Here is a 230,686-nt window from a genome sequence, read left to right as displayed (position 1 = left end):
GATGCTTCACTGTTAAGTAAGCGTATTAAAATTAACATGACTAATGATGCCAATATTTCATCGGCTCCCAACGATTGGAACCATTACAATCTGACAGGCAGGTCATACAACAATTCTCAATTAGTGATACCAACTAAAACAGATAGCGGTGCCATAACCGCTTATAAGTTCGTGATGGTGGAAAGTAATCCAACATCACACTTACAGAATATTATTGATGTTAGTAGTAACCCTGCATCATATTTCACCACTGGTGACCCAGTAAATGGTCAGTTCCCAATTGAAGTAAGAACAGTAACCGCAGTAATGGGTTCAGATGCACAGGCTTATTTAACATTTGCCTTGATGAAACTTGATACAACCAAGATATATAACATCAAGCTTTATAGCTGGCTATATGATGGAGTAGATGGAACGATGTTAGTTAGAGCAAATGGCACTGGAACAGGTAAATTTATCAATGGTGGTGGTAACGTATCACAGATATTGACACTAAATAACGTTTCACCAACTCTCATATCACTCCCTGCAGTGTCAGGTGATGCAGCCAATGATGGCTATACTTCACCAATGATTAGCATCAACTGTCAAAATACAAGTGGTGATAGGTCAGGTGTTACCTCGATGATTATCGAGGAGGTAATCAATAATTAACCTGATGTAATTTACAATAAGTAAAAGCATAAAAAAGGCTACCAATTGCGGTAGCCTTTTTGTTCGATTAGTTACTTCTTAGGTTCGATACCGTTGGCTCTATTATATGTTCCAATAGCTGCATTGAGATTTACTTTGTCTTTAGACAAGTCGACTTCAGGGAAAAGTTCAGCCACTTTTTTAATGACATCTTTTCTCGGTGAACCCTCTGGTAATTCCTTGTAAGCAGCGGCTATTTTATCATTCCAATTTTTGGGCTGTCTTTTTGTTTCTTTTGGTTTTACTGTTTTAGATGTATCACCAGTTAAAGCCTTAATTGCCGTTTTAATCTTAGTGATTTCTAATTTCTCACTGGTGAATTTAGATAACGAATCTTTTTTAGTTTTCTCTGCTAAAGCAATCGCATCTTTATGTGCCTTGTTTGCTAAAGCTACCGCTTCTTTATAAGTTGAATTAATGATTGTGGTCGAATCTATCAATCCTGATTCTAATGATGTAAGAGTCTCTTGTAATACTTCTAATGCTTTGTCTGTTGATGCCATAATCTTCTTTTATGATGTTACAATTATTGATTAATGCAAGTGTAGTAATAATATATATAAGAAAGGAATATGAAAAATCTAAACTATCAAATCTTCTTGCTTGATGATGTGGATAACTACGCTGAATTAGACTGTGAAGATTTGGATTTGATTACAACATTTAGCATAACTGATATAGCTGATATTAGTAGTCGTAAAGATAATTTAAGTAAGAATCTAACTTTTAAAGGAACTAAAACCAATAATAAAATCTTCGGCAATGTATTTAACCAATCTCGTTTTGTAGACCCTGAAATTGTGGGGAACTTATTTGTTAATTTTTCTGTTAACAAACAGGTAGAATGTCAGGTCTTTGAAAATTCTACTCTAATTTTAAAGGGTTTTTTAGAATTTCAGAAAGCTACAATGAAAGGTGGAGAGATAGTTTATGAATGTATCATAACAGGAAACATCTTCAACTTTTATTCTTTGTTAGGTGATAAGTATTTAAGTGACCTTGATTTTTCAGAGTATAAACATGAGTATCGAGTGAATAACATCACTAATAGTTGGTACAACATGAATGCTATTAACGGTGTCAATACGTTATCGGCAACTGGGTCGGGTTATGTTTATCCCTTTATAAATTATGGTGAGGGCAATAGCCCCAAAGCAGAAGATATAAACAAGATACACATCAATAATTTCAGACCATCTATATATGTCAAAACCTATTTAGACAAAATGTTTGCTCAAGATGATTTAGCTGGTTTCACTTATGAATTGAAAGGTTCAAATGATTTCAAAACTGCATTTAATCAATTGATAGTTCCGGATAATAGAGAGTTTTTGTCTCAATCAGTGAGGGGAGTACAATTGTTTTCAATGAACCTTAACGGGACTCAAACATTCTCATATAATGATGGTGATACTCATTATCAGGGTGGTGCAAGATTGATTAACATAATCAAATTCCCTGATGGTCTAACATCCATCAACAATAACACCTTAACTCCATCACAGTGGATGTACGATGGTAACTATAATACTCTTTTTACACTTAACAGAACTTTGATTTCTGACATATCTATTCATTTTAACAGCATCTACTTTGCGAATAATTCAGGCCGTCAACTAAAAGCTTATTTAAGAGCTTACATACGTTCAAAACGCAATCACGATACCGATTACGGGAACTGGGTTGATTTAGGAAATTATAATTTATTAGGTGAAGTTTTAGTCGGTGATTTAAGTAATGGCACAAGCACGACCAGAAATGATATTACCTTAAACGTTGCTCAAACAACTTTAGCTGGTGATAGTGACTTTTATATTTCAGTTGATTTATTACAGCCTGACAATCAAAGGTTTGATAAAAAGTACACGCTTACTTTAAATGGTGGTACTGTTAGAACACCCGGTGTAACTGCTAGCACAGTTTCTTATAGTGTGTTGAAAGGCGATACAATTAAACCCGAAGCTGTTTCTAACTTAAAACAGAAAGATTTCATCAAGTCCCTATCGCTGATGTTTAATCTTTTCAGTTATTCCGACTTATTTAATCCGAGACACATCATCTTCGAAACTTACAACGATTATTATTCTAAGACTTTACCACAGAATATCATTTCAGCCACCAACAGCATTGATGTCACTTTGAAGATTGATTATAACAAAGATTTTGTCATGTCAGCCTTTGATAAAGTTGCCAACAAATACACTTTTAAATATAAATCAGACACTGATTTTTATAACACGCTTTATACAAATACCTACAAAGAAATCTATGGTGAATTTACTGAAACTTATACAGAAGGTACAGCCGAGGCAAAGACTGTAGAATTAAGTTTCTCACCGACACCTATTGTAAATATTGCCAACACTGGTAGACTTGCAGCCGAGATTTATACATCAGATGATAGTGGTCATAAGCCAATGAAATCTAACCCAAGAATCTTGTTCTATAATGGTGTAAAGATTTGTTCGGACTATCAAATTGGAACTATGATTCAATCAGGCAATGATTGGAATTTTACTCCAATAATAGAAATCCCAACAACTGGTATCTATTCATCTTATGGTCAAGCTTCTCACTTGAGGTATGCTAATGGTAGCACAGATGTAAGTAATATACTTTCAGATTTAAACTTTGGTATCACTGGTCAATATTATTTTCCAGTAAGTGATAGAATTTATATTACACCAAATCTTTTTACAAATCATTATGATAGACAGTTGCAAGAGATAACCGATACAAATAATGTTATAATAAACTGTGATGTCTTGTTTAATGAATCTAACATATCAAATCTCGATTTGAAAACTCCAATTTTCATACACAATCAATATGGCAATGCTTACTATAAAATTTTGGAATTGGAATACACTAATAGGTTTGAAACTTCGTCTCTCAAAGCACAAAAGATTAATATCACACCTTACTTTCCAGTGGTAGCTGGCACTGCTTCAAGTGTTGGAACTGGTAGCAACATACCACCAAGACCACCTATGATTATGATTTAACGGCCATAATATATAGTAGTAAATGACTACTTATTAATGGCAAATGGTGGTGGTAACTCACAACAAAGCAACGTTCTTATAAATATTAGCGTCACTGGGCAAGAGGAAGTATCTCAAGCACAACAACAGGTAAAAAATTTAAACCAGTCAGCACAACAGGCCGGGCAAGTAAATATGGCTGCTCCCGCTAAGACTTTAAAGCAAGAATTACGAGAGGCGACCAACCAACTTCAAAGGATGCTAGCTGCTGGTCAGCAAAACACACGAGAATATACCGAAACTGCAAGGCGAGTTGCTGATATCCGAAATCAAATAGATGAAACGAGAAATTCAATCAAAGCTCTTGATCCGGATAACAAATTTAGGGTTTTAGGTAATGCTGCAACTTTTGGTGCTAAAGCTGTTCAGGGTTACGCTGGAGCTTTAACCTTTCTCGGTGTTGAATCAGGCACGGCTACCGAAACTATTGCTAAACTTCAAGGCATCATGGCGTTCGCCGATGCAATTGACAGTGTAAACGACTTAAAAGACACATGGCGTGACCTTGGTAGAATCTTGGGCTTATCCAAAGCAGCCACTCAAGAACAAACTGTTGCTACACAGGTCAACAATACAGTTAATGCAGAGACAGCCATTATACAAGAAGCCTCCGCTGTTGCCACTGGTGCCCAAGCCCTCGCTATGGAGGGTTCAACCGTTGCTACCGAGGCCGCGACCGTCGCCACAACTGGGTTTGGTTTGGCTTTAAAGGCTATTGGTATAGGTTTAATTATATCTGCATTAGCGTACCTGATAACTAACTGGGAAAAGGTCAAGACAGCGGTTGAAAAATTATTTCCATCACTGGGTAAAACTGGTGGCATTCTTAAAGAAATCACACAAGTAGTATTTGGTGTTGGGAATGCAATTCTACAATATTTAATCACTCCTATAAAAGTTTTAATAGATGTAATTCAGGGCGATTTCACTGCCGCAATGAATGACATAAAGTCAGGGTTCGACATTGTACAAAACTATAAAGATGGTGCTGCTGCAAAGGCCAAAGAACAAGCAGAAGAAGAAAGAAAAGAACGTGTCAAAAAAGAAATTGAAGCTAATGAGAGAATCATTAAAGAAAGAAAAGCTCTTGGTCAATCTATCTATGATTTAGAAGTTAAAAATCAAAAGCTTAGGATTGCCACACTTGATAAAGATGATAAAGAATATGCCAAGAATAAAGCAGACGCAGAATCTGAATTAACTGTTTTAGTCAACACTGAAGCTAAAAGGAGAAAAGATGAGGCTGATAAAATAGCCAAAGCTGCTGCCGATAAAGCAGCTCAATTAAGAAAAGCTGATTTAGATTCTATCAAGAAGAATAATGATGATGCTTTAAAAATCATTAGAGACGGGTCAAAAGATGCGAGAACCATAGAGCTAAACGACCTTGATGTAAAATACAAAAAGGAATTTGCTTTACTTGAGAAACGCAAAAGAGATATTAAAGATTATAATGTCGAGTATGCTAATCTTGTTACTGCTCGAAAGTTGGAAGAGCAGAAAATCAATAAGAAATATTCTGATGCAATCGCAGCATATGATGATGAAGTTAATCAAGCTTATTTTACAGAATTTGAAAAAAAGGCCGCGGAGATTAATAAAAAAGCTGATGATTTATTAGCTAAAGGAGTTACCCCAAAAGAAAGAGCCAGTGTTGAGGCTGATAGAAACTTTCAATTATCTCGAAACACAGAACAAGAAACCGCAACTGCTAATTCTCAAAAAGCAAATGCAAATTTGGTTAATGCTGAAAATGCTAATCGTCCATCACCGACTGATACACCCGATGAAGCAGCAGCAAAGATTACAGCCATTGAAAAAGCTAAGTTAGATGCCGAAAATGCTGCCTATGCTCTTAAACAAACACAGGTACAAGGTCAATATGATGCTGAACAAGAATTATTAGCACAACATACCAAAGCATTGGGAGACATTACAGCGGATGGTGTCAATGCGCGTATCGAATTAGACAAAAAAGAAAGAGAAGCAAAGTTAGCCACTTATGAAGCTATTGGTGGTGGTTTAGCAAGTTTGTCGGGATTAGTTGGTGACCAAACTGTTGCCGGTAAGGCCATGGCCGTGGCTGCTGCTACTATTGATACTTATGTGGGAGCCAATAAAGCATTTGCACAAGGGGGTGTTTTAGGTTTTGCCACTGCTGCCTCTGTAATCGCTGCTGGTCTCCTTAACGTGAAAAAGATTGTTTCAACTAAAATCCCAACTACCAAAGGTGATTCAAGTAACACTGGCTCTTTTACTGCACCTATCATTAATTCAACGGTGATAACCAGGCAGAACAATGGTACAAAGGATCTGACTGATGCTGTTGCCACAAACAATGACAATCAGAAGCCATTAAGGGCATACATAGTTGCTAAAGACCTCGATAATCAAAGAGACTCAAGCACCTTGGGTAAATTCAAATCAACCTATTAAAGAGAGTGACTTGCTATAAATTACATTAAGTCACTTTCTTTCTTACAGACCATAATATATAGGCAAAACGGCTCTATATGTTAGATAAGAAACTACCACTAATTGAATTACAAATCAACCCCGAGGATAATTCATTTGTCTCTGCTATTGCGTTAGTTGAAAACCCAGCCATTGAATCAGATTTTATTGCATTTTCAACGGCTCAAGAATATTTCTCTGTCAACGATGAGAAAAAAGAGTTATTAGGTCTTGCCCTGATTCCTGATAAACCTATCTATCGCAACTCACCTGAAACTGGTGAATATGCTTGTGTTTTTTCGAAAACCACCATCAGACAAATTTCTCAGGTATTTGCCAAAAAAGGCTTGTTCAGTAACACCAATATTGAACATACCTTAATACCTGCTGACTCATATATTTTTCAATCATATATTACTGATGAAGCAAAAAATATAAATGCCCCAAATGGCATCAAAGCACCTGATGGCAGTTGGGTAATAGGAGTTAAAGTTGAAGATGAGGCTGTCTGGAATAACATTAAAGCAGGCAAAATAAAGGGGTTTTCTGTTGAAGGCATCTTCAAGTTATTAGACACTAACAAAAGTGTCAGCCTTACTAAATCTGACGAACCTGAAACACTGATTAATGACTTCCTTGACTCACTCAAAGCACTCATTAATTAATTCATCGCCAACACATAATATATAGTGGAAACGAACAAGAATTAATGGACAAAAACAAAATTGAGCTTGTAAAGGAAACGGCTCAAAAGTTATTGAAGTTCTTCACTGAGACAACCGAAGAAAAGTTTGAGGCCGTAAAGGTTAAAGATAGTGACACCGTGATTGAATATGGTTCTTTAGAAGTTGGTGCACCCGTTTCTATTTCTTCACCAAATGGCTCCGAGCCTGCATCTGATGGTGAATACACATTGGTAAATGATGTCATTATTGAGGTAAAGGATGGACAAATTTCTGAAATCAAATCAGATGGTGATGTTGCCGAAGTAGAGCAAGAAGAGTTAGCTGATGAAGAATCAAAAGCTGATGAAACCGTAAAAGAGGAATCACAAGCTATTAAAGATTTAGAGTCGAGGATAGCAAAAATCGAAGAAGTTATCAAGTCACTAACTGATGCTAAACCTGACCAACCAAGCAAAGAAGATTTAAAGTCTTTCTCTACCGAATTGCAATCAGCAATCGCTGATTTGTCGAAGATTCCTACCCAGTTCTCAAGTGATAACCGTGTTGAAGTACAGGTTGACGAGATGGATAAGTACAAAAAAATTGCTGCGCGATTCAGCAAATAATAAAAATATTAAATTAAAAATGGGTTATAACATTTCTGCCCTACCAACCTTCCAAACAGAGGGCAAAGCATTTGTGGTTAAATCAATATTAGAATCACAAACTATTAAAATGCTAAATGATGCAGGTTCATTTGATCCGACTGCAAAAGGCATTAACTCAATTCAATTGTTAGATACTGATGTAGTTATTCAAGACGGTCAAGCATGTGGTTTTAATGCTAATGGTGGTGCTGTTTTATCACAAGCAACACTTACAATAAAACCACTAAAAATCAACCAAGAATATTGTTCAAGAGATTTAGAAAAAACATGGGCTAAAGGTGAATTGCAAAAAGGCCAAGACTATACTGATATGGCTTTTTACTCTGACATTGCAGAGTTAAACAGTAAAAAAGCTTCGTTAGAATTAGAAAAAATGGTGTGGCAAGGTGATACTGGTTTAACTCAATCATCTTCACTAAAAATGATTGATGGGTTTATAAAGCAAATCAAAGCTGGTTCATACGTAAATCTTTCAGGTGCTACAGGTTCAACTACACTACAAAAACTGCAAAAGGTTTATTCGTTAATGCCTATAGAAGTTAGGACTCAGGATGATTTCAGAATTTTCGTTGGTAAAGACGTATTCGACCAATATGTTGCTGACTTAGCTGAAAAGAACTTATTCAATCTACCAGAAGAGGGTACAATCTTAGGAACTACTGGTAAGTACGTTGCTGTTAATGGTCTTAACGGTGGTCACGTTGTTGCAGCGCGATTGAGAAATCTTCAATCAGGTGGCGAGATGACAGATATTGACTTCAAGTCATGGTATTCAAACGATGATGACACTGTGAAGATTTCTTCAAGATTTTCACTTGGTGTGGTCCCTGTTTACGTGAACGAAATCGGATATGGCAAATTCTAAATTATGCCAATTGGCAATCAAAACATAAGTTAAAAAGGGGCTGTCTAAAGCTCCTTTTCAAAAAAATAAAACATTCAAATGGCTTCATGTAGTTCATTAGTTGCGTTAAGCAAAGAATGCGGAAAAAACGTCCGTGCTGGTCTTAACAGTGACGTATATTTAATAAGCTATGAGGACTTGGCATATATAGCTGGCTCAACAGAGAAGTACACTTCGACTCAAGGGTTAATCAGCGCGATTGGTGTAACGGCATCAAGTAAATTCGTAAAATATGGCACGTTAGTAAATCAGGCTTCTATAAAAGAAGATTACACCTATACAGAAACAAGTGGTGTATTTGACATTGTGAAGGAGCTTACATTCACACTAACAAATTTAGGTTCAGTAGATGCGAGAGCAGCTGTAACCAATTTGATAGCAAATCCAGTAGCTGCTTTGGTTAAGTTAAAAACAGGTACTTGGATAGCATTTGGTCTTAATGGTCAATTTATGGCTAAAACAATCGCCGGTACTGTTGATACAGCATCAAATGGTAGGGTAGTAACACTTTCGGGTTCTGACACTGAATTTATTCAACCAGTTGATCCGACTATTATCGCTTCACTCATAGCATAATCAGTTCTTGATTCTTAAAACCCTTTGGCAATCTCACCAAAGGGTTTTTTATTGATACATAAACATAATATATACAAGAAACTAATACGATGATTCTAATAGATAAATCAAAGTTATCACAGCTTATCATCCTTACTGTTTCGGAATTGGCAACGATTGAAAATCCTAAGTATTTGATGGTGGTACAATCCGATGCTTTGAGAACGTTCTTTAGATTTCATTTGCCTGATAATGAATCACAGTATCTATCAAGATTTGATTCATTTACAATGCTCACAAGTCAGTTCGAAAAGCTTGTGCCTGGCTTTTACTCATACTCAATTTATGAATTTAGTCACGATGTACAAATTACTGATGATGTTGATTTAGGTAAGTCATTAGAATCAGGGAAATTATTAGTTAAGGGCGAAATCGAGCAAGTAGAGATTATTAGCCCTATAAGAAATGATAGCTACTTGATTTATCACTAATGCAAAATAATGATGTAAAATTTATAGAGTTTAATAGACGTCCAACACCTCAACCAATTGAGAGGAAACAAGGTAACGGTGATGACAAACCGACTTACTGGGGCGAAGATAACTTATATCCAAACTTCTTATTACAGCTATATGGAGAGGTACCATTACATCAGTCTATCACCACATCAAAGGTTGATTATTTAATTGGTGATGGATTGGTTACTAAATCTGATGGTAAATTGGCGAAGTTTGATATTAGTATTTCTGACAGCCTCGAAGAAATAGTTCAAAAGATAACATTCGACTATGTAATCTTTAATTTTTTCGCTGTTGAAGTTCAATATAATCTTTTAAATAAACCATTCCGGTTCAATCACATACCAGCCCATTTCATTAGAGCTAATAAATCAAAAACCAAATTTTGGGTGTGTGATGATTGGCAGGCTAAGAAACAGGTGTTGACTTATGATAGATGGATTCGCGGTCAAAATGAAGATGGTAAGTCTAAAGTGTTTTTCTATCAAGGTTATGTACCATCGGCCAACAACGTGTATCCAGAGGTAAAATATAAATCAGCCATTACAAGTATGGTTACTGAAATGCTGGTTAATGATTTCAATAAAAACTCATTAGAAGATGGTTTCTCGGCTGCTCACATCATATCTTTTTTCAAAGGCATTCCGACATCTGATGATGCAAGGCAATTTGAGAAAAAATTCGGTGAAAGATATTCGGGTGTAAACGGACTAAAATATATTATCAATTATAACAACACAGAAGATAAAGGTGTAGCTGTTGATTCTATAGCCAGTGAAGATTATGCAAGTAAGTTAGTTGAGGTTAATAAGAAAATAGAAACCAATATTCTTACAGCTCATCAAATTACGTCTCCTATAATGTTTGGAATAAAAACAGAAGGTCAGTTGGGTGGGGCAACTGAAATCGAGACTGCTTATGAATTATTCAAAAACATTTATGTCAAAAATAACAGAAACATCATTGAGACAGGTTTGAACAAGTTATTCTCTGATGCTGGCATTGAAACAGTAGAATTTAAAGATAAAACTAATCTGTTTACTACTTCATTAGATGCCACAACACGCCAAAAAGTATTGACTATTGATGAGTTAAGAGCGTTGGATGGAAAAACTGCATTGACTAATGGTGAAGGTCTTAAACTAATCGGTTCAACTACATCAACTACTGCTACCAGTTCTTTGACCAAATTTACTTTATCAAAAACAGATGAAAGGTACAAAACAGGGAGAATATTAGTTGAAGAGGATTTCGAGTCAGTAAAACATTTAGGAACATCAAAATCTGATTTCTCGATATTGGACACGGCAGAGAATTTTAAATCTGCTGCACTGCAGTTCGATGATGATAAGGACATTGAAAATTATTTAATGGACAATGATTTGGATGGTAAAACCTTAACTGAAATCAAAGCTGCTATCAGAAAAGATTTAGGAATCGCGATTACAGTGGCAGATTTAGAGATAAAAATTTCGAAGCTTACCGATGCTGGGATTATTGAAAGTGATGTCAAGGACGGTAAAGTAAACAAGATAAAATCAGTAGATAAAGGTGGCCGTACTGTTGAAGTAATGTATGACTATCAGGTTAAGGTTGGCTATGGAGCACCACTTATTTCTACATCAAGAGGTTTCTGTGTGAAGTTAATTGAGAATGATAGGTTATATACACGAGAGGACATCCAAACGATGTCATCAATTTTTGGATATGATGTTTTTACACATTCAGGTGGTTGGTACACCAATCCTGACACTGGAAATGCGGAGAATCAATGTAGACACCAGTGGGTAATGCAGCGTGTCATAAAAAAACAAGCTAATGCATAATGAGAAAAATCCAGTTTTTAACGGTGCAGGAATTAATTGATAGTTCACCAGTTCAAACTAATGTAGATGAGAAAATCTTAAATCAGTCTATTCTCGAATTTCAGGAACTTGAATTGGAGCAGATTTTAGGTAAATCTCTATATCAAAGACTTAACAATGTATTAGTAAGCGGTGCAACCATTGATGATTATACTTACAGTGTCGCTGATGAAATGCTTTTTGCTAAAATAAAACCTGTCATGTTATATGGCGCATTGCTTTACTCATTAGCACCACTTCATTTTAAAATCACTAATAAGGGCATCCAAAAGCTTACTGATACTAATTCACAAACCGGTGATAGAACTGACATTGAATCATTGAGAGCAAGTTACACTTTCAAGCTTGACAGATACAAAGCTCTATTAGTTGATTACCTCGCTAATGATGATGACCCAGACACCAACGCTCAGTGTGATATTGATACATCGTTTGGAATTTCAGGAATTGCCATCCCCGATAATTCATTCAACGAAGATGAATATTATAAATCATCTGCTTACAAGACAGGCTATTACAGGAGGTTCATCTATTAATGATTACTATCAACCAATACATAAGAACTATTGAGAGCTTCTTTTTGCAACATCATCAAATTAATACTGTGAAATGCAGTGACGAGTTTGACTTCAATGCTGATAGCAAGATTGTTTATCCTGTAGCGCATTGTGAGTATATAACTCAAAACATCAATGGAAATAGCATCGCTCATCAGTTTGAGATTATCATCGCTGACCTGTTTGACCCGAAGATTAATGATGCTGCTTTAGAGATTTACAATGATTGTAACCTAATAGCAACTGATTTCATTGACTGGTTTGCTAATCAAACTGATGACTTTGAGATAAATGAAAATATTACTGTCCAAAAATTTACTGATGGAAACGTGGACAAAGTTGGCGGATGTGTTTTTGTTGCCACATTTACACAGTTCAGAGAAGCTAACAAGTGTATAATCCCTATTGAGGCTAATACAACAGATCCTGTGTCACCTGATGCACCCAAAATGTTTTATGGTGTAATTAGTCATCTACCAACTTGGAGCGATTTGGTGACGTTAAATTCAACAAATGAGATGACAGTTTTACTTAATACTGGTGCGAATAAAATGTTTGCTGTGGCTGTATTAAATGATTTTTCGATTGTCAGCATTAATGACATAAGTGCATCTGATTTGCTGTTAAATCAAGTTTATCAACCAATGGGGCAGTTAACTGATAGTTACGTTATTTATGATTTATATGTAATGCAACAAGCAATTAATTATTCGGAGAATCATATCCATCGAATAACGATAAAATAAAGAAGTATGAATGTTAGGCGAAGAAAGACCTATAGGAATAAAGTTAACCAACGGTGGAAATGTAGACTGGTTCTATGGTGGTGGTAATATTGCTTACTCAAGCAAATATGAGGTGTTTACTACTATTCCACCAATTGTCAGGCAGGGTAAAACTGTAGGTGTTTTTGAGAGCGGAAAAATAGTTGAATACTGGTTTGCCTCTGGAACTACTGAAGCTGATTTGATATTGAAAAATTTATCTACTGGCGATGGAAACGGCTCACAGGGTCCACAAGGTGAAAGGGGTGCTATTGGTGTTACTGGAGCTACTGGTTCGACAGGATTTCAAGGTGTACAGGGCATTATGGGAGCGACCGGAGCAATTGGATTTCAAGGTTCTCAAGGGTTGCAAGGATTTCAAGGCTTTCAAGGTTCTATAGGCTTGCAAGGAAGTCAAGGTGTTCAAGGTATTCAAGGTTATATTGGTGCAACAGGAAGTCAAGGCGTTCAAGGTTTTCAAGGTAACACTGGGGCAACTGGTACCCAAGGAATGCAAGGATTGCAAGGATTGCAAGGATTTCAAGGAAATGTAGGCGCAACAGGAAATCAAGGTGTACAAGGTTTTCAAGGTGCGATAGGTTCACAAGGTAATCAAGGTGTAGCCGGTGCAACGGGGCCACAAGGTTTGCAGGGTGCAACTGGGTCAAGTGGTGCAAGTATAACTGGTACATTCTTTCATGCACCGTTGGGTGTATTTCCAAATTCGAAAGATGCATCAGAGGGGCACGGAGCAAATGTCATTGTGGTAACAAAATTTTATTTACCATTCACTCTTTTGGTAAATAAATTATCAACGCATATAACTACACCAGGTGCAGCCGGCGCGACAGTTCAAATGGGTGTGTATTCAGAAGCTGGTAATAGACTTACTTACACAACACCATCAGCAGCATCAAATGTTGGATTAATCGAAGCTAATGTAGTAACGCCAATTACATTATCACCAGGGTTTTATTGGTCTGCATGGGTTCCAACGGATAATACAGTATTAGCCTATGGCACATTCAACAGTGGTAGCGGTTTCTTTAGAAATACTGTTTTACTGGGAGATGCAACTAATACCGTATCAGGTGGAGTTATGCCACCAACATTAGGAACTATTAATAATACAGGTAACAACTGCCAAGTGGTGTTACTTTCTACATAATCAAACAAACATCATCCTCAAACATGGACTTCATACTACATCTATTTAAAAAAATTTTCAGCTATGGATGGAAGCTGCAGTTGGCTTTTCTTCTTTACTTAACACCTATTCAGGGATATTTACTTTGCGTTTATATTCTGCTGTTTATTGACCTCATTAGTGGGGTTTATAAAGCTCTTATAGCTAAACAGAAAATCACCAGTAAGAGATTACGAGATACAATCGTAAAATACTTTTTCTATTCTTTGGCAATTTACATCGGCTTTGAAATAGATTTGAAAATCTTGCAAACTGAAACTGATTTTTATTTAAGTAGATTGATTGGCGGTACTATAGCAATGATTGAGGCTTACTCAATTTTAGAAAACATCAGTGTTATAACCGGGACAAATATTTTGGAGACGATAAAGAACAAGCTGGCAGATTATATAAATTCTAAAATAAAATTGCCAGATGTAAATCCAAATGATAAAGCTGAATAAGGTGCCGAATAGTTATTTTCTCGTTTATCCTTCCAATTATTTTATATTACTTTTACCATCAAATATTAATATTTGATGGAAAGTAAGTCTTCTAATAAAAACCTAACCGTAGCTAGAAATTCCAAAAAAGATGAGTTTTATACACAACTTTCAGACATTGAAAAAGAGTTAAATCATTATAAGGAACACTTTAGAGACAAGGTCGTTCTATGTAATTGTGATGACCCGCGAGTAAGTAATTTTTTCCATTTCTTTTCTTACAATTTTGAACAATTAGGCTTAAAAAAACTGATAGCTACTTGTTATAAAAATCAAAATGCCGACTTATTTAGTGAGAACAATTCTGAAAGAGCTATTTATTTGGAATATGAAGGCGATAAGAATGGAAACAAAATTCCAGATCCGGAGGAAATCGGAATAAAATATTTGAATGGAGACGGTGATTTTAGAAGTCGTGAATGCATTGAACTTCTCAAACAAGCTGACATCGTGGTTACAAATCCACCATTCTCGCTTTTTAGAGAATATGTAGCTCAATTGATAGAATATAATAAGAAATTTGTGATAGTCGGACATCAGAACGCTATTTCCTATGTCGATATTTTTAGACTTATTAAAGAGAATAAAATTTGGTTGGGTTACGGATTTAACGGTGGGGCAGCCCATTTCATAAATCGACATTACGAAAACTATGCGACGGCGGGTGACCACAAAGAAGGAATGATTAGAGTTTCAGGCGTCACTTGGTTTACAAATTTAGAAATTAAAAAGCGTCATGAAGATTTGATTCTATACAAGTCTTTTTATGGCAATGAGAGTGAATATCCTAAATACGACTATTATGATGCAATCAATTGTGATAAGACTAAGGATATACCAATGGACTATAAAGGTTATATAGGTGTTCCCATAACATATTTAGACAAGTATAATCCCGAGCAATTTGAAATTGTGGATGCTATCGGAAGGTATAGTCTAATTCATGGCGCTACTAAGGAAACCAAAGGCAAGTACCTGACCAAAATTAACGGGGAAAAGACTTATGCCCGGGTAATTATTAGAAATAAGAAGTTGTAATTATGAAGATTGAGCTTAAAGAAGTTGCTGTCAAAGAATTAATTAGAGGTTATGAAGACAATAATGAAAACGGTGTGGTTGGCTTTGATGGAAAATTAGACATTCGACCACCTTATCAGCGTGAGTTTATCTATGGAGAAAAAGAACGTAGGGCGGTAATTGATACTTTGCAGAAGGATTTTCCATTGAATGTTATGTACTGGGCTGTTAGAGAAGATGGTGGGTTTGAAGTCATAGATGGACAACAAAGAACACTATCAATTTGCCAGTATGTTAATGGTGATTTTTCAGTTGAAGGATTAGGTTTTCACAATCTTCAAAATGACAAACAAGAGCAAATATTGAATTATAAACTTATGGTTTATTTCTGCTCCGGCACTGATAGTGAAAAATTAGAATGGTTTAAAACAATTAACATTGCCGGCAAGCCACTGTTTGACCAAGAATTAAGGAACGCTGTATATTCAGGGTCTTGGGTTTCTGACGCAAAAAGATATTTCAGTAAAACCGGCTGTGCTGCATATGGTCTTGGTAGTGATTATATGAATGGGTCACCTATTAGACAAGAGTATTTAGAGACTGCAATCGATTGGATATCTAATGGTGACATTCGGGGTTATATGTCGGCTCACCAACACGATTCCAACGCATCTGCTTTATGGTTGTACTTCCAATCAGTTATAACTTGGGTTAAATCAACTTTCACCATTAAACGTAAGTTTATGAAGGGCGTTGATTGGGGAAGTCTTTATAATAAATATAAAGACGTAGTGTACGACACTAAAGCAATTGAGGCAGAAACTGCTAAACTAATAGCAGATGATGACGTAGAAAACAAAAAGGGTATTTATCCATACATTCTTGGTCGCGATGAAAGATATTTGGGTATCAGAGCATTCTCTGATAGCATGAAGATGAAAGTTTATGAAAGGCAAAATGGTATTTGTGTGAAGTGTGGTAAAAGTTTTAAATTTTCTGAAATGGAAGGTGACCATATTACACCATGGCACGAGGGTGGTAAAACTATCGAATCGAACTTGCAGATGTTGTGCAAAGACGATAATAGGAGAAAGTCAGGAAAGTAATTGTTTTGGTGTGTTAATGATAATGCCCCGAACGGTGATAGTATCGGGGCATTATTTTTTTATGCTGCTTCGCAAATTGCTTGTGAAGTAAACTGTTTGATACTCAAGTCAAAATTATCTGGGTTCAATTCTATACCAATGTACTTTCTATCAAGAGCAGTAGCGCAAACACCAGTGGTTCCTGATCCACTGAAAATGTCAAGTACAACATCGCCTGGCCTTGATGTCAATAGAATAGGTAAAATTGGTAGATAGCTTGGCATTAAAGCAGGATGGTCAACTCCACCAAGTGCAGTCACCTCTCTTTGGCGAACTGCGGCATTATGACCTTTGATGACGTTTTCAACGTCTTGAGCATCCATGAAATCCTTTAATCTAAAATATGGCCTACTTAGAGTGTAACCACTTTCTTTTTTACCTGTCTGTTTAGTGTTTCTGTCATTGGGGCCAGATACGATTCTTATTTCGCTGTCAGTGCTAACCCTTACTTCATTGTAGTAGTAAGTAGTTGTATCAAGTACGAAATGAAAAATCTTTTCGTAAGTTGGTTTTAACTTCCTTTCATTAGAAATAGGGATTGAATTTGTTTTAGCCCATACTATTTCATTCACTAATTTTAAATTTAAACGTTCTGCAATAGCCAGTGCAACTTTTGCGGGAACCATTTGAGAACAACCATCTTTGTAAGACTCACCTATGTTTAAGAAAAATGAACCATCTTTTTTAAGTACTCTCTTGACTTCTTTTAGATGCTCTATAAGAGCATCTACATATTGATTAACCGAACTTTCTAATCCCAGTTCGTTTTCACCATTGTTATAAACTCTTAAACCAGAGTATGGGGGAGATGTGAAAACAACGTTTACCGATTCATCTTCAAGTATATTGGTCAAGTCAAAACATGACTGGTTGTATAGTTTAACATCATCAGTAATGAAGGCAGGTCTAAAATTGGGTGCCGATATATTTACAACGTTATCCTCTTTGTTATTTGCATGATTGAAGGATGGTAACCGAGGTGCAATCACCTTATTAAAAGATACAATCTTGCCTACAATTCTTTCGGTCTCTAATGATGGTTTGATAGCTATCATCATAGAATGAGCCCTGTCAATTGATAGATTTTTTTCAATCATCGTTTCTATAAACTCAATCTTTTTATGTGCCGGAGATAACCTTTCAAACTGAACTATTTCCCAAAGTTTACGAAGTGTTGATCCAGATATGCCACCTATAATTCGAGCTGCTTTTTCAAACCGATTACCTTTACCTAATACATTATCATATTCTTTCAGTAAGTCGTTTCGTTGGCCTTGATTCTTACCAATAAGGTCTAAAAGGATTTCAGCCTCATTTATCTTTTCTGTTAAAGATTTAGTTCTATGTTGATTGCTGAATACTGCAATGAGAGCCTGATTTGAATTATCAGTGTCAACAATTATAACATCCAAATACTCTATACCCGCATTTAAAGCAGCTTTGAACCTACGGCCACCAGAGCGAATTTTTAAATTAGAATCCACAGTGATAGGCTGTAGTTGCCCCACTTGTAACATAGATTGCCCCAGTTCCTCAATCGCATCAATATCGTTATATGTATAGATTTTGTTAAGAACATCGTCTAATGATAAATCAGCTGTTTTTACTTTAATTACTGTGTTCGCTTGAATAAAATTCTTTTTCATGTTCTAAATTTTTGAACACTCACTTCTTGTTATTTACAGTAAGTGTTGATTAAAAAAATAGAAGTAGGTATTCAGCCTTATTTGGCTCGAGAAGTTCTTCTTTTTTCTCGAATCTTACATCAGACAGCGCTATCGTAATGTGCGATTAATTATGTGTCTTTCGACGGCAACAAAGGTAATGGGAGTATTTATTGTGGGCAATAGGGCGAAATTCAAACACACGAAAACCGAGACACCTTATCGAGACACCAATAAAATAAAAAATATTTTATCTATTGTATATCAGTTATTTAACTGCTTTTATACAGCTATATACTCATGTTGAAATCCCACATCAGCAACCCAGTAGGGGTTGTAAAGTAATAGCACAAAAGCCGATACCGCGAGGATATTTAAATTGCTAACATGCCTGCTGTAGGTTCTGCCAGCAATAACAAAAGTGATCATCAACGCAGCGCGACAGACAGCAGGGGAAAATCCTGTTAGCAATGCGTAGAGCCAAATCGCAAAGATGATAATTGTCGCTCTCAATATCTTTTCCCGAGGGCGATATAAGAAACCGAATATGTAAACAAGCAATCCATATAAAATTGCAACGTGCCCGCCCGACACCGATAAAATATGTATAGTGCCGGTTTTGGAATATGCCTGCATCACCTCGTTACTCAGGTCGGCTTTGTAACCAAGTACCAACGTTGAAGCTACGGCAATGGCTGTGGTGTCGCGCATGTTTAACGCAAGCTTCCGTACCAGTTGCTGGCGGATATCCAATGCTTTTGCGATAATCGGGTTACCTTTACCAGCATCTACAATTCGGTATTGCTTAGGATATAGATAAGCTTGGTAATAGATGTTCTTATTGGCCAGGTATTGCTTGTAATTAAACTCACCGGGATTATAAGGCGGCTCAACCGCAGTGTAATTTGAAGGAACCAACAACTGTTCACCATAGAAAAGATTTTTTGCCAGTTCATCCTTGATACTGATCAGCAGCGTTCCGCTTGCCGGATGATGTTCTTTGCCATTAACGGTAGATACTACATCCGCCGTAAACCGAACTATATCATTTTTAACCACGGGCTCTGATGCAATATTCACTAATAAGAACGAAGCCTTTTGCGTGCTAAAGTGGTTTTGGCCGCGCAATTCATTGTGTTGGATTGTTAAGTACCAACCTGCAGCTAACAACATAGGCAGGATAAGCAAACCGCCTATCCAATTATATCTGTAAACCTTCAGCTTTTTATAAAAGACGTTCAGCGCAGCAAAAAGCAAGCTTATAAATATGCCGCTGTATAAAATCCAGTTAATATCAACTTGCGGAAAAATGATAGCACAACCTATCCCCGCCATAAATGGCAATAACAATATTAAAAATGGGATCTGGCCTTTATGGCTAGCAATCATTTACTGTGCGGACAATATGATAAGGTATCGCCGCAATAAAAATAAGCGTTCTGCTGGTGATTACAATTCGTTGCGCACTTCCAGCAAAAACTTTTTAAGGTTTTCAAGCGAATCTATAACGCGCTGGTTATCGCGTACGTTGCCATTATCATTTTTAAGCTGGTCTTTGGCGCCCTGCAAAGTGTAACCTTTATCGCGGATAAGATGGAAAATGATCTTCAGGTTCTCAATATCCTCGGGCGTAAAGTAGCGGTTGCCTTTCTTGTTTTTCTTGGGGGTAAGAACATCAAACTCTTTCTCGTAAAAACGGATGAGTGATTGATTAACATCAAACATGGCCGATACCTCGCCCATGGTATAGTACATTTTAGTGATGTCGCGTTCTTTATATGGCATACGCAAATGTAATATTTTGCAGATGAAGTCCGCAAGGTTAGAAGACCGAAAGTCGGGAAGTCGCTCTGTAAAAGTTTTTGTTACTTTCGGACTTCTGACTTTCCGACTTTCGGACTACATTTGCACCACTATGACCGCTTCTGAAATACGCAAAGCTTTTCTTGATTTTTTCGTGTCAAAAGGCCACATTATTGTGCCCAGCGCACCTATTGTTGTAAAAAACGACCCTACGCTGATGTTCACCAACGCAGGTATGAACCAGTTTAAAGATATTTTTTTAGGCGAAGCACCGGCGAAGGCTCCACGCGTGGCAGACACGCAACGCTGCCTGCGCGTTAGCGGTAAACACAACGACCTGGAAGAGGTGGGTGTTGACACCTATCACCATACCATGTTTGAGATGCTGGGTAACTGGAGCTTTGGCAACTACTTTAAAAAAGATGCAATCGCCTGGAGTTGGGAGTTGCTGACAGAAGTTTATAAACTCCCTAAAGACCGCCTATATGTTACCTATTTTGAAGGCGACCAAAAAGAAGGCCTTGAAAAAGATACCGAAACCTACGACCTGTGGAAACAGTTTGTAGACGAAAGTCATATCCTCGCCGGAAACAAAAAAGATAACTTTTGGGAAATGGGCGAGACCGGTCCTTGTGGCTCTTGTTCTGAGATCCACTTTGATAGTCGCCCGGATAGTGAGCGCGCAGAGGTTGATGGTGCTACATTAGTAAACGCCGACCATGACCAGGTTATTGAGATATGGAACAACGTGTTTATGCAGTTTAATCGCGTTAAAGACGGTTCGCTACATCAGTTACCTGCCAAGCACGTGGATACCGGTATGGGCTTTGAACGTCTGGTACGCGTTCTACAAGGCAAAACATCTAATTACGATACCGATGTTTTCTTGCCATTGATTGATTTTATTGCTCAAAAAAGCGGCAAGAAATATAATAGCGCTGCAAAACCGGGTGATGAAGATTGGGCTGCTGCCGTAGCGATGCGAGTGCTGGCAGATCACGTGCGCGCGGTAAGTTTTACGATTGCAGATGGGCAGTTACCGGCAAGTAACAAGGCCGGTTACGTTATCCGCAGGATCTTACGCCGTGCCGTGCGTTACAGCTATCAGACCTTGGGTTTTAAAGAGCCATTCTTTTATCAACTGGTGCCTTTATTAGCCGAGCAATTTAAAGGCGTGTTTAACGAATTGTATTCGCAAAAGGATTTTGTGCAGAAGGTAGTTTTAGAAGAGGAGACGGCTTTCTTACGTACATTATCTGCGGGGATCCAAAAATTTACTGAAGTTTTAAACGTAAGTGCTGATAATGTAATTGGTGGTCAAGCTGCCTTTGAGCTTTCAGACACATTCGGTTTTCCAATTGATTTGACCGAGCTTATGGCTCGTGAAAAAGGCTGGACGGTTGATACTACTGGCTTTGAAGCCGCTTTACAGGAACAAAAAACACGTTCACGTGCAGCCACGGCCATTGATACAGGCGATTGGGTAGTCATAAAAGATGACGAATCGGTAGAGTTTACCGGATATGACGAAACGGAAACGGTTGCGCATATTGTTAAATATCGTAAGGTATCTGCAAAAGGTAAAGACCAATATCAAATCGTTCTCGATAAAACGCCATTTTACGCGGAGAGCGGCGGCCAGGTAGGTGACAAGGGTGAGCTGGTTTTCCCGGATGGTGAGATCATTGATGTAACCGATACAAAAAAGGAGAACGGTTTGATCGTTCACTTTACAGATAAGATCCCGGCTAATCCCGCCGATGCTTTAACAGCAATTGTTGATACACAGCGCAGGCACAGTATCGAAAGTAACCATACGGCTACCCACCTGATGCACGCTGCCATGAAACAGGTTTTAGGCACTCACGTAAATCAAAAGGGTTCGTTAGTTAACAATGAATACCTGCGTTTCGACTTTTCGCACTTTACGAAGGTTACCGATGAGGAGATCGCAAAAATAGAGTCTATCGTTAACGAGAAGATACGTGAGAATATCGCATTAAAAGAAGAACGCAGCGTACTTTATGCTGAAGCTATCCAAACTGGTGTTACAGCTTTGTTTGGTGAAAAATACGGTGAATATGTGCGTGTTATAACTTTCGATGATAATTTCAGCAAAGAGCTTTGCGGTGGTACGCACGTTAAAGCAACCGGGCAGATCGCTTATTTTAAAATTATTGCAGAGAGTGCTGTTGCTGCAGGTGTACGCCGTATTGAAGCGATTACCGGCGCCGCTGCGGATGCTTACATCAATCAGCAAAGCCAGTTGCTTAACCAGGTAAAAGAGCTGCTTAAAAATCCTAAGGACATTGCCAAAAGCATCGAAAGCCTGCTTGAGGAAAATGCTAAACTAAAAAAGGAGATCGAAAAATCCATCCTTGAAAAATCATCAGGTTTAAAAGATGAGTTGGCTAAAAAAGCACAAGAAATCAATGGTGTCAATTTTATAGCTGAGCGTGTGGAGCTACCTAATGCTGATGCTATAAAAAACCTTGCTTACAATCTCAAAGACATTGTACCTAATCTTTACCTTGTTTTAGCAGCCGAGATAAACGGAAAGCCGAACATAACGGTAATGATAGCCGATAACTTGGTTAAGGAGAAGGGCTTACATGCTGGCAACATTGTTAAAGAGCTTGCTAAAGAAGTAAAAGGCGGCGGGGGCGGTCAGCCGTTCTTCGCCACTGCCGGAGGTAGTGACGCAAGTGGCCTGAATAACGCTTTAGAAAAAGCTAAAAACTTTATATCATAAAAAAAATGGGCTGCTATTGCAGCCCATTTTTTATTAGTGATGTCCTCTGCCGTGGCCTGGGCCACCATGTCCCGGTCCGCCCGGACCATGACCCGGTCCACCGGGCCCGTGACCCGGACCCCAACCTTTAGGGCCTCTGCCGGGACCACCAGGTCCCCAGCCTTTAGGACCGCGGCCGCGCGGGCCTCTGGTTATATAAGTTACGTTATTCACTACTCTGCCTGGGCGATAATAACGGTCTCTAACAATAACGTTCTTTACACCCCGGTAGCGCGCATATCTTACACGGTCCGTTTCAAAGTAACGATATGGCCTGTCGCGGTACATCGCCACTTTGTAGCCATTATTAATGTTGTAGTAATTATACTGAGCAGGTAGGCTTCGTCTCCAAACCCAATTGCCGCCATCCATGTAAATGTATTGATGTGTTGGCACGTAATAATAACTGTTTACATCCGGCAGGTAATAATAGCTGGCATCAGCGTATGTAGCTGGCGGGTTCCAGGTGCCAATATTAACGTTAAGGCTTACCTGCGCCTTTGTTTGTGTGGCGAGTGAAGCGAGGCCTATTACCCCGGCAAGCACTCCTAAAAATTTGGTCTTCGTCATATCAATTGGATCTTCTTTAATTGTTGTGTTATGAAATGGACATCTCATTAAATAAAAGGTTTAAAAAATTGTTTGCCTAAGCCGTCATCATTTCAAAAAATGCAACCGAAAAATATAAATTAAACTATATTTGGCAGGCTTCATCAACGCCGGGATATAGTTTAAAAGAGTATATGACAGTTTCTGAAAGCAGCGTAAGCGATAAGTATGAACTGGTTGTCGGTTTAGAAGTACATGCGCAACTATCCACTTTAAGTAAAGCTTTTTCATCGGATTCAGCAGCATTTGGCGCCGATCCGAATCACCATGTAAGTGCTATATCATTAGGTCATCCGGGTACCTTACCACGTATAAATAAACGTATGGTAGAGTATGCTGTTAAAATGGGTCTTGCTTGTAACTGCAGCATCAATCTTAGTAACACTTTTGCCCGTAAGAATTATTTTTACGCCGATCTTCCTAAAGGTTTTCAAACTACGCAAGACCAGCAGCCAATTTGTTTGGGTGGTTTTATAAAGGTAAAACTGTCTGATGGCAGCACAAAAGATATCTCCATCCACCACATCCATATGGAAGATGATGCGGGTAAAAGTTCTCACGATCAACATGATGAATATTCCTTAATAGACCTGAACAGGGCAGGGGTACCGCTTTTAGAGATCGTGTCGCAGCCTGATATCCGCAGTGCCGAAGAAGCAGGGCAATTCCTTACGGAGGTGCGCCGTTTGCTGCGCTTCCTGCAAATATGTGATGGCAATATGGAAGAAGGCAGCATGCGTTGTGATGCCAATATTTCGGTTCGTTTAAAAGGCGCTACACAATATGGCAACCGTTGCGAGGTAAAAAACCTCAACTCGATACGTAATGTGCAGCGAGCTATCGAACACGAGTTTATCAGACAGATCAATGTGATTGAAGCGGGTGGTCATATTGATCAAAATACTTTGAATTTTGATGCCGATACTGGCGAAACATCAGTACTTCGCTCCAAAGAAATGGCAAATGATTACCGCTATTTCCCGGAACCGGATCTGCTGCCAATTCAAATAACACAAGAGCAACTTGCTAATATCCGTGCTGGTATGCCGGCATTGCCTAATCAGTTGTTTGAAAATTATACAAACGTCTTAGGCCTTTCTGATTACGATGCAGGCGTACTCACCGCCGAAAAGGAGTCTGCAGATTATTTTGAAGAATTGATAAAGCACACATCAAACTATAAATCTGCTGCTAACTGGATGATGGGTGCAGTGCGCTCGTATTTAAATGAAAACAACCTTTCTGCAGACAAACTGCAACTTAAACCTGCTGCCCTTGCCGGGTTGATCGCCTTGGTTGATGAGGGTAAGGTAAATAACACTATTGCTTCGCAAAAGATATTCCCTGAGTTGTTAAAAGGAGAAGATAAATCGGCAGCAGAGATAGCAAGTGCGCTTAACCTGTTAATCAGTAATGATAGCAATGAGGTTGAGGCTTTTATAAAAGCGGCAGTGGCAAAATATCCCGATAAAGTGAAAGAATACCAAAAGGGTAAGAAAGGCGTTTTAGGCTTGTTTATGGGCGAGATAATGAAAAGCTCAAAGGGTAAGATCGATCCTCAAAAAACCAATCAATTGTTGATCAAAGAATTAGAATCAAAATAACTGTATGAAGAAAATATTTGCTGCCTGTGCAGCCTCGGCCGTGGTGCTATTGATGGCCGCTTGTAAAGACAATAAGTCCTTTAACATTGAGGGTAATGTTGAACACGCTGATAAGGTTAAATATGTTTACCTGCTTAAGACCGATACCACCGGCATGAGTGTTATCGATTCTATAACTTTAAGCGGCGGCCAGTTTAAGTTTAAAGGCAGCGCACCTTACGAGAATTTATACAAACTACGTATGAATGGCGATATCTTTGATATTGTTGTTAAAAACGGTGACGACATTAAGTTTAAAACCGATTTGGCCGATTCCCTGCACAAATATGATGTAAAGGGTTCGGATGTATCTGAAAAGATCAAAGACTTCAACAACATCAGCAGCACCTACGGTGCAAAGAACAGCAAGCTGGCAGATGAATATAGTGCTAAGGCTGAGGCCTTGGGAAAAGAGTCTGATTCACTTATCAATGTTTACCGTCCGCTATTTCAAAAAAACATTGCCGATTACAGTGCAGAGGTGATGAAATTTGTGGAAGCCAACAAAGATAACCTTGCCGGTTTCTTTGCGGCTGCATCTTTAGACCGTTACAAGTACGAGCAGCAAATGGTTTCTTATGCTGATGAGATAAAAGATAAGTTTAAAGACAATCCAACGGTTCAGGCTTTTATCAAACAGATGGATCAAATAAAGCCTATTTCAATCGGCCATAAAGCACCTGAGTTTACTGTTAAAGGTATCGATGGGAAAGATATTAAGTTGAGCGATTTCAAGGGAAAATATGTGATGCTTGATTTCTGGGCATCATGGTGTGTGCCTTGCCGCCATGAAAATCCTAATGTTGTTAAGCAATATGCAGCTTTTCATCCAAAAGGCTTTAATATACTTGGGATATCTTTAGACACGGAAAAAGCCCCATGGGCAGCAGCTATCAAAGCAGATAAACTTACCTGGTCTCACGGTTCAGACCTTCAGCGGTTTGATGGCCCTACAGAGCATCTGTACCGTATTGAAGCCATACCATCAAACTTCATCATCGACCCTAATGGTGTTATTGTTGCTAAAAACATCACAGGCTCCGATCTTGAAGATTTTTTAAAGAAAACATTCAAATAGTCTCAACATAAGATTAACTAAGTGTTGCTGTTTACAATTTGTTAACATAGGATTAACCATTATCTTTAATTAAGGTTATACTTTTATACCAAAATTAAATATACATGAGCAGTTCAAGCAAACAGAAGATCTTAATTGTTGACGACGAACCGGATATTTTAGAGCTGATAGAATATAACCTTAAAAAAGAAGGTTATCAGGTATATTCTGCCCGTAACGGCCAGGAAGCCGTTGCCGAAGCTAAACGAACCCAACCCGATCTGATTGTATTGGATATAATGATGCCTAAAATGGATGGCATTGAGGCTTGCCGTATTATGCGTACCATGCCGGAGTTTAAAAATACCTTTATGGTATTCTTAACCGCTCGCAGTGAAGAGTATTCAGAAATTGCAGGCTTTAACGTAGGTGCTGATGACTATATAGCCAAGCCAATTAAGCCACGTGCATTAGTAAGCCGCATAAACGCTATACTGCGCCGTAACGCACCGCCAGAGGAAGTTACCGACAACAAACTGGAAATAGGCGACCTGGTTATAGACCGCGAAGCTTACCTGGTTTACAAAAAAGGCGAAAAGGTAGTATTGGCCAAAAAGGAGTTTGAACTATTATACCTTTTAGCATCAAAACCGGGCAAGGTTTACACCAGAGAGGTGATCCTGAAAAATATTTGGGAAGATTCTGTAGTAGTTACCAACCGTACCATAGATGTGCACGTACGCAAACTCCGCGAAAAGTTAGGAGATGATTGTGTATCTACGGTTAAAGGAGTAGGTTATAAATTTGAAGCATAAAAGATAAAGGCCCCAATAACTGGGGCCTTTATCTTTTAATGATTATGCACTTTTTGAAGCGCGTTTTGTAGCTGTTGTTTTTGCAGCTACGGATTTTTTGGCCGCTGTAGTTTCTTTCTTGGCTGTATCACCAGCCGCTTTAGCTTTAGTAGTAGCTTTTGCTTTTACTGCGGTAGCTTCTTTCTTAGCTTTATCAGAAACGTCCTTCGCTTTGGCTGCAACTTTAGATGCAGTGTCATTTGCAGATTTTTTAACATTTGCAGCAGCTGTTTTTGCTTTTGAGGTTACCTCTTTAGCTTTTTCAGTTGCCTTCTCTTTGATCTCACCGGCTTCTTTTTTAGCAGCAGCAGTAGTAGCTGAAGCTTTTTTTGCAATGGTTGTTTTGGTTGCCGAAGCTATGGCCTTAGCAGGGCTGGCTTTACGCTTAGTAGCTGTTTTTTTGGCAACAACCTTAGCTTTAAGATCATCAACTTTATCTGCCGCAGCTTCTTTTACATCCTCAGCTGTTTCTTTTGTGCCGTCCCAAAATTCTTCGATGGTTTCTTTTATCTTTTCGAAGAAGCCTTTTTCTTCAGGCTGTGTTTTTGATGTGCTCATAATGTTTCTCTTTTAGGTGTGATAGATGCCTTTTTAACATTGCTGTATAAGTTTTGTTTTCAGCTGATTGTGCAGGTTGCTGCACTACTTAAAACCCTAAGGAGTTTAACCTACAAAAGTGTACCTTTGCGGCAATGAAAGTTCCAAAGTTTGCAGACCTGATATTGTTTGAGGATGACGATCTGATAGTGGTTAATAAACCGCCTTTTATAGCATCGTTAGATGAGCGCGAAGGGGGGGAAATCAATATGCTGCGGCTTGCTAAACAGTATACCGATGATGCACAAATATGCCATCGTTTGGATAAGGAAACCTCGGGAGCGCTTATCATTGCTAAAAATCCTGAAGCATATCGTACAGTATCCATGCAGTTTGAGCGTCGTAAGGTAAAAAAGGTTTACCACGCTGTTATCGACGGAACGCATGTATTTGATGACCTTTTGGTTGATCTGCCGATATTGAATGTGGGTAAAAGCAGCGTTACCATTAGCAGGCAAGATGGTAAACGTGCCGAAACCTGGTTCAAATCATTACGATATTTTAAACACTATACTTTAGTAGAGTGTCGCCCTGTAACAGGCCGTATGCACCAGATACGCATACACCTGGCCACTCAACGCGCCTCAATAGCCGGTGACGACATGTACAAGGGCCAGCCGGTGTTTCTTTCTAAATTAAAACGCAAATATACTTTAGGTAAAGACCAGGAAGAACAACCGATTATGAAGCGTTTTGCCCTGCATGCTTATGAGGTGGCTTTTAAACTACCTTCTGGCGCAGATGTGAATATACACGCCCCTTATCCCAAAGATTTTGAGACACTATTAAAGCTGCTTGATAAATTCGACAGCTAAAAAATAAGCCCCATATTTTTATGGGGCTTATTTAAAGATTATCGTCTTGGATCTGGTGGCGTAGTATCCCTCTTAGCAGAAGAAGTAGTAAACCTTGGATCTGGTGGCGTAGTGTCTTTTTTGATCAACCTTGATGTTGTAAAGGTTGGATCTGGTGGCGTAGTATCCTTCTTTTTAGAAGCAATACCACTGTTAAAGCCCTGCTTGGCAGGTGCCATGTTGTCTTTTTGGCAAGAATAAATGCCAACTACAACAACGGCTAAAACAAGGTAAAAAATTTTTTTCATGTTGATATGGTTGTGTTATAAACGCAAAATTAAATTATTTCTTCGTTATACGAAAATTCAAAATTATAGGTTGCCTTTTGCTTAGTTTATTTGTTTTTACAAAAGGCAAACGTATTTTTATTGAAATTATAGTTGATGCTTAAAAGGCTTATTCTTCTTATCAGTTTTTGCACTTTCCCCTTTTTAATTACAACTGCAAGCGGGCGGCAGGATAATGCCATGCCTATACGCCAAAGGGCTATAAATAAGGATACACTAACTGATATTCTAAATCAGCAAGATGTATTACCCCAGCAAAAGCGACTAATTGCTTTTGTTAAATCAAGCATACAACAATCAGAACCTGCCAAACTAAATGATGTACAGGATACCTTAAGCCAGTATTTTGACCGCTTTAACTTTCCCGAAAAAAACATTTTCTTATTATTCGCAAAAAGCATGGCCTACAATAAACTCCATAACCTTAAACAGGCGGAGCTGGCGATGACCAAAGCGGTACAGGAGGCAGAAACCAAGAAACAAGATTACCTGATGTTTCAACTGCTAAGCCATCTTGGTTTTATACAAACAGATGAAGGTGATTACATTGGCGCTATCTATAATTATCGCTTAGCAACCATACGGGTACGTAAACTGAGAACTACGTTTAAGGATAACAGGAGGGAGGCATCACTAAATATAAACATCTCAGATCTTTATTATAAATCAGGCTTGTATCCGGAATCGCTCAATTATCTTAATAAGGCCTGGTTGCTTATACAAGGTGATACACTTGGCAGAAAGATGCTCTCGAGTGTTATCTTATATAATATCTCTGAGAATTATTTTAGAATGAATAAGCTTGATTCTTTAAAAGCTTATTATAAAAAGCTCCTTGCTCCTGAAAATAGAAATTACAAAATATTTACTTACCGTAAACGTGTAGAATATTACGTATCGCTGCTACAACATTGGTATGATATTGCCATAAAGCAGATCAAAGATCTTAAGGCAAATAAACAATACACTAACAGTGACCTGGAAGATCAGCGCCTTGCTGACGCCTATTACCAAGCCGGGCAATTAGATTCGTCTCGCACTATAGTTCAACGTTTATTAGAGGCAAATGGGGAAAACAACCACCCGGAGATAAAGCAGCATCTTTACGAACTGCTGGGACAAATTGCAGAGAAGCAGGAAGGTGCAAGTTTTGCTTCCGAGAACTTTAAAAAAGCCCTTGCCGAAGCGCGTGAATACAATACCCGATTAACGCAAGTGGGCAGTATATCATCTCAGATAAAGCTTGATGAGACTGAAAGCTCTTATAACCAGCGTGCTGCCATTTATGAAAGAGAGCGACTTTGGCTGATATTTATAGTGGTAGTCGCGGCATTAGTTATAATTGCCATTGCGCTAATATACCGCACGGTAAAACAAAAGCGCCATTACGAAAAATTGTTATTTGCCGCTAAAAAAGAAGAATTAGCCTTTATCAATTCGCACGAGGTGCGGAAACACTTGACTAACATCTTGGGTATCATCGATATCCTGAAGAACAGCGCGAACAAACCCGAGGATTACGAACAGGTTGAACCGTACCTGCAGGAGTCGGCTGCTAAATTGGATGAAGCTATCAAGAATATATCAGATAAACTGAATGATTGATATTACATTTTTACGATCAGCGAATTCTCTCGATCAATAATATCGGCAATGCTGGTTTCAGAGAGGATCTTCAAAGTGGCATCTCGTACATCGATAAATACATCACGTATACCGCATGTATGCTCCTGGTGACACTCATCACATTTGTGGTAAAAGTTTAAACTTGCGCAAGGCACCATGGCGATAGGGCCATCGGTAATACGCATAATACTTACAAGAAATATGTCTTTAGGAGATTTATTGAGACTGTAACCACCGCCTGCACCTTTTTTACTGTATAAATAACCAGCGTTTCGTAAGTCGAGCAGAATCTGTTCAAGAAATTTTTTAGGTATGCGCTCCATTTCTGCGATCTTAGAGATCTGCATAGGTGGTTTATCGATGTTCTTGCCCATCACCACTAAAGCTTTAATGGCGTATTTAGTCTTTTTGGATAGCATTTAATAAATATACAGCACAAATGTAAACAAACAAATTTGGACGACATAATATGCAGGCATAGTAATTTATTGCCCTCTATCGCTATGTCCAAGGCCCTTTTCAGGCGCCACTACATCACGCACCAATTGCTTCAATTCTTTTATCTCAGGGAAACGGCCCTGTTCCTTACGATCAAAAATTACATTTTCGTTAACACTTATATTGTACTTACCTGATGTTTCGCTCGGTTGCAGCGTTACTCCGTAAACATCATCTGTAAAAGTGGTTAGAAGTTCCTGGGCCATGTATGCAGCTCTCAACATCCAGTTACACTTTGGGCAATATTCGATCACTATTGTTGGTTTCATAGCTGTTTTAGATTAATTGTGTCACAAAGACATAATGATGTTTGATGCTGAATATATTTTAGCTACATTCAGCAATCCAACAATAACCAATTATAACATAAAACCATGAAAAAACTATTGTATCTGCTATTGCTGCAAAGTGCCTGCCTTGGGGCTTATGCACAAATGCAGGTTAAAACGGTTAACGGCACAGTTGAGGGCGTAACCGAAAAATCCGGGGTAAGCAGTTTTAAAGGAATACCATTTGCCCAGCCGCCGATAGGTGAACTAAGGTGGAAAGAACCTCAACCAGTAAATAACTGGACAGGCGTAAGAAAATGTGACGCATTTGGCTATAATGGCATGCAGAAAAAGGTATTCGGTGATATGGGTTTTCGCTCGGCTGGTATGAGCGAGGATTGTCTTTATCTTAATGTTTGGGTGCCTGCAGGCAAGCCTAAAGCTAAACTGCCCGTATTAGTTTACTTTTACGGTGGTGGTTTTGTAGCGGGAGATGGTTCAGAGGCGAGATACGATGGTGAAAGCATGGCCAAACGCGGTATAATTGCACTCACCGTAAACTACCGATTAGGTGTGTTTGGCTTTTTGGCACATCCTGAGCTGACCAAAGAATCAAAACATAATGCCTCCGGGAACTACGGACTTTTAGATCAAAACGCAGCGCTGCGTTGGGTACAGGCTAACATTGCAGCATTTGGCGGCGATCCTAAACGTGTTACTATAGCAGGTGAGTCGGCTGGCTCTATATCGGTATCGGCACAAATGGTTTCTTCTTTATCAAAAGATCTGATCAACGGAGCCATCGGTGAAAGCGGCGCCATGATCGCGCCAACGTTACCTGGCGTGCCACTTAAAGTTGCCGAAGAGAACGGTGTTAAATTTATGGGACAAGTTGGCGCCAAATCGCTTTCAGATCTGCGCGCAATACCTGCCGACCAGTTGCTTGAAATGGCATCAAAACCTGGTGTGCAAAATGTTGTAGCAGCGGCCATCGATGGATATTTTTTCACTAAAAAGCCAATTGAGACGTTGGAAGCGGGTGAGCAAGCTAAAGTGCCGCTTTTAGTAGGTTGGAATAACGCAGAAATACCTTACCAGGCATTGATGTGGGGCGAAGCACCTACGCCGGAAAATTATGCTAAAAAAGTCAAAAGCCTGTACGGTGAAAAAGCTGATGAGGTTTTGAAGCTATATCCCGGCAATACACAGAAGGAAGTAATTAAATCGGCTACAGAACTGGCCAGCGACCGCTTCATATCATATAGTACCTGGAAATGGGCTGATGCACATGCGGAAACAGGCGGCAAACCTGTTTATCGTTACCTGTTCTCTAAACCGCGCCCACCTATGACAGCTGCGATGGGTAATGCAAAACAAGGGCTTGCTGGTGGTATTATCAAAGATGAAGGCAAAAAGCCTGAAGCGCCCAAACAACCTGCTCCGTACAATGGTGCCGCACACGCTTCAGAAATAGAGTACGCGATGGGGAACCTCGCTACCAACAAAACTTACGCCTGGACACCCGAAGATTACAAAGTATCAGAAACAATGGAAAGCTATTTTGCTAATTTCATCAAAACCGGCAATCCTAATGGCAAGGGTTTGCCTAAATGGAATGCGAACATCAAAGGCAGCCCGGCATCATTTATTGACATCAACGTGATAGCAAAACCTGTTAAAGAAAGCGCGCAGGAAAAAGCCCGTTATACATTTTTAGATAAGGAATATACTAAGTAACCTTAAGAATTTAAAGTTTTAAAGCAGGCATTGTGTTATTCACATTGCCTGCTTTTTTGATGCAATGCCTTTAAAAAAGAAAAGCCTCCTTGTCAAACAAGGAGGCTTTAATATGTTGCACCATTCTATTACAAATGGATCACTTCTCCATATGCATCGGCCGCAGCTTCCATTACGGCTTCGCTCATTGTAGGGTGAGGGTGTACTGATTTGATGATCTCGTGACCGGTAGTTTCCAGTTTGCGGGCTGTAACAACCTCAGCGATCATTTCAGTAACGTTGTAGCCTATCATGTGCGCACCAAGGAACTCGCCATATTTAGCATCGAAGATAACTTTAACAAAGCCATCTTTAGCGCCAGCTGCGCTTGCTTTACCAGATGCCGAGAATGGGAATTTACCTACTTTTATCTCGTAACCCGCTTCTTTAGCCGCTTTTTCGGTATAGCCGACAGAAGCAACTTCAGGTGAGCAGTAAGTACAGCCAGGGATGTTATTATAATCTAAAGGTTCCGGGTGTTGACCGGCTATTTTCTCCACGCAGATGATACCTTCTGCCGATGCTACGTGTGCCAAAGCCTGGCCTTTTACAATATCACCGATAGCGTAAACACCATCGATGTTGGTTTTGTAGAAGTCATCAACCAAAACTTTGCCTTTATCAGTTTTAACGCCAACCTGCTCAAGGCCTATGCCTTCAATATTTGTAGAAATACCAACTGCCGATAATACAATCTCTGTTTCAAGAACTTCGTTACCGTTAGCGGTTTTTACATTTACACGGCAACCTTCGCCATTTGTATCAACCGACTCAACGGTAGAGCCTGTCATTACGTTAACGCCTTGTTTCTTTAGTGAACGCAAAAGTGCTTTAGACACTTCTTCATCCTCTAACGGAACGATATTATCAAGGTACTCAACTACGGTAACTTTGGTACCTATTGAGTTGTAGAAATATGCGAACTCGATACCAATTGCACCTGAACCTACTACAACCATTGATTTAGGCTGTTGTGGCAATACCATCGCCTGGCGGTAACCAATTACTTTTTTACCATCCTGTTTCAGATTAGGTAACTCGCGGGAGCGTCCGCCTGTAGCTATGATGATGTTTTTGGCTTTAAAGTCTTTAGTAGCTCCATCATTGCTTTTTACAGAAACGGTGTCTTTTGCTTTAAGTGTGCCAAAACCCATGATTACATCGATCTTATTCTTTTTCATCAGGAACTGAACACCTTTGCTCATGCCATCGGCAACACCACGACTACGTTTAATAACGGCTTCAAAATCAACTTCGCCGCCATTGGTTTTTATACCATAATCGGAGGCATGATTTAAATATTCAAAAACCTGGGCACTTTTTAACAAAGCCTTGGTAGGGATACAACCCCAGTTAAGGCAAATTCCCCCAAGTGATTCTTTTTCTACAATAGCGGTTTTTAAACCCAGTTGAGATGCGCGAATAGCAGCAACATAACCGCCCGGGCCCGAACCAACAACAATTAAATCGTAATCCATATTAGTATGTATCTTTTATGATTTTGGAATGCCAAAGCTAAATAAAACCTGCGTAATTGAAAAATTGCACTGCTTAGCTAATTGGCGGCGAAAATATAGGACTAATTGAGTAAATGATTAATATTTACTGAACAAAATGACTTTAGCAATGCAAACCTCATTCTAAAAGTTCATTAAATTTTCATTTTCTATTAAAATTGGGCGTAAAGTGTTGAAAAATATCCTTGTATTCTTAACATTAACTTAATATACTAACGTCCTTTGTTATTTATCTTTGCGGCATTAAATCACATATTGATTAATTCACTTAACGGTTAAACACAAAAAACAAAGTATGAGAAAACATTTACTTCTCGCAATTATGTTCTTGTTTGCTACTGTTGCCACTTTTGCACAGGTAACAACAAGTAGCATGTCGGGCACGGTGGTAGACGAAAAAGGCCTTCCACTTCCCGGAGTAACTGTACAGGCTCTTCATGGCCCTACAGGTACTAATTACGGAACTGTTACACGTGCCGATGGTAGGTACAACTTACCCAACCTACGTGTTGGTGGTCCGTACACAGTAAGTTTTAAATTCATCGGTTTCAACCCAAACACCCAGCAAAACATTACGCTTTCTTTGGGTCAGGAGTTTAAGATCGATGTTAAATTATTACCAACCAGCACACAGCTAAGCGAGGTTACTGTAACCAGCACGCAAAACAAGGTAATAAACAACTCACGTACCGGTTCCCAAGAGATCGTTACACGCGCACAGATCGATCGTTTACCAACCATCAGCAGGTCTATTTACGATTACACCAAATTAACACCAACCGCTAATACTAACGGTGCAGGTAACAGCTTTGGCGGTCGTAACGGTAATGGTAACAACTTAACTGTTGACGGTGCATTGTTTAACAACTCTTTCGGTCTATCGAACACATTAGGTGGCCAGGCAAACTCACAGCCTATTTCACTTGACGCGATTGAGCAGATCCAGGTTTCTGTGTCTCCGTTTGACGTAACCCAGGGTCGTTTCGCAGGTACAGGTATCAACACCGTAACCAAATCAGGTACTAACGAGTTTAAAGGTACTGCTTACACCTACATCCGTTCTGCAGGCTTGGTTGGTTTAAAAGCTATGACTGCCGAGGTTGCTAAGCCACAGATCAGCTACAACCAACGCGGTATCAGTTTAGGTGGCCCTATTATCAAAAATAAATTGTTCTTCTTTATCTCTGGTGAGCAAGAGCGTATTAAAGACCCTGCAACGGCCTATACAGCAGCACGTGCAGGTCAAAACTCTGGCGGTAGTATCTCGCAAGCATCTTATGATGATCTTACTACACTTAGCAACTTCTTAAAAACTAAGTACAATTATGATCCGGGAGCTTTTGAAAATTACCAATTGCGTACACAATCAGATAAGATCACCGCTAAATTGGATTGGAACATCGATAAAAACAACACTTTATCAGTGAAGTATTTTTATCTGAAATCTTTCCGTGATGTACCTCCAAGCAGCTCTGGTGCTCAAGGTAGTCGTAGCCCTGGCCTTACCGGCTTGCCGTTCTTCTCTTCTTACTATACTATCAATAACAACTTTAATATTGGTATAGTAGAGTTAAATACCCGCATTAGCGACAAGTTTGCCAACAAACTAACTTTAGGTTACCAGGCGCTACGCGATTTCCGTCAATCACCAGGTGGCGGCGCTTTCCCGTTGGTTGATATCTTGAACCCACAGGGTACAGGTACATTAACCTCATTTGGTTATGAGCCTTTCACTGCTAATAACTTGTTAAATACCGATACTTACCAATTGAGTGATAACTTTACCATATTTGCCGGTAAACACGAGATCAACATTGGTACGCAAAATGAGTTCAACAAATTTAAAAACGGCTTTGCACCTAATTACAACGGTTTATATCGCTTTAACAGCTTAGCAGATTTTTATGCGTCTGCTAATACTGGCGCTACAAATGCGGCACGTTATGCATACCAATATTCTGCTTTGGCTGATGGCTCGTTCCCGTTTGCTTATGTAAAAGCTTACACTATTGGTTTATATGTGCAGGATAAATGGCAGGTAAACGACAACTTTAAGTTGACTTACGGTTTACGTGCAGATCTTCCGGTTTATAACACCCAAAGCGATTTCAACTCAAATGCTGCTGCTTTAACAGGCTTTAGAGATGGCTACCAGGTTAATACCTCTCAGTATCCTAAAACCCGTGTTCAGCTTTCTCCACGTGTTGGTTACAACTGGGATGTTAATGGACAAGGTACCACTCAATTACGTGGTGGTGTTGGTATATTTACCGGTCCGGTACCTTATGTATACATCTCTAACCAGGCCAGCAACAACGGTGTTCAATTTGGTTCATATACCTTGGTACCTGGTCAGGCTGGTGTTACTGCCACAGATCCTCGTTTAGCCTTCAATCCTGATGTTAATGCAAACAGGCCACAGGGCGCTGCTGCAAACACTCAGTACAACCTGGCTATCAGCGATAAGAACTTCAAGTTCCCATCAAACTTCAGAGCAAACGTAGCGGTCGACCAAAAATTACCTTTCGGTTTCATCGGTACTTTAGAGGGTATTTACTCTAAAGATATCAATGCGGTTTATTACCAAAACGTTGCATTGCCATCAACCGGTACTGCGTTTGTTGGTAGCGATAACCGTGTGCGTTACAGCAATACAACTGTTTACCCTGCAATTACACTTGCTAATGGTGCCAACGGTAACACTGCTGCTAACCCTAACATTACTGACGCTATTTTGCTTAAGAATACCAATAAAGGTTATACTTATAGTATTACAGGTCAGTTACAACGCACCTTTAAAGAATTCTACTTCAGCTTAGCTTATACCTACTCTGATAGCCGTTCGGTTAATGATGGTGGTTCTATTGCACAATCAACCTGGAGAGACCGTTCAGTATCAGGTGACCCTAACGCTGATGTTACTTCTTATTCTAACTTCTATCAGCCAAACCGTATCATTGCATCAGCATCATACCGCAAGCAATACTTAAACCACTTAACAACTTCTGTTGGTTTAACTTACGAAGCTGCTAACAATGGTGTTGCTTCTTATGTATACAGCGGTGATGTTAACGGCGACGGACAAACCAGCAATGACCTGATCTACGTTCCTAAGAATGCTAATGATATTGTATTGGTGAAAGATAATGCATCAGATACCCGTACCATTGCTCAAACTTACGGTCAGTTAGATGCTTACATAAATCAAGATCCATACTTAAGCAAACGCAGAGGTAAATATGCTGAGCGTAATGGTTTAGTGTTACCTTACTTCCATTTGGTAAACTTTAACTTCACTCAGGATCTTTATCAAACAACCGGCAAGGTTAAAAACACACTACAGTTTGAATTCAACATCATCAACTTAGGTAACTTCCTAAACTCAGCATGGGGTAACTTCAAATTTGTAAACCGTACTACCTTGTTAACTTACAAAGGTGTTGATGCTGCAACCGGCAGACCTACTTACTCTTTCCCTTACTTTGACAACACTAACCAGATCCCTCTTACCAACTCATTTGGTAACGGTGTGTCTCAAGCGTCAAGATGGCAAGCTCAGATCGGTATCAGGTACATCTTTAATTAATCAAACCTTTGCTTAAGAAATAGATAATACAAATCATGAAAAGAAATAATTTCATCACTATAGCAAAAATGGCGGTTATTGCAGCAATACCTGCAATGGTTATGTCGTCTTGCAAGAAAAAAGATGCTGTTACTCCAGATCCAATACCTGTTACTACAACGGGTAAAGTATCTGCCGTAGCTGGTTCAGGTGCTGCTGGTTTTGCTAACGGTACTGCTGGTTCAGCAGTATTCAGCTACCCAACAGGTATCACAATCGATGCTTCCGGTAACAACCTTCTGGTTGCCGATCAGGCGAATAATCAGATCCGCAAGATCGTGATCAGTTCTGGTGCTACCACTACATTCTCTGGTTCAACTGTACAGGGAAGTACTAATGCATCAGCGGCTGGTGTAGTTGCAGCTTATAATAACCCAAGCGGTGTAGCTGTTGATGCTACAGGTAACACTTATGTTGCTGATTTTGCCAATAACCAGATCCGCAAAATTACAAGCGCAGGCGTTGTAAGTACTTTGGCTGGTTCAACAAGTTCTGGTAAAGTAGATGCAACCGGTACTACAGCAAGGTTCAACGGACCAGCAAGCGTAGCTGTAAACCCTTTAACAGGAGATGTTTATGTTGCTGAATATAACAATCATACTATCCGCAAAGTAACTTCAGCCGGTGTTGTAACAACTGTGGCAGGTAACGGTGCCGGGAAAGTAGACGCAACTGGTACTTCTGCGAAATTTAACGGCCCGCGTGGTATCGCTTTGAATACCGCTACAGGTGATATCTATGTAGCAGATGCACTTAACAACGTGATCCGCAAGGTAACTTCGGCAGGTGTTGTAACTACATTTGCAGGTAGTGGTAATATGGGTAATGCTGATGGTGCAGGTACTGCAGCTTCATTCAACCGCCCAACAGGTGTTGCCGTTGATGCAGCCGGTAATGTTTACGTTGCTGATACAAACAATAACCTCGTTCGTAAAATTACACCTGCTGGTACTGTAACTTCAGTTGCAGGCAGTGGTTATTTAAATTTGATAACTCCGTTTAACTCGCCGGTAGCGGTTGCTGTAGATGCAACAGGTACAATTTACGTAGCAAGTTCATTGGGTAACGTAATTCAAAAGATAACTCAATAATTATCAATCATTTGATAACTCAAAAGCCCTTCGAAATTTCGAAGGGCTTTTTATTGATAAAATCCTAACATAAAAAAGGGCTGCCAACCGGCAGCCCTTTTTTGTTTACATAGTAAATTTAATTATAAACAAACTCGCCATAGGGTGACGTAACTGTTACCTGTTTTTTGTCAGCAGCCTCTACGCGGCCAACTATCTGAGCATCTACGTTGAAGCTTTTGGAGATAGCAATAATATCTTCTGCAATTTCTTTCGGCACATAAAGCTCCATACGGTGGCCCATATTAAATACCTTGTACATTTCCTGCCATGAGGTGTTCGACTCTTCCTGGATCAGTTTAAATAGGGGTGGGATAGGGAACAGGTTATCCTTGATGATGTGCAAATTCTCAATAAAATGTAATACTTTGGTTTGTGCACCGCCGCTGCAATGTACCATCCCATTGATCCGGCTGCGGTATTTTTCCAAAATGGCTTTAATAATAGGCGCATAGGTACGTGTTGCCGATAGTACCAGTTTCCCTGCGGTAACAGTTTCGCCATTGCCTATATCAATTTTATCAGTTAGGGTCTTACTCCCGCTGAATACAAGATCGTACGGAACGGCGGGATCATAGCTTTCGCCATATTTTTCGGCTACTGATTTATTAAAAACATCGTGCCTGGCAGATGTCAAACCGTTTGAACCCATGCCTCCGTTGTACTCAGTTTCATAAGTTGCTTTGCCGTATGACGCTAAGCCAACGATAACATCGCCGGGTTTTATCCTGTCGTTAGAGATCACATCTTCGCGTTTCATACGGCAGGTAACGGTAGAATCAACAATGATTGTACGTACCAGGTCGCCTACATCGGCAGTTTCGCCACCGGTTGAGTAAATGCCGATGCCCGCATCTCGCAGATCTGCCAGTACTTCTTCTGTGCCATTAATTATAGCAGCTATAACTTCGCCCGGAATCAGATTTTTATTACGACCGATGGTTGATGACAGTAAAATGTTGTCGGTAGCACCTACGCAAAGCAGGTCATCAATGTTCATAATAATGGCATCTTGTGCTATGCCGCGCCAAACAGAAATATCGCCTGTTTCTTTCCAGTAGGTATATGCTAATGACGATTTGGTCCCTGCCCCATCTGCATGCATAATATTACAGTAAGCCGGATCGTTAGTTAGTATATCGGGAATTATCTTGCAGAACGCTTTCGGAAAAATCCCTTTATCAATATTTTTAATGGCATTGTGCACATCATCTTTTGATGCTGAAACGCCACGCTGATCGTATCTTTGCGGAGAAGTCATGGGCAAATATACTGCTTAATCGTATTGTACGCTGTAAATTTGTTACATTGCCGAACTCCCCGTCACTACTATGTTCAAAACGTTTACTCATAAAGTTAACCGCTGGCGCCTTAAACGTAACGCCCAACGTAACTTTCTTATTTATTGCAGTGTATTTGTTGGCCTCATAGGTGGCTTAGCCGCTGTTACCCTTAAGTTTTTGGTCCATTTGATGGAAGAGTTGAGCCGTAACATATCATCGCATCTTCCTTTCCATGTCATTTATGTGTTCTTACCTGCGCTCGGTATTTTCCTTACCGTAGCTTGGCAGCATATCGTTAATCGTGACAAGATGCAAAAGGGGATCGGAAAGATATTATATAACATCAAAAAGAACCGTTCAAACATTCGTTCCAATAATCTTTACTCTCATCTAATTACAAGTTCACTTACTGTAGGATTTGGTGGATCATCAGGTTTGGAAGCGCCAATCGTATGTACAGGAGCGGCAATTGGTTCTAATGTGGGTAAATTTTTCAATCTTAGCCCATACGAAAAAACGGTTTTATTGGCGGCAGGTACATCAGCTGGTATTGCTGCTGTATTTAATAGCCCCATTGCCGGTGTTTTGTTCTCTTTGGAAATCTTGATAGGGGAAATAACCATCCCCACTTTTATCCCATTACTCATAGCCTCGGCAACGGGTGTGGTTGTCGCCAAGATGCTTTACTCACAAGATCTGTTTCATTTGGTGACGGTCGGCTGGCATATGAGCGCCTTGCCGTTTTATGTTATTTTAGGTGTTTTAAGCGGTTGGATATCTGTATACATCGCCAAAGTTGGCGGACAATTAGAAAAGGGGATATTTTTGAAGCAGAACCGTTATGTAAGGGCTATTGCAGGCGGGTTACTTCTGGGTTTAATGCTGATGATCTTACCAACTTTATTTGGTGAAGGCTATCACTATCTGCAGCAAATACTTAATGGCAACGTTGATGTGCTTAAAGAGGATATCATTTTTGGCAGTTGGCTTGATAATCCGTGGGTAATGCTGCTGTTTATTGCAGCGCTCGTATTCGCAAAGATAATTGCTGCCGGGATTACCATAGGCTCCGGCGGTAACGGTGGGAGTTTTGCACCTACCATGTTCACCGGTGCGTTCTTAGGACTATTTGTTGCTTATGCGGTCAATCAGACCGGGTTGATAGAGTTAAGCACCAGTAATTTTGTGGCTGTAGGTATGGCAGGTGCGCTAAGTGGTGTATTGCATGCACCGCTAACGGCAATATTCCTTATTGCAGAGATAACCGGCGGGTACGTGCTGTTTATTCCGCTGATGATCGTATCAGCAATGTCATATATTATTGCCAGGATGTTTAACAAACACAATATGTATTGGAGCCATTTGATACATGATGATAACATACAGCCCGATGAAGACTTTAGTTTACTGAATGCCATGCGGCTGGATAGCGTGATCAATTATGATTACAAGGCTATCAATAAAAATATGCCTGTGGCCGATTTTTACAAGATACTCGCTGAAACCAAAGCTAACATATTTGCGGTGTTAAATATAGAAGGCTCATTAGAGGGCGTGATATGGCTTGACGAGATAAGAAAAAGCCTTTTCACTGCAGTGCAGGAAGGCCATACGGTTGAAGATATTATGGTAGCCCCGCCGGCGATAATCGACCATGATGAACCAATGAGTGAGGTAATGGAAGCTTTCGATGGATTGGAAGTTTGGCAGCTGCCCGTAGTCAAAGACGGTGTATTTATAGGCTTTATATCGAAGTCTGCGGTGCTTAATAAGTACCGGGAGGTAATTATCCACAAAAACCAGCAGGCAGATCTTTTTGCACGCTAAAATAAAAGCCCTTCAAATTTTTGAAGGGCTTTTGTTTTATTTGATAAATAACAACTCTCTGAATTTTGGTAGCGGCCACAGGCTATCGTCCACTAAAGTTTCCAGTTTATCAGCATGGAATCTTATCGGAGCAAAATAGCTTTTCACCTTTTCATCATAGTCAATAGCGCGCTCACGCAGGTCTTCCACTTTGTTGGCCTTTTTGCGCTCGTTTATCATATCGTCAACATTTTGTTTAAGCCCGTTAACGTGTTCTGCAATTTTATTGATGATATCAAGTTGAGCCACATAAGTACTTTTATCCAAACCTATATCTTTTAAACCCCTAACGTTTTCAATCAATCTTGATTGGTAGGTGAGCGCCGCCGGTATAAGTATGTTGATAGCTAATTCACCTATTACCCGGGCTTCTATCTGTAATTTTTTATAAAAGTTGTCCAGCAAAATCTCATGGCGCGCATGCGCTTCGCGCTTGGTGAAAACACCTGTTTCTTCAAATAAAATTTCAGCCTTGTCGGTTATCAAAGCATCCAGCGCTTTAGGTGTAGTTTTAACATTGGCTAAGCCACGGGCTTCTGCTTCTTTTTCCCATTCTTCGCTGTATCCATTGCCTTCAAACCTAATGGCGCGCGACTCTTTGATGTAACGCTTAATAATGGTCATTAAGGCAACGTCTTTCTTTTCCCCTTTTTTTATCAGTTTATCTACATCGTATTTAAACCGCTTAAGCTGATCTGCCATTATCAGGTTAAGAATGGTCATAGGGCTGGCAGAATTAGCTGATGAGCCTACGGCACGTAACTCAAACTTATTACCGGTAAAGGCAAAAGGAGAAGTACGGTTGCGGTCTGTATTATCTTTTAGAATCTGAGGGATTTTGGGAATCCCCTGCCATAAGGAGTTTTCCTCTTTTATTTTTTTGCTCAGGCGCGAGCTGTCTATATCATCTAACACTTCCGTTAACTGGCTGCCCAGGAAAATAGAGATAATAGCAGGCGGCGCTTCGTTTGCACCCAGGCGGTGATCATTGTTTACTGATGCAATAGACGCACGAAGCAGATCGGCATGGTCATGTACAGCTTTAATGGTGTTAACAAAAAAGGTGAGAAACATTAGGTTGTTCTTCGGAGTTTTGCCTGGAGACAACAGGTTTTTTCCGGTGTTTGTGATCAGCGACCAGTTATTGTGTTTACCCGAGCCATTGATACCTGCATAAGGTTTCTCATGCAGTAATACTTTAAAGTGGTGGCGTTGCGCAACGCGGTCCATAATATCCATAAGCAATTGATTATGGTCTATGGCAAGGTTTATCTCCTCATAAATAGGAGCGCACTCAAATTGCGATGGTGCAACCTCGTTGTGGCGGGTCTTTAAAGGTATACCCAACTTCAGCGCCTCTGTTTCCATGTCTTGCATAAAGGCATAAACACGACTTGGGATAGCACCGAAATAATGGTCCTCCAGCTGTTGGTTTTTGGCGGACATGTGACCAAATAGGGCACGGCCAGTTAGCGAAAGATCGGGGCGGGCATTGAATAAAGCGGTATCAACCAGGAAATATTCCTGCTCAATACCCAATGAGGCGTTTACTTTCTCTATGCTTTTATCAAAATAATGGCAAACATCAACCGCAGCTTTATCAAGTGCGCTTAATGCCTTCAATAAAGGTACTTTATAATCAAGCGCCTCTCCGGTATATGATACAAATACCGTAGGTATGCATAATGTACGGCCTATGATAAAAGCCGGCGATGACGGATCCCATGCCGTATAACCGCGTGCCTCGAAGGTATTGCGTATACCTCCGCTCGGAAAGCTGGATGCATCTGGTTCTTGTTGCGATAATGCATCACCGCTAAAACGTTCAATGGCCCCACCATCCGCTGTCGGCTCAAAAAAGGCATCGTGCTTTTCGGCGGTGGAGCCAGTAAGCGGCTGAAACCAGTGCGTGTAATGTGTAGCACCCTTAGCCATTGCCCATGCTTTCATCGACGACGCTACCTGTTCAGCCATATCGCGAGGGATAGGAACGCCATTGTCTATTGAATCAACAATCACAGCGTAAGCGTCTTTTGACAAAAATTCTTTCATCTTTTGCTTATCAAAAACATTTACGCCGAAATAATCAGAGATTTTTGATGAAGGAAGCTTTATTTCAGGGATTTCGCGATTTGACACAGCTTGCAATGCCTGAAAACGGGTGTTTGCCATAATTTTTCTAATTGGTTGCGTCCAAAATTAGAAAATCCTTTTATAAACGATGAATAGTTGTTTCAAAGTTTAGGGATTGCGGCAATGTCATTCCTAACAAAAATAAATCCATAAAACAGTAGAGGTAATTGCTGAAAAAACCGTCTGATTTAAATATTAAAAATTTTAGGTGATGTAAATGGGATTTTTTGGTTCTATTTTAATTGAATTATGATTTATAATGCGATTTATCTAAAAAGATGGTAACAAAAACATTGTTTAATTTAATATATATTAAAAATTGTTCATAAAATCCTTGTTAATATTGATTTTATTATTGATTTTAGAAAAAATATAAAACAGATGGCTTTTTTTTATAATGATTAGCTAATAATTTAGCTTTTTTATATAAAAATGGCAAGGTATTTTATTTTAATTGCCTTAATTGTAGAATGGATTTGTGAGGTGATCTGTTTTTTTGCGACGGTTTTTACTGACAACTAACAAATAAACTAAACAATTAACTAATCACTTTGAAATTTAATCCATTATCATGAAAAAAAGACTTTTACTTTTATCATTTTCAATTTTAGCAGTGTTCGTCGCGAAAGCGCAGGACACAACCAAGACAGATCCGGCCCTAACTATATCCGGTTCTGTTGACACGTATTATAAATATGACTTCTCTAAACACAATAACATTCCAACCAGCTTCGCTTCAGATCAAAATTCAGTTTCGATAGGTATGGTTGACCTTGCGTTAAAAAAGAAGGTTGGTAAAGCATCATTTGTTGGGGAGTTATCATTTGGTCCGCGCGGGCAAGCGCAATCTATTCCAAACGCTGCTGGGGTTTATGACGAGAAAACAAACAGCTTTCACATCCAAAATTTATACGTTTCATATGATGTTACCGATAAGTTAAACTTAACGGGTGGTTATATGGCAACTTTTGTAGGTTACGAAGTGATAAGCCCGGTAGGTAACTTCAATTATTCTACATCGTATCTGTTCACTAATGGTCCTTTCCAAAACCCTGGCTTTAAAGCAACTTATGCCTTTAGCAGTAAGGTTAGTTTAATGGCCGGTATCTTCAACGATTCATGGAATTTGTACACTTCCGTTAATAAGGTGAACACTTTTGGCGCTCAGCTCATGATTTCGCCTGTTACCGGTTGGACTGCATATTTAAATGTGCTTACAGGCAAATTATCAGGTACCGAGTTTGACCTTACTACATCTTACCAGATCACAGATATATTTAAATTAGGCTTAAATGCAGCTGATTTTAAACCTGCCGCTGTTGTTGGCACGGGTGGTTTTACCGGTGTTGCGCTTTATCCGCAGGTAGGTGTATCTAAAGATGTTACTTTGGGTCTTCGTGGTGAATACTTTAAAACTAAAAGCGGTTCTTATGCAACTTTAGGTCCGCCGCCGGGCAGTTCCGTGTTTGCTGCTACCTTAACTGCAAATGTGAAAGCCAGGCCGCTAACTTTAATACCAGAGTTCAGATTGGATAACAACAAGAACGATACTGACGGCTTTACTACGAAAAGTGGTGGTTTAACCAAAACAGCATCGCAGTTTGTACTGGCAGCTGTTTACGCTTTCTAAAGGATAATAAGTACGATTTAATTTAATTTTTAAGCCATCCCGGTTAACCGCGGATGGCTTATCTTTATAAGTATGAAAAAAGCATTGTTATTAGTTACGCTATTGTTTGCTACTGCGGAGCTTTATGCACAGAAAGATTCTTTGCAGCTTGATGAGAATAACGAGTATGTGTATTATAAAGTGGTATCTAAGCCGGAGCTATCTGCTGACAGTGTTTACGCACGGGCGTGGAAATTTGCTGCGGCGTTAAGCAAAGATGCAAAACCCAAAAAGGGTAAAGCTGATAAAGCGTTTAACGTAGCGGGTAAGTTTATGAATTATACCGGCACTTCACTGGTGCGAAAAGAAAGCGGGGAGGTAAGTTACACTCTGAATTTTCAGGCAGCGGATGGAAGATACAAGTATAAATTTGGTGATTTTGTTTACACCCCGTATAAACGCGACAGATACGGAAATATGGTAGCTGTGCAAGGTGTCCACATCGATCTGAAAAACTTAACTTCAAAATATAGCCAAAAAGAAGCTGATGACATTTATAACCAGGTAGCAACTGGATGTATTACTACGGAACTGAGACTTAAGCAAGCCATTGACAACAATCCACCGGTTATGAAGCGGCCCGAGGTTAAGAAGGTACATACAGGTAATTGGTAGTTTAATACCAAATAAAATTTTTACTTTAACTCTTAATACGATATAAAAATCTTAAAAAAATAAATATTCAAATAAATATTTTGTAAAAGTTCAAATAAATTCAACATTTTATTTGGCAAATGCGTTAATTAGTAAAATAAAATTTTAAACGCTATGCTAAACGAAAAATTAAACCTTTACAATCCCGAGTGGCTCGAGCTTGTATTTCATAATCGCAATAAGGCCTATGGCGCTTATGAACTAAGGAAAACTTATGGTGCAACCATTCTAAAATCGATGGCTATCGCTTTCGGGTCTATCATCATTGTTACAGGTGCTTACACCTACGCTAAAAGTAAGCATATAGAACCATTAGAACATATCACAACTCTAACTATTCCGGATCTTCCTCCGCCGCCCAAACAGGAAGACAAAATTATCGAGCAGCCAAAAAAGGCTGCAGCAACGGCTACCCCGGAAAAGCCTTTACCTGCAGCGGCATCAACAAAATTCACAATACCGCATATTACGCCTAAAGAGGTTGACACCGATATGCCAACGATCAATGAGTTGGCAAAGACAGAAGTTGGTGCTGAAACTACAAAAGGTGATGGCGGCATACCACAAATAGCAGAACCAGCACCGGCGTTGGGTAGCGGTGGTGATGGAACTGAAACTGATCTTAATGCTATAAAAGATTTTAGTACAATAGAAGTGATGCCTGAGCCTGATGGTGGTGCAGCCGGCTGGTCAAAATTTTTAAGCAAAAATCTGCGTTACCCGTCACAAGCACAAGAGGAGGGTAAAAGTGGCCGGGTAATGGTAAGCTTTGTGGTAGAGCGGGATGGCCGCTTGACAGACATAACCGTTACAGGGAAGGCAGGCTACGGAATGGATGAGGAAGCCATTAGGGTTTTAAAATTGGCCAAACCATGGAAACCCGGCATACAGAACGGTCGTGCAGTAAGGGTGAGATACAGCATCCCCATGAATTTTCAGTTGAGTGAGTGATTTTTCAAGTCGTAGGTTAAGAAGTTCGAAGTCCGGAGATCCGAAGAAGAGAACATCATCTTTAGCTTTCGGACTTCGGTCTTACGGACTTTTTTCTTAATTTCGCGCATCCTTTCAACATAAAAGAAACTACATTGGAGAACCAGGAATTAACAACCGTTGAAACCGCCCGCGATCTGGGACTTTTACCTGAAGAATTTGACCGCATACAAGAAATATTAGGCCGCGTACCAAATTTTACCGAGCTTTCTATTTTCGCGGTAATGTGGAGCGAACACTGCTCTTACAAAAACTCTATCACATGGCTTAAAACCCTTCCTAAAGATGGCCCTCGCATGCTTGCTAAAGCAGGGGAAGAAAACGCTGGCTTAGTTGATCTTGGTGATGGTATTGGCTGCGCTTTCAAGATCGAATCGCATAACCACCCATCAGCGCTTGAGCCTTACCAAGGCGCAGCAACAGGTGTAGGCGGTATAAACCGAGATATTTTTACCATGGGCGCAAGGCCAATCGCTCAGATGAACTCTTTGCGTTTCGGCGACCTAAGCCTTGATAAAACCAAATGGCTGGTTAAGGGCGTAGTAAAAGGTATCAGCCATTACGGTAATGCCTTTGGTATCCCAACAGTTGGCGGCGAACTTTTCTTTGATGAATGCTACAACATTAATCCGCTTGTTAATGCTTTTTCTGCCGGTATTGTTAAGGCGGGAGAAACTGTTTCGGCAACCTCTTATGGTGTGGGTAACCCGGTTTATATCGTTGGTTCTGCAACCGGTAAAGATGGAATACACGGTGCGGCTTTTGCATCAAAAGATATTACAGAAGATTCGGTAAACGATTTACCGGCTGTACAAGTAGGCGACCCTTTCCAGGAGAAATTGTTACTGGAGGCTACGCTTGAGGTAATCAAGACAGGTGCTGTAATTGGCATGCAGGATATGGGTGCAGCTGGTATTATCTGCTCAAATTCTGAAATGAGTGCTAAAGGCGAGCATGGTATGATCATTCACCTTGATCGTGTGCCGATGCGCCAGGAAAACATGAAACCATACGAGATCCTGTTATCTGAATCACAGGAGCGTATGCTTATTGTTGTAGAGAAAGGTAAAGAAGCCCTTGTTGAGGCTGTTTTTGATAAGTGGGACCTTAACTGCGCCATTATTGGTGAAGTAACCGATACCCAACGCCTTGAGTATTTTATGAACGGTGAAAAGGTTGCTGATGTGCCTGCTGATGACCTGGTATTGGGTGGCGGTGCACCGGTTTACAAGCGCGAATATCGCGAGCCAGCTTACTATGCCGAAAATCAGAAATTTAAGATTGAAGATGTTACCGAACCTGAAAATTTGGTAGAGGTAGCAGAACATTTGATAGGCCATGCCAACCTGGCATCAAAACGTTGGGTTACCGATCAGTATGATTCCATGATAGGTACATCAACCATGACCACCAATCGCCCAAGCGATGCGGCTGTGGTTGCTGTAAAGGATACCGATAAAGCTATTGTGCTTACCTGTGATTGTAACTCGCGGTATGTATATGCTGATCCGCAGAAAGGTACTGCAATTGCCGTTGCCGAAGCTGCGCGTAACATTACTTGTGCAGGCGGCGAACCTGTAGCTATTACCAATTGCTTAAACTTTGGTAACCCTTACGTGCCCGAAGTTTACTGGCAGTTTGTTGGTGCTATTAAAGGTATGGGCGAGGCTTGTACTAAATTTGAAACCCCCGTTACCGGTGGTAATGTAAGTTTCTACAATCAATCATCAGATGAAGGCCCTGTTTTCCCTACGCCAACCATTGGTATGTTAGGTGTGATGGATGAGCTGGATAACCTGATGACCTTAGATTTTAAACAACCGGGCGATCTGATTTATCTGATCGGCGAATCGCAAAATGATATAGCATCATCACAATACCTGGCATCGTACCACAAAATATTAAAAGCTCCGGCTCCGTATTTTGATCTTGAAAAAGAGTATGCAATGCACCAGGTTGTTAAGCAATTGATCAAACATAAAGTTATTCAATCTGCGCATGATGTTGCGGATGGTGGCTTGTACATTGCTTTAACTGAAGCAGCTATGCCTAACCGTTTAGGTTTTGACATTGAGAGCGATAGCGGCATACGTAAAGATGCTTTCCTGTTTGGTGAAGCGCAGGGCAGGGTAGTAGTTACCGTAACACCTGATGACCAGGAGCGCTTTATTGAGATGATGGCTACCAGTGAAACCGAGTTTAGCTTATTAGGTACAGTAAACGGTTTAGGTAACGCTACTGTTGACGGTGAGCTGTTCGGCAACATTACCGATATTAAAATGGTGCACGATAATGTGCTGCACGTAATTTTGGGCGACGAATAAGATGCTAAAGCTGAACAGGATACACCACATCGCTATCATTTGTTCAGATTATGAGCAATCTAAAAGGTTTTATACTGAAATTTTAGGTTTTACTGTGCTTCAGGAAGTGTATCGTGAAGAACGTAGATCATACAAGCTTGATCTGGAAGTCAACGGACTCTACCAGATCGAGCTTTTTTCTTTTCCGGGGCCGCCGCCGCGCCCTTCCCGACCTGAGGCTTTGGGTTTGCGGCATTTAGCATTTGAAGTAAACAACCTTGAAGAAGCGATTTTTCATTTAAACGAGTACCGGGTTATCACCGAACCGATACGTACTGATGAAACTACCGGCAAACGCTTCACTTTCTTTAACGACCCCGATGGCTTGCCGCTTGAATTATACGAAGTATAATTTTCAATGTTAAAATGTTTATAACATCTCTTGTAACATTTTTAGCTTTCGGAGTAACTTTAAGTAATTATGTTAATACGCTACTACAGGCTTATTTTATTTGCAGCTGCTATTGCAGTTTTATCATCGTGTTCGCATAAGCTGACACCACGTAAACCTGCTGATTATGCTGATGGCGCTATCCCCGTTAAGCGCGGCCCGTATGTGATGGTAAAGCCAGATAAGAAACTTGCTGATAAATATTCGGCACTGATGGGTATCAAGCGTAACGATATACAAAATGGCCGTTTGTACAGTTTTATTGATGAATGGTACGGCACACCCTACCGTTTTGGTGGGATGGATAAAGATGGCGTAGACTGTTCTGGTTTGGTGTTTTTACTGCAACTGCAGGTTTATGACCAATCTGTACCACGCACTTGTGCTACGCAGGTTGGCATCATCAAACGTAAATATGAAGAGGAGTTACAGGAAGGCGACCTGGTATTCTTTGACTTTGATGGTAAGCAGTTTAGCCATGTGGGTGTTTATTTACAAAACGGCTATTTTGTGCATGCCAGTACCCGTAAGGGTGTAATGATAGCACGTTTGCATGACATTGGCATCTACAAATATTTCTCACGTGCAGGCTCGATAATTGTGAATGATACGGCTACTGCCCAAACAGACGGTCAGTAAATTAGCTATCACCCATTTAAAAGGTTTATTTTTGTAGAAATGGCTAAGGAAAAACAAGATTACTCTTTCTGGACAAAATATAAGCGCTTTGCCGGCACCGAGATCATGCTCTATGTGATCATGATCGTCGGCATCATACTCGGCATTATTATTTTTAGTTAATAGATCAGTTTTTTACCAGCGATACAGTGTATGCATCGTTATCTGCTATCTTTTGGTAAAACTCAACCAGCTTGCTATAAGTTTCTTTGCCGTAGGTGCCATCAATAACCTTTAGGCTGCGTTTATAGGTCAGCTTACCGTCGGCGATCTTAACACTCGCATGGTATTTGCCAAAAGGCTCATCTATGTTTACGTGCCAGCCCTCTGTTTCCGGATGATATCCTTTAGGCAAAATATAAGTGATCTCATCTTCGTCAGTATAACCACGGTTAATATAAACCGGGTTGATGCGGTTTCTAACACCTTTCAAAGACCGGCTGCGGTTTAAAGGGTTAAGCGAGAAGTAGATCTTGCCGTTATCCGTTGATGCAAATTCTCCGGCACTAAGCTTAATTGTTTCTGTAGATACCGGCATTTGCAATTTATCCTGCTTTAAGCTCAGCTTTTCTATCTCCAGGTTGGGTAAATAGTTGTACTGCTTGCGCAGGGTTTTAACCTGCTCGGTAAATGGCTCATCAACCAATTCTTCAGGGTTATCGTACTGGGTACCTTTATATATGGCGGTCACTTCACCTATAAGGTCGCCGCTGTCAGTAATATTGAATTGCGCAGTACGTGTTTGCAGGTTTTGGGCTGCCGTGTATTTAGGTGTATGCAGCAGCTTACCACCTTCCGGCGTGCAAGCCAGCACAGTGCGGTCATCAGTAAAATCACTTAAAAAGCCAAAAGGTATTTTTTGACTGGTGCATTCCAGAAAAGTGGTGTCGTTTTTAAAAGGCAGGCAAAGTATAATATGATTACCCTGATCCATCGTGGCAAAATCAGGCAGCATACTTATCTTTTTACCAGCTCCGGCCTCAACAACACAATACCACGAGGGTATATTAGCTGCTTCTAATAAAGCTTGTGTGTAATTCACCAGGCCCTTGCAGTCACCGTAATTTAATCGGTCCACCTCAGAGGCAGGGTAGGGCTGAAAACCGCCAATACCGATCTGCACGCTAATGTACCGGGTTTTGCCTTGCATATATTCGTATATCTTTTTAGCCTTTTCTTTGGGATCGGTAATGTTGGCAGTTAGCTGTTTAACCATGTCTTTGGTAGCGGGTAACAGATCGCGGCGGCCCTTTAGTAAATTATCGTAAGTCCACTTACCCAATTCATTCCAATTACTGCTACTGCCGGGGATGCCGCCATAAGTAAAAGTTTTAGGGGCAATTTTTAGGCGGGCAAAATAGTTTTCGGCAATAGGACTATATGGTTCATTGCGATAAGCTTTTAGATTGTTTACTTCCCAATTGTAAGTAACCAAGCCTTCTTTGGTAGTGCCGCTAACCATTTTGGCCGGTAGGTTTATCTCTTTGTAGGCTATCTTAAAATCGGGTTTACAGGCAAAGGAGTAAGTGCTTTTTTCTACAGCAACGCCGGGTTCATTAACAGGGTTCCAGTCGGGCAGTACCAGGGTTTGTTTAAAACGCATCTCCACCTCATATTCAATAGTGTATGGGTATGATCCGATGGTTGGCAGATAGTGTTTAACCCGCGAATCCTGGTATAAAGAAAAGCCATCGCTGGTGCCTTCGTCATTGAAGTTTTTTTCTGAGAATTTACTTACCAGTTTGCCAAATTCGTCATAGGTAGCTCCTTTTATGCTTTTTATAGCTCGGCTCTTGTCGTAGAACAACACTATTCGCGCAATATCATCGCCATTTTCGTTAAGGATGGTAACCGCCTTTTTTATCCGGTAAATAGTATTAGCGGGATCTTTTATCTCCGTAACTACGTTTTGGTTGCGCACCACGGCGCTGGCATAGGGTAGGAGATCTTTAGGTATTGCCGATACGGCGTAATTAGCCTGTGCCATTGCAACGCCTGCGAAAAAAAGGCAGAAAAGAAAAGTTAAAACACGTCTCATGATTTTTTCTTAAACACTATTTCTGCTTTCTCTGAGGCAATTATTTTATTATAAAGCTCCTTTAGATACGGATATTCTTCCGGAGCATAAATGGCCTTATCAAACTGGATAACATTTGAGTAGACAAAGTTATTTCCCTCACCGCTAAAGTCGGTCATAAAGCGGCCGCCTTTGTTTGGCAAGCCAATGTTAGCCTGTTGCGGAGCGCTTTCAATGCTGTATCCGGCCGGCAGGTGCATAGTAATGGTGTAACGGTCGCTCGATGGCATGCCACGGTCAACAGGGTAAGCGCGTTCTGTCAATTTGAACGGGTTAACAACCATCCTGTCTAACAACATCGGATTAAAAGCCATTCTATCATGGTTTAAGCCGTTGTAAAGGTCGATCTCAACATCGTATTTTTCTGCCAAAGGCTTATCCAGGCTGTCCAGGTTTGTAAAATCCGATTTTAATATTTTAACATGCGTTAACCGCTCATCAAGATTTTCAACATATTCATCAGTGCTGTTGAATTTTTTGATGGCCAAACGTTTAAGATAGCCATCATATCCGCTTGAGTAGGTGGTGATTGTTCCTTTTAATTTGCCGTTACTTTCCAGGGTTAAATCCAGCGAACTGGTGGTGGCCTTGCGTTGTTTGTTGTTCAGGTCCAGCCAGTAAGATGGTTTATCAAATGATATCACACGGCCCTGGTCGTTAAGGCAACGCATTGGTAAAGTGCCGAATGGTAGCATGGGATCAGTGGCATCCAGCAGGTAATCATCTGAGCCAATAGTGGCTTTTGCTATGACATAATTAAACTCACGCTCAACGGGGTAAAGCCTGTTAACAATGCCGTTATCGCGCGTTGATACCAATACAGCATCGGTTTTGATACCCGCCGAATTTAGTGCAGCTACAAGTCCAAGATTGATATCAGCAACATCCCCGCTGTGGCTTTCCAATGCCTTTTTGACACTCTCACTTCCGGTAGATCTGATCTGGTTCCACTTGATGTTTTTTTGAATGTATTGGTAAACAGCTATCGCTTTTGAGAGATCGTCTTTAGCACCTGCAATAACCGGTAGTAAATATGGCTTTAGCAGGTTCTTTTTAATTTGTGATCCAAAATAATCTGCATGTTTAAGGTTGTAATCTATATCCGCCCATTCCTTTGTTTCGCGTTGTTTAACCCCGGTGTAAGGATTTACCCATTCCTGAAGGTTAAAATAAACAGCGGATAAGAAATTTTTGGGCGCGGTCATGTAATCTTCCTCCACCATCGCGGGTATATCTGCCATGCCATATGACAAGAATGAGCAATCGCATTTTGAGCCTCTTGAGCTAAAGCATTCCTTTTCAATATCTGCTTTGCTTTTGGTGAGTTTAAGCGAGCCCCGCATCATTGCGGTGTACGTCCAGAAGGCAGGAATATGCGCTTCATACTCAGAATACATTTTAGGTATATCGCTTTGAAACTCCCATGATGGGAAACTATAAAAGCCAGGTATGATCTTGGTATAAGAATACTCGATAATACAGCCCTTGCGCAGATTAGGCATTGCAAATTTTATTTCTTTCCAATACTTATTTATGGTTGTTGTGTAAATCTTGCTTTTATCTAATTCGGCTTTTTTTACGGCACCTCCATCTTCCATATAGGTAGTCAGCGCTTTAATGTCACTTACATCTTCAATAACATCATCATAGCTACGGAACGGAATACTGATAGTACCTTTATCAAAAGCTTTTGCATCAAGTATTTTGATCTTTACGTGGTACTTGTAAAACATATTGATACGGTCATTATTACCCATATCAAGCTTGGTCGAACCAAACTCCTTTATGACGTATGCGTGGGCCGAAGTATCGTTTTTATAATTTGTTTGTTGTAGTTCGTCAACGGTGAACGAACCGAATGGGAAATCCTGCGCTTGAGAGAAGGTAGCCATGCATATGATTACCAGCAGGTTAAACAGAAATTTGTACATATAGTTTAGGGATCAATTATTAGCCTGAAAATATTAAAAATTACTTAAAATTAAATAACAAAAATGATGGTGATTTTGGCACCTTTGTATACTTACAACTTATATGAAACTACAGTTAAAGCGTCCGCTTGCATTTTTTGATCTGGAAACAACCGGTACCAACATTGGTGCCGACCGAATAGTAGAGATATCTGTTATCAAACTTCATCCTGATGGAACTGACGAAGCTCGTACATGGCGCGTGCATCCGGGAATTCCAATTCCACTGGAGTCGTCATTAGTGCATGGTATTTATGATGAACATATCCAAAGCGAAAAGCAATTTAAAGAGTTAGGCAAGGAAATAGCTGATTTTATACAGGAGAGCGACCTTGCCGGATACAACTCCAACAAATTTGACATACCAATGCTGATGGAAGAGTTTCTGCGAGCCGGTGTAGATTTTGACCTCGATAACCGTCACTTTGTTGATGTGCAGAATATTTTCCACCAGATGGAGCAGCGCACACTAAAGGCAGCTTACCAGTTTTATTGCCAGAAAGAGATTATCAATGCACACTCTGCAGAGGCAGATACTCGCGCAACCATGGAAGTTTTACTGGCGCAACTTGAAAAGTACGCAGATGTAGAATGGGAAGATAAAAAAGGTAACAGAAGCAAACCAGTTGTAGGGGATGTTGAGGCGCTGCATAAATTTACCAACCTTAGCCGCCCGGTTGATTTTGCCGGCCGCATGGTTTACAACGAGGATGGTGAAGAACTAATAAATTTTGGTAAGCACAAAGGCAAACGCGTTGAAGATGTTTTAAATGTTGAGCCAAGCTATTATTCATGGATGATGCAGGGCGATTTTCCTTTATACACCAAGCGTAAGTTAGAAGAAATATACAAGCGTTGGAACGCCAAGAAGGCAGCCGAACGTCATCAGAACCGGGCCCAGCAAACGCCGGCGACTGAGGGGCAACAACAGAGCCGACCTGCATTTCAAAACAATGCACCTAAAAGCAGCCCTAATGTTAATCAGGGCAACCAGCAATATAATAAGCCCTTTAAAAAGAAAGAAGAACCGGCAAAACCTGTTGATGACGATATGCTGGCACAATTAGCTATGAAATTTAAAAAGGGGTAGTGTCAGAGATTAGTGATTGGCGATCAGGGATTAGTTAACTGATCCATTAAATAAAAACTGGAGTTCTGAGCGATAGTGAAGAATCTTTGAAGCGATGAATTAAATCATGTCATTGCTGACTCTGTATTTCATAGTCGCGTGATCTCTAATTACTTTTCTTCAAAAAGGTGATATTCCTTTTTAGCCCCTCAAACTTGGTGCGTTTAACAGCTGAGTTTTTGAAAACTTTCTGGAAAACTTCCTGCGTAATGTCTTCCCAATCCTGCTTTTTCAGGCCGTGCAGATCGGGGTGGGGAGCAAATGCAGGTTCCTGATGTAGTACTGAAAAACGGTTCCAGGGGCAAACGTCCTGGCAAACATCACAGCCGAACATCCAGTTATCCATCTTGCCTTTAAATTCTTGCGGTAGTTCGTTCTTAAGCTCGATAGTGAGGTAGGAGATGCATCGGCTACCATCAACTATATATGGGCCTACAATGGCGTCGGTAGGGCAGGCGTCTATACAGCGTGTGCAGTCGCCGCAATGATCAGCGGTTGGGGCAATGTCATAACTAAGTTCAATATCTACTATCAATTCGGCCAAAAAGAAAAATGAACCTGTTTTTTTACTGATGAGGTTTGTGTTCTTTCCTATCCAGCCCAAACCTGCTTTTTTTGCCCAGGCTTTATCCAACACAGGCGCCGAGTCTACAAATGCACGGCCACCAACCTCTCCAATTTTATCATTGATAAAGGTTAAAAGTTGCTTTAATTTATCTTTTATAACTGTATGGTAATCAGTTCCGTAAGCGTATTTGGATATTTTTGGGGCGGTAGGGTCATCCTGTAAAACGTCAGTGTGGTAATTTAATCCCAATGAGATAACAGATTTTGCTCCATCAACCAGTAAACGCGGGTCTAAGCGTTTGTCGAAGTAGTTTTCCATGTACTTCATTTCGCCGTGCATGCCCTTGTTTAACCAGGCCTCGAGGCGGGGAGCTTCCTCTTCTAAAAATTCCGCTTTAGAGATACCGCAGAATAAAAATCCAAGGCTTTTAGCCTCAGTTTTTATCAATTGCGAATATTGCGAAAGCTTGCTGTTCATTCTGCCCGCAAAGATACAGATAAAGAGCATAATGGTATTTGATAGACTGATTGTGGTATGGCTTTTGGTTGATTTAATTTAAAATTAAAAATGCTGCAATTTATTAACGATCTGGAACCTCATGTGGTAGGCATACATGCGATAGATGAGGTGAGTAAAGAGGACGTAGAAAACGTGCTGATGCCAAGGATAAACGAACTTGTTGAAAAGCAAGGTGAGATAAATTATCTATTAGTGTTAGAGACCGATGTACAGAATTGGACAGCGGGTGCATGGTGGAATGACGTTAAAATGGGCCTGAAGAACTTCACCAAATGGAATAAGATCGCAGTGGTAACCGACCAGAAAGGTGTACAATGGTTATCTGATCTTTTCAAATTCTTTGTTCCGGGAAAATCAAAAGGTTTTGCGTTGAACGAACTTGATGATGCTGTTAAATGGGTATCGGCAAAAGATTGAAAATTTAAAAACATCACTAAATAGTTTATAATCTAATTAATACACATCTAAATTACCATCATGGAAAATTATTCAGGCGGATTTGACAGGGCCAATGACCAAGGCCAAAACCACGACATAAAAGGGAATATCGAAAATGTAGATAACGACACCTTGAAACAGGATGACGATACTCAGGCTAATGAGAAAGTTGACAACCCAGATCTTGCGAAAGAGATTCCCACGGTGACACCAGAAACAGAACCTGACGTGCCAAACGATACACCGGAATTGGAAAAACCCACAGACCAGACAGCGTCAAATAAAGGCCAGGGGCCTTCGGGAGAAAATTTGTAAACAACAAAATGCCCCTTATCATTTGAGGGGCATTTCGTTGTTATTTGGCATGATAGAGGCGGGAGTTTGAATATGTCGCCTCACTTACGATCTTGTCATTTTTTAATTTAAAAATGCTGCAGTTACGCAGGTCATACCTTATGGGGCTATTTGCCTTGTCTCTGAGGCCAATTACATCATACTCAACTATCATAGTGCTATCATTGTTGATCACATTGTCAACAAGGTATTTCGCATCAGGCGACACGTAAAAAACCTGATGGAACATTTGATCAGCACCTTGCCGGCCATAGCTTTCACCATCCCAATCGGATGTTGTGATCTTTGCCTTTTCCGCGTATTGGTTAACCAGGTCGGTTAGGTTATGATCATTCAGGTATTGAAAATGAAGATCTATCAATTTACGCGACTGCTCGCCGGGTACGGTAACCGGCTTTTCAGGTTCCTGGTTACAAGAAGCAATTAAAGCAATAGATATAAAAGTAATTATGGCACGAAGCGTATTGGTCATGATGGCTAAAAGTAACCAACAAAAATTAAAAACGAAAGCCCCTTCTGTTAGGAAAGGGCTTCAATATTTTTGTTCTAAACTTAGAAGCTGTTTTTAATGCTATTGCTTAAAGTTTTGGTACTCCAGTAACCGCTATCTAAGATACGGCGTAGGGTGAATAAAGGCTCATTGGGGTCGCGTTTCTCAGCTAATTGGAAGGCGCCTATGAAACCGCGTTTCTTAAGCTCGGGGATACCTTGTGCATTCCATAAACCGAATGGATAAGCAAACCAGGTGATCTTTTTGCCGGTTATCTCTTCTAACTTCTTGGTTGGTTTATCTAATTGGATCTCCCAATCTTTACCCTGGAATTTTTTAAAGTTGTGGTGGTCCCAGGTATGTGAACCAATGATGTGGCCAGCATCACTCAGTTGTTTGATCATCTCCTTTGTCATGTAATGCGGGCGACCGATAGATACCGTCATTACAAAGAACACACCTTTAAAACCATACTTTTTCATCTCTGGTGCTGCGATAGTGAACTGATCAAGATCAGTATCATCAAAGGTAAGTATAATGGGTTTAGAAGGTAATTTAGCACCATTTACCAGATAGTTATAATACTCATCGGGCAGGATGGTATGATAGCCGCTATCGGCCAGCATTTTCATATGATCTTTAAAGGCAGCGATCTGTACTATGTAATCTTTAGCACCCTTGGAATCTGTTGGTTTCCAATCACGTATCTGGTGGTAGCAAATTACAGGCACTTGTTTTTTGGCCATTATTGCAGCTTTATCAATGGCTCCCTTAGCCACTTGCGCTACAGGCGATTTAGTATTTTCAGTAGCTGCAGCAGTACGCGAAGCACTGTCTGCTTTAACAGAACTATCAGAATTTGCCGGTTTAGACTGGCATGAGAGCATACCTACAACGCAGAAAGGCAACAATGCCGAAAGTTGTTTGATCATAATATAGATGGTGATGATTTTGAAGCGCTAAAATAAAATATTTTGATGGCGCAGTATTAAGTGTTAATAAATTTAATACGATTTTAATAGTTGGTATAAACAACAAAGTTCCGCTTTAAGCGGAACTTTGTTAAGTTAAAAATGGTTATAAAACTATTCTTTTACCTTCTGCTATGGAGCGTTTGGCAGCGTCAAGTATTTGCATTACGATCATATTATTTCTCAATGAAGACCTGTCGGTAATACCGATCATCGGGTTTTTTACCACCGCCTCCAGGTAGGTAATCGGATTGTCGTAAGGAGCAGCTATTGGCGGCGCAACGGAAGTTACCGGCGGTTGTTTGTCAATATGTGTAAGGATGTTGTCTTTGTCAAAAGCATGCATGTAACCTTCGTCGCCAAAAACCTCGAGGTCTTTAATGGAGTATGGCCAATTCCATGATGCTTCAATGATACCTGTTGCTGTTGGGTACTCAACAATGATTGTAGCATCGTCCTCAACTTTTGGATAGGTCTGTGGCTTGTAATGGCGGGCTATGGCCGTTACTGCGGTTGGGCGCTGGCCATTTAATAACCAGGTCATTAAATTAGCACCATAACAGCCAAAATCGTTTAAAGCCCCTGCACCGTTCATGTCCGGGTCGGTAAGCCAATCAGTAAAGTCCTTACTGCAATTAATTTCCTTAGGCCCTTCGTGCCCATCGTGTACCACCATTCTGCGAATTTGCCCTATACTGTCTTTATTGGCAACTTCGCGTACTTTATTGAAAGAAGGGTACCAGGTAGTTTCATAATTCGTAAGCAGCCTTATGTAATATTTAAGCGCCAAAAACTCCATCCGCCTGGCCTGTTGCAAAGTTGCAGCAAGGGGCTTCTCTACCATTACAGATATGCCCAAAGGGGCGCAGGTTTCAACAATATCAACATGCTTGGCAACAGGGTTATAACCTAATACAACTTGCGGCTTTTTGGCCAATATCATTTTCTTCAGGTCGTCGAACATCAAAGAGTCCGGGATATTGTATTGCTTTTGCATACGGGCTCGCAGATCTTTGTTTGCTTCTGCGATGCCTACCATATTTACCTTGCCGTCGCGGTAGTCGCTCAAGATAAGGTGAACATGATCGTGCGACAAGCCCGCAACACCCAACCGCATGGTACTTAGCATCACGGGCTTGGCCACCGCCAAAGTTCCTGGTGATTGTTTTACCGCAGGCGGCGGTACCGGCAGCGGCAACGGTTTGCCTACCTGAGCAGTTGATGTATTTGCAAATGCACAAACAGCAATAGTAAGCCCCAAAAGTGTTTTCGCAACCCTCATGTTTTAGTTATTTTTTATCGGTAGATAATGAATATGGTACGTCGGCTGGCTTAGAACCCCTCACTTTATTAGGCGTTGCAGACATGTTGAAGTTGAGCGTTTGGCCTTGCAGCAAAGCTTTGTGACTAAGCCAGTTGTTGCTGTATGGCTTACCGTTTACAGTTAACGCTGTTACATATCTGTTATCGGCGCTGTTGTTTGCAGCATTGATGATGACCGTTTTGCCATTTTCCAGCTTCAATGTTATTTTCTTAAATAAAGGTGCGCCAAGTACGTATTGATCCGTAGCGGGCGTAACAGGGTAGAAGCCCATGGCAGAGAAAACGTACCACGCAGATGTTTGGCCGTTATCTTCATCTCCGCAATAACCATCAGGCGTAGCCTTGTACATTTTATTCATCACATCACGCACGTGCAGTTGAGTTTTCCAGGGTTCGCCTGCGTAGTTGTACAAATAGATCATGTGTTGAATAGGCTGGTTGCCATGCGCATACTGGCCCATCCCAGCAATCTGCATTTCGCGGATCTCATGTATCACCTCACCATAATAACTATCATCAAAAACTGGTGGCATTGTAAATACCGAATCTAATTTTGCATTGAAGTTTTGTTTGCCACCCATCAGGTCTATAAGGCCTTGTACATCCTGGAAAACGCTCCAGGTGTAATGCCAGCTATTACCTTCGGTAAAGGCATCGCCCCATTTGGTTGGATTAAATGGCGACTGGAATTTCCCGTCCTTATTTTTGCCACGCATAAAACGGGTTGAAGGGTCAAACAGGTTTTTATAGTTCATGGCACGCTTGCGATATACATCAGTTTCAGACGCCGGGCGACCAAGCGCTTTACCTAACTGATAGATTGTAAAATCGTCATAGGCGTATTCTAAAGTACGGGCTGCATTCTCGTTGATCTTAACATCATAAGGCACATATCCCAGTTTGTTATAGTATTCTACACCCTCACGGCCTGTAGCAGCAGGGCCGGCATTGTTAGCGCCGTGAAGTAGCGCCTGGTACAAAGTGTTGATATCGTACCCGCGCAAACCTTTCATATACGCATCTGATACTACTGACGCTGAGTTGTTGCCTATCATTACTGCCGAGTAACCGGGACTGCTCCATTCCGGCAGCCAGCCACCTTCTTTGTAGTCGTTTATCAGACCTTGCTGCATCTCTTTATTAATAGATGGGTACACAAGGTTTAAGAAAGGATATAAGGCGCGGAAAGTGTCCCAAAAACCTGTGCCTGCAAATTTATAACCTGGTAGTATCTCGCCGTTTTGCGCACTCCAGTGCACCGGACTGCCTTTTGCATCAAGCTCGTACATCTTATTGGGAAAGAATAGCATGCGGTACAAGCAAGAGTAAAAGGTGCGCATCTGGTCTACAGTACCGCCTTCAACAGCAACGCGGCTTAAGGTGTTGTTCCACACAGCTTTTGCTTTTTGCTTGGTAGCATCAAAGCTATCGTTAGCCAGCTCGCGCTTCAGATTCAGCTCGGCCTGCTCTTCGCTGATGAAAGATGAGGCCACGCGCAGGTTAACCTTTTCGCCTTTAGCAGTTTTAAAGCCAATTACAGCCATTACGTGTTTATCCTTTAGCTCGTTGCCTTCTTTTAGCGTGCTATCCGAATACACTTGTGATGTGGTAATCGGTTTATCAACGTAAATAACAAAGTAGTTTTTAAAGTTTTTAAGCGGGCCACGCGCATATTTAGTTGAGTAGCCAACTATTTTTTTCTGGCCTGGCAATACTTTTATGTAAGATCCTCTGTCAAATGCATCAACAATAATGTATGAGCTATCTGTTTTAGGAAACGTGAACCTGAATTGCGCGGCACGCTCGGTTGGAGCAATCTCTGCTGTAACATCATGGTCGGCAAGGTAAACGCTGTAGTAGTACGGTTTAGATATTTCTGCCTTGTGAGAGAACCAACTTGCGCGGCCGTTTTGCGATACCTTTAAAGCACCTGTTACCGGCATAATGGCAAACTGCCCGTAGTCGTTCATCCATGGCGATGGCTGGTGGGTTTGTTTAAAGCCGTTTATTTTATATGAGTCATAGGTGTACTGCCAGCCGTCGCCCATTTTACCGGTCTGCGGGGTCCAAAAATTCATGCCCCATGGCACGGCAACGGCAGGGTAGGTGTTACCATTACTCAGATCATATTTTGATTGCGTGCCCATTAGTGGGTTTATCCACTCTACAGGGTCGGTAACTTTGGTGACCTGTTGGGCAAAAATGTTAGCCGTTAATAAGAATGAACTTATGAAAAGTAGTCCTTTTTTCATTTGTGTTAGTTAAAGCTGATTGTTAGTGGCTGTAAATATAAAAGACCGGCTGTTAAAGCCGGTCTTTTATATTGTAATTTTTAGCTTACCAACCTGGGTTTTGAGTCAAATTTTTATTGGTTGCTATCTCGCGTTGCGGTATAGGCCATAAATAGTATTGTTCTTTAAAAGTAACACCCTGTTCGGTTGGCGTAGAGGTAGCCTCGCCGAAGGTGTTGGTTTTAGGGTTGTAAGTTTGGTGCGTGCGCTGCACATCAAAGTATGCCTTGTTCTCGTAAGCTAATTCGTGGTAACGCTCTTTCCAGATCGCTATCCTGAACTGGTCTTTTGTTAATCCGCTTAGATTAGCCAGTTTTGCTCGTGTACGAATAGCATTCACAGCGTCGTAAGCATCCTGGGTAGGGCCGTTAACCTCATTACTGGCTTCAGCATAAATTAACTGTGCCTCAGGTAAGCGTAACAATGTCCAGTTTTCATCGCTTTTGGCATTACCGTTGTCCGCAGCACTTTCAACATGGAAGTACTTGTATAAGGCATGTGAACCAAAGTTTATAATTGTTGAAGGATCCTTGTATTTAGGATAGCTTGAGAAATAAAACTGGCGTTCCTGCGTACGTAAGTCACCGGTTTCATAGCTATTAAAGAAATCATTAGTAGGTATCATCGCCCCTAAGTGATCTCCGTAGCCACCTACCAAAAGGTTGAACGGTAAAGTTAATTGCGGTATAGCGTTCTCACGTATACCAACTAAATAGTTGATCTGGAATATCAGCTCACCCTGATTTTTGTGTGCGTTATCATGCAGATAGGCATAATCTGTAAATAGGGTATATAAAGGCAATACATCCTTTGCTTCAGATGCAGCTTTAGCATAATTTTCTGTTTGTTTTAACGGATAACCAGCAGTTGTAAGATAAACGCTCGCTAACAATGTCTTAACAGCACCTAATGATACTAAACCTGTTTGATCTGTATTTGATAGACCGGAAGTCTTTGCAGCTTCAAGATCCGCGATGATCAGTTTGTAAACATCGGCTTGTGGCGCTCTTGATGCGTAAAGATCAGGGTCGCTAATTTCAACCGGTTTTACAATTAAAGGCACGTCGCCATATAATCTTACAAGGTGATAGTAAAAGAAGGCCCTTAAAAAATAAGCCTGACCTAACAGGTTTTTCTTTAAGCTTTCATCTATGGTCATTGCCGGGATGCGCTCAATTGCCAGGTTGGCATTTGCAATTGCGCTGTAGCTGTTTCTCCAAACGGTTTCAAATCCGGGGTTAACAGCGTCAGTACGTTGGTTAATTACATTACCATTGTTAACGCTTTGCCCTAACGAGGTTGCATGCCCTGCAAATAGCTCAATGGTGATAAATGGGCTTTCGCCGTACGCATCACCATTTTGGAACATGTACAGGAAAGTGTATATGCCCTTTACAAAAGCTTGCGCCTGGCCTGCATTTTGAAAATAGTTCGATTTATCAAAGTTGCTGTAATTTTTCTCATCAAGATATTTCTTACAGCTGGTTGCTGTTATACTTAATACAACTAACAAACCTATACTATATTTTTTGATTTTTATTTTCATGATCGATATAGATTTGATTTAATTAAAAGCTTGCATTTACACCAAGGATAAATGTTCTCGGTTTTGGATAATCGTAAAACTGGATGTTTTGAGTAAAGTTACTTGATGCACCCTGGTTAAAGTTGGCATTACCGTTATAGGTTGATACCTCTGGGTCGTAACCGGTGTACTTGGTAATTACAAACAGGTTTTGCGCCTGTGCGTATACTCTTAACCTGGTGAGTTTTATTTTATCTAAAACTGATTTTCCGAAAGTATATCCTAAGGTTACCGCACGGCCACGGATGAAATTGCCGCTCTCTACCTTGGTTGAGTAGATCTCGGTTTGGTAGCGTACGTAAGCCGGCCTTGTTTCGGCGATGTCTGTGTTTTGATTCTCCGGTGTCCATGCATTCAATACTGTTGCATAGCTGTTAGCCTGGCCGGTACGGTCCTGGCCTGAGTGTTTGGTCAGGTTCATGATCTGGTTACCGTAGTTAAACTGTAACTCAATGCCAAGATCAAAGTTTTTGTAGGCAAAGTTGTTGGTTAAGGTACCGTAGCCATCAGGGATAGATTTACCCAAGATAACTTTATCAGCAGAGGTCACTTTACCATCACCGTTAGTGTCCTGTATTTTCAAATCGCCCGGAAGCAAACCGTAAGAAGCTGCCTGAGCTGCTTCTGCTGTGCCCCATGTACCTAAAACTTTGTAACCGTAGAAGCTACCTGCAGGCTGGCCTACACGCATCAGGTTAAATTGTGATAAGAAAGTAGGGTCAAGGAAGATATCATCATTTGACTCGCCCAATTGAATGATCTTGTTCTTTAAGAAAGAGATATTGAATGAGGTTGTCCAGCTGAAATCATTTGATTTGATGTTCTGGCTGTTAATAGATAACTCCAAACCCTTATTTTCCAGTTTACCATTGTTCTTAAGTACGTTTTGGAAACCGCTGGTCTCTGGTAGTGGCGTATTTAATAATAAAGCCTGTGTTTTCTTCAAATATGCGTCAGCATCAACTGTTACGCGGTTGTTAAATAATCCGAATGATACACCGATGTTATATTCGTTTGTTTTTTCCCAGGTTAAAAGCGGGTTGCCGATACTGGTCAATGTTGTACCAATAGCTTGTGCACCACCAATTACATAGTTGCTGGTATTGATACGTGCAAGTGAACCATACTGGCCAATTTCAGAGTTACCTGTAACACCGTAGCTTAAACGGAACTTAAGATCAGATATAGCCTTAACATCCTGCATGAAATCTTCCTGCGATACTCTCCATGCAAATGCGGCAGAAGGGAAGAAACCATATTTTTTGTTTGCTGCAACCCTTGATGTACCATCTGCACGGCCGGTTAAGGTGAACAGGTATTTCTCCATCAGGTTATAGTTGATCCTGCCATAGAATGATTGCATCTGCCATGCTGTGTAGTCTGAAATTGGTACCGCTGGTATTGCACCTGCACCAAGGTTATAAAACTGGTAATAGTTATCAGATAAACCTGATGTAGCACCGTTTAATCTTAGCTGCTGGAAGTTTTGTTGCTCTGTACCTACCACAACGTTTAACGAATGGATCTTATTGAACGTTTTGTTGTAAGTAAAGTAGTTTTGCCATTGCCAGAATGTACGGTTATACTCATCTATAGATGCGGAACTGTATTTTTGATCTGCAGTTGGGCCACCTACTAATCCGCTTGAAAAGCGCGGTATGTAATTAGCCGCGGTAGTTACACCTAATACGGAACGGAACTCTAAACCTTTGAAAAGGTTTATGTTAGCATAACCATTACCGCTAAACACACGCACACGGGCAAGCTCCTGTATCTCATTTGCCTGTGCAACAGGGTTGTCGCCGCCTTCCATGTTAGGATAGTCTGTGCGTTTACCATAGGTACCATCAGGGTATTTGATAGGGATGATAGGGATCATTTCAACCAACATACGAGGGATATTGTTACCACCCTGGCCGTAGCTTGCAGAACGCTGATCTTGCGAGTTGTAGTTTAATGTAGCCCCGATTTTCAACCATGGTTTTACCTGGTTATCAACAGTTAAACGGGCGTTGTAGCGTTTTAAATAACTATTAAGAATGATACCCTCATCATCTGCATAGTTTAAGAATAAACCATAATTGATGTTCTCAGAACCACCGGTTACCGATACGTTATGGTTTTGACTAACTGCGTTGCGTGTTACCGCATCCTGCCAGTCAACATCATAAAGCGGGTTAAGATTGGCGTCAAATAATTTGCCTATTAATGGTGTACGTAGTTTAACAGGATCCTGGTCAACATATTTACCATCAGCCCAACCTTGCGGGTCGTACTTTTTTATGTTTGCATAAGCTTTATCCTCAAGGGCTAAAAACTCTTTTGCGTTTAACACATCAAGTTTTTTGGCAATATGGCCAACGCTCACATAGCCATCATAGCTAACAGTACTTGGGCGATTTTTTGCACCACGTTTGGTGGTGATCAAAATTACACCGTTTGCACCACGGGTACCGTAAATAGCAGTTGATGATGCATCTTTTAGTACATCGATAGAAGCCACGTCATTAGGGTTGATGGAGTTACCACCCTCTGTCCAGATGATACCGTCTACAACATAAAGCGGATCGGTACTGGTGTTGATAGAGCTGTAACCGCGGATGCGGATACGGGTATTACCACCGGGCTCACCTGAGTTTTGTGATACGTTAACACCGGCAATTTTACCGGCCAGCTCTTGCTCAAGATTGGTTTGCGGGCGCTCTTGTAAGGCTTTTGAGTTCACACTACCTACAGAACCGGTTAGGTCTACGCGTTTTTGAGTACCGTAACCAACCACTACAACCTCGTTCAAGGCCTTTGACTCTTCTGCAAGCGTAACGTTAACAACTGTTTTACCGGCAATAGGAACTTCCTGCGTGGTGTATCCTAAAAAGCTGAATATTAATGTGCCATTAGCATCAGGTACATTAAGTTTAAATTTACCATTAGCATCAGTAGTGGTGCCAACATCAGTACCTTTAAGTTTAACGTTAACGCCGGGCAGGGGGCCTTTTGCATCGCTAACGGTACCGTTGATGTCAACTGCTTTGATCTCTGCATCGGGAGTAGCATCGTCGCGTTTTTTTACTACGATTGTTTCCTGGAAAATTTTATACGTAAGCGGTTGATTAGCAAACGCTTTGGTAAGCGCCTGATCTATGCTTACCTGCTCTACGTCGATATTAATGTTACCTGCTTGTGCAACATCTTTCTTATCATACATAAAGTGGTATCCTGTTTGCTTCTCAATCAAACGGAGGATCTTCTCAACCGACGCGTTTTTTTGACGCAAAGAAACTGTTTGTGCAACAGTTTTTGCGGTTACGTTGGTGAGGGCTGCGATTATTAAAATTGCAGTTAGTTTCATGACCAATAGTACTTTGGACAGTTTAGACCACGCCGAAGGCATGGCCTTAGAATTAAAATTCATAAGTTTGTGTGTTTGGGTTAAACATAAAGTTTCAATTCGTCGATTGCGATGTGGTGGGAACCCAGGCGTTATGCCGGGAAGTGGGTCGAAACACTTTCCGGTTTTTTTATAGCCAACCTTTAGCGGCCAGCGGGTATCCCTTTAATTTTAACTTGAGGGTGGTATTTTTTGCATCATAATTTGTTTGTTGGTTTTGTTGATTTATAAAAGATTTTTTTGCGCTTAGTTTACTATTATACTGTTTCCTTTAATGCTGATATCTAAGCCTGCATATTTAAGCATCTCAAGCAGTTGCGAGGCCTTTACATTTCTCGATATCCGTCCGTTAAATTCTTTGTTAGGTATTTGATGATTGTATTTAATATCTACATCGTACCAGCGTGCTGCCTGGCGTAGTATTACGTCTATTTTAGCATCCCTGAATTGGAAAATGCCATTCTTCCAGGCTATTTCATCATCAAGATCTACATCGTTTAAGACCTTGTTATCGCCCTTAGATGTGGTTTGTGCTTGCTGACCAGGCTTAAGTTGCGCTGTAAAGTTGCCGTTGCTTATTTTCACTGCTCCCTCAAGTAATGTAGTTTTCATCACCTGCTCGTCGTCATAAGCCATTACGTTGAAATGGGTGCCCAAAACTTCAATCGTTGCCCGGTGCGTTTTTACTTCGAAAGGTAAATGTTTGTTTTTGGTAACTTCAAAATAGACCTCACCGGTAATGCTGATCTCTCGATTGTTGCCTGTAAATCGCGTAGGAAATGTTATAGACGATGCAGAATTTAACCAGGCCTGTGTACCATCAGGCAATGCAATCTGGTACTGCCCGCCTCGCGGGGTGGTTATAGTGTTCAGTACGGGGGGCGAGTTAGCATCGTCAAGTGCTGCAGTGTTGTAGATAATCTGTCCTTCAGCCGTTTTTTTGACAAGCGTATTTCCCTGCTCTGCAATTGTTCCATCAGCGGCATCATCAAGTGTAATAGTTTTGCCGTTAGCCAGAGTGAGAATTGCTTTATTGCCACCAGGTAGCGCATCGTTTAGTGGTTGTTTCTTTTTGGTAACGAGCGGTTTTGGTTTCTCAACAGATTTATCGCGCTGATAGAGCGCAACTCCCGTGATAAGTAAAATGGCAGCCGCCAGCAAAGGCATCCACTTTCTAAATTTGTTTTTGATTGGTTTTACAGGTGTAGCTTGCTCTGCCCGTAAAACATTTTGAAGCATACGCTCTGATTTTTCGTTGCCGAAAATATCATTGCTGGCGTCGAGATCATCCCAGGATTTTTTAATGAGAGCAGACAGTTCTTCATCGTTGTTGCTTGCGTTTATTACTGCAAACAGTTCAGCACGCTCTTGTGGCGTGGCCGTTTTGCTGTAATGGCGCTCAAAAAGGTATTGCAACCTAAGCCTTGACGTACTCATTAAAAGTTTTTCTATAATTGGTAGTGTTAAAAGCAGGGGTCGCTTTTAAAGTAAGACACAAAGCAGGGTAAAAAAGGGGGTATGGAGTTTTAGAAATTTTCTAAAAAAGTCCAAAGTATCGCCAAAACAGCGGAAATGTTGCCGCATGACTGTACAAAACTGGTGATAGAATGCGTTGCACCTTGCAGATATTTTTTTACAGTTTCCCGAGATAAGCCCATTTGAGCAGCTATCTCATCATATTTAAGGCGCTTGTGGCGGCTTAGCAGATAAACTTTTTGTTGTTGGGGGGGCAAGTGGTCTATTGCCTTGTCAAGCAATTCGTAGTAGCTGTTCTTATCTGTATTATCTTCAGAAACTAAATCTATCGCGTTAACTTCAAGTGCTTTTTGTTGAATCCGTTCCTTGGCAACTTTGCGAAGACAATTAAGCGCATGATTTTTTGAGAGCACATACAAATAGCTCTTAAAGCTATCTATACCTATAAGCGCCTCGCGGTTAAGCCAGATCTTTAAGAAAACATCCTGCACAACTTCTTCGGCCAGTTCAATAGATTCTGTTATACGATAGATATGATTACCCAAACGGCCGCTGTATGCGGTGAAAAGCGTGCTAAAAGCATGCTCGCTTCCGCGAGCCACCTCTAACAGAAGCTCTTTTTCGTTGAGTAAAGTCATTTATGCAGGTAGAATTGGTAGGGCAAATAATTAAATAAAAACCATAAAAGCAACTTTATTATGCTTAAATGTTAATATTTTATCGCAATGTGCAAAAGGTTGGTATTGATAATCTTTTGATTAAGAATTGTTTACGATAACGCAATATAACCTTGAGATGTAATTAACTTTCAGAATAGGGAAGGAGCACTGTTGGGCTTGATTTTGCCCAAATGGCGGTAGGCGCTCTCGGTAACTTCGCGGCCGCGTGCTGTACGCATCAGAAAACCTTCTTGTATCAGGAATGGTTCATAAACCTCCTCAATAGTGCCTTCGTCTTCGCCCACGGCGGTGGCTATAGTTTTAAGGCCAACCGGCCCGCCTTTAAATTTATTAATGATGGTTGCGAGTATTTTGTTGTCCATCTCATCCAGGCCGTGCTCATCAACATTTAGCGCATTCAGCGCATATTTGGCAATATCTGTATCTATCTGGCCATTTCCCTTGATCTGTGCAAAATCTCGTGTGCGGCGAAGCAGAGCATTTGCTATACGAGGTGTACCACGACTGCGGCGCGCAATTTCGTAGGCGCCTTCATCAGTAATTGGCGTGCGTAAAATGGACGATGAACGCAGCACAATTGTAGTAAGCAGCTTTGCGTCGTAATACTCTAACCTGCTGTTTATACCAAACCTTGCCCGTAGAGGGGCAGTTAAGAGACCCGAGCGGGTAGTGGCACCAACGAGCGTAAAAGGATTAAGTGAAATCTGCACCGAGCGGGCATTTGGGCCACTTTCGAGCATAATATCTATTTTAAAATCCTCCATTGCTGAATATAGGTATTCCTCAACCAGCGGACTTAACCGGTGTATCTCGTCAATAAAAAGGATGTCGCCTGTCTCCAGGTTGGTAAGCAAGCCGGCAAGGTCGCCGGGCTTGTCAAGTACAGGGCCGGATGTGATCTTAATACCTACACCCATTTCATTAGCAATGATATGAGATAAGGTGGTTTTACCAAGTCCCGGCGGGCCATGTAGAAGCACATGATCAAGCGCCTCACCGCGAAGGCGCGCAGCTTGTACAAATATCCTCAGGTTAGCTAATATGCTATGCTGACCGGTAAAGTCCTCAAAAGCAGCCGGGCGTAATACTTTTTCAATATCACGATCAGTATTAGTAAGGCGTTCGCCATCAGGATCAAGATGCTCGTTCATGCAGTTGCTGAGATTAGTTGCTCAGTGAGTTTGTTATCAATGAATAGTTCAAAGCTATGTAAAATACTACAAATTTTAGCACCAATATTCAATTAACTAATCACGAGTTGACTAGCTGCTAATTACTTTGACTTTAACCTTTTGCCTCCAAAATCACCCCTCCGGATACTTTCGAAAAATGCTGTTGATCTTCATTTGTATCACCCCGAAGAAAGCTTCTCTGAATATGCCTTTAGACATTTTTGATGCACCGGCTGTGCGGTCGGTAAAGATAATAGGTACCTCCACAATCTTAAAATTGTGTTTCAAGGTTGTGTACTTCATTTCTATCTGGAATGCGTACCCTACAAATTTTATCTTATCCAGGTTCAGGGTTTCTAAAACTTTGCGCTTGTAGCACATAAAGCCCGCTGTTGAATCCTGTATGTCGATCCCGGTTATAAACCTAACGTACACAGATGCAAAAAAGCTCATCAGTACACGGCTCATCGGCCAGTTGACTACGTTAACGCCTTTGATATATCTGGAACCGATAGCTGCATCAGCACCCTCAATACAGGCATCACGCAGGCGAAGCAGATCATCTGGATTGTGTGAGAAATCGGCGTCCATCTCAAAGATAAAATCGTAATGATTTTTAATGGCCCATTTAAAACCGTGGATATAAGCCGTGCCCAGGCCCTGTTTTCCGGCACGCTCTTCGATATAAAGTCTTTCCGAAAATTCTGGTTGAAGATTTTTAACAATGTTTGCTGTACCGTCTGGCGACCCGTCATCAATAATGAGCAGGTGAAAATCATGCGGAAGGCTAAACACTTTGCGTATCATCCGCTCAATGTTTTCCTTCTCGTTATAGGTGGGGATTATAACGATACTATCTGGCACAGTTAGATATTGTCTGTATTAAATTAATGCGGCCGCTAAATTAATTTATTTTGATGCACCTGCATAACATAAAAGCAGGGAATTATACCCATCCCTGCTTTTGTGTTAAATTTTTTACTTACGGTTGGTTGGAATTTGCTGCGACTTCGCCATCAACAACAGGGTTGGTGATGTAGTTACGCTCCTTCATCTTAGGCGATACAATGATAAAAATGATAAGGAATATTGCGATAAAGCCCACAAAGAACCACTCGTAGTTTGCGCCTTTAAGGGTAGTTGCCCACCAGCCACCACCTTCTATAAGGCCATTTACAACTGCGGTTATCAGGTTGCCGAATGAAACGACAAGGAACCAGATGCCCGTCATTGTGCTTTTCATAGATTTTGGTGAGTGGGTATAAGCATATTCCAAACCCGTTATAGACACCAAAACCTCTGCCGCAGAAAGAATTAAGAATGCGAGTACCTGCCACCATATAGAGGGTGAGCCGCCATGATCTAAATTTGTGTGTATTACGCCAATAACCACAAATGATAAAATGGTTAGAAATAAGCCTGCTCCTAAACGGCGTAACGGCGTAGTTTTTAATCCGCGCTTATCAAGCCATGGATATATCACATAGTTAAACAATGGAATAAACATCAGCAGAAATACTGTGTTGAATGTTGATAATTGCCCCGGATATATTGTGAACTTGGCGAAACCAAGATTGATCACGCGGTCCATTTTCTCAGCATATAAGGTCCACTCAGATAAGCACTGATCCCAAACTGCCCAAAATGCCAGGGCAAAGAAGAATACAGTCATCACGCGGTATACGGCTTTGATACCTTCAACACGTTCCGGATCAAAGTTATTTTTAGAAACATCAAGGAAGGATTCTCCTTTTTTACGTTTGCTTTGGTTAGTTAGGGCATACCAGGTTATAAAAACCAGGTTGTTACGGTTAACACCCTGCGGCGGTACTTTTACGTACATTTTGCGGCCGGCAAAAAAGATAATGGTAGCCAATGCCATTAATACACCCGGGATACCGAATGCCCACTTAGGCCCAAAGTGCTCATAAGTCCAGGGAATGGCTACCGTGGATAACATTGAGCCGGCATTGATACTGAAGTAGAACCAACCGTACACTTTTGAAAGCAGATCCTGGTTGGTAGCATCAAATTGGTCGCCTACGTTAGCAGAAACACATGATTTGATACCCCCTGCGCCTATTGCTACTACCAAAAGGCCAAACTCAAAGCCTGTAAGGCCGCCGTCAAAGGTAGCCAGCATTACGTGACCAATACAGTAAATGATAGATACGTATAAGATAAGCTTGTATTTACCGGTAAACCAGTCGGCTATCATACCGCCTACGAAGGGTAGGGCATACGCTACCATTACAAATAAATGGTGCAGCTTGTTGGCATGTGCATTAGCCTGATCGGTTAAGGCGGGATTATCTGTAGGATTAAAAAATTGATTAACTAAAAATAGTGTGAGGACAGAACGCATGCCGTAAAAGCTAAAACGCTCTGCGGCTTCGTTACCAATAATGTAGGGTACACTCTTCGGAAATCGGGACTTTGGCTTCTCTGTTTTAAGAGCCGTTGCTTGGGTTTCTTGCATTATTGTTTAAATATCAGGGGCTAAAAATAGTATAAATAAAATTAATCGAAATTTTATACCGAAATTATTACACCAGGTAGGGGAATGTTTGGCTAATTGGGATTAATTATGCTTACGCAACGGCACTGTTTTCTTGTCTAATCTGGATTGTATTTTAGGGTCAACAAAACCCTCATCTGCAGCCTGTGGGATATTGCGCATATCCAGGTTCTCTACAAATTGCCATTGGCCGTTCTGCAATCTGAACCCGTCATAAGAAAGATCAGGACCGAAAGTCTCAGGCCTGTCTTTCATTTTCTCATCCGGCGGAGCAAGGTGGTCAAATACGATCAGGTTCTCATCAGGAACATAACGCAATAACATAGATGCCTGGCGAGTATATTCGAAAATAATGCGTTTAGCATTTTTGCGTTGTTTATCCCCAGCAAAAACCGGCATACCTAACACCGGTTTGTCGTCGCGGTCAAATGAAAGTACCTCAATTACTTTTTTGGTCGATTTTACATTATTTCCCTTCCAGCCAAGTAACACGTAATAAGGCCTCGAAGCAGGCACGCGCACTATTTTATAATATTGTGTCCCATACCATTTACGGTTATCGGTTACAGTATCTTGTGGATTTTTAATAAGGGGCGTGTAATCTTCCAGCGGAAACATAAGCAGGCGGTCGCCGGTATTCATTTGTATTGTACCGAAATACCGATAGCTGCCATCCTGGTTCATCACAGGCCAGGTAAATATTCTGAAACGGCTATCTGGTGAGTTAAGTATGCTCACCATCTTAAGCGAATCAAACGTGAAATTAAATGAGTGCGGAACTCTTAAAGCCTTAACCAACGTGCGAATGAATTGGTAGTTGGCATTTTTGCGTTCCATATCATCTGCATTGTTCACAAACTTTTTACCAAGCATGCGCAGGCTATCCTGGTACATAATTAAGTTTTTTAAGTTGGTGGCCTCGTTAGAATGCTGGGCAAAAGCCGTAGTTAACCCGCATGAAAATACAAGCGCTAATAGAAAACCTTTCATCAAAATTTAAACGATACTTATAAACGACAAATCGCTTCCTAAATTACATTAAATTGCCGTTTAAGCAAGATTCTCGATAACCATAGCGCTTGCGCCGCCGCCGCCATTACAAATACCGGCTACACCATATTTGCCTTTGTTCTGTTGTAAAACGTTTACCAAGGTTACTATAATACGTGTACCGGATGCACCCAGCGGGTGCCCTATAGCTACTGCACCACCGTTAACGTTTACATTACCAGGATCAAGTCCCAATATTTTATTATTGGCAACCGAAACCACCGAAAATGCTTCGTTTATTTCGTAGAAATCTATCTGCTCGCCGGTTATGCCTGCTTTTTGCAAAGCCAGCGGAATAGCTTTTGAGGGCGCAGTTGTAAAATGCTCGGGTGCCTGCTGTGCATCGGCAAAAGAAACTATCCTGGCAAGCGGTTTAATACCCATCGATTCGGCTTTCTCTTTGCTCATTAAAACTACTGCAGCAGCACCATCATTAAGGGTAGAGGCATTAGCAGCTGTAACGGTACCATCTTTTCTAAATACAGGTTTAAGTGATGGTATCTTATCAAACTTAACAGTGCCGGGTTCTTCATCCTCGCTGAATAGCGTTACCTCGCCTTTTTTATCTTTCAACTCAATCGGCGTGATCTCGTTTTTAAATTTGCCATCAGCTTGTGCCTGCTGAGCGCGTTTATATGATTCAACAGCAAAAGCATCCTGATCTTCGCGGGTAACATTGCAGTCTACAGCGCAAAGCTCGGCAGCAGAACCCATGTGGAAATCATTATACACATCCCAAAGGCCATCTTTTACTAAACCATCCGTTATTTGCCCGTTACCTAAGCGATAGCCGTTACGTGCCTTGTCAAGATAATACGGTACGTTGCTCATGCTCTCGAAACCGCCTGCAACAACTATATCGGCATCACCGTTGGCAATACTTTGTGCGCCAAACATAATGGCTTTCATACCAGATGCACATACTTTATTAACAGTTGTAGCGGGGATATGCGGCAAACCTGCAAAAATAGCGGCCTGTGTAGCAGGGGCCTGACCAAGATTTGCAGAAAGTACGTTGCCCATAAAAACTTCCTGTATGTCTGATGGTTGCAAACCTGCTTTTTCAACAGCTGATTTTATTACGGTTGCCCCTAATTGCGTTGCTGATAATGAAGCCAGCGAGCCACCGAAGCTGCCTATGGGAGTACGCGTAGCCGAAACGATATATACTTCTTTCATTGTAGAAATTGCGTTTGATAATTGATATATGGCAAATTTAGGATTTTAAAATTACTATGCATGCATAATAAATAGCTACTCCTTTTTTTTCTTATTAAGCCTTTTACGTGTTTTCAAGGCTTCTTGCAGTAGAAACTCAATTTGACCGTTGGTACTCCTAAACTCATCGGCAGCCCATAGCTCAACTTCTTTAAGCATATCGGGATTTATGCGTAAAACAAATGCTTTTTTCTCCGCCATTGTAATTTAGGTTGTCGCTGCCGCTTGTGCTTGTCTAACTAAAATAAAATGCACACCTATCATAACTAATAGCGCTATATCGGGCTTGCCCGTTTGCTGGTTATCAGGCGCAAGAGTAACAGAAAATGGTTTTTTAAATCCCCATATAATTTGTTTTATCTCCAAAATGTCGCCGTAATTTTCATTTACCAAAGTGAATGATCTGCCAAACAGTTTTTTAAACATATAGTTAGCTTCAAAGCCGTTCACCATACGCAATTTTACATCCCGTTTCCACACAGACGGCTCAATTTCGCCAATCAATTCGTCCTCGCCACGGTTAAGCAGCATAGTTCGGCCTATCAATGATTTCCGTTTAATAGTGAACATGTCTTCGGCGCATTCAATAATATCATAACGTTTAAATACGCCTTTGTAACTCAACCGGGCATAAGTAAATTGCCCGTCGCTTAGTTCGTAATAAGGGTGCCACCAACCAATGCGATTGATGAAAAGCTCGCTGGTGCGTAATTGCGCTACACTTCTGAAATTATTTGTCTGCTCCATCATCTTAGTGATATAAGGTGCCGGTATTTACAATAGGGTTAACGCTTTTATCACCACATAATACTACCAGCAGGTTGCTTACCATAGCTGCTTTTCGTTCCTCATCTAACTCAATGATATTTTTCTCTTCCATTTTTTGCAGAGCCATTTCTACCATACCTACTGCACCTTCAACAATTAGCTTACGGGCTGATATAATGGCAGCGGCCTGCTGGCGCTGTAGCATGGCATGTGCAATTTCAGGGGCGTAAGCCAAATGAGATATACGTGCTTCCAATACCTCAATGCCGGCACGTTCAAGTCGTTCATTTAGTTCGGTCTCTAACATCGCACTCACCTGCTCGGCACCACCACGCAGGGTAATGCTGGCAGTATCATCTTCGTTAATATGATCATAAGGAAAGGTATTGGCCAGGTGGCGTACTGCCGCCTCGCTTTGTATGTTTACGTACTGCAGGTAATTTTCAACCGCAAAAACAGCTTTAGCAGTATCTTTTATCTGCCAAACAATAACCGCAGCTATTTCTATCGGATTACCAGCACTGTCATTCACTTTTAATTGCTGCCCGTTTAAGTTATAAGCCTTTAATGATACCTTCTTTTTTACCGTAAAAGGATTTACCCAAAAGAAACCGTCCTGCTTTACGGTGCCCGTGTATTTACCAAATAGAGTGAGCACCTTTGAATCGTTTGGCTTGACGATGGTGAGCCCCGGTAGTATCAAAAAGTAGTTAATAACACAAATAATTGTGCCGATTACGTGCTGTTGCGCCCAAAAGCAAAATGCCGCAACGCCGGTTAAGATCAAGACTAAAACAAAGGCCAGGTAGCCTGATGGTGCTGTGATAACTCGTTCGGTATTCATAATGGTATAGATTTAAAATGATATCATAAAGATATCAAATTTGAATTGACAAAAGCAAGAACAATTACGTAAAACAGAAACTTATGCTAATTTTGATTGGTTAAACAGATATATGGCGAAACTCACCACATCACGACAGAAGGCTTTGCTACGCAAATATGCGCTTAACGTTAAATTTTTAATGACGCTGGTGAGCGTTGTTCTGATTGTTTATACGCTGCCTAAACAAGCCAAATTTGGATACGAATTTGAAAAAGGCCGTATTTGGAATCAGCGCGACTTAGTATCGCCATATAGCTTTGCTATCCTTAAAACAGATGCAGAGATAGAGGCCGATAAGAAAACCGCACTTTCCACCATCACACCGGTTTATCAGCGTAATAACGATATGCCTGTGCAGCAGCTGGAGGGTTTTAGGAATGACCTGGAAATTAAATGGCATAACGCAGGTTTCCCCGATAGGTTAAAGCCGTTATATCTGCAAACAGGTATTAACGTGCTTCAGTCGGTTTATGACAAGGGCGTGCTCAAGCTCAACCCGAAATATCAGATAGGGGGAAAGGATTACGGTATTACGATCCTGAGTGATAACGTTGCAACAGACAAAAGCACATCAGATCTGTTTACCCGTGAGCGAGCCGTTGAATATGCTGATGTTGAGATAAGCAAACAAAAAGCGCTTGATAAAGCCTTTTTACTTAACCTGGTGCAAGACCGCCTGCAAACCAACCTCTCATTTGATGCTAAGCTCACCGCCCGGTTAGAACACGACGTTACTGAAAACCTTTCGATAACCCGTGGCATGGTGCAAAAAGGGGAGACTATAATTACTAAAGGTTCTGTTATCAATGATGAGGCTTACCAAAAACTCGCTTCTTACAAAAAGGCCTTTGAAGATAACTCGCGCAATAACGGCAATAGGGGATTGGTGCTGTTAGGGCAGTTCCTGTTAACGGGCATCACTATTTCTTTGTTGATGATATTCCTGTATCTATTCAGAAGAGATATTTACCAGGATAACCGTTTAGTGAGTTTGATATTGCTGGTTATTACCGCAATGTTGGCAACGTTGTCTTTAGCTATAAAGCTGGAGCTACCTAACTTTTATTATATACCTTATTGTATAGTGCCTATCATCATTCGTATATTGTTTGATACGCGCTTGGCACTAAATATTCATTTGCTGGTGGTGTTGATAGCCGGTTTTTTTGTTCCCAATAGTTTTGAGTTTGCCTTTTATGAGATAACAGCGGGTATGGTATCTATTTATAGCATCAAGAACCTGATACGCCGTGAGCAATTCCTGATATCGGCAGTCATCATCACATTCACATACTTTGTTTCCTTTATTGGTATATCACTTATTCGTGAAGGGTCTTTCCTCACAATAGATTGGGCGGAATTTGTGCCTTTTGCAGTAAGTGTGCTGCTCACTTTATTGGCTTATCCGCTGATATACTTATTCGAGAAGATATTTGCCATTACATCAGAATTAACGCTGATAGAGCTTACCAACACCAACGCGCCGTTGTTGCGCGAGATGGCTTTCAGCGCACCGGGAACGTTCCAACACTCTTTGCAGGTTGCTAACCTGGCTGAGAATGCCATATTTGCCATAGGCGGCAATGCGTTGTTGGTTAGGGCAGGGGCTTTGTACCATGATATCGGTAAGATGGAGAACCCCTTGTTCTTTATTGAAAACCAGATCTCGGGTTTTAATCCGCATGACAAATTACCTTATGAGGAGAGTGCGCAGATCATCATTAGGCACGTAAGCAAGGGAATTGAGATGGCAAGGAAGGCCAACCTGCCTGAGATCGTTATCGATTTCATCCGTACCCATCATGGTAACACCCGGGTCGACTATTTTTATCAGTCGTTTTTGAAAAACTTCCCCGAAAAATTCATTAACGAGAATATTTTCCGCTACCCGGGGCCTATTCCGTTCACCAAAGAGGCTGGGGTTTTAATGCTTGCCGACTCAATTGAGGCGGCTTCGCGCTCGCTTAAGGAGCCGGATGAAGAATCTATCAGCATACTTGTTGACCGGATAGTGAAATATAAGCTTGATCAAAACCAACTGAGCGACAGCGATATAACTTTAAAAGATCTGGAAACGATAAAACAGATATTTAAACGTATGCTGGCAAGTATTTATCACGTGCGAATTGATTACTAAAAATCTGATAATTTTTTTTGTCAGCATAGTTGAATTACTATATTTGCAGTCCCTGAAAAAAGGGATGTTTCTTCAAAAAACACGGTGAGGTGCCTGAGAGGCCGAAAGGATCAGTTTGCTAAACTGACGTACGGGAAACTGTACCGAGGGTTCGAATCCCTCCCTCACCGCTGAGAAACATGTCAAATTAAGCTAAAACCCTCTAAATTCAATATTTAGGGGGTTTTCTATTTTTAGTAGTACCCCAAATTGTACATATAATAGCAAAATAAAAAGGAGTAGTTCAGCGAGTACCTACTTTGTTAGTTAACTACTCTTTTAGTTGGGCTTAAATAACTGTACATCAAATGGTTCGATAATCGAACATCTTGTTTCTTAAGTGCTGCATATCAATATTTGTTAACTTTAATTGTAGCATGTTATGTTGGAAAAAACGTTCAGTTTATTAATGTATTTGAAAAAGCCTAAGTTCCACAAACAGAATGATCCTTACCAGATCTATTTTAGGATCACGATAGAAGGTCTTTTCGTTGACGTTTCAGCCAAGCGTACCTGGAGCCCGGAACGCTGGAATAACAGGGCGGGTCGGGCATATGGTACTAAAGAAGATGCTAAATTGCTTAATCTTTATCTTGATACTTTAACTAATAAAGTTCATGAGGCACGCAGGATTTTGATAGATGCCGATTTGGATATCACACCGCAGGCCATCAGGAACGTCTTGTTAGGAGTCGATGACAAAAGGTACATATTACAGGAGTTTGCAGCCCACAACGAACAAATAATGGCACTGGTGCCAAAAGAATATTCAAAAGGAACGCTTGACTTATTTGAACGGACGCTCTTACACACGCAACGCTTCATTGAATGGAAGTATAAGGCCAAGGATCTTGAATTGCGGAAACTTGATTATGATTTTATTGATCAGTTCTCGTTCTGGCTTAAAACAGAAAGGAAATGTCAACATAATTCAACCATTAAGTACCTGACCTATTTTAAAAAGATCGTTCTGTTATGCGTAAAGAGAAAATTGATCAAGCAGGATCCTTTTGCAGAGTTTAGCTTGGCAAGGAGGGAGCAGGACAGGCCTTTTCTAACTGAAATCGAACTGGCAAAAATTGCAGAAAAGGAATTTCCTTCAGAACGTTTATCTGTTGTCAGAGACATTTTTTTGTTTAGCTGTTATACAGGGCTCGCTTATGCTGACGTTCAAAAGTTAAAAAGATCTGAGATTGTTATTGGTTTCGACGGAGAAAAATGGATCCATACCAATCGACAGAAGACAGATAGGCAATCAAGGATATTATTGCTTCCCTTTCCATGCAAGATCCTTAAAAAATATAAAGACCATCCAATTTGTCTACATAAAGGAACTGTCCTTCCTATTATGAGTAATCAGAAAATGAATGCCTATTTAAAAGAAATAGTAGATACTTGTGGAATAAATAAAAATCTTACTTTCCATGTTGCCAGGCACACTTTTGCTACCACAATAACACTAAGTCAGGGCGTATCAATTGAATCAGTATCTAAGATGCTAGGCCACAAAAACCTGAAGCAAACGCAGCACTATGCTAAAATTCTAGATATAAAGGTAAGCGAGGATATGCGGGCGCTTAAGCAGAAGATGGATGTTACAATGCCTGTTAGACGTAAAGCGATTAGCAAAGATTCCGGTGATCAAAATTCTGATGATAAATATCAATCTTAAACTTACATTTGCGGTCGTTCGGGATGTAGCGTAGCCCGGTATCGCGCCAGCATGGGACGCTGGAGGTCGTAGATTCGAATCCTGCCATCCCGACGATACCACATATCAAACGATATGGAAAGCCTGTAAATCATTGACTTACAGTATTTTTTGTTTTCCTGCCAACGCAAATTATATCAAATCATCGCAAGTTGTCCGTCATCTAACTGAACACCTCTTTTCGTTTCATATTTTTGAGGTATTTGAAATTGGTTTAAATTACTGTATTACAATATGTTACAATGCAACGAATCTGCGTTGTTTTGCGCTGATTTGAGCTGATCTTTTGATACCATTGGGTATGATTTAATACCAAATAAATGCAAATGGTTTAATTAGATCAATGTTATGAAAGCGATCAACACATTCAGTGTCCACTTCAATTTGCGGACAGAAAAAGGAAAAGAAGGAAAAGCGCCGGTTTATGCGGCAATTAAAGTCAATGGAGAGAAAGCCATGCTGGCACTCAAGCATAGCGTTGCTACAAGGTGCTGGGACGTACGGAAAGGTATGTGCAAAACTACGACTGTTGAAGGTAGGAAGCTCAACATCTACCTGGAAGAAGTAAGGCAGGTATTGGGAGAGAAATCTAGATTTCTATATCTACATTTGCAGGATAATTTTGGAATTAGTAAAATTATTCGTTGGCGGTTTCCCGCTGGAGATCGATGAGATGGAGCTGGCCAAATTATTTGCACCGCATGGTGACGTTAGCACTATCGAGATCATGCATGATTAGAAGATGCAGATTTGTTAAGGCGCTACCTTTATTGAAATGAATGACCGGAGGGGCTGAAGCGGTTATTGAAGCATTGGATGACGCTGATATGAACCTAAAGCAACTTAACTTTACTTTCATCCCCATTTCACCGCACTCATGTACTTTCCTTTTTAAGTTGATGGCAGATTTTGTTGTTTTGGTTTGTAGATTTCAAACAATGTAATGTTGATAGGAAAGATAAACATATCACTCTATTGGAAATGTCAACTTTTAGGCTGGTCGTTTGCAGCTTTATATTGGGGATACCAGGGGTACATGGGCAGTCGTTTTAACTGGTGGCTGGGCCTTTTGCATTTCGTGACCGATGTAATCATCTGTGTGTTGATCACGCATTCGTACCGCTGTCTCTCGCGAAGAAACCATTTTCAAAATCTTCCTTTAAAACAGTTAATTTGGCGCCTCGTTCCAGCTGTTATCGTGCTGGGAATAATTTATACCTTTATTATAACGGTAAAAATTCATTTGTTGAGGATTGCATTTAATGACAACTATTCTGTACCCTACAAAGAATTCTTTCAGTATAACGTTACTTCAATTTTTATTACTGGAGTCAGATTAATGGCTATCTGGCTACTGGCTTATCACCTTTACCATTATAGAGAACGTGAACTCCAAGTAATCAGAGACAACGTGCGACTGGAACTTATAAGTCGCGAAGCAAAATTGAATAATTTGTCTGCACAGATTAATCCCCATTTCCTATTTAATTCACTAAATACAGTCAAAGCGTTGATCGCTGACGATCCAAAATCTGCCAGAAGAGCAATTGATCTATTATCAGGAATCTTGAGAACGGGCCTCTATGCCGAAGTAGCCGAATTTATTAGCCTTGAAGAAGAACTGAGTCTCGTTAACGATTACCTTGACATTGAGCAATTGCGGTTCGAGGAGCGTTTAACTTATAGTATCCGACTTGTTGATGGTTTACAAAATATAAAGATCCCCAGATTTGCTATACAGCTGCTGGTCGAGAATGCGATAAAACATGGTATAGGTAAATTAATGGCAGGTGGCCTGATTGTTATAAAAGTTGAACAGGTCAATCATCAACTCCGAATTTCCGTTCAAAATCCCGGGAAGTTTGAATGTCATGATTCTTTACATGGGGTCGGCCTTAAAAACCTCAAGGAGCGTTTATTATTACTTTATAACGACGCAGCATCGCTATCCACCCATCATGATGAAAATATAGTAACTATGATTCTAAACATCCCATTAGTATGAAAGAGCTACAGGTATTAATTATTGATGATGAGCGCAATGCAAGGGAAGAAGTTAAGAAACTGATCGCGATTTATCCGGAACTGGTCTTAATGGGCGAAGCAAAAAATGCGGTTGAAGCAAAAGAACTAATTGAAGCGAAAAATCCTGATCTGATCTTTCTCGATATCCAGATGCCCGAAAAATCAGGTTTTGAGTTACTGGAGTCATTAGTCACAGTACCGCAGGTGATCTTCACTACCGCTTACGATCAATATGCCGTAAAAGCGTTTGAGTTTAGCGCCATTGATTACCTGATGAAGCCAATTCGTGAGGGACGCTTTGCTAAGGCAATGGAACAGGTCAGAACCCGGGCTGCGCAGCACATGGATGACAGAATCTTTGTAAAAGATCGTAATCAATACCATTTCGTAAGCTGGAAGAAGGTTTACCTGATAGAATCGATGGATAATTATGCGCGCTTGTTTTTTGATGATAAAAGCGTATTCCTTAAAACCTCCCTAAACCAGCTTGAGCAAAAATTAGATGAGCATACCTTTTTCCGTATAGATCGCGCACACATGATCAACCTGAATTACGTCGACAAGATCACCACTGACAATACGGGGAAGCTGCAAATAACCCTTAAACAGGGAGAAGTGCTTGATGTCTCTGAACGGCAATCTGTAAAGTTGAAAAAGTTGCTGAAAGTTTAACCTGAAAATTCCATAAAAATGATGAACAGAATGATCTGTATGGCATTGCTATGCCTTACACTGGCTACGTATTGCCATGCTCAACAAGTCACGGCAGAGGATAACAAACGTTATATCATAGAAGATAGCGTTATAATTAAAACAAAATATGGAGCGACCCTTTCAGCTGTTGTCGTGCGCAAGCGTGGGATCCGTAAACCCCAACCAGCAGCTTTGCTTTTCTTTATTTATTCCAATTTGGAACGCAGTCTTACAGAGGCAAAGTATGCCGCCGATCACGGCTATGTAGGTATTGTTGCCGACACACGAGGTAAACGCTTAAGTCCCGATCTCATTGAACCTTATGAACATGAAACGCAGGACGTAAATGCAGTGATCGACTGGATTACGCAGCAGCCTTGGAGCGACGGACGTGTGGGCATGTATGGCGGAAGCTATTCAGGATATGCACAGTGGGCTGCGACCAAACATTTGAGTAAAGCTTTGAAGACGATAGTACCCTATGTGGCCGCAATACCCGGACAAGGTTTACCTATGGAAAATAATGTATTCCTGAACGCCAATTATCAATGGGCATTTTATATAACCAATAATAAATATACCGACGATTCGGTTAATAACGACAAGAAGCGCTGGCGGGAACTAAACTTTAAATGGTACGAAAGCGGAGCTGCATACCGTAAAATCGACAGTATTGATGGCACGCCAAATCCGTGGCTGCAAAAGTGGTTAAAGCATCCCTCTTATGATAAATACTGGCAGGATAAGGTTCCGTATAAAACTGATTTTTCCAAGATCAATATTCCAGTGCTTACAATAACCGGTTATTATGACGACGGCCAGATATCGGCAATGCAATATTTATTGGATCATTATAGGTTTAATTCAAAAGCCGATCATTACCTCATCATCGGTCCTTACGATCATTTTGGCGCACAAAAAGGTGGTGTACCTGTTCTACGTGGCTATCAGGTTGATTCAGTTGCGCTGATCAACACTAAAGAGGTCACTTTTAAATGGTTCGATTACATATTCAAACATGGTAAGAGGCCAGAGCTGTTAAAAGATAAAATCAATTTTGAGGTAATGGGCGCTAATCGATGGAAGCACGTTCCGTCTGTTCAGACAATGCATAACAAAACGCTTAAACTCTATTTAACCAATATCAGAACCGATAGCAACTACGTACTTTCTATGGATAAACCATCGAAAAATGGCTTGGTCTATCAGGAAGTGAATTTCGCAGACAGACAATCCTCAAACAATGATTATTATCCTTTCCCACTTAATAAATCACAACTAGATCATGATACAGGAATCTTTTATCTCACCCAGCCCTTTGATAAGTCCATCGAGGTTAACGGCCTTTTCAATGGTGAATTGAAAGCCATAATCAATAAAAAAGATATGGACATCGGAGTTACCCTATATGAAGTGAAACCGGATGGTCAATACTTCGAATTGTCTTATTTCGTAGGCCGTGCCAGTTATGCTAAAGACCCCACAAAAAGAAAGTTATTGCATCCGGGAAAACTTGAGACAATCACATTCAATAAGTCGCGGTTGACAAGCAAAAGGCTGGATAAAGGTAGCCAGCTATTGGTCGTACTCGACATTGATAAAAATCCTTTTGCACAAATTAACTATGGAACGGGGAAGGATGTAAGCGATGAAACAATAAGGGATGCAGCTGAACCTTTAAAGATATGGTGGAGGAATGACGGTTTCGTTAACATTCCAGTTTGGGAATAAACTAAACAGAATGCATCGCAATCTAACACAATTTTTGCCCTTTTCTCTTCTTGCGCTTGCGTTTGAACTCATTCAATGCATTTTGATCCATATCACCAGCAGGATGACCAGTGCCGAGCAAACTCCCGATAAGATCGCTACCAGGTAAAGCCTGATGACCCACCTGCTGCCGATCTTGTTGTTGGCTTTGTATATCTGCTCCGCGCTGGATACAATCCTTTGTATCTGAAAGGCGAGGTTGCTTGCCATACTGTCCATCAGCTCCAGCCGCCTGCTGGTATCTGCTATCTTTTGCTCTGATCCTGTAGTTTTTCAGCGCCTTGCTGTGTAGCCTTTCTATTTCCGGCAGCAACTTTTGTATCTGCGTCAATTCCGGTTGCTGTTCCTCTTGCGGCGGATTTACCTGCTCCTGCTGATCGTTGCTGGGCTCTTGTCCTAACATTTGCCTCGTGAATCGCTGTGCGATCTCTTTCTTGTTCATGATAATTCGCGATTGCGATCTGTTTTTTGGCTAGTGTAAGGCAATGCTTGATCATAAGAAATGAATTTATTCCCGTGAATTACAGGATTTACCATCGGCCATGTGCTGTTTTGTTGATAGGTACCAAAGTCGGTCTGATCGTATCTGCCTACGGTCTCGTCATTGGTCTCAATGTTGACATTAGCAGCGGGGTTGCTTTCGAGTCCCAATTTACCCAAATATCCGTTAGTGTTGGCAGCCGTCGCATTTATAGGGTTATCAAAAAAATCAACGAAATACATCTATTGATCCCACCACGCATAGTAACCTAAGTAGTCGTCACCTTTTGGCCTGAATGTGTAATACCATATGAGATAATTAGGGTCTGTCATTAATAAATTCGAACGTTTTTTAATAATGTCCAGAATCTTTTCGTCAGAGTAATCTTGAAACGGATTTGCATGTCGGCTTGCTTCATGCCAAAAGCCATCTAACGCAAAGAGGATTTACTCTTATAAAGCCGTTTACTAAGATTCTGAGAAATGGCTACAACTATCCAAGGATAGGATACATTCCCGACCATGGCATTACTGACCTTTGTTTTATCAAATCATCATACAATGAACAAAGAAACAAAGCAAACAGAAAAAGTATGGTTCGTGACCGGGGCTTCAAAAGGCCTGGGTGCCGACCTGGTAAAGCAACTACTGGCGGAAGGTTATAGTGTGGCCGCCACTTCAAGAAAAAAAGAAGCACTGATTGAGGCAATCGGGGAACATCAAAACTTCCTGCCATTGAATATGGATGTAACTGATGACAACAATGTAAAAAAAGTTATTGGCGAGACAGTACATAAATTCGGCCGTATTGATGTAATTGTGAACAATGCCGGCTTCAGCCAGATCGGCGCGGTAGAGGAACTTTCTGCCGCAGAGGTACAAAGGAACTTCGATGTTAATGTATTTGGGCCTTTACACGTTATTCGCCATGCTGCACCTTACCTGAGAGCACAGCGCTCAGGCCATATTTTCAATATTGCATCTATCGGAGGATTTGTCGGCAATTACGCGGCGTTCGGCATATACTGTTCAACTAAGTTCGCGATGGCCGGTTATACAGAGGCATTAGCGGTTGAATTAGAGCCATTCGGTGTGCATACCACGCTGGTTTACCCTGGTTATTTCCGTACCAGCTTTTTGGAAAAAAATTCAGCCATGCTACCGGCCGAGGCCATAGATGCCTATGTGAACGCCCGCGAGGTAGAAGCACAGCACCTGAACGAGATCAGTGGCAATCAGCCTAATGACCCCAAAAAGGCTGCAAACGTATTTATTGAGTTAAGCAAACAAGAACAACCCCCTGTGCATTTCTTTATAGGCGTGGATGCGGTACCACTGGTTAAGGGTAAAATAGACATCATTGAAAAGGCATTGGCAGCCAACCTGGAACTGACCGAATCGACCGCAATTACCGAATAATGGCAAAGACAATAGAAGAAACACAAGAATACTTGGGCATGTGGGTAACCGCAGACGGCCATGTGCGCCAGGAATTATTGCCGAACGGTCGTTATGATGAAGCCCGGGGCGCCCTTGAAAGTGCCTACCAGGGTAGGTACCGGATCGATGGCGACCATATCGACTATATAGATGATACAGGTTTTACTGCCGATGGAGAATTCCGCGATGGTGTTCTTTACCACGGCGGTATGATCTTTTATAAGGAAAATAAATAATTTAGCTTATGACCGGCACATTTCGCTTTCATACCCTATCAGACCTGCATGCCTATTACGGCTTGCCGGGACCAGAACATCCAATGATCAGTTTGATAGACTACAGTAAGGTCAAATATCCGGATGATACCGGAACGCTAAAATGGCTGCAGGATTTTTATATGTTCGCATTAAAGCGGAATGTGCAGGCTAAATTTAATTACGGGCAGCAACCTTACGATTTTGATTCGGGCGTACTGTCCTTTTTTGCTCCCGAACAATTACTACAGGTGCAGATAAAACCCCATGTAGAGATAAACCAAACCGGGTGGCTTTTACTAGTTCATCCGGATTTGCTTTGGAATACCTCACTGGCCGCACAAATTAAAAACTACGAGTTTTTTCACTATAAGGTAAATGAAGCTTTATTTCTTTCTGAAAAAGAAGAAGCTGTAATAGCAGAAATATTTCGAAAGATAGAAAAGGAATATCAATCGAATATGGACCGTTTCAGCCAATCACTCATCATCAATCAACTGGAGTACCTGCTTATTTATGCTGACCGCTTTTACAACAGGCAATTCCTCACACGCAAGATAAATAATCACCAAATACTTGATAAGCTGGAGGCTTTATTGCAAATGCATTTTGCGGAGGATAAACTTATTGATGAAGGTATTCCAACAGTGCAACAGGTTGCAGATGAATTACACCTATCTGCTAATTATTTAAGCACACTGCTTAAAGTATTGACAGGGCAGAGTACCCAACAATTTATTCATAACAAATTGATTGAAAAAGCAAAGCAATTGCTTTCTGCTACTAACCTGTCCGTATCAGAAATTGCTTATAGCCTCGGTTTTGAGCACTCGCAATCATTTAGTAAGCTCTTCAAGTCAAAAACTGATTTTACGCCAATGGAGTTTAGACAGGCATTTAACTGATTCTTACTTTATTTTTGTGATAATAACGGAGCAAAAAAAATCACCTGAGAAACGACTGCAGGGGTCTTAGTAGTTGCACGCATACAATTATCGAACTTACGCTGGATGAAGCAAAATAGAGGAAGCTTGAGCTATAGAAATTTGAACAATAGCAAAAACGCTTCCCATAAAAGATCGTTGTTATCTGTTCGCGTTTGAAGACCTACGAGCATTGACAGAAAATTCAAAAGCAACATACAGGATGTTCAGGTCACGCCATTGTATGTGCAATCCCTTATTATTTTAAACCTCATTGTATAGTACAATCGTCGGCTGAACATACTGTTCTTATGGTTACCCGTAAAAATCGATTAAGCTGAATCAGAAGTTTTACGGAAATTTAGAAGAATAAAATATGATCGAAGCCATTAAACCCCGGCCCAAAAGTGACAATCAGGACTGCAGTCCGGACACAAGACAAAGGAAAGATCTCCCAACAGCTCCAAAACACCCGGCCCTAAAACCGCATGTACATAAGCCGGGAGAGAAAAAACGTTAGCAAAAAGCGGCATGGGGGTTGAGAACCATGCCGCTTTTTGATGATTGATGAAGACATCACACCGCTGATCGATCGTATATGGAAAATGATTGCTAAATAAGTTAAATTTTGACTGCTTGATGCTTAGGACTTACTTATGTTGGCCATGATGTACAGTGTTACTTTATCTTTATTACGTAGTTTCACAGAATTTGAAACCATTTTGAAAGAGGTCAGCCTGGTCAAGTCATTACACAATATTGATGATAATCAGGTTTATCTCGGGAGGCATTCAGATGGCGGGACATGCACGTTTTGGATGGCAACCCATAAAATGGCATCCCTTTGCAGCATTTCTTGGATTGAATGATAATCCAAGATCTTATTTCGAAAATACCAGCCTTATCAATTTAAAAAATGTCACACCGTTTTATGGGATTAGCGCAACATATGGCGGCACATTTAATATCGCGAGTGTCAAGGAAACAATAGTGATAAGTTTATTAAAACTAAAGACCGTAAAGTAATAGTAATTAAAAAGATAAAAATACAGTTATAATTAAAAAACGTGTCGTCTGTGATAAAGGCTTCATCTATGAAGGTTCATTATTGAAGACGCGGCTGATGGATGAAAAACGTGGAAGCGTTTATGCGCGATATCCCCTTCTTCGTCCGGCTCCAAAAATAAGACCAGATCTTGAATAAGGACGGATATGCGGTTAGTGAAGCCCCGGCGTTCCAAACGCGCTTTATAGTAAGCGTAACATGCTCGTGAAGCATCGTAATTAAACATAGTTAATTCATTGGATCTTGATATTAACAGGATCGGTTACAATGATTTCAGGTTTGCCTTTGTAATCGATAATTTCCCCGGTCACCTGTATCACCTTATCAGAGAGTTCCGAACCTAATCGTTTAGCTTTGCCTTTAAGCGCAACGGTTAGCAATTGATGAGGATAGGACCCGCCAAGATTGATCAGAACCATACTGCCGATATCTTTAATGCTGTAGACCTTGCCGCTGGTGCTGACGGTTTTCCCGGTGAAATCTGCAATGTTTGTCAAAGCGATAATAGCCGTCGTACTATCACGGGTTATTTTACCCTCCATCGTTTTAGAAAAACGGGTCGCCAAAGGGGGCAAGGCTGCCGCATTAAATAATTTGTTAAGCTCTCCGGCTAAACGGATACCCGCTTGGTTTATCCTTTGATGGATCACCGGAATGAACTTTTCGTAATACGCCTCATCGATCGTAGCGCCGGATCTTGTTAACGCATATAGATTACTGCTGATCTGGTAGCTTTCCCATAGCCATTCTACGGGGCTGTCAGATTGCCATTTGCTGATCTCGGCGGCAGTGGCTACATCATAATTTTTACTGATGTCCTGCTCACTTAGTCCCTCATGGTCGATCAGTTTACTATCCCATAGGCTATGAAGATTCGAACCTTTTCCATCAAAACGTACCTGGATCGTATTACCGCCTTTATCTTCCTTGCGGCTCACGTGCATGGGCTGATGCGCATCTCCGACAAGATGTATCAGGTACTTCAAGGCTTCATTTTTTTGTTCGGCAGGTAGCTCCTTTTCTTTTAAGCTAGCCTCCGTCTTAAGGATCGCTGTGTAAATGTTATTGTCACTTTGAGTGACCGCTTTCACAAAAGCCTCATGGGTCAAACCCAATGGTAGATTTAGATAATGCCACGAAGCGGTTTTCCTATCTCGGTTCTCGTCAGCCCAGGTGGCGACCTCCGACATCGCTTCACCTTGCAGATAAGCTGAAACCACGTAAGCTGTATTGCTGCTAAGATGTTTTTGAGCGATCGCCGCGATAGCCCGATGGCCTTTGTAACCCCAGGAGGCCAAAAATAGAATGCTGCCCAATGCAGCGACATATACTAAATTTTTTTTCATGCTAAATAAACTTGATTTGTGCCAGGTATGGGAATAGCTTTTGAGTAGATGTGAAAGACCGAAGATCGATGATCTTGTTATCTCTCTGATCGTAAAATACCTCAACATAAAACCCGGCCAGCGAATAGAGTTGGATCACCATTCCTTTCTCTTTTCGATCGGCCAGAAACGTACCGTGCCATACGGCGTTGGCCTTATCGTAAAGACTAAGCGCATTAAATTCAAGGAGGGTCATCATCGGCAAAAATAAAAACATTTATAGACTTGCCATTGAACATTTGTGCGTTTTACGCTTCCCCGCCGTAGTTCAATTAATCAACTTTGATGAAGAAGCTTCAAAATAGAGATGATCAGCATGATTCACTTTTTATCGACAAACCAGACCAAGCTGGCCTGGATAGGATGATAGGAAGGCCGGTAAGTGATATATTGCAGCCTGATCAGTTCATTCATACATTGGTGATAGGTTGAGGTCGAGCGGATGTGACTGACAGACATCAATGTTTTACGCGAAACCCGAAAGGGGAACTTAAAATAATTGTTTTGCCAGCAGATCAGCATCGCGGTGAATAAACTGATATGGGAGGGAAGCAGGTTTTCATCCTGGCAAAGTCGTTTGAGCTGGCTGCAAAATATTCGCTGGATGTGATTTGAGCGTGGGTTGTTTTTCATCGCTTGCCCTCCAGTAATTTTTCAATGTCCATACTTTTGTAATACAGCGTTCCACCGATCTTACTGAAGGTCAGCGTACCGTTCAAGCGCAGGTTCTGTAGGGTTCCGGCGGAGATGCCCAGAACTTGGCGCACCTCAATTCCTTTTAACCATTTTTTTTCCTGGGTGCCAGGCTGTAGCATGAGCTGCCTGATCTCCATCAACAGATCTGCTTTGAACTGCCTTAAGTCTTCATTCGTTACCAATTCAACATTCATTTTCTAATGATTAAAAGTCCCCATCAGCCGTGCAGGAAAGCTGACGGGACTTGATTTATAGTTTTAAATAGATCTTGCTTCGCTCGTTCCGTTTATAAGACGGTTCATAGTTAATGTAACCGAAATCATGAAGGTCACGGATACACCTATGATAGGTCGTATTAGCTAGAATTTTGGCGAGCGGCATGATCTCATGGGCGTAGGCACGCAAAGGCTCGGCAAAATCATTTGCCTGCCAGTATTCCACCAGGGTCGCGAACAAGCCGATATGCGTGCTACAGATCCTTGGATCTGTCTTGATCTTCTGGAAGAATGCCGTCAACGGCCTGCAACGTTCCATATTTAGATCCTTGCGCCTGGTCTGCGTTTCTGACCTGCACCTTGTTTCTGCTCTGTAGCATTGAACGAAGCTTCGGCTGAATGCGCTTTAACCGTTGACCGTCCTGCACCCTGGGCCATGGCTGCACGCTGTACCTCCTGAGGAGTCATGACCGTCTTTTGTGATTGATTGACTGACTGCTTTTTGCCAACAGTAAGGGTTTGTCCCGCCGCGTCGTGGAACTCGAGGCGCATCATACGGGGATTGGCAACCGCATTGGCAGGTATGCCCTGTCCATCCCTGACCAGGGTAACCTGGACGATATTCCCTTTTTCCAGCGGGCGCATGATGCGGCTGCGGTCATATTTTTCCTCGATGTCTTTGATCGGATATTTTTGTAGCTCCTTCTCATGGTCCCAGAAGATCGTTTTTGGATTAAAGTTGCCATACTGATCGGCTTCTTTAAAGTTGAGGGACCGCCAGGCAAAATAAGTGTCACCGGTCGGTACCATTTTTTCTTTGCCATCAACAAGCTGCTTTTCCATCACCGGTTGTTCCCGGTAAACGGCGCGTCCATCCATCATGTTATAGCGTTCCTGAAGCGTGTAGTTGTATTTCTGACCGACAAAAAAGGTCTGCGTCAGGTCTTCCATTCCTTCTTTTTTCAACGTCGAATCATAACGGTTAAAAAAGGTAAGGTCCTTGGCAACATCATCTCCTTTCGAGAAATAAAGGACAGATTCCATGACGTCCTTGCCAAACTCACGCCGGTGGTTTAACGTAAATTCCGTGAGGTTCTGATCCATTTTCACGTGCAAGGCTTTAGCGATCTCTTCGCCGAAACCCAGGTTCTTTAGTTGGTCGGCCGTGTACTGATAACTTTCCTGATTCATGATTTTGATTTTTAATGATGATAGATTGATTTATTTACTTTGATTTCCAGCATTGACTAGCACGTTGTTCCTGAGCAATAGTTCATGCCCGTTCTTTAACTTGCCCTTTACCTGCTTGACTTTTTTAGAAAAAAGGCCTTTAGCGGTATTGATCCCCGCTGTAGCCAATTGCGCTGTCATAGACGGGTCCATGTTCATCATGTCCACGGTCTGCATACCATTCAGCATTCCATCTTTTAATGCTTCATTGGTCACTGCTTCCGGCACGCATATCCCTTCAAGTCCGTCGGTTCGATCGTAGACGGTCAGGTCGACCGGAATGATGTTCAAACCGATATGGATCAGTTTGATATTGACCTTAACACGCTGGTTGTAAAAATCCCCGCTACCGTATATCAGCTGTCCTTTAAGGAAAAGCTGGCCGTTTAGCCGGACAGAATCTTGAAGCCGCATTCGAATGACCGTACCCTGGACGATCTTTTGATTGCCGTCAACGACGGCAGGGATAGCTTTAAACTGCTCGGCGGAAGCAATGTCAGACTTTGCTGTTTTTTGTGTGACCCGATCCGGGTGCTGGAGGTCCAACAACTTTTCAAGCAGGCCGTTCATTTGTTTGAGCTCAGGGTCATCCTGCGCAGCGGATATCGGCTGACTGCTGTTCGAAATGCGCTTAACCTTTAGATTCGCCGTGCTGGGAATACTTGAGTAATTGTCAGGTATTGCTGCCGGTGAATTGATAGCAGCTTGTAAGGCAACCAGCCGCTTGTTCAGTAAGATCGCTTTATCTTCTGGTCTATTTGCCTCCTCAATGGCTTTGTTACTAAAAACCTCCGGCTGGTGAGGGGAAAAAACAGCACCCGTGTCGATGTCCTTTCCTGCGGCAAGGGCGTGATACCTGGCGTAGGGGTCGGTCTGCTGTTCCTGCATGAGTTTGGCCGAATCCGCGGCGGCACGGTTATAAAAACTTAGTTTATTCTGCCCGGTATCTTCCTTGACCTTGGCTTCCGGCAAATGTGAATTAAAGCCCGTCAGCACAGAACGATGGTCGCTGCCGGTTCCGGTTTGCCCTCCGCCAAGTACACAGAAGAGGAGAGTGGTAAGCACGAAGACGACCAGCGGTGCCACCAATAGTGCTTTTCGCTTGTGTTGTTGTTGAATGGTTAATGTTTCCATATAATTATTTTTTTGATCTGAATTTTCTTGTCTGTTTGGATGGATTTAATGCACTCAATGATTGACGACCTTGATGTCTGCATTCTCGATGGTCGACCATCGCTGGATCAGAAAGCCATGCGGGTTGTTATCACTGCGGCTGACATTACGCAGTTCGCCGCTGGTGACCAGGCTCCGGGTGACGGTACTGCTGGTCCGTATGATCGTTTGGGTCGCATAGCACCGGAAGGGGTAGGGATAATTGCGCAGATCGATGTGCACGCTGTCAACCCGGAGCTGCTGGCTGATGTTGCCCGAGATGATGTTGGCATAATAGCCGCTTTCGTTCAGGTTGTCATAAGCGCGTTTGGCGGATTCATCCGCGAGGTAGAGCGCTTTGTTCAGGCCCGCCTTGTTCGCCTTATCATCGGGTGAAAGCGTAAAGAAGAGCTCATGAAAGGCCTTCACATGGTCACGCGCTTCGACGGCAACATTATCCTTGCGGTCGGCCGCCACCGCATCCAGCACTTTGCCGTTGAACAGGATGTACACCCGGCCTTGGATCTTCGCGATCAGTTGTTGGCTCTGGTAGACGGTAAAACCGGTGGCGAGGAAAGCGCAGGCGATGATCACCAGCGTGAAGGAGCGGACGTGCTGGAAGGCGGTCTCGAGATTTCTGAATTTCTTGAACATGTTATTCGGATTTTCCGGGCGAGCCTTTCAGCTTGTCCGTATGGTAATGATTCGTTTGAGTATCGTTACGGCCACCTTGCCGGTTGCTGCTTAGCACATTGCTGCTGAAGACGTTTTGCATGATCGAACTGCTGACATAGGTCATCGCCATCGAAGCCAGGGCGGAGGTTTTGTTGAACAGCGCATGCCCACCGACATTCATGATATAATTGGCAATGCTTGGCACCGTAAAATAGCCGAGGATGCCAATGACCAGAAAGATCAGGTAAGCCGTATTGGTGTTGCCAAAGGCGTTGCCCTGCAACTGTCCGTTATCCGCCAGGGCGATCATGTTGACCTGGATCCTGGCAATGATCGCCCCGAAAATATTGGCTATCGGCAGCCACATGAAGACATTGACATAACGCGCCAGCCACTGCTTCATCGTGTGCTGAAAGCCGTCGAAGATCGAGAGGCCGAAACAAAGCGGGCCAAGAATGGCGAGGACGATCAACTTGAAGGTGCGGATGGTATCGATGCAAAGCGCTGCCGCCTGGAATAGCACATTCAGCAATTCGGCTATCCACCTGCGCGCCATGCTCTTAATGCTCCAACCCGAAAAGGCGTCACTGATCGGGTTCAGCGAGCTGCCATCGGGACCCGCGTTGTCAGGGTGGCTGTACTGGTACCATTTGTCGGGGTCGGCCTGCTGTTGTCCGATCGGTTCTTCCTCTTCCGGCCGTGAATTCAAATAGGCGATGGCGGCATTGGAACGGGTGACCATACCCTCCGTGGAGGTGACCACCGGTTGCAAAATGCCGTTCAGCAGGGCCAGGACAGCCGGAAAGGCTGCGATACAGATGCCCAAACCAAAGGGCCGTAATAAGGGATAGACGTCGATAGGCTCTGCAGCAGCGATATGTTTCCAAATGCGCGCGGCAATAAACCAGAGTGCGGCGAATCCCCCGATCGCCCGGGCAACGCCGATCATGCCCCGGCAAAGCGGCAGCATTTGATCATAGAGCTGTGCCAGAACGCCCTGCAGACCGTGCAGGTCGTCGGCAACGCCTTCTGCATGTGCCAGCTGCGGTAACAAAGCCGCCACAAGCGTCAAGGCAAATAAAGTAATGATCTTGATCTTCATGGTTGTAATTTGATGCCGTAAAGGCCGTTTAAGGTCTGTTTTTCTTTGCTTGCCTGCGCGCGCAGACGGAGCGTTTGTTTCGCTTCGTTATTAAATCTGCGCAGATAACTGAGCTGGTTGCGGCTCTCAACGAAGATCCGGTCGATCGCCGCCAGCCGCTCGGCGTCGCTCATGCGCAGTTTATGGTCGCTCATCACCATCAGCAGGTGGTCAAGGTTTTGAAAGCTGGCGTCTGCCAAATGGTCGTAAACTGCGCTGATGTAACGCAGCTCGTCCGGCTTGAACCTACCGCCGCTGCTGAAGCTGGCCGCGGCGGCCCTGTATTCCCAGAAAAGCGTCGCCTGGTCGCTGATAATGTCTGCAACACGCGGGTAGTGCCTCACTGCCGGACTCACAACCAGTAAACCGTCCAGAAAGAGCTGGTGCAGGGAAAAGTTGCCTCGCGATGCATTGTTCACTACGCCGTAGCCCTGACGCAGGACCGAGTAGCCGTTGTACATTTCGGACAGCACGCTTTTCATGCCGGCCAGCTTTTGATAGTCCAGGATCAGTTGTTCGATACAATCGGACACGGACTGCGCCCTCCCGGCCAGCGGCAGCAGGATGCAAAAGGCCAGCGCCATCCCTAAAATTTTGAGTTGTTTTTTCATGTCAATAAATGCGGTAAAGTTTTTGGATCTGTTCGCGTTCCGCTTTGGCCTTCAGCCGGCTTAACGCCAGCGTCCGGCATTTGGCAGTAAAGGAGCCGGCAAAGGCAGATTTATCTTTCATTGCCGCATAAAGCTTGTCCAGACGCTCAAGGCGCTGCTGGTCCGTGAGCTGTAGCTTGCCGGGCGTCAGCACATCGGTGGTTTCGTCAAGGTCCTTGCCGGCTTGGCTGCGCAGGTTGTCAGCTACCTTTTCCAAATAGGCCAGTTCTGCGGCCTTAAATTGCTGCTGTTTTTTCTGCCAGGCGATCTCGGCATCGAAGGTATGATCGATCTCATCGAACAGTTCGGCGATTAACTTACCCTTGGGGTCTTTCCTGACGACCTGGTTGACCTGTTTCAGGGTCTGATAGTAAGCAGTGTTCAGGCCAAAGGTGCCGCCCTTGAATTTCCCGGCAAGATCAAGGCCGCGGTGCATGGCCTGATAGCCGCTTTTGACCGCTCCCAGGTACAGGTAAAGGCTGCCGATCTGCTGGGTCATGAGCTTTTTTTGCTTACCCTGCTGAGCGAACAGATCGTCGAAGGAGAACGATTGCGCACTCGCCTGGCTCAGGTAAACGCGGGTGGAGAATAAAATAAGGAGGGTGATGATGCGCTTTGTCATTTTGTGTTGTATTGATGATTCATTATTTCAGTCCGTAGAGTTGTTGGACGGTCTTTCTGTCCCGTTCGTCAGCGGATCGCGACAGGCTGAGCTGCACGTTTTGGCGGTTGAACTGCCGCAGGTGGTCCAGGTTCAGCTGAATGGCTTGGGCAGCTTCGTCAATCCGCAGCCAGCGTTCAGCATCACCCATCTGCGTGGTCAGCGGGGTCACGGCAGAACGGACAGCGTCCAGGTTGCGAAGGCTCTCCTGTAAAATGCCACTGTAGATATTCCCCATATATGCCAGTTCTCGCGGCGCGAAATGCGCATCTTTCCGGAAAAGGGCGCTGGCTTGCCGGTATTCCGAAATGATCTGCCGCTGGCGATCGATCACGTCTTTGACCATTTGATAGTCCGCGATGAGCATTTTCACTTGCGCGAGTTCCTGATAATAGCTGGCATACAGGTTACGCTCTTTTTCCAGCCAACCCGAAATGTCATTCAGACTGTTCAGGTGCAGGTTGTTCTCCAGTTCCTTTTGCGTATTTTGCAGTACCAGGGTCTTGTTCTGCAGCCGCTGCACCCCAAGGTCGATCGCGACAATAACTCTTTTGATCAGGCCGGTAAAGGCGCCGGCTACCGGGACCTGCGCCCTGGCGGACGGTCGTGCGAAAAGTATCAGCATACTGGTGAGGAAAAAGAAAATCTGTTTTTTCATAGGATGTGGGGTTTTGTATGCTGTTCTGCGACCAGGGCGGCGATACCGGCTTCAAGACTGCCATGCTGCGCCGCATATTCCCTGACCTTTACCCGTTCTTTGCCCTCCGTCGTAAAGGCAAAATATTCTTCCGGGCACAGCTCATTTTTGTAGACCTTCATGACTTGCCCGCCGATATCGACAAAGATCTCGCGGTGGTCCTTGTTGACCGATAACAGGATGGTCTTGCCCTTATCGGACAGCCCGAGCGTGTCCTGCAACTTGTCGAACTTGCCCTGGAACTTGCGCATATCCATCAGGATCTTGATATCGGCGTTATTGATGATCGCGTCCTTGATCACCGGCGAGGATACCAGGTCTTCCAGCTCCTGGGTGATCACGATGGGGATCCCGTTGAACTTGCGGATGGTCTTGAACGCATACCGCAGGAACTCGGCCATGCCGGATCTCGCAATAGCCTTCCATGCCTCATCGATGGTCAGTACTTTCCGTACACCCGCCAGCTTGCGCATCTTGGAAATGAACAGTTCCATGATGATCAGCGTAACGACCGGGAAAAGGATCGGGTGGTCCTTGATCTGGTCGAGCTCAAACACGATAAAGGGCTGGCCCAGCAGGTCGAGGTTCTCCCGTGCATTAAGCAGGTAGTCGAACTCGCCGCCTTTGTAATACGGACGCAGAACATACAGGAAGTTGTCCATATCAAAAGCGCTTTCCTTTACACGGTGGCTTTTAAGCACCTCCCGGTAATCATGTTCCAGGTATTCGTAGAAGGAATCGAAGGCGGGAAACACCGAAGAATGCTGAGTGAGGTAGCTGTAATAACCCTGCAGCGCATTGGAAAGCGCGACGTATTCCGCCCGGTTAAAGGTCTCGTTCTCGCCCTTCCACAAGGAGACCAGCAAGGCTTTCAGGCTTTCCTTTTTTTCGGTATCCAGCACTTCCCCCCCGGAGAGGTAAAAAGGATTGAATTTGATCGGGTCGCTTTCCGTGTAAGTGAAATAATAACCCTTGACCGTATCACACAGCCCCAGGTAACTACCCCCAATATCAACGGTCACACAATGCGCTCCATGGTCATAAAGCGATCGAAGGATATGGTTGACGGTCATTGATTTACCGCCTCCGGAAGTGCCGCAGACCAGCGTACCCATGTTGGAGGTGATACCTTCCTGACGCGGCGCGTCAAAAAGGTCGGCATATACCGGTCTGCCGGACAAGCGGTCGCAGAAACGGATGCCCTCATTGGCGCCGGCGCTTTTGTAGTTGCTTTCCATGTTCAGAAAGCAGGCCGCCTGTTCGGCGAAAGTATCGAAGGTATCATTTACAGGGAAGTCCCCGGCATTGCCGGGAATACCTGACCACCAGATCTGTGCAGCACCGTCCGTCTCAGGTTTGGCCGCAGCATCCATGGCCGCCATCGCAGATAGCACCTGGTTCCCTTTTGTCTGCAATTTCTCCCGGTCGTCAGACCAGACCATCACATTGAAATGCGCTTTGACCGGTAAACGCTGTCGGCTGATGGCTTCGTTCAGAAAGTCATTTGTCGCGTCCAGCGCGATGGCGTTCTCGCGCGAATAAGCGGACAGGGACTGCAGACGCAGCCTTTTCTTCTCCAATTGTTTGAGCACCTGCTGCTCATCACCCACCAGGATGTACTGGTTGTAAATATGGCTGCAGTTCAGCAATAGGCCGAGCCGGGATGCAAAGCTGACCGGGAACCTGGTCTGATCGGTCGAATAGGGCCCATAGGTCAAACGCGGTCCGCAAACCGATGGCAGGCTGTCGGTGTCGCCAAGCGTATAAATGTCCACCTGGCGGTTACCGATCTTCAGCGTGTCTTCAAAGCTGATATCGCGGTATAACTGCTGTTCATCGTTCTCGGCAAGAAAGCAATAACGCTCGATCAGTCCCGCTTTTTTACGCTGGCTTTGTAGTTCTTCAGTGCCTAGCTGCTGCACGCTGATCAGGCGGGTATCTTCCAGCAGGCGTTTGAATTGCGTCGCGATATCCCGGAACTCCCGTATCGCCTGCGCGCCCAGCACGTCGCGCGGAACGAGCGTCGGCCGGATCAGGTTGGAGAACAGGGAGGTTGCCGGTCTGCGCCCTTGCGGTTGGCGGGTCAGGTAGACCAGGCAATCATGATGCAGGTATTCCCTGCCGCTGAAATAACGATCGCTGGCTTCGCTGAGGAACGTACGCTTACTTGCCGTCTGCTGTATATTTAACTGTTTTTTCAGGAACCAGTCCTGTTTGTGTAGCACGCTGTTTTTTGGCAGTACGCGAATGGCTTTTACCCAAGCCTGGTGCAGGCTTTCGTGGTCCTCGTCCGACAGTGTGAAGACCTCCGGCAAGGTGAGCCGGAAGGCCAGCGTGAAGGCTCCTTGTTTGGAGAGGATGGCACCCTGCTCGATCCCGAGTACCGGTAATATATCTTTAAGTTGTTTTTCCATTAGGGTCTTTAACTATTTTAGGTGAGGAAAAAAATGAATGAACAATGCTTATAAGCGTGGCTGTTTGCCGGGCTGATGACGGTGTTTGATGGCTTCATGTTCCCGCCGCAATTGTTCACGATTCTGCCGGATGAGCCGGGGGACCTGCGTTTCGCTGAGCGGAATCACCTCCGCCTTCAGTTCTTTAGGGATCGGGTAGCGCCGCAGCAGGGCGCGTTCATCCATGCCGTAAGCCCTGGCAGTGGCGACCGGGTCCAAGCCGATCTCATTCGGTATTTTGATCTTGACGATGCCGTTCGGGAACTCCGTTAGTTTGAGGTCCAGGTCGACAACCTGTTTCATGACCGGCTCATAAAAGGCCTCGTAATGCCAGCCGTCATCGGTCAGCTCAAAGCTTTTCAGGCTGATCACCGGGGAAAAGTTCGCCGCATGGCGCAGTTCCTGCAATTTCAGGTCGATGATGAACCGCTCACCGGCGATATCGATCTCCGGCAAAATGCCTTGCCGCCTTTTGTTCAGCGCGTCCGGGTCCACAACGATCTCAAAATCGGTCCTCCCGGCCAGTTCTGACAGCGGCACGCCATACATCTGCGACATGCCCTCAGGATCAAGCCTGGAAAGCGGCGGCACAACCACTGTCATGCCATGCGCCGGGTCAATGGCTGCATTCTTGGTGGCGGGATCCCATGCCAGCAGGTAGTGGTCGCCCCGGTCGCTCATCTGGTTGATGAATGAGATCTCGTTCAGCTGCTCATCGGTCTGGCGAAGTACCTGTTTCTCGACATCCACCACGAAGCTGGTCTGCTCGATACGGTAGATCACCGGTTCTTTGATCGGTCTCATGCGTTCACCTCCTTACCTGCTAATTGCTGAAAGAAGCGGCGGCTATAGGATTTCAGGACGCGTGGCACGCGTTTGCGGGCCATTGCCTTCATCAGGCCGTGCTCACCGTATTTATTGCTCAATCCGAAGATCCTGAAGCTGCCGAAGACGGCGGCAGGAACGCAAACGCCCAGGCAGACGAGCGTGCCGGCACCGGCGATATAAAGCGCCGCGAAAAGGATCATCACTCCGAGTACCAGCCCGGCGAAGTACCAGATATACTGCGCCCTCAAGCCGCGGAACTCGATGCTTTTGTTAATGCCCTTGTTGATGGTATAAATGCTGTTTTTCATGGTTGTATCTATGATAGCCGGATGCCTTTGCGCAGTCTCGCTTCGTTTTCCTGCGCATGATTTTGATGGAATGCCCGCTCACCGGCCAGCGAAACGATGATGGCTTCTTCCAGTGGCGGATGATTATTGGGTGGCTTAGCCGCATCCGGGATATGAGACAATTCTGTAATTGATCTTTCTGTCTGCTGCTGTTCTTCCTGCTTTTCACGGATCTTGCGGGTGATCTCCTTCTCCAACACGTTGAGCTCACTTTTCATCGCCAATAGCTCCTTGTCCCGGTCAAAGGGTTTGTCCAAAAGCTGCCTGAGCTGCGGAAGTTGCGCCTGCTGTTCGGCCAGTTCCCTGCTGTAGCGTTCCACCAGGTGGTCTACCTTGTCGATGGCACTGATGAAATAGCGCGCCGCCAGCTTCGGATTATCAGTGTTTGGCACGCCGGAACTCGCCGCGTAGTGGATGCTGCTGCCGGGCCTTTCCGCATACAAGATGTTGTATCCGTTCTCGAAAAGCTTTCCTTCCCTTGAACTTCGCTCTCGGTCTTGACGGATATACAGTTTGAAGCCATAGAGGTCGCCCAGCTCCCTGACGGTAGACCGACCAGCTTCCGGTTTCCATGTACGATAAATTTTGATCAGGTAATTACCGATGGCTTTGGCATCGGCGCTGTCCAGGTCCTGCAGCCTGATTGGGTTGGATTTGCCGCCATCTTTTTCTATTTTGAGCACGCCGTGATAGGCCTCATGATCAGCCTTCACCTCCGCCAGGATTCTGGCTGTTTGAACAGTTTGCTTTTCCAGATCTTCCAACGTGTAGCGTGCACGGGCGATCTCCCGGAAATGAGCCGTCCGGAGGCTTTCCATAACGGCGATCTTCTTCTCCAGCTTGGTCTTTTCCAGCAAAGAGGTGTCGCCGGACAGCATGGCGATATACTCCGAAAAGTTCATACCGCTCTTCTCGTCGATGCTGCCCTCATCGATCGTGCGCACGTTCAATTCGCAATTCTTCATCTGGCTGATGAAGGTCTGTTTGTTCTTAAGCAGGTTGAACTTATAGTTGTCCAACGACTGCTCAACGGCATAGATAAAGTTCAGGACCTTGTTGCGGTAATGGGACCTGGCCAACTGATTGCCCTGTCTTGCGCCGCGGCCATTACGCTGCTCAAGCTCGCTGGGCTTCCAGGGTATATCCAGGTGGTGCATGGCCACGACGCGTTCCTGTACGTTAAGGCCGGTACCGGCTTTCTCCGTGCTGCCAACGAGGATGCGGATCTCACCGCGGTTCATTTTTTTGAACAGTTCGGGTTTCTGCTTATCGGTCCAGTGATGGATGAAGGTGATGTGCTGCGCCGGGATGTCCATATCCCTGACCAACTTATCCTTGAGGGCATCATAAAGATTAAAGACACCTAGTTTCGGCGTGCCGATGTCACAAAAGACGATCTGTGTTCCGCGTTGCGGCGTACTTTCGCGGTACAGTTCTGCCAGCTTCCGGGCGCAGACGTTCACTTTATGGTCGGGATGGTCTTCGTATTTCATGGGATCGATCAGGCGCATGTCCGCTGCCATCTTTTTGGCGTAATTGGTCGCGATCAGCATACGGCCTTTATCTTCGTCTTCGGAAAGCGGCAGACGCCCGAGCAGGGTGGCATCACCATTTTTTGCGAATGTCATGAGTTTGCGGATATAATCCTGCTGCTCCGGGGTCGGCTTGATATTGACCAATTGTTCATCCAGGGCAGGTTTGTCCAGGGCAATATGCCTTGCGGTCTTGTAATCGGTGATCTCATTATAGAAAAGCGCCAGTTCAGGTACCTTGATGAAATGGCGGAATCGTTCCTTCGCGATGATCTCGTTCGTGACGGAGAACTCGAAATCGGTCGTTTTTTTGGCGAACACGGCCGCCCAGCCATCAAAGTTCTGGATTTGTTGGCGCTCCATCTCTTTTGGCCTCAGGTATTTGAAGATGAGGTACATTTCGGTCAGCGAATTGGATATCGGCGTGCCGCTCAGGAAGGTCACACAAAGGTCGCTGTTGAAACGCTCCTGCAGTGTCCTTACGGCGAACAGCATGTTCAATGCTTTCTGACTGCCTTCCGTATTGCCCAATCCTGCCACGCGGTCATGGCGCGTGGTAAAGGTCAGGTTCTTAAATTTATGGGATTCGTCAACGAACAGGTGGTCAACATTCATTTCCCGGAAATCAATGCCTTTGTCCTTCTTACCGGCGATATCGGCTTCCAACCCTTTGAGCTTAGCGGTCAGGTTTTTCTTGCGGATCTCCAGGCCCTTGAGCATGCGTCTTGATATCTTACCCCCTTCAAGTGCCAGCGTGGCCAGGTCGGCCTCCACATTATCCAGTTCGCCGCCAAAGATCTGCTGCTGGATCTCCGTGGATTGTGGGACCTTGCCGAACTGGTCATGTGTCAGGATGATGCAATCCCAGTTGTTGTTCCTGATCTCATGAAAGAGGCGCAGGCGCTTATCGGGCGTAAAATCATTTTCACCGGGTGCAAGGACCCTCGCAGCAGGATAAGCTTTCAGGTAAGTATCGGCGATCTGTTTGACATTGGCCTTTAGTGCCAGGATCATCGGCTTGTGGATGATGCCCAGCCTTTTCATTTCCTGCGCAGCCACGATCATGGTCAGCGTTTTGCCGAGACCGACCTCATGATCGATCAGCGCGCCGCGGTTCTGGACGATACGCCAGGCGGCGTTCTTTTGCGAACTGTAAAGATCCTCAATGCCCAATGCTGCTTTGTCCAGGCCCGGAAAGGTCTGGTGGCTGCCTTCATACGTACGCAAGACATAACAGTTAAAGGTATCGTTATACAATTGCTGAATGTCTTTTTGCTCTTCGCCCGGCAGTTCACCCAGCCACCGGACAAAGCCGGTACGTATCTGCTCGATCTTTTCATGCGCCAGTTGAATGGCTTCGTTGTCCGGGTAGCGTTTCGTCTGACCACCGCCAAGACTGACCTCGTAACTGAAATAAGGCGATGTGTTTTCCAGTGCATGCTCCAGTAGGGTATAGCCATAGGTCCTGCGGTTGCTTTCTTTCGGCTGGATGGCGAACTCCCGGCTGATCTTCAGATTTGTTCCCTGCACGTCTACTTTAAAACTGTCTGATGCCTGCATATAATGGATGGTGACCGGCAATTCAAAGAATTCACTCGCAAAGCGTTCATAATAGTGAAGCGGGAACCAGCGTTCGCCCAGGTTGAAGTCCAGCAATTCGAAAGGTATAGGCTCAGGCTGAACACGGCGGATCTCCCGGAGGCTATGGGCGATCTGCCCGTCTTCAGGCCGTTCTGCGGCTATCCGTTCCGCCGTCGACAGTTTCTCCACGACGTTCCCGGACAAATACTGGTCAGCGGTCTCCCATCGGCGCGTGGCGGGGTTGAGACAAATATGATTCCCCAGGCTGATAATGACCTCTTGCTCGCTTAGGCCGGTACTTCGGGCGATGAAGGCGGTGTCTACCCGGCCCATCTCGTTCAGGCATCGGGCCAATGCAGCAACCGGATCATCGGTGCGGTAAGTCTCGTTCGGTTGAAAGACCGGCTGCACAAGGATATCCGCGGGCAGGTATTGCTCATCTTCCTTGCGTTCGATGGAGGCAAGCGTTTTAAACCCATATTGTTCGTCGGCCAGGATAAGTCGACGGTTGTTCGGCCGGTTTAATTGACCGTATTTTTCGGTGAACTTCCGATAAGCGGTGTTCAGGTCCTCGCGCAGCGATGGGTGGGCCGTTTTCGTGACCGTCTCGGCGTCGAACAAAGCCAGGTAGCGGTCGCGCAGCGTAATATAGTGCCGATAAAAGGCTGCATCCTTTTGGTCGGCCAGCGGGGTGAATAGCGCCTGTGAACGGGGCTCGTCGATCCGGCTTAATGTCCCGATCTTTTCATCCAAAATAACCAGCGTGCCCTCCCGGTGAAGGTTCTCTAACTGATCAAAATACAGCTCGGTATTTTTTTCAAAGCGAAAATATTCCTTTAGGCTTTGGTCACCATGAAAATGGTAGTCATGGTTGTATTGCAACAGCGACGGGGCAAGTTGTTTGACCTCCTCAGCGAAGGCGGCGCCGCTAAGCCAGTTATGATGATGGCTGAGCTGCTGAACATTGGCAAAGATACGGTAGGCATATTGTTTGCTGACATGGAGTTTAGCGGTGACCAATACCAAGGCTTCATGCGCCGGCCGGTCGCCGGTGCTGATACTGCCGATGAGCCTTGCCGTGTTCCTGATGACCTGCGGATCATCAACGCTAATGTAGTCCATCGCCCGGTTAGTGCTTGCAGCCGGCGCAGTGTCGAATAGCCCTAACTGCACGCTTGCGGTATTCCCTTGGGCCTGGGGCATGGGAAGATAGCTCAGCAACGGCTTCTGTTGCAAGGAAGGTTCCTGCTGCTGATCGATGCGGATGGCCTCGAAAGCGTTAAGGTCAAAGCGCGCCTTGATCCCCTGCGACAGTTGCTTTTGCAGGCTGGTCCGGACGATCCGGTCCATATCACTGATCACCCGGTGTTCCTGGTAAACCTTGCCGTATTGATTTTTACCGGCCCCGGTTACCTCCGCTGCCACAACGCTAAGCCCGGCCTGATCGATATAGGCGTTTACCTGGTAGCTGCCCAGCTCATTGCTGCGCGCTACCGTTTTGACAAGTAGCTGTTCTTCCTCGCTCAGGGATACTTTCTGGTTGTCTTTTTGAACAAGGAGCAGGTGCGTCGGTGCTTCCACATTGGCATTGGCCTGCATGAGGTTATCCGGCATCACGCTGACACTGATGAACTTGGCACGCCCGAACAGGTAGACCCGGGCTGCTTCATTGGATGGGCTGTTCAGAAAGGCATCGGTCGTCAGGTAGGCCATGATGCCGCCGTCCGCAAGCTTGTCGAGCCCTTTAGCAAAAAAGTAATTATGGATACTGCCGGAAAGCTGATGGTTCCGGTAGGCGGGATCGTGCACGCGGAAATTCCCGAAGGGGATATTGCTCACGACCAGGTCATACCGGCCGTTCTCCTCATTAGCGGTCTCTTCTAAACCCATGACCTGCACCTGCGTAGGAACGGGCAGGGTAGCGGACAGGGCGTTGAGCACTTTGCCGGTCAGGTGATCCTTTTCGACCGCATTGACCGCGGTAAGTTCCGGGAATGCCTTCGCCGCCTCACTGATAAATATACCGGCACCGCTGCTGGGTTCATACAAGTAATTCGGCTGGATGCCATTTTCTTTCAACACAGCATACAAGGTCTGCGGGACAACAGCAGGCGTGTAAAAAGCGGTCAGCACGCTGTCCCGTAATGATCGCACCGCATCGAGATAACCCTTTTCGTCCAGGTGCTCACGCAGGACCTGGTGCAGCTCCACGATGGAGGGGTACAGCTGCAGGTCGGCTTTAGAAGCATTGAGCCTTTGCCATTCTGTCCGCTCACCGGCAGGGAACAGGATAGCCTTCAATCCACCGAATCCGGCATACTTGCGCAGCATGGCCATATTTTCCGCGCCCAGCTGATCGCCGGGGCGGTAGGCCAGCGCGATACGGATGGCTGCGATATTGTCGCGAAGCGTTTGCAGGGCTTGAAAGGCCATAAGCTTAATTTGACGGATTTTGGTTTTCGAGATATTCGGCGATCATACCGGTGATGGCCGCCCGCAGCGCGGGCAGGTCTTCGTGCTCTTCACCGAAGCCAAAGACCTCGAAGATGGGTTCACAGGCGCCGCTCATATTGATCAGTTCGTAGGTGAGGATGCCGCTGCGCTGCATTTGACGGTGGACCTGCGGGAACTCGTCCTCCAGCAACTCTCTCATCCAGCTGAAGCGGGAGGGGCGGAGGTCACGGGTAAGTTCCTCAAGGCAAAGCGCCTCGATCACATAGCCCGGTCGGTTCTCCTGTTGCAGCTGTTGTATCAGCCCGCTGATGGAATCGACCTTGCTGCCCAGGTAATGGCTGAGGCGATGGTCCTCCTGCAGGGCGATGAGCAGGTCCGTATGATGCTGCACCATGTAACTATGCAGTTTGCCGATAAGTAATGTTTTCATGCTGCTGGTTTAAAGGCCGAAAAAGGATTTGATGATGGTGGCCACGACCACAAGGAAAATACAGGAGCCGAACCAGGCAGCGGCGACCTTGGAGGTGTCCTGGTCACCGGCGTTCCATTTCGAGTAGACCTTGACCGCGCCGATCAGGCCGAGAATGGCACCGATGGCATACATCAGGCTGGTTCCGCTCTCGAAATAGCTGCGAACCTGGGTGTTGGCCTGCTGGATGCCGGCATTACCGTCCTGCGCACCGGCCTTAAAATAATTGAGGGTAACGACCGCTGCTGCGAGGGCAAATGTTCTGAGGACACAGCCGAACGATCTTCTTTTGCACTTTTTCATCTTCATATCGTTTGTTGTAATATTTGGTCAAGCGTGTCCTTTACCCGCTCCCGGTGTTTCCGGGAGGGGTGGGACAAAGCTGCCGCCGTGACCCGCACTTGTGGCAAATGGCTATTCAGCACTGGGCCGGGGCAGTTGATCTTGTTAAACTAATTCCCCCTGGTAGCCCCGCTGAACGCGGGGACCGGGAAGGCACGGCGGGCTAAGCGCTCCACCACGCGTCCACTTCACTTTTGCTCAGCAGCGCCGTGCCGGTATCTTCGCATTCTCTGACGATCAGGTCATTGATCTGGTCGCGCTCGGGTGTTGACGCGATGTCCGGGAAATCGTTAAGGATCTTTTTTAGTTGGGGAACCAGCTTTTGCGGGTCATACTTTTGACCGTTCGCAGCGCGGATGTATGCCCGCAAACGGTCAGCCAACGTCTTACTTTCGCCCTTGAAGACATGTGGTTTCCAGGTGGCTTCTTCTGGTATCTTTTCAGGAAATTGCGGATCCACAGCTTCCTGCGTCTCCGGTTCGTAGATCAATGCTTCGGGCAAATGATTTGCGTGATCATGGTTCCCGGTAAACTTCCGGATCAGCTTTGTGATCTCCTCACGATAATATCTCCAGGCGACGAAGGCATACCAGGCGACGCCGCAAAGACCTACCGTTGCCATGTAGGTATTCCAGCTGATGTGATCGAATAGATGGCTCATATTGAATTGCTTTTGTTTCTCGATAAGGCTGTATGCCTTTCTGAGTACAAAGCAATCCGATTTGACAATGCGCATAAACTTCAACTTTTCTTGAAGCCCAATTGCAGTTGTTGAAGCCTGTTGTATATCAATGCTTTAACTTAGGTGAAGTCGACACCGTAAGGTTTTTTATTGACTTCGTTAGGCTTTCAAGTTGCAAAGGATTTAAATAGTTAGTATCACTTGTTTAGCTTTGAAAGCCAAGTGATTTATATATTTGGGAGTTCCTTGAGGATCAAAAGGCTGATTTGGCCCGGATCGTTCAACATCAAAGATTTGATTACAGGTTATAAACCTGTCCTGCAGTTAGGCCTGAAAATCAATTGGCAGTTAACGCCGAGCTGTTACAAAACATCCACAATCTTATTACCCTTCGGAATCAAACCTGGTTCCTTTTGAAATAAATATGGTAATTCAGTATATTTAAATCAATAATCACAAGTAGTTTAATGTCAGGGCTTTATTTGCTAAATCCCATAGGGCTGGGTGAGAGCATCCTAACGGTTCAATCAACCGAAAAAGCGGAGGAAATAACCATGGTAAGAAACGTCCCAAATCTCAAAGTATTTGCTTTACGCAGGATGTTTATTGCCGGCAAAGTGAATAAGAGCGCAGCAGCACGCGACCTTCACATAGACCGACGAACCATATTCAGATATTTCCAGGAGTTCAAAGAGATCCAGAAGCATTTTCCCGAAAAGTTAAATGATATGAACTTCTACATGCCCCGTGGTGAGCGTTCACACCGGCTTACGGATCTGTATAGCGCGACAATTAAGCTGTTGCCTGAAGTGATCGCATTGGAACGTAAACCAAGATTAAGCGCACGGTCAGCTTATCAAAACTACATCAAGCTTTTCCCGGAAGGCTATTCTTATTCGCCGTTCAAAGACGCTTTATTCAAGTATTGCAAGGAAAACAATATCAGTCTGATCTGCAATAAGATCATCCCTATTATTCCAGACGAGGACAAAGAAGTATTAAGTAACTGGCGAAAAGGTAACGACCATCAAAAATGGCAGATAGCCGTTGTTCTGGAAGCTGCGAACACACGGGTGTCACTACTTGCAACGGTTGCTAAGGTCGAATGCTGCTTTGAAACTGCGCTAAGATGGATCAAAATTTATAAAAATAAAGGACTGTCCGGTTTTGAATGGACGTATACGATGAACCCGGAGGTCAAACGGAGAATGGAGACAAAGATGGCTAACGTTCTGCATCTGCTGCAGCAAAGTCCCAAAATCCATGGGCTGGATAAAACAGCTTGGTCTACCAAAGATTTAGCTGAAGTTTATGAAAGGGTACACAATCAGCGGATGTCCGCAGCCGCAGCTTCTTGGTATCTGCGAAAACAAGGTATAACAACACGACGGGCTAAAGAAGTTTTGACCAGCCCTGATCCGCTGTTCCGAGAGAAGTTTTCTGCGATACAGGCCATTTTGGAAAATCTTGGTCCGGATGAACGCTTCTTCTCCATTGACGAATATGGCCCTGCATCTGTACGCCCCAAGGGTGGAAGAGCGTTGGCTATTCCAGGCACCAGACCAATATTCGAACAAGTAAGAGCAGGTGTCAATTGGTTCATTATGTATGCTGCTTTGGAATTAGCTACCAATCAGGTCACACACTTTTATACCAAGAAGAAAGATACTGATGAAATGATCGTCTTGATCGACAAGCTTATCGAACAGTATAAGGGCATGCGTAAACTGTATCTATCATGGGATGCAGTAAGTTTCCACTCGTCAAAAAAACTGCTTAGTTATATCGACGAACTGAACTCGGAAGCGTACCGAAAAGAACATCATACCCCGGAGATTGGCATTGCACCACTACCAGCCAGTGCACAGTTTCTAAATGTGATCGAATCGGTGTTTTCCGGTATGTCCAAATCAGTCATTCACAACAGTGATTATAAATCGCTTGACGCTTGCACAAATGCTATTGACCAATACTTTGACAAGAGGAACAAATTCTTCCAGGCAAACCCTAAAAAGGCAGGAAACATTATCTGGGGAAAAGAGAAGGTGAAACCTGTCTTTGATAAGGCAAATCTCTGCAAAAAGCGATAAGTACGCTAACTGAGTTGCTGCAATAAACTACTTTTGACAATATGCATATCATCTGCCATCTTCTTAACAATGGCTTCATAGTGGTCACATAACTCTTTTATCGCCTTTTCATATAGCTCATAAAGATCACTTTTCGATTCAGCAAGCGCGTGTCTGATGGCATCTGTCAGGTCTAAAACAGTAAGATAAAGTTCTTTGGACTTTAAGTTAGATGCGATTATTTCTTGAGTAGATAGCGAGACATCAAAATAGAGACTGACCAGGTTGTACTTCCAGTTGTCCTTGTCAAGCTCATCCATATAAGCTTTCATGTTCTTCAGCTCCTGATTTAAGAAGTCAAGGCTCTTTTCGCTTCGGGCATTGTGATAGTTCTTCCAGTATTCAATGTTCTTCTTGACAATGGCCATCTTTTCACCGTTAACAAAGTAAAAGTTCTCCGCTATGTCTATCTTTTTGTCCCGATAGGTTTTCTTAAGCTCGCTGTTTGACTTTCTCTTGTCAGCAAGGTAGGAGAATATCCCAGTGAGTCCTTGCGTAAGCAGCGCCCCGATCAAACCAGAAAAGGCACTTACCTGGATCAAAATACTTTCATTTGCCATGACTCTTTACGATTACGATTTGATATCAAATTTACAAAAAGATTTGCAATTGCTAAAAATATTAGCATAAATTTGTGGTGCTTAATCTTACAAACATGAGTGACTACAAGGTGCAATTATCAGCAGAAGGGACGATGATAGAAAACTTCAGCAGACCGTTTAAGATGAGGGTGAGAAAGAATGTGAAGTTAACGGAAGATTGCAGCACAGCCGTACTTGAAGCTGCGGTATACAAGGAAGATGGTACATTTGTGCAGACCTGTAGTTACCTGTTTGAAGCGCTGGATAGTCAAGACAAACCGGTATCAGAAGTGAGTTTAGATGAATTTAACAACGCAGTGGACTTCTTCTTCACCTCGTTGCTTGATACCGAATATTATATTAAGCGCACACCTCGTGCGTCCAGCCTCTGCCATCCGGCAATGAAAGCATTTAAGTTTGATTGATGCTGATATTAAGCTACTAGCAGCTTTTTTGTATTGATTTTAACATATGATGTTTTTGGATTATTATAGGCTACTTAGTCAGCTCCCTGCATTTAATTGGTCGATTTCGTATGTCGAGTAGTGGCCTGTGATCTTTAGGATTGTTTCGGATATCTGATAAAAGTGAATTATGAGAGTCGATCACTCTGGCGTTTTTTACTGGTAGAATTAGCTTGGCAAAATATAATTGTTGGTTTATTTCCTTATAATTGGAGTGCTGTATCATAAATCCGTGTTGAAATAAAAAACATGTTAGCTTATCACTTCTTTTTTTCTTTGCGTTTTTTCTCAAAGCCGGTTATTAATCTTCCGCGCAAATTTTAATGGAGCTAAGATTTATGAGCACTTTTTGGTTATATCCGACTGGAAATCAATTTTGACATAACACCAGAATTTCGTGCTATCGGAAAGCGGCCCCATCCACTAAAGTAATTTTAAAACAGATAGCACTCCATCATTTTTGAATTGGCGCCCGGTGAGTCAAAGATCTTCTTTGAAAAAAACTGCTTCATGAAGAAATCAAGATCGAATTGACACTACAACATGAACTCGGGCTATTCCATTATTTCCTGAATTCACTCGAAACTTCAATTGGTAGGTCTGAAACAATTTTTCACCCTTCTGTCCCAGATATTATGGACAGGTTTTCAAATTTTATTGCTTTAAGTCTATTTAGTCAACAACCATGGAATTAGACTTTCTGCCAAAAATTTTATGCAGAACACCTGTTTTTGCTCAAAATTCTGATTTTTGTATCAAGCGAAGTACTCTTTATGAGTATATTAGGGATGCGTCACCTGAGCTTTATAGATCACTTCAAAAAGGAGATCAAAAAAATGACCTGATTGACATGCACACGCAAGACTTCGCGGTGTGGAAATATTTCAATCGCGCACGCTTTCGGGCTACGCCGTTCGGTAGATTGGCAGCCGTTTCCTTAATTGACCTCTGTCGAACACCCAATTTTGAAGCAAGTAAAATTCAGCTTTACGCGGACATCGATCCGGTATCCGTTCTGGATTGGGACGATCTGAAAAAATTTGATCTTTTAAACAAAAAAGCTTCGCATATTGGAGAAAACCTACAAACAAATGCAACAGCTTACGCAGTCCATGGGCATCAAAGGTATCTTCATCTAAATGCCGGTTCTTATGAACTTTGTGAAGTTGTCCAGCGGCCGGAAGTGAATTGGATATTGGAACAATCAAGACACACTATTTCTGCTAATGAGCTTATCTCCGAAGGCAGTCGAAAATTCAATACCTCAAAAAAAACTTTTGCAGAATTGCTGGAGAAGTTGATTGATATTCAATTGTTGTGGTCCGATAAATCGACAAACGTTATCGGCAGTAGAAAAGCGGAATCAGCAAGTGATGTTAGCCATAACTGTCAACGGTATTTTTTGACAGAAAGAAAGGTCAAAGTTGCTGACTATCACGAACCGTTGTCTGCTGAGATTAGGGAAGCTGTCGATTTTTTAAATAAAAATTTGCCTTACAGTGAAAATCTGTCAATGTCTGACTTTAAAACAGCTTTCATTAAAAAATTTGATCTAAGGTTCGTCCCTTTGAATATTGCACTGGACCCGGCATTAGGTATCAAATATGCGGGTTTCGATCTTCAGTTTGCTCAGCATGGTTCGATGATAAATGAGAAAATATTTGCTGGTCAATATTCTGGACAGAGTAGTACAACGATAGGCTATGATCCGGTCAGGAGATTTATATTGAACGAAATGTGTTCGGGCCAGCACCATGTCGACCTGGCAGACATGATAGCAGAAGAAAGTATCGAGGCACCGCGTCTTCCAAATAGTATAAGCATACTTTATCGTAAATTTCGTGACAAAGTAGTTTTACAGAGCATAGGTGGTTGTACCGCTAATCAATTACTGGGACGATTTTCGCTTACTTCTGATGCCATAGAAGACTTTTGTTTGCAGATTGCCGAACTGGAACAACATTCAAATCCAGGCATTGAATTTTTCGATGTGAGTTACCAGGCAGAAAAGCATGTAGACAATATCAACCGCAGAAAGCATCTTTACAATATCGAATTTCCGATTTCGGGATATGGAAAAGGACGTATTATACTTGACGGAAACGATATTTTTGTCGGTGTGCGCAGGAACGAGGTCATTTTATATTCAAGAAGCTTGCGTAAAAGAGTTGTTCCGAGAATAGCGACAGCTTATAATTACAGGCGTTCGGACCTAGCGCTTTATAGATTTTTGTCTGATCTCCAAAACCAGTCTTTACGGACAAACCTCGGGATAAACATAGACGATATTGTTCCCGGCATGAAGCATTATCCGCGGATTAGTTACAAAAATATCATATTAAGCCCGGAACGCTGGTTAATACCTGGATCATTGATTGATAAGTTAAGAACGTTGGGTAGTAAGGCTGCAGTTATTCTGCTAAGGGAATGGCTAAGCAACTTAAATTGCTCAATCTTTCGAGCCGGGAACGGCGATCAAACGCTGATCTTTGATACAGGCGATCCTTTGGATATCGGGATGCTGGTTAAATTCCTCAAACAGCAGAAGGTAACACAGGCTTACCTTGCCGAGGGATTGATATCAGAACGAAGTGACGTCATCGACGAAAACGGTCATTCTTATGCTGCTGAGATGTTGTTGTCGGCAGCACATCGCAAACAAATATATGAACCGATCGACATACATCCTTCGTCTCTTGCACCCGACTCAATATGCAGGAACTTATCGCCAGGCAGCGAATGGCTGTATTATGAATTGTATACACATCACTCGGTGAGTAATGAGTTGCTGATCAATTTCATTGCACCTTTTTTTAAGACATACCGCTCATATATTCGTAAATGGTTCTTTATCAGATACGCTGATCAAGGGGAACATATCAGGCTTAGGATACATTTAAAGGACCGATCTGCGGTGTCACATTTAATGATATCCTTGAATGATCTGCTTGATGAGTTGCTCAGAAACGGGAAATTAGCTGACGTCCAAATAAAAACGTATAAGCGGGAGATCGAAAGATACGGTGATTGTCGCATGATTATCCTGGAAGATCTCTTTCATGCTGATTCGGAAATTGTACTCTCCACGATTAAACATGGTCCGTCGCTTAACGCTTTATATGCCTCGACAATTGACTTTGTCAATGACTTGTTAAAATGCGCCTTTTCCTCTCAACAAGATGCTGTACTCTTTGTCCAACAAATGGTTGAATATTTTAACAGGGAATTTGATTTAAATGGCTCCTCATTTAAGGAAATCAATAAAGGCTACAAATTATTTAAATCAAGCCCTGTCCCGATTTTTTTTAAAAAACACAGGAAACATAAGCTGTTGATGAAGAAAGTCCAAAGATGTTTGGCAGTGGGTGATCGTTCAACCGTTGCCGATCTTGTAGCTGATGTTATTCACTTGCGTGTCAACCGGCTTTTTCCTGATCAGCAGCGGAAGCATGAGGCGTTGTTGTATCAGTATCAGCTGAAGGATATGAAAAGGCCTCAAGATCATTAAGTGCTTCAAATTTGATCACAAGCTTGGTTTTGAAATAAGATTCGGAACCGACGCTATAATCAAATTGAAATTGATTTCCATAATTTGCCTTCAATCGATGTTCAATATTTTTTAGACCTGTTGAAGAGGTCGGGCGCGTGACGCCATAATTGATTTTATTAGAAGTTTCGATGATCAGGTTCGCGCTATCAGCGTAAACTTTTATTATCGCCGGAGCACTTTCCTCGTGCATGATGCCATGTTTAAATACGTTTTCCGTCAGGGTAAGAATAATCAAAGGGATGAAAAGAATGTCCTCAAGTTCCTCATCGTAGTCCAGATTTATAAATTGCTTTTGACGTACGCTGTGCAAATAAATCAGCGCCTGTACTTGCTCAAGTTCCTCTCCAAGCCTTATAAACCCACCAATTTTATCCGCATGGATGGCAAAGCGCATGATATTTGCCAGGGAGCTGATACCTTCAGCCAAGTCTGGTGAGATCTTACGCGCATTGTGGTAAAAGTAGTCCAATGTGTTAAAAAAGAAGTGAGGATTTATTTGAGCGGTCAGGTATGCATTTTGCGCCCTTATCGCTTCCTTTTGCGCAATCTGCTTTTGTATAATCTCTTGCAAACGCTGTCGTTCAACCATGTCATATTTTTTTCTGGCGTCAATCAGCGTAACAAGGTAGTAATACCCCGTCGAGAACCCAAGAAATTGAACACAGCGGTATAGTGTTCGGATCACATACACCCCGGTGAGATTGACGCTGACTGCCGAACTGAAAGCACCTATTTTTTTTAGCAAGAGGTCAACCAGGTAAGAGCCTAAAATAAAAAAGGAGATTTCGAAGATTAATGCAAGAGGAAGTCGCCACAAAAACTGTGCGCTTTTCTTAAACACCCAAGGCAAAACATGCAGTGAATTAAAGTAAAATAACCCGATGATCAAAAGGTAATGAAGTACATAGGTCATAGGGTGGCCGAATTCCCCAAATGAAAGCCCGATAAATAAGGTCTCCCATAGAATGAAAGCAAGCCAGGACATAAAGTGAACGCGGTTTCGTACGGCCCATTGCAGAAAAGCTTTCATCATCAATTCCAGATGTTTCACACAGCAATATAGCCCTTTTATCCCAAGAATTTTTTTGAGGCATTGATTTATCCTTAGTTGCAAGAAAAAAATATGAAAACAAAAAAGATCACCATTGAAAAAAAAGTTCTGGGCGTATTCAAATCGAAAGCTCGCCCTGCTAATCCAACAAATGAAACTGATCCTACGACTACGATCATTTCTATTACAAGAACAGGATTTTAGCAGCCAGCCATTTGAGAAGCCGTTTAGTTACGGCTTCTCAATAGTTTTGTGTCCAAAAATCTGGTAAATTCCTTGCGGTACATATCACCAATGGTAATTTGCAGGCCGTTGATCATTTTAATGGTGTTTCCGTATATATGTTCGATATAGTTTTTACTGATTATAAAACTTCTTTGAAATTGCTCAAAACCCGGGTAAGACTTTAGAACTGCTGCCACCTCTCGAAGCGTCATATGGGTCAGGATGTTACCCGAAACCGTGTGGATAAGGACGTAATTTTGTTTACTTTCAATAGCAATCACATCAGCAAACCTGATCTTGACCATTTTAAGGGCATCATTAGAATTTTTAGCAAGGAAAAAATCGTCAACCGGCGCAGCTTGATCTCTCAAAACAGGTTTAGGAAAAAGTTTTGTTATGGTCGCAGCAAATTTGGAAAGAGAAAAAGGCTTTAACAGAAAAGCGTCTGCATCGGCTTCAAAAGCTTCATAGGCGAAATCACGGTAAGCGGTAGTAAATACAAGTTTATTTGTTTTGGATTTTATCTTAAGGGACAAATCGATACCGGAAATAAAAGGCATATTGACATCCAGCAAAATCAGGTCAACAGTATTACCTGAAGTGAGTTCAGTAAGTGCTTCAACCGGATTTGTATAAGATTTAACAAGTTGCAGTGTCGGTAACTCATTGATGTAATCTGTCAGCCAGTTTACAGCCATAGGCTCGTCATCGATAATAATACATTTGTAAGTTTTCATCTCTTTAAAAATTAGTGTCTCGGAAATTAAGGGGTCAATGTGAAAAGGAAAAATCCTTATGACTTGTGCTTCCATGGAAATAATTGTGTTATGAAAACAGTTTTGATAGCCGATAAAATCAATTTGTGTCACTAAATCGAAATAAGTAGTTTTAAATATGCTGAGAACCATTATCATCGACGACGAACAATTTTCAATAGATTCTATATTAAGCTATATCGAGCTATTGCCCCAATTAAACGTTATTGCGACCTATCGTAATCCGGTAGAGGCCCTTTCATGTATAAAAAGCAGTGATCAGGCGGATATCATTTTTCTGGATATTGACATGCCTAATCTTTCTGGGATCGAGTTAGCAAAAGCCTTACGTGATAAAGTTGGAAAGTTAGTTTTTACTACAGCTCATTCTGAATACGCTTTTGATGCTTATCAAGTTGATGGTGACGCTTTCTTACTTAAACCGATCACGTTCGCAAAGTTTTCATTAACTGTTAACAAGCTTTTTCCACCAGAAAAAGAGATAAATAATATTTCAGCGAACCATTTTCTTGTAAAAAATAAGGATGAGAACCTGCGGATCTTAAATGTGTCATTTGAAGATGTAGTCGCTTTCGAAGGTGCGACCAATTATGTAAAGATCCACTTGATAGATGGTAAAGTAATCACCGCTTATCTTACGATAGGGGATGTCTTAGGGATTGTTGCTGACAAGCCACAATTTCAACAATTTCACAGAGCTTTCATCATTTCGACTGCTTATATACGATATATCGAGGGCGGGTTGGTGAAATTGAACAACATGTTACAATTCAACGTTGGTGAAAAGTTTAAGCCGGCATTTGACCGGTACATAAGCAATCAACTGTTAAAGACTACCAGGAAAAACAACTCAAAAAATTGACCCTATTTATGAGTTAGAGGCATTCCCGACTTTTAGATCGACACGATCTCCAGTAATGCGTGTTACCTGTCCAAACACCTAAGTGTTAAAATACAATAATTGATTATTTACTTCGTACGCCGCTTTCACCGGTTATGAAATCTAATTGATAATCCAAAACACAAAAACCATCTTTTGTCCGCATTCTGCTTCCGGACATATAAATCTGATAGTCGGTATTGGGTTGTAACTTCACTTTCATCGTGAGCCGTCTGTTGCCGTTTGAAAATATGAATTTTTCAGGGATCGGATAATGTGCCCGTCCCTTGGGTCCTGCGCCAAAAAAATATCGAACACCATCAAGGCTTTTATCGAAATCGAAAGATATTTCTGTAATACCGGGATCCACAACTTGTCTGCTGTTTGGAAAGGGTGAAACGGCAATAACTCTGGCACAATTCGCGAAGTAGTCTTTTTGTAACTGCTCCAGATCACTATCCAGCGTTCTATAAAACGCAACTAAAGATGGCATGTATTGCTCAAGTACTTCATAGCGCTCCCTTTTGGACCGGTAGTTTTGTAGTTGATCGATCAACTGTTGTATCCAGATAAAGCCCAATGCCATTTGGGATTTGATTTCCCGATCAATTTCTTGCTGGGCCAAATTATGGTCTTTAAGATAGATAACCACAGCCGCTCTTACCATAGCCTCATTGTACATGGTTTCCCAATCTTTATATGCCAGATTGACCATTTTCGTTTTTTGTTTTTCGAAAATAAGCTGGCCGGAATTTGATAGATCTTTCCGGAAAGTGGCCGTCAAATCGTTCACAAATGAATGATTAAATTCATGGATGATCGTGTTGACGTAGAATGTATCATCAAATGTCGGTTTTCCCGTCTCGTCAAAAGTGGCAGCCCCGATAATTGCAAATACCTGACGCTCACTTTTCGATAACTGCAGATGAGGGCCGTAACTACCTCCGCCGTTGGCAAGTCCAATGATCACCTTGAATTCTTCTGCTGATCTGCCTCCATAAAACGTGTTGAACCACTGAAAATCTATTTTGCGGAATAGCTTGGTGAACTGGCTCTCTGCATACGCGTATCTTCCTTTTTGTTCGCTAAAGAACGAGCTACAATCGCTATCGGCATAAAACCCACGCAACAGCGATATGAATTTTTTTGCGTTTTCAGCGCTCCATCTGTTGTTTAGTTCAGTCGGATAAAAGGGTACGTTTAACATGATCTGCGGTGGATAGGAGAGATGTACAGCCATGGCCATGACGGCGTCATACGAGATACCGCTACTGTCATGTAACTCACGCGCGAACTTTATCATCGGGTGTTCGGAGTAGCTGTCAAAATGTTTATGGATAGCCTTTACATAATCAAGATTTTCATCTTGATTGAACTCTTTGTTACCGGCCAGCCGAAAAATGATACTCAAGAGTTCTACGCGTTGATCGACAACAGGTCTGTCTATAGCGATTACACTTTTTGTGAAAAGTAATGATAAGAAGATCAATGATAGGGTAAATGTTTTTATCATGATATGAAAGGGATGTGATCTGATTGACTTTTTTACCGTCCGGAGGTTTAAAGAATAAGATCAGATAGCAATGTACAGTGGCTTACATTACGATTTGGCGCCAATATATCACTGTCAGGCCACTGTAAGCGAAGGGTAATTATGAGCACATTTTGAAGGAACTTACCGTATTTGTCATTCGCTTGGAATTGGAATGAGAAAGTTTTCTTGATGAAAGGGTGGTTTTCCTTGACAGAAGGATTGTAGAATTTTTCTCTCTATAAGTAGCTTTAATTAAATCAGAATTCCCCCTTTTAGGTGCCAAAAAGACGGATACCTAAACCTTATCATAATTATTTATATGAAATACGCTTGTGCAATTTTCCTTTTACTGATAGCAGGCACCCTCAAAGCGCAATCAATTTATGGAAAAGTAAGCTCTGCCGGCTCACCGGTAGCTTCTGCAAATATCAAGGTTCAGGGGGATGATAAAGTTGAGCGGCTGAGCACCAGCGACAATCAAGGAGTATTCACGATTAGAGGGCTGGCCCCCGGTAATTACCATGTTTACGTTTCCCATCTCGGATTTACAAGTGCCGACACCGTAATTTATTTAAAGGATTCATTAGCTCTACAGATAAATCTAAAAACCAGCGCCACGCAATTGGATAGCGTGGTCGTTACTTCAAAAAAGAATCGCTTTGATTCAAAAATCGACAGGGTGTCATATCGGGTTGATGGTATTTCGCTTTACCAGAACAAGTCCGTCACGGATATACTTAAAAATATTCCCAGGCTTAATGTAACCCGCTCATCCATTGAGATCCGAGGCTCGGGCCCCGCAGCGGTTATGATCGATAATCGTATGATCTACCTGTCAAGTAAAGATTTACTCGACTATTTAAATATTTATAAGGATGATATCCAGAGTGTTGAGGTGATCACTAACCCTGCGGCGAATTATGATGCCCAAGGTTCTGCATTGGTAAATATCGTCACCAAAAAAAGAAAAACACCGGGTTTGTTCGGGTATATTGAATCAGCAGCTACCAAAAATTCTTATTGGGAAGCAGATCAGTCGCTTGGTCTGAGCTTTCGAAACCGAAATTTCAGCCTTTCTGGTTCTTATGGCAACTCGGTCGGAGCTTATCGGGAAACACTTTATAATCAATCAAATTTTATAGATGATCATCTGACTGACTACAGGGATGAGGCATCTAACAAAAACCATATCAACAGTAACCGTCTGACGGTCATCACCGAACTCCTACTAAGCAAAAGATCAAGGGTTTTCGCTTCGTATAATTTAGTCACAAACCGGGGTAAAACAGATCAAGATCACATTATTCGTTATCAAAATTACGGGTCCACGGATTCTACGGGATTGACCAAAGGAGGAAGTAATAACCATGGTGACACGCATTTGTTAAACGCTGGTTACAATACGCAGTTCGGAAAGAACAATACACTGGATGTTACGGTGGATTACGTAAATAGGTCCAATGATCAAAACTCTTTGACAACTACGTCTAATTATTTCTCAGATCTGTCTACTGAAACAGGCAATAGGTACGATCTGATCAGTACAGGCCATCTGCCTAAAAACGTAACCAGTACAAAGTTTGATTTTCGCTTACCCGCAGCATTCCTTAAATATAACGTAGAGGCTGGTGGTAAATGGACCCTTTTTAACAACAATAGCAGAACCTACTACGATCAGTTGATAAATGGCGGAACGATCTTCACTGGTATAAACACTCGCGACACGTTTAATTACAGAGAACAGAACATTGCGGCCTATATCTCCGCAGATAGGGCTTACGCTAAATTTACGGTAAAACTGGGTTTAAGATACGAGCAAACCTTGACAAGGGGAACATCAGGCAACGATGTCTTCAGAAACAATTTTGGCAACTTATTTCCAAGCGTTTACTTTCAGTACAAACTTCCCAACGCAAGTTCAGCCACGATCTCCTATTCGAGGAGGATCATAAGACCATCCTTGTTCGATGTCAATCCCTTTAGGCTGTACTCCTCGATCTTTTCCTATTATGTAGGTAATCCCAGGCTCATACCAAGCCTGCAGGATAACTTGAATTTAAGTTATAATTTAAAGGGTCAGCTTTTGTTCAGTGCGTTTTACAACGTTATCCATGACCCCGTGATCACTGTACCCACCAACATGGGAAATGTTATCGAAAATGCAAAACAAAATAACGGCCTTCAAAAAAACTACGGGTTTAATTTTGATGGAAGTGTTGATCTGATCAAGAACCTGCAAAGCAACTTTAGCTTTGGAATCAGCAGCTATCAATTGAGAACTGATCTGGCCTACTATTTTAATAACAAGCCTGTCAACATTAACCTGTCTACGACACAGTCATTTCAGATCAACAAGAATTTAAGCGCTGACCTTAATTTTTCCGCCACTCTTCCGGGCGGCGGTTATTACATATCAAAGAGAAAGGGCTATTCCAGTCTTGATATCGGTTTGACGCAGTCTCTAATCAAGAATCGATTGCTCATCACTTTAGCCGGTCAGGATATCCTGAAGACAAATTCTCAGGGTTCGACCACAAGCACCCCCCAATTCATCAACACCAATAGAAATTATTATGACTTCCGGCAGCTTATGTTGACCGTTAGATACAAATTCGGCAAAGAGATCAGCGTAGTGAAAAAAAGGCCGGTCAACCAGGATATCAACAGGGTCAGGTAGCGCAAGCCATCATGATCAATATAGTGAACGGTTACTTAATACATTGATAAACGATCAACGGTGGAGTAAAATCGTGAAACTTTCTCCTATTTATTAATCTCAATATCAACAACATGCTGAAGAAAAATCTGAAGTCATTGGTTGAAAACAACAACCTGAACAGCACAGGGAATTTTGAGGTGATCTATGACGCAAATGCAATGAGCATTGCCGGCGGCGGAACATGTCAAAAATTAAATTCTTGTGATGAATACACAGGTGATTGCCCCAATCTGACGACCTGCGGTACGTACAGCAGTCCAGCGGTATAATCATACCGAGGCCTAAAAGATCAACGGTAGAGTAACATCTATAAACTTTCTCTGATCCCTTAACTATCATTTTTAAAACAATGTTAAAGAAAAACTTAAAATCATTGCTGGAACGTTCCGGAGACACTTCCGGAAGCAGTTTCGAGGTCATTAGTGATCCAAACGCACAGGATGTATCGGGTGGTACAGCAACATGTCAGAAATTGGAAACATGCGTCGAATATTATGGCGATTGTCCAAATCTGACATCTTGCGGAACCTTTAACTACGGCAGCGGTATCGCCTAATGCGCCGATCAAGATAGGGTAATATCGAAAAACTTTCCCTGATGTCTAACTACAAAATTATACGACCATGCTAAAAAAATCGCTTAAATCACTGGTAGAGAACAGTAATTTGAATACTGGTGATCAGTTTGAAATTATTCATGACGAAAAAGCCATGGATTTTTCGGGAGGTGTGAGCACTTGTCAAAAATTGGAAAAATGCCTGGAATACACCGGCGACTGTCCGAATTTGGTGACATGCGGAACTTTTGATCCGGTTTCAGCATCCTAATCAATTTAATCCTTAACGGGGCATAAGGGCGATCAGCTTTTATGTCCCTAATTCACCCAAATTATGAAACTATCAAAATACATTCTATCTACCGACCCCCTTGATGAGGTTGGTCTTTATAACAAACAGATCATATTTTCAACCAGGACCGCCACTTCCATCCTAGTGGATAACTCGTTGCTTGGTAATCTTGCAGTTGGGAATTATGATGGAATTGACAGTGAGCTTTTTGAAACCTTAAAACAGAAGGAATTTCTGGTACCTGTTGAACAAGACGAATTTGCGCATGTAATCTCTCAAAATAAGACAGCCAAGGAGCAAGGTAACTTTCTTTCCATGACGATTCAGCCTTCGGCAAACTGCCAGTTGGGTTGTCATTACTGCGGGCAAACGCATTCCAAGCATTATGCTAGTGACGCTGTAATTGATAAATATTACGAGCGGATCGTTTACCTGCTATCTCAAAAACATTATGATGGCCTGGCAATAACTTGGTATGGTGGAGAGCCCCTTACTGGCTATTCTTCTATCAAAAAAGCTTCTGAGAAATTTATAGCACTTGCAAATGAAAGAGGCATGACCTATATCAGTGACATGGTTACCAACGGGCTAAGCCTGAAACCAAAACTTTTTACAGAACTGGTCGAGGTTTGCAAAGTAAAAACCTTCCAGATCACCATCGATGGTACAGCAGAATCACACGATCAGCGCAGGATTACCAAGACCGGGGAGGCCACCTTTGATATCATCATGAAAAACATCAAAGATGTCACCTCGATGTCGATATACCGTGAGCAGCGGGCGCAGATTAATATCAGGGTGAATATTGACAAGACTAATTATCAATACGTTGATCCGCTGATCGATTATGTAAAGGACAATGGGTTACAAAGGAAGGTAAGCATGTACTTCGCAACAATAGTCGACTTTGGAGGTAATGACGCCGGGAAAGACAGCCTGCCCAAAAACTTTTTCGCTGATAAGGAAATCGAATGGCTACTGAAATGTTATGAGAATGATATTTTTATCAGTGTAATGCCAAAGCGTCAATATTCTGTTTGCATGGCTGAGAAGCAAGACTCAGAGGTTTACGATGCTTTCGGTAATATTTATGCGTGCTGGGAATTCCCTTACTCTGAGACCTATGGTTCGGGCGATAGTTTGATCGGCAATCTGTTCTTTCCCAAAGAAACCTATAACACCAATGCAACCCTTCGGAACTGGAATGAAATCCTGGAATCGGGAGCCACATGGTGCAAGACCTGTACACACTTACCAATCTGCGGCGGCGGCTGCCCAAAATCATGGATAGAAGGTACGCCTGCCTGTCCTCCATTTAAATCGAACTACAAAGACAAGCTTTTGCTGGATTACTTCATAAAAAAGAAAAGTGATGAGAAACGTTTGGCGGCAGAAGCTACGTCATAAAGTATGCTGAACTACGCATGATCGTTAGTAACGTCGCATAAATTACCGGTTAATTCCGGTGTTGGAGTAAGTAAGATAGGACAGCGTTTATGACCTGTTTTTAAGGATACAATGTATTAGAAGGTATAGATGATTATGAAGTTTCCATTCAGAAGGCAGCTTGATGCGTTTGACTGCGGCCCCACTTGTTTGCAAATGGTCTCAGAGTTTTACGGGAAGCTCTTAAGTCTTGATTATTTAAGAGAACAATGTTTCATCACAAGGGAAGGTGTTAGTTTACTTGGCATCAGTCAGGGAGCAGAGAAGATCGGTTTAAGAAACCTGATGCTCAAGGTCAATTTAAAAACCCTGCAGGAGGACTGTCCGCTTCCCGCGATATTACATTGGAACCAAAATCATTTCGTTGTATTATATAAGATCAAAAAGGGTTTTCTGAGAGGTAAGGTAGGTCTGAAGTTTGTGATCGGAGATCCTGATCATGGCCTTGTCACACTGCATGAAGATGAATTCTTAAATCGCTGGAATACGAACAATGTCGGGCAAGGTATAGCCCTTTTGTTGGAGCCCACGTCTGCATTTTACGCTAACACGAACGAGTATACCAGAGAAAGTGAATGGCGGTACTTATTGAAACATCTTCGTCCTTTCAGAAAGTCTTTCATAAGGTTATTGACAATACTTGCATTTTCCGTTGGAATCACAGCTTGTCTACCTTATATGACCAAAGGGTTGATAGACAAAGGAGTTGTTGGCAAGAACCATTCCCTGATCATCTTATTTATTCTTTCACAACTTATTCTATATATCAGCAGCAGCATTCTCGATATTTGCCGAAGCTGGCTTTTATTGCACATGAATGCCAAGATCAGTCTAAATATTATTTCTGATTTTCTCAAAAAGATCATGAAACTGCCAATTAAGTTTTTTGACAGTAAATCGATTGGTGATCTGACCACACGGATTAATGATCACCATAAAATTGAGACCTTTCTGACATCGGATGTGGTTACAACCCTGTTCTCGGTGTTACAGATCTTGATCTTTTCAACAATACTGCTTACGTTCAAATTTTCTCTGTGGGCGACCTTTCTTATATTTTCTGCGGTAGCTGTAACCTGGATATTTCTTTTCCAGAAAAAACGGGAGCAACTTGATTATGTGAGGTTTAGCCAGGAGAAAAATACTCAGGAAAAGCTTATCGAAATGATTTTAGGTATGACCGAGGTCAAATTGTATAATGCAGAGTTAACGAAACGTTGGGAATGGGAGCATCTACAAATCAGGCAGTATAAGTTGGGAATGAAGAGTCTTAAACTTGAACAGATGCAACAATCCGGTTTTATATTTCTGACCCAATTTAAAAATTTGTCTCTTTCCTACATCGCAGCGATGTTGGTGGTAAGCCATGAAATCTCTCTTGGTGTGATGCTTAGCATTTCATTCATCATCGGCCAGACAAACGGGCCTTTTCAGCAGTTAGTGCAATTCTTTAAATCCGCACAAACTGCAAAATTAAGTTTTAGCAGGTTGAATGAGGTTCATTATAAAAAGGAGGAGGAAGCTTCCGGTAATTTCGATCCGGCAACACCCGAATACATTCATGAAGACCTGGTCTTATCTGGCTTAAGCTTTCAATATCAAGGTCCGAGATCGCCCTATACATTAAAAAATCTGGATATTGTCATACCAAAGGGAAAAGTAACTGCTATCGTAGGTGCCAGTGGTAGCGGAAAAACCACATTACTGAAAATACTGATCGGATTTTATCAGCCAACAGAAGGAAAGCTAAAGATCGGCGACCGTGACAGCACCGAAATCTCGCCGGGTCTGTGGCGCAGTAATTATAGCACAGTGATGCAGGATGGCTATATCTTTAATGACACCGTGAGCAGGAATATTACGATGAACGACGAAGAAGTCGATCAGGATAGGTTCCAAAAAGCAGTGTATACCAGCAACCTGGATGAATTTGTTGACGAAATGCCGCTGAAGTATAAAACGAAGGTGGGCAATAACGGGTCAAATCTAAGTGGTGGACAAAAGCAACGGTTATTCATCGCCAGAGCAGTTTATAAAAATTCCAATTATTTGTTTTTTGACGAAGCAACAAGTAGCCTGGATGCCAATAACGAAACAGAGATCATGAGCAAACTGGACACTTTCTTTATCGGCAAGACCGTTGTCGTGATCGCACATCGATTAAGCACCGTAAAAAATGCAGACCAGATTATCGTTTTGGATAAAGGGCAGATAGTCGAAATCGGAACGCACGAGTCGCTAACAACTAGCCGGGGACGATATTTTGATCTGATCAAGAATCAGCTTGAACTCGGTGCTTAGCAGTAGAAAGATGTGTAATGCTGAAAAAGCATTTGCGTATTACTCATTTTAAAGCCAAATGAAATTTCATAAAGCGCTCATGAAGTGCTTCAAACCATAATATTATAAATCTTAATGCAAATTGAAAAGATATTGACGCAATCGAAGTCTTCAGCATCAAAAGTCCACAGTAGCCCTTTGCCGCGTATTGGTAAATGGGAGTACGATGTAACAAACAGTAAATATACCTGGTCGGAAGCGATCTTTGACATTTTGGACTTGCCCTATTATGCAAAACCCAGTAATATCTTTTCGCTAAGCTCATTTGAGGAGCCATACAAAGCGATGCTGGGAAAGGCGATCGCAAACGCGTGTCAATCCGGGACTTCATGGGATCTTGAACTGGAAATGATGACAGCCAGTAACAACAATATATGGGTACGTTCTTACGGAGGTGCTGTTGTCGAAAACGGCATTATTCTAAAAGTCGAAGGTTTCTTAATGGACATTGATAAATACCGCACAAAGGAAATCGCATTTGATCTACTGAAGCAAAAACATCGACAACTTAACACGTTCAATCAGCTTTTAACACATGACTTACGGAATCATGTCAATAACATTTGCATGCTCACAGGCATGATGAGCAAGGAATCGCTTGATGCCGGCAATGCACAGTTAGTTGATAAGATTGCTCAGGTCTCCGAAAATCTACGGTTTACAATTGACAGGCTGTCGGACATTATACATGTTAAAGAAGATCTGATCGCATCTGAGCAGGTAAATTTTAGTGATGCACTCGACAATGTAACCGCTTTGATGGATATTGACTTAAGACAAAGTGAAGCGGACATACAAACAGATTTTGTTGTACCGGCCATCAATTTTCCTAAGGTCTATCTTAATAGTATTCTCAGCAATCTGATCAGTAACTCGATAAAGTATAAGAAGGTAGACGAATATCCTAAGCTCTTTATCAGTACCTACCAAGATGAGGGTTGCGATTGCACTATTTTGGAGTTCCAGGATAACGGCATAGGCATTGATCTTGAAGCGCATGGCGATAAGATATTTGGGTTATACCAAACGTTTACAGATAACCCGAAAGCGCACGGCATTGGTTTATTTTTGGTCAAAAGTCAAATCGAATCCCAGGGTGGAGATATTGTCGTGGAGAGTAAACCGGATGTTGGTACTATTTTTAGAATATTTTTCAAAAATATGAGCGACATCTTAACCTGAAAAATCATCAATTGACTCGCTAGGTAAGGTAATTACGTCGGTTAGGGTGTCAAAATGTGAGATTGCGCCGTTAAGTTTTCTTAGCGGTTTTTGTTTAAGAAAGAAATGGCCAGCTTCTTAAAGTGGGAATATGCAGCTGCCAAATTTGCCATTTTAATTACAATCATGTATCAATTTTCTTTATCACGCTTTAATTTTCGATTCATGCTCATTGAATTGAACATTGTTTATGATGAACCTGTATAAAAGAAAATTCGATAAACTCAGGCATCAAGCTAACGATAAAAGCTGATGAAAGCCCTTTTTAACAGATCACCATACGTTAATGATCCCTTTACTTTAATCGCTAACCTTAAGGCTTTAGCAAAAATAATCCGTAATCATTAACATAGACTTCTTTTGTTTGAAGCGAAAACGATGCACTCAAAGGCAAGTTAAAAGGGTTTAATCCGCAGTGACTACAGCCGTGGTAACAGATTTAATCGTCGTCGTATCCTGCGTGAGATATTTAAGCAGCATGTAGTGCGTTAAAGGTTTAAGCCTGCGGTTTCTCCATAAAGGGTGCATACCACTATCTGTAAAAAGTTCCAGGTGCTTGTTGATCTTGAAATACCATAACTTCCCTATTGAAGCTTCCGTAACAGTATCCAGTCTCATTACTTTTTTAAATTTTTCAATCTTGCGTTGATCGCTCGCATATATTGTGTTACCCGGGCTGGGAACGTTGCATGAAACGACTTGATACTCTTTCCCATTCCACAGCATGCAAGACCGCATGTTTTTGATAATTATTCCTGCCCCCGTGATGACGCATAAAGCGATCGTCGCCATTAAGAATGCACTTTTATTGTTTTTGAGTCTCAACCTTAAATTCTTAAACGTACTACGTTCGTTTGTTGGGAATATGATAGGACCGCTCACCGGTAACCTTTCCGGTCCCAGCAGCCATGCGAGCAATTCATAATTTTTTTCTTCCGGCTCAAAATCTCTTCCTCTAAGCAAGTCAGCGGTCGACTTGAAACGGTCGCGGTCCATGTCCAATACCCCGGAATGAAAATCCCCTTTGTGATTCCTTTTGAAATAGCCCTCAAGTACAGCTGATCCATCCGGCCGTATGCCGGCTTTATATTGCTTTAGACATTCATCTCTGATTCGGGATGGAACAGGGGAATGAAGATTTGCCGGAAGCTTTCCGGCTGATTTTCTTCGGTGATACTCTGCTAAGAGTTCGGTTTTCTCTTCCGTCGTCATTGTGTAAAGGTCATACGATGAATTTACAGGATTATGCGGGAATCCGCAAGTGTCTTGTAAGCCAGGTGCGGAATACGGCGGAATCCGCTTGTAATGAGCAGTTTAATGACCATACCTTTGTTTTCGAAATCAAAAGATCCACGTCGGCCGGCGGGGACTTGTGCACAAGATGATCTCAATAGGAACGATGCCTGTGATGGCTGCGACCCGGTTCGGGAAACGGTCAGCTGACATTGCAGGAAAAGTTCCATTTCCCGAAAAAGCTGCGGGGGACGTGCTCCCGCAGGGTTTGCGGCTGCTTGCCGGATAGTCCGGCAACCGACCGCCATTGATTAACCTTTAATTTTTTCGAACATGATAGAATTGATCATCGCGCTTTGTTTAGCGCTTGGAACACCTGCGCCCGGATCTAATGGGGGCGTTACAACACAAGATACCGGTGGACAAACCGGACAAACCCCGCCACCTCCGCCACCGCCACCACATGGTTAAATAGAAACAGGGCAGAAGAGATTCTGCCCTGTTGTTTTATACAGCAGGATGTTTTAGTTTAGTGGGGTGAACCTGACCAAAAGAACAATTGCGCAAAATCTACTATATCTTTTTGCTGCTTTAATGAGCGGTTGCAGCGAAAAGAGTGTAAAGGTTTCACCTGGCACCGGCAGTTCCGCTTATACGAAAGCCTGGGCTTTTTATCAGCAGCACAAGCAGGACAGTGCTTATCATTACTACGCCAAGGCCGCTGCCGAAACGAAGGATAGCGCGCAATTAGGTGGGATATTCGTCAGCATGGCCATCATCCAAAGCGATCAGGGTGATTATTACGGAAGTGATGAAATGGCAATCAGATCATTGCATTATTTTTCTACAAACGATTCTTACCTTCCCTCAGTTTACAATGCTATCGCCATCAATAAATATAAATTAAAGGACTTCGAAGGTGCGGCTGATTGGTACGAACGTGCGATGTCCATGAAAACCGATAGCATTAACCATCTTGTTTATGCCAATAATCTTGGAGTCACTTATACGGAACTTGGCCGGTACTCCAAGGCTTTTGGGTTATTCAAAAATTTACTGACAGATAAATTGCTGAGAGCGGATACTGAAAAATACGCACGATCACTGGACAATTACCATTGGGTCAGATGGAAGATCAATCCGGCGTATGATGCATTACCAGGATATTTTACCGCATTGCGGTTGCGACAGAAAATAGGCGATGTTTGGGGAGTGAATGCCAGCTATGCACATATTGCAGATTTTTACGGCCGGATTAATAGTGATTCAGCTTTTAAATATGCGGATCTGATGTATTCAACCGCTCGGCAGCTGAAGAGTCCCGACGACCAACTTGAAGGGTTACAAAAACTTGCCAGGTTTGGGCCGGCAACGGCGGCGGGTCGTTACTTCGAACGGTATGCTTCCTTGCAGGACAGTTTGCTTGCCGCCCGCAATGCAGCTGGCAGCCGGTTTGCTGTCATCCGTTATGAAACGGAAAAAGCAAAGGCTGATAATCTGACGTTGCAAAAAGACAATACGGATCAGCGGTACCGCTTGCTACGTCAGCAATTTCTTCTTTACTGCCTCTTGGCGGTTATTGCAGTCGCTGCAGTGCTGGTGATCGGTTTCGTCCGACGCCGTCAAGCGCGGTTAAGGCGGGAAGCAGCAGAGCGTCTGCGCGCTCAGCAACTGAGAACGGCAAAAAGGGTGCACGATGTACTGGCTAATGACCTTTATCGGATCATGTCAGACCTGGATAATGGGACTGCGGGCGCTAACACTGCGTTGGCTGACCGGCTTGAGATCGTCTACCAGCGTGCGCGTGACCTGAGTTATGAGGATGAACCGGTACCGCTTGAAAACTTTGAACTGCACCTTTCGGGCATGCTGAATGCCTTTGGCACCGAGACCACAAAGGTGCTGCCTGATGGCTGTACAGCGGATTTCTGGAAAGGCACAACTGACATCGTCAAGCAGGAACTATCGCTTGTCCTGCAGGAATTGATGATTAATATGCGCAAACATAGCCGCGCCACGCTGGTGACGATTGTTTTTCGGCGGAGTGGCAAGCAGTGTGAAATCATCTACACCGATAATGGCGTTGGTATGTCCGATTTCCGACGGGGTAATGGCATCACCCATACGGAAAACCGCATGTCTGCTATCGGCGGTAATATTAATTTTGTGACCAGCCGTGAAAGTGGGTTGCAAATTCATATATCCTTTCCATCGGCGTAACCTTATTTCCTATGATAGAAAAAGTCCTCATTGCTGAAGATCACGAATCTGCTAATATTTCTGTACGCAAGACCATGGATGACCTTGGTTTGCCTTATGTGCATGCTTATTATTGTGATGATGCATTGAATATGATCCGTAAGGCTAAGGATGAGGCACCGTTCAGTTTACTGATCACGGACCTTTCTTTTGAAGACGACGGTACGGCTCAGCGTCTGAAAAATGGGGAACAGCTTATTCTGGCCGCAAGAGGGATCCAGCCGGGATTAAAAGTGCTGGTTTTTTCAGGAGAGCAGCGTCCGGCGGTGATAGGGCGTTTGTTCAGTGAGTTACAGATCGATGGCTATGTGAGAAAGGCACGTCACGATGCTGAGCATCTTCGGTCAGCTATCGCCATGATCGGTCAGCACCGGAGATATCTGCCGGATGGTTACCGTCAGTCGATACAGCAGGTAGCAGTAGCATTGACAGATTATGAGCGTGCGATCATCAGGCAGTTGGCAGGAGGGATGTTGCAAAAGCAATTGCCGGATTGGCTGGCATCGCAGCAAATGGCTAACGCAAGCCTGCGCAGCGTTGAAAAAGCTTTGAACAGAGCGCGTGCCTTGCTGGAGGTTTCGAACAATGAGCAATTAGTCGCCTACTGCAAGGATGCGGGTTTGATCTAAGCAAACGGAGCTTCACAATCTAGGCCTTCTCGGCCTTTTTGGCTTTTCGATCTCCGCTTTAACGATCCTTGAACTTATCCTAGCCTCTTCCACCAGTTTTACAGGCTGCGAATTAGTCACCGGTGATGCAAGCGCGCCTTTTTGTTCAGGCGTATCCGGGTTGATATTTACGGTCAGTTCCCTGTCTTTAATATTTAAACCGTCAAGTTCTCCGGCAGCCCTGGTTGCTCCTTCAGCGGTTGCCATTTCCACGAAAGCATAGCCTTTACATTTTCCTGTTTTTTTATCACGCACGATCTTGATGGTATTGATATCCCCATGCGGTGCGATCAGGACAGCAAGTTCCATTTCAGTGATCTCGAGCGGAAAGCCGCTGACAAAAAGTTTTCTCATTACGCGCTGCAATCTACAAAAAATTAGGCTGTGCGGGTTCCCGCATAAACTGCCTATCTCACCAAACTATCTTTGTTACATAGTTCACCTAAACCTTATCACAATTTATGAAATATAAAGTATTGCTGTTCAAAGGTGCGATCCTGGCCGATGGAGAAATGGTAGAAGCCGATCAGTTGTCTGACAGGTTGCTCAACGCATTCGAATCACGCTAAATGAAATTAATAATTTTTTTAACACTATCGGTTTTTCCCCGACTGGCGGAACCTAAAACGGTATTCGTATGTGACAGCCCAGGGGCAAAGCGCTATCATCTCAAGGAAAAATGCCGAGGTCTGACTAATTGTACTTACCGCATCATCAAAGTTACAGAAGAAACGGCCAAGGTAAATGGTAAAACGCTTTGTCATTGGGAAAATTAGGCAACCAAAAATATAACATTATGTCAATAAAGATCACTTGTATCAAAAAGGATGACGGTAATCATGAGAATCCCTTTATTGCGATAAGCGCTATGAATTGGATTAATGAGGAAAATAATAGTACCGGCACGACCTCAAGGGAAGAAATGCATGATTGGCTTAACAAAGGAGGGATAGCTTACGTAAGTGATGCTTTCGGAAATATTGCAAAGCTGGTTTCGCGGATATCCCAAAACGGAACCAAGTATGTCACGACGGTTGCCGATAAGGTTACGTCCGATAATTTGCTCAACCTTCCCGAATGCAATAAGTAAAATAACAAATCTTTCAGAATGGACCTGTTACAAACTATACCGGGTAATGATGTCAAAGCCGGTTTGCTGGTCATCATGAACCTGATCGTAATTGAGAGCCTGCTGTCTGTTGACAACGCAGCTGTGCTGGCAACGATGGTTATTGACCTACCTAAAGAACAACGAGGCCGAGCGCTTAAATACGGTATCGTGGGCGCCTATGTGATGCGAGGTATTTGTTTATTACTCGCAGCCTGGCTAGTAAAAATTTGGTGGTTGAAACCGCTGGGCGGAATTTACCTCATCTATCTGGCAATTGACTATTTTAAGGGCAAAGATGTTGATGAGCAGAAGGAGGATGTAGCAGGCAGTCAGGAAAGATGGGTCTACCGGATAACGCGTGGAAAAATGGGTGCCTTTTGGGCTACCGTTGTGCTGGTAGAAGTGATGGACCTGGCTTTTTCCATCGATAACGTCTTTGCCGCAGTTGCCTTTACAAATCATATTTACCTGATCTGCGTCGGCGTTTTTATTGGCATACTTGCTATGCGTTTTGTCGCACAGGGTTTTGTCAGACTGATCGAGAAATTTCCTTTTTTGGAAAGCGTAGCATTTATTGTGATCGCCGTACTTGGTATAAAACTTCTAACATCCCTTTATAGCCACTTCTATCCGCAAACCTACCTGAGCCACGTTCTTAACAGTGAAAAGGCAGATGTATTCATATCCCTGTTTACCGTAGCGGTTTTTGTGTTGCCCATCTTTACTTCTTTATTCTTCAATTTTCCGAGACAAAAAGATCATCGCATTGAACCGGCTCATCGTCGGCAACGACCCTAATAATTATCATGAAACATATTTACAAACTTCTGGCTGGTGTTGCCCTGGCAACCACGGCATATAGTTGCGGCGGAAAATCTGAGCTTTTTCCTGATCTCTATGGAAAAGATCGCCGCAGTGTTTTAACGGATTTTAACGACGTGAAAAATGGGGGCGGCAAAGCGCAAAAGGCTGCACCGGCAATGTATGTTGATTTTTCAGCAGGAATGTATACCGCTTTCGGAGCCGGCAATATCAAACAGTTAATGGCGCAGAGTTTTAATATCGTGCTGGAACAGCAATTCTCTGTTTTTAAACTGGTGCAGGATGAAGTTACACCCATTACTGTAGCCAATAGCACAGAACTTGGACAGATCGTTAACGACCCGAAACAATATCTCGACAGGAGAGCACCAATTCAGGTCGCTGTGGAGCAGATCGTCAATGGCAAAAGTGACGCATTGCTAATCACAGACTTTGAGGAATTTCAAAATGGGGCCGAAGTTACCTCTACTGCTTATTTGAAAATATCATTTTCCAAATGGTTACATAGAGGTAATTCGATAAGTTTCTTCATTGCAGATTACAAAGAGGGCAAAATCGATAAGCACATTTATTTTACGGTATTTAATTACGGACGTCCTACTGAGAAAAGTCTGATTTCAAAGCTTCGTCCGGTACTTTCAGCACTTCCTGCAAAGTTTGATCTATCAGCAGAACCATATGTGCTGAAAACTGAATACCCAGAACCCGGTCAAGGTGGAATATTCCGCGATGAGAAAGCTAAAGATATGCAGCATCAAAATGTGCTTGATCTTCAACCGAGCTTTTTTTCAGCCGCTAACAACAATAATCCTTTTGAGTATTATCCCCTTGGCGTCGATTGGGAAACAATTGCGCAGGCAAAAAAAGAGTACTCGTCTTCAGGCCAGTTCAAAGACATGTTCAGGAAGCTGTTTGTTGATCTTTCTAATATCGACAGTTACGAAATCGAGGGACTTGACGTCAGGGCATACGATGCTACAAACGATTTCGAACGTTATGCAAAATGTGTGGAGGCATCTAAGCATAAACCAAGAATTATCAAAGGGGGAGACGGCGAGCAGAAAATTGCTGACAATGAAAGTGATGAGATCGCCTTAAATTGTTACAACTCAGATGGTACGATCAAGGCCGAATATAAATATGAGCCGATTGAGCAACCGCTGATAAACGGCGTATTCGGTTTAAACCAGGCCCTTTTTATGAACACAAGCCATGACGACAGGTCAAAGACCGAGATAGGCTTATCTCTTGCCGATGATCTTCAGGGATTAAATTCGCCAGGATCGAACCGCCTGGTCCGCGTGGTGATCAATATCAGCAAGGTAAAAGTCAACACAACTAACACTGTTATGGATAAATTTAGATGGATAAATGCTGACGGCATAGCCAATACAGCACTTTATGAATCTGTCAGGAACACACTGGATGACCTCCGCCCGGTCAACAAAACAATATTCACTTATTATATCAAAACCGCTCAATAACGATATTATGCAATCGATCACCGCTTATGTATTAGCTGGAGTAACCACGCTGATTTTGCTATTGCTTTGTGCAATAATTGCTAACGCTATCAACTATGAAAAGGGCAGCCGTCCAAAAGATCCGGTCAGACGCCGGACATGGTTTTGGGTATTAGCGATTCTAAATCCGGGCCTTATATTCCTGCTGGGTTACTACGCTTTTAAGCCGGAAGCCAATATAATGGTTGTTAAGCGCTACGTGACAGCGTTGAGTATCGGCACGGCATGCGGCTTTGTAATATACCTGCTAATTGGATTTATTCTGAGCAGGATATTCAGGAACGGTAAGATCGGTCATTGGTTTTAATCACTAAAATGATGGATAAATTATTTGTAATAGCAGTGGGCGGCACCGGCATGCGTTGTCTGGAATCTTTTGTACACCTGTGTGCGATCGGGATGCTCGACAGTCGTGAAGTCGAGGTGCTGACCTTAGATACCGACCAGACCAACGGTAACAAAGGGAAAGTCGAAGAACTCATCCGATTGTATAACCGGATAAAGTCCTCTGATTCGCAGGAGGGCGGCACGCCTAACGCGGATACTTTTTTTTCTGCTAAACTAAACCTCTACCGGTTTTTCACCAACTATTCTGGCAGGGGAAGAGAAAACTATAAAGACCTTGTGAAACTCAGTACCGGTTCTCCGGAGCAGCAACGGGACAATAAATTGCTTTCGGACCTTTTCCTTGACCATGCATCTGTTCAAGAATTTAGTTTGGCGCATGGCTATCGTGCCCAAACCCACCTCGGATCCATGCTGATATATCACGGGATTATTGAGGCGGCAAGGAATATCCTTAAGGGAACCAATGTATTACCTCAGGAGCGAGAACTGGAACACTTTATTTCAAAACTGGAGCTGGCCGGTGAATCGGCAAGGGTATTTGTATTCGGTTCGGTTTTCGGTGGCACAGGGGCATCCGCCATTCCGGTTATACCGAAAGCCCTGAAGGATTTTGTTTCAGTCCGTTCCAACGGGGCTTCTTCAATTGATCTGTCAAAGACGAAGTTTGGCGCTACGCTTTTAACAGAATACTTTACTTTTCGAAAACCAGATGAAAAACAGAAAGGATCGAAAGAAGACAGCGTAATAGCGGATGCTTCTTTCTTTCCTTTGAACAGCCAGGCAGCTTTGCAGTTCTATCAGAGCGATACGACTGTACAACGTTCTTATAAGTTACTATATCACATTGGCTGGCCGGTTGAAAGCAGGCATGCTGACGAAGGGGCAGGCGTTGGAAAGACAATAACGGGCGGCGCCGAGCAAAAGAATGCCTGTCATATAACGGAATTAATTGCGGCCTGCGCAGCTTACGACTTCTTTATACGTCAGTATATGCCGGACGGTCAGAAGGCTGAATATTTGTATAAATCAGCGCCATTCCGGAACGATACGTTTAGTTTCACAGCAGAAGACCTGTTCGGAAATCAGGAAAGATCGGCGGAGATCTTTGCTAACAGATTAGGCGCTATGTTCTCGCTTGCACATATTTCTTTAACTGCAAACGGCGGTGCCTGGGGCGACCTGGGAATTAAAGCATTTTTGAATTTGCTGCACAAACAGAGGTTGACACAGTATGCTAGCATCACCGATGCCGAGTGTGCTGATCTGAACGATTATTTTAAATTGTTTGCCTATACTTATGATAAAGACCATTTCGTCAGAGGATGGCTTTACCAGGTGCGGAATTCCATAGCGCCCGGAAATTTTATTTTCAATAGCAAGGCTTTTGCCGACAACAGGACCGAGCTTGACCGGCTTGATGTAGGTTCTGTCTTTTCCGACGAACGGCATCACTGGCCTAAATCGCTGATCAGCAGCCGCTACAATACTTTTGTTAACAAACTGATCGACTCTGGTCCTGCAGAGCAACTACAGAAGGTCAATACGACCAAAGAAAAGTTCCTCGCTCATCTTTACAACGCTCTATCGGCCTCACAGGGGTTCAAACTTAATTAAAAACATTACTTATGCCTGATCATATCAAAGCACTGGTTATTAAAGTGAATCCTGCGACTGAGCCGCCCGGGGTGTCTTTCGCATGGGACAAGCTTCCGCAAATGGAGGTCTTTACAAAAAACATACTGATTCCGGAAATCGGGGGGGACCAGAAAGGGGCCGCACCAGTCAGTATCGGTTCCGTTGTATCCGGTATGCCGACCGCATATGCACGTTCCGTGCTGTTTGATAACGCGCTTCGGCTGATCAGAGATAAAAAGGAAGCCTCTGGGTTATTACTGTTCTATAAATCTCTTCTCAGCGAATGGAAAGGGCTGATCAGTTGTCTTGCATTGAATTACAAAGATATCAGCATCCAGCGCGTGCACCTGGGTTACACCGACGGCCTTGTAATTTCACAAACAGAAAATATTTATGAGCCGAAGGGTGCTTTTGGAAATGCACTTTTCGAACGAAAACTGCTTTGGTGCGATCAGTCTCTCGCTGGAAATGCGGAGAAGATACCGTTCATCGATGTGATCTCTTATAAGGGGCAAGTATTGGGCGGCACGTCCCCTGATAGTTTACTTTTCACTTCAGTGTCATATCGGATAGGCGAGCGCCTGCCATTCGTCGATGTCGAAAATGGTAAGCTAACCGATCCGCTCAGGTCAGACCTCCGGCCGGAGGAACTTGATAAATTATATGGTTATGCAAAGTACATATTAGGTCAACTGGAGCAGTTTCGTATGCAATATGCTGATCTTGACGAACACCTGCGACCTGACTACAGTAATGTCGCTAACGCGCTGGAGGAGTGGATCCGGGATATGATCCAATACCAGCAATCACGCAACTTCAACAAGCTTGACCTGCAAACCCCGCCGGAGACCGGTACCCTGTTTCAGGAGCCCTTTGCCAAGCTTTTTAATTATTCGACCATATTATATGGATCTGAGGGAGTAGTTTCAGCGGATGCGACATCTGATGTGAGTATAGCTTTTGATCCTAAAGATCTCCTTTTACCGGATTCAACAGAGATTGCACAGTTCGATTTTGGTATGGCTGGCACCATTACCAAGGGCTATCTCCGGGATAAACCGATATTAATCCTGCCCGCAGAGACGAAAGGTCAAGCCGACAAATATGCTTATTTTGCGCTCCCGCTTACCCCACTCGCATTAAACGTTTTCGGTGCTAATCTGGAAGCATTGCTTGGCCTGAATGATACGGCCAATGTAAGATCAAGATTATCGGGTATGTATGACCCGACACAGCAGGAAGGTGAAAAACTGACCGTACAGCTTAAACTTATTACGGATTCAGGAAGTGAGATCATCAAACAGGTGGTGTATCCTATTATCGCGGACACCATAAGGGGGCGTGATATCCTGATTTGGCCGAATTTTATCTCCAGGCAATGGGGACGTTATTTTCTCTATTCGGAGATTCCGCATAATGACGCAACATTTCAGGCCACTCCTTTTATTGGCAATACCGGTGATGATTACTTCCGGATAGCACTGGATGGTAGTGGAAGGCCTTATTATCTGGCTTCGAAGGGCCGTAGTAACGTTGCTCCGGAGGGTACGGGACTGGAGACCAGTTTGCATATCTCTTCAGGTACAGCGGTTGCAGATAATAAGTACAAGTATGAAATTTACGAAAGTAACCAGCCTTTTAAAGGTTTGAGATTTTCTCATGCTGGTAACGAATGCGGCTTCGGCATCATCCGTTACACCGGACTGACCGGCGGTAAGATGCTGCCGCTCAACATGCTCAGTTCGGTCAAAACACTTTCTTCTGCAGCCTTAGGTGTGGATTTCGGAAGTACAAACACTTCAGTAGCTTATTGGTCAGAAACCCAGAATCGGGTGTGCCGCGAGCTTAGGCTAAGTAATAAACGCGTTTCTCTGTTGGGCACTGACATTAAAAATAATGATGAACGGCCTGCTGTAGAGGATGAAATCTTCTTTTTTCAAAATGACGAGATTCAGACCAATTCTATTAAATCTGTTCTGACGTTGCATGATACACGGCGCGTGGTCAATGATCGTGGTCTGCAACTGGGATCCCTGCTATCTCAGGCGGTGAAGGGTGGCTTCCCTTGTTTTGAAAAGAATCTGCCCATTGATTCCGCAACCGAAAATCGATATATTCTTAATTATCCGAGAGCAGGCAGCGCGGAACTCGTTTACAATATGAAATGGTCATCTCAGGAACTTGATAAAAGCTGCAAGACAGCGTACCTGAGCTCCTTACTGCTGCATATATATGCTCAGCTTTTTATTGAAGGGCATGAACCACACACCCTGAAGTGGTCTTATCCTTCATCCATGGGTAAAGATATGCTTAATGAATACCGGGCTATATGGGATTCGCTTGTTGCGATAAATCCATTAAAAAGTTCAGTAAAGTTGAAAATATATCGTCCATCTGACCTTTCTGATATTGGAGACACCGGTGAAGAAGTAATTTGGAACCAGTCGAATCCCAGCAGTACCGGTTGGAGTACAACGTCCTCTTCCCCGTCATCATCTTCTGGATGGATAACAGAACCAGGAAGTAACTGGGCTCCGGCACCGGCAGAAACAGGTTGGGGCACACCTCCTACAACCGTTGAGGAGGAGGTAGACATACAGGTTGACAACGGTCCGCTTCGTTTCGATTTTGAGCAATTACGTGATAATGAATCGCTATCAGAAGCCTGTGCCGTAGCGAATTACATGCTCCGTCCCGAAGACGGCTACTCGGTCAGCCAGGGCGAATTGTTGCTTTGTTTCGATATAGGCGGCAGTACGACAGATATTACTGTGCTTTCTGACCTTGGTAGAGGTAAGGCAATGATCAAGCAGAATTCAATAAGATTTGCAGCCGAACGGCTGGCGCAGGCCACGAGGTTTTCCCCAAACTTTAAAAATGTCCTGTTAAGAATGTGTGAGCAGAAAAAGATCTTTGTGCAGGGGTTAAATAGAGGAGAGAATAAATTCTCAGACAATACTGCTCCATATTACTTCGAGCAGGTAGTGGATAGACTAGATGCATCGGATTATGATATTTTTTACCGGCTGATCGCTGCTGAATGCAGGGAGATGATGAGTGTAAATTTGTATATCACCGGTTTGATCATGTTTTACGCCGGGCAGCTAGTCCATAAATTACGTCAAGAAATCGTCCGCTCAGAGGATGCAACACCTCTGGTCAAGCAAACGAATCCTAAAGTTCGTATTGCTTTTGCTGGTAAAGGTGCAAGGATCTTTGACTGGTTTAACGCGGTGAATGATAAGGCCGCTGAGGATTACTACACGCAAATGTTCCTTAGGGGGATTGGCGGAGAGGCAGTGGCGCGTCAGACGATTGTTCCGTTCAATCTCAATCCTTTAAAGATAGTTGACATCAACTCCCAGCGTGGGAAAGATAATGCTGACGTCAAGTACGAGGTATCCAAGGGTCTGGCAATACCTACTGGACAAACACACATCCTTGTACCAAAAAATAAACAAGCCATCGAAATTCTCGGTGAGGACAACTTCTGTATCGTCCGCCCAGACGGGAGGGTTGAATATCTTCCGTCGACGAACTCCGTGTCTCCACAGATGCTGGAGCACATTGGTCGGTATTTCCTTCACCGCGTCGAGGGCAGTAAGCCACCCTGTCCGCGGTTCATGGATTTTGCTGACCTGTTTTATAGGGTAAGCTCCTCCATGTTTGGACTGAAGATGACACCCGGTGATTTTATGGCAGGTTTTCAGGATATGAATATCGAAAATTACATTAAGGCAATACCGGAATTTATTGCAGCCAGTAACCGTAAACAGCGGGAACAGAAGAAATTCGATTATGTAGCACCTGTAATCATTCTTGAAGGAATGAAGTTTTTTGAGAAACATCTTTTAAAGGGTATTCAAGCGAACTGATGATGGGGTATTGCGTAGTTATAAAGGTCTCCCGACAATCCGTTGCGTTTTGGTATCAGGCCAACGGCCAGCGTTATAAACCGCTGGTGGTCAAGGGTGCTTCGGAGGTCCCTTTATATTTCCATGTACACAACAACGCGTTCGTGTTCGGGGCTTACGCGAGAGAGCGCTTTTACCAGCATGATCCGGATGCATTCGCTAACTATTTTGAGTTAATCAAGGATCAGCGAAAGCATTTTATCTTGCACGGAAATCAAAAGAGGATGAAGCAGTTGCTTTATTATGGCATCGAGCAGTTCCTGTCACATTTTCTAACGACGATTCTGTATAAAAACGATGGCATTGAGGCGCACCGTCCGGTGCTTCCGCTCAAGTTTCTTTTTGGTCCCGACCTTGATGAGCCGGAACGCACCCTGATATCGGAAATGTTCACCGAGGCAGGCTATGGTTTGGTTTCGGTGATATCGTATACAGATATATTGATGGTCCATCTTCGCGCTTGCGGGGCTATCGGTCATTTAAGGCCGGCCGTCTTACTTTCAGCAGTGGAAGATACGTTGTATGCGGATCTCTATTTGCCGGCTGAGCTTTCTGCCGCCAGAAGTGTAAAAGTGGTTGGGCAGGGTGCGGATCCTAGGATACGCATACTTGCAGAGATGATCATCGACTACATTACGGAACAAAATTTTCATCTGGAGCTGAAAAGGGAAGCCGAGGTTGGAGCAGTGTTGCCTTTTTGCGCACAGCTCCTAAAGAATCCCTCATTGATCTTACAGGGTGAGACTGAATTGCTGGACGGAAATAAGTACTGGTTCAGGATCAACATGAAAATGGTAGAAGAGCGGCTTCAATATTACTCAGGAGACATTTCAGCAGGCGAAGGAATTGCTGGACTCTTGCGGCTCAGTGGATTATCTCCTAACGATGTGGTGGTGTTGCTGGGCAGTGAGCAGATAGATACGCCTTATTTTTATCAGCGCATCTTAAAAGACTACAGCAGGGTTCAGAGAGTTTTGCCGGTTCAACAAGATGGTGCGATGCAATTGGTTTTCAAAAGTTCTTCCAGTGTAACTGCATTGAAGAAAACGCCGGCGATAGAAGAGCTAAAAGATAAACCGGCCCGCATTGCACCGCCGCCGCTTCCTCCAAAACGAACAGCTGCGCCGCCGCCTTTGCCGGCTGGCCGACCGTTAGCACCTGCGGCAAAGACGCCACAGTCGAAATTGCCGCCGCCGTTACCTCCAATAAAAAAGAAATAACTATGGCTATACAATTAGATAAAAATGCGCAAGTTTCGCTTTCAGCGATAAGCAATGGTTTACGCGAACTCACCGCGGGCCTGGGTTGGGATCCAGCTTCAATTAACGGGCATTCGGTCGACCTTGATCTTTCTCTGTTCATGATGGGCAGTGATGGTAAACTGATCCGGGACGAATTCTTTGTCTTTTATAATAACCCCACAAGCCCCGATGGTGCCGCTTTTTATCCGGGGGACAGCCGTGCCGGTGATGGTGACGGAGATGATGAGCAGGTGCTGCTGAACCTTACAAAGCTGGATCCCCGGGTGGAATATCTGTATTTCGCTGTTACCATAGACAATGCAGAGGAGCGGGGCCATCATTTTGGACATGTAAAAAACGCTTACATCAGAATATTGAACACTGCCACAGGAAATGTACTGTGTGAGTACCGTCTGAACGAGCATTTTTTTGAAGAAGATTCTTTGCTGATCGCGACTATGACCAAAAATGAAGAAGCGTGGGACCTTCAGGCTGTAGGCCAGGCTTTCGGAGGCGGTCTAGCGACACTAGTAGAAATGTATCAATAACTAAAAAATAGATCTATATGGCAAGTTTCAATTTAAGTAAAGGCGATAGGTTTTCACTGTCTAAGGCCGCTCCTGGGCTGTCTCTGGTGAAGATCGGTATGGGCTGGGACCCGAATGACCAGCCGAACGGACCGGATTTCGATCTGGACGTTTCCGCGTTTGCGATCGGTTCAGATTTTAGAATTCCTTCGGACTCATATTTTGTTTTCTACGGTCAGGTGAATATGGGAAATAAGGTGGAGGATACCACGGAAAAAGGGCTATACCGTCCACTGACTGAGGATGGCGCGATCACAGGTGCGATTGATGATCCGGATGGTCGCAGAAGCGATGGTGATGATGACGAGGATATGTTTATAGACCTAAGTCGGGTGAACAGTAAGGTTGAGCAAATCATTATCTGCTGTACAATCTGTAAGTATCCCAATGATGCAAAGAAAGATAGGCGCACACTCAGTCTGAATTTTGGTCAGGTGGAGGACTGCTATATCCGTATCGTAAATGAAAGTACAGGCGAAGAGATCCTCCGTTATGATCTGAAGGATCAGTACACGAACGAAGATGCGGTAGAATTTGGACGTCTTTTCCGGGTAGATAATACCTGGGAGTTCGAAGCAATGGGCAGGGCTCATACGGGCAGCTTGCAAACTTTAGTAGATATGTACACCTAAATCTTAATTTATGTCATTTAACTTAAATAAAAACGATGGCCGGACGAGACCGGTTAGGAAAACTGATTTTGACCTATCAAAACAAATGGGATCAAACTCAGCAGGATTGAATCAACCTGCAAAAGCCACAAAATGGTGGTTGTTCGGCTTGGCTTTATTGTTGGCTGGCGGTGGGTATTGGTATGCTACTAACAACAACGGCGGAACAAATAGCCATCAAAACAATAAACCAACCGTGGTTCAGCAAGTAGGGAAAGATTCAGTCATAAGGGATACGATGCGTCCTGTTTCAGATAAAATGGAAAATCCCGTTGAGGGCGACATTGCAAGTAAGGACAATGCTTCACATGGTGTCGAACCGGCTGTTGTCGCCGCATCATACAGATCAGGCGCTGTGCAACCGGCGAGCATGACTCGAGGAGTGGTAAACGGATTAAAGAAAAAACTCGCGAAAGATCCTTCGGTTAAGATTACTGTGCTAGGTTACGCGAGCAGTGAGGGTAGCCTGCAGATTAACCAGCGCATATCGCAGGAAAGGGCAGACGCCTTCAAGAACATGCTGATTCGACGGGGAGTGGCAGAAGGTCGTGTGACAGCAAAAGGCAGAGGAGTTGAAAATCCGATTGCATCGAATGGTACGGAAGAAGGTAGACGAAAAAATAGAAGGGTTGAGGTGTTGACGGTCAATTGATTCGATATCTGTAAATCCTAATTTCGTGTTCATAAATTTTTCTACGTGCGGTTTACCGCACATATTGCAATTCATAGTCATCTAAGTTTGTTAAAATAAAATTTAAACCGATGACAATGGACTTTAAGGACGAGGTGATGCAGTTAGCTAGCCGGGTCGAAAAACTATTACCACAGATCAAAACAGAGGAAGCTACAAAGAATGCGCTTATCATGCCTTTTATCAAGGTTTTGGGCTTTGATGTATTCAATCCTTTTGAAGTGAATCCTGAATTTATCGCGGACATCGGCATCAAAAAAGGAGAGAAGGTCGACTACGCGATTATGAAAGAAGGAGAACCAGCTATCCTGGTAGAATGTAAGCACCACCTCGAAAAGCTGGACCCGCATAACTCTCAACTATTCCGTTATTTCCACACAACAAAGGCAAAATTTGGTCTTTTAACAAATGGATTGAGTTATCGATTTTACACGGATTTGGTGGAAACCAACAAGATGGACAGCTCTCCGTTCTTTGAGTTCAACATTACCGAGATCAAAGAGGCTGATATTATCGAACTGAAAAAGTTTCACAAATCTTATTTCGATGTCGATAGCATCACTAATACAGCCAGCGAATTAAAATATTTGAACGAGTTGCGTAACCTGATCAGTAAAGAGCTGCTAGCACCTTCGGACGTTTTTATCACTTTCTTTGCAAGGCAGGTCTATTCCGGACAGGTAACTGCGAAGGTAAAAGAACAGTTCGGCCCGATCATTAAGCGGTCATTCAGTTCGCTGATCAGTGATGCGATCAATGAAAGACTGAAATCCGCCTTAAACCAGGAAAAACAGCTGGAAGCGGCAGAAACTGTTAAACAGGATGATGTAACGGCATCTTTAGGACAGGAATCTGGTATCGTAACCACAGAGGAGGAACTAGAGGGATTTTACATTGTCAAATCTCTTTTACGGCAGCATGTGGATGCAAAGCGGATAACCTATCGGGATGCGCTGTCTTATTTCGCAATACTGCTGGATGATAATAATCGTAAGACAATTTGTCGCCTATATTTTAACGGGACTAAGAAATATCTGGTCGTTCTAGATGATGCGAAGAGAGAAATCAAATACGAGGTCAAGTCACTGGACGAGCTATTTCAATATGGTGAACAGTTGCTGGATGTGATCGGAAGATTGGAAAAAGGGAAGAGTTGAAAACATTAGTTGAATTAGTGTGATATAAAGCTGTCAATAATACTAGGAAAGCCGAATCGGCAGTATCCGATTTACTAAAGAATAATCACGGGTTAAATGGTCCCTAAATCAATTGGGACGGTATTCTTGGTTCGGAATTATATTACGTACAAGCATATAGTGGGGAGCCTGGTTGGAAAGCTTATAAGGGGGCTTATTTGACATTGGCGTATTTGATGCTAAGGAGAAACTCCGTCCTTTTGATCGAACTTAAAATGTGGTCTGCTTTATCGAACTCACAGCTTATGTACTAAACAGATTTTCTGGAAAAAATAACTGTAACGGAGTGCATATTTTGTCGGGTACCTCTGATCTGCAATTTTATCGCGATGAACATCATGATGAAGTTGCTGAAAAGTCTGGTTACCGAAATTTAGAATTTCATTTTATATTTGAATTATACCTTAATCGCATTAAATGATCACCAACATTCTACTTAGAGGGGTCGCCACTTATAACCTAGATGGTATCGAATTTATAGACCTCAAAAAGATCAATTTCATTTACGGCGCCAATGGCAGCGGGAAAACCACGATCAGTAATTTTCTAACCGACGGCAAACAGCCTCGTTACGCGCAATGTGCCCTGGGATGGAAGAACAGTCTACCATTACGCACGTTGGTATATAATAAAGAGTTCCGGGAAAAGAATTTTGGTAAAGGGGAAATCAATGGCGTCTTTACCTTAGGTCAGGCCACTAAAGCGGATCTTGAGGAAATTGAGGCCAAGGTAAAAATTAGGGAGAAACACAAACAAGATTGGGAAACACGAAAAGATACTTGGGACAAAAAAACGGCTGAGCTGGCAACTCACGAAAATGATTTTAAGGAAACAGTATGGTCTGACATTTATAAGAAAAATGAATCGGTATTCAAAGAGGGGTTCGCCGGTTTCATGACCAAAGAAAACTTCAAGAAAAAGATACTGGATGAATTTGAAGGAAATGCTTCGGCACTACAAACCCGGGTCAGCCTAATAGAAAAAGCGAAAACAATCTTCGGGCAACCACCGGTTTCACTCACGATATTACCAACATTTGACCCAACTATAATACTAACGCTTGAAGAAGCTGACATCTGGCAAAAAAAGATCATTGGTAAAGCAGATGTGGACATCGCCAAGCTGATCCAGCGGCTGAAAATGAATGACTGGGTAAATACAGGCCGTAACTTTTTAAAGGAGACCGGTGAAACCTGCCCATTTTGTCAGCAATCGACTATTCAGGCAGACTTTCGCAATCAGCTGGAAACTTATTTCGACGAGACGTTCGTCAATGACACCGCAAAAGTCGGCACTCACGCCGCAGATTACTTGCGCAAAACGCAGAATTTGCTAGGCATTTTGAATGAAATTAGCGCTTCAGAAGAAAAGCACACGACCTCCAAACTTGACGTTACTTTATTCAAAGCCTATATACACACCTTTTCAACGCAATTGCTGACAAACCAGGAACAGCTAAATAATAAGATCAAAGAACCCAGCAGGAGCATTGACCTAATCTCTGTCAAAGCGCAACTGGAGGAGATCGCTGCGTTGATCACATCGGCAAACGTGGAAGTCGCCAAACATAACCAGATCGTTGCCAATTTCGCACGAGAGAAACAGGAACTAATCAATGCGATTTGGCGACTACTCATCGATGAACACCAAGCCATGATCAAATTGTTCACCGAAAAAAAAGGGAACTTGGAAAAAGCAATTAACGGCATCGAAACAACCGTAAAGACCGCGCGGCAAAATTACCAAACGGTTAAACAGGAGATTATAACTTTGAGTAACAACGTAACTAGCGTTCAACCCTCTATCAATCAAATCAATAAAACACTGAAAGCTTTCGGGTTCCGGAATTTTGAAATAGTTCCTTCAGCTGACAAAAATAAATACCAGATTAAACGCGAAAATGGCGATATCGCGGAAACAACCCTTAGCGAAGGCGAGATCACTTTCATTACTTTTCTCTATTTCCTGCAACTCTGTAAAGGCGGACTTTCCGAACATACTATAACTGAAGACCGCGTACTCGTCATTGACGATCCGATATCCAGTTTAGACAGCAATGTACTCTATGTAGTGAGTTCTCTTTTAAAAGAAATTATCAAAAATGTAAAGCAAGGCAACGGTACGATCAAACAATTAATCCTGCTTACCCACAATACTTACTTTCATAAAGAAGTTTCCTTTATCGATGGCCGGGGCAAAGATTGCGCAGATACCAGCTATTGGATTCTGCGTAAGAATAATAACATATCGGAATTACAAGCCAATGGTCGTCAAAATCCGATTCAAACCGCTTATCAGCTTTTATGGAAAGAACTTCAAAACCGCCAGCACAGTTCTCCGCTCACTCTACAAAATACCATGCGTCGCATAATCGAACACTATTTCAAAATACTTGGAAAATTCGGTGACGATCAGATCATCCAGCAATTTAAAGACTATGAAGATCAGCAGATCTGCCGGTCGCTGTTATGCTGGATCAACGACGGCTCGCATACAATCCCTGATGATTTGTTCATTGACACGCAAGGTGATGAAACAGAAAGGTATTTTGAAGTATTTAAAAAAATATTCGAACATTCGCGGCACCAGGAACATTATCACATGATGATGGGTGAAGCGAGTTAACAACTGGAAGACATGGTTCCAATTTAATATGTAAAAGATATTGCATTCGTTCCGCTCATTCTTTCGCCAGCGGAACTTTCGCACGCCACAGTACCAATAATCCGCACTCCTTACAGAATGCGCCGGCAAACCGCCTCCGGAACTTAATACTACTATAACCCTTGCGAATTCTCAAAACTCGCCGCATCTTGCTGCTACAACGCCACAGTATCTTTAAGCGCTTTTATCTGGTATTTGTTTCTCTAATCACAAAATACTGATTTCTTTGTGGTTAGCTGTTTACTTAAATAACATTTTTTAAAAAAGCTTGTTTACAAAAATTAAAAATTATGAAGTTGTCATTAAGAAATAAATCAGGAAAAAAATCAATTATGGAATCGGCGTGAATTCTTTTATGTTATGGTAAATGCGTTCAAGCCTTTAGTGCAAATTTGCAATGTTCCTTATGTTGGTCAAGAAGAAGTCTTGTTGGCACAATATCCAGTATCTTGCTTTTAGGGTTCTCTGCCTTCCAAGCAAGAGAAATAAATACACTAATTTGCTTGCAACCGATCATTATCTAGCGCTTATAAGCTTACTGTTTAAATATATTACCCTAAACGATTGGGCCTTGTTGGAACAAGAAGTTTTTGAACATTTATATCTAATACTCTTGCAATATCAAATAGCCGTTTAATTGAAGGTTGAGCTGAATTTGTGCACCAGCTCGAGACGGTTTCAACTGCTACGTCAAGTTTTTTCGCTAATTCTTGGTTGCTAATTTGTGCGTCTGCTAATTCGGATTTAATGCGGTTGTAAAGTATTTTTTCGTCCTTTTTCGCCATTTTGAAACGGGTGTAAACAAATATACTATCCCGTCGAAACATCAAATCGAATGTTTGTTAATGTAAAAAGTCAATTAATAAATGTAAAACTCAAATAAATTTTTGTTTTGCATTAATTTTTTATATTTTAGTAAAAATGAAAATTAAATATTCATTATAATTGCAACGTTTTTAGGCGTTGTTAACGAGCCTCGCAGCTAAATCTGGTAAATTTAATCTCAGCGATGGTAAGTGTAGCAACCAATCCCTATTTTGAAAAGTAGGGCTGGTGCTCGCTTATGTTTATTGCTGAGAACCGTTTGAAAAAACGGAGGCTTTACCAGAGCCAAGCTGTAATAACAAAGTGGGTTGCCAGCCCTTTTTTACATTTTAGGAGGTCTCAAAAAAAATTTTAACAAGAGACTGATGGACACTGCTATAACTACCTTATTTATCCTTAATTCCCTAAAGAAGTGGTCTTTACCGCCTAATGTTTCTTTTAAGAGAATTTATAAGAACATTATAAAATCTCCCACGTGATCTATAGCAAACGGCAGCCTGTCAGTTAATAGTTAATACTCGGCTGCCGTTTGTTTTCTTTTGATTTCCCTTTGATCTGATTTTTGAAATTGTTGATATCGCTATGCCTTTTATTAAGGTGTATCGCAAAGCTGTTGCCTTTTCTTATGGATGCTACGATTGTTGATCTGAAAGATTTTGCGGTACGGACACCGGAGCAGGCGGTTCGGGTGTTCTACAGGCTATATAGCTCAGAGGCGATTAATGCGGCATTGTTGAAGGTATTCATGCGCGTTGCGGGCGATCGCGTGCCGGGTGATGATGAGATGGAACTGGCTAATTTGTTCGATCATCTCAACGCTTTGGTGAAAGCGGTAGAGGATCTGCGTTCCGGTTTATCGGATGCACCCAACTGTGTGATCTGCGGGGCCAAAAAGGGGAAATAAACTAATCGATTTTTTGCTTTAACCAACTGATGATGAAAAGATTTTTGATCGTCCTGCTACTCTTATGCCCGATTTTTCGGGTGATAGGGCAGGATAAAAATATAATTGAAGAGGGCAACATACCCAGTGGTGATGTAACGCCGCCTATCGGTGGACAAGTGCCGGATGTGCTTATTTCTGGTGTACGGGGCCTCCGGTTGGATGGGAAAACAATTGCGGATGGGGGAGCTGTGCGGCTGTCTGCCTTTCGGGGCAAACTGCTGATACTGGATTTCTGGGCAACATGGTGCGCGCCCTGTCGTTCGATGATGCCCGTAATGGATAGTTTACAACGGGTCTTCGGTAATAATAAGGTGTTGTTCCTATCAGTGACCTACCAGTCTTTGTCCCAAGTTTCACCGGTGTTGAGCGCCCTTCAAAAGGTAAAGCCCTTTAACCTGCCTGAAGTGACCGGCGATGTGGTGCTGCACCGTTTGTTCCCGCACCATACGCTGCCGCATTATGTATGGATCGGTGCAGACGGCCGCTTGAAGGCCGTGACCGAAAATAATGCGGTCACCGGAGCAAATATTCAAAAGTTGTTAAATGATGAACCGGTCATGCTGGCTGAAAAGAAAGATGTTGAGGTAAGCTATGACCATTCTAAGTTGCTCTTTGATTCCGATGGAGCTGCCGTCGCTGGGGGGACGGATTCGCTGATCCGCTACCGCTCCGTGTTGTCCGGTTATGTGCCAGGCTTGCGCGGGGGAATGGATATCGTACTCCCCGACAGTTTGAACGGGTTTCGGGCAAACGTGCGGAACTCGCCTTTGACATGGTTGTTCCGGATGGCCTACAGCGATCATGGTCGCTGGTTCTCAGGACCGCGGATGCGTTTGTTGTCCCGGGATTCGGCCTTGATGACAACGCGGCTTTCAGGGCAGGCATTCCTGGCCTGGCTGAAGGCAGGCAATGGCTGGAGCTATGAGCTGACGGTGCCGAGATCGCTTTCGGCTGGGGCGTACACAATGATGCAGGAAGATGTGCGGCGCCTGTTCCCGCAATACCGGGTAGGGGTGGAGAAGGTCAGGACGCGTTGCCTGGTGCTGGTTAGGACTTCCGGTTCGGATAAGCTGCGGTCCTCGGGTGGTGAGCGATCAGTTGAGGTCGGAGCCTTCTCGGCATCCCTGCGCAATGTGCCGCTGTCCTGGTGGCTGAAGCGGATGGAGGTGCAGTTCCTCGGCGAGGGCACCCTGCCACTGGTTGACGAAACCGGCTACAGCGAACCGGTGGATATGAAGCTCAACGCCTCCATGGTCGACCCGAGATCCCTGAATACTGCCCTGGCTGGTTATGGCCTGCAATTCGTAGAAAAAGATGCCGATACCGACCTGCTGGTCGTTCGGGATAATCCTATACCTAAACCTTGATCTCCATATGAAATTTCTTTACTTATGCTGCTGCCTGTTCATCTTGACGGGCAGTGTTCTTGGACAATCGCTTTCGGGTACCGTGACCGACACAGCTGGACGGTCGCTGGCGGGTGCTAGCGTGTCTCTTGCAGGCACGCGTTATGGGACACTGACGGATACATCAGGAAAATTTGTTATTCCTGCCCCTGAAGGAAATTACCGGCTGAGCGTATCCTATGTAGGATTTGCGTCGGCAATGCGGTCCGTCCGCGTACCTTCTAACGGCTTAAAAGTGGTGCTGCGAAGTGCTTCCGGCCAACTTGCGGAGGTGCGCGTCTCGACGGGTTACCAGGAACTGCCCAAGGAAAGGGCAACCGGTTCTTTTGTTGCGGTTGATAAAGCATTGCTGCACCGGAGCGTGACGACGGATGTCATCGGGCGTTTGCGGGATGTGGTGCCGGGACTAAGTTTTAATAACCTGGGCACCCGCATCAGCATCCGCGGGCAGAACACACTGTTCTCCAACGCGGACCCGCTGATCGTGGTCGATGGGTTCGCTTATAACCAGCCCATCGAGAACCTGAATCCCGCGGATGTGGCCAGTGTTACTGTCCTCAAAGATGCGGCTGCAGCCTCCATTTGGGGGGCACGTGCCGGCAACGGCGTGATCGTCATCACAACGAACAAGGGAGGGTATAATCGGCCGATACGGGTGTCAGCAAGTGCCAGCGTGAATGTCGGCGAACGGCCGGACCTGTATTACCAGCCCAGGATGTCTTCAGCCGATTTTATCGGTATCGAGCAAAAGCTTTTTGCCTCGGGCTACTATGCCGCTGCGGAAAATTCCGTCTCGCATGCGCCTTTGTCGCCTGCCGTTGAACTGATGATCGCGAATCGCGATGGGCAGCTTTCTGCTGGTGAATTGGATCTGCGCTTAAAGGGGCTGTCCGCCCTAGATGTCAGGCGTGACCTGTCGCGTTATTTTTATCGGCGCAGTGTCAACCAGCAATACGCACTTAGCCTGGATGGCGGGACCGACCAGCAGCGATATTATTTTTCGGGTGGTTATGACCGGAACCTGGACAATGCAGTGGGTAACGGGTTCGAGCGTCTGACCCTGAATGGCAACGAGACCTGGAAGCTGCTCAAGGGGCGGCTGGAAGCGAATGCCGGAGGCTATATCTCAATGGTCAATACTGCAACGGGCAATCCCGGGCCGCTGACCTGGAACAACGGGGATGCGATCTACCCCTATGCACAATTGGCGGATGCAGCAGGCAACCCGTTAGCGGTGACCCATGATCTGCGGGAAAGTTTTGTCAATAGTGCTGTTGGTGCAGGTTTGCTGGATTGGTCATACCGCCCGCTGGCTGATCTTCGGCTTGCAGACAACAAACGACGCGAAACGGAGGTCCGTTTGAATACGGGCTTAAAATACAAAATATGGAACGGTCTTTCCGCGCAGGTCCTGTACCAATATGATGAGAGTAACCGTTCATCACGAAACCTGATGGTTGCCGAAAGTTTCTTTGCGCGCAACATCATCAACAGGTACACGCAGGATGATGGCAGCGGTACGCTGTCATTCCCCATACCCAGGGGCGGTGTGCTTGATTTTGGTGCAGGCCGGTCGGTCAATCACGATGGGCGCCTGCAATTGAATTATGACGGCGCATTCGGAAAGGATGGTAAGAATGAATTGAACGCCATTGCCGGTTACCAGGTGCAAAGCCTCCGGGTGACAGGGAACGAACACACGGTCTATGGCTATGATGCCGACCATGCCACGATGCAGCCTGTGGATGGCATCACTTATTTCGGCTACTACGATAACCCTGCATCCGGAAATACCATCCCGCTTAACCTGTCGGAAAGCGATGCGACCGATCATTTCCTTTCTTACTATACGAATGCAGCCTACACTTATGACCGGCGGATATCGTTATCAGGCAGCGCAAGGCTGGACCGTTCCAACCTGTTCGGGGTGAACACCAATCAAAAGGGCGTCCCGCTGTGGTCAGCAGGCTTATCCTGGGAATTGAGCCGGGAAGGCTTTTACCATGTGAAGGCGCTCCCTTACCTGAAACTGAGGGCGACATTTGGTTATAACGGTAACATCAACAAAAACCTTTCGGCTTATACCACGGCCTATTACTTTGACGGTTCCAATACGTCTACGCGTCTGCCTTATGCACAAGTACTGAACCCGCCAAATCCCAACCTGCGCTGGGAACGCAACCGCCAGGTCAATTTAGGCGCCGACTTTTCCTTGCTGGACGGACGGATCTCGGGCTCAGCGGAAGTTTACTATAAACGAGGGTTGGACCTCATCGGCAGCACAGCTTATCCGTCCTCTTCCGGGATCATGGTCTTTACAGGCAATACCGCGGGTACGAAAGGGCAGGGGTTAGATATCAGCCTGAACACGCGTAACATCGTGGGGGATTTCAACTGGTCAACGGCTTTCTTTCTCAGTTACGTACAGGATAAAGTGTCCAGATATCAACAGCAGTCACTGCCATCGGATTATCTGAACTTCGGGTATATCGGTGCGTATGCGCTGGAAGGGAAACCCTTATATGCGATCTACAGCTACCGCTCGACCGGACTGGACCCGTCAACGGGCGACCCGAGAGGATACCTGAACGGTCAGGTCAGCAGCGATTACGCTGCGATGGCGGCCGCCGCAACGCCACAGAACCTGGTCTATAACGGACCTTCGCGGCCGGTGACCTTCGGCGCCTTGCGAAATACTTTCGGTTATAAGTCGGTCAGCCTGTCGTTTAATATTGCTTACCGGCTCGGTTATTACTTCCGGCGAAATTCGGTATACTATGGCAATGATTATGGTTTGTCACAGCAGAACGGGGATTACGCGCTGCGCTGGCAAAGGCCTGGAGACGAGCAACATACGGTCATTCCTTCATTACCGGCTGCTCCGGATAACCAGCGGGATAACTTCTATCGCTTTTCCTCGGCGCTCGTGGAAAAGGGCGACAACATCCGTTTACAGGACGTGAACCTGTCCTACCAATTTACAAAAGGGCGTATCAAATTCCTGCCGGGGGCGGAGCTGCAGGTATATCTGTACGCGGCAAACCTGGGCATCCTATGGCGGGCCAACCGCGCGAAACTAGACCCGGATGCCGGTAATGGTTTTCCACAGCCCCGTACAGTGGCCGGTGGTATTCGTTTAACCTATTAATGATCACTGATGAAAAAGAAAATTGTTTACCTGTTGCTGCTGCTTTGCTCCATGTCCTGGGGGTGTAAGAAGGATTTTCTGGACACGCGCCCAAATAAAGCCTTGCTCGTACCGACCACGCTGGATGACCTCAGGTTACTGTTGAATAATAACCAGGTATTTAATATCGCACCCGAGCTGACGTCGCTGGCGGACGGCGATTATTTTACTGACGAGGCGGGGCTACAGACCTATAACCTGGATATGGAAAGGAATAGCTATATCTGGGCAAAAGATATATTTGGTACGGAGCCAAATTTTGATTGGGCCAATTTGTACAAGGAGGTGTTTTATGCAAACATCGTCCTCGAAGGCCTGAATAAGCTTCCTGCAGATCAACAGTCATCTGCCGAGGGACGTGAGATACGCGGAACGGCACTGTTTTTCCGTGCAGTCGCCTTCTACCAGTTAGCCGGAATGTTCGCGGCACCATACAGTCCGGAAAATCTTGCTCAGCCGGGTATTCCGGTCCGTTTGCACGCCGACGTGACCGAACGGGTCGATCGTGGAAAATTAGGCGATGTTTACGCGCAGGTCCTGAAAGACCTGGCTTTAGCGCGGACGCTGTTACCGGAAACCGTTACCGTGAAGACAAGGCCGACATTGAATGCATTATGGGCGATGCGGGCAAGGATCGCGCTAACCATGAAAGATTATACGCTGGCAGGTCGTTACGGGGATTCTGTGCTGGCCGCTAAACCGCCGCTCCTGGATTACAATACGCTCAACCCGGCAGCCGCCCGGCCTTTTCCAAGAGTGCTACCCTACGGTAATGCCGAGGTACTTTGGCATGAATCGGTCCTCCCGTATTCATTCGATCCGCCTTCGGCAGCGACCTGGGTCGTGCCGGAACTTTATAACAGTTATGCTACTGATGACCTCAGGAAAACTTTGTTCTTTCGGCTGCAATCACCCGGCAGGTACAGCTTCCGTGGAAATTACGCCGGCGTATTAACATTGTTTGCCGGGCTGGCAACGGACGAAGTGTATCTGATCCGCGCAGAATCGCGCGCAAGGGCAGGTAACGTGCAGGGCGCTATGGACGACCTGAATAGCTTACTGGTAACGCGCTGGCGCACGGGTACTTTTATACCGTTCGCGGCCGCAGACCCGACATCGGCTTTAGCGCTTGTCCTGGCCGAGCGGCGTAAAGAGCTGCTTGGCCGCGGCCTGCGTTGGGCAGACGTACGCCGTTTGAATTTGTCTATCGAGCGAACGGCGAACGGGCAGGTGTACCGCCTGGAAGCGGGTAGTCCCAGGTATGTCTATCCGATCCCTGATGACGAGATCCGGCTGAATGGCCTGGTGCAGAACGAAAGGTAGATAAAAAAAGGACTGCCCGTAAGGCAGTCCTTTCATAAGGCCAGGTAGCTTGATTACAAGCCGCTGAAGGCGCCCTGCTGGATGCTGATCGGGTTAGCAGGGTTGGTGTTAGGATTCTGGGTTGCCGGGTAAATAGCAGTACAAACACTGCTCGAAGCCGTACAGTTGTATTCATCCGGGCTGTGTCCGGTCAGGTCGACATACACACCGTTGCTTTGGCGGCCCCATGTTTTGTTAGCGAACGGATTGCTGGCGGTGGCCAGTGCGCTGCCGATACCCAATACCAGGGCGGCGGCTGCTAATTTGAACTTCAGGTTTTTCATCTGATTAAAAATTGAAAATGATTGATTTTGCCTACTCTTTTCGAAGGTTTTCGGCTTTCCCCTTATATCGTTGGTACCAGGCCGTCGTGCTGATGGCTAGGAAAAATAGGTTGAAGATGAAATGGGTTTTCCAAGACATGTTCTTGAGCACACCGCCGCAGGAACAGGGCACGCGATCCCAAAAGCCCAGCAAGACAAGCGCAATGTATCCGGTAAAAACGGTCATTAGGATGGATGACAGGAGCAGGCCCCGTTCCTGCCACTTTTCATTAAGCAGCATCATTGCTGCAGCGACTAACTCGAAGAGCGGTACACCCAACCAGAGTACATCGGCAACTTCAGGTGGAAAATGCTGGTTATGCATCTCATGCCTGGCGGAAACGGGATTGATCAGCTTGCTTGCCGCCGCATATGTGAACAGCAGGACAAGCAAAGCGGGGGCAACGTTATGCAGTAGCTTTCTCATGTTGAGACAAAGTAAGACCCTATTCAAAAGCGAAAACAGTGGCAAAAGGGTAGTATACCCTTTACGGAGGGACCGGCTGTGAGCGTGTACCGCCTGCTCCCGGGCCTTGTACTGCGTGCGCCTTTTTACAGCGCCTCGCGTTATGCCCCTGTCCGGCTTGCATCGGTGCTCGGAACAGAAGTGTTCCGCCGTGCGGTGATGCTGGCAAGCCCTGCCCTCTACGCGGCGCTGGAAGCAAAAAGATTTGTGTTTGACCTGTTGACTGAGAAAGAGCGCTTCACCCTGATGAAGTACTATAATCGTATGTCTTTCCGGCCGGTTCCTTTCGGCGCTTTCGCCTCCTTTACGGTGACAGATTTCGGAACAGGGAATGCACAGGTAGATGAGGGCGAAGGAAAACTATTCCTGTGGTCTGAACCTGAACAGGATGATAGACGACTAGAGCTGAATCCGATGCTCTACCGGCGGGGTAAGGAATTTCGCTATGTTCGTCGGCATGATCAAAACGCTGCAGACCGCTACGTGTTCAGCCTGGATGCCATTGCAGCTGAGCCCCTGCTGGTCCGGCTTTTTGGTCTGCTCGAAAAAGGATTTTTAAAGGCAGAAGAGCTTATCTCCGAAATTGCTGCCTTAACCGGTTGCACAGCTGCGGAATCAGCAGATTATATAGGCTTTTTAACTGCTGAGGGACTGCTGATCAGCGAAGGTGCAGGTGAATTGATCAGGAATACTGCCGTGTTGAAGGGAGTAGGATATTCGGATTATGCCGTCTTAGAGCGGGATGGGGCTGGTGGACCTTCGGAGGCCGACCGGGAAGAACTGGAAGCAGGTGTCAGGGTCATACAGCTTCTTTCTCCGGGGACGGCCAGGCGGACAGCTCTGATCAATTTCCGAAAAGCGTTTGCCGACCGGTTCGGGGATCGCAAGGTACCGCTACTGCTTGCACTTGACCCTGATGCGGGGCTGACCTATGGGGACGATCACGCTCAGCCGGAAAATGAATGGACAGCTATTCACCGGTTATTTTTGAAACGCTGGATTCGTGAAGGTAAACAGGGACTGCAGGAGGAAATCGTGTTACACGAACTGGATCTGAATAATTTGGCTACTGATAAGGTTTTTTCGCCGACCGCTTCCGTGCTTTTCCGGAAGACCGGGGACGATCTATTGCTGGAACACGTTGGTGGAGCAACTGCAACAGCCCTTGCCGGCCGGTTCACGTTGTTCAGTGACCGCCTGTTGGAAATATGCCGTGACATCGTGAAACGGGAAGCTTTATCCAACCCCGGAGTGGTATTCGCGGACATCAGCTGTCCGAGCGGGCGACATGTGGATCATATCAATCTGCGCAGGCGCATCTACGATTACGAGATAGCCCTGGGCGCCTATCAAAGCGGGGAACATATACTGATGCCATCCGACCTGTTGTTGTCGGTAAGGGGCGATGAATTAATTTTAGAGTCTCAGCGTTTGCAAAAACGGGTGGTGCCGCGTCTGTCCTCTGCCTTTAACCCCCGGCATAACGGTTTAGGGATTTTTCGCTTGCTCTGCGACCTGCAGTACCAGGGGCAGGCATCAACGGGCTTTGACCTGGAGGCTTTGTTTCCGGGCATGCCGGCCTACCCAAGGATACGTTATGGCCGTTGTATCCTGGAGCCGGCCAAATGGCGGCTGCAGCAAGGCGAAATACCGGGCGGAATAGATGAGCTTCGTGAACTGCGGTTGCGGCTGAGCCTGCCGCGGCAACTGAGTTGTGGCACCGGTGACCAGAAGCTGATTTTCGACCTGTCCGATGAGGACGAGGCGCAGTTTTTTTTAAAGTTCGTGCAGAACATGGAAAAGGTTACGCTGACAGAATACCTGGCACCCGGTCGTTCGGTGATGTGCGGGCACCGGGAACTCGCAGGCCAGTACCTGGCTTTTTTGGCACATGATCAGGAAGTTTTTAAAAGGTCAACGACGCCGATCGCTCACCAATCTCCTCCATTGCAACGCCGATTTTTACCCGGATCGCAATGGCTCTACTTGAAATTATATGCTCAGGAGACCATGACAAACCGCGTGCTGCTTGATGTCGTCAGACCGGTCCTCCGTCAGGCTAAGGATGACTTTGACCAGTGGTTCTTTATACGCTATACGGACCCTGACCCACATATCCGATTGCGTCTAAGGCGCAAGGACCCGGCTTCCGGGCTTTTACTCGCCCTGATCGCCCAACGTGCCGGATCGGTCGGCAGCCTGGACCTGATCAAGTCCGTACAGGTTGAGCCCTATGAGCGTGAACTGGAGCGTTATGGCGCGAAACGTATGGAAGCGGTGGAGGCCGTCTTTGCTGCAGGCAGCGAATTGTCGATGGCGGCAATTGTCAAAGGCCTGCCGGAGATGTCTTTTGCACTGCTGACCGTCGCCCGGATGTGCGAGGTTTTCTTGCCTGACAAAGTGGAAAGGGTGCTTTTTGTTGGAAGAAGGGCAGATGCTTTTAAAGAAGAATTTAAAACAGAGAAGACCGAGCGCCTGGCGCTCGATGCGGATTACCGGGAGCTGCGGCCGGCGTTGGAATCTATTTTCCGGGAACGCCCGCTAAAGAAGCAGACCGGCAGACTGCTCGAAACCATTCAAAAGCTCGTGGCAGACGGTGACCGGAAACTACTGGCCGATCTCTGCCACATGCAGATCAACCGTTCATTCGCTTCCACACAACGCCGGAAGGAGATGGAGCTTTGGTATTTTCTACAGAAATGGCTCAAAAGGCCTGACCCTGCGGGTTGAGCCTCGTTGAAGAAATGCTTGCACGGGAAGTCAGGGCGTTGGATGGCCTGGTGGCAAAAGTTGCTGAGATCAGTTTTATCACGCTGTTATCTTAAGACAGCAGGTCTTCCTGTCGATCCGCCCCGATATGGTCAGTTTCAGCTTCGAATACTGATCAGCAAGAAGCGCTCTTAGCCAACCTAAAAATGTACATCAACTATACAGATGTTGCAATGCCTCCTGTTGATTGTGATCGGGCTTTGAAAGATCTTAAAAGTGGAGAAGAATCTTACCCGCTTACATCTCAATTGAAGCCGGGAAATTTTCGGTATCAGGCTAAAGGTTACGACCGGACCGATCGCAAATTTGAGATGGATATGCAAATGGAATTGACCGGGGCCTTTACAGTGGTGGTCGTTTGCATCGACGTAAAGTTTGCCGATGCCAGTTTTAACACGGTCTGGATTTACTTTTCTTGCAGCCGTTGCCGGTGATCGTATGCATTTAGCGTACTCCTAAGTAAGCCTTCAATGCTGATTGGTACTTCCTGCCAACCGGCACCTCAGTATGATCGTCCATGGTAAGCAAGCCCGGTCTGATACCGCTGATATGATGGCTATTGATGATGTGTGAGCGGTGGACGCGAACAAAAAATGATGGAAGATCTTTAAGTGCTTTATCCATGCTTTTATAGGCCATCAGCTTCCGGTCATTCAGGTGAAACTCCACATAATCCAACGCACCGGAGATGCGGATGACATCGTCTGCCGGAATCTGAACGACCTGGGCTTTCAAGGCATCCTTGATCAAAAGGGCCGGTGACGGATCACGGGCAGGAAGCCGCTCCATGATCCTCGCGGTACAACGAAGAAAACGTTCATGACTGACCGGTTTAAGTAAGTAATCTGCTGCTGCCTGCTCATATGCGTCGGCGGCATATTCTCGAAAAGAGGTCGTAAAGACGATAATGGTTTCTTTGGAGCATTTTTTTGCGAATTCCAATCCGTTCATGCCGGGCATATCAACGTCAACAAAAGCAAGATCCGGCGGAATGGCGGACAGCGCTTCCAAAGGGTTAAGATAAGTTGCGCTTAGTTCGAGGTAGGGCGTTCTTTGGATATAACGGGCCAGTATGTCGAGCGCGGCCGGTTCGTCATCGACAACGATACATTGTAACTTCATAATTTGATCATTAAGTAAGTTTCGAACTGGTTTTCCTGATCATGAACGCTGAGCGCGTATTGGTCCTTGCTATACATAAAGGAAAGTCTGGCCCGTAGGTTCTGGAGGCCTTGATGGCTCCTGATCACGGAACGAAGGCTTGACTTCTTCATATTTTGGCTTTTAAAGGAAAGACAACCATCGTTTGTCATGTCGACCCGAACGCTCGCAGGGTGATCTTGATCGGTCAGGTCTCCATGTTTGAATACATTTTCCAATAAGGTCAACAGGATGAGCGGGGGAATTCGGCGATCACCGGGATCTCCTGTGAATTCCATGTTCATTTGCATCCGTTTGCCAAAACGATAACGATTGATCTCCATGAGATTTTGCATTTGTTTCAGTTCTTCCAGCAATAAACTTTTATCTTCAGCAGCAGTATAGTCCATGCTGTACCTCAATAACTCCGAAAGCAGTACGATACATTGCGCAGCTTCCTCGGAAGTGTCCATGACCCGGCTGTACACAAAGTTCAGGGAGTTTAAGAGCAGATGAGGATTGATCTGTTGCCGTAGCAGCGCTTTCTCAGCCCTGTCTGCCTTAGCCCTGAATAACAGCATGTGACGGGGTGCCCAATAGAAAACTGCCAGCAGGAAAAAAAAACCGGCCCGGTATAAAGCGGTCATCACAAAAGTTAACACTTCGCCACGTCGGATATGAAGCCAGTTTTGACGAAAGTGCAGTTCCGGGTTCAGCAGTCCTTTGACAGTCAACAACAGGATCAGCAGACCGGCCATGCCCGCAAAACCGATAAAATATCGCGGGATCCTCCTGTCAAACGTGTATTGCAAGATTGTCGTTACACCGTAAAAGAAAGCTATGTTAACACCGTAATAGACGATGTATACCTTGGGTGGTTCAAGTTTACCGGTGAGGTAATAAAGCGTACAGAGTTCATAGGTGATGTATATCAGCCAGCATAAAGCGTGGACCACAAATTTGCGAAGCAACGCCGGGGAGTCTTTGTTGTTGTTAATATGGAAAAAGCGTGCGTTCATAGAAAAAATTTCAGGTTTAGGCTTGTGTTGGGTAATTTAAATCAAAATACAAAATATATGAAAAAGACCATTGCTCTTCCAAAGAAAAAAACAATGACCAAACACAAATTTGCGCCGGTAAAGGTTAATGCTTTTCCAACTGATACCGACCCGACAAGTACGCTTTCGCTGACCACGACCCATTTTTAAACATGGAACTTCGGGACGAACTGCAGGCATTACGCGCATTGATCGCTGATCGGTCAGCTTTTCTTCCCGGAGACCTGGAAAAGGTTACCGCAGCCATCCAGCAAAATTGGATGGCTGCTGCTTTTCAGGATGTCAGCGATGAATGCCTGCGCCGTTATTTTAGTGATCATCTTAAAGTGTTATCCTCACTTTCGGAACGATGCGGGAAAGAAGGGGAAGACCAGATACAGGAAGCGCTTTTATCGCTGATTGACGGACTGCTTGATTCAAGACGGTCACTTCTGAATGAGAACCTGTTTTGTCCGCCAGCCTTTATCCGTCGGGAATTTGCCCGGATAGGTGAACATTTAAAAGGCTGGCATTGTCCGCTACCATCAATTCCGTCGGATTGGTTAAGCGTTTTTCTGGGATCCTGGGACAGTCTTTCCCTGACCTTTGGCCAGGTCCGTTACCTGACTGTTTTCATAGTCGGACTCGGGAAGGCGCGTACGGAACCAGAGACACTGTGTTATCTGGTGACAGAAAATTTTAACCATACCGGACTGTTCCGGTCGCTGACCCTCACGATCAAGGGTGATGATCTTGCAGATCTAGCGCGCCTGCGTTCATCGTTGCGGGCTATCCCGGTCAGGCAGGGGGCCGCGTTTGACCCATCATGGTGTACTTTAAAGGAAATGATCGTAGGGTGGCTGGATGAAGAAATTGCGCTGCGGCACGAAGCGCCGGCTACCTTGCAGGAAAAATTGCATTTGAATACTTCGGTTGCTCACCTCGCATGCCTGCTCCGCCTGTTTTATGAAGAAGGCTTTTTATTTGAAACATCCCTTACCCGAATATTCCGTCAGGTGAACGGTAATATCCGTACAAAGAAACAATCGCTGATATCTGAAGGAAGCTTATCGAAGGAGTTTTATGCCACTGATCAGCATACAGCCGGTCGCGTTCGTGACCTACTGCAGCGAATGCTGGTGCGCCTTAACCGGAAGTTCTTTCCATAGACAGGTCATGCAAAAGGTAACCCAAGTCCTCCTTCTCCAGGAAGGAAACCAACTCTGCCAGCCAGTGGAAACTAAACTCAGGTCGCCTGATCAATGCTGACCTTTCTTCCGCCAAGATTTGCGACAAGGTATTGAATCCCAACTCATAGCAAGTGTTGCAAAACGCTTCGCTAAATCCGAGGTCGTGGATGGAACGTTCTAAGACAGCGATTTTTTTCATATGACAAGATAAGTAAAATCGCTCATATATGAGCTGAATAATTTTTTTTGATTAGCTGAAATTCGATGCCGATGTACGATCGGGCGGAGGAAATCAATAAGCTATTTGGAAGAAAGCTACGTGAAATCAGGAATAGCCAAAAGCTATCCCAATATGAGTTATGGCTGATCTCCGGGATAGCGACCTCACAGATCGGTAAGATCGAACGCGGCACCGGCAACCCTACCTTAGCAACCATCGTTTCACTTGCCAGAGCGCTTAAGGTGCCGTTCGACGACCTCATGCCCAGAGAACTCTTAAAAGATTGAGCGTTGGAAAAACCATCTCATGATCAAACCTGGTATTTTCAGGTTAATGCTGTTACGGGCGCTACACGAAATCCCTTTACGATCACTTTCCGACACATTTCTTCCGGTCCGGAAGGTCAAGCTCATTTGACCAGAGCGTTTTAATACCATCAAAAGAGATCTGACCAGTCAATTAAAACGGACGGATGGATTACGCGGGAATGCACAGATCTGATGGTCACTTCTTGACCTGAGGTGGTCGGTATGGTAATTGATATCGCTCTTTGTCAAAGATCATTGCACGCCATTCCCAAAAATGCCAAAGCTTGATTTTAAAGGTACGGTATAGCTTTGGGTCGATCTTTGCGTCATCTGGATGTGATTCTAAATACCACTTATACAGTGTTTTAGCCATTTTGAAATCATGCCCGCTGCCTTCTTCTTTAAACTTAAACTTGCCATTGTAATTCGTATAGGCATATCCCTCGTCCAGCAAATAGGAGATAGGAGTGAAGTTCGCGATCAGCACGATACCAATGGCTGTTAGTAAGATCAGTTTTTTCATAGCGAATTTTTAATTACATGGCCCATGGTTCTTCCCAACGGTTCCGCCGTTAACATTGGCATTTCCGGCGTTTCCGACGCTACGGATAGAATTGCCGAGAGCAGAAGGCATCATGCCGGTCATACCAAGTCCCATATTGCCGTTCGGGTCGGGTAGCTTGATACCACCGGCCAGGCAGGCGTTGTAAACAAAGCTGGTGCAGTTATACTGGGTCAGGTCGTAGGTATCCGGCGGGTTGCTGACAAAATTCACGATCTTGGAAAATTCCGACGCGATGATCGGATAGGAGATGCTGACATTATAAGACAAACCGCTATTATCAAGGATCTTGGATGGTGCATGCATTTTTGCCTTGCCGGTCGCGTCAGGGTAGAAACCGATAACTTGCGTGATAGATTGTCCGTTATAGGTCTTTGTCAATCCGATTGCAGTATGGCCAACGGAATTGGTGCCGACATTGAAGGGAAGCCCCGGCGCAGGCTCCTGAACATAGACCGTGATGGTCATTTTAGAACCGATGTCGGGCAGTGATCCGAAACAGCTCATATACGCTTTGGGGTCGATCCTGGAGTTGTTTTCACCCGGAAGATCAGCAACGGGCGGCGCGCTATCGGAACTTCCGCCGGATCCACCACCACCGCCCGCATAATCGCCGCCGGATCCGGATGGGCCTCCGGCATCCGAAAGCCCGTCAGAAATGACGGAATAGGTGCATTGCCTTGAAGCGAAAACCACGACCTCTCCATCAGCATTAACATAATTGTCTTCGTTCCAGCTGCAGATCTCCTGAACGGGAGTGAGGGCGATCCCAATGCTTTGGTTCTTCGCTTTGCTTTCCTTTCGATCACTTTCCAAAGGTTTGATCTCGCCGCTTACCTGCCCATTGATATAGATATACCCTTTGATCAAATGGTAATTGGTGTCATAAAAGAAGATCCTGCCGTAAAAATCCTTTCTTGTAGCGCTTCCTTTCCGCTGTAGGTAAAGCGCATCCGGTAAGATCTCCAAGATATAGGCATGAAGATCGCCTTCCTTTTTTGTGATCAGCAACTTACGATAACCGATGGCGTAACCATGACTTTTAAGTTTTCCTTCTAAGGCGATCAAGCCATAAGAAAGCTCATTTGTCGCTGCAGAGGTATATCGCCCCCAGTCTATGTTTAATGGCTTTCGCGTCAGGTTATCGTCTGCCATATTTCGGGACGCCCCGTCGTTGTTAGCAGTGTATTTTTCAAACCAGGTTTGCGCTTCTTCCCGGGGCAGAATGCTAAAACTATCGTCAGGTGTTTGCTGATCAATATCTTTTTTACAGGAGGTCATACAGATCGAAATGTAAAATAGATAACACATCAAACTTTTTATCCTGTCAATATTGGGTCTGTTCATAAGCTAAACGTTGGTGAAAAAATTGATCTATGTCAAAACAGTCTTTCGGGCGCGCACCCGGCTAAGCGTCTCCGGCGTTATCCCGAGGAAGCTGGCCACCTGGCTTAGCTTTGCGTTCAACAATACCTGCGGATATTTTTTCAATAACAGGTTGTAGCGTTGTGCGGCAGACATCGTCCTCAGGATAATGGTGCGCTCCTCGGACATCATGTAGTATTTTTCAGTGACGATGCGACCAATGTAATTGTATTCCGGAAAATCTGCATAGATGGATTGAAGCTGGTTCCATGTCATGGATAAAAGTGCACTATCTGCAAGCAATTCGATATTTTCCGGTGCAGGTTGCTGGGTATAGAAGCTGTAAACAGAGATCATCAGGTCGCCTTCACCCATAAACCAGGTAGTACATTCCTTGTCCCCATTGTAGTGAAAAGCACGTGCGAAACCTTTGTTGATAAAATAGATTTTTCTGGAGGTCTCACCCTCACGCAGTAACAAGTATCCTTTTTGATGATGTTCTTCTTTGAGCGTATCGCGGAAACGCTGATCCAAAGCAGCACTGAAAGGGGCAATAAAATTTAACAGGTTCAACAGCTTATCCGCATTCATGCTTTTTTTGATTTACGTCAGTGATTCGCAAATACCTTAAAGTTACCTTGCAGTTAATATTTATACAATTATTAACTATTAGTTTGTGTAGATTATTGTGTCGTTTTAAAATTTGTCCTTCAATTCGTAATCTTCTTTATATGGAAAATGAAAGCTACCCATTTGCCAGGTTAGATCAGGTCGTTGATGATCTGCTAAATTTGTCAGCCGATGAACACCCGAATCTGCAGGAAGCCGAAAACATCCGGCAGTATTTTTTAAAAGAGATCAGAATGGTCTATCAGCAGCTCAAAGCCGATGTATTTAAAAGGAATTATATGGACAACAGCGAAGCGGTCATCAGCGCTTATCTCAAAAACCTCAGTTACCTGATCAGTGACCTTCGCGCATTTGTATCGGCAATTGATGACGACAGATCATTGAACGGTTTGGCATCGGACATTTTAAATGGCCTTGAAACTTTAGAAGCAGAGATCTCCTGGCGCTTTGCCAGCCAGCTAAAAGGTCTGAAGGAAAATGCAAATGTAGATAAGGCGTCCATAAAGGTGTTATGCAATCTTAGCGTAGACCAGATCGGGCTGCTGTTGAAAGCTGCAGATGAGATACGACTATGCTCGGCCAAGTCGTTCAGCCAACTGTTGCGGCATATCGTCCCTTATCTGTCAACTGACCGCATGGAAACGTTTTCCTGGAAAAGTGCACGTTCGAGTACCTACAAAGTAGAGGCGCATGATATTGAAGTTACCCTAGAAGTACTGCAAAAGCTCATGGCTAAGATCAAAGATTATTATTAATTGCATCCGGTGTTCAGTCTGGTGTCATCAGTACGCTGTTGGGGGAACTTTATTGCCAATCAATAGCCAAAGTGAATTATTTTATGCAGACGTTTCCGATTGAAGGTTTGTCAGAAAGGTCCTTTTTCATACAAAATCTTTTAATTGATCAACTTTAGAAAAATATTACCTGCTCAGCCGATCATGTAATGCTTAGATTTGCATAATGGAGCATGCATTGTTGGATTTGGCCAATGCTTATATCGATTCGACCAATGCCCTGGTTTTTTTGACGGGCAAGGCAGGAACAGGTAAAACGACGTTTTTACGGCAGATCAGGCAGACCTCGACAAAAAAGCTTGCTGTTGTTGCGCCGACCGGCGTAGCCGCGATCAATGCGGGCGGAATGACGATACATTCTATGTTCCAATTGCCTTTTGGCCCCTTGCTTCCCGGGCTTGCCGAAGGTCCGGAAAATAAGTATGATCCTGAAAAGCGGGAACTCTTACAAACCCTGGAACTGCTGATTATTGACGAGATCAGTATGGTCAGGCCGGATGTCCTCGACCAGATCGACATGATCCTGCGCAACCTCAGGGGCAATACTTTTCCCTTTGGTGGTATTCAGTTGCTGATGATCGGAGATCTGGCACAGCTCAGCCCGATCATTCGCATGGAAGAGTGGCCATTGCTACGGCCCTATTACGATTCTCCCTATTTCTTTAGCAGCCAGGTCCTGAGGAAACACACCTTTGTGCGGATCGAGTTAGAAACGGTATACCGCCAAAGTGACCCGGTCTTCGTGAAAATATTAAATGCCATTCGCGACCAGGAGATAAGTGAATCCGCACTTGAAATATTAAACACCCGCCATATCCCGGACTTTATACCCGGAACTGATCAACCGTTTATTACACTAAGTACCCACAACCGTATGGTTCAGGAATTAAATGCTGAGAGGCTTGGGGCGTTAGATGGTGACGAAATAAGCTACAGGGCGGTCGTTCGGGGTGAATTTCCGGCAGACGCCTTTCCGACAGATACCATGTTGAAACTAAAGGTAGGTGCACAGGTCATGTTCGTCAAAAATGACAGTTCAGCGGAAAAACGGTATTATAATGGTAAGATCGGCTCCGTTACCAGGCTGGAGACAGATACGGTCTATGTCACTAGCCCTAACGGGCAGGAATTGGCAGTACAGGCGGTAGAGTGGACGAATATTAAGTACGAGTTGACCGGCGATACCGTCAGCGAGGACAATGCCGGTAGTTTTGCGCAGATCCCCCTGAAACACGCCTGGGCCATTACGGTCCATAAAAGCCAGGGTTTGACCTTTGACAGGGCCATTATTGATGTTAGCGAAGCTTTTACACATGGGCAGGCTTACGTTGCGCTGAGTCGTTGTCGTTCCTTGGAGGGGCTGGTGTTGCGTAGCCCGGTCACCATGAGAAACGTAATTGCCGATCCCGCAGTACTGCGCTTTAATGCACAAACCGTTCACTTGTCTGCGAACAGGCAAACCCTTGTGCAACACCAGGAGGAATACCGCCTTTTCCTGTTGTCCGAACTTTTTAATTTCAGCACCTGGAAAGAGCACGTACTGAAATTTAAGGAACTGATGCCGAACGCAGAAACCGAAATACTGTCGGTTGCTGAAAAAATGTCGGCTGCTTTGGCTATGTATTCGGACGAGCGTATTCGTAAAGCTTCAAACTATTTTAAGGAAAAACTGGAATTGATGACCGCTGCACTGCAGCCGGGATTGCCGGGCCTTGTCGGAACTTCCAGGGAACTGGCTGCTGATGCCGATCAGCTCCTTCAGTGGATAATTGACAGATGCGCCCTGCTTGAGCAGTTCAGCTCAGCGACTTTTAGCACGAGTGTTTATTTGGAAACACGGCGTAAAAGTACCAAGTTAAGTAACTCCCTGCTTAAAAAACTGAACGCCAGACCTAATGAAGAGCTATTGGAACAATTGATGAACTGGCGGGAACGGACAGCACAATCAGAAAATATCTTGGGCAGCATGCTTTTCACTGAACAGACAATAGCCCTCGTCGCCGCAAAACTACCCCAGACACTCAAGTCACTGAGTGGGATCAAAGGGGTAGGGCCGGAAAAGACTAACCGCTATGGCGCAGCGATCCTGACCATGATCCGGGCATATGAAGAGCAACGCAATGGGGCAACAGAGCAGGTGCGCTTATTTTAACTTGAAGATCCGCAGGATTTGGGTGGGGATGTATTGTACACAGCGATATCTACATCAACGAATTTTCTTATTGAGGTGTTCACCAATAATGGTAAGGTCTTGTGCAGTGAAATGAGTATCACCGATCGCATAGTAGACCCTGTTGCTTTGACGGGTGATATAACCTTTAAAGTAGCCTTCGCTGGTCACCATGAAAGAAGGACCAGGTTCACCCGGCATCGCTTTTCGGTCAAGTTGCAATTCGGTTTCCGCTTGTTCGCCGCTGAGCCGGCATTTGATGGTTATCCTTTCCATGATGTCGTTTTTTAGGAAATAACTGGGTTAGGCAATATGGGTAGTTTAGCAAACCTGAGCACTTCCAGGCTAGCAAATCCGAATTCTTCCACGACCTTACCCAGGATCAGGTAACAGCCCTTACCCCGAAAAGGATACATAGGTGTATGGTTCGGAAAATGAACAGTGTCAAAACTGTTGCCTTCGGCATCAAGAAAATTACCAAACCACATCCGCTGGTTCTTCTTGGTATGCACGGTCTTTTCGCAGACATATTGCCCGACCATGCGGATCGTCTGTCCGATATGATTGATCAGATCATTCGCCATGATGTCGCCCCGGTAACCGGTTTGCAGCAGCTCAAACATAGTCATGCTCAATGGGAATCCAAGTAGCTCTAGCTCGTGATAAGCATTTTCCAGTCGCGTATTGACGAGTACCGGCAGCGCATAGTTTTTTGCATCGATAGTGAAAAGTTCGGTATTGATGTTGCCGGGTTTTGTTCTGGCGCCCATCAGCAGGTGGATCTCCCATAACAGTTCTTTTTTGCTTTTATGAGTGAACCGCAGCGCACCGACCCGGATGAGGATAATGCCCTGTTCGAGGCCGATGTTTGTCCGCTTGACAAGATCTTCGAGACCTGTGTACGGGCCGTTCGTCCTTCGCTCTTCGGGGACCAGCTCGATAAACCTTTCATTGAGGCCATGGATGCCGACGAGGCCGAGATAAACATCTGCGCCGCTGATGTTCACCAGGCTGTCACTGTGGTTGACACAGGGCAGGTGAACAATGCCGCCACATTTCTGCAATTCCTGCACATAAAGGGCACGGTCATAGAACCCGCCATAATTGTTGAGTACGCCAACCATGAACTCCCTCGGAAAGTAGGTCTTGAGGTACAAACTCTGATAACTTTCAACGGCAAAGCTGGCAGAATGTGCTTTGGAAAAGCTGTAACCTGCGAAAGAGGATACCTGCCGCCAAACTTCTTTGACAATATGATCCGGGCGACCAAGTTTTTTAGCTTCTTCGTGGAAGCGTTCTACAAGACGTTCAAATTCTTTCTTAGATCGGTACTTGCCGCTCATACCCCTTCTTAAGATGTCAGCGTCCGCGCCGTCCATACCTGCAAAGTGGATACAGATCTTGATGACGTCTTCCTGGTAGACCATGACGCCATAAGTGTCCTTTAATCGTTCTTCCATTACCGGGTGGAGGTATTTGACCTTGTCCGGATGGTGATGGTTCCTGATGTATTCAGCCATCATGCCCGAACTGGCAACGCCCGGACGGATGATGGAGCTGGCGGCGACCAGGACACGATAGCTGTCACATCCGAGCTTGCGGTTGAGCTGGATCATAGCGGGCGACTCGATGTAGAAACAGCCCTTGGTATTACCGGTCCTGAGGTTGAAGTTCACCTTTGGGTCATTCATAAAATCCTTGACCTGATGGATGTCGATCTTGCGCTGCTGGTTCTCTTCCACGAGTTTGACAGCCATTTTGATGTGGCCGATGCCGCGCTGGCTAAGGATATCATACTTATCAAAGCCGATTTTCTCGGCTTCATACATATCCCATTGTACGGTGGCCATGCCCTTAGGCGGCAGGTCCAACGCGGTGTAATAAGTGATCGGTTCTTCTGTGATCAAAACTCCGCCGGCATGTATGGAACGCTGATTGGGCATATTGGCCATGCGTTCGTAAATAGCGACGATCTTCTGAAAGGTAGTATTGTTTTGGTTAATTGCCGCCCGTGTCTGATCAGTAAAACCGTCGATCTCCGTTTTAGGCAGGCCCATAACCTTGCCGATCTCGCGGATAATGCTGCGGTCCTTGAACGTCGACATGGTGCCGAGCAATGCGGTATGTTGGCTGCCATAGCGTTTGAAAATGTAATCCTGCACATCTTCCCGTTCATCCCAAGAATAATCGATGTCAAAATCCGGAGGTGAGGTGCGCTGCGCATTGAGGAACCGTTCGAAATAGAGATCGAGTTCGATAGGATCAACGTCGGTTATCTTCAGGCAATAAGCCACAATGCTATTGGCGCCAGAACCGCGGCCAACGTGATAATAACCCTGCGAACCGGAGTAACGGATGATATCCCAGGTGATCAAAAAATAAGCGCAGAAATCGAGCTCATAGATCACTTTCAGTTCATGCTTGATCTTCGTAAGCGCTTGCTTGTTGGATCTGCCGTAACGGTATTCCATTCCGGCCAAGGCCAGCTTTTCCAAAAGTTCCCGGTCATTCTTTTTATAACCCGTAAAGGTACGGCGATTTAGGTTGACACGTCCTTTCGGATAGTCCATGACGCAGGAGTTCATCAGGTTACGGGTATTATCGAGAATAAAGGGATACCTGGAAAACCTGGCTTCCAATTCACCAGCCGGAAAAAAACGATCTGTTTTTTGGCATTTATCTGCTTCCGTCACTTCCGTAAGTACAACATTGAGATCGATGCCGCGTAGGTATTCATGCAAACGGTATTCGATCTTGTCGTTGATGAAGACGGGTTGCAGGCAAAGCAGTTTTTCCTTGATATTGCGCAGGTCTTTTCCAAACAAGCTGTTGAGTTGCTCATGGCGAATGCCGAGGTATTCATTTGTTTTTAGGCTTCCATGATGCTTACCGTAAGGATATACCGTATAAACATTTAAAAATTCTGGGGCAGTGTCCGGCAAAGGTTTTTGCTCCAAATTATGCTCGGTGAGGAAATCATTTAACTCCTTCATACCTTCTTTGTTGCGGGCGATACCTAAGTACAACAGCTGCTTAGCCTTCCGGAATTCCATTCCGGCAATGGGCTTAATGCCTTTTTCGTTGCATTCGCGCATGAATTCCATGATACCGGTGGAATTATTGATATCAGAAAGGACCATCTGCGTCACGCCACTTGATATGGCTTCTTCGACCAAAGCCGGGATAGACATGGTTCCGTACCGCAGACTATATTGAGAATGGACATTCAGGTACATGAGATTCAAATATCAAGGTTGATCACAGAGGCGGGTTTAATGGCGTCCGGCCCGAACCTTCTCCGGATCCTGTCCATCGCTTGGCAAAGGCTGTACTGTTGTTCAGATCCGGCATAAAGGTCGATCTGTTCAAATCCGTTTACCAGGTTTGACAGGCGGATGCCGACGAGGCGGATCAGGAGCCGTTTCTGGTAAGCCTGTCTGAAAAGTTCCTTGGCCTTTGTGATGAGCGGTGCATCAAGGGCAGTGTAAGGGATACTAGCTTGTTTGGTCACGTCCTCACGTGTTGAGTAACGAATGGTGACAGTAATGCACGCAGTTTGCTTGTGTTGCTGACGCAACTCAAAAGCAAGGTCCATCACCATAGCGGTCAGCAAGTGGTTGATCGATGTCAGGTCGATACTGTCATTCTTAAATGTACTTTGCGTACCGATGGATTTTTGTTCGTGATAAGGGATGATCGGTGAATCATCTATACCCTTGGCTTTTTGCAATAGCCCAATCCCGTTCTTCCCTAAAATACTGTTCATGTATTCAGGATGGACCTGCGCCAGCTCGTAGATCCGCCTGATGCCCATGTCGCTCAATTTGATGAATGACTTTTCGCCCAGACCAGGTATCTTTCTTATTGACAGTGGGTTCAAAAAAGGCTGTACTACGGGCTTTTCAATATTTAGTTCACCGTTAGGTTTGCACTCATTTGTAGCCATTTTAGAAACCGTTTTGTTGACAGAAAGGCCGAAAGAGATTGGTAGGGCCGTCTCTTTCATGACCCTGACACGGAGTTCCCTGGCATATTTGAGCGTACCAAAGTGCTTATCCATGCCGGTCATGTCGATGAAGTGCTCATCGATACTGGCCTTTTCAATAAGCGGTACATTTTCCTTTAGGATTTCAGTGATCTCATGGGAAGCTTTGGAATACTCGTCCATATTACCGCGTACCCATACGCCGTGCGGGCAAAGCATCCTGGCCATACGTGCTGGCATTGCCGCATGGATGCCGAACTTCCTGGCCTCATAGCTGCAGGATGTCACAACGCCCCGGTCTGATAGACTGCCGATGATCACGGGTTTGCCCCTCAGTTCGGGATTTTTCCGGACCTCGACGGACACGAAAAAAGCGTCTTGGTCCATATGAATGATCTGGCGGTCTGTGCGCATTTTACATCAATTTCTTCGCTTAAAAACGATCAGTTGTGGATTACCTTAAGTTGTTTATTTCTCCGTTCAAGAAACGTCATGCAAAACTAATACTAAAAATATTAGCAATTAATTTATATTTGAAAATAAATTTTAACGTTAGCTAAATGGCTGATAACTTGTTTTATAATCCTTTTTTACGGATCAGGGAGGACACTGTCACTAAACTGATGGCTGCTGGTCGATCATTTGTGGTCATCCAGCGGTTCCCATGGCCTGGAATGCACTTGCAGCAAACTTTTTTGTTGTCTGCTTATGCTGTTGAATCTGAAGCGCATTACCATGAGACGGCACTCGGCAGCAAGGAAGGTAAAATGCAAAACCTTTTGTTGACGGATCATTACCGGTCGGTTTTGAAGCTGCTTAAAACAGGATCGGGTATTAATCTGTTCTTCAATGGCACCATAGATAAAAAGCATGAGCAGCGTTTGCAGAAAGCTTATCAGAAGGCAGTTTCGACTTACATTCATGGAATTAAAATGAAAAAGGAGGATCATTTTGATGTCCGTATATTTGTAGAATATGGTCGTTTAAAAGCTGAGATAACCTCCGGTGAACAAAGCCACACCGCTCTTTTTTACGACATGATCAAGTAATTTATATTTCAATTTTTATGTGCAGGGATATCAGCTTTCATTCCGAGATACAGGTGATCACAGAGGATTTTAAGGGTATTCAACTAGCCCCAGATCCTGCTCACTATCCGAATGACATGATCCATGTGACCTGCGAGGTTTTGCCAACTTATCCGATCGTCGTCAACCGTAAGGCATTGGTGCTGGCCAATATGGGCTGGGGGGTGATCAACACCTGGATACAAGATCCGCGGGAGCGGCAATTGCAGCGCTCGAATATGGTCAACGCACGTTCTGAACGCATCATCGGTGATAAGAAGTCATATTGGCACCGGATACGTCAAAATCGCTGTCTTATACCAGCGACAGGCATTTATGAGCACCGGGAAGTCAAGGGATACAAGAACAAGATCCCGTATCATATCAGCCTGGAAGGGCGAAAGGGATTTTATGTACCAGCGCTTTATCAGGTTAGTCAGGAAGTTGATCAACACACAGGAGAACTGTATAACATGGCCACATTTACGATGATCACCCGGCATGCCAATGAAAAAATGCGGTGGATCCATAACTCTGGTGACAACAGGCATCGCATGCCCTTGTTTTTAACGCCCGAAATGGAAAAGGCATGGGTATTGGATGACCTGAGTGATGATGATATGGACGAGTTCTTTCATTTCGAAATGCCTTCAGAAGCTATCGCACATCACCCTGTTTATTCCATCCGAAGCCGGAAACCTAAACCGGATGGTATTGTCCCCAATGGCTTTTATGACTGGGGCAAGAAGCTGCCGGAATATGGACAGGATGATCCGCCGACTGCTGAACAGACCTCGTTGTTTTGAATTATAAGAACCAATGAGTAAAACCACCTAATGATACAGGGAAGTCTATGTTGACATATTGCGAGCTTGGTGCTGACGGTAGCGGCGCGGCTGACCTGATGATATAGTTTATCCTGGCTTCTGAAACAGCGGTAAAAACTTTCGTCAATATATTGAAAGGTTAAATGATCCGGGTGAGCAGGAGGGTGATTGACGTCATAGAAAATAAGAGCTCACTATAGACCGCGCACAACAGGTGAAAATACAATTTTGATCTGTCTTCATCCATTGCGGAAAAGCCGGTTCGCCTGCGCTTTAGGCGCTGCGCGCACACAGCTGCGGTTCACCCGCTTTTTGCGCTGTTGCAACAGCCGTTGTTTTGGTTACGCTTCGCCTGCGCAGACGGCTGACGCCTTCCTGCGCCGACACAAAACAAAGGCAGTTGCTGTTTCAGCTATTATGTTCTTGTAAGCTTAGGTCTCCGGAAATAGAAATAGGTCGCATGATTTTGAAGCTTCCGGACAGGCGCTCAAAAAGTAAGTCGATGGATTTATTTTTCCCGGTTTAAAAGCCAAATCATTATCTTTGTTGATAACGTAAGTGCGCCTTGCATTTACATTGTGATAAGGTTTAGGTTGAAGTCTCCTGCAGCGAGTGTTCGGAGACTTCTTATTTTGATAGATCAGGTCCTCTTCCGGTCGGTAGGTGAAATCAACGCCGGTCTTCCAAAGGGTGTCATTTTATTTACTGACCAAACCTTTCATTTTTTCGTTCAGTTCTTTAAGCCCGGCTTTTTTAAGGCACTCATCTACGAAAGCTCGCAATTCTTCCTTGTCTTCACCTGGAATAAATGCAAGGAGTTCCTTTCCTTCGCTGTCATTCTCCAGTCCGTTCTGTATTAAACTGTTCAATAGCAGAACCGCTTTGCGGCTTAACTTCAGGTCCAGTTTGATCGCTTCATTCATTCCCGGACTGCACAATAGGGTCTCATACACCGTCCCTAACACATTTGTCGTTGCCATAAGTGTTTTATTTTAAAATTAATTATTACCTCAAAGGTCGTTGGTTACGATGTAAGTATCCTACCCAATATTTGGGGAGGATGGGCGAATTTTAATTGCGTGTTCTACTTTTGATTATTGTTAACAGTAAAGGATAAGGGATGGAAAGGAATGACAATAAAGTGGAGTCGTTAACACGGATCCGTGAACTGGACTTGCCGGCACTTCTGGATGCTATGGGATACCCGGTGGTCAAGCACCGTAAAAACAATACAGACTTTTGGTACCTGTCGCCTTTGCGCAATGAAAGGACAGCTAGTTTCCACGTCAATTTGTTGACCAACGAATGGTTTGATTTCGGGCTGATGGCCGGCGGTAATCCGCTTGACTTTTGCCTTCGATATTACCGGTGTTCATTGCCGGAATTGTTGGAGCGTTTCGCGAGCTATAATGATACGCCGTCATTGGTCAAATATGATCGATGTCTGCATGAAGGACGCGTTGAAATGGACAGCAAATTGGTGGTTAAAGAAGTACGGCCATTGTATGCCTATCCGATCAAAAATTATTTGCATGACCGATGCATTTCTTTGTCGGTAGCAGCTATTTTTTGCAAGGAAGTTTCTTACGAGATTGAGGGCCATGCTTATTATGGTATCGGCTTTCAAAATGATGCCGGGGGTTGGGAGATACGCAATAAAAAATTCAAGCAAAGTTCCTCGCCGAAAGACATTACTTGCCTGGGTAACGGCGCCCGTTCCGTGCATGTTTTTGAAGGCTTTATGGACTTCCTATCTTACTGTAGTATCCACCCTGGCGAGCCATCGCGTGCGGTTGACCATGTGGTGCTTAATGGTGCAGGTTTATTTGACCGCGCGATCCCTTTCTTGATGACGCACGAGCACATCAACCTATGGCTCGACAGGGATGTCACCGGGTTGGCTTACCGGGACTACGCCTTGGGTTTAGATTCCCGATTCATTGACCGAAGCGGGATTTATGAGAAATTTAAAGACTTGAATGAATGGCTGGTGCACGGTGGAGAAATACCTCGTTTGCGACAAAAACTCGGCTTGCGGACTATTTAGCTTTTAAGTTTTTCTGGATTGATTTAGATTTTTTCCCTCACCGGATAAATCTTTAAGCACGCTCATTTTGCGTGCGGCCAGATGTACAGTTGTTTAACAACAACTGGATCTGGCCGCCCTTCCTCGGAACTCGGGGGCGGGTGAATGCCGGATCTTGGTAAGTTTTAAGTTTGTTGTTGGGTTTTGATTTCTGGTTTTTATCTAATGAATAGGATTTTTGGAGGATTAAGATGTGTGAGCGGGATAAGTATTCAGCAGCGGGGCGTAAGCGGATCATCGGTTTACGCCTGACAGAAGATGAGTTTAGTGAGCTGGAAAAGAGCTGGAAGGGCAGTACGATCAGGAAGCTTTCCGAGTTCGTGCGGCGGCTGCTGTTCGGCAAGCGGATCACGGTCTACAAGCGCAACAGATCAGCGGATGAATTGCTGGAAGAACTGATCATTTTGCGACGGGAACTGCATGCGATCGGCGTGAACTTTAACCAGGCGGTCCACCGCTTGAACAGGACAGATCATTCCCAGCACATGCAGGCCTGGTTGGAGCAATTCAATTCGGATCGCGACCGGTATTTTGAACTGTTCGGAGCGGTCCGGTCAAAGATCAATTCTATCAGCGCCCAATGGTTGCAGTAGTGCATACGCATCGGAGTTTAAGAGCGTGTTTAAACTATAACGAGCAAAAGGTGAAGACCGGTTTTGCGGCGTGTTTGGACGCCGGTTTTTATCCAATGGAGGCAGCTGATCTGAACTTTCACCAGAAATTGCGCCGACTGGAAATGTTGACGACGTTGAACCAGCGGACGAAGGTAAATACCCTCCACGTCTCCCTGAATTTTCACCCGTCGGAAAAGCCCTCCGAAGAATTGCTCAAAGAGATCGCAGCCAACTATTTGGAGAAAATAGGTTTTGGCGGTCAGCCTTATTTGTTATACCAGCATTTTGATGCTGGGCACCCTCATATCCACCTACTGACAACCAATATAAAAGCGGATGGTACCGCCATCCATATGCATAATCTTGGCCGTAATCAGTCCAAAAAAGCACGTGAGGAGATCGAATTGAAATATGATCTGGTTCAGGCTGTAAACGCACAGCAAGATGCTGCGCTTCGCTTTAAACCGGTCGATGTGCGGCGTGCGCGCTACGGCAGAATGGAAACGAAAAAAACAATGAGCAGCATCATCAACGTCGTCACAGATCAATACTGCTTTTCTTCCCTGGCACAACTCAATGCAGTACTGGGATTGTATAACCTGGTGGCCGATCCCGGTACCGAAGACTCCAGGATCAAACAGCATCAGGGCCTGGTATTCCGAATGCTGGATGGTCAGGGCGAGAAGGTCGGTGTGCCGATCAAAGCAAGCGACTTTGCCGGCAAGCCGACTTTAAAAAACTTAAGGGAAAAGTTTATAAAGAATGAGCCGCTGAAAACAGGGCGTAAAAGCCGGGTAAGTAATATGATCAGCATGGCTTTCTTGACAAATGTAAACTCCATTGATGCACTAAGTGTTGCACTGCGCCAAAAGGGTATCGATCTGGTCGTTCGCCAAAATCCACAAGGGGTCATATATGGGTTGACCTTTGTCGATCACGAACAAAAAGTCGTGTTTAATGGAAACGAATTGGGCAAAGGATTTAGCGCGAAGGCCATACTGGATCGCTGCACTGATCGGATGACCGGTGAGGGAAAAAAACAAACTGTGGTAACTGCTGAGGGGGCCGGCCAGCCGGGTAGGGAAGGTGTTGGGAATGCGACCGGAGATTGCGCCGGGTCGCAGGAAATAGCTCATGTTGATCATGGTGTTTCGCGATTCACTGATGCCCTGATCGTGGACGGCGAGCAGACGGCTGCGATGGATTGGGAACTGAAACGCACGAAGCGAAAGAAAAAAAGGCGGATCAGGTTATCTGCAGGTTAGTATTTTATGGGTGACCTGGAATGATGATGCCATCTTGGGTAGGCTTGGGGCGAAATTCAAAAACGGAAAGATAGGAGGGGATAAGATGGGTACGGGAGAAAATGATCAGGCGTTGCGCAAGATCCTGGACATGACCAGGCTGATCAGTGTGGCGGTGTTATTATTGCATTTTTACAGGGAATGTTATGGTGCTTTTGTAGCTTGGCACCTGGCGTCTGGACTGACAGACCGACTGATGGTCAATGTTGTAGCCACCGGGTTATTCAGCAGCTTCCTAAACCCAAAATTAATTAGCCTGGTATTTTTGATGATCGCATTGATCGGTGTCAAGGGCAGGAAGGATGAAAAACAGACCTGGAAGACGGCTGTTTTATATATCGCGACCGGCCTTATTTTATTTCTGACAAGTTACTTGGCTTTATCGGTGAAGGAGAAAGCACAAACAGTTGCCTTGGCTTATATGGCCTTGACCGGATCGGGTTACCTGCTGATTTTGAGCGGTGGCACGATGTTGTCCCGTATCATCCGGGATAGGCTGGCTGGCGATATCTTTAACCGCGACCAGGAGACCTTTCCGCAGGAGGAACGTTTGTTGGAAAATGAATTCTCCGTTAACCTGCCGACGACGTATGTTCTGAAGGGTAAGATACGGAATGGCTGGATCAATTTGATCAATCTGTTCCGTGCACTGGTGGTACTCGGTTCTCCCGGATCGGGTAAAAGCTATTTCATCATCCGGCATGTGATCACCCAGCATATCCGAAAAGGTTTTGCCATGTTCGTCTACGACTTTAAAATGCCTGACCTAGCGGTGATCGCTTATAATACCTGGCTGAAGTATAAAAAGGATTATGAGGTGCAACCCAAGTTCTATTCGATCAATTTTGACGACCTTTCAAGAAGCCATCGTTGTAACCCGCTTGATCCATCTGCGATGCTCGACCTGACAGATGCGGTGGAATCTGCCCGAACCATCCTGCTCGGCCTGAACCGGGAATGGATCAAGAAACAGGGGGACTTTTTTGTCGAGTCGCCGATCAACTTTCTAACCGCGATCATCTGGTATCTGCGAAAATATAAAGATGGGAAATTTTGTACGTTGCCGCATGTGATCGAGCTGATGCAGGCGGACTATGATAGCTTGTTCACTTTATTAGGTACACAAAAAGAAATTGACTTGCTGATCAATCCGTTCATCAGTGCCTACAAGCGGGACGCTGTCGAACAACTGGAGGGGCAGATCGCCTCTGCCAAGATCACCATGGCGCGCATCGCTTCCCCGCAATTGTACTATGTGCTCTCGGGAAATGAGTTTACATTGGACATCAATGACCCGGCAGCGCCGAAGATCGTCTGCATGGGCAATAATCCGCAAAAGATACAGGTGTATGGCGCAGTACTATCGCTGTTCACCAACCGCCTGCTAAAGATTATCAACCAAAAAAATAAGCTAAAGTGCAGCCTGGTGTTTGACGAATTTCCGACACTAACGACGGATATTATTCCAACAATAAGCACCGGTCGAAGCAATTTGATATCGACGACCCTGGGCATCCAGGACGCCAGCCAACTGCGTAAAGATTACGGAAGGGAACAGGCCGACGTGATCATGAACATCGTCGGGAATATGGCGGTCGGTCAGGTATCCGGCGATACGGCAAAATTGGTGTCAGAAAAGATCGGGCGCATCATGCAGGAACGGGAAAGTTTGTCCATCAATCGCAACGATACCTCCATCAGCCGCTCCAGGCAACTGGAAGCCGCAGTACCGCCCTCGCGGATCGCTGCGCTTAGTTCCGGCGAGTTTGTTGGCCTCGTTGCAGATAATCCGGATTGTAAGATCGAATTAAAAGCTTATCACGGAGAGATCGTCAATGACCATGAAGCATTAAAAAAGGAGATCGATAGCTACAAGCCCTTGCCTGAAATAAAAAAGATCAATCCGGCTGTAGTGGAGCGAAATTACCTGGACATCAAAAAGGATATCAAAAATATAATTGAGCTGGAAATGGAACGTTTGCTAAGTGATCCATCCCTTTCCCACCTGATCATTCGCAAAAGATAGCGGCAAATAAAGCATAATGCTTTTATTTTCTGATTAATTATAGGTCGGAAAAGAACTTTCCCGCCCGATCTGTCCCGGTCATCGATACCACATAGTAAAGGACGAATACGCTTTGGTCCAGTCTTGCGAATTTACTCCATGTACCCCGCTGGACACATCTCGTTCAGACACGAACAGTAATTTACGAGATGCTCACATTCGGCATGGCGATCTGCGGTCTCTTTAAGATCACTTTCGCTCCGCTCTCCGCAGGAGCAAGCCCGTTTAAGCATAGCAAAAACATGGTTTGCTCCTAAACACGTGTGACAAATGCCTAATCCAAACGATCACTTAGCGATAGCGGAATAAAAAATTTACTCGCTGAGCGGGTGAGGTGCAAAAGGATATTTTTCTTTTGCCCTTCAAGGACCTTGACCATGTCCTCGTACTTGTAATAGATGATGCCGCAGATACTGTAGGCCAGCTTTCCCTTCAAGCACAGGTCCTGCAGGGTAACGTTCGAGATCTTCAGCAGGTTCTTCACCCGGTAGCTTTTTAGCCATTTCTGCTCGCCGAATTGCGGCTTGCCGGTTAAATCTTTTATCATCCCGAAAAGTTCTTCTTTGAAGCGTTCGAGGTCTTCCCTGGTGATCATTTCCACATTCACTTTCTACAAGGCGTCAACAGAAAAATCAATATGGCTGATATTAGCTTCATAGAAAGTCAGGGGAATGATCTCATAATCAGCTTTGCCTCAATAAAAACACAATCACTGAGTTTTAGAAAAATTTTCAACAACGGGTTTGTTAGAGTCCATCGATTTTTTATCATCAATTCACAACACGCAACCGGTTAAAATAATTCCGAAATCGTCATGGGCACAAATGTCGTCCCGGTTGGCCGTAGTTTCAGGACTGAATTTGTAACTATCTATTCTCGTGATCATTGATTGATCCATTTTGCCGAACCTGATAAAAGTTGTTGTTGGGCAGCCGCCATCACCAGTTCGGCTACATTCTTGACACCGAATTTTTGGATGAGGTTTTTACGATGTGTGTCTACGGTAAGCGGACTCAGGAAAAGTTCCTGCCCGATCACCTGGCTGGTTTTACCTGCCGCGATGAGGCCCAAAATCTCCTTCTCACGACGGGTGAGACGAGGGGCGCCCTGCATTTCGTTTCTGTCGGGCCGGCTAATGATTTCCATGACCTCTTTGCTATAACAAATATTGCCTATAACGGCCTCCGCTATACAGTGCCGTAACTCATCAATGGAACTGTTTTTGAGTAAATAACCACTTGCACCATTCTGTATGGACTGCATGATGATGCTACGTTCGGTATGATTGCTCAGAATGAGGATCCTGGTGGATACCGATATTTCTTTTATCTTCTTACAAAGTTCTATTCCACTGATATCAGGCAGGGTCACATCCAGCAGGATCAGGTCAAGCGGCTGAGCAGACATATAAGCTAAAAGGTCAGCCCCGGTGCAAAATCCCTCAGTTATCCTTAGATTCTCTTCGTTGGCAAGTAAGGTCTTTAACCCCTCAATTACTATCGGATGGTCATCCACAATAGCGGTAAGCAGTTCAAGCATACTCGTGAGTGTTTAATTCAATATTAACGGTTGTACCTTCGTTGATGACAGAACGTAGTTCAAACCTGCCTCTCAAGTAACTTACTCTGTTCTTCAGGTTCTCCAACCCCATACCCTTAAGGCCTTTTAAAATTTTGGTGTCGAAACCGATGCCATCATCCTCCACAGTGATGAAAAAAACCGAACCATTTTGGCTGCATTGTATCAGCACATTTTTCGCGTTTGCATGTTTGATCGCGTTTGATAACAATTCCTGAATGATGCGATAGATATTGAGCTGCACGTTAAGGGTAATACTTTTTTCGATAGAAAGGGTTTGCAGATCAATATGCAGCCCGTCGCGCATGTGAAACTCACTGAGGTCTTTGATCGCCACTTCCAGGCCAAACTTCAATAGCGTTTCGGGTAACAGGTTGCGGGCTATGCGACGTAGTTCTGTTACAGATGTATCTAACTGTCCGATGATACGAAACAATTCTTTATCTTGTGCAAACTCGTTGTTGGTACTGCTAAGGCCGGACAATCCTATTTTTACACCTGCTAACATGCCACCAAGGCCGTCGTGCAGGTCGCGAGCCACACGTTCGCGTTCATTCTCCTCGCCATCGAGCATTGCTTTGGCGATGTGAAGCTGCTGTTTTTGTTCCATTTCGATCAGTTGCTGCCTGTAATTAATCTCCTTTTGTGCCGCGAGTTGCCGATTGCTTCGTGCATTCAACAACACTGCCGTCAGAATAGCGAGCAGGCTTAAGCACCCACTTCCTAGGAGCCAGTTGAATAGCTTTTCGTTTTTGCTTTTTAATTCAGTTTGCCGGTTTTTGGCTTGCAGTTCAGCTATCTTTTTTTGGCTCTCCACAGAACGATATTTAGTTTCCAGTTCATTTATTTTAACTTCTAACTGCTTATTATGCATGCTGTCGGTCAACTGCTGATGTTTATTTTGCCAATCATAAGCCTCCTGATAGTTACCCATCAACTGATTGGTTTTAGCCAACTCTCCGTAAACCATCGCTTTATCGTTTGCACTGATTAACATCGTACCTTCCTTTGCGATGCCTAACAAAATACCCCTGGCTTTAGCATAGGCTTTTAAATGCACATAAGCTTCATAGTTGCGAAACAAAAGCTGCTGAAGCATTTGTTTCTGATTGTACTTAGTAGCCAATACAATACCTTTATCCGCACTTGCAATGGCTTCTTTGTATGATTCAATAGTGGTGTGATACAGCGCTTCGTTATAATAATACAAAGTGTAATTTAGCGAACCCGGATAGGGTGTTAATAATGCCTTTGCCTTTTGCAGCAGTTCTTTTGCAGCAGTGGTCTTTACAGCGTAACAACCAATGCTCACTCCGTTAAGGTAAGCCAATAGCAAGTTGGTAGATTTAGGATCTTTTTTCTCCAGCACGGCGATCGCTTTTTCATTATAAAAGTTAGCTTTCGCAAACTGGTAGTTATTCATCAATATGGTAGCGAGCTGGCTATAGTAAAAGGCAACCATGGTCTGGTCACCGGCTTTTTCAGCATATGGAAGTGTCTTCTGGGTTGTGATGCCGGTAATGAATTCGTATCCTTTGCCGCGGTTCATGATCGCGTAATTATACCAGGCTGCTGCCAGCTTACCATAAGCTTGCGGTGTGTGAAAAGCCGCAAGTTTTTGCTGAGCTGTTTTAAAAGCTGCGGAGGCTTGAGTAGTGTTACAGTTAAAATAATATTGCCCCTCATAAAAGTATGTTAAAGCCTTTAAATAGGGCGAACTGCCTGCTAATTGCTTGCCGCGCATTAAGAAAGTCTTACTTTTAATCGTATCCTTAAATTTCCAATATTCCACCAGCATAAAACTGGCAACCGCTCTGCTGCTGTCTGTACGTGCAGATCTTAATAGTGTTTCCAAACTGTCTACATGGCGTTTCTCATTAAGTGGCACCTGCTGCTGTGCGCTCGTATTAAGAACAGAAAAAACAAGCAAGCAGATCAGGCGTAATTTCATGGAGTAACATTAATTTATGTTTAGCAGTCGAAGCTTACGTAATCCTCAAATATCGACCTTAAAAACCAAACCAGCTACATAACGGGCATTTGCAGGTATGAAATACCTAAAAATGAGGAGAAAAAAACACACCATTCATGGGATTTCATATGAGTTATGACTGAGATAATTTTGCAGTCTATCTATCATCTAAATTGAAAACCATGAAAAAAAAAGCAATTTTAAGAAACTTGTTAATGGCCGTCTCTTTATGCGGCTTTATTTCTACACTTACGTCATGTGGTAAAAAAGACGCCAATGAAAATCCGCCATCAAACGGAGGTCGTACCGCAAAATTTACGGTAACCGCTACTGGCGCACCTGAATCAGCCTATTTGTCTTTTGTAGTGGTAGGGTTGACCAACAACCCCTCCGATGCAACAGTTTGGAAAGTAAATGGAATCGTACAAAATAACCAAAGTACGGTAAGCCTGGGCAAGAACGATTTTAGTGGAAACACTAATACTTATGTTATTGAATCTGTAAAACCGCTTTCCAACATCAGTGTAGGTATTCAATGCTTAAGCCCGGGCAACGAAGCTTATAAAGTAAGTTATAAAGCAGAAGTCAACGGTGAGGTAAAAGAAGACATTAACGGCTTTACGGTGACGAAGTCTGCAGATCTTACCAAAGACTACACTTACTAATATAAACCGGTATCATCCAATCATATTAACATCGAAATCAATCAACTATGAAAAAGATCATGATCATTTTCGCAGGCATGCTATTCTTTAGCCCAAGGTTTGCAAGCGCCCAGGCTATCTTAGATAAAATGGACCGGGCAACAGATAAAGCTGACCGCGCAGGCCACACTGCGGACCGTACCAAAAGTACCGGCGAAAAAATACTGGGTTTCTTCGGGAAGAAAAAGGATGGAACAGCTACAGAAAAAACAACCGTAAAAATTGCCGGTGTTAATTTTTCTACGCTTAAAGCTATTAATGATAAGTTACAATCGGCAAAGGGTGTTCAAAGCACAAAAATGAAGTTTAAAGCATCCGGTTCTTCCATTGTTTTAGAGCACTCCGGGTCTACCTCAGATATCCTAAAGTCATTACAGAAAGCCGCACCTGATGTTTTTGCAGAAAAGAACATCGACGGCATGGACGACGGCGAAATATCCGTAAAGGTAAATTAAAGTCTAACCCTTATTTATTGCTATTAATGCCTGTACGGGTAAATTTCGTTTACCCGCACGGGTATTATCACATCACCATTTATGAAAAACAAGCTATCACGAAAACGTTTTGCCTTCATTGCGCTACTCGCCATCGCATTTTGCAGTTTTATTTCCTGTAAAAAAAGCAGCGGCGATGCCAACGGAGGGCAGGAAATATACATGTCCTGCAAAATCAACGGAACCCTCCACGAGTTTAATTACCACGTTAACGCCAACGATAAACCTGCTACCGATACGGTACACTTTGTTGTAATTGGCGGTTGGGAAAAACCGGATATGGTTACCGGCTTTGGTATCGATATGCAGATAGACAAGGGCGCTAAAGAGGGATCGTATGTTTCTAACAGCGCAGCAAGATTACTGCTATCGGGCAAATATTACATCCAGCAAATGAAAGACGGAAAAATTCTGGGTACAACCATATATAATGGTGGCGACGTTGACGGCAGCAATTTCACCATGACTATCACCAGCTTAACCAAATGGGGCGTGAAAGGCACATTCTCCGGCAAGTTACGATTATTGACCGGGGACGAATACCTGACGGTAACTGATGGGAAATTTTCGGCACCATATAACTGATTTAACATTTCAATAAAAAGAAAATGAAACGATACATTAAAATCATAACTGCACTTACTTTTTTTGGTATCATACTTTTTAGCAGCATAACCCAAGCCCAGGATAAACCTTTTAATGAAGATTTCTCCTCGTATGAAATTGGTGCGTCGCCTCGCAGCATTAAAACCAATGGCGTAGCCATTATTATGCACCCGCAAGGACAAGATGGCAAATGGCTTTTAGTAAAAGATCAGGCTACCTACAAGCTTAATCGGTTAACAGCGTTTCCGGCACGTTTCATTCTTGAATTTGATGTGCTGGCCATGGCTGAAAGTATAAAAGATATTGCACCGGTTTGTTTTGGCTTTGTTAAAGACAATGCTGCGAGGGAACATCTGAGTAATGCGGGAGCCTTTATACAGCTGCATTATAGGGATGCTGACGCTGTGAATATTGGGAATTATGAACTCAAGAAAGAAACTGGTACCACGTTTGACCTGGCATCTACTACAAACAGACCATTGCACGTAAAACTGGATGTTGACGGAACACAAATGGCCGTTTATCTTGATGACACCAAACTTGCGGAAACTGAGCTATTCGCTCCAAAAGCCGCCAAATACTTTTATTTTAGTGGCCCGTGGCAATATGATAACGGTAGTAAACTGTTCATCAGCAATATTAAAACTACGTTGTAAAACGCCCGGGGAAGGTATATTTACGAAAAGCAAATCAACAATTATGAGGAAGGTCTTGTTCATTTTTGTGTTGCTAACAGTTGTAGTAGCCAGTTACGCGCAAGTGGTGCGAGAGCCTAACGCAACAAAATATCCGGAATGGACAAGACCTATCGAACCGTTTAGAATAGTCGGAAACCTTTATTACGTGAGCACCGCCGACCTTGCATGTTATTTGATCACCACAAAAGCCGGCCATATCTTAATTAATACAGGCCTGGCATCTTCAGTGGTAAACATATTAAATAACTTCAAAAAACTAGGTTTTAAAATAAGCGATGTGAAAATATTATTGACCACGCAGGCCCACTTTGACCACTTGGGCGCTATGGCGGCAATAAAAAAAGTAACCGGTGCAAAAATGTTTGCTGATTATGCTGATGCACCAATTATTACCGATTGGAGGGTTGTCTGATTATGGCCTCGACGGTAAATATCGAACCTTCAAACCTGTTAATGTAGACCGTACCCTTCATAATGCTGATCACATCGTGTTAGGCGAAATGAATTTGACCATGCTGCATCACCCGGGACATACTAAAGGCTCATGCAGCTACCTATTCGATGTGAAGGACGAGAGCCGTATTTACCGAGTGTTAATAGCCAATCTGCCAACGATAGTCACCGAAAAAGATTTTAATGCCATACCAGCTTATCCGCAGATCGCTAAGGACTATGCTTATACTTTATCTGCTATGAGAAAGCTAAAATTTGACATCTGGCTGGCTGCTCATGGCTCACAATTCGACCTTTTTCGAAAGTATAATACTGCACAAAGCTATCGGCCATCAGTATTTATGGATAAAAAGAATTACGATCAGCAGCTCAAAGAGCTGGATATTGAATACCGAAAAAAAGTAGCTAGTAAAAAGTAGCTATAAGGGTCATATCTATAGCTGGCAAATCCGAGTGATCCACCGTCAAGATCAGACACAAATGGACCAATTTCCAAAAAGGGAAAAAAAATTAAACAATATCACACATATGTGACTTATATTTGTGAAGTGATGGATTTGGTCATCCATCCAGATCGAGGTTAAATAATCAAACAAAACATTATGAAAAAACTTTTTTTGAGCTTATTGTGCTCAGCGATCGGGATCAGTGCATTTGCTAAGGACCTGAAGATCAATGTTAAACCGGCTGCGCCAGCTGTTGTGGCAAAATCAAGCGCTAATGTGAATGATGTCCAAGTTTCCACCGAAAGACAAGCCAACGACATGTTCCGCAGGCAAATGGCCTTTGGATTTCGTGATAGCTGTGGAAAAGTTATGATCGTTTACGTTTCTGGAGGAAATAGCTTATCAGATGTTACGCTATGGAATGCGGCAGCGGATTACGCGGAGTCGCAAATGAATATGGTTACTGGTTGTTTTATATAAAACGATCTAAACTCCATTTACGACAAATTGCCGCCTGGCTGTTAGCCGGGCGGCAATTTAAGTGTTGCCCTGATCCATTTTTCGGCATGAGCTGCCGGATGGCAAAACCCATGTTCCATCAGGAGTCCAATGATCAGGCGATCAATTGCTAACTTATATCGATTTAAGATCTATGTATACTCGTTTTAATTTTTTAGTCGCTGCTATTTTCTATCTCCTGATCTGCGCCCTTGATCGTGAAAATGCCAAGGCGCAAGAAGGTAACACAGGACTAGCCCGGTATCATTTATCCCATATGCGTGATACTACTGAATCATCCATTTTTATTCAGGAAGATTTTCTGTTGGTATTTGACCAGCAGCAAAGCTTGTACACAAGCCAGACGCGCATCGATCAGCGTACTGCGCAGGCTGCCAATATTCAGCAAGCGATGAGTTCGGATGCTGGTTACATAGACATGGGCGTCATGAAGCTTACCACATCGGAAAAGATCTATGGTCATGATGAAGAAAAGGAACTATACACAGAAAAAAGGTTCGGACGTAATAAATATCTCATCAAAGAGCCGTTTCCAACGGTCAACTGGAAGATCGAAAGACAGACTAAAAATATTCTAGGCTATAATTGCCAGAAAGCTACAGGAGTTTGTAAGGGACGGCTTTATACCGCGTGGTTCACTACAGATGTTCCTGTTAATGCAGGGCCTTGGAAATTAAGGGGGTTACCGGGCTTGATCCTTGAGGCCTACGACGCTAAAGAACGTATCAGGTTCAACTGTACCAAGCTAAGTTTAGCAAATGCTTTACCTAAGGGTGTATCCTTGAAACTTCCTGAATCTGCCATCACCGCTAATGCCGCGGATTATAAACGAATGGAAAAAGCTTCGCAAGAGGGTTTAGATATGGGAGGTAATCTGACAGAAGATGTTCAGATAGATAAAACGACCTTAAATGGTGCCACCGTGAATCCCGCACGCAAAAAAGATGTTGTTAACTATCCATTAGAATTGGATAAATAGGCTGTGCTTTGATCCTTGGACGAATCCTGTCATTGATCGTGCTGCTTTTTTCCACCCTTGCGCTATCAGCCCAACAGAAGGCGTATATAAATGGGGTGGTTAAAGATAGTATAGGATCTCCTGTTGAAGGAGTATCGATTTCCATTTCAACCTTTTCTGGCATCGGGATAGGTTTTGCGAGAACGAACGAAAAAGGCGGTTTTGATATTACTTACGAAAACGACGGTGATCGAAAGCTGTTCATTAAATTTAATGCGTTAGGGTACAAACCGCAAACGCTACCGATCCCTGAGGCCGCGGCAGCACTGACCATCACGCTCCGGCGATCAGCGACGGCGTTACAGGAGGTCGTGGTCAGATCTAACAATAAGATCACGGTTTCGAAAGATACGCTGAAATATAACGTTAAAGCTTTCAAAGATCAAAATGACAGGGTAATTGCCGATCTGATCGCTAGACTTCCCGGCCTGCAGGTCGACGAAAAAGGTGGCATCAGCTATAATGGCAAGCGCATTTCGAATGTGTACATTGATGGCGATAATCTGTTGGATGGTAACTACCGGCTTGCGACCGGTAAAGTCCCAGTGAATTCAGTTGAACAAGTGCAGGTCATCGAACACGATCAGCCGATCAAGGCCCTTAGTGGTTATATAACAGCAGACGACGTATCACTCAATCTTAAATTGACAGATAGTGCGCGTATCACTACCATTAATAATGGATCTGCAGGTATCGGCAATAAGGTGTACACCGGAGAATTGACTAACCTGATCTTTCAGAAAAAGATCAAAACCATCAATAGCCTAAAAGGTAACAATAACGGGGAGAACCTGCAGGATGATAATGAAAATTTCCAGTCGTCTTTCAATAGTAATGAAGTGTCGCTTAAAAGCGCACTGCCTTATCTTTCCATGGCTACCGAAGTTTTGCCCACGGTGGATGAGCGATATTATCTCATGAATCATGACCTTTCAGGAAACGTCAACGCTTTATTGAAGACCGGCCGTGACTGGTCCTGGCGGATAAATGCAGCTTCCATTCAGCTCAAAAGAAATTTCAATTATCGTAATTCCGTCAATTACTTCCTGGCTAATTCCGATACGATACGTTACGAAGAGTTACAGGATCAAACTGAAAAACTCGATCATTGGAAAGTGCAACTTCAGGCTGAAAAGAACACTTCCTCTGTGTATTTAAGGTCCGTGACCAAATTAGATCTGCCCAAGTGGAGCAGAATAGGCAGAACTGCACAGAATGCGGTGTCGTTCGATCAGCAACAACCGAACAATTATCTATCTTTAGGTAATGAGACAGCCTTGGTAAAAGCCGTGGCCAAAGATCAGGTACTGCAATACAACAGTATCGTTCAATACTACAAAAACAGCGAGCAACTTTCGATCTCGCCTGGCGTTCAGCAAAACTTTCTTAACGACAGTATCCCTTATCTATTAGCCCAACAAGGAGTTCGGTCTACGAATATCTTTATCGATCAACATGCTAGCTACAAGATCAAGGTTGGTCGATGGGTCGGGTCTGTTTCTTCGGGAGCATCCGTTGATCATGACCGGCTTTCCAGCGCTCTGCTTAAAATGGACAGTACACGCATCTTTAAGCCAGTTGGATATCGCTTTGCGAATGATCTTAATTTTGATCAGCTGGTGTTTTATGCAAAGCCGTCGGCCACTTATCTTACCGATAAAAATTCTATTTTAGTAGAAGCCCGTCCGGCATATACGGTCATCAAGTACAATGATGCGAACGCATTAAATGCTAAGAGCAGCTACTTTCTGTTCAATCCGCTTATTGAATTCCGTCAGCATTTAAATAATTATAGCGAGCTGGAATTGAGGTATAAACATGAGACCGTATTTGGTCAGATCAATGATATCTACACAGGTACTATCCTCGTTAACTACAGGCAATTAAATTACAATGCAGCTCCGCTTCCTCAGAAAGGAATGAGCTCATATAGTGCGAGATATAGCTACAGAAACCCGCTGCATATATTGTTTTACAATATCTATTTCGGTTATGATCGTACCGCTCAGAACTTTATCAGTTCTTATGTCATTACCAACGGACTCACCAGGTCCACAGCTATCCCTTTTGATAATAAAACCGATAACTATACGCTAAACACTGGTTTTTCAAAGTACTTGTTCTTTATAGGTTCACAGCTATCGGCTCAAACCAGCTTAAGTTTACAAAAAGGTAATGCTTTCTATAACGATCAGATCACCCCGTATAAGAATTACCGATTTAATGCAGCCCTTAGCGCTCAAAAAAAGTTATCTAAAAAGATGACCCTGCGGTTAAGTGGAGAATTTGGTACAGGGACCAACCTCCAGCGAACGTTTAGCGACACGGTAATTCGCAATTCAAACTCTCGTCAGAAATTCAAAGCGGCATATAGCCATCAACTCACAGCAAATTTGTCTTATACGATATCCTACCACCACATGGCATATAGGCAATCGCAGAGGGCTGTCATCAAGAACGATTTTTTAGAGATCGGTTTGAGATTCTTGCCAAACAAATGGCGTGGTTATTTTGAACTGCAGGGTCTTAATTTGCTTAATGAAAGAACATATCAACAGATCATTAGCACAACTAATCAACTTTCTGTTTTTGAAATGCCGTTAAGGCCAAGGACACTCATGATCAAATACTTCTTTTCGTTTTGAAAAGTTCAGCCTTAAATTTGGTAAAGCTTTCCCCCTCCCAATGGCATAAGCGTAAAAGGGATATTTTTCCTATGCAATACTAAAATACTTCACCGATGCATACCTATCGTAAAGGTCAGGTCGCAAACGATGTATCCCATCATTTTCATTCTATCAGCGTCTTTCGTTACATTTATCCGATCGCAAAAATGGTATATAGAGATGGAAAGAAAAGCTATTGATGGGCCTCAAAGAAATAAAGCACGCACCAAGGCCAATATTTTGAAGGCAACGGGCAAGATCCTCAAAGAGGATGGCTTTTCAAAACTTAATGTTGCCAGGATCGCGGATGAGGCCAAAACAGACCGAAAGCTTATCTACAATTATTTTGGAAATCTTGATGGCCTTGTTAAGGAATATCTGGAGAGCCACGATTACTGGAAGATCCAAACGGAAGATATTGGTGATGTGATCCAGGCAAACCTGCATGATTCAGGTAAAACCCTTGCTACTGAGGTGCTGGTCGATCAACTCAGCAGTTTGTTAGGTAATGAAGAGATGCGCCAGATCATTACCTGGGGACTAAGTCAAAGATCTTCTCATCTAAAAGAATTGGATCTGAAGAGAGAAACCGTTGGTAATGAGATTCTTGCCGCTGTAATAGATGATAGGTTCAAAGATGGTCCTGTGAACTTCAGAGCCTTATACGCTTTATTAATGGGAGGGGTATATTACCTTACGCTCCACGCAAAGATGCTTGAGAACACTTTCTGCGGGATAGATATTCAAAAAAGGTCAGGGCAGGAGGTCATAAAAAAAACAATCATAGATGTTATCGATCTTATTTATGCGGATATGAGATAGCTAATTACTTTATTAATCTGCTCAAGACGCACTTTGTAATGTAGACAAGTTAAATCAGGAATTTAATGATTACTATGCTGAATTATGAAATTTTAGCGGTAGTTGGCAGCGCATGTTTGATGTCATTCAATCAGTATCTGGTTGAATTTTGGGTGCGAAGCTTCTTCCACCGTATTCGATCAAGATAATTAAAGCGGGGGCAAAACTGGGTCAGCCGATCTCTGTTAATGAAAAAGCTGACCAATGATCCTAAGACAAAACACGGCGCCTTGATTCTAGGGAATGACCAGGGCAGCAGCCATGACATCCGATTTTGAATTTTAAAGGCGCGAATCGGTCATGTTTGCGCGTGTAGTTTTTATCACGTAACGTTTATTATAACCAAACTGAATAATCGTTCTTTAAAGCCTGACGTAGCTTGGCAAATGCAAGCGTCATATGCCGTTCTACGGTTTTCTCGGAGATATTGAGCTGTTCGGCAATCTCTCTATATTTAAAATGCTCATAACGGCTCATGCAAAAAACCATTTTACATTGGGTCGGCAATTCATTTACCGCCGATCTGATTCTTTCACCAATTTCTTTGTCATGATAAGCGCGCTCAAAATTTTCGGCTTGCAAATTCAGTAAATTATGACGTTGAAGATAGTCTAAAAAAAGGTTTTTGGTTTCCTGATGCTTGAAATGATTCAGGCAGCGATTCTGGATCATCTTATACATATAAGATATTAATGATCCTGTGACATTTAATTCTGATCTCTTTTCCCAAAGCGTGGTAAATGCATCATCCGTGATATCCCGAGCGATCTCCATGTCGTTCAGCATCTTGTTTGCAAAAAGCGTCATCAACCGGTAGTGACTTTTGAATAATGATTCAAAAGCTTTATGATCGCCTGACCGCAATCTGTCATATAGGGAATCTTGATCTTTCTGCATGAAGGACACGCCAGTTTCGCAAGCACAATATAATAATACCGGTGTAATTATTACCAAAATAAATAATAAAATCGGGTCATTCTGAATTTTTCGCAATAAATCACCATCAAATGCACAAAAATCAAAATAACATTGGGGGTATATAAAAGTTCAGTTGTCTTAGGATTATGATGCACGACGACAACATCGATGAGTTACTGATTCGATACATCACCAATGAGGCCACCTCGGCTGAGAGCGCGTATGTAAGTAAATGGATCAATTCCCATCCCGAAAATGAACAGCATTTTGCTCAGCTTTACGAGCTATGGCATCAGGCTTTGGTCACTGATTATGCCTCAATTAATACGGACCAGGCCTATGAAGAGTTCCGGAAGCAACACCTCAGTAAGCCGGTCATCAACAAAAGCAATTTGTTTTACAGTGGCTTTGCATTTGCTGCCTTGTTGATTTTGGCATTTGGCATCTGGATATTTTCAGCTCGTAAGTTCCCGACAGAGGGTGAAGTAAAATTAGTAGCATCAAAGGGAAAAAGCAGAGTTTTTAAGTTATCAGATGGAACGAAAATCTGGTTGAACGGCGGTTCTGTTCTGACCGTAGCGAAAGGTTTTAACGCCGTGAATCGTACGGTTTCATTGTCCGGGGAAGCATTTTTTGAGATCGAGGGTAAGAAAAGCAAATTGCCATTTCTGGTCAGAACAAATAAATACGCGATCAGGGACATCGGAACTCAATTCAATATCAAGGCATATCCTGAAGACGATACTTTTGAAGCTTCCGTCGTCCAGGGTGAGATATCAATTGAAAACGGGTTGTCAAAAAACAATGAATATAATCGCATTTATTTAAAAGCGCATCAGGTTCTCAGCGCTTCGTCTGATCGATCTAAAAATGCTGATACCAAATTGGAACAACCAGATGGCCGGTTTCAAAAGATCCGGATCGTCCAGATACAGCCCGAACAGCAAGTCAATTTTGTCGGATGGAAAAACGATGTTCTTGCATTTGACGGCAATTCCCTTGAGGAAATCGCCAAGACATTGGACCGGCGGTTTGGGACCGTGATTGTTATTGAAAAGGAGCGTTTAAAGCAGATCAGATATTCCGGCACTTTCAAACATGCCCGTTCAGCCACAGAAATATTGGAAGTGATCAAGGAAACTACCGAAATCAACTATCATCAGAATGTGAATAATATTACGATAGGAGGTGTCGGCCTATGATCTAAATATACAAAAACAGCCCGGAATGCGTCAACATCCCGGGTGTTGTTCATTCTTATAGCTAATACCCTACAGCTTGGGGAAGCATCGTATTAACTAATTAAACAACACAAATTTATGATTATTTTTTACAGGAAGCCGCTTTCGGGAAATCCCGTTTGCCGTAAATTACTGACAATGATGAAGCTTGTTTTCGTGTTGCTCCTAACGGGGCTGCTGCAAGTACATGCCAACGTATTTTCACAGAAATTATTCAACATCGATAAGGAGCAGGTGACTGTTTCTTCGGTACTTAAACAAATCGAGCAGAGTAGTGAATATTCTGTCTTTTACAGGCTAGATCAACTTGATAAAAACAGGCTTGTGACTATCCATGCACACCAGGCCAGTATAGAAGATCTGCTGACACAAGTTTTGAAAGGCCAGGCGCTAACGTATCATGTTGTCGACCATCTGATTATCATCAAACCCAGCGGCGCGTCTATTGCACCGATATTTGCAATAACAGGTATAGTTACAGACGAGCAGGGACAAACCTTACCCGGTGTTACAGTGAAGCTCTCCGGTACAAACTTAGCTACCGTCACAGACGTACAAGGGAAATATAGCCTGACCCTGCCCTCCGGTGAAGGTAACCTTGAATTCACCTTTATCGGCTTTGTGTCAAAAACTGTAGCTGTCAACGGCCAGCAACGTATTGATGTCAGACTCACCGCCGACTCAAAAGCACTGACGGAAGTAGTAGTGGTCGGTTATACAACACAAAGGAAAAAAGATCTGACGGGAGCTGTTTCAGTGGTAGATGTCAAAAATCTTAACAAAACAGCTTCGTCATCTGTCAATACACAGCTGCAGGGGCAGGCACCCGGTGTTACAGTGATCGGGTCCGGTCAGCCAGGCGAAGAGCCGCAGGTACGGATTCGTGGATTTAATACCTTTGGCAACAACACACCTCTATACGTTGTTGATGGAATTCCAACGCAGGATGTCAGTACCCTGAATCCTAACGATGTAGAAAGCTTTCAAGTATTGAAAGATGCCAGTTCGGCGTCGATCTATGGCGCCAGAGCTGCCAATGGTGTGATCATCATCACCACAAAACGCGGAAGGGGTAAAGTAACCATTCAATACGATGCTTATTACGGAACCCAGGTACCCAAAAGCGGCAACGTATGGCAAACGCTCAATCCGCAGGAAATGGCTGATCTGAAACATCTGGCACAGACCAATTCCGGGATCACGGACTTTACAGACGAACAATATAACCCGGATGGAAAAGCAAGCAGGTATACGCTGCCCGACTATATCGTACCCGCGGGCGCCAAAAATGGCGATCCGGCAACGGATCCTTCTTTATATTACGTAAACCCCAATTATACATCCGGTGATGATTTCAATAATTTTAACCGTATCACGAAAGCCAATAAAGCCGGTACAGACTGGTACCACGAGATATTCAAAAGTGCGCCAATAACGAGTCATAATATCGCCGTTGGATCAGGTGGGGAGAATGGCAGCTATTTATTTTCTGCCAACTATTATAATCAGCAGGGAACCCTGATCGATACATACCAGAAACGTTATACCCTACGCGCAAACAGCACATTCAATTTTAATAAGCATATCAGGATAGGCGAAAATCTGGCCTACTCGGTAACTAAGAACCCCAAGGTCAGCGGTAATAACCCGGACGGCGTGATTACGATGGCTTTACGGCAGCAACCGATCATTCCGGTTTATGATATTGCCGGTAATTATGCCGGCAGCTACGGTTCTGGGCTTGGTGATGCAAACAACCCGGTAGCCATTCAGCAACGGTCAAAGGTAAATTCGGACGTTGGATACAGGTTGTTCGGTAACATCTACGCCGAAGCTGACTTCCTTAATTCCTTCACTTTCCGTACTTCATTTGGAGGAGATATCGCTAATGGCAACTCTCACTACTTCAATTATCCTACTTATGAAAATAAGGAAAACACACAGACCAACAGTTATGGTGAAGATTCCTACAGCAACTGGAACTACACCTGGACGAACACGCTGAGCTTTCATAAAGAAATTAGAAAACATGATATAAAAGTTGTAGCGGGAACAGAGGCGTTTGAAGAATATGATAGTTATATCGGCGCGTCCAGGCAGAATTACTTCTCCTTTGATCCGGATTATGTTAACCTGAACACAGGATCTGCATCAGGGATCGGTAATTATGGCGCACGCAGTACATCTACACTGTTATCCGCTTTTGCCAGGGTTGACTACAGTTATGGGGGTAAATATCTGTTTAACGCGACAATCCGAAGAGACGGCTCATCTAAGTTTTCAAAAGAAAATCAATACGGCTATTTTCCAGCGGTCAGTGCCGCGTGGCGTTTATCGCAGGAAAATTTCCTTAAAAATGTGAGCTGGTTAAGCGACCTTAAGATCCGCGGTGGATGGGGTATTATGGGCAATCAATTGAACCTGACACAGGCTAACGCTTACTACACTTACGGATCGAGCATCGGTCAATCCTATTATCCGATCGGAGGAGGCACAACGATCGTGCCTGGATTTTATCAGCAGCAGATCGGTAACCCGGATGCGAAATGGGAGAAAGATATCAATAGCAATATTGGATTTGATGCGACCTTGTTTGGAGGGGCACTTTCCGTAACCGCAGATTATTACCGAAAGGATATCAAAGATTTGTTGTTCAATCCTGAACAATTAGGGACGGTTGGTAATGGCACAGTGCCATATGTAAATATTGCAAAGATGCGTACAGACGGACTGGATGTAGCCGTAACAGGGAAAACTAAAATAGGATCCGATCTGACGCTCAATACGACGCTTTCCGTAACGACCTATAACAATAGAATATCAAAGGTTTCCAATAGTTCCTCATACTTCTATTCCGATATATCCAGACGTTTCGACGTTAATATGGTCAGGAATGAAGTTGGTCATCCGATCGGACAATTCTATGGTTATAAAGTTGTGGGATTTTGGAATTCCCAGGATGAAATTGATGCAGCCAATGCAAAAGCAGTACAGTCATCCGGTAATCCGAATGCCGTTTATCAGAATGATGTAAAGCCCGGGCGCTTCCGGTACGCTGATGTCAATGGTGATGGGGTGGTAAACGATGCCGACCGTACTTTTATCGGTGATCCAAATCCGGATTTTACTGCCGGATTAAATTTGGGCCTCACTTACAAAGCGTTCGACTTCAACATTTTGCTGTATGGGTCATTCGGTAACCAGATATGGAACAACGTCAAATATTGGAGAGATTTTTATGCGTCATTTGAGACGGCTAAGAGTTATACTGCACTTTATGATTCGTGGACGCCAACAAATCATAATGCAAAAGCGCCTATACAGGAACTGGATGCTTCAACCAGCAGCGGCTCAACACCTAATTCTTATTTTGTCGAGAACGGATCCTACGTCCGTGCACGAAATGCCCAGCTTGGATACACTTTCACTAACCTAAAAAAAGCGGGTATACAAAAGCTGAGGATATATGTGTCTGCAACCAATCTATTTACCATTACTGGCTACAAAGGCACAGATCCTGAGCTTAATGGCGGTGTATTGAATTTCGGTATTGACGAAGGAACGTACGCTACACCACGTACCTATCTGATAGGTGTAAATGTCTCATTATGATCAAAAAATATAAAGCTATGAAATTTAAAATTAAACTGATCATCATATTAGCAGGAACGATAAGTCTGGGCGCCTGCAAAAAATATCTTGACAAGCCCCTAACCGGGGCGCTTGAAGGACCGCTGCTGGAAACAAAAGAGGGCGTTCGCGATCTACTGATCGGTACCTATGCGGTGCTGGATGGACAGCAGGGCGGCGATGCCGCTATCGGCGGCGGTGGTGCCTGGGAGGCCTCGCCGGACAATTGGATATACGGAGGTGTAGCCGCCGGTGATGCCAACAAAGGCAGTGATCCCGGCGATCAAACCCCGATCGAATCTATTCAGAAATTTACAACAGATCCCACGAACGGTTTTTTAAACAGCAAATGGAAGGCAGACTATGAAGGGATCTCCAGAGCTAACCTTGTGCTTAAGACCGTTGCTAAAGTAAACGGTTACGCCACTGGGAAAAAAGAGAATATTATCGCTCAAGCCCGTTTTTTGAGAGCTCACTACTATTTTGACCTCAAAAAAATGTTTGATAAAGTGCCATATATCGATGAAAACACGACTGACTTCAATCAGCCGAACAACGTAGATATCTGGCCGAAGATAGAGGCAGATTTTACGTACGCTTATCAAAATCTGCTTGGTCAGCAGGAGGACGCAGGAAGGGCGAATAAATGGGCGGCGGGCACATACCTGGCAAAAACTTACTTGTACGAGCATAAATTCCCAGAGGCGAGGGCAATTTTTGAGACCGTTGTTACACAGGGTACGACAGCAAACGGCCAGCCGTACAAGCTGAATGATAATTTCGAAGATAACTTTAGAGCAGCAACGAACAACAGTGCCGAATCGGTATTCGCTGTTCAGGCTGCTGCCAACGTAGATCCTAATGGGATATCGAATGCCAATAACGGTGACATGCTGAATTTCCCATACGGTGATGGCAGCCCATTTGGCTGTTGCGGATTTTACCAGCCTTCAATTGACCTGGTTAACCACTTTAGAACGAATCCGGCTACAGGCCTGCCATACCTGGATGCTTACAATGATCATCCTTTAAAAACTGATATGGGCGTTTCATCTGCTCAAGATTTTACGCCAGACCAGGGTACAGTTGATCCAAGATTGGACTGGACGGCTGGCAGAAGGGGAATACCTTATCTTGATTGGGGAATTCATCCGGGAAATAATTGGGTCCGGAATCAGGCTTATGCAGGTCCTTATTCACCGATCAAGATGGTTTATGGGCAAGCAGCACAAGGTACGGAAGGCGACGGTCACTCCTGGGCTCCGGGATCAGGTATAAACAATAACATCATCCGTTTTGCAGATGTCTTGCTGATGGACGCAGAAACGCAGGCACAGACCGGAAATCTTTTCCGGGCGATGGAACTGGTTAATATGGTCAGGGCAAGGGCCGCAAACCCTGCCGGATGGGTATACCAATACAAAGACCCTGATAAACCAACCGCGGGATTTTCTGATCAACCAGCAGCGAATTACAAGGTCGGCCTTTATGATATGAGCTATTTTGCTACAAAAGAAAGCGCACTGAAAGCGATCTATTATGAAAGAAAGATTGAGCTTGCACTCGAAGGGCATCGTTTTTTTGACCTGGTGCGCTGGGGGATTGCTGCTCAGGAGATCAATAGTTATCTTGCTTTCCAGGGAAAATTTACCCAAGATGTGAGAGGTGGTAGGTTTACTGCAGGAAAAAATGAAGTTTATCCTATTCCGCAAAGACAAATTGATCTTTCAGGCGCAGGCGGAAGTCCGAAATTGATCCAGAATAAAAATTATTAATCAAGGCACGATTAAACAGCTTGATCATCGAACATTACTCGGCGTTTGTAATTAAGGTTTCAATAATCGTGACTAAATAAGTGACCAACTTGCAGTGTGATCTTGCATAATCAGCTTACCGTACTGATCGACGGTACCTTACTTCTATAGCTTACGCTAATCTTTGTGCAATGAAGCTTGTTTCGCGAGGGAACAAGCTTATTTATTTGAATCGAAGAGGATCGGTTACCGTTAGTTCACTTAACCCACTCATTAAAATTCTCAGTTATCAGAATGAAACTGCCGCTAAAGATACCCGTAGATTTCCATGATCAGACAAAAATAGACATCCAATTAAATACGGAGTAATTTGTTTAGTTAAATTCTAAGATATAACGATATCAAAATCATCATTTGCCAGTCTTATTTGGATTCATCGCACTGATAATCTACTAAGCAATTCCGTGTTGGTATTTAAGTATTGGATACTGATGTCAGCGCCTTTTTATATTTCAAGTAATATAATACCCGCATTAACTTTTTAATTAAAAGTTAGTTTAATAAACTAAAGTGTTAATCATTTACACAAAAAAGGAGTAATGTTATTTATTTCGAAATCCAACAATCAATCAATGGTTCTGTTGGTAAAAGAAATATTTATTTATGAAATTCATTACCAGTAAGGATTCGGGCGGAATCGAAACAAAGATTTTTTATGAAGACCTCGGACACGGAAGGCCGGTTATCCTCATTCACGGATGGCCACTGGATCACACCATGTGGGACTATCAGGTAGCTGCACTAACAGATGCGGGCTTTCGTTGCATAGCTTATGATCGACGCGGGTTCGGCAAATCAAACAAGCCATTGACGGGATATGATTACGATACCCTGACCAGTGATCTCAAAGCACTAATTGATGAACTGCAATTGGAAGACGTGGTATTGATCGGGTTTTCCATGGGTGGGGGAGAAGTGGTAAAATACTTTAGTAATTACGGTGGTCATGGCGTTGCCAAAGCAGTGTTGATCAGTTCTATTGCACCATTCATGCTGCAAACAGATGATAATCCTGATGGTGTACCACAGGAACAGATCGATCAGATTGCAGCGAATATTCAAGAGGATCGGCCCGGTTTTCTTGGTAGTTTCGGTAAACAGTTTTATGGGGTGGGTTTACTCAATAATCCAGTAAGTGAACAGCGCCTGACGTTTGATCTTATCTGTGCGATGCAGGCAACCCTAAAATCAACACTTGAATGTGCGGTTTCTTTTTCCAGCACTGATCTTCGTGGAGATATTTCATCTGTTAACGTACCAACGCTGATTATCCATGGTGATGATGACAAGACCGTGCCCATCCAACCAACAGGTGAACAGGCCGCAAAACTGATCAGTGGTTCAGAATTCATTATTTACGAAGGCGAGCCGCATGGACTATTTATTACTGCCAAGGATCGATTAAATGCAGATTTAATTGATTTCATTAGCAGATAGCAATATAAAAGTTATCCATTTATTATCTTTAAACTAATTAATGCTAAAATCAGGCTACCAAATTAAATGGAAGCCTGGTTTTACTTTTAGTTTATTGTTAACGATGCTATTGTTTTTTTGGGGCTTGAAATCCACTGTTTCAACAGCAAAGATTCAAGAGCATGTCACTATTACGGGTACTGTTATTCACCGGACTTTTTCGACCCCTATGGTGTTAGGATTTAACTTTTTAAATCCTTTTGAGAATGTCAGAATGAGTGCGACATTAAACAGCCGATCCCAATTCTCAATAACTGGAAGAATGAAGTTCGTCCAAAACATGACTATCGCTTATAATAATACTTTTATTAACTTATATGAGTTCCCTGGCGACTCCGTGCATATTGCTATTGACGCAGCATTACTTGACAAACCGAATTTTCAGTGGCTGAAAATTTCCGGGGATCATGCCCAATTCAGTAGCCAACTTAATTTGCTTCACGATGCTATCAGTAAACTTCCATACAATAAATACGATTATTCAGTATCAGTGCCTAATATGTTGGATACGGTGAAAATGATTATAAGAGATACTTATCTTTTATGACTGAGTACGAAAAATCACATCCGCTTGACCCGGCTGTGCGCTCTTTTTTTCTTAAGGATATTAAATTTTCGATATCAAACTGGATCGCTGATTACGTTGATGAGGGCAGTAATTCATCGTCAGACCGGGCAGGGCGAATTAACTTATTTCGCGATCCATTCTTTGCTATAAATGACGACAGTAATTTTGTAACGATGATGTATCCGTATCACTTGGCTAATTTCCAATACTGGAAAATCAGCGAAGACAGCACGGTAGTCCGTGCTAAAAGGGAAGGAAGAAATCGCGAAGCGCTCATTGGTGGCATTAAATTAATTCAATCATCCAGTACAGCGAGTATAAGCAAGGACTATATGATCTTTAATTACATTGAAGGATTTCTTAAACGTGCTCCATCATTTACAGATTCATTACCATCTTTAAAAAATCAATTCTTTGACGAAGGAACATATACCTATCTGGAAAGGACTGCTGAACGCACGCGCACCGTCAGTCTTCCAAAAACATTGATTTCTACAATAAGCTGTCTGCAAAATGGAGGGGTAACTAATACAGCTAATGCAGATCTCATTGAGCTACTCACTAGGAAATATCCCGGAAAGGTCATTTATCTTGATATCTATGCTACCTGGTGTGGGCTATGTTTAAAAGAAATGGAATTTGCGCCCGCGATACATCATCAGTTTGCTGGTCAAGACGTCATATTTGTTAACCTGTGCATGCAATCAGACGAAAAAAAATGGAAGGCGTTGGTCAACGATAGAAAGCTTGAAGGTGAGCAATATTTTTTGAATGCTGATGATACCAGGCTCCTTATGGGAAGCTACAATATTTCCGGTTTCCCAACTTATTTACTGGTAAATCGTAGTGGCCGTGTAACAACCTTAAACGCACCAAGACCTTCTGAATCGCAACGTCTTAAACGGGAGATTCTAAAACTTTTATTGACTTCTAAAAATTGATGTTACATCACCCATTATTGTTAAACCAATTTTTTTCTAAACTAAGTTAAAAGGGCTAATTTTATATTCAGCGAAGTTTGAGCCGATGATATTCCAGTTTCAAAAACAGTTTCCGCAATTGAACGCCTACTGGGACCGTTACCTTCCTTTACAAAAACGTTTGGAAATACCTGCGAAAACAAAGCTGCTGGAGGAAGGCGTTGTTTCGCACCAGGCTATTTATGTAGAAAAGGGTTGTCTTCGCACATATTTCAATAACAATGGAACAGAAACCACCGTGCAGTTCTTTTTTGAAGAGGAAGGGCTGAGTTCGTTGGATAGTTTTATCAACAACTTGCCAAGCCCTTATACGATCGAAACGATCGAACCATCGGTAGTTTACCTTTTGTCCAGAAAACATGTTTTACAACTCATGGAAGAACTGACCTATGAAACGGATTTCCTGATGATGTTCATGAAAATTACAGCACGCAGGCTGACACACTATTCAGGTGAATTTATTTCGTTTATCAGGGACACACCCGAAGAACGTTACCAGCGTTTGTTGAAGGAGCGTCCCCATATCATTCAGCGTGTCAGCCAACACTATATTGCATCCTATCTTGGCGTAAGCGCCGTTCATCTAAGCCGCATCAAAAGCAAACTGGCCAAGGGGCATCTGCATTTTTGAAATTGATAACATATGTTAATGCGCCAACCTTCCGTGTGCTGCAATTTTGTCCTATTAAATAATTAATAACATGAAAGCAGCAGTAATTTATGAAAAGTCGGATATTCCACAATATGTAGATTTTTCGCCTCCACAACCTAAAAATGACAACGAAATATTGGTCCATGTAAAAGCTGTTGCCATTAAACACTTTGACAAAGGTGTAGTCAGCGGTACGCATTACAGCAGTGCTATAGAGCGGCAAGGCGGTAAGGTAATTGGCGGAGATGGCGTTTGTATCCTGCCAGATAAAACCCGCGTTTACGCCGTCGGGGTAAGTGGGATGCTGGCGGAGCAGGCAACTATTGAGAAGGGACGTTTTGTAGAAGTGCCGGATGCCGTTGACGATGCTACCGCGGCGGCATTACCTAACGCGGTCTTCGGCGCAGCTATGGCATTAAAATTTAAAGCGAGCATACGCCCGGGAGATGTGATATTGATCAACGGAGCGACCGGCTTCACGGGAAGGGTTGCTGTACAGATCGCCAAACATTACGGTGCCGGCAAGATCATCGTTACCGGGCGGGACCAACAGTCGCTGAGCGATCTTTTAGAACTTGGTGCCGACGAAGCAGTTTCGGTTTTGCTGGATGAGGCGCAGTTTAAATCCAAAATACAAAGCTTTCACCAAGAAACGCCGATCAATATCGTGATCGACTATCTATGGGGAAGAACAGCAGAGCTTATCCTAACCGCATTAAAAGGTGATGGCGGTTTTACATCCCGTACACGTTATGTATCAGTAGGGACCATGTCAGGCGATGTCATAAACCTATCAGCGACAATTCTACGCAGTACCGATATCCAGATAACAGGATCCGGACTTGGCTCCTGGAGCAGGGAACAGGTAAAGGAGTTATTCTCGTCAATCCTTCCGGAAATATTCTCTCTTGCTGCCGCAGGTGAATTGGTAGTTCAAACGGTTCAGGTTCCGATCAAAGAGATCAGCAGTTTATGGCAGCTTGATATAGCTGGGGGCAAACGGCTGGTTGTAACCGTTTAGTCTGCTCGGCTAGAGAAATATCAAGATCCGGTATTGGGTGTCTACAGTTATTTTGGTTTATGGATACTATTTAATGCGAAGGCTTATTCTAGGAATTAGGCGGCAAAATGCTTTGCAGACATTGTGGTTTTCCGTATTACTTCCGCATTTAACTTGTTGTTGCCCAAATACCTGGCACGCTGGTGGTATTGTTGATGTTGTTGATTGCGATCACTCAAGGGTGCCTTGAGAGAATGGGCTTATGCTGGCTTTACACTTACTGTGATAGCTGGCTTGACCGGTTATGTTGCCGCTGGCGACCCGGAAACTCACCCGGTATCCGCGTTTGTCGCTTTGTCTTAATTGCTTACTTTCTATTTCACTTACCTAACTGGCAAAGCGTATCGGATGTCCAATAGTATGAGCAACTTTAATTACAAATTATTTGCTCAAAAATCCATCGATCATTTAACTAACGATTGATTGCATTAACAAAACGATGCATGAATATTGGATAAAATTTCGTGGCGCTTTTATGTCACGATTGATGATTTATTGCGTCTTTTAGGCAAACGATATCGTTGTTATTGGAAGACGTTTAAATATCTATTTATGAGGCGATTATATCATGTCCTTATGCTCCTGTGTTTCTCCGTGCTTTCTGCCAGAAGTCAAAATGCATTGACCCGGCAGCAAATGTACGAAGATTTTGATATGCTCACCAGTAGGATTAAGGCTATTTCGCCACACATTGCAATCAAAAAAGCCCTCTGGAAATATGATGCGCTAAAGGAAATGGGCAGGATTCGTTCCAAGATTGACACAGCTCGCGGCACAGCAGCGTTTGAGCTAATTGTGAGCGAGGCGCTCAATGCCTGTCAGGATTACCATACCAGCCTGATGGACCGTCCGGCAGCTCTCCAGGAGCCATATACTAAGTTCCACTTTTACCTGCCTTTAGCTTATGTAAACGGAAAGTATCTACTCACCAGAAGCATCACAGCGAATAACCGGACCATACCCGCCGGGGCATGGGTGAAAGCGGTCAACAGTCAGAAGCCAGATGCATTTGTCGCTAGCTTAACCGGTGAACTGGTAATGCGCTACGACCTGAACCGCAAAAAATTTTATGCAGAAAATTTTTGGGAGAACCAGCGCACTGTGCAGGACGGCTATATTGAAATCACTTTCGAAGATTCGGCCAAAGGAATTGCGCTTGTACACTTTGACACTGAAAAGAGACTGACATTTGCCCGCCCAAACCGGGATACAATTCGTAACCAGGTAGATTACTGGTCAGAATTCAAAGTTTTATACATAAAGCTATTCCGTATGGATAATGCATTAATCCCCAAACTTCAAAGTAAGATCGCAGCTTACCGGGATGGAAAAAGACCTATAGATAAAATAATTATAGACTTGAGGGATAACGTTGGCGGCAATGACGTTGTCTGGCAAACAATCTTTCAAGCATTACTAGAAAAGCCTCTTAGCTATCCTCTTATTTTAGACGGCCCACATCCAAATAATTTGGGAGCAGATTTTTTAAAAGACCGAGAAATTCAAAAAGACAGTGTGATTAGCGAACGAAGACCATTTCTCAGGAAGTTTGACTTCTATCAATATACTCAGCACAGTTCGGTTTTGGTTCCAAGCGATTCTTCTATCCGGTTTAAAGGGAAAATCGTCATGATCGGAAACGAGAACATCTATTCGGCTGGTGCCAGCGCTTTTGTAATTTCCCATTTGGCTATGGGGGATCGGTTCTACTCCGTAGGGCGCCCAACCGGGAGGTTTTTGGGCGTGGGCTATTCTCCTGTCATCTTTAAATTGCCACACTCCGGCATCCACTACCGCATTGAACCTGTAGTGGATGCCACGCTATCTACTGGGTTAGTCGATCTGATGCATGACAGGTTCGAGTTTGATGTGCCCTATACACTGGAGGAAATTATTCGTAGAGACGCTTTTGAAGGCAATACACTTGGAGCCAATTACTTGATACATTTTGACCCACTTACTAAAAAGGCCCTGGATTTGTAACTTGTAAGAGATTAAACTTAATAGGAATAGATAATTAAAGCTTATCCTATAGGCAGTGGATACATCATTAATTATGAAATTTAAAAAAAAATTGCTAAAGCCTTGTAACACATTGCGGAACTGTTAATGTTGATCAGTATATAGCGATTTTAGTTACCACCAAGCTTTTTGCTTGTCAAAAAAGCAATAACCGCTTCATATACACCCGACGGATCCTCTTCAAACATATAGTGTCCAGTATTTGCCAAATTCACCAGTTCGTAATTTTCCGCTAAGGCTGGTAAAGCGTACTGGTAAAAGCCGGAAGAGACATTGCTGGCTATGCCTAAAACAGGCATCTGAAGCTTTGAATAATTTTTAGCATCTTCAATATCCTGGTTAAAAGCTTGGTACCAGGCGTTAGAGGCACGTATACGTTCTGGCTGGTTGTAAACGCATGCATATACATCCCTTTCAAAATCAGGAATCTTAGAACTATCTACCATTACATAGTCAAAAAGCCAGTCGAGCAGGTATCGGTAACGTCCCTGCAATAATTGTTCAGGCAGTCCTTTAACTTGGTTAAAACTCATCCACCAGGTGTAAGGTTGCTGATGATCTATCTTTTTGCCAAAGGTTCCCGGAGATGGCATAAGTTTCATCTGCATCATTCCCTCATTGGGATGAAGCCCGTCAGCAAGGATCAATCGATCAACAATATTCGGATAGTTGTGCGCTAAACTAGCTGCTACCATACCGCCTATATCATGACCTAAAACATAAGCTTTATTAATATATAACGATCTCATCAGCTCGTAAATATCAGCCGCCATTGTTTTTTTGTCATAGCCTGAAGGTGGTGTTGCCGAACTGCCCATTCCCCGGATATCCACGACGATCACCCTGCAATGTTCAGACAAAGGCACCGCCACGGAACGGTAAGAATACCAGGTTTGCGGCCAACCAGGCAGACATAGCAAAACGGGACCGTTACCTCCGCTGTCTACAAAATGCAATCTCGTACCGTTTACATTCATCATATGACTTGTAAAGTTCGGCCAGCGCTTAACAAGTTCATCATCACTGAATATCTGTTCCATCTTTATGCTTTTTTGTTGTTGTATATTTCTTTGATTGTGGTCTCTAAAGTTTGCCATGTTAATCCGTCGTATCGGTCGTTTTCCAGCGCTTCGTGATGTGCAGCAAACATGCTGTAGAGATATTGCATTTGCTGCCACTGCGGATACAATTGGTTTTCTCCTTCAGGATCTTCTGCGCGTGCTTTTTTGATATAAGCTGAGAACTGCTCCAGCGTACCTTGTTGATTAAGATCGAACCGTTCACTAAAGACGTTTTGGGTAAGTGCTGCCAGTTCATTAGGATTTGTTTGAAAGCTTGCAATGCGTAAAGATCTTGGCGCTTCAGCATCCAATGCCACGCATGCTGTGAAGTCGGCCGTTTCTTCTACAGTGGTAAAGTCGATCTGCCAATCAGCTTTGCCGGAATAATAAGTTATTGATCTTGACTTGGTATCCAGTAGTGGGATATCATATTGTAAGACGTATGCAAAAGCTCCGTTGAAAATAGAAGTTGCTTGTATGTCGCTGGCATCAAGGATTCCTTTAAACTCCCTGCGCAGGTCAAAGTTCCTGTTTTCCCCCGGTTCTATTTGGGTAAAGTCGGTACAAAAGTCCGATGGAACAAAGCGCGGAACGCCAGCCTTGACGGCAGCGTCCAGCAACTGCCTTTGTGCCGTTATGATCACGTCACGCAAACCCGCAAGTACAGAGATAACGCATGAAACGCCTTTGCATGCTGAGATCAACCCCGCTTCGTCGTTAAAGCCGACCGCGATCACCTCCACTCCGGATTGCCGTAATGCTTCGACCTTTTCCTTGGTGCTTTCTTCCCTTATAAGAGCCCGTACGCGTGCGCCTTTATTAAGTAATGATCTGCATAGTTTGCCACCCAGATGACCGGTAGCTCCAGCAACTAAAATAAGGTTCTCCATAGTTTTAACGTATTTGTCCTGCAAAACTATGGGGTTATCTACCTAGCCGAGCTACCATTTGGTAGAATATGCAGTTAGCGCAGATTTTTCCTGATGCGGCTTAATGCATTGGGTGTTATGCCGAGGTAGGAGGCCATCTGTTTGACGGATACCAGCTGCATAAAGCCCGGCTTTTTTAAAAATTCGAGATAGCGTTCTTCAACGGTCATGGTTTGGAAGCGGATGATCTCATCGATCATACGAATGGCCATTCCTTCCCACATTTTGCGGCCGAATTCCTGCCAGGCGGGTAACTGTTTGTAAAGCACTTCCATGTCTTTTTTACTGATGCAATATAATTCCGCATGCTCGACCGCCTCGATATTGAATCTGGTAGTTCTTTCCGGACTCAAACTGGAGATCTCCGTAAAAAATTCGCCAGGCTGCACGATCCAGGCGGTTAGTTCATGGTCCTCATCATAGTAAAAGCGCAGACCACCGCTTCTCAAAAAATAGTATAAGCTCGCTATTTGCCCGCGTTTGAGCAGCAGATCTCCTTTGTCCAATACTTTGGGTCTAAAATAACTGATGACGGTTGTAAGATCCTCTTCGGTCATGTTGACCCTCGAGAACAAGAATTTTTTTAAGTCTTGCATGAAAAGCCTGAACCACTAAGATAGGGATAAAGATCTTTTTTACGATACTTCAAACAAAGCGGTCTGTTGAGTGCCACTTACAAACGTCAAAAAGGGTCAATCATTTTCTAAAAATGAGTTGATCTTAGCTGTCATAAGACAACCGAGTTAAATAGGTTCTGTCAGTAGCTTGTTCCGGGGATATGTGACGAAAGCAGCGACAGGAGCATTGTTAAGTTCGTTCAATTCGGATGTGCCCAAAAGGTGCTTATTGATCATCAGCGAGAGATTTGTTTAGGCGTATGTGCAGATGGTAGTTCAATAATTATATGAACGGTACAAATTTGAATAACGGCGACGGCGAATCAAACAATCGTATCAATTTCCCGTTTAGCCAGCATATTCATACCATTCCGGTCAACCTTACCATGCCGCAGATATCTCTTGAACTTGATGACCTTTCTATACGCCGTATCGACCAGATAGCATTGAATGATTATCCTCATTTGGTTCGTCATATTTTTGAATTGTTGTCAGATAAGGCCACTTTACGTTTCATACCTGAAAAGGAGGTCATTGATCTGAAAAGTGCGCGGCAGTGGCTCCTTACTTCCTTGATGAACAGCCAGTGCGGCCGGAACCAAACCCATTTGATCCACTCACTGACTTCCGGCGATCTGTTGGGTATAATTGATATCATACCACCGAACGTGGCGAGGGAATATTACCAGCTTAAAAACTATCCCTTTTTCATCGAGTTTTATTTGAAGAGCACGGTCTTTGGCCGTTCGATCATGTCGGATCTGTTGCCAAAGTTAGTAGATAAACTCCAGGACCGTGGTGTTCAGCCTTTGGCAGCTGTCGTGAACAGAAAGAATATACCCGCCCGCAAAGTTTTAAGCCGGTCGGGTTTTGCCTTCGAGCATTCGTTCGATCAGCTTCAGGACCTGTATTCGCTTAGCGTATGAACATCCGCATCGTCAGCAAACCTCCTGTTGCTTCAAAAGTATTGGATACCTACTGGAGGTTCGCAGCAGCGCGGCAAGAGATATTCTTTGCGCGGCTTGCCGGTAAAGGTCTTTTGACCGATGACCCGATCTTACGCAAGCATAAATTTACCAATGCATACAGGGCGGCTGACCGGGTATGCCAATACCTGATCAGGAACGTCATCTATGATCAGGCCAGGTCACCGGACGAACTGCTGTTCCGGATCATACTCTTCAAGTTATTCAATAAGATAGAGACCTGGCAACTGTTCGAGCAAGAATTCGGGGAGGTGACCTGGAAAGAGTTCAAATTTGAACGCTACACCAAGTTGCTGGATCAGGCTATCAAAGCAGGCGGACCTATCTATTCCGGCGCGTACCTGATGACCTCCGGCACTACCGCCTATGGTTATTCAAGAAAGCACGAGAACCATTTGCGGCTGATGGAGCACATGATGCGTTCACGTTTGGTTGATAAGGTACAGCAAGCAACATCGATGGGGGAGGTGTACGAGGCGCTATGGAGCTACCCAACGATCGGGAAATTTCTGGCTTACCAGTATGCGACCGATATCAATTATAGTACGCTCACCAACTTCAGCGAAATGGACTTTGTCATGCCTGGCCCCGGTGCTCGTGACGGCATTCGGAAATGTTTTGTCGACCTTGGAGATTTTAGTGAAGCGGATATCATCCGCTATATTACGGAAAAGCAGGAACAAGAGTTCGAGCGGCTGAATATAGACTTTAAGACCTTATGGGGCAGGTCGCTGCAACTGATCGATTGCCAGAACCTGTTCTGTGAAACGGACAAGTATGCCCGCGTTGCGCATCCCGAAGTTAGCGGCATATCCGGCAGGACAAGGATCAAACAAGTATACTGCAGAAATGACCTTGAGATCGAGTACTTCTTCCCGCCAAAATGGGGACTGAACGAACGCCTGCACATCCTGCCGTGATCTTTGATCAGCCTCTGCTTAGCTGAGCGATCTGCGCTGCGCCAATATTAAATTTTTCCTGTAAAATTTGAGCGACCTTGCCATTGGGATCGATCGGGTGAACCTGTTTTGGTTTGACCTTTCTATAAGTAATGGAAACTCTACGATCGCGGTGATAGACTTCACCATCCACTTTGTCCTTTTTGCGGGGAGGAATAGCATGCTTCCATTTTTTACGGGCATCATCCTGCATGACATAAACAGAACGTCTTGGTATCTCTATGTCAAATACTTCCTGACCCATGCCTTTGATAAAGCGCATCACACAACTGCTTCCCAAATTCACACCGCAGATCTGGTTCTCATAATAAGCACGGTCTTTGTGAGGTTTGATACCTTCACCAGGCACATACTCATTAATGATGACCTGATCAGGTTGCAGATCGATGATCTTCTGCTCCACCAATTCAACAGATAGTTGATGGATTCGCGATGGCATGGCTACAGGGAAAGGGATCAAAGCGTAAGGCTTTTCCAGTTCGTTACGATAGCCATAATATTGCAGCCGCCTTAAGTAATCAACGATCCATGTCTGGCTATCTATTTCTTCAAGTAACTGGTCTTCCCTTGCCTCATTAATAAAATCCGGGTATATAAATAGTCCTGCTAATCCTGTTTCCATTATAACGCTTTGGTACCTTGTTAAACCGTTGAGCGCTAAAATGGTTGCAAACAGAGATATTAAAAGTGTCATTGTACAATGGATATTGTTCTGTATCCTTTATTGGTTTGTTTAAATAGCTTTTTAAATCGCTAATAATAATTGTGACAGTCGATACTCTGATTAGCTGTCAAATCTCAGAAACTTGGCATTTTTGAGTCTATTCCGTGCAATTGTTGCATAATTTGGATTTAACTTAATACCTACATAAGAAAGTCCATATTTTTTCGCATGCAACTCCTACCGTGCCCGATCCAAAAAAGGGATAAGTTTTTAGCCTTGATGAATTCCGGCTCATGTAAAATTTTAGTTTCAAGCTTGCGTAAATTGCCATCCTCATCATCTATCAATTTGTCCACTGTTATATTGCGGTGCTCGATCGTAAACATGATCGTTCTATAGATTCCGTAAAGCTGAAAACTTTTCAGCGATAAGTAATAGGTTACGAAAATCAAGAAAAGATAAAAGATTTGCAGGTGAATGAAATGGTGCTCACCCTTAAAAATTACATTGTCCAATATAACCATGGTCCGGCGATTGCTTTTCGTGATTTAAGCTAAGTCAATGGGTCGATCATAGGATGGTAATTGAAATTAGTTGAACGAAGCCCGATACTCTACCGGAGAAAGCTTAGTCTTGCTTTTAAATAGCTTGCTGAATGATTGCGGGTATTCAAACCCCAGTTCAAACGCGATCTCACTTATGGTGAGCGTCGTAATGGACAGTTTCTCCTTAGCCTTTTCAATTACTTTGTTGTGAATGTGCTGTTGCGTGTTCTGCCCAGTGAGGGTTTTCAAAACGCTGCTCAGATAGTTTGGCGAACTATTTAAAAGTCCGGCCACATGTTGAACGGTAGGCAACCCTTTTCTCGCAATTTCATCTTCATCAAAATGATCATTAAGTATCTTCTCTAATTTGTCAAGTAGCTGGCTTCCTGATATTTTACGGGTCAGAAACTGGCGCGTATAAAACCTGTCGGCATAGTTAAGGAGTGATTCAATTTGGGAAATAATAATGGCATCACTGAATTTATCGATATGTGAATGGTATTCCTGCTCAATATTTTTAATAAAACCTATCAAGATATTCTCTTCTTTTTCTGAGACGAAAAGAGCTTCATTTATTTCATAACCAAAGAACTCGAACTTTTTGATGGTTTTTAACAAAGGGAAGCCCCATAGCATATCAGGATGGATAAGCAACATTACACCTGAACTTTTAAAATCCTGATCCGCGCTGAATGTAAAAACCTGGTTGGGAGCGATGAAGAACAATATACCGTTATCAAAATCATATTGCTGTTGTCCATAACCTAAATGAACACGTCCAACATCTACTTTCTTAAGTGAAATAAGATAAAAATCGAAGATCACTTTTATGCTTTCTTCATTTTTGTAAGGCGTGATCTCGTTGAGATCAATAACACTTATCATTGGATGTTGTGGGCCGCCAACGCCTAAGATCTTGTGATATTCTTTTATCGTTCTTATTCTATACGGTTGTTGCATACGGATCGTATTAACATTTTAATAGCAAACTATTTCTCAGCGACCTTTTGCAACGTCAATCCCGGATTCAAACCAAAGAATGACAATCCCCAGAAGCCTTTAATATTAAGATCGCCAGTTTGCGTGATGGTCAGGTAAGAGTCATAGGTCTTTCCTTTGCCTCCGTCATAATCATATAATTTCCCTTTCCACCTTTTTTTTCGGGTATCATAAGTAATATCACTTAGTAAAGTAATACCTACCAATGGCTTGTTACGTTTTGCCACGTCTGGATTATTGACGTCCAGCATAGGTTTTCCTTCCTTATCCAAAGAATCTTTGAGCTCTACGAGTTTACCGAAATATTTTTGCTGCGTTTTGTAGATGCGCACTTTACCAGTTTTTACAGGACTATACCAAGTACCTATAATTTTGTCAGCATTAGATTGTGAAAATAACATCTTTGAAAATGACAAGAAAAGAAATGATGATAATAATTTTTTCATTCAGCACTATATTTTGAAGCGAAGTCCTTCGCAAAATCTTGTATTTTAACATTTCCTAGTTTGGCTGGTCTGTTTTTAAAGTATTCTTTAAACAGGCTGCCATGATGTATAGCGGCATTCATTTCTGTAAATGCTTTCGCATTTGTTTCTGACGCGCCAATTTTGATAAAGGCATCGGTCATTTGCTGATCGCTGATGAGTACCCATTCCAAATATGGTTTACCAATAGCATTCCCTAAGATCGTTGCTATTTCCTGGCAGGTTAATTCGTCACTGGCCACATACTTCACGATTTTACCTTTCTGCTCATCATTGATTACATCCGCAATTGCGGATGCTATATCAATAGGAGAGACCCAAGCTATTTTGTCACTTTCTCCATAATTTGACAAGATGATCCCGGAATATCCTTTAAGCAGCCCTTTAAAACCGTAATGTTTCAAGTAGATCAATTTACCAATGATACTTTTCAAAAAGCCGTTGCCTTTTATCATATCCGTAAAAGCATACAGATTGTAATCGAATGAGGCAGGCCTTAAATGGGTCACATTGACGTCAGAAGGAAGTCCCTTCAAAATACTTTCTGCCAGATAGTGAAAATCCAAGACCCCGGCCCCGGCCGGCTTTTCAGCACCCACACTACTCAAATGAATGACCTTTTTGATGCCTGCCGTTTGAATTGCCTGAAAATAATTATTACAGATATCTGATGTTTTCTTTCGGCAATCGAGATCCCTTTCCCCGAAAAAATTGAATGGCGGGATCATGCAGTAAGCTGCATCCTGACCTGCAAATGCTTTGCTTAAAAAAGCGATATCTTCTATTTTTCCAATTGCAGCTTTTGCGCCCAACTTTTCAATTTCATCTTTCCTTGACTCCGTACTGCTTACTACAGTTACCTCGTGCCCTTGTGTTATCAACTTAATCACCAATGGCTTACTGATATTTCCTACCGAACCTGTTACGACAATTTTCATCTTTTACTGATCATTTATATGGATCAAATATCAGACTACAGGATTAATAGCACGTGTTCAAATCCACGTATTGTGTTCAAAACCTTTTCATATTCCCAAGCAAATTGACGCGTTAAATTCTGAAACAACGTTGAACAATTGATTATGTGATAAGAGGTAGTATCTTGAATTTTTTTTTGATTTATTCTATATATTTACACCCGGAAATTGGAAATGCTCTATTAATGACGCATTCTTATTTTACCATGATATAGGCTCTCCAAAACGATTTACATATCGTAAGCCCGGTATACCAGCATTTTCGGTTACAACATTCACCACCAAAGGAATGCTTTCAGAAACATCCAATAAAGCATCTGAAGTGCCCATATCTGTTCTTACCCATCCCGGAGCAATGAGCAGCATGGCCCTTGGATCATTGGCATGGCGTGCGGCAAATGATTTGGCCAGCATATTCAATGCAGCTTTGCTCGAGCTGTACAATTCCCAGAATGCGCTTGCATTGGTAATACTGCCCAGTTCTGACGACATGAGTGCGATCACACCGGTTGGCGTAACGTTTTCATGAAAGAGCTCTACCACACGCATCGGGCTAAGTGAGTTGGTCAGCATCATGTCTACAAAGTCTTGCTCCTTAACGTTTAGTGGCGTTAGTTCATTAGCCCTGCTTATGCCGGCGTTGACAAATAAGACATCTAAGCGGCGGGATTCAATGCGTTCATGCAGGTTGCGGACACTTTCAAGATTAACAATATCCACCTGCTCGTGTATCTCCAGATTCTCCGGATATTGCTTTTGGAGATTTTCGAGCGCTGACGCTGCTTGCCTTACGGTTGCAATAACCTGAAACCCCCGTTTGCAATACTCTTCAGCCAAAGCGAATCCAAGTCCGCGAGAAGCTCCAACAATTAATACTGTTTGTTTTTTTGCCATAATCATGAAATTTAAAATTGATTCGAATTGTTTGATCTACCGTTTTTACTTGAATTAAATAACTGGTGTAAGTAAAGCTGTTGCACTCATACCTCCATCGGCAATAATATTCTGACCGGCGATATATGACGAATGATCCATGGCCAGGAAAGCAATTATTGCGGCCATTTCTTCAGCACGGGCCACTCTTTGCAAAGGCGTGCGGCTCAGCACATCCTGCAGTTTAGCCTCATTCAACAATAAAGCTTCTGTTAACGATGTTTCGGTGAACCAGGGTGATAGGGCATTTACACGTATACCGTCTTTTGCCCATTCGGCAGCCAGGCTTTTGGTTTGTTGAATCAACGCTGCTTTAGACATGGCGTAAGGAGAACCCGTTTGTACGTCCAGAAAGCCTGCAACAGAAGCGATATTCACGATTGCCGGATGCTTAGCTTGAACCAATAGATGATGCAAGCTCCGGGAAAGTTCAAATGGCGCGATCAAATTGACCTCGAGTATCTTTTGATATTCCTGTACTGTAAATTCAAGCGTAGGCTTACGGATATTCATGCCTGCATTATTCACCAATACGTCCAATACCCCCCAATGTGCATTGATCCAATTGGAAATTTCCTGACGACGCTGAGCATCTGCCATATCACCGGCCAATCCCGTTGCGGGTAACCCTTGTTCTTGTAGTTCCTGTTCAAAGGATGCTACTTCAGTTTTACTTCTTGCAGTAAAAAGCACTTGTGCACCCAGCTTCAAGGTTTCAATGACGGTGGCATGGCCAATACCTCTAGTGCCGCCGGTGATCAGAATTTTTTTACGATGGAGATTCCACATGATCATAAATTTTTAAGTACTTCCAATATTTCTGCAGGTTCAGCGCGTTTACGGTAATCTGCGTCCACAAAAGCATATTTAATGATACCATTTGTGCCGATGACATAAGTGGCAGGCACAGGGAGTTCATTCGTAGCCACACCGTTATAAGTTTCCAGTTTGTGGAAGTCGTTATAGATTTCGATCAATTCATCATTTAAGGTGAACGCGATACGGAACTGCCGGGCTACCTCATTGTTGTGATCGGTCAATACTTCAAACTCCAGGTTGTTCTTTTCTGTGGTATCCAGTGATCTATCCGGTAGCTCGGGAGACAATGCAACAAGGGTTGCACCAGCTGCTTTAAATTGGGGCAAAAAGCTTTGCAGGTAGCGCAATTGAATGTTACAGTATGGACACCAGCCACCACGATACCAGGTTAACACTACCGGGCCGTCTTGTAATAAAGCTGAAAGTTTAACCGGCTTATTCAATGCGTTCTTTAACTCAAAATCCGGAACCCTATCCCCCAAATTCAACGCGGTTTTATTCAATGACTTGATCTCATTGATTCCATTCTCGAACTTATCCTGTAAGCCTTCAGGTGCTTTGGCATTCCATGATCGTTGAAAGTCGGCCAGTGCATTAACCAGTGATGCAGTATCTAGAGGTTGTGTGTTCATTATTTGATGTTGTTTGATAAAGTGAGTGCGAATAGTAGAAGAAAGGAGGGAGGAGACTTGCTACCTCCCTAATATTATTATATAGTTGCCGTTTCCAACTCCGGAGCTAAAGGCCAGTCTACCGGGATGTCGGTTAGGGCGTGCAGGTAGTTGGTGATGATCTTGTCGCCTATGATGATCACCACATCAATCAGGTTTGCCTCGTCATAACCGGCAGCGTAAAAGCTTTCCAGCGCTTCTGTACTTGCATGACCACGATTCTCGGTTGTGCTTTTTACCAGTTTGGCTAAAGCATCCAGTTTGGCATCAAAGCCGATATTGGCTCTACGGATATCTAAGATCTGCTCGTCTGTAAAACCGTTCATTTTGGCAAATTGGGTATGAGCACTTAGGCAGTAAGAACAGTTGTTTACCTGGCTTACCACCAGATTGATCACTTCGCGTTCTTTTGCACGAATAGAAGATTTTCTGTTTTGAAGCGCCAGGTAATCGCTAAGCGCCGTATCGGAGTGGGCGAAGATGGCATATAGGTTTGGTACGAAACCTACCATGCCGTTCAAATTATCAAAAATAGCTTGGTTAGCAGGTGATACTTGTTCTTTAATTGGAATTGGGAAATTTTTCATGACTTGCTCTTTTTTAATTGTAATGTCTATTTGATTGACAATACAAAGGTGGGCTTACGAGCAGGCCTGGCGAATAGAGATACTTCCCGTTGTGATGTAATATTTGCCTTTACGAAGTTTTAAGTGACGATGGTAGCTTTGGCACTCCGAAAGTCTGATGGTGCAGATCCGGTCTGCTTTTTGAAGAAATTACTGAAATAAGCCGCATCATCATAACCCAGGTCATAAGCGATTTCCTTGCCTGATTTATCGGTATACATCAGCAGCCTTTTTGCTTCCAGTATGATTCTTTCCTGTATGACGGCCAGGGGCGATTTGTGGTTATAAAGCGCGAAATAGTTCGCTAGTGTTTTGGGCGATCTGTTTAACTGATCGGCGTAAAATTGCACCGCGTGATGCTTACGGTAATTGTTCTCCACCATTAAATTGAATTTACGCAGCACGTCAAGCTTATCTTCGGTCAATGCCTGTTCTTTAATATATTGCTTTTTAGCTAAGCGGGTTACAATAATGATCAGCCGCTTGAGTATCATTTGAAGCATGTCACGTTGTATACCGTCCGCCTCTTCAAATTCGTCGATGAATACCTCGAGCAACAAGTTTAGTTTTCTTTTATGCTTTTCGTCCAGCTCTATAAACATTACTTCTGCGGAACTATAAAACAGAAAGCCCACACAACTGACCTCCTTATCATGGTCTACGATGCAGTAGAAGTTCCGGTTATACTGCCAGGCAATGATATGCTGTGGCTTTTCAAACGTAAAGGTCTGGTTGACCATGAGCGGTAGGATTGTCTGGGCGGGAAACAAATAATCGATACCGTCAATGTTGACACTTTGTGAAGGTCCGTTATTCCACGCAATCGTCAGAAACTTATCATTACGGTCTCGCTGAAAGAACAGTCTGTCGAAACGGCCCTCTCGTATAGTCAAATGCAGTTCGCCAGCAGAGATAGGATCGATAAAATGCAGCTTCATAAACTTGTTGAAATGGAGGTCAAATGCAAATATAAAGAAGTATTGTAAGGCAAACGCATACACTATTCACGCGCTATGGGGTGCTAACTTTGAGTTATCGGTTTGGTAAAGCTATTGCAAACCAACGAAAGCACGATGCTAACGGTGCTAAGAGTGAGCAGAATAGGGTCAAACAATGATCAGAACGACTGAATATACAAAGGGTTGGAGAGGGGTTAACTAATGAACCCTCAAATCAGCGATTTAACGAGTTTTCGATGTCTCCGATGCCGGATTTTGTGCGCACCACCTGGGCTCTATATCAAAACGCCGATTTATTACAAGAAACCGACTTTTTTTTAATTATGCAGAGTATAATTGGTAAATTTTGTAAAACTGAACGACCTGTAGATAACACTTACTAGGATCGGTCAAACATTTATCGGATTCGTTCGGTTATAAAATAAACCCTTAAATTACCATTATGAAAAAGATTTTTTCACTGGCTGTCGCGCTTATGCTAGGCGTGTCAAGCCTTACATTTGCAAGTACTTATCAGGATACGACGAAAATGACCAAAAGCGGGAAGCTAGACCGCCGGTACAATGCCAATAAACATTTGAAAAAAGATGGTACAATGGATATGCGTTATAAATCAAGCAAAAGTGCAGCGAAGAAAACAACTACGACGGTCGTTAAGAAGAAACAGTAGTTTTAGCTCTTTCAGCATCTTTTTTATTTTATATGGCAACGAATGTGATAGATTGTTAGTGAGTATTTAGTGTTCGTTTTCATGTTTAACAGCACATAACGCTTATGTTTACTTTAGCGCTGCTTAATTGCCAACGGATAGCAATATTAAGAGGAAGCAGGCGGCCTGAGAACCTCAAGCCGCCTGCTGCTACCATTGCCCGGCATTTATGGAGCAAATCTTAATTATTGATGATGCCCTGGTTAATCATAGAAAAAGAAGCCCCTCCTTATCACAAAGCAGTATTAATATTTGTTCGTCTGTAGACCCGTTCTAAGGGTGGTTTCTGACATAAATATTAATTTAGTATAGTTAGCAAGTCATAATTAATTCTGATAAATAATTCTATGATCAGATAATTTCTTTTATTGGTTAAAGTTTTTTTGACTACAGGGCCAGATAAACAAACTTATTTACTCGTTTAGAGATTAAGATTAGTAAGGTTGCGTTAACTCAGTTTTGAAATTTTTTCCCGCTTTAGACACTAAAAATGCCAAAGATTAAAACCGGCGACTCCGTTTTTGTAATTGTGCGTCGTGCTTTCTCTGAGTTTCTGCTGCTTCCTTCTATCGTAATTATTTTGTTTTTGGCTTTGGCAGGACTAACCAGCTTTTTAGACCAAGAACGAATCACAACCTTGAAGCCGGTTCGTCAATTTCTTCAGCAACATATTTTTGCCGATCCGGAAGCGACGAGCAATTTATTGGGCGCGATAGTATCGGGCACCATTTCTGTAACGACATTGACAACAACCCTACTCTTGGTAATTGTTCAGCAATCCGCAGGTTCAATGACAGCGCAGGTATTTGATCAATTTCTCCGGCGGAAAACTAATCAGTTTTACCTGGGATTTTTTGTTGGTTTGGCGTTGTATTCGATGATTATCCTTGCTACAGTAAACAAGCCTTTCAATCCAGTTTGGGGTGGGACTACTGCCTTCTGCCTGACTGCCCTGGCACTTTACTTTTTAGTGTTGTTGATGTATACTACCATCAACCAGATGCGACCTGCAGAAATTGTTAATGCGATATATTATCGGATCGTAGCTGCCAGAGAAAGGCAACTTAAAACATTTTCCTTTACAACTTCTGATGTTGAATTCATTAACGAAAGTAAAAGCGTAATACTTTGTGAGAAGGGCGGTTATGTTACAGATATTGATACAAAACTGCTTGCAGAATTCATGAAATCCAATTTCCCGCTAAGCAAAGTTGCCTTTACCATTTGCTTGGGTGATTACGTGGCCTACGGTGAGGAACTTGCCCAAATTATTAATGGCGAGAATCACGAAAACCAAATCAAAAAAGCTGTTTTAAATCACATCAGGTTCGATATTCAAAGAGACTTGGACAACGATGCAGGATATGGCATCAGTCAAATTGAGACAATCGCCTGGACATCAATTTCAACAGCTCACTCGAACCCGGCTCCTGGTGTGCTCTGTGTAAATCTCATGCATAATATTTTAGGCGTATTAGCAGATGAGGGTTCATTACATAAAGACCAAGATTGCAACTTTATCGTATACACAGATAATGTTTTTGAAGAGTTAATGAGTGGGTTTGAGAATTTATTGGTCGTGTCGTCCGAATCAATGCAGCATCAAGTCTTTATTAGCGTATTACATACGCTCATAAATATGCTTAGGAAGTTGTCACCGGAATTGCAGAACCGCAGTGAAGCAGTTATTCTACTTGCTCTTTCAGTTATGGGTGATCATGCGTATACCAAGTCTCTGCAGGAAATTTTATTAAAGGTATCAAAGGAATTAAGCCTGATTGGTCTGACAGAAACTGCGGTCAAAGTTGAAAATGCACGGAAACAACTGGAGAGTAGTTTAGGTGTTCTGAACTCAAGGTCAACAAGGGTAAGATAGCGTAATTCCCGCGATCTTTGCAAAACTTAACACTATTAATCTGTGCAGCAAACGCACTTCCGAAGGCTGCGTCGCAACAATGAATATGTTGAAGATTTTTAAATGTATTTGAACCGTAGACTTGAACAGATAACGCCTATTCAGTAAATAATTTACATTAAATTAGCTTTGATAAGCTATCGCCGCCTTATTTTGATCCAGGGTTTAACAGCGATCCGATTTGATCGTATGCAAAACTATCGAACAATGACTGATTTGAACATTTGCGTATTAAAATATCGAACATGGATATTATTAATTACAATCTAGGCGGGTTGCACCATTAAGATATATGGCCAAACTACATCTGTTCCCCCAAATATCATAGAGCACCTCCGATCAGCAAAGCTAGATTATAATAAAGGAAATTACTCACCGGCGTTAAATACTGCTTTTGAAGTATTACATAAAGCTGTTTTGGTCAGAGATTCAAGTGTTATTGCAGATGCAGAAAATCTGATAGGGTTGGTTGAATTATCACAAAACCGGACCTCTGAAGCCCTCATTCGATTCAGTCATGCCAGATTGATTAATCAAAGGCTAAAAAACGCTCATCGATTAGCTGCTAATCTGCTCAATATTGGATTGGTTTACGCTGACCTTCACAAACTTGACAGCGCAATAGCCATCATGAAGGAATCGCTACACATTAGTCATGATAACAAAATTGCTAACCTTGTCGCAATGGGTAATAACCATCTTGCCGACTTCTATTTCAGAAAAGGCAGAAGCGACAGTGCAGCGACTATATTCCAAAGTGTGATCCGCGATAACGCTTATCAGGATAACTGGGAGAACAGTTTCGCTTACGCCGGATTGGCAAAGATCGCCCTCCGTAAACAACAATTCAGATCTGCAGCAACTTATGCTGACCTGGCTTACAGATTGGCCATTGTTACGGAAGCTAAGTGGGATGCCGCTCAGGCACTTGATCTATCACATCATGCATATTCGGGCATTGGTGAATACAAGATCGCCTATAAGCGATTATCGCTTTATAAGAAAATTACCGATAGCTTATTCAATGCCGGAAAAGAAAAACAGATCAGCACGCTTGAGCTAAGATCAAAGGCTGCTGAGAATACTGCGCTAAGAAATGAGATTCTTTTGCTTGACCAACAAAAGGCGATAGATCGCTTACTTGCTATAGGAGTTGTATTCATGCTTATTTTCGGCATTTTGATAGCGGTAATATTTTACAAGAGAACCACTTACCGTAATCAATTGCTGCTTAAAGATCTGGCACTTCAGGCCGAAAAAAACAAAGCTTTCGAGGACGATAACTTCAGACTTGAGCAACTAAATCGCGATAAAGACCGGTTATTATCGATAGTGAGTCACGATCTGAGAAGTCCTTTTTCGGCGCTGCAAACGACATTGATGCTGTTCAAAGACCATGACATATCTCCGGAGGAACTTCCAGATATCGTTGAAGATCTTTCAGACCAGGTCAGTAAGGCTTCACTGATGCTCGACAGCCTTTTGATCTGGGCAGCCAATCAGCTCAGGGGCGTCGTGACACAGCCGGTTGCTATTGACCTTCCATTAAAGGTCGAAAAAGTGATCAGCTTCTTTAAGGCGGCTGCTGATAGTAAGCAAATTAGAATAGACATGGAACGCCCTAGTCTTCCGCTGATCTACGCCGACGCTGACCAGCTCAGGATAATCATTCAAAACCTGGTCTCGAATGCACTGAAATTTACGGCATCCGGAGGATCGATATCAATCAGTTTTGTGATCAGTGAACAATATATCGATCTATTGATCGCGGACAGGGGCGTTGGTATGCAACAAGCGTTCCTTAACAAAATCATTACAGGTAATGAAGCACATATTTCCAGTCGTGGAACGTCTAATGAAAGAGGAGTAGGGTTAGGGTTACAACTGGTTAAGGATTTTGCGATCCAAAATAATATTTTGTTATCGGCCACGTCAGAACCAGGTATGGGAACGACCTTCATTTTATCATTCCCTCTGCCGAGATCCAAATGATTTGAACGGCTTGTGTATGGACTTTTGACTTTAGGTGTTCATCGCCAAGTTTAAAAGCCGCAAGTCCTTTGGATATTTCTATGAGAAGGAGCCAGCGCCAATATCTTTGCGTCAAAGACAACATCAGTCACATATATCTGTTTGGCGGTTGCATCGCTGCTAAATTTTCGTTCTACTCCGCTTATAAGTATCACCAGCGCACATATGATGATAGTGCGAATACTGATCTATTAAGCCTAGAAGTAAGCTTGGTTTTTCTTAACCAGTTTTAGAAGCTTAGGTCTTATCAGCATTGACGGCGTACCCAATAACACAGAGGCTAACAATTGCAATTTAAGCATTGTGCTTTCACTCTTTCCACTGCGCAATACTCCTGCGTAGAAAAAGCGGATGAACGTTTCCTGCACATAAAATTTACGGTCGTTGATGAATTAGTCCCGATACTAAGATCATACAATTACAGTAATAAAACAAAATTTAACGCCAAACATGTTAGGACGAATTTCTGTGCAAAAAAGAGCTTTGTGCTTAGTTTAGTACACTTAAAATATTTGATTACTAAATAAAATTGTATATTAGTATCGCGCTGATTCGTAGCATTGCAATTAGAAACGAGTAATTTAGAGAGTAGTTCAAAATAGCCTTTTTAAGATATTGTAAATCAAAACGTTGTATGGTAGGTTCATTTCCCTCCCTCACCGCTTAGAGATCTATCAAAAACACTCAAAAGCCTGTAAATCATACGATTACAGGCTTTTTTGTTTTACGAAAATACTGAAAATATGTCCTGTTTCGCAAAGTTTTAGTGTAACATTCAGTGTGACTTTTTTTTGAAAGAAAAGTCACACTGAAAAGCTTGTAAGTTACTGACATACAACATGGTCAATAACTAAACATCTTGACTCCTAAATGCCACTTTTCGATATTTATTCACCCTTTTAAATGTGACTTTATGTTAGAAAAAAGCTTTGGGTTATTGTTTTACCTCAGAAAACAGCGCAACGAAGAAACAGGATTGATGTACATCATTCTTAGAGTTACGGTTGATGGACAAGAAAAGGAAATGTCTGTAAAGCGTAAATGGGCGTATTCAAGTTGGAATGCTCACGCTAATCGTGCCACCGGAACAAGAGAGGACGCCAAACAGCTGAACGTTTATCTTGACAGCGTGCAGTCAAAGGTATATGATGCCAGACAATAAGATCACATCAGGCCTACTATGGTGGCTTTTGTGCTTAAGTAAATTTGAGAGGGTGTCCCGTAAATATTTGTCTGATATACTAATTTCTGTCCATCCACTAAGCACAATATTAAAAAACAGATTGATAGGAAAATAAATAAATAAAATATAAAATCTATAGAATTTGTAGATATTGATTTAATTTTTACATTTGCGGTGTAACACAACACGCAAAATGAATATTTTTCATCCAACACAAGGATCAAAGTTTCTGCTTAACATGGTATCTCTGCCCATGTTTGCGTGTACCCGCTGTTGTTGCTGCTAATACTTTTTCCATAGTCAAACATCTAATGATCTGCAGCGAGGACTGCAGTCATTATTATTTACACCATTTTACCACCATGAAATAATTTGTCCGGATATAAAAAACCGGCAAGGTAGCCTTGCCGGTGTGCGGATGTGAGATCAGCTCTGTAACGGCAATCACTCACTGATCTTCATCCTCTGCTTACTAATGAACCCAATCATCACATAAACATTTTTAAAGATATGGAATATTATATCCATGATAAAAATCTACCTATAAAGTTTCTCAGAATACTCCTTCTGATCTTAGCTCCGGTGGTAGCATTCGGGCAAAATGAGCCTAAGCCTACCATCAACTCACGTTTAGAAGGCACCGTACTCGATTCAATCACCAGCCAGCCCGTACCGGGCGCGGTTATCCGTATAAAAGGGACTACCAACGCGGCAACATCAGATGTTAACGGCCGCTTTCAACTGGTTACCGGCCAAAGTTTTCCGTATATACTTGCTGTATCATTTATAGGTTATAAAACCAAAGAACTGGTAGCCAAAGGCAGCCCCGTAACCATTAAATTAATAGAGAATGTTAATCAGCTTAACGATGTAGTTGTAGTGGGATACGGCACCCAGAAACGGACAGATATCACCGGCTCTGTTGCATCGGTATCAAAAAACCTTTTAAAACAACCGGCGGCATCTTTCGATAACCTTTTGCAAGGATCGGTATCGGGCGTGGCAGTTACACAAAACTCGGGGCAGCCGGGCGGTTCTGCAACTATACGTATCAGGGGCGGTAACTCCATCTCATTCGGTAACGCGCCGCTTTATGTTATTGATGGATTTATTATCTATAACAATAATGATAACGTGAACATCGGCTCCAACGGGCCGAGTGTAAACGCACTGTCGACCATCAACCCGAGCGATATCGAATCCATAGAGGTGCTAAAAGATGCATCGGCTACGGCCATATATGGTTCGCGTGGTGCAAACGGTGTGGTTATCATTACTACCCGCCGCGGTAAAAAAGGAACCAACAACGTAAGCTTTAGCACTTATGCGGGCCAGCAAAGGGTATCTAAAAAGTTAGAGCTGCTGAACGGCTCGCAGTGGGCATCGCTGATAAACGATGTGAACGTGAGCGACAACGTAGCCAAAACCTATACCGAGGCGCAGGTAGCAGCCTTCGGTAATGGGTCCGACTGGCAAAGTGCAGCCATCCGCAACGCGCCGCAATACAATGGCGAGTTATCTGTATCTGGCGGTGACGAGCGCTCACGCTATTTGATATCAGGCAATTACTTTAAACAGGATGGTACGCTGCTGAATACCGGCTTTGAACGCTACAGCGGCAGGGTAAACATAGAGCGGAACATCAATGATAAATTCACGGTATCGGCCAATATCTTCTCCAGCCGTTCAAAACAAAATAAGCTTTATGGCAGCGGTTACAACAGCATCAACTTTAACAGTGCTTTTGCCAACCTGATAAGTACCTCGCCAATTGCACCTATATATAACGCAAATGGCAGTTACAACACGGCTAACGCGTTCAATGCAACGCCAACCAACCCGCTGCAGGATATTGCCTCAACCACCAATACATCGCTGCTTACCCGAACACTAGGCAACATTGCCGGCGAGTACAAATTGCTGGATGAACTGGTGCTGAAAGTAACCGTAGGTGCCGACTTGTTGAATACCACGCAAAATTACTACGCGCCATCATACACCGGCTCACCGGCGGGCAGCTCTAACGGTTATGCGGCGCAGGGGTACGCTTCAATTGGCTCGGGCTATGCCAACAGCTGGCTTAACGAGAATACACTTACCTGGAGTCATACTTTTAACAAAGATCATTTTGTTACCGTATTGGGCGGCTATACCACCCAGCACGAGCAGGTGGCATCATCAGTAGCCAGCGCGCAAAAGTTCCCTAATGATCTTACCACCTTCAATAATTTATCATATGCAGGTGTGGCCAATCTGCCGCAATCTACAGGTCGTAGTGCTTCGTTAAACTCGTACCTGGCGAGGGTGAATTACTCTTATCAGCATAAATACAATCTTACTTTATCTGAAAGGCTGGATGGTTCGTCAAAACTCGGGGCTAATCACAAATGGGGTTCGTTCCCGTCCGTAGGCCTTTCATGGAACGTGAATAAGGAAGCTTTCCTGATGAACAACAAAACCGTTAACAACCTTAAACTGCGCTTGAGTGCCGGCCAGACAGGTAACTCTGAAGTGCCGGCATACAGTTCGCTGGTTACTTTGGCACCAACCAATTATTATTTCAACAGCACGCTGGTTACGGGTATTGCCCCATTGCAATTAGCTAACCCCGACCTGAAATGGGAAACCACAACGCAATATGATGCCGGTTTTGACCTTGGCTTATTTAACGACCGCGTAAACCTGGTGTTTGATGCCTACTACAAGAAAACTACCGATCTGTTGCTGAACGTGCCGCTTCCGCTTTATACCGGTTATGCCAGCGCGCTGGAAAACGTTGGTAGTGTGGAGAACAAGGGTATTGAGCTGGGTTTGAATACCGAGAATATCAAATCCAGTTCGTTTAGCTGGAAAACTAACCTGGTATTTGCCATTAACCGTAATAAGGTGCTTAGCCTTGGGCCAGGTGTAAACAGTTACTTCCCGCTGGCACCAACGGGCCGCCAGTCGCCGGTTATTGTGAAGGTGGGTGAGCCGGTAGGAACTTTTTGGGGATACAAAACCAACGGTTTACTAACCGCTGCCGATATAGCTAACCACGTGCCTGTGCTTACCGGCGTGCCGCAACAGGTAGGCGATACCAAATATGTTGATACCAACGGCGATGGCGTAGTAACTACCGATGACCGCCACAGCCTGGGCAGTGCACAGCCTAAGTTTACAGGCAGTATTACTAACACCTTTACCCTTGGCCATTTTGATTTGTCGGTTTACTTTACTGGCTCTTATGGCAACAAGATCTTTAACCTGTTGCAGCAAACGCTTGAGCGCCCTACGCTGTCGCTCAATGCATCGGCAACTTTGCTGAACCGCTGGAGCGAAAGCAACCCTAACGGTACGGTAGCCCGCGCAACTAATGCGCCGGTACCACAAATAACCGACAGGTATGTGGAGAACGGATCATACCTGCGCTTAAAGAACCTTTCGCTGGGGTATAACTTCAGCAGTGATCTGCTGGCTAAATTACACGCCAAACAACTGCGCATTTATGCATCGGCACAAAA

General features: G+C 43.4%; 199 protein-coding genes, 2 tRNA genes and 1 pseudogene (2 of these 202 running past the window's edge). 116 read left to right on the top strand and 86 right to left on the bottom strand.

All coding sequences use genetic code 11. The features are described from left to right. On the top strand, positions 1-654 hold the 3' portion of the coding sequence (locus FPZ42_RS07685) for a fibronectin type III domain-containing protein (protein ID WP_146270009.1). 3,666 nt of this gene lie to the left of the window's left edge; 654 of the gene's 4,320 nt are visible here — the last part of the coding sequence; its start codon lies off the left edge, out of view; it ends in the stop codon at positions 652-654. Between the two features lie 71 nt (positions 655-725). Here the strand turns inward: FPZ42_RS07685 and FPZ42_RS07680 are convergent, their stop codons facing one another. Continuing rightward, entirely contained in the window at positions 726-1,196 is a 471-nt protein-coding gene (locus FPZ42_RS07680) for a hypothetical protein (protein WP_146270007.1), read from the bottom strand. A gap of 69 nt (positions 1,197-1,265) precedes the next feature. Here FPZ42_RS07680 and FPZ42_RS07675 point away from each other — a divergent pair, with 69 nt between their 5' ends. The 14 genes from FPZ42_RS07675 to FPZ42_RS07610 all read left to right on the top strand — a co-directional run bounded on the left by FPZ42_RS07675 (position 1,266) and on the right by FPZ42_RS07610 (position 16,499). Then, positions 1,266-3,698, top strand: a complete 2,433-nt coding sequence (locus FPZ42_RS07675; RefSeq protein ID WP_146270005.1) for a hypothetical protein — start codon at positions 1,266-1,268, stop codon at positions 3,696-3,698. A gap of 36 nt (positions 3,699-3,734) precedes the next feature. Then, positions 3,735-6,173, top strand: coding sequence for a hypothetical protein (locus tag FPZ42_RS07670; RefSeq protein WP_146270003.1), 2,439 nt, complete (start codon positions 3,735-3,737; stop codon positions 6,171-6,173). 77 nt (positions 6,174-6,250) lie between these two features. Continuing rightward, the gene (locus FPZ42_RS07665) at positions 6,251-6,856 is read left to right on the top strand and encodes an XkdF-like putative serine protease domain-containing protein (RefSeq protein ID WP_146270001.1); all 606 of its coding nucleotides are present in this window, start codon (positions 6,251-6,253) and stop codon (positions 6,854-6,856) included. Between the two features lie 44 nt (positions 6,857-6,900). Beyond that, positions 6,901-7,482 (top strand): hypothetical protein, encoded by a 582-nt coding sequence (locus FPZ42_RS07660; protein WP_146269999.1) that lies wholly within the window; start codon positions 6,901-6,903, stop codon positions 7,480-7,482. Beyond that, complete coding sequence (locus FPZ42_RS07655; protein WP_186458715.1) at positions 7,460-8,389, top strand: hypothetical protein; 930 nt, start codon at positions 7,460-7,462, stop codon at positions 8,387-8,389. The genes FPZ42_RS07660 and FPZ42_RS07655 overlap by 23 nt, the downstream gene beginning before the upstream one ends. Before the next feature lie 78 nt (positions 8,390-8,467). After that, positions 8,468-9,004: a hypothetical protein gene (locus FPZ42_RS07650; RefSeq protein ID WP_186458714.1), complete on the top strand. Its 537-nt coding sequence runs from the start codon at positions 8,468-8,470 to the stop codon at positions 9,002-9,004. 146 nt (positions 9,005-9,150) lie between these two features. Continuing rightward, positions 9,151-9,474, top strand: a complete 324-nt coding sequence (locus tag FPZ42_RS07645) for a hypothetical protein (RefSeq protein ID WP_146269994.1) — start codon at positions 9,151-9,153, stop codon at positions 9,472-9,474. Further along, a complete protein-coding gene (locus tag FPZ42_RS07640) occupies positions 9,474-11,327 on the top strand; it encodes a hypothetical protein (RefSeq protein ID WP_146269992.1) in 1,854 nt (617 codons plus the stop codon). The genes FPZ42_RS07645 and FPZ42_RS07640 overlap by 1 nt, the downstream gene beginning before the upstream one ends. Beyond that, the gene (locus FPZ42_RS07635) at positions 11,327-11,902 is read left to right on the top strand and encodes a DUF6712 family protein (protein WP_146269990.1); all 576 of its coding nucleotides are present in this window, start codon (positions 11,327-11,329) and stop codon (positions 11,900-11,902) included. Before FPZ42_RS07640 ends, FPZ42_RS07635 begins: the two co-directional genes overlap by 1 nt. Beyond that, positions 11,902-12,669 (top strand): hypothetical protein, encoded by a 768-nt coding sequence (locus tag FPZ42_RS07630; RefSeq protein WP_146269988.1) that lies wholly within the window; start codon positions 11,902-11,904, stop codon positions 12,667-12,669. Before FPZ42_RS07635 ends, FPZ42_RS07630 begins: the two co-directional genes overlap by 1 nt. A 10-nt stretch (positions 12,670-12,679) precedes the next feature. After that, the gene (locus tag FPZ42_RS07625; protein WP_146269986.1) at positions 12,680-13,855 is read left to right on the top strand and encodes a collagen-like triple helix repeat-containing protein; all 1,176 of its coding nucleotides are present in this window, start codon (positions 12,680-12,682) and stop codon (positions 13,853-13,855) included. 23 nt (positions 13,856-13,878) lie between these two features. Continuing rightward, a complete protein-coding gene (locus FPZ42_RS07620) occupies positions 13,879-14,337 on the top strand; it encodes a phage holin family protein (protein ID WP_146269984.1) in 459 nt (152 codons plus the stop codon). Positions 14,338-14,412: 75 nt separating this feature from the next. After that, positions 14,413-15,414, top strand: coding sequence for an adenine-specific methyltransferase EcoRI family protein (locus FPZ42_RS07615; protein ID WP_146269982.1), 1,002 nt, complete (start codon positions 14,413-14,415; stop codon positions 15,412-15,414). A gap of 2 nt (positions 15,415-15,416) precedes the next feature. Further along, positions 15,417-16,499 (top strand): HNH endonuclease family protein, encoded by a 1,083-nt coding sequence (locus FPZ42_RS07610; protein WP_146269980.1) that lies wholly within the window; start codon positions 15,417-15,419, stop codon positions 16,497-16,499. Positions 16,500-16,558: 59 nt separating this feature from the next. On the opposite strand, the gene FPZ42_RS19450 is transcribed toward FPZ42_RS07610, so the two are convergent. The 3 genes from FPZ42_RS19450 to FPZ42_RS07595 all read right to left on the bottom strand — a co-directional run bounded on the left by FPZ42_RS19450 (position 16,559) and on the right by FPZ42_RS07595 (position 19,987). After that, positions 16,559-18,184 (bottom strand): DNA modification methylase, encoded by a 1,626-nt coding sequence (locus FPZ42_RS19450; protein ID WP_146269978.1) that lies wholly within the window; start codon positions 18,182-18,184, stop codon positions 16,559-16,561. Between the two features lie 300 nt (positions 18,185-18,484). Then, positions 18,485-19,591 carry a ComEC/Rec2 family competence protein gene (locus tag FPZ42_RS07600; protein WP_146269976.1) on the bottom strand — a complete coding sequence of 369 codons (1,107 nt, stop codon included), beginning with the start codon at positions 19,589-19,591 and terminating at the stop codon, positions 18,485-18,487. A 60-nt stretch (positions 19,592-19,651) separates the two neighbouring features. Further along, positions 19,652-19,987, bottom strand: coding sequence for a MerR family transcriptional regulator (locus tag FPZ42_RS07595; protein WP_146269974.1), 336 nt, complete (start codon positions 19,985-19,987; stop codon positions 19,652-19,654). Positions 19,988-20,117: 130 nt separating this feature from the next. On the opposite strand from FPZ42_RS07595, the gene alaS reads away from it, so the two are divergent. Next, positions 20,118-22,757, top strand: a complete 2,640-nt coding sequence (gene alaS, locus FPZ42_RS07590; RefSeq protein ID WP_146269972.1) for an alanine--tRNA ligase — start codon at positions 20,118-20,120, stop codon at positions 22,755-22,757. Between the two features lie 33 nt (positions 22,758-22,790). Here alaS and FPZ42_RS19170 read toward each other — a convergent pair whose 3' ends face one another. Next, positions 22,791-23,366, bottom strand: coding sequence for a hypothetical protein (locus tag FPZ42_RS19170; RefSeq protein ID WP_186458713.1), 576 nt, complete (start codon positions 23,364-23,366; stop codon positions 22,791-22,793). A 173-nt stretch (positions 23,367-23,539) separates the two neighbouring features. On the opposite strand from FPZ42_RS19170, the gene gatB reads away from it, so the two are divergent. From gatB to FPZ42_RS07570, 3 genes are all read left to right on the top strand, one after another. Beyond that, positions 23,540-25,009 (top strand): Asp-tRNA(Asn)/Glu-tRNA(Gln) amidotransferase subunit GatB, encoded by a 1,470-nt coding sequence (gene gatB, locus FPZ42_RS07580; protein WP_146269970.1) that lies wholly within the window; start codon positions 23,540-23,542, stop codon positions 25,007-25,009. A gap of 4 nt (positions 25,010-25,013) precedes the next feature. Beyond that, positions 25,014-26,126 carry a TlpA disulfide reductase family protein gene (locus FPZ42_RS19445; protein WP_146269968.1) on the top strand — a complete coding sequence of 371 codons (1,113 nt, stop codon included), beginning with the start codon at positions 25,014-25,016 and terminating at the stop codon, positions 26,124-26,126. Positions 26,127-26,230: 104 nt separating this feature from the next. Continuing rightward, positions 26,231-26,920 carry a response regulator transcription factor gene (locus tag FPZ42_RS07570; RefSeq protein ID WP_095704744.1) on the top strand — a complete coding sequence of 230 codons (690 nt, stop codon included), beginning with the start codon at positions 26,231-26,233 and terminating at the stop codon, positions 26,918-26,920. A gap of 42 nt (positions 26,921-26,962) precedes the next feature. Here FPZ42_RS07570 and FPZ42_RS07565 read toward each other — a convergent pair whose 3' ends face one another. After that, complete coding sequence (locus tag FPZ42_RS07565; protein ID WP_146269966.1) at positions 26,963-27,517, bottom strand: hypothetical protein; 555 nt, start codon at positions 27,515-27,517, stop codon at positions 26,963-26,965. 134 nt (positions 27,518-27,651) lie between these two features. On the opposite strand from FPZ42_RS07565, the gene FPZ42_RS07560 reads away from it, so the two are divergent. Then, positions 27,652-28,371, top strand: coding sequence for an RluA family pseudouridine synthase (locus FPZ42_RS07560; RefSeq protein WP_146269964.1), 720 nt, complete (start codon positions 27,652-27,654; stop codon positions 28,369-28,371). A 38-nt stretch (positions 28,372-28,409) separates the two neighbouring features. On the opposite strand, the gene FPZ42_RS07555 is transcribed toward FPZ42_RS07560, so the two are convergent. Beyond that, positions 28,410-28,658 carry a hypothetical protein gene (locus FPZ42_RS07555; protein WP_146269962.1) on the bottom strand — a complete coding sequence of 83 codons (249 nt, stop codon included), beginning with the start codon at positions 28,656-28,658 and terminating at the stop codon, positions 28,410-28,412. Between the two features lie 219 nt (positions 28,659-28,877). On the opposite strand from FPZ42_RS07555, the gene FPZ42_RS07550 reads away from it, so the two are divergent. After that, a complete protein-coding gene (locus FPZ42_RS07550) occupies positions 28,878-30,302 on the top strand; it encodes a tetratricopeptide repeat protein (protein WP_146269960.1) in 1,425 nt (474 codons plus the stop codon). Between the two features lie 2 nt (positions 30,303-30,304). Here the strand turns inward: FPZ42_RS07550 and FPZ42_RS07545 are convergent, their stop codons facing one another. Both FPZ42_RS07545 and FPZ42_RS07540 read right to left on the bottom strand, forming a co-directional pair. Further along, positions 30,305-30,742 (bottom strand): RrF2 family transcriptional regulator, encoded by a 438-nt coding sequence (locus FPZ42_RS07545; RefSeq protein ID WP_146269958.1) that lies wholly within the window; start codon positions 30,740-30,742, stop codon positions 30,305-30,307. A gap of 66 nt (positions 30,743-30,808) precedes the next feature. Continuing rightward, entirely contained in the window at positions 30,809-31,090 is a 282-nt protein-coding gene (locus tag FPZ42_RS07540) for a SelT/SelW/SelH family protein (protein WP_146269956.1), read from the bottom strand. A 105-nt stretch (positions 31,091-31,195) separates the two neighbouring features. Here FPZ42_RS07540 and FPZ42_RS07535 point away from each other — a divergent pair, with 105 nt between their 5' ends. After that, the gene (locus tag FPZ42_RS07535) at positions 31,196-32,827 is read left to right on the top strand and encodes a carboxylesterase/lipase family protein (protein WP_146269954.1); all 1,632 of its coding nucleotides are present in this window, start codon (positions 31,196-31,198) and stop codon (positions 32,825-32,827) included. Positions 32,828-32,955: 128 nt separating this feature from the next. Here FPZ42_RS07535 and lpdA read toward each other — a convergent pair whose 3' ends face one another. After that, complete coding sequence (gene lpdA, locus FPZ42_RS07530; protein ID WP_146269952.1) at positions 32,956-34,344, bottom strand: dihydrolipoyl dehydrogenase; 1,389 nt, start codon at positions 34,342-34,344, stop codon at positions 32,956-32,958. 334 nt (positions 34,345-34,678) lie between these two features. On the opposite strand from lpdA, the gene FPZ42_RS07525 reads away from it, so the two are divergent. Both FPZ42_RS07525 and FPZ42_RS07520 read left to right on the top strand, forming a co-directional pair. Continuing rightward, on the top strand, positions 34,679-37,969 hold the full coding sequence (locus FPZ42_RS07525; RefSeq protein ID WP_146269950.1) for a TonB-dependent receptor: 3,291 nt from the start codon (positions 34,679-34,681) through the stop codon (positions 37,967-37,969). A 35-nt stretch (positions 37,970-38,004) separates the two neighbouring features. Beyond that, positions 38,005-39,099: an NHL repeat-containing protein gene (locus FPZ42_RS07520; RefSeq protein ID WP_222431551.1), complete on the top strand. Its 1,095-nt coding sequence runs from the start codon at positions 38,005-38,007 to the stop codon at positions 39,097-39,099. Positions 39,100-39,217: 118 nt separating this feature from the next. Here the strand turns inward: FPZ42_RS07520 and FPZ42_RS07515 are convergent, their stop codons facing one another. Beyond that, a complete protein-coding gene (locus tag FPZ42_RS07515) occupies positions 39,218-40,399 on the bottom strand; it encodes an AIR synthase related protein (RefSeq protein ID WP_146269948.1) in 1,182 nt (393 codons plus the stop codon). 70 nt (positions 40,400-40,469) lie between these two features. Here FPZ42_RS07515 and FPZ42_RS07510 point away from each other — a divergent pair, with 70 nt between their 5' ends. After that, positions 40,470-42,248 (top strand): chloride channel protein, encoded by a 1,779-nt coding sequence (locus tag FPZ42_RS07510; protein ID WP_146269946.1) that lies wholly within the window; start codon positions 40,470-40,472, stop codon positions 42,246-42,248. A gap of 36 nt (positions 42,249-42,284) precedes the next feature. Here the strand turns inward: FPZ42_RS07510 and FPZ42_RS07505 are convergent, their stop codons facing one another. Further along, positions 42,285-44,459, bottom strand: coding sequence for a glutamine synthetase III family protein (locus FPZ42_RS07505; RefSeq protein WP_146269944.1), 2,175 nt, complete (start codon positions 44,457-44,459; stop codon positions 42,285-42,287). A 532-nt stretch (positions 44,460-44,991) separates the two neighbouring features. Here FPZ42_RS07505 and FPZ42_RS07500 point away from each other — a divergent pair. From FPZ42_RS07500 to FPZ42_RS19355, 7 genes are all read left to right on the top strand, one after another. Beyond that, a complete protein-coding gene (locus tag FPZ42_RS07500; RefSeq protein WP_146269942.1) occupies positions 44,992-46,050 on the top strand; it encodes a porin in 1,059 nt (352 codons plus the stop codon). Between the two features lie 72 nt (positions 46,051-46,122). Then, positions 46,123-46,704, top strand: coding sequence for a DUF4468 domain-containing protein (locus FPZ42_RS07495; protein ID WP_146269940.1), 582 nt, complete (start codon positions 46,123-46,125; stop codon positions 46,702-46,704). Positions 46,705-46,857: 153 nt separating this feature from the next. Then, on the top strand, positions 46,858-47,694 hold the full coding sequence (locus FPZ42_RS07490; protein ID WP_146269938.1) for an energy transducer TonB: 837 nt from the start codon (positions 46,858-46,860) through the stop codon (positions 47,692-47,694). A 134-nt stretch (positions 47,695-47,828) separates the two neighbouring features. After that, the gene (gene purL, locus FPZ42_RS07485; protein WP_146269936.1) at positions 47,829-50,057 is read left to right on the top strand and encodes a phosphoribosylformylglycinamidine synthase subunit PurL; all 2,229 of its coding nucleotides are present in this window, start codon (positions 47,829-47,831) and stop codon (positions 50,055-50,057) included. Between the two features lies 1 nt (position 50,058). Continuing rightward, positions 50,059-50,448, top strand: a complete 390-nt coding sequence (gene gloA2 / locus FPZ42_RS07480; RefSeq protein WP_146269934.1) for an SMU1112c/YaeR family gloxylase I-like metalloprotein — start codon at positions 50,059-50,061, stop codon at positions 50,446-50,448. A gap of 69 nt (positions 50,449-50,517) precedes the next feature. Then, positions 50,518-51,126, top strand: coding sequence for a C40 family peptidase (locus FPZ42_RS07475; protein ID WP_146269932.1), 609 nt, complete (start codon positions 50,518-50,520; stop codon positions 51,124-51,126). Between the two features lie 39 nt (positions 51,127-51,165). Next, positions 51,166-51,288, top strand: coding sequence for a hypothetical protein (locus tag FPZ42_RS19355; RefSeq protein ID WP_255563179.1), 123 nt, complete (start codon positions 51,166-51,168; stop codon positions 51,286-51,288). 4 nt (positions 51,289-51,292) lie between these two features. Here the strand turns inward: FPZ42_RS19355 and FPZ42_RS07470 are convergent, their stop codons facing one another. Further along, complete coding sequence (locus FPZ42_RS07470; protein ID WP_146269930.1) at positions 51,293-53,203, bottom strand: DUF3857 domain-containing transglutaminase family protein; 1,911 nt, start codon at positions 53,201-53,203, stop codon at positions 51,293-51,295. Continuing rightward, on the bottom strand, positions 53,200-55,173 hold the full coding sequence (locus tag FPZ42_RS07465) for a DUF3857 domain-containing protein (protein ID WP_146269928.1): 1,974 nt from the start codon (positions 55,171-55,173) through the stop codon (positions 53,200-53,202). Before FPZ42_RS07465 ends, FPZ42_RS07470 begins: the two co-directional genes overlap by 4 nt. A gap of 103 nt (positions 55,174-55,276) precedes the next feature. On the opposite strand from FPZ42_RS07465, the gene FPZ42_RS07460 reads away from it, so the two are divergent. Next, the gene (locus FPZ42_RS07460) at positions 55,277-56,302 is read left to right on the top strand and encodes a 3'-5' exonuclease (RefSeq protein ID WP_146269926.1); all 1,026 of its coding nucleotides are present in this window, start codon (positions 55,277-55,279) and stop codon (positions 56,300-56,302) included. A 145-nt stretch (positions 56,303-56,447) separates the two neighbouring features. On the opposite strand, the gene queG is transcribed toward FPZ42_RS07460, so the two are convergent. Continuing rightward, positions 56,448-57,386, bottom strand: a complete 939-nt coding sequence (queG, locus tag FPZ42_RS07455; RefSeq protein ID WP_146269924.1) for a tRNA epoxyqueuosine(34) reductase QueG — start codon at positions 57,384-57,386, stop codon at positions 56,448-56,450. A 90-nt stretch (positions 57,387-57,476) separates the two neighbouring features. Between queG and FPZ42_RS07450 the strand changes: the two genes are divergently transcribed. Both FPZ42_RS07450 and FPZ42_RS07445 read left to right on the top strand, forming a co-directional pair. After that, entirely contained in the window at positions 57,477-57,845 is a 369-nt protein-coding gene (locus FPZ42_RS07450) for a SpoIIAA family protein (RefSeq protein ID WP_146269922.1), read from the top strand. Positions 57,846-57,905: 60 nt separating this feature from the next. Further along, entirely contained in the window at positions 57,906-58,181 is a 276-nt protein-coding gene (locus FPZ42_RS07445) for a hypothetical protein (protein ID WP_146269920.1), read from the top strand. 40 nt (positions 58,182-58,221) lie between these two features. Here FPZ42_RS07445 and FPZ42_RS07440 read toward each other — a convergent pair whose 3' ends face one another. The 16 genes from FPZ42_RS07440 to FPZ42_RS07365 all read right to left on the bottom strand — a co-directional run bounded on the left by FPZ42_RS07440 (position 58,222) and on the right by FPZ42_RS07365 (position 77,994). Beyond that, the gene (locus FPZ42_RS07440) at positions 58,222-58,692 is read right to left on the bottom strand and encodes a nuclear transport factor 2 family protein (RefSeq protein WP_146269918.1); all 471 of its coding nucleotides are present in this window, start codon (positions 58,690-58,692) and stop codon (positions 58,222-58,224) included. 80 nt (positions 58,693-58,772) lie between these two features. Then, positions 58,773-59,642 carry a polysaccharide deacetylase family protein gene (locus tag FPZ42_RS07435; protein WP_146269916.1) on the bottom strand — a complete coding sequence of 290 codons (870 nt, stop codon included), beginning with the start codon at positions 59,640-59,642 and terminating at the stop codon, positions 58,773-58,775. A 145-nt stretch (positions 59,643-59,787) separates the two neighbouring features. Further along, positions 59,788-60,963 (bottom strand): Gfo/Idh/MocA family protein, encoded by a 1,176-nt coding sequence (locus FPZ42_RS07430; protein ID WP_261382250.1) that lies wholly within the window; start codon positions 60,961-60,963, stop codon positions 59,788-59,790. 7 nt (positions 60,964-60,970) lie between these two features. Then, positions 60,971-63,256: a GH92 family glycosyl hydrolase gene (locus FPZ42_RS07425; RefSeq protein ID WP_146269914.1), complete on the bottom strand. Its 2,286-nt coding sequence runs from the start codon at positions 63,254-63,256 to the stop codon at positions 60,971-60,973. Positions 63,257-63,341: 85 nt separating this feature from the next. Then, positions 63,342-64,841, bottom strand: coding sequence for a RagB/SusD family nutrient uptake outer membrane protein (locus FPZ42_RS07420; protein ID WP_146269912.1), 1,500 nt, complete (start codon positions 64,839-64,841; stop codon positions 63,342-63,344). A 22-nt stretch (positions 64,842-64,863) separates the two neighbouring features. Continuing rightward, a complete protein-coding gene (locus tag FPZ42_RS07415; protein WP_146269910.1) occupies positions 64,864-68,292 on the bottom strand; it encodes a TonB-dependent receptor in 3,429 nt (1,142 codons plus the stop codon). A 222-nt stretch (positions 68,293-68,514) separates the two neighbouring features. Further along, positions 68,515-69,705, bottom strand: coding sequence for a FecR family protein (locus tag FPZ42_RS07410; RefSeq protein ID WP_146269908.1), 1,191 nt, complete (start codon positions 69,703-69,705; stop codon positions 68,515-68,517). 89 nt (positions 69,706-69,794) lie between these two features. Next, positions 69,795-70,382, bottom strand: coding sequence for a sigma-70 family RNA polymerase sigma factor (locus FPZ42_RS07405; RefSeq protein WP_146269906.1), 588 nt, complete (start codon positions 70,380-70,382; stop codon positions 69,795-69,797). 170 nt (positions 70,383-70,552) lie between these two features. Then, positions 70,553-71,575, bottom strand: a complete 1,023-nt coding sequence (gene ruvB, locus FPZ42_RS07400; protein WP_146269904.1) for a Holliday junction branch migration DNA helicase RuvB — start codon at positions 71,573-71,575, stop codon at positions 70,553-70,555. A 153-nt stretch (positions 71,576-71,728) separates the two neighbouring features. Further along, positions 71,729-72,460 carry a polyprenol monophosphomannose synthase gene (locus tag FPZ42_RS07395; RefSeq protein WP_146269902.1) on the bottom strand — a complete coding sequence of 244 codons (732 nt, stop codon included), beginning with the start codon at positions 72,458-72,460 and terminating at the stop codon, positions 71,729-71,731. Between the two features lie 118 nt (positions 72,461-72,578). Next, positions 72,579-74,075: a POT-type proton-dependent oligopeptide transporter gene (locus FPZ42_RS07390; RefSeq protein WP_146269900.1), complete on the bottom strand. Its 1,497-nt coding sequence runs from the start codon at positions 74,073-74,075 to the stop codon at positions 72,579-72,581. A 102-nt stretch (positions 74,076-74,177) separates the two neighbouring features. Then, entirely contained in the window at positions 74,178-75,104 is a 927-nt protein-coding gene (locus FPZ42_RS07385) for a hypothetical protein (RefSeq protein WP_146269898.1), read from the bottom strand. 60 nt (positions 75,105-75,164) lie between these two features. Next, positions 75,165-76,343 carry an acetyl-CoA C-acyltransferase gene (locus FPZ42_RS07380; RefSeq protein WP_146269896.1) on the bottom strand — a complete coding sequence of 393 codons (1,179 nt, stop codon included), beginning with the start codon at positions 76,341-76,343 and terminating at the stop codon, positions 75,165-75,167. A gap of 75 nt (positions 76,344-76,418) precedes the next feature. Further along, positions 76,419-76,583 carry an Arc family DNA binding domain-containing protein gene (locus FPZ42_RS07375; RefSeq protein WP_146269894.1) on the bottom strand — a complete coding sequence of 55 codons (165 nt, stop codon included), beginning with the start codon at positions 76,581-76,583 and terminating at the stop codon, positions 76,419-76,421. A 6-nt stretch (positions 76,584-76,589) separates the two neighbouring features. Then, entirely contained in the window at positions 76,590-77,132 is a 543-nt protein-coding gene (locus FPZ42_RS07370; protein WP_146269892.1) for a hypothetical protein, read from the bottom strand. Position 77,133: 1 nt separating this feature from the next. Beyond that, positions 77,134-77,994, bottom strand: coding sequence for an SPFH domain-containing protein (locus FPZ42_RS07365; protein WP_146269890.1), 861 nt, complete (start codon positions 77,992-77,994; stop codon positions 77,134-77,136). A gap of 112 nt (positions 77,995-78,106) precedes the next feature. Between FPZ42_RS07365 and FPZ42_RS07360 the strand changes: the two genes are divergently transcribed. The 9 genes from FPZ42_RS07360 to FPZ42_RS07320 all read left to right on the top strand — a co-directional run bounded on the left by FPZ42_RS07360 (position 78,107) and on the right by FPZ42_RS07320 (position 86,372). Next, on the top strand, positions 78,107-80,173 hold the full coding sequence (locus tag FPZ42_RS07360; protein WP_146269888.1) for an HD family phosphohydrolase: 2,067 nt from the start codon (positions 78,107-78,109) through the stop codon (positions 80,171-80,173). A gap of 83 nt (positions 80,174-80,256) precedes the next feature. Beyond that, positions 80,257-80,343: transfer RNA gene (locus tag FPZ42_RS07355), tRNA-Ser, on the top strand. 278 nt (positions 80,344-80,621) lie between these two features. Next, complete coding sequence (locus tag FPZ42_RS07350; protein WP_261382264.1) at positions 80,622-81,884, top strand: site-specific integrase; 1,263 nt, start codon at positions 80,622-80,624, stop codon at positions 81,882-81,884. Positions 81,885-81,903: 19 nt separating this feature from the next. Beyond that, a tRNA-Pro gene (locus tag FPZ42_RS07345) sits at positions 81,904-81,977 on the top strand. A gap of 294 nt (positions 81,978-82,271) precedes the next feature. Further along, a complete protein-coding gene (locus FPZ42_RS19480) occupies positions 82,272-82,595 on the top strand; it encodes an Arm DNA-binding domain-containing protein (protein ID WP_146269884.1) in 324 nt (107 codons plus the stop codon). Beyond that, the gene (locus tag FPZ42_RS07335) at positions 82,546-82,662 is read left to right on the top strand and encodes an RNA recognition motif domain-containing protein (protein WP_186458712.1); all 117 of its coding nucleotides are present in this window, start codon (positions 82,546-82,548) and stop codon (positions 82,660-82,662) included. Before FPZ42_RS19480 ends, FPZ42_RS07335 begins: the two co-directional genes overlap by 50 nt. A gap of 204 nt (positions 82,663-82,866) precedes the next feature. Continuing rightward, positions 82,867-83,928: a sensor histidine kinase gene (locus FPZ42_RS07330; protein WP_146269881.1), complete on the top strand. Its 1,062-nt coding sequence runs from the start codon at positions 82,867-82,869 to the stop codon at positions 83,926-83,928. Then, positions 83,925-84,620: a LytR/AlgR family response regulator transcription factor gene (locus FPZ42_RS07325; RefSeq protein WP_146269879.1), complete on the top strand. Its 696-nt coding sequence runs from the start codon at positions 83,925-83,927 to the stop codon at positions 84,618-84,620. Before FPZ42_RS07330 ends, FPZ42_RS07325 begins: the two co-directional genes overlap by 4 nt. Positions 84,621-84,638: 18 nt before the next feature. Beyond that, the gene (locus tag FPZ42_RS07320; protein WP_222431550.1) at positions 84,639-86,372 is read left to right on the top strand and encodes a CocE/NonD family hydrolase; all 1,734 of its coding nucleotides are present in this window, start codon (positions 84,639-84,641) and stop codon (positions 86,370-86,372) included. 22 nt (positions 86,373-86,394) lie between these two features. Here the strand turns inward: FPZ42_RS07320 and FPZ42_RS07315 are convergent, their stop codons facing one another. Next, on the bottom strand, positions 86,395-86,853 hold the full coding sequence (locus tag FPZ42_RS07315) for a hypothetical protein (protein ID WP_146269877.1): 459 nt from the start codon (positions 86,851-86,853) through the stop codon (positions 86,395-86,397). Continuing rightward, a complete protein-coding gene (locus FPZ42_RS07310) occupies positions 86,850-87,134 on the bottom strand; it encodes a hypothetical protein (RefSeq protein WP_146269876.1) in 285 nt (94 codons plus the stop codon). Before FPZ42_RS07310 ends, FPZ42_RS07315 begins: the two co-directional genes overlap by 4 nt. A 318-nt stretch (positions 87,135-87,452) precedes the next feature. Between FPZ42_RS07310 and FPZ42_RS07305 the strand changes: the two genes are divergently transcribed. The 3 genes from FPZ42_RS07305 to FPZ42_RS07295 are packed head-to-tail and all read left to right on the top strand — an operon-like array spanning position 87,453 to position 89,490. Next, positions 87,453-88,310, top strand: a complete 858-nt coding sequence (locus FPZ42_RS07305) for an SDR family oxidoreductase (RefSeq protein WP_146269874.1) — start codon at positions 87,453-87,455, stop codon at positions 88,308-88,310. Beyond that, positions 88,310-88,567, top strand: a complete 258-nt coding sequence (locus tag FPZ42_RS07300) for an Atu4866 domain-containing protein (protein ID WP_146269872.1) — start codon at positions 88,310-88,312, stop codon at positions 88,565-88,567. Before FPZ42_RS07305 ends, FPZ42_RS07300 begins: the two co-directional genes overlap by 1 nt. An 8-nt stretch (positions 88,568-88,575) precedes the next feature. After that, complete coding sequence (locus tag FPZ42_RS07295) at positions 88,576-89,490, top strand: helix-turn-helix domain-containing protein (protein ID WP_146269870.1); 915 nt, start codon at positions 88,576-88,578, stop codon at positions 89,488-89,490. Between the two features lie 1,317 nt (positions 89,491-90,807). On the opposite strand, the gene FPZ42_RS07290 is transcribed toward FPZ42_RS07295, so the two are convergent. Next, entirely contained in the window at positions 90,808-91,920 is a 1,113-nt protein-coding gene (locus FPZ42_RS07290) for a S1/P1 nuclease (protein WP_186458711.1), read from the bottom strand. A gap of 1 nt (position 91,921) precedes the next feature. Next, positions 91,922-92,158, bottom strand: coding sequence for a hypothetical protein (locus FPZ42_RS07285; RefSeq protein ID WP_146269866.1), 237 nt, complete (start codon positions 92,156-92,158; stop codon positions 91,922-91,924). 86 nt (positions 92,159-92,244) lie between these two features. Here FPZ42_RS07285 and FPZ42_RS19165 point away from each other — a divergent pair, with 86 nt between their 5' ends. Beyond that, the gene (locus tag FPZ42_RS19165) at positions 92,245-92,391 is read left to right on the top strand and encodes a hypothetical protein (RefSeq protein WP_186458710.1); all 147 of its coding nucleotides are present in this window, start codon (positions 92,245-92,247) and stop codon (positions 92,389-92,391) included. A 197-nt stretch (positions 92,392-92,588) separates the two neighbouring features. Here FPZ42_RS19165 and FPZ42_RS07280 read toward each other — a convergent pair whose 3' ends face one another. The 15 genes from FPZ42_RS07280 to FPZ42_RS07205 form a co-directional block, all read right to left on the bottom strand. Then, positions 92,589-92,849 carry a helix-turn-helix domain-containing protein gene (locus tag FPZ42_RS07280; RefSeq protein ID WP_146269864.1) on the bottom strand — a complete coding sequence of 87 codons (261 nt, stop codon included), beginning with the start codon at positions 92,847-92,849 and terminating at the stop codon, positions 92,589-92,591. Positions 92,850-93,191: 342 nt separating this feature from the next. After that, positions 93,192-94,061, bottom strand: coding sequence for a hypothetical protein (locus FPZ42_RS07270; protein WP_146269860.1), 870 nt, complete (start codon positions 94,059-94,061; stop codon positions 93,192-93,194). Positions 94,062-94,091: 30 nt separating this feature from the next. After that, positions 94,092-95,234 (bottom strand): conjugative transposon protein TraM, encoded by a 1,143-nt coding sequence (locus FPZ42_RS07265; RefSeq protein WP_146269858.1) that lies wholly within the window; start codon positions 95,232-95,234, stop codon positions 94,092-94,094. A gap of 54 nt (positions 95,235-95,288) precedes the next feature. After that, positions 95,289-95,906, bottom strand: coding sequence for a conjugative transposon protein TraK (traK, locus tag FPZ42_RS07260; RefSeq protein ID WP_146269856.1), 618 nt, complete (start codon positions 95,904-95,906; stop codon positions 95,289-95,291). Between the two features lies 1 nt (position 95,907). Next, on the bottom strand, positions 95,908-97,029 hold the full coding sequence (traJ, locus tag FPZ42_RS07255) for a conjugative transposon protein TraJ (RefSeq protein ID WP_146269854.1): 1,122 nt from the start codon (positions 97,027-97,029) through the stop codon (positions 95,908-95,910). Next, positions 97,026-97,679: a TerB family tellurite resistance protein gene (locus tag FPZ42_RS07250; protein WP_146269852.1), complete on the bottom strand. Its 654-nt coding sequence runs from the start codon at positions 97,677-97,679 to the stop codon at positions 97,026-97,028. The genes traJ and FPZ42_RS07250 overlap by 4 nt, the downstream gene beginning before the upstream one ends. Position 97,680: 1 nt before the next feature. Further along, positions 97,681-98,340, bottom strand: coding sequence for a hypothetical protein (locus FPZ42_RS07245; protein WP_146269850.1), 660 nt, complete (start codon positions 98,338-98,340; stop codon positions 97,681-97,683). Positions 98,341-98,362: 22 nt separating this feature from the next. After that, positions 98,363-99,037, bottom strand: coding sequence for a conjugal transfer protein TraI (locus FPZ42_RS07240; RefSeq protein ID WP_261382249.1), 675 nt, complete (start codon positions 99,035-99,037; stop codon positions 98,363-98,365). Next, on the bottom strand, positions 99,034-101,490 hold the full coding sequence (locus FPZ42_RS07235) for a TraG family conjugative transposon ATPase (protein ID WP_146269848.1): 2,457 nt from the start codon (positions 101,488-101,490) through the stop codon (positions 99,034-99,036). Before FPZ42_RS07235 ends, FPZ42_RS07240 begins: the two co-directional genes overlap by 4 nt. Before the next feature lie 48 nt (positions 101,491-101,538). Continuing rightward, positions 101,539-102,333, bottom strand: coding sequence for a hypothetical protein (locus FPZ42_RS07230; protein WP_146269846.1), 795 nt, complete (start codon positions 102,331-102,333; stop codon positions 101,539-101,541). Continuing rightward, positions 102,330-102,665 carry a DUF4133 domain-containing protein gene (locus tag FPZ42_RS07225; protein WP_146269844.1) on the bottom strand — a complete coding sequence of 112 codons (336 nt, stop codon included), beginning with the start codon at positions 102,663-102,665 and terminating at the stop codon, positions 102,330-102,332. Before FPZ42_RS07225 ends, FPZ42_RS07230 begins: the two co-directional genes overlap by 4 nt. An 8-nt stretch (positions 102,666-102,673) precedes the next feature. Further along, on the bottom strand, positions 102,674-108,250 hold the full coding sequence (locus tag FPZ42_RS07220; RefSeq protein ID WP_146269842.1) for a helicase-related protein: 5,577 nt from the start codon (positions 108,248-108,250) through the stop codon (positions 102,674-102,676). 4 nt (positions 108,251-108,254) lie between these two features. Beyond that, the gene (locus FPZ42_RS07215; RefSeq protein ID WP_146269840.1) at positions 108,255-108,701 is read right to left on the bottom strand and encodes a hypothetical protein; all 447 of its coding nucleotides are present in this window, start codon (positions 108,699-108,701) and stop codon (positions 108,255-108,257) included. Positions 108,702-108,710: 9 nt separating this feature from the next. Further along, positions 108,711-109,043: a DUF4134 domain-containing protein gene (locus FPZ42_RS07210; protein WP_186458734.1), complete on the bottom strand. Its 333-nt coding sequence runs from the start codon at positions 109,041-109,043 to the stop codon at positions 108,711-108,713. 202 nt (positions 109,044-109,245) lie between these two features. Then, positions 109,246-109,743, bottom strand: coding sequence for a hypothetical protein (locus FPZ42_RS07205; RefSeq protein ID WP_146269836.1), 498 nt, complete (start codon positions 109,741-109,743; stop codon positions 109,246-109,248). A 488-nt stretch (positions 109,744-110,231) separates the two neighbouring features. Between FPZ42_RS07205 and FPZ42_RS07200 the strand changes: the two genes are divergently transcribed. Continuing rightward, complete coding sequence (locus FPZ42_RS07200) at positions 110,232-111,854, top strand: IS630 family transposase (protein WP_146269834.1); 1,623 nt, start codon at positions 110,232-110,234, stop codon at positions 111,852-111,854. Positions 111,855-111,859: 5 nt separating this feature from the next. On the opposite strand, the gene FPZ42_RS07195 is transcribed toward FPZ42_RS07200, so the two are convergent. Then, on the bottom strand, positions 111,860-112,453 hold the full coding sequence (locus FPZ42_RS07195; protein ID WP_146269832.1) for a hypothetical protein: 594 nt from the start codon (positions 112,451-112,453) through the stop codon (positions 111,860-111,862). 95 nt (positions 112,454-112,548) lie between these two features. On the opposite strand from FPZ42_RS07195, the gene FPZ42_RS07190 reads away from it, so the two are divergent. Further along, complete coding sequence (locus FPZ42_RS07190) at positions 112,549-112,899, top strand: hypothetical protein (protein WP_146269830.1); 351 nt, start codon at positions 112,549-112,551, stop codon at positions 112,897-112,899. A gap of 724 nt (positions 112,900-113,623) precedes the next feature. Further along, positions 113,624-116,446 (top strand): lantibiotic dehydratase, encoded by a 2,823-nt coding sequence (locus FPZ42_RS07185; protein ID WP_146269828.1) that lies wholly within the window; start codon positions 113,624-113,626, stop codon positions 116,444-116,446. Here the strand turns inward: FPZ42_RS07185 and FPZ42_RS07180 are convergent. After that, positions 116,355-117,539 carry a sensor histidine kinase gene (locus FPZ42_RS07180; RefSeq protein WP_146269826.1) on the bottom strand — a complete coding sequence of 395 codons (1,185 nt, stop codon included), beginning with the start codon at positions 117,537-117,539 and terminating at the stop codon, positions 116,355-116,357. The two genes, FPZ42_RS07185 and FPZ42_RS07180, sit on opposite strands and share 92 nt — an antisense overlap. Before the next feature lie 227 nt (positions 117,540-117,766). Continuing rightward, positions 117,767-118,633, bottom strand: coding sequence for a LytR/AlgR family response regulator transcription factor (locus FPZ42_RS07175; RefSeq protein ID WP_261382248.1), 867 nt, complete (start codon positions 118,631-118,633; stop codon positions 117,767-117,769). Positions 118,634-118,658: 25 nt separating this feature from the next. On the opposite strand from FPZ42_RS07175, the gene FPZ42_RS07170 reads away from it, so the two are divergent. After that, positions 118,659-119,402, top strand: a complete 744-nt coding sequence (locus FPZ42_RS07170; RefSeq protein ID WP_146269822.1) for a LytR/AlgR family response regulator transcription factor — start codon at positions 118,659-118,661, stop codon at positions 119,400-119,402. Between the two features lie 103 nt (positions 119,403-119,505). Here FPZ42_RS07170 and FPZ42_RS07165 read toward each other — a convergent pair whose 3' ends face one another. Further along, positions 119,506-120,933, bottom strand: a complete 1,428-nt coding sequence (locus FPZ42_RS07165) for a DUF4932 domain-containing protein (RefSeq protein ID WP_146269820.1) — start codon at positions 120,931-120,933, stop codon at positions 119,506-119,508. Positions 120,934-121,273: 340 nt separating this feature from the next. Here FPZ42_RS07165 and FPZ42_RS07160 point away from each other — a divergent pair, with 340 nt between their 5' ends. From FPZ42_RS07160 to FPZ42_RS07130, 7 genes are all read left to right on the top strand, one after another. Then, a complete protein-coding gene (locus tag FPZ42_RS07160) occupies positions 121,274-123,631 on the top strand; it encodes a TonB-dependent receptor (RefSeq protein ID WP_146269818.1) in 2,358 nt (785 codons plus the stop codon). A gap of 113 nt (positions 123,632-123,744) precedes the next feature. After that, positions 123,745-123,942, top strand: coding sequence for a hypothetical protein (locus FPZ42_RS07155; protein WP_146269816.1), 198 nt, complete (start codon positions 123,745-123,747; stop codon positions 123,940-123,942). Positions 123,943-124,022: 80 nt separating this feature from the next. Next, positions 124,023-124,229, top strand: coding sequence for a hypothetical protein (locus FPZ42_RS07150; protein WP_146269814.1), 207 nt, complete (start codon positions 124,023-124,025; stop codon positions 124,227-124,229). Between the two features lie 67 nt (positions 124,230-124,296). Further along, complete coding sequence (locus tag FPZ42_RS07145) at positions 124,297-124,500, top strand: hypothetical protein (protein WP_146269812.1); 204 nt, start codon at positions 124,297-124,299, stop codon at positions 124,498-124,500. 63 nt (positions 124,501-124,563) lie between these two features. Then, positions 124,564-125,928: a radical SAM/SPASM domain-containing protein gene (locus FPZ42_RS07140; RefSeq protein WP_146269811.1), complete on the top strand. Its 1,365-nt coding sequence runs from the start codon at positions 124,564-124,566 to the stop codon at positions 125,926-125,928. A gap of 135 nt (positions 125,929-126,063) precedes the next feature. Then, entirely contained in the window at positions 126,064-128,268 is a 2,205-nt protein-coding gene (locus FPZ42_RS07135; protein WP_261382247.1) for a peptidase domain-containing ABC transporter, read from the top strand. 114 nt (positions 128,269-128,382) lie between these two features. Further along, positions 128,383-129,489, top strand: a complete 1,107-nt coding sequence (locus tag FPZ42_RS07130) for a sensor histidine kinase (protein ID WP_146269809.1) — start codon at positions 128,383-128,385, stop codon at positions 129,487-129,489. Positions 129,490-129,933: 444 nt separating this feature from the next. Here FPZ42_RS07130 and FPZ42_RS07125 read toward each other — a convergent pair whose 3' ends face one another. Then, entirely contained in the window at positions 129,934-130,740 is an 807-nt protein-coding gene (locus FPZ42_RS07125; protein ID WP_146269808.1) for a hypothetical protein, read from the bottom strand. A 354-nt stretch (positions 130,741-131,094) separates the two neighbouring features. Between FPZ42_RS07125 and FPZ42_RS19160 the strand changes: the two genes are divergently transcribed. The 3 genes from FPZ42_RS19160 (at position 131,095) to FPZ42_RS07115 (ending at position 133,649) form a co-directional block, all read left to right on the top strand. Then, a complete protein-coding gene (locus FPZ42_RS19160; protein ID WP_186458709.1) occupies positions 131,095-131,232 on the top strand; it encodes a hypothetical protein in 138 nt (45 codons plus the stop codon). Between the two features lie 66 nt (positions 131,233-131,298). Continuing rightward, positions 131,299-132,981 (top strand): tetratricopeptide repeat-containing sensor histidine kinase, encoded by a 1,683-nt coding sequence (locus FPZ42_RS07120; protein WP_146269807.1) that lies wholly within the window; start codon positions 131,299-131,301, stop codon positions 132,979-132,981. An 11-nt stretch (positions 132,982-132,992) separates the two neighbouring features. Next, positions 132,993-133,649: a response regulator transcription factor gene (locus tag FPZ42_RS07115; protein ID WP_146269806.1), complete on the top strand. Its 657-nt coding sequence runs from the start codon at positions 132,993-132,995 to the stop codon at positions 133,647-133,649. A 12-nt stretch (positions 133,650-133,661) separates the two neighbouring features. On the opposite strand, the gene FPZ42_RS07110 is transcribed toward FPZ42_RS07115, so the two are convergent. Together FPZ42_RS07110 and FPZ42_RS19155 are read right to left on the bottom strand one after the other, a co-directional pair. Further along, the gene (locus FPZ42_RS07110; RefSeq protein ID WP_146269805.1) at positions 133,662-134,042 is read right to left on the bottom strand and encodes an RNA recognition motif domain-containing protein; all 381 of its coding nucleotides are present in this window, start codon (positions 134,040-134,042) and stop codon (positions 133,662-133,664) included. A gap of 239 nt (positions 134,043-134,281) precedes the next feature. Further along, on the bottom strand, positions 134,282-134,452 hold the full coding sequence (locus FPZ42_RS19155) for a hypothetical protein (protein WP_186458708.1): 171 nt from the start codon (positions 134,450-134,452) through the stop codon (positions 134,282-134,284). A 32-nt stretch (positions 134,453-134,484) separates the two neighbouring features. On the opposite strand from FPZ42_RS19155, the gene FPZ42_RS07100 reads away from it, so the two are divergent. The 12 genes from FPZ42_RS07100 to FPZ42_RS07045 all read left to right on the top strand — a co-directional run bounded on the left by FPZ42_RS07100 (position 134,485) and on the right by FPZ42_RS07045 (position 150,052). After that, positions 134,485-134,778 carry a DUF3892 domain-containing protein gene (locus FPZ42_RS07100; protein WP_146269803.1) on the top strand — a complete coding sequence of 98 codons (294 nt, stop codon included), beginning with the start codon at positions 134,485-134,487 and terminating at the stop codon, positions 134,776-134,778. 18 nt (positions 134,779-134,796) lie between these two features. After that, positions 134,797-135,597 carry a TerC family protein gene (locus tag FPZ42_RS07095; protein WP_146269802.1) on the top strand — a complete coding sequence of 267 codons (801 nt, stop codon included), beginning with the start codon at positions 134,797-134,799 and terminating at the stop codon, positions 135,595-135,597. 8 nt (positions 135,598-135,605) lie between these two features. After that, positions 135,606-137,105: a hypothetical protein gene (locus FPZ42_RS07090; protein ID WP_146269801.1), complete on the top strand. Its 1,500-nt coding sequence runs from the start codon at positions 135,606-135,608 to the stop codon at positions 137,103-137,105. Positions 137,106-137,112: 7 nt separating this feature from the next. Then, positions 137,113-137,451: a hypothetical protein gene (locus tag FPZ42_RS07085; protein WP_146269800.1), complete on the top strand. Its 339-nt coding sequence runs from the start codon at positions 137,113-137,115 to the stop codon at positions 137,449-137,451. Positions 137,452-137,459: 8 nt separating this feature from the next. After that, positions 137,460-139,106, top strand: a complete 1,647-nt coding sequence (locus FPZ42_RS07080) for a hypothetical protein (RefSeq protein ID WP_146269799.1) — start codon at positions 137,460-137,462, stop codon at positions 139,104-139,106. Between the two features lie 11 nt (positions 139,107-139,117). Further along, positions 139,118-143,002, top strand: a complete 3,885-nt coding sequence (locus tag FPZ42_RS07075; protein WP_146269798.1) for a hypothetical protein — start codon at positions 139,118-139,120, stop codon at positions 143,000-143,002. Further along, positions 143,002-144,261, top strand: a complete 1,260-nt coding sequence (locus tag FPZ42_RS07070; RefSeq protein WP_146269797.1) for a hypothetical protein — start codon at positions 143,002-143,004, stop codon at positions 144,259-144,261. The genes FPZ42_RS07075 and FPZ42_RS07070 overlap by 1 nt, the downstream gene beginning before the upstream one ends. Positions 144,262-144,263: 2 nt before the next feature. After that, positions 144,264-144,830, top strand: coding sequence for a TerD family protein (locus tag FPZ42_RS07065; protein WP_146269796.1), 567 nt, complete (start codon positions 144,264-144,266; stop codon positions 144,828-144,830). Positions 144,831-144,847: 17 nt separating this feature from the next. Next, positions 144,848-145,501 carry a TerD family protein gene (locus FPZ42_RS07060; protein ID WP_146269795.1) on the top strand — a complete coding sequence of 218 codons (654 nt, stop codon included), beginning with the start codon at positions 144,848-144,850 and terminating at the stop codon, positions 145,499-145,501. Between the two features lie 10 nt (positions 145,502-145,511). After that, complete coding sequence (locus FPZ42_RS07055) at positions 145,512-146,192, top strand: OmpA family protein (protein WP_146269794.1); 681 nt, start codon at positions 145,512-145,514, stop codon at positions 146,190-146,192. 116 nt (positions 146,193-146,308) lie between these two features. Continuing rightward, on the top strand, positions 146,309-147,388 hold the full coding sequence (locus FPZ42_RS07050; RefSeq protein WP_146269793.1) for a type I restriction endonuclease: 1,080 nt from the start codon (positions 146,309-146,311) through the stop codon (positions 147,386-147,388). Positions 147,389-147,844: 456 nt separating this feature from the next. After that, positions 147,845-150,052: an AAA family ATPase gene (locus tag FPZ42_RS07045; protein WP_146269792.1), complete on the top strand. Its 2,208-nt coding sequence runs from the start codon at positions 147,845-147,847 to the stop codon at positions 150,050-150,052. Between the two features lie 590 nt (positions 150,053-150,642). On the opposite strand, the gene FPZ42_RS07040 is transcribed toward FPZ42_RS07045, so the two are convergent. Beyond that, positions 150,643-150,876, bottom strand: coding sequence for a helix-turn-helix transcriptional regulator (locus FPZ42_RS07040; RefSeq protein ID WP_146269791.1), 234 nt, complete (start codon positions 150,874-150,876; stop codon positions 150,643-150,645). A gap of 665 nt (positions 150,877-151,541) precedes the next feature. On the opposite strand from FPZ42_RS07040, the gene FPZ42_RS07035 reads away from it, so the two are divergent. The 4 genes from FPZ42_RS07035 to FPZ42_RS07020 are packed head-to-tail and all read left to right on the top strand — an operon-like array spanning position 151,542 to position 157,778. After that, positions 151,542-151,820 carry a hypothetical protein gene (locus FPZ42_RS07035; protein WP_146269790.1) on the top strand — a complete coding sequence of 93 codons (279 nt, stop codon included), beginning with the start codon at positions 151,542-151,544 and terminating at the stop codon, positions 151,818-151,820. A 29-nt stretch (positions 151,821-151,849) separates the two neighbouring features. Further along, positions 151,850-153,229, top strand: coding sequence for a TlpA family protein disulfide reductase (locus FPZ42_RS07030; RefSeq protein ID WP_146269789.1), 1,380 nt, complete (start codon positions 151,850-151,852; stop codon positions 153,227-153,229). 7 nt (positions 153,230-153,236) lie between these two features. After that, entirely contained in the window at positions 153,237-156,416 is a 3,180-nt protein-coding gene (locus FPZ42_RS07025) for a SusC/RagA family TonB-linked outer membrane protein (protein ID WP_186458707.1), read from the top strand. 9 nt (positions 156,417-156,425) lie between these two features. Then, the gene (locus tag FPZ42_RS07020) at positions 156,426-157,778 is read left to right on the top strand and encodes a RagB/SusD family nutrient uptake outer membrane protein (RefSeq protein ID WP_146269787.1); all 1,353 of its coding nucleotides are present in this window, start codon (positions 156,426-156,428) and stop codon (positions 157,776-157,778) included. A gap of 53 nt (positions 157,779-157,831) precedes the next feature. Here FPZ42_RS07020 and FPZ42_RS07015 read toward each other — a convergent pair whose 3' ends face one another. Together FPZ42_RS07015 and FPZ42_RS07010 are read right to left on the bottom strand one after the other, a co-directional pair. After that, a complete protein-coding gene (locus tag FPZ42_RS07015) occupies positions 157,832-158,101 on the bottom strand; it encodes a DUF6520 family protein (RefSeq protein WP_146269786.1) in 270 nt (89 codons plus the stop codon). A 31-nt stretch (positions 158,102-158,132) separates the two neighbouring features. Further along, positions 158,133-158,567: a MauE/DoxX family redox-associated membrane protein gene (locus FPZ42_RS07010; RefSeq protein WP_146269785.1), complete on the bottom strand. Its 435-nt coding sequence runs from the start codon at positions 158,565-158,567 to the stop codon at positions 158,133-158,135. Between the two features lie 78 nt (positions 158,568-158,645). Between FPZ42_RS07010 and FPZ42_RS07005 the strand changes: the two genes are divergently transcribed. Then, the gene (locus FPZ42_RS07005; protein ID WP_146269784.1) at positions 158,646-161,336 is read left to right on the top strand and encodes a thiopeptide-type bacteriocin biosynthesis protein; all 2,691 of its coding nucleotides are present in this window, start codon (positions 158,646-158,648) and stop codon (positions 161,334-161,336) included. Positions 161,337-161,521: 185 nt separating this feature from the next. Continuing rightward, the gene (locus FPZ42_RS07000; RefSeq protein WP_146269783.1) at positions 161,522-161,809 is read left to right on the top strand and encodes a hypothetical protein; all 288 of its coding nucleotides are present in this window, start codon (positions 161,522-161,524) and stop codon (positions 161,807-161,809) included. A 10-nt stretch (positions 161,810-161,819) separates the two neighbouring features. On the opposite strand, the gene FPZ42_RS06995 is transcribed toward FPZ42_RS07000, so the two are convergent. Both FPZ42_RS06995 and FPZ42_RS06990 read right to left on the bottom strand, forming a co-directional pair. After that, entirely contained in the window at positions 161,820-162,497 is a 678-nt protein-coding gene (locus FPZ42_RS06995; protein WP_146269782.1) for a LytR/AlgR family response regulator transcription factor, read from the bottom strand. Continuing rightward, a complete protein-coding gene (locus tag FPZ42_RS06990; protein WP_146269781.1) occupies positions 162,494-163,534 on the bottom strand; it encodes a histidine kinase in 1,041 nt (346 codons plus the stop codon). Before FPZ42_RS06990 ends, FPZ42_RS06995 begins: the two co-directional genes overlap by 4 nt. 57 nt (positions 163,535-163,591) lie before the next feature. Between FPZ42_RS06990 and FPZ42_RS19350 the strand changes: the two genes are divergently transcribed. Together FPZ42_RS19350 and FPZ42_RS06985 are read left to right on the top strand one after the other, a co-directional pair. Further along, on the top strand, positions 163,592-163,723 hold the full coding sequence (locus tag FPZ42_RS19350; protein ID WP_261382246.1) for a hypothetical protein: 132 nt from the start codon (positions 163,592-163,594) through the stop codon (positions 163,721-163,723). 2 nt (positions 163,724-163,725) lie between these two features. Then, positions 163,726-164,721, top strand: a complete 996-nt coding sequence (locus tag FPZ42_RS06985; protein ID WP_146269780.1) for a hypothetical protein — start codon at positions 163,726-163,728, stop codon at positions 164,719-164,721. On the opposite strand, the gene FPZ42_RS19150 is transcribed toward FPZ42_RS06985, so the two are convergent. After that, the gene (locus FPZ42_RS19150) at positions 164,699-164,836 is read right to left on the bottom strand and encodes a hypothetical protein (protein WP_186458706.1); all 138 of its coding nucleotides are present in this window, start codon (positions 164,834-164,836) and stop codon (positions 164,699-164,701) included. The two genes, FPZ42_RS06985 and FPZ42_RS19150, sit on opposite strands and share 23 nt — an antisense overlap. A gap of 170 nt (positions 164,837-165,006) precedes the next feature. Between FPZ42_RS19150 and FPZ42_RS06980 the strand changes: the two genes are divergently transcribed. Then, on the top strand, positions 165,007-165,249 hold the full coding sequence (locus tag FPZ42_RS06980; RefSeq protein WP_146269779.1) for a helix-turn-helix domain-containing protein: 243 nt from the start codon (positions 165,007-165,009) through the stop codon (positions 165,247-165,249). A gap of 217 nt (positions 165,250-165,466) precedes the next feature. On the opposite strand, the gene FPZ42_RS06975 is transcribed toward FPZ42_RS06980, so the two are convergent. From FPZ42_RS06975 to FPZ42_RS06965, 3 genes are read right to left on the bottom strand one after another with little or no spacing between them, the layout of a single operon-like run. Continuing rightward, the gene (locus FPZ42_RS06975; protein WP_146269778.1) at positions 165,467-165,793 is read right to left on the bottom strand and encodes a hypothetical protein; all 327 of its coding nucleotides are present in this window, start codon (positions 165,791-165,793) and stop codon (positions 165,467-165,469) included. A 9-nt stretch (positions 165,794-165,802) separates the two neighbouring features. Continuing rightward, on the bottom strand, positions 165,803-167,179 hold the full coding sequence (locus tag FPZ42_RS06970; RefSeq protein WP_146269777.1) for a hypothetical protein: 1,377 nt from the start codon (positions 167,177-167,179) through the stop codon (positions 165,803-165,805). A gap of 27 nt (positions 167,180-167,206) precedes the next feature. Then, positions 167,207-167,788 (bottom strand): Crp/Fnr family transcriptional regulator, encoded by a 582-nt coding sequence (locus FPZ42_RS06965; RefSeq protein ID WP_146269776.1) that lies wholly within the window; start codon positions 167,786-167,788, stop codon positions 167,207-167,209. Between the two features lie 140 nt (positions 167,789-167,928). Here FPZ42_RS06965 and FPZ42_RS06960 point away from each other — a divergent pair, with 140 nt between their 5' ends. Beyond that, positions 167,929-168,582 carry a hypothetical protein gene (locus tag FPZ42_RS06960; protein ID WP_146269775.1) on the top strand — a complete coding sequence of 218 codons (654 nt, stop codon included), beginning with the start codon at positions 167,929-167,931 and terminating at the stop codon, positions 168,580-168,582. A gap of 205 nt (positions 168,583-168,787) precedes the next feature. Continuing rightward, a complete protein-coding gene (locus FPZ42_RS06955; protein WP_146269774.1) occupies positions 168,788-170,773 on the top strand; it encodes an HRDC domain-containing protein in 1,986 nt (661 codons plus the stop codon). Positions 170,774-170,827: 54 nt separating this feature from the next. Here the strand turns inward: FPZ42_RS06955 and FPZ42_RS06950 are convergent, their stop codons facing one another. The 3 genes from FPZ42_RS06950 to dinB are packed head-to-tail and all read right to left on the bottom strand — an operon-like array spanning position 170,828 to position 175,190. Next, the gene (locus FPZ42_RS06950) at positions 170,828-171,067 is read right to left on the bottom strand and encodes a hypothetical protein (protein WP_146269773.1); all 240 of its coding nucleotides are present in this window, start codon (positions 171,065-171,067) and stop codon (positions 170,828-170,830) included. A gap of 11 nt (positions 171,068-171,078) precedes the next feature. Beyond that, the gene (gene dnaE / locus FPZ42_RS06945; RefSeq protein ID WP_146269772.1) at positions 171,079-174,027 is read right to left on the bottom strand and encodes a DNA polymerase III subunit alpha; all 2,949 of its coding nucleotides are present in this window, start codon (positions 174,025-174,027) and stop codon (positions 171,079-171,081) included. 5 nt (positions 174,028-174,032) lie between these two features. Further along, on the bottom strand, positions 174,033-175,190 hold the full coding sequence (gene dinB, locus FPZ42_RS06940) for a DNA polymerase IV (protein ID WP_146269771.1): 1,158 nt from the start codon (positions 175,188-175,190) through the stop codon (positions 174,033-174,035). Positions 175,191-175,336: 146 nt separating this feature from the next. On the opposite strand from dinB, the gene FPZ42_RS06935 reads away from it, so the two are divergent. Beyond that, a complete protein-coding gene (locus tag FPZ42_RS06935; RefSeq protein ID WP_146269770.1) occupies positions 175,337-175,825 on the top strand; it encodes a hypothetical protein in 489 nt (162 codons plus the stop codon). Between the two features lie 17 nt (positions 175,826-175,842). Then, the gene (locus FPZ42_RS06930) at positions 175,843-176,649 is read left to right on the top strand and encodes an SOS response-associated peptidase (RefSeq protein WP_146269769.1); all 807 of its coding nucleotides are present in this window, start codon (positions 175,843-175,845) and stop codon (positions 176,647-176,649) included. A gap of 719 nt (positions 176,650-177,368) precedes the next feature. Here the strand turns inward: FPZ42_RS06930 and FPZ42_RS06925 are convergent. Then, complete coding sequence (locus FPZ42_RS06925; RefSeq protein ID WP_146269768.1) at positions 177,369-177,650, bottom strand: hypothetical protein; 282 nt, start codon at positions 177,648-177,650, stop codon at positions 177,369-177,371. Between the two features lie 140 nt (positions 177,651-177,790). On the opposite strand from FPZ42_RS06925, the gene FPZ42_RS06920 reads away from it, so the two are divergent. The 4 genes from FPZ42_RS06920 (at position 177,791) to mobC (ending at position 182,700) form a co-directional block, all read left to right on the top strand. Then, complete coding sequence (locus tag FPZ42_RS06920) at positions 177,791-178,717, top strand: toprim domain-containing protein (RefSeq protein WP_146269767.1); 927 nt, start codon at positions 177,791-177,793, stop codon at positions 178,715-178,717. A 230-nt stretch (positions 178,718-178,947) separates the two neighbouring features. After that, complete coding sequence (locus tag FPZ42_RS06915) at positions 178,948-179,349, top strand: plasmid mobilization protein (protein WP_146269766.1); 402 nt, start codon at positions 178,948-178,950, stop codon at positions 179,347-179,349. Further along, complete coding sequence (locus tag FPZ42_RS06910) at positions 179,337-180,635, top strand: relaxase/mobilization nuclease domain-containing protein (RefSeq protein WP_146269765.1); 1,299 nt, start codon at positions 179,337-179,339, stop codon at positions 180,633-180,635. The genes FPZ42_RS06915 and FPZ42_RS06910 overlap by 13 nt, the downstream gene beginning before the upstream one ends. A gap of 85 nt (positions 180,636-180,720) precedes the next feature. Then, positions 180,721-182,700: a conjugal transfer protein MobC gene (mobC, locus tag FPZ42_RS06905; protein ID WP_146269764.1), complete on the top strand. Its 1,980-nt coding sequence runs from the start codon at positions 180,721-180,723 to the stop codon at positions 182,698-182,700. 313 nt (positions 182,701-183,013) lie between these two features. Here the strand turns inward: mobC and FPZ42_RS06900 are convergent, their stop codons facing one another. The 3 genes from FPZ42_RS06900 to FPZ42_RS06890 form a co-directional block, all read right to left on the bottom strand. Then, positions 183,014-183,334, bottom strand: coding sequence for a DNA-binding protein (locus FPZ42_RS06900; protein WP_186458705.1), 321 nt, complete (start codon positions 183,332-183,334; stop codon positions 183,014-183,016). Positions 183,335-183,621: 287 nt separating this feature from the next. After that, positions 183,622-184,278: a response regulator gene (locus FPZ42_RS06895; RefSeq protein ID WP_146269763.1), complete on the bottom strand. Its 657-nt coding sequence runs from the start codon at positions 184,276-184,278 to the stop codon at positions 183,622-183,624. Next, complete coding sequence (locus FPZ42_RS06890; RefSeq protein ID WP_146269762.1) at positions 184,271-186,268, bottom strand: sensor histidine kinase; 1,998 nt, start codon at positions 186,266-186,268, stop codon at positions 184,271-184,273. The genes FPZ42_RS06895 and FPZ42_RS06890 overlap by 8 nt, the downstream gene beginning before the upstream one ends. A gap of 203 nt (positions 186,269-186,471) precedes the next feature. Between FPZ42_RS06890 and FPZ42_RS06885 the strand changes: the two genes are divergently transcribed. The 9 genes and pseudogenes from FPZ42_RS06885 (at position 186,472) to FPZ42_RS06845 (ending at position 194,715) form a co-directional block, all read left to right on the top strand. After that, positions 186,472-186,954, top strand: a complete 483-nt coding sequence (locus tag FPZ42_RS06885) for a hypothetical protein (RefSeq protein ID WP_146269761.1) — start codon at positions 186,472-186,474, stop codon at positions 186,952-186,954. Positions 186,955-187,001: 47 nt separating this feature from the next. Then, complete coding sequence (locus tag FPZ42_RS06880) at positions 187,002-187,448, top strand: hypothetical protein (RefSeq protein ID WP_146269760.1); 447 nt, start codon at positions 187,002-187,004, stop codon at positions 187,446-187,448. Positions 187,449-187,529: 81 nt separating this feature from the next. Next, the gene (locus FPZ42_RS06875) at positions 187,530-188,072 is read left to right on the top strand and encodes a hypothetical protein (protein WP_146269759.1); all 543 of its coding nucleotides are present in this window, start codon (positions 187,530-187,532) and stop codon (positions 188,070-188,072) included. Between the two features lie 23 nt (positions 188,073-188,095). Next, positions 188,096-188,749 carry a hypothetical protein gene (locus FPZ42_RS06870; protein ID WP_146269758.1) on the top strand — a complete coding sequence of 218 codons (654 nt, stop codon included), beginning with the start codon at positions 188,096-188,098 and terminating at the stop codon, positions 188,747-188,749. 43 nt (positions 188,750-188,792) lie between these two features. Then, a pseudogene (gene bla / locus FPZ42_RS19475) lies at positions 188,793-189,663 on the top strand (subclass B3 metallo-beta-lactamase). A gap of 183 nt (positions 189,664-189,846) precedes the next feature. Then, positions 189,847-190,170 carry a hypothetical protein gene (locus FPZ42_RS06860; protein WP_146269757.1) on the top strand — a complete coding sequence of 108 codons (324 nt, stop codon included), beginning with the start codon at positions 189,847-189,849 and terminating at the stop codon, positions 190,168-190,170. Between the two features lie 172 nt (positions 190,171-190,342). Continuing rightward, entirely contained in the window at positions 190,343-191,188 is an 846-nt protein-coding gene (locus FPZ42_RS06855; RefSeq protein WP_146269756.1) for a GLPGLI family protein, read from the top strand. An 8-nt stretch (positions 191,189-191,196) separates the two neighbouring features. After that, the gene (locus FPZ42_RS06850) at positions 191,197-193,872 is read left to right on the top strand and encodes a carboxypeptidase-like regulatory domain-containing protein (protein WP_146269755.1); all 2,676 of its coding nucleotides are present in this window, start codon (positions 191,197-191,199) and stop codon (positions 193,870-193,872) included. Positions 193,873-194,073: 201 nt separating this feature from the next. After that, positions 194,074-194,715 (top strand): TetR/AcrR family transcriptional regulator, encoded by a 642-nt coding sequence (locus FPZ42_RS06845; RefSeq protein ID WP_146269754.1) that lies wholly within the window; start codon positions 194,074-194,076, stop codon positions 194,713-194,715. 375 nt (positions 194,716-195,090) lie between these two features. Here the strand turns inward: FPZ42_RS06845 and FPZ42_RS06840 are convergent, their stop codons facing one another. Continuing rightward, the gene (locus tag FPZ42_RS06840) at positions 195,091-195,651 is read right to left on the bottom strand and encodes an RNA polymerase sigma-70 factor (RefSeq protein ID WP_146269753.1); all 561 of its coding nucleotides are present in this window, start codon (positions 195,649-195,651) and stop codon (positions 195,091-195,093) included. A 167-nt stretch (positions 195,652-195,818) separates the two neighbouring features. Between FPZ42_RS06840 and FPZ42_RS06835 the strand changes: the two genes are divergently transcribed. The 9 genes from FPZ42_RS06835 (at position 195,819) to FPZ42_RS06795 (ending at position 209,076) form a co-directional block, all read left to right on the top strand. Continuing rightward, positions 195,819-196,874 (top strand): FecR family protein, encoded by a 1,056-nt coding sequence (locus FPZ42_RS06835; RefSeq protein WP_146269752.1) that lies wholly within the window; start codon positions 195,819-195,821, stop codon positions 196,872-196,874. A 177-nt stretch (positions 196,875-197,051) separates the two neighbouring features. After that, positions 197,052-200,525 carry a TonB-dependent receptor gene (locus FPZ42_RS06830; protein ID WP_222431549.1) on the top strand — a complete coding sequence of 1,158 codons (3,474 nt, stop codon included), beginning with the start codon at positions 197,052-197,054 and terminating at the stop codon, positions 200,523-200,525. Between the two features lie 17 nt (positions 200,526-200,542). Beyond that, complete coding sequence (locus FPZ42_RS06825) at positions 200,543-202,318, top strand: RagB/SusD family nutrient uptake outer membrane protein (RefSeq protein ID WP_146269750.1); 1,776 nt, start codon at positions 200,543-200,545, stop codon at positions 202,316-202,318. Positions 202,319-202,960: 642 nt separating this feature from the next. After that, positions 202,961-203,794 (top strand): alpha/beta fold hydrolase, encoded by an 834-nt coding sequence (locus FPZ42_RS06820; RefSeq protein WP_146269749.1) that lies wholly within the window; start codon positions 202,961-202,963, stop codon positions 203,792-203,794. Between the two features lie 40 nt (positions 203,795-203,834). Then, a complete protein-coding gene (locus FPZ42_RS06815) occupies positions 203,835-204,380 on the top strand; it encodes a hypothetical protein (protein WP_146269748.1) in 546 nt (181 codons plus the stop codon). Continuing rightward, on the top strand, positions 204,377-205,342 hold the full coding sequence (locus FPZ42_RS06810; protein ID WP_146269747.1) for a TlpA family protein disulfide reductase: 966 nt from the start codon (positions 204,377-204,379) through the stop codon (positions 205,340-205,342). The genes FPZ42_RS06815 and FPZ42_RS06810 overlap by 4 nt, the downstream gene beginning before the upstream one ends. Before the next feature lie 85 nt (positions 205,343-205,427). Then, positions 205,428-206,012 (top strand): Crp/Fnr family transcriptional regulator, encoded by a 585-nt coding sequence (locus FPZ42_RS06805; protein WP_146269746.1) that lies wholly within the window; start codon positions 205,428-205,430, stop codon positions 206,010-206,012. Between the two features lie 70 nt (positions 206,013-206,082). Then, the gene (locus FPZ42_RS06800) at positions 206,083-207,054 is read left to right on the top strand and encodes a quinone oxidoreductase family protein (protein ID WP_146269745.1); all 972 of its coding nucleotides are present in this window, start codon (positions 206,083-206,085) and stop codon (positions 207,052-207,054) included. Positions 207,055-207,543: 489 nt separating this feature from the next. Continuing rightward, positions 207,544-209,076 (top strand): S41 family peptidase, encoded by a 1,533-nt coding sequence (locus tag FPZ42_RS06795; RefSeq protein WP_146269744.1) that lies wholly within the window; start codon positions 207,544-207,546, stop codon positions 209,074-209,076. Between the two features lie 149 nt (positions 209,077-209,225). On the opposite strand, the gene FPZ42_RS06790 is transcribed toward FPZ42_RS06795, so the two are convergent. The 3 genes from FPZ42_RS06790 to FPZ42_RS06780 form a co-directional block, all read right to left on the bottom strand. After that, positions 209,226-210,155 carry an alpha/beta fold hydrolase gene (locus FPZ42_RS06790; RefSeq protein ID WP_146269743.1) on the bottom strand — a complete coding sequence of 310 codons (930 nt, stop codon included), beginning with the start codon at positions 210,153-210,155 and terminating at the stop codon, positions 209,226-209,228. A gap of 2 nt (positions 210,156-210,157) precedes the next feature. Then, positions 210,158-211,066, bottom strand: a complete 909-nt coding sequence (locus FPZ42_RS06785; RefSeq protein ID WP_146269742.1) for an NmrA family NAD(P)-binding protein — start codon at positions 211,064-211,066, stop codon at positions 210,158-210,160. 74 nt (positions 211,067-211,140) lie between these two features. Next, positions 211,141-211,662: a Crp/Fnr family transcriptional regulator gene (locus FPZ42_RS06780; protein ID WP_261382243.1), complete on the bottom strand. Its 522-nt coding sequence runs from the start codon at positions 211,660-211,662 to the stop codon at positions 211,141-211,143. Between the two features lie 347 nt (positions 211,663-212,009). On the opposite strand from FPZ42_RS06780, the gene FPZ42_RS06775 reads away from it, so the two are divergent. Further along, the gene (locus tag FPZ42_RS06775) at positions 212,010-212,648 is read left to right on the top strand and encodes a GNAT family N-acetyltransferase (RefSeq protein WP_146269740.1); all 639 of its coding nucleotides are present in this window, start codon (positions 212,010-212,012) and stop codon (positions 212,646-212,648) included. Further along, the gene (locus tag FPZ42_RS06770) at positions 212,645-213,628 is read left to right on the top strand and encodes a nucleotide kinase domain-containing protein (protein ID WP_146269739.1); all 984 of its coding nucleotides are present in this window, start codon (positions 212,645-212,647) and stop codon (positions 213,626-213,628) included. Before FPZ42_RS06775 ends, FPZ42_RS06770 begins: the two co-directional genes overlap by 4 nt. 7 nt (positions 213,629-213,635) lie before the next feature. Here the strand turns inward: FPZ42_RS06770 and FPZ42_RS06765 are convergent, their stop codons facing one another. The 9 genes from FPZ42_RS06765 to FPZ42_RS06725 form a co-directional block, all read right to left on the bottom strand. Continuing rightward, the gene (locus tag FPZ42_RS06765; RefSeq protein ID WP_146269738.1) at positions 213,636-214,361 is read right to left on the bottom strand and encodes an alpha-ketoglutarate-dependent dioxygenase AlkB; all 726 of its coding nucleotides are present in this window, start codon (positions 214,359-214,361) and stop codon (positions 213,636-213,638) included. Between the two features lie 560 nt (positions 214,362-214,921). Then, positions 214,922-215,836, bottom strand: a complete 915-nt coding sequence (locus tag FPZ42_RS06760; protein ID WP_222431548.1) for a helix-turn-helix domain-containing protein — start codon at positions 215,834-215,836, stop codon at positions 214,922-214,924. Between the two features lie 29 nt (positions 215,837-215,865). Continuing rightward, positions 215,866-216,321: a DUF2147 domain-containing protein gene (locus tag FPZ42_RS06755; protein ID WP_146269736.1), complete on the bottom strand. Its 456-nt coding sequence runs from the start codon at positions 216,319-216,321 to the stop codon at positions 215,866-215,868. Beyond that, complete coding sequence (locus FPZ42_RS06750) at positions 216,318-217,298, bottom strand: SDR family oxidoreductase (protein WP_146269735.1); 981 nt, start codon at positions 217,296-217,298, stop codon at positions 216,318-216,320. Before FPZ42_RS06750 ends, FPZ42_RS06755 begins: the two co-directional genes overlap by 4 nt. 240 nt (positions 217,299-217,538) lie before the next feature. Further along, entirely contained in the window at positions 217,539-218,231 is a 693-nt protein-coding gene (locus FPZ42_RS06745) for an SDR family NAD(P)-dependent oxidoreductase (RefSeq protein WP_146269734.1), read from the bottom strand. 54 nt (positions 218,232-218,285) lie between these two features. Then, positions 218,286-219,059, bottom strand: coding sequence for an SDR family oxidoreductase (locus FPZ42_RS06740; protein WP_146269733.1), 774 nt, complete (start codon positions 219,057-219,059; stop codon positions 218,286-218,288). A gap of 2 nt (positions 219,060-219,061) precedes the next feature. Beyond that, entirely contained in the window at positions 219,062-219,721 is a 660-nt protein-coding gene (locus FPZ42_RS06735) for a peroxiredoxin-like family protein (RefSeq protein ID WP_146269732.1), read from the bottom strand. Between the two features lie 77 nt (positions 219,722-219,798). Beyond that, positions 219,799-220,347 carry a carboxymuconolactone decarboxylase family protein gene (locus FPZ42_RS06730; protein ID WP_146269731.1) on the bottom strand — a complete coding sequence of 183 codons (549 nt, stop codon included), beginning with the start codon at positions 220,345-220,347 and terminating at the stop codon, positions 219,799-219,801. Between the two features lie 119 nt (positions 220,348-220,466). After that, positions 220,467-221,324, bottom strand: coding sequence for a helix-turn-helix domain-containing protein (locus tag FPZ42_RS06725; RefSeq protein WP_146269730.1), 858 nt, complete (start codon positions 221,322-221,324; stop codon positions 220,467-220,469). A 463-nt stretch (positions 221,325-221,787) separates the two neighbouring features. Here FPZ42_RS06725 and FPZ42_RS06720 point away from each other — a divergent pair, with 463 nt between their 5' ends. From FPZ42_RS06720 to FPZ42_RS06700, 5 genes are all read left to right on the top strand, one after another. Then, positions 221,788-222,015 carry a hypothetical protein gene (locus FPZ42_RS06720; protein ID WP_146269729.1) on the top strand — a complete coding sequence of 76 codons (228 nt, stop codon included), beginning with the start codon at positions 221,788-221,790 and terminating at the stop codon, positions 222,013-222,015. 529 nt (positions 222,016-222,544) lie between these two features. After that, a complete protein-coding gene (locus FPZ42_RS06715) occupies positions 222,545-223,930 on the top strand; it encodes a DUF2254 family protein (protein WP_146269728.1) in 1,386 nt (461 codons plus the stop codon). A 669-nt stretch (positions 223,931-224,599) separates the two neighbouring features. Further along, positions 224,600-225,961, top strand: a complete 1,362-nt coding sequence (locus tag FPZ42_RS06710; protein WP_146269727.1) for a sensor histidine kinase — start codon at positions 224,600-224,602, stop codon at positions 225,959-225,961. Between the two features lie 952 nt (positions 225,962-226,913). Beyond that, positions 226,914-227,162, top strand: coding sequence for an Arm DNA-binding domain-containing protein (locus FPZ42_RS06705; RefSeq protein ID WP_146269726.1), 249 nt, complete (start codon positions 226,914-226,916; stop codon positions 227,160-227,162). 531 nt (positions 227,163-227,693) lie between these two features. Next, positions 227,694-230,686, top strand: partial view of a SusC/RagA family TonB-linked outer membrane protein gene (locus tag FPZ42_RS06700; protein ID WP_146269725.1) — the 5' portion only. It continues 139 nt past the right edge of the window; 2,993 of the gene's 3,132 nt are visible here — the first part of the coding sequence; it begins with the start codon at positions 227,694-227,696; its stop codon lies off the right edge, out of view.

The organism is Mucilaginibacter achroorhodeus, from assembly GCF_007846095.1.
In the GTDB taxonomy this organism is placed as follows: Bacteria; Bacteroidota; Bacteroidia; order Sphingobacteriales; family Sphingobacteriaceae; genus Mucilaginibacter; species Mucilaginibacter achroorhodeus.
The sequence above is the reverse complement of the archived record's forward strand: the minus strand, read 5'-3'. Positions and strand labels throughout refer to the sequence as shown.

What these genes read in the sequence shown, in the direction of transcription:
- FPZ42_RS07680 (WP_146270007.1), bottom strand. Translation starts at nt 1,196, where the DNA reads ATGGCATCAACAGACAAAGCATTAGAAGTATTACAAGAGACTCTTACA.
- FPZ42_RS07675 (WP_146270005.1), top strand. Translation starts at nt 1,266, where the DNA reads ATGAAAAATCTAAACTATCAAATCTTCTTGCTTGATGATGTGGATAAC.
- FPZ42_RS07670 (WP_146270003.1), top strand. Translation starts at nt 3,735, where the DNA reads ATGGCAAATGGTGGTGGTAACTCACAACAAAGCAACGTTCTTATAAAT.
- FPZ42_RS07665 (WP_146270001.1), top strand. Translation starts at nt 6,251, where the DNA reads ATGTTAGATAAGAAACTACCACTAATTGAATTACAAATCAACCCCGAG.
- FPZ42_RS07660 (WP_146269999.1), top strand. Translation starts at nt 6,901, where the DNA reads ATGGACAAAAACAAAATTGAGCTTGTAAAGGAAACGGCTCAAAAGTTA.
- FPZ42_RS07650 (WP_186458714.1), top strand. Translation starts at nt 8,468, where the DNA reads ATGGCTTCATGTAGTTCATTAGTTGCGTTAAGCAAAGAATGCGGAAAA.
- FPZ42_RS07640 (WP_146269992.1), top strand. Translation starts at nt 9,474, where the DNA reads ATGCAAAATAATGATGTAAAATTTATAGAGTTTAATAGACGTCCAACA.
- FPZ42_RS07635 (WP_146269990.1), top strand. Translation starts at nt 11,327, where the DNA reads ATGAGAAAAATCCAGTTTTTAACGGTGCAGGAATTAATTGATAGTTCA.
- FPZ42_RS07630 (WP_146269988.1), top strand. Translation starts at nt 11,902, where the DNA reads ATGATTACTATCAACCAATACATAAGAACTATTGAGAGCTTCTTTTTG.
- FPZ42_RS07625 (WP_146269986.1), top strand. Translation starts at nt 12,680, where the DNA reads ATGTTAGGCGAAGAAAGACCTATAGGAATAAAGTTAACCAACGGTGGA.
- FPZ42_RS07620 (WP_146269984.1), top strand. Translation starts at nt 13,879, where the DNA reads ATGGACTTCATACTACATCTATTTAAAAAAATTTTCAGCTATGGATGG.
- FPZ42_RS07615 (WP_146269982.1), top strand. Translation starts at nt 14,413, where the DNA reads ATGGAAAGTAAGTCTTCTAATAAAAACCTAACCGTAGCTAGAAATTCC.
- FPZ42_RS07610 (WP_146269980.1), top strand. Translation starts at nt 15,417, where the DNA reads ATGAAGATTGAGCTTAAAGAAGTTGCTGTCAAAGAATTAATTAGAGGT.
- FPZ42_RS19450 (WP_146269978.1), bottom strand. Translation starts at nt 18,184, where the DNA reads ATGAAAAAGAATTTTATTCAAGCGAACACAGTAATTAAAGTAAAAACA.
- FPZ42_RS07600 (WP_146269976.1), bottom strand. Translation starts at nt 19,591, where the DNA reads ATGATTGCTAGCCATAAAGGCCAGATCCCATTTTTAATATTGTTATTG.
- FPZ42_RS07595 (WP_146269974.1), bottom strand. Translation starts at nt 19,987, where the DNA reads ATGCCATATAAAGAACGCGACATCACTAAAATGTACTATACCATGGGC.
- alaS (WP_146269972.1), top strand. Translation starts at nt 20,118, where the DNA reads ATGACCGCTTCTGAAATACGCAAAGCTTTTCTTGATTTTTTCGTGTCA.
- FPZ42_RS19170 (WP_186458713.1), bottom strand. Translation starts at nt 23,366, where the DNA reads ATGACGAAGACCAAATTTTTAGGAGTGCTTGCCGGGGTAATAGGCCTC.
- gatB (WP_146269970.1), top strand. Translation starts at nt 23,540, where the DNA reads ATGACAGTTTCTGAAAGCAGCGTAAGCGATAAGTATGAACTGGTTGTC.
- FPZ42_RS19445 (WP_146269968.1), top strand. Translation starts at nt 25,014, where the DNA reads ATGAAGAAAATATTTGCTGCCTGTGCAGCCTCGGCCGTGGTGCTATTG.
- FPZ42_RS07570 (WP_095704744.1), top strand. Translation starts at nt 26,231, where the DNA reads ATGAGCAGTTCAAGCAAACAGAAGATCTTAATTGTTGACGACGAACCG.
- FPZ42_RS07565 (WP_146269966.1), bottom strand. Translation starts at nt 27,517, where the DNA reads ATGAGCACATCAAAAACACAGCCTGAAGAAAAAGGCTTCTTCGAAAAG.
- FPZ42_RS07560 (WP_146269964.1), top strand. Translation starts at nt 27,652, where the DNA reads ATGAAAGTTCCAAAGTTTGCAGACCTGATATTGTTTGAGGATGACGAT.
- FPZ42_RS07555 (WP_146269962.1), bottom strand. Translation starts at nt 28,658, where the DNA reads ATGAAAAAAATTTTTTACCTTGTTTTAGCCGTTGTTGTAGTTGGCATT.
- FPZ42_RS07550 (WP_146269960.1), top strand. Translation starts at nt 28,878, where the DNA reads ATGCCTATACGCCAAAGGGCTATAAATAAGGATACACTAACTGATATT.
- FPZ42_RS07545 (WP_146269958.1), bottom strand. Translation starts at nt 30,742, where the DNA reads ATGCTATCCAAAAAGACTAAATACGCCATTAAAGCTTTAGTGGTGATG.
- FPZ42_RS07540 (WP_146269956.1), bottom strand. Translation starts at nt 31,090, where the DNA reads ATGAAACCAACAATAGTGATCGAATATTGCCCAAAGTGTAACTGGATG.
- FPZ42_RS07535 (WP_146269954.1), top strand. Translation starts at nt 31,196, where the DNA reads ATGAAAAAACTATTGTATCTGCTATTGCTGCAAAGTGCCTGCCTTGGG.
- lpdA (WP_146269952.1), bottom strand. Translation starts at nt 34,344, where the DNA reads ATGGATTACGATTTAATTGTTGTTGGTTCGGGCCCGGGCGGTTATGTT.
- FPZ42_RS07525 (WP_146269950.1), top strand. Translation starts at nt 34,679, where the DNA reads ATGAGAAAACATTTACTTCTCGCAATTATGTTCTTGTTTGCTACTGTT.
- FPZ42_RS07520 (WP_222431551.1), top strand. Translation starts at nt 38,005, where the DNA reads ATGAAAAGAAATAATTTCATCACTATAGCAAAAATGGCGGTTATTGCA.
- FPZ42_RS07515 (WP_146269948.1), bottom strand. Translation starts at nt 40,399, where the DNA reads ATGACTTCTCCGCAAAGATACGATCAGCGTGGCGTTTCAGCATCAAAA.
- FPZ42_RS07510 (WP_146269946.1), top strand. Translation starts at nt 40,470, where the DNA reads ATGTTCAAAACGTTTACTCATAAAGTTAACCGCTGGCGCCTTAAACGT.
- FPZ42_RS07505 (WP_146269944.1), bottom strand. Translation starts at nt 44,459, where the DNA reads ATGGCAAACACCCGTTTTCAGGCATTGCAAGCTGTGTCAAATCGCGAA.
- FPZ42_RS07500 (WP_146269942.1), top strand. Translation starts at nt 44,992, where the DNA reads ATGAAAAAAAGACTTTTACTTTTATCATTTTCAATTTTAGCAGTGTTC.
- FPZ42_RS07495 (WP_146269940.1), top strand. Translation starts at nt 46,123, where the DNA reads ATGAAAAAAGCATTGTTATTAGTTACGCTATTGTTTGCTACTGCGGAG.
- FPZ42_RS07490 (WP_146269938.1), top strand. Translation starts at nt 46,858, where the DNA reads ATGCTAAACGAAAAATTAAACCTTTACAATCCCGAGTGGCTCGAGCTT.
- gloA2 (WP_146269934.1), top strand. Translation starts at nt 50,059, where the DNA reads ATGCTAAAGCTGAACAGGATACACCACATCGCTATCATTTGTTCAGAT.
- FPZ42_RS07475 (WP_146269932.1), top strand. Translation starts at nt 50,518, where the DNA reads ATGTTAATACGCTACTACAGGCTTATTTTATTTGCAGCTGCTATTGCA.
- FPZ42_RS19355 (WP_255563179.1), top strand. Translation starts at nt 51,166, where the DNA reads ATGGCTAAGGAAAAACAAGATTACTCTTTCTGGACAAAATATAAGCGC.
- FPZ42_RS07470 (WP_146269930.1), bottom strand. Translation starts at nt 53,203, where the DNA reads ATGAGACGTGTTTTAACTTTTCTTTTCTGCCTTTTTTTCGCAGGCGTT.
- FPZ42_RS07465 (WP_146269928.1), bottom strand. Translation starts at nt 55,173, where the DNA reads ATGTACAAATTTCTGTTTAACCTGCTGGTAATCATATGCATGGCTACC.
- FPZ42_RS07460 (WP_146269926.1), top strand. Translation starts at nt 55,277, where the DNA reads ATGAAACTACAGTTAAAGCGTCCGCTTGCATTTTTTGATCTGGAAACA.
- queG (WP_146269924.1), bottom strand. Translation starts at nt 57,386, where the DNA reads ATGAACAGCAAGCTTTCGCAATATTCGCAATTGATAAAAACTGAGGCT.
- FPZ42_RS07450 (WP_146269922.1), top strand. Translation starts at nt 57,477, where the DNA reads ATGCTGCAATTTATTAACGATCTGGAACCTCATGTGGTAGGCATACAT.
- FPZ42_RS07445 (WP_146269920.1), top strand. Translation starts at nt 57,906, where the DNA reads ATGGAAAATTATTCAGGCGGATTTGACAGGGCCAATGACCAAGGCCAA.
- FPZ42_RS07440 (WP_146269918.1), bottom strand. Translation starts at nt 58,692, where the DNA reads ATGACCAATACGCTTCGTGCCATAATTACTTTTATATCTATTGCTTTA.
- FPZ42_RS07435 (WP_146269916.1), bottom strand. Translation starts at nt 59,642, where the DNA reads ATGATCAAACAACTTTCGGCATTGTTGCCTTTCTGCGTTGTAGGTATG.
- FPZ42_RS07430 (WP_261382250.1), bottom strand. Translation starts at nt 60,963, where the DNA reads ATGAGGGTTGCGAAAACACTTTTGGGGCTTACTATTGCTGTTTGTGCA.
- FPZ42_RS07425 (WP_146269914.1), bottom strand. Translation starts at nt 63,256, where the DNA reads ATGAAAAAAGGACTACTTTTCATAAGTTCATTCTTATTAACGGCTAAC.
- FPZ42_RS07420 (WP_146269912.1), bottom strand. Translation starts at nt 64,841, where the DNA reads ATGAAAATAAAAATCAAAAAATATAGTATAGGTTTGTTAGTTGTATTA.
- FPZ42_RS07415 (WP_146269910.1), bottom strand. Translation starts at nt 68,292, where the DNA reads ATGAATTTTAATTCTAAGGCCATGCCTTCGGCGTGGTCTAAACTGTCC.
- FPZ42_RS07410 (WP_146269908.1), bottom strand. Translation starts at nt 69,705, where the DNA reads ATGAGTACGTCAAGGCTTAGGTTGCAATACCTTTTTGAGCGCCATTAC.
- FPZ42_RS07405 (WP_146269906.1), bottom strand. Translation starts at nt 70,382, where the DNA reads ATGACTTTACTCAACGAAAAAGAGCTTCTGTTAGAGGTGGCTCGCGGA.
- ruvB (WP_146269904.1), bottom strand. Translation starts at nt 71,575, where the DNA reads ATGAACGAGCATCTTGATCCTGATGGCGAACGCCTTACTAATACTGAT.
- FPZ42_RS07390 (WP_146269900.1), bottom strand. Translation starts at nt 74,075, where the DNA reads ATGCAAGAAACCCAAGCAACGGCTCTTAAAACAGAGAAGCCAAAGTCC.
- FPZ42_RS07385 (WP_146269898.1), bottom strand. Translation starts at nt 75,104, where the DNA reads ATGAAAGGTTTTCTATTAGCGCTTGTATTTTCATGCGGGTTAACTACG.
- FPZ42_RS07380 (WP_146269896.1), bottom strand. Translation starts at nt 76,343, where the DNA reads ATGAAAGAAGTATATATCGTTTCGGCTACGCGTACTCCCATAGGCAGC.
- FPZ42_RS07375 (WP_146269894.1), bottom strand. Translation starts at nt 76,583, where the DNA reads ATGGCGGAGAAAAAAGCATTTGTTTTACGCATAAATCCCGATATGCTT.
- FPZ42_RS07370 (WP_146269892.1), bottom strand. Translation starts at nt 77,132, where the DNA reads ATGATGGAGCAGACAAATAATTTCAGAAGTGTAGCGCAATTACGCACC.
- FPZ42_RS07365 (WP_146269890.1), bottom strand. Translation starts at nt 77,994, where the DNA reads ATGAATACCGAACGAGTTATCACAGCACCATCAGGCTACCTGGCCTTT.
- FPZ42_RS07360 (WP_146269888.1), top strand. Translation starts at nt 78,107, where the DNA reads ATGGCGAAACTCACCACATCACGACAGAAGGCTTTGCTACGCAAATAT.
- FPZ42_RS07350 (WP_261382264.1), top strand. Translation starts at nt 80,622, where the DNA reads ATGTATTTGAAAAAGCCTAAGTTCCACAAACAGAATGATCCTTACCAG.
- FPZ42_RS19480 (WP_146269884.1), top strand. Translation starts at nt 82,272, where the DNA reads ATGAAAGCGATCAACACATTCAGTGTCCACTTCAATTTGCGGACAGAA.
- FPZ42_RS07330 (WP_146269881.1), top strand. Translation starts at nt 82,867, where the DNA reads ATGTTGATAGGAAAGATAAACATATCACTCTATTGGAAATGTCAACTT.
- FPZ42_RS07325 (WP_146269879.1), top strand. Translation starts at nt 83,925, where the DNA reads ATGAAAGAGCTACAGGTATTAATTATTGATGATGAGCGCAATGCAAGG.
- FPZ42_RS07320 (WP_222431550.1), top strand. Translation starts at nt 84,639, where the DNA reads ATGATGAACAGAATGATCTGTATGGCATTGCTATGCCTTACACTGGCT.
- FPZ42_RS07315 (WP_146269877.1), bottom strand. Translation starts at nt 86,853, where the DNA reads ATGAACAAGAAAGAGATCGCACAGCGATTCACGAGGCAAATGTTAGGA.
- FPZ42_RS07310 (WP_146269876.1), bottom strand. Translation starts at nt 87,134, where the DNA reads ATGTATTTCGTTGATTTTTTTGATAACCCTATAAATGCGACGGCTGCC.
- FPZ42_RS07305 (WP_146269874.1), top strand. Translation starts at nt 87,453, where the DNA reads ATGAACAAAGAAACAAAGCAAACAGAAAAAGTATGGTTCGTGACCGGG.
- FPZ42_RS07300 (WP_146269872.1), top strand. Translation starts at nt 88,310, where the DNA reads ATGGCAAAGACAATAGAAGAAACACAAGAATACTTGGGCATGTGGGTA.
- FPZ42_RS07295 (WP_146269870.1), top strand. Translation starts at nt 88,576, where the DNA reads ATGACCGGCACATTTCGCTTTCATACCCTATCAGACCTGCATGCCTAT.
- FPZ42_RS07290 (WP_186458711.1), bottom strand. Translation starts at nt 91,920, where the DNA reads ATGAAAAAAAATTTAGTATATGTCGCTGCATTGGGCAGCATTCTATTT.
- FPZ42_RS07285 (WP_146269866.1), bottom strand. Translation starts at nt 92,158, where the DNA reads ATGATGACCCTCCTTGAATTTAATGCGCTTAGTCTTTACGATAAGGCC.
- FPZ42_RS19165 (WP_186458710.1), top strand. Translation starts at nt 92,245, where the DNA reads ATGAAGAAGCTTCAAAATAGAGATGATCAGCATGATTCACTTTTTATC.
- FPZ42_RS07280 (WP_146269864.1), bottom strand. Translation starts at nt 92,849, where the DNA reads ATGAATGTTGAATTGGTAACGAATGAAGACTTAAGGCAGTTCAAAGCA.
- FPZ42_RS07270 (WP_146269860.1), bottom strand. Translation starts at nt 94,061, where the DNA reads ATGAATCAGGAAAGTTATCAGTACACGGCCGACCAACTAAAGAACCTG.
- FPZ42_RS07265 (WP_146269858.1), bottom strand. Translation starts at nt 95,234, where the DNA reads ATGGAAACATTAACCATTCAACAACAACACAAGCGAAAAGCACTATTG.
- traK (WP_146269856.1), bottom strand. Translation starts at nt 95,906, where the DNA reads ATGTTCAAGAAATTCAGAAATCTCGAGACCGCCTTCCAGCACGTCCGC.
- traJ (WP_146269854.1), bottom strand. Translation starts at nt 97,029, where the DNA reads ATGAAGATCAAGATCATTACTTTATTTGCCTTGACGCTTGTGGCGGCT.
- FPZ42_RS07250 (WP_146269852.1), bottom strand. Translation starts at nt 97,679, where the DNA reads ATGAAAAAACAACTCAAAATTTTAGGGATGGCGCTGGCCTTTTGCATC.
- FPZ42_RS07245 (WP_146269850.1), bottom strand. Translation starts at nt 98,340, where the DNA reads ATGACAAAGCGCATCATCACCCTCCTTATTTTATTCTCCACCCGCGTT.
- FPZ42_RS07240 (WP_261382249.1), bottom strand. Translation starts at nt 99,037, where the DNA reads ATGAAAAAACAGATTTTCTTTTTCCTCACCAGTATGCTGATACTTTTC.
- FPZ42_RS07235 (WP_146269848.1), bottom strand. Translation starts at nt 101,490, where the DNA reads ATGGAAAAACAACTTAAAGATATATTACCGGTACTCGGGATCGAGCAG.
- FPZ42_RS07230 (WP_146269846.1), bottom strand. Translation starts at nt 102,333, where the DNA reads ATGAGACCGATCAAAGAACCGGTGATCTACCGTATCGAGCAGACCAGC.
- FPZ42_RS07225 (WP_146269844.1), bottom strand. Translation starts at nt 102,665, where the DNA reads ATGAAAAACAGCATTTATACCATCAACAAGGGCATTAACAAAAGCATC.
- FPZ42_RS07220 (WP_146269842.1), bottom strand. Translation starts at nt 108,250, where the DNA reads ATGGCCTTTCAAGCCCTGCAAACGCTTCGCGACAATATCGCAGCCATC.
- FPZ42_RS07215 (WP_146269840.1), bottom strand. Translation starts at nt 108,701, where the DNA reads ATGAAAACATTACTTATCGGCAAACTGCATAGTTACATGGTGCAGCAT.
- FPZ42_RS07210 (WP_186458734.1), bottom strand. Translation starts at nt 109,043, where the DNA reads ATGAAAAAGTGCAAAAGAAGATCGTTCGGCTGTGTCCTCAGAACATTT.
- FPZ42_RS07205 (WP_146269836.1), bottom strand. Translation starts at nt 109,743, where the DNA reads ATGAGCCATCTATTCGATCACATCAGCTGGAATACCTACATGGCAACG.
- FPZ42_RS07200 (WP_146269834.1), top strand. Translation starts at nt 110,232, where the DNA reads ATGTCAGGGCTTTATTTGCTAAATCCCATAGGGCTGGGTGAGAGCATC.
- FPZ42_RS07195 (WP_146269832.1), bottom strand. Translation starts at nt 112,453, where the DNA reads ATGGCAAATGAAAGTATTTTGATCCAGGTAAGTGCCTTTTCTGGTTTG.
- FPZ42_RS07190 (WP_146269830.1), top strand. Translation starts at nt 112,549, where the DNA reads ATGAGTGACTACAAGGTGCAATTATCAGCAGAAGGGACGATGATAGAA.
- FPZ42_RS07185 (WP_146269828.1), top strand. Translation starts at nt 113,624, where the DNA reads ATGGAATTAGACTTTCTGCCAAAAATTTTATGCAGAACACCTGTTTTT.
- FPZ42_RS07170 (WP_146269822.1), top strand. Translation starts at nt 118,659, where the DNA reads ATGCTGAGAACCATTATCATCGACGACGAACAATTTTCAATAGATTCT.
- FPZ42_RS07165 (WP_146269820.1), bottom strand. Translation starts at nt 120,933, where the DNA reads ATGATAAAAACATTTACCCTATCATTGATCTTCTTATCATTACTTTTC.
- FPZ42_RS07160 (WP_146269818.1), top strand. Translation starts at nt 121,274, where the DNA reads ATGAAATACGCTTGTGCAATTTTCCTTTTACTGATAGCAGGCACCCTC.
- FPZ42_RS07155 (WP_146269816.1), top strand. Translation starts at nt 123,745, where the DNA reads ATGCTGAAGAAAAATCTGAAGTCATTGGTTGAAAACAACAACCTGAAC.
- FPZ42_RS07150 (WP_146269814.1), top strand. Translation starts at nt 124,023, where the DNA reads ATGTTAAAGAAAAACTTAAAATCATTGCTGGAACGTTCCGGAGACACT.
- FPZ42_RS07145 (WP_146269812.1), top strand. Translation starts at nt 124,297, where the DNA reads ATGCTAAAAAAATCGCTTAAATCACTGGTAGAGAACAGTAATTTGAAT.
- FPZ42_RS07140 (WP_146269811.1), top strand. Translation starts at nt 124,564, where the DNA reads ATGAAACTATCAAAATACATTCTATCTACCGACCCCCTTGATGAGGTT.
- FPZ42_RS07135 (WP_261382247.1), top strand. Translation starts at nt 126,064, where the DNA reads ATGAAGTTTCCATTCAGAAGGCAGCTTGATGCGTTTGACTGCGGCCCC.
- FPZ42_RS07130 (WP_146269809.1), top strand. Translation starts at nt 128,383, where the DNA reads ATGCAAATTGAAAAGATATTGACGCAATCGAAGTCTTCAGCATCAAAA.
- FPZ42_RS07125 (WP_146269808.1), bottom strand. Translation starts at nt 130,740, where the DNA reads ATGACGACGGAAGAGAAAACCGAACTCTTAGCAGAGTATCACCGAAGA.
- FPZ42_RS19160 (WP_186458709.1), top strand. Translation starts at nt 131,095, where the DNA reads ATGATAGAATTGATCATCGCGCTTTGTTTAGCGCTTGGAACACCTGCG.
- FPZ42_RS07115 (WP_146269806.1), top strand. Translation starts at nt 132,993, where the DNA reads ATGATAGAAAAAGTCCTCATTGCTGAAGATCACGAATCTGCTAATATT.
- FPZ42_RS07110 (WP_146269805.1), bottom strand. Translation starts at nt 134,042, where the DNA reads ATGAGAAAACTTTTTGTCAGCGGCTTTCCGCTCGAGATCACTGAAATG.
- FPZ42_RS19155 (WP_186458708.1), bottom strand. Translation starts at nt 134,452, where the DNA reads ATGACAAAGCGTTTTACCATTTACCTTGGCCGTTTCTTCTGTAACTTT.
- FPZ42_RS07100 (WP_146269803.1), top strand. Translation starts at nt 134,485, where the DNA reads ATGTCAATAAAGATCACTTGTATCAAAAAGGATGACGGTAATCATGAG.
- FPZ42_RS07095 (WP_146269802.1), top strand. Translation starts at nt 134,797, where the DNA reads ATGGACCTGTTACAAACTATACCGGGTAATGATGTCAAAGCCGGTTTG.
- FPZ42_RS07090 (WP_146269801.1), top strand. Translation starts at nt 135,606, where the DNA reads ATGAAACATATTTACAAACTTCTGGCTGGTGTTGCCCTGGCAACCACG.
- FPZ42_RS07085 (WP_146269800.1), top strand. Translation starts at nt 137,113, where the DNA reads ATGCAATCGATCACCGCTTATGTATTAGCTGGAGTAACCACGCTGATT.
- FPZ42_RS07080 (WP_146269799.1), top strand. Translation starts at nt 137,460, where the DNA reads ATGATGGATAAATTATTTGTAATAGCAGTGGGCGGCACCGGCATGCGT.
- FPZ42_RS07075 (WP_146269798.1), top strand. Translation starts at nt 139,118, where the DNA reads ATGCCTGATCATATCAAAGCACTGGTTATTAAAGTGAATCCTGCGACT.
- FPZ42_RS07070 (WP_146269797.1), top strand. Translation starts at nt 143,002, where the DNA reads ATGATGGGGTATTGCGTAGTTATAAAGGTCTCCCGACAATCCGTTGCG.
- FPZ42_RS07065 (WP_146269796.1), top strand. Translation starts at nt 144,264, where the DNA reads ATGGCTATACAATTAGATAAAAATGCGCAAGTTTCGCTTTCAGCGATA.
- FPZ42_RS07060 (WP_146269795.1), top strand. Translation starts at nt 144,848, where the DNA reads ATGGCAAGTTTCAATTTAAGTAAAGGCGATAGGTTTTCACTGTCTAAG.
- FPZ42_RS07055 (WP_146269794.1), top strand. Translation starts at nt 145,512, where the DNA reads ATGTCATTTAACTTAAATAAAAACGATGGCCGGACGAGACCGGTTAGG.
- FPZ42_RS07050 (WP_146269793.1), top strand. Translation starts at nt 146,309, where the DNA reads ATGGACTTTAAGGACGAGGTGATGCAGTTAGCTAGCCGGGTCGAAAAA.
- FPZ42_RS07045 (WP_146269792.1), top strand. Translation starts at nt 147,845, where the DNA reads ATGATCACCAACATTCTACTTAGAGGGGTCGCCACTTATAACCTAGAT.
- FPZ42_RS07040 (WP_146269791.1), bottom strand. Translation starts at nt 150,876, where the DNA reads ATGGCGAAAAAGGACGAAAAAATACTTTACAACCGCATTAAATCCGAA.
- FPZ42_RS07035 (WP_146269790.1), top strand. Translation starts at nt 151,542, where the DNA reads ATGGATGCTACGATTGTTGATCTGAAAGATTTTGCGGTACGGACACCG.
- FPZ42_RS07030 (WP_146269789.1), top strand. Translation starts at nt 151,850, where the DNA reads ATGATGAAAAGATTTTTGATCGTCCTGCTACTCTTATGCCCGATTTTT.
- FPZ42_RS07025 (WP_186458707.1), top strand. Translation starts at nt 153,237, where the DNA reads ATGAAATTTCTTTACTTATGCTGCTGCCTGTTCATCTTGACGGGCAGT.
- FPZ42_RS07020 (WP_146269787.1), top strand. Translation starts at nt 156,426, where the DNA reads ATGAAAAAGAAAATTGTTTACCTGTTGCTGCTGCTTTGCTCCATGTCC.
- FPZ42_RS07015 (WP_146269786.1), bottom strand. Translation starts at nt 158,101, where the DNA reads ATGAAAAACCTGAAGTTCAAATTAGCAGCCGCCGCCCTGGTATTGGGT.
- FPZ42_RS07010 (WP_146269785.1), bottom strand. Translation starts at nt 158,567, where the DNA reads ATGAGAAAGCTACTGCATAACGTTGCCCCCGCTTTGCTTGTCCTGCTG.
- FPZ42_RS07000 (WP_146269783.1), top strand. Translation starts at nt 161,522, where the DNA reads ATGTACATCAACTATACAGATGTTGCAATGCCTCCTGTTGATTGTGAT.
- FPZ42_RS06995 (WP_146269782.1), bottom strand. Translation starts at nt 162,497, where the DNA reads ATGAAGTTACAATGTATCGTTGTCGATGACGAACCGGCCGCGCTCGAC.
- FPZ42_RS06990 (WP_146269781.1), bottom strand. Translation starts at nt 163,534, where the DNA reads ATGAACGCACGCTTTTTCCATATTAACAACAACAAAGACTCCCCGGCG.
- FPZ42_RS19350 (WP_261382246.1), top strand. Translation starts at nt 163,592, where the DNA reads ATGAAAAAGACCATTGCTCTTCCAAAGAAAAAAACAATGACCAAACAC.
- FPZ42_RS06985 (WP_146269780.1), top strand. Translation starts at nt 163,726, where the DNA reads ATGGAACTTCGGGACGAACTGCAGGCATTACGCGCATTGATCGCTGAT.
- FPZ42_RS06980 (WP_146269779.1), top strand. Translation starts at nt 165,007, where the DNA reads ATGCCGATGTACGATCGGGCGGAGGAAATCAATAAGCTATTTGGAAGA.
- FPZ42_RS06975 (WP_146269778.1), bottom strand. Translation starts at nt 165,793, where the DNA reads ATGAAAAAACTGATCTTACTAACAGCCATTGGTATCGTGCTGATCGCG.
- FPZ42_RS06970 (WP_146269777.1), bottom strand. Translation starts at nt 167,179, where the DNA reads ATGAACAGACCCAATATTGACAGGATAAAAAGTTTGATGTGTTATCTA.
- FPZ42_RS06965 (WP_146269776.1), bottom strand. Translation starts at nt 167,788, where the DNA reads ATGAATGCGGATAAGCTGTTGAACCTGTTAAATTTTATTGCCCCTTTC.
- FPZ42_RS06960 (WP_146269775.1), top strand. Translation starts at nt 167,929, where the DNA reads ATGGAAAATGAAAGCTACCCATTTGCCAGGTTAGATCAGGTCGTTGAT.
- FPZ42_RS06955 (WP_146269774.1), top strand. Translation starts at nt 168,788, where the DNA reads ATGGAGCATGCATTGTTGGATTTGGCCAATGCTTATATCGATTCGACC.
- FPZ42_RS06950 (WP_146269773.1), bottom strand. Translation starts at nt 171,067, where the DNA reads ATGGAAAGGATAACCATCAAATGCCGGCTCAGCGGCGAACAAGCGGAA.
- dnaE (WP_146269772.1), bottom strand. Translation starts at nt 174,027, where the DNA reads ATGTACCTGAATGTCCATTCTCAATATAGTCTGCGGTACGGAACCATG.
- dinB (WP_146269771.1), bottom strand. Translation starts at nt 175,190, where the DNA reads ATGCGCACAGACCGCCAGATCATTCATATGGACCAAGACGCTTTTTTC.
- FPZ42_RS06935 (WP_146269770.1), top strand. Translation starts at nt 175,337, where the DNA reads ATGGCTGATAACTTGTTTTATAATCCTTTTTTACGGATCAGGGAGGAC.
- FPZ42_RS06930 (WP_146269769.1), top strand. Translation starts at nt 175,843, where the DNA reads ATGTGCAGGGATATCAGCTTTCATTCCGAGATACAGGTGATCACAGAG.
- FPZ42_RS06925 (WP_146269768.1), bottom strand. Translation starts at nt 177,650, where the DNA reads ATGGCAACGACAAATGTGTTAGGGACGGTGTATGAGACCCTATTGTGC.
- FPZ42_RS06920 (WP_146269767.1), top strand. Translation starts at nt 177,791, where the DNA reads ATGGAAAGGAATGACAATAAAGTGGAGTCGTTAACACGGATCCGTGAA.
- FPZ42_RS06915 (WP_146269766.1), top strand. Translation starts at nt 178,948, where the DNA reads ATGTGTGAGCGGGATAAGTATTCAGCAGCGGGGCGTAAGCGGATCATC.
- FPZ42_RS06910 (WP_146269765.1), top strand. Translation starts at nt 179,337, where the DNA reads ATGGTTGCAGTAGTGCATACGCATCGGAGTTTAAGAGCGTGTTTAAAC.
- mobC (WP_146269764.1), top strand. Translation starts at nt 180,721, where the DNA reads ATGGGTACGGGAGAAAATGATCAGGCGTTGCGCAAGATCCTGGACATG.
- FPZ42_RS06900 (WP_186458705.1), bottom strand. Translation starts at nt 183,334, where the DNA reads ATGATCACCAGGGAAGACCTCGAACGCTTCAAAGAAGAACTTTTCGGG.
- FPZ42_RS06895 (WP_146269763.1), bottom strand. Translation starts at nt 184,278, where the DNA reads ATGCTTGAACTGCTTACCGCTATTGTGGATGACCATCCGATAGTAATT.
- FPZ42_RS06890 (WP_146269762.1), bottom strand. Translation starts at nt 186,268, where the DNA reads ATGAAATTACGCCTGATCTGCTTGCTTGTTTTTTCTGTTCTTAATACG.
- FPZ42_RS06885 (WP_146269761.1), top strand. Translation starts at nt 186,472, where the DNA reads ATGAAAAAAAAAGCAATTTTAAGAAACTTGTTAATGGCCGTCTCTTTA.
- FPZ42_RS06880 (WP_146269760.1), top strand. Translation starts at nt 187,002, where the DNA reads ATGAAAAAGATCATGATCATTTTCGCAGGCATGCTATTCTTTAGCCCA.
- FPZ42_RS06875 (WP_146269759.1), top strand. Translation starts at nt 187,530, where the DNA reads ATGAAAAACAAGCTATCACGAAAACGTTTTGCCTTCATTGCGCTACTC.
- FPZ42_RS06870 (WP_146269758.1), top strand. Translation starts at nt 188,096, where the DNA reads ATGAAACGATACATTAAAATCATAACTGCACTTACTTTTTTTGGTATC.
- FPZ42_RS06860 (WP_146269757.1), top strand. Translation starts at nt 189,847, where the DNA reads ATGAAAAAACTTTTTTTGAGCTTATTGTGCTCAGCGATCGGGATCAGT.
- FPZ42_RS06855 (WP_146269756.1), top strand. Translation starts at nt 190,343, where the DNA reads ATGTATACTCGTTTTAATTTTTTAGTCGCTGCTATTTTCTATCTCCTG.
- FPZ42_RS06845 (WP_146269754.1), top strand. Translation starts at nt 194,074, where the DNA reads ATGGAAAGAAAAGCTATTGATGGGCCTCAAAGAAATAAAGCACGCACC.
- FPZ42_RS06840 (WP_146269753.1), bottom strand. Translation starts at nt 195,651, where the DNA reads ATGCAGAAAGATCAAGATTCCCTATATGACAGATTGCGGTCAGGCGAT.
- FPZ42_RS06835 (WP_146269752.1), top strand. Translation starts at nt 195,819, where the DNA reads ATGATGCACGACGACAACATCGATGAGTTACTGATTCGATACATCACC.
- FPZ42_RS06830 (WP_222431549.1), top strand. Translation starts at nt 197,052, where the DNA reads ATGATGAAGCTTGTTTTCGTGTTGCTCCTAACGGGGCTGCTGCAAGTA.
- FPZ42_RS06825 (WP_146269750.1), top strand. Translation starts at nt 200,543, where the DNA reads ATGAAATTTAAAATTAAACTGATCATCATATTAGCAGGAACGATAAGT.
- FPZ42_RS06820 (WP_146269749.1), top strand. Translation starts at nt 202,961, where the DNA reads ATGAAATTCATTACCAGTAAGGATTCGGGCGGAATCGAAACAAAGATT.
- FPZ42_RS06815 (WP_146269748.1), top strand. Translation starts at nt 203,835, where the DNA reads ATGCTAAAATCAGGCTACCAAATTAAATGGAAGCCTGGTTTTACTTTT.
- FPZ42_RS06810 (WP_146269747.1), top strand. Translation starts at nt 204,377, where the DNA reads ATGACTGAGTACGAAAAATCACATCCGCTTGACCCGGCTGTGCGCTCT.
- FPZ42_RS06805 (WP_146269746.1), top strand. Translation starts at nt 205,428, where the DNA reads ATGATATTCCAGTTTCAAAAACAGTTTCCGCAATTGAACGCCTACTGG.
- FPZ42_RS06800 (WP_146269745.1), top strand. Translation starts at nt 206,083, where the DNA reads ATGAAAGCAGCAGTAATTTATGAAAAGTCGGATATTCCACAATATGTA.
- FPZ42_RS06790 (WP_146269743.1), bottom strand. Translation starts at nt 210,155, where the DNA reads ATGGAACAGATATTCAGTGATGATGAACTTGTTAAGCGCTGGCCGAAC.
- FPZ42_RS06785 (WP_146269742.1), bottom strand. Translation starts at nt 211,066, where the DNA reads ATGGAGAACCTTATTTTAGTTGCTGGAGCTACCGGTCATCTGGGTGGC.
- FPZ42_RS06780 (WP_261382243.1), bottom strand. Translation starts at nt 211,662, where the DNA reads ATGACCGAAGAGGATCTTACAACCGTCATCAGTTATTTTAGACCCAAA.
- FPZ42_RS06775 (WP_146269740.1), top strand. Translation starts at nt 212,010, where the DNA reads ATGAACGGTACAAATTTGAATAACGGCGACGGCGAATCAAACAATCGT.
- FPZ42_RS06770 (WP_146269739.1), top strand. Translation starts at nt 212,645, where the DNA reads ATGAACATCCGCATCGTCAGCAAACCTCCTGTTGCTTCAAAAGTATTG.
- FPZ42_RS06765 (WP_146269738.1), bottom strand. Translation starts at nt 214,361, where the DNA reads ATGACACTTTTAATATCTCTGTTTGCAACCATTTTAGCGCTCAACGGT.
- FPZ42_RS06760 (WP_222431548.1), bottom strand. Translation starts at nt 215,836, where the DNA reads ATGCAACAACCGTATAGAATAAGAACGATAAAAGAATATCACAAGATC.
- FPZ42_RS06755 (WP_146269736.1), bottom strand. Translation starts at nt 216,321, where the DNA reads ATGAAAAAATTATTATCATCATTTCTTTTCTTGTCATTTTCAAAGATG.
- FPZ42_RS06750 (WP_146269735.1), bottom strand. Translation starts at nt 217,298, where the DNA reads ATGAAAATTGTCGTAACAGGTTCGGTAGGAAATATCAGTAAGCCATTG.
- FPZ42_RS06745 (WP_146269734.1), bottom strand. Translation starts at nt 218,231, where the DNA reads ATGGCAAAAAAACAAACAGTATTAATTGTTGGAGCTTCTCGCGGACTT.
- FPZ42_RS06740 (WP_146269733.1), bottom strand. Translation starts at nt 219,059, where the DNA reads ATGTGGAATCTCCATCGTAAAAAAATTCTGATCACCGGCGGCACTAGA.
- FPZ42_RS06735 (WP_146269732.1), bottom strand. Translation starts at nt 219,721, where the DNA reads ATGAACACACAACCTCTAGATACTGCATCACTGGTTAATGCACTGGCC.
- FPZ42_RS06730 (WP_146269731.1), bottom strand. Translation starts at nt 220,347, where the DNA reads ATGAAAAATTTCCCAATTCCAATTAAAGAACAAGTATCACCTGCTAAC.
- FPZ42_RS06725 (WP_146269730.1), bottom strand. Translation starts at nt 221,324, where the DNA reads ATGAAGCTGCATTTTATCGATCCTATCTCTGCTGGCGAACTGCATTTG.
- FPZ42_RS06720 (WP_146269729.1), top strand. Translation starts at nt 221,788, where the DNA reads ATGAAAAAGATTTTTTCACTGGCTGTCGCGCTTATGCTAGGCGTGTCA.
- FPZ42_RS06715 (WP_146269728.1), top strand. Translation starts at nt 222,545, where the DNA reads ATGCCAAAGATTAAAACCGGCGACTCCGTTTTTGTAATTGTGCGTCGT.
- FPZ42_RS06710 (WP_146269727.1), top strand. Translation starts at nt 224,600, where the DNA reads ATGAAGGAATCGCTACACATTAGTCATGATAACAAAATTGCTAACCTT.
- FPZ42_RS06705 (WP_146269726.1), top strand. Translation starts at nt 226,914, where the DNA reads ATGTTAGAAAAAAGCTTTGGGTTATTGTTTTACCTCAGAAAACAGCGC.